This is a genomic window from Hyphomicrobium sp. 802, assembly GCF_000526135.1.
GTDB lineage: Bacteria > Pseudomonadota > Alphaproteobacteria > Rhizobiales > Hyphomicrobiaceae > Hyphomicrobium_B.
In genome coordinates, this window is record NZ_JAFM01000001.1 from 2954622 (window position 1) to 3185307 (window position 230686).

Consider the following 230686-nt stretch of genomic DNA (forward strand, 5'->3'; position numbering starts at 1 on the left):
GACCATCGCCAGCACCAGCGCGGCCACGAACCAAAGCCAGAGCGAAACGGAGCGCCGACCGGCGTCTTTGCCGTTTTGGGCCGTCGTGCCGCGATTATCGGAAAGTTGCATCGTGCTCATCGGCGGGGCATATCCTCAAGCCGTTTAATCGGGGTGTGATACTCTTTCATTGAGGCGGAGCAATGCGCCCATGCGGCGCGGGCTTCAACGCGGGCGATTGTCGAGCTATGACGCAGCGCAAAAGAAAGCTTCTCGGCACGGTAGCTCTGCTTTTGCTCGTGGGCATCTATGCAGTCCTGGCGGTCGCAGTCGCGGTTGTCCTGCAGGTTCGCAACGTCAGTAAATTTGCGGAGCTTGTCTATTACGCGGTCGCCGGACTGCTGTGGACGCTCCCGGCCGCGTGGCTCATCAGCTGGATGCAACGTCCCGACCGCTGAAACAGAGAACGCGGCTAGGCGTGCTGAATGGCTAACTCACGCGCGCGCGTCGCACGGGCAATGCGCTGCGTCATGGCCGAAACGGCCGGCTCGGGACGCCGATAATGCAAGATATCGATGTCGGTGACGTCAAAACTCAGGAAGGTCGTTGCGTCGCTCGACGATGACGTGCCGTCGCCATTCGGCTCGACTGTAATCCCGGCATCGAAACGGCCTTCGATACATTCGAACAATGCACGCGCTTCGTTGTGACGTCCTGTCACGACGATATGGTCATAAACCTCGTCCAAGGCGTCGAGCGCTAGGTTCAGCAGGTCGGCGTCCAACTTGCGACCGCCGTACGGAAGCGCAACGCCACTAGCAATCACTTGAGTGCGACTGCCGGGCAGCCGATGGATGATATCGTCGAAGGTTGCGCGGCCCTGCAACAGATCGTTCCAGCCCACGCTCGCCTCGACCCCGGCTGCCTTTGCAAATCCTTTCCCGCTCGGGCTCCAATCGATCAGGATTGTTTGCGCGCCGCAGCCAGCGAGAACTTTCGCCAACTCCAGCGCTTGCTCGTAGGGCATGACGTCCTCGCTCTCCGACGTGATGAGTGTGCGGTGTCCGCCTCCCGACGGCCGCTGCGCCTTGAGGCGGAGGGCGAGCTTTTCGATTTCAGTAAAGGCGGTGGATTGATCGTGCGTCATGGCGGATGGCACAGCGGCGATGTCATCCGGCTCGGCGGGCAGTGCAGCGGCCTCTGATATATTCTCAGCCAGCATGGGCTCGTCCGCGATCTCGGGCTTGGTCTCCAGAAGCGGTTCTGGCTTTGGCGCGGGCGCATCGACGTGCGGGGCTGATGGTTTTGCAGGTTGCCGCTTCGGCAGTCCGCGCAGCGCGGTCGTCACGACGATCCACGCGACAGCGAACAACGCAAAGGCCGCGCCTGCCACGACCGAAAGCTCGATCTTCTTCGGGTAGGCGGGCACGGCGTTCGCCACGGCCTTCGATAGGATATGCGCGACGGGCGGTGCCGCCGCTTTATTCTTGGGCGCATCCGGTGCGCGATAGAGACCCATCTGCACGCTTTTGGCCTCTTGCGCGAGCATCGCGGCATATTTGTCGGCGATGGTATTCGCGATTTTGGCAGCGCGCGCAGGATCAAGAGACGTCGCGCGAATGACGATAGCGTGACGGTCATTCGTGCCGTGGATGTCGAGGCTGTTGCGCAAAGCCGCGACGACGCGCGTCAATTCGTTGGCACCGCCGCCGTCGTTGTCCAATCCGACCGCGCGCCGCGCGGCATGAAGCAGATCGACCGGCCCCAGCGCGCCGTTGAACTCGGGCTGCTTAGAGAGCGCGAGCTCATCAGCGATGGGACGCAACAAGAAAGACGATTCCAGAGCGCCGATGTAGGTGCTGATTGCGGCCTGATCCATTGCAGCCGGTGACGTGGCGCCTTCCGGCTGGATGGCGATTGCGGTTTCGCTTTCATACTGCGGCGCGATCAGCGAGAGCACCGCATATGTCACCGTACTGACAAATGCGCTCAACAGGAGGAGCAGCATAGCCTTCTGCTTCAGCGCTTCCGTTATGGTCGGCGCTTGACGGGGTTCAGGCAACGCAGACACACGCGACGGCATCACTTTCAGGGCTCAGTCCGGGGTTTCGGCAATGCCCCGAGTAAGCGTCTGGCGAAGTTAGCAAGTGCTTAATGGAAATGAAAAGATTGGAGACAATTGCGCGCGCCCGACGAATTCACAGGGCGCATCATCGAAGCCTCGCAATAGCAAAAACCGGGTAAAGACGCTGGGCTTGCGACTGGAAACTTTTCCCGCAAATCAGGGAATAATTCCCGAAAGGACGCCGTTGCGCTTCGAGTCAGCAACGAATTGCAGATCGGAAAAAGCGCGGATTTCTCGTTCCTGCGCGCATATCGTCGGTAATTGTTGCATTTCGCGACGGCTCGTTTGCGGTTCGCGATAGTCGATCATCTCCAATAGGCGTATGCGATTGAAGTTGGCGGCGTAGGAACGAAAATACGGCGTCATGAAATGGTACGCTCCGGCATTCGAATTCGTTTACAAACGATGAAATGCAGGTTCTTTGCCATTCGCCGACCGACGCTTTGGCAACTTTGCTTGACGCACACATCGGCGTGGGCCAAGAAGTTACAATGTTACAATTGTTTGCATTGCTTTACGAATGCCCTTGAGACGCCGACTTCTCGCGCTCGTCGCGCTCGTCCTCGCGCTTTGCCTTATCGGTGGCGGCGTGCTGACGTACCTCTATGGGCTGCGCAAGATCGATCTTGAAATGTCGTCGGCCATGGAAGTCGCGAGCAGCGCCGTCGGCGATGCGCTGACGTCCGTCGTGCCAGGTCCCGACGCGAACACGCAGGTTCGCAGGATCATCTCCTCGTTCGATGGCGACCGGCACATCGTTGCTCGCCTCGTCAACCCGGCCGGGAAGATTGCGAGCGTGTCGCGTCTCGAAAAGCCGTTTGATCCTCCCCCGAGTTGGCTGTTCGGGCTTCTTGCCGGCGAGCAGAGGGCACGGACGTTCGAACTCCCAAAGGGCGTCGAAGATCTCGGCACAATTCAAATACAGGCCGATCCGCACAATGAAGTCAGCGAGGTCTGGGAAGATCTGAAACTCAAATTCCTGATCATCGCAAGCTTCTGCGCGATTGTGCTGACGCTGATCTACGCCACGCTCGGGCGGGCGCTCCGACCACTGGAACAGCTTTCGTCTGCGCTCGACCGCGTTGGGAAAGGCGACTACACGGCCCACGTCGCCGAATCCGGTCCCGAAGACCTGAAACTGATCTATCAGGCTTTCAACCGCATGGCCGACCAGCTGCAAGCGTCCGAGCAGGATAACCATCGCCTCAACGAGCAGCTTTCGACCGTACAGGAAGAAGAGCGTTCCGAGATCGCCCGCGATCTCCATGACGAGATTGGCCCGTTTCTTTTCGCCGCCGACGTCGATGCGCAGGCGATCCCTCTCCTCGCCTCGCGCAACGCCTCCGATGAGGTCGTCGAACGCAGCAAGGCCATTCGCCAGTCGGTCCAGCACATGCAGGTGCATTTGCGCGCCATTCTGAGCCGCCTCAGGCCGGCGCTGCTGATCGATCAGGGACTGGTCATCGCGGTCGAGCAGCTGGTCGCGTTCTGGAAGGCGCGACGACCCAACATCAACTTCACGATGGACATCGAGGACGCGCGTTTTCCAATCGGCATCGAGGAGGTCGCTTTTCGGATTTTGCAGGAGGGCACGAGCAATGCCGTGCGGCATGGGCAGCCTTCCGCCATCGGACTTACGGCGCGGCGCGTCGATGGCGCATTGCGGATCGTCGTATCGGACGACGGCTCGGGAATTACGGTGAATGGAACGAGAGGATTTGGTCTTGCAGGAATGCGAGAGCGCGTGGCGTCGCTTGACGGCCGTCTCCGCATTGCCGATCGCGAAGGGGGGAAAGGCGTGTTGTTGATTGTCGAGATTCCACTGCCGCTGGCGCGAAATAAGAATGATGGCCAGCAAAACATGACCACGAGTGCAGCATGAAAATACTTATTGTCGATGACCATGGTGTTGTGCGCGAGGGGCTGAGAAAGCTGTTCGTGGCACATTTCGAAGCGGACGTTTTGGAAACGTCCGGCATTGAGGAGGCCCTCACCGTCTACCGGCAAGAGCGGCCGGACGTCGTCGTGCTCGATCTCAATCTCGAAGGCGCCGGCGGCCTTGAAGTTCTCCGGCAAATTCTCGCCACTGACGGCAACGCGCGGGTCGTCGTCTTCAGTATGCACCACGAGCCGATCTATGCGGTTCGCGCGCTGCGCGGCGGAGCGCGGGGTTATGTCAGCAAAAGCGCGCCGGTCGAAGAGCTGATCGCGGCGATCCGCAAGGTGCGCGCCGGCGAGCAGTACATCGACAGAGATCTCGCGTCACGCATCGCGGTCAGCCAGATTTCGTCGGACGATCCGCTGCAATCGCTGTCGATCCGCGAGGTCGAGATTCTTCGGATGCTCGGACAGGGCAAGAGCATGACGGCGATCTCCGAAAATCTCGGAATCGCGTACAAAACCGTCGCCAATATCTGCACGCAGATGAAGGTGAAGCTCGGCGTCGACCGGACCGCTGACCTCATCCGCCTCGCGATCGAAACGCTAAAGGCATGATCGCTCGACGAGCGAAAAAAAAAGGCGCCGATTGCGCGGCGCCTTTTCAACCGTTTCGCGTGACGCTTACTTCTTGTCGTCGTCATCGTCAGGCTTGGTGCCCGCCGTTTTCTTGATGTTGTCGAGACCGGCTTTGAAGATGCCATCGATCACGTCGCGGGATTCCTTGTCGGACTTACCGTCCGCGGGATCGAATACGGCAGACCAAGCGAAATTGATTTCATCCTCGTCGTCGTCATCCGGTGTCAGGGCAAACTGCGCCTGATAATTTTTGACCGGCAGCGGGCTTTCGAGAATTTCATAGCGGTAGAAGTTCGGCTTCACGTCGAGCAGCTTTTCCTTGATCGTGCCGCCGCCCTTTAGTGTCAGGATGCGGACCTTGGCGTCGCCCTCGGTGGTTTCCTCGCATTTCGCGATGGCCGGATGCCAATCCTGGATCGCGCACCAGCCGCCGTACTTGGCCCAGAGACGATTGCGCTCTTCTTTCATCTTTGCCGGGTCGACCTTGAGCTCCAGCTTTTTGCCGACGGCAATGCTGGCCGCGTTGGCGGCGGTGACGGCGCCAAGCGTTCCCACGAGCAGTCCGGCAATCAGTCCGGCGAAGACAGGACCCTGTGCCAATTTCATTGCGCTTCACTCCCAAGTTTTTTTGTCAGTCCCAACGCTCATACGAAAAAGCCGGGACACCCGGCTTCACAAGCGCGTTACTTTATTACGATGGGAAAAAATCTTGCCGGAAGGGCTCGGACTGCCTGGATTGTATATCCAGGCTCGGAGCGCCGGCTTTAGATATCAGGCGGCCGCGGTTCGAGGATGGGCCTTGGTATCGAAAAACAGCGCTTGGCTGATGATCGCCATGACGGTGTCGCGCTGAAACGGCTTTGAAATGAGGAAGGTCGGCTCCGGGCGTTCGCCGGTCAGGACCTTTTCGGGATAGGCCGTGATGAAGATGATCGGAACTTCGCCTTCGGCGACGATCTCCTTGGCTGCTTCAAGGCCGCTACTGCCGTCGGCAAGCTTGACGTCGGCGAGGATGAGGCCCGGCTTGTTGCGTTTCACAGCGGCGAGCGCTTCGTTTTTCGTGGTTGCCACTTCCTGCACGGAATGGCCGAGGCTGGTGACGATGGTTTCAAGGTCCATCGCGATCAGCAGCTCGTCCTCGATGATGAGAACATTGGTCGCGACCTGATGAGCAATTTCCTGCCCTGCGACCTCGAGCAGCTTCTCGACGTCGGGCTCGGTGACTTCGAGAATGGCGGCCGTCTCGGCCGAGGTGAAGCCTTCAACCGCAACCAGCAGGAACGCTTGCCGGGGCAGCGAGCTGATCGAGTTTATTTTCCGCTGGGCCGCGACAAGCGCGCTGGTCATTTCGTCGCCGCCGTTCGAATCGAGCCGGACCGAATTCCAGACCTTCAGGAACAGGTGATAGAGCGCCATGCGCGGCGGCATGTTCGTGGGGAAGTCCGACGGCGTTGAAACCAGACTTTCGAGAAGCGTTGCAACGTAGGCGTCGCCCGTCTGCTGCGCGCCGGTCAAGGTCCGCGCGAACCGCCGTAAATAAGGCAAGTGCACACGTATTGTCTGCGCAATCGACATAGCTTTGGACCTCCCAAGCCAAGCGGATGAGTAAACTCATCCTTGGCGAGCGGCAATGCCGCCCGCGCAACCTCCGCGATGGCCAATCTCTACCGGAACAACAACGAACCTGTGGAAGAGATGGTTCCCACCCGGAACAAAATCTCTTGTGCCACGTTCGGCAGACGAGCCCCCCTGCTGACAATGTTACAGAAGTTTGTCTCAATCGGGGCCGGTCGCAATCTTCAACAGGGCTCAAGATCACGTCATGCAGCATCGCCTCGACGCACCCGAGGATTGCAAGAGAACGGACGGCGACTTTCCGGAACCGGAAGGTCAGCCGGAACCCGAGGCCGCAAAAGGCCCTCTTCCGCAGCTTCCCGGATTTGCCGCGCAGCTCATCGGTCAGCGCATGCGGGCGATGTATGACACCATCGCCCAGGAGCCCGTCCCCGACGACCTTCTCGAACTTGTCCGCAAGCTCGAGGCCAAGGAGCAGCAGAAGTGACGGAAACTAAGAGTTTCGGGGACGCGCTGATCGAGGCGATCCCAAATCTTAGGGCCTTTGCACATTCGCTGAGCGGCGACGCGCAGCTGTCGAACGATCTTGTCCAGGAAACCTTGCTTAAAGCTTGGACTCACAAGGACTCGTTCGTGCCGGATTCCAACCTCAAGGCGTGGCTGTTCACCATCCTTCGCAACACCTATTTCACGTACTATCGGAAATCCCAGCGTGAAGAGCTCGATGAGGATCATGCGGCGATGAATGCCAGCGTGCCGCCGCCGCAGCTTACCCATCTTGAATTCGACGACATGCAGAAAGCGCTGATGCGGCTATCGCCCGACCATCGCGAGGCCCTGCTGCTCATTACCGCGGAAGGCTTTTCGTACGAGGATGCGGCCCGCGTATGCGGCTGCGCGGTCGGGACTATGAAAAGCCGTGTCAACCGCGCCCGTAATCGGCTTCTGGAGGAAATGACCGGCCAGCTCCCAGGCGAAGCTGTGCCGGACGATGAAGACGCCGTCAAAAGCTCGTCAGGCCGATAGCGCGTTTGCGTCAGCCAATCTTTGGCCACCTTGTTCGTTCTGCTTGCTGCGGCAGTTTCGCAAGTTCACGGTCTCGGCAGACCGGCGGTTCGATGACCGCGTCGCAGCCGACCATGCTTATTACCGAACCGGTCATCATAAACGGCGGGAACGGCCGAGAGCGCCCGCAGGGCAATGGAACAAACTGCCGGGGTTGAGCGTTCTTCGGGGTTAAAATGCGACGCGAGGGGAGTTTTGAATGTCGGAGCAGATCAGCGCCGTTGAATCCGAGCGCTACCCTTCGGGTTCGGGCGGTGTGCTCGTCGAAATGCTCCAAACACTTCAGGCGGTTAAGGAGGGCGATTTCAGTGTCCGCATGCGCGGCGACTGGGACGGCTTGGCTGGTAAGATCGCCGACACCGTCAACGACATCATTATTACAAACCAGCGCATGGCCAATCAGCTCCAGCATTTGGGCCATGCGGTCGGCCGCGAAGGTTTGACCAACCAGCGCGTGCGGCTCGGCCTGGCGCTCGGCGCGTGGGGCGAGATGGAACAGTCCATCAACGGCCTTGTCGACGACCTGTTGCAGCCGATGACCGAGGTGACGCGCACGATCGAAGCCGTCGCGCAGGGCAACCTGTTGCAACCGATGCGGCTGGACGTCGATGGTCGTCCGCTCAAGGGCGAGTTCCTGCGGTCGGCGACGATCGTCAATACGATGATCAAGCAGCTGTCGATTTTCACCTCGGAAGTGACGCGCGTGGCCCGGGAGGTCGGCATTGAGGGCAAGCTCGGCGGCCAAGCCCAGATTGGCGAAGTGACCGGCGTCTGGAAGGACCTGACCGAGAGCGTCAACTTGATGGCCTCGAACCTGACGGCTCAGGTTCGCAACATCGCCGAAGTGACGATTGCCGTCGCCAACGGCGACCTGTCGAAGAAGATCACGGTCGACGTGCGTGGCGAGATCCTGCAGCTCAAGGAAGCCATCAACACGATGGTGGAACAGCTGCGATCGTTCGCTGCAGAAGTGACGCGCGTCGCTCGCGAAGTCGGCACCGAGGGTCGCCTCGGCGGTCAGGCCGTCGTGCCGGGCGTCGGCGGCACTTGGAAGGACCTCACCGACAACGTCAACCTGCTCGCTGCGAACCTTACGACACAGGTTCGCAACATCGCCGAAGTGACGACAGCCGTGGCGCGCGGTGACCTTTCGCGCAAGATTACGGTCGACGTCAAAGGCGAAATTCTGGAGTTGAAAAATACCATCAACACGATGGTCGACCAGCTCAACGCTTTCGCATCCGAAGTGACGCGCGTTGCGCGCGAGGTCGGAACCGAGGGTCGCCTCGGCGGCCAAGCTGCGGTGCCGGGCGTCGCCGGTACGTGGAAAGACCTCACCGACAACGTCAACTCGATGGCCGGCAACCTCACAGGCCAGGTGCGTAACATCGCCGAAGTCGCCACCGCTATTGCGCGCGGCGACTTGTCGAAGAAAGTGACGGTCAACGTCTCGGGCGAAATCCTGCAGTTGAAAGAGACCATCAACACGATGGTCGATCAGCTCAATGGTTTCGCCGGCGAAGTGACGCGCGTGGCGCGCGAGGTCGGCACCGAAGGCAAGCTTGGCGGCCAGGCGCAGGTGTCGGGTGTCGCCGGTACGTGGAAAGACTTGACCGACAGCGTCAACTCGATGGCGTCGAACCTCACGACACAGGTGCGCAACATCGCCGAGGTTTCGGGCGCCATCGCGCGTGGTGACCTGTCGAAGAAGATCGACGTCGACGTCAAAGGCGAAATTCTCGATCTCAAGACCACGATCAACACGATGGTCGACCAGCTCAACGCCTTCGCTTCCGAAGTGACGCGCGTCGCCCGCGAAGTCGGCACCGAGGGCAAGCTTGGCGGACAGGCCGCGGTGCCGGGCGTCGCCGGTACGTGGAAGGACCTCACCGACAACGTCAACTCGATGGCGGGCAACCTGACCGGTCAGGTGCGCAACATCGCCGAAGTGACGACCGCTGTGGCGCGCGGCGACCTTTCGCGAAAGATCACCGTCGACGTCAAAGGCGAAATTCTGGAGTTGAAAAACACCATCAACACGATGGTGGACCAGCTCAATGCTTTCGCCTCCGAAGTGACGCGCGTCGCCCGCGAAGTCGGCACCGAAGGCAAGCTTGGCGGTCAGGCGCAGGTGTCGGGCGTCGCCGGTACGTGGAAGGACCTCACCGACAACGTCAACTTCATGGCCGGCAACTTGACGGCCCAGGTTCGTAACATCGCCGAAGTTGCGACCGCCATCGCGAGCGGTGACCTGTCGAAGAAGATCACCGTCGACGTGCGCGGCGAAATTTTGCTGCTGAAAGAAACGCTCAACACGATGGTCGAGCAGCTGCGGTCGTTCGCTGCCGAAGTGACGCGCGTGGCCCGCGAAGTCGGTACCGAGGGACGCCTCGGCGGTCAGGCCGTCGTGCCGGGCGTCGGCGGAACCTGGAAAGACTTGACCGATAACGTCAACCTGCTCGCCGCCAACCTCACGACGCAGGTGCGCAATATCGCCGAAGTGACGACCGCTGTGGCGCGCGGCGACCTTTCGCGAAAGATCACCGTCGACGTCAAAGGCGAAATTCTCGATCTCAAAACGACGATCAACACGATGGTCGACCAGCTCAATGCCTTCGCTTCCGAAGTGACGCGCGTCGCTCGCGAAGTCGGCACTGAGGGTCGGCTCGGCGGTCAGGCGACCGTGCCGGGCGTCGCCGGTACGTGGAAGGACTTGACCGACACCGTGAACGTCATGGCTGCGAACCTTACCGAACAGGTGCGCGGCATCGTGAAAGTCGTGACGGCGGTTGCGAACGGCGACTTGAAACCGAAACTCACGGTGAAGTCGAAAGGCGAAGTCGCCGCGCTCGCGGAGACGATCAACGACATGACCGAAACGCTGGCGCTGTTCGCCGATCAGGTGACGACGGTGGCGCGCGAAGTGGGCGTCGAAGGACGTCTTGGCGGTCAGGCCAACGTGCCGGGCACCGCCGGCACGTGGAAAGATTTGACCGGCAACGTCAACCTTCTGGCCGCCAACCTCACGACGCAGGTGCGCGCCATTGCCGAAGTGACGACGGCCGTCGCACGTGGCGACCTTTCGCGCACGATTCAAGTCGAAGCGCGCGGCGAAGTCGCGGAGCTGAAAGACTACATCAACACGATGATCGGCAACCTGCGTCTCACGACGCAGCTCAACACTGAACAGGACTGGCTCAAGACGAACCTCGCGCGCTTCACCAGCATGCTTCAGGGGCAGCGCGATGTGATGACAGTGTCGCAAAAACTGCTGTCGGAACTCGTGCCGCTCATCAACGCGCATCAGGGCGTCATCTATCAGTACGATGCGACTAACCGCGAGCTGAAGCTGCTCGCAAGCTACGCCGACGACACGCAGGCGCCCTACCCGGAACGGCTGGGACTTGGCTCGAGTCTCGTTGGGCAATGCGCCGTCGAAAAGCAGCGTCGCGTGCTAACGGACATTCCGCAGCCGACGACGAACATCGATTCCGTCGTGTTCAAAGCGCCGCCGCGCAGCGTCATCGTGCATCCGATCACGTTCGAGGATCGGCTGAAGGCCGTCATCTCGCTCAGCTCGCTGCAAAACTTCGAGCCTGCGCAGCTGACGTTCCTCGAACAGCTCTCAGTGTCGATCGGCGTCGTCTTGAACAGTATTGAAGCGACGATGCAGACGGAAAGCCTGCTGATGCAGTCGCAGCAGCTTGCGGCCGAGTTGCAGGATCAGCAGCGCGCGATGCAGAAGACCAACGAAGAATTGGCTCAGAAGGCACAGCAGCTCGCCGAACGTAACGTCGAAGTCGAACGCAAGAACGAGGAAATCGATCAGGCGCGGCGTGCGGTGGAAGAAAAGGCAGCCGAGCTTGCTCTGACGTCGCGTTACAAGTCCGAATTCCTCGCCAACATGTCTCATGAGCTGAGAACGCCCCTCAACAGCATCCTCATCCTCGGGCAGCAGCTCAGCGATAACCCGGATAAGAACTTGACGGAGAAACAGGTCGAGTTCGCGCGTACGATTCACGGCGCAGGCACCGACCTTCTGAACCTCATCAGCGATATTCTCGATCTGTCGAAGATCGAATCCGGCACCGTTTCGGTTGATGCAGAAGAGGTCGCGTTCGGCGGTCTTATCGAAGCCGTGGCGCGGCCGTTCCGCCACGAAGCCGAGCGGCGCGGTCTCGATTTCCAAGTTACGTTTGATGCTGATCTCGGTAAGACGATTTTCACGGACTCCAAGCGTCTGCAGCAGGTTCTGAAGAACCTGCTTTCGAATGCCTTCAAGTTCACGCGCGACGGGTTCGTGCGGCTGGCCGTCAAACCAGCCAACGGCAACAAGTGGAATTCCGAGCATCCCATTCTATCGACGGCGCCGACCATCGTTGCATTCGAGGTGCAGGACTCTGGTATCGGCATTCCATCCGACAAACAGAAGCTTATTTTCGAAGCCTTCCAGCAGGCCGACGCGAGCACCAGCCGCAAGTACGGCGGTACGGGTCTCGGCCTCGCGATTAGCCGCGAGCTGGCTCACCTTCTCGGCGGTGAAATTCAATTGTCGAGCGAACCCGGTGTCGGGAGCATCTTCACGCTCTACGTGCCGCTGCGCTACGCCTCGCTTGCGAGTGATGTCCGGACGAAGTCTGAAGCGAATATGACATCGCCCGTCGCGCTGCCGCATCCGGGGTTGTTGCCATCCACGATCGAGGATGACCGCGACAGTATCGTTGCCGGCGATCAGGTTCTGTTGATCGTCGAGGATGATCCGAATTTTGCCCGCATACTTCTCGACTCGGCGCACGACACCGGTTTCAAGGGCATCGTCTGCCAACGCGGCGTCGATGCTATGACGCTGGCGACGGATTACAATCCGACTGCGATTTCTCTCGATATTCACCTGCCGGATATTCTGGGTTGGTCGGTGCTCAGCCAGTTGAAGCACAATCCACTCACCCGGCATATTCCTGTGCAAGTTCTGACACTCGACGACGATCGCCATCATGGCCTGGCGCGCGGCGCGTATTCGTTCCTGACGAAACCTTTGCAGGCGGATCAATTGAAGTCAGCGCTGCGCAAGATCGGGGCGTTTTCGGCGACCGCCACCAAGAGACTGCTGATCGTCGAGGATGATCCGGCGGAACGTCTCAGCATTTCGACGCTTCTCAAAGAAAGCGACGTCGAGATTTTGACGGCGGAAGACGGCAAATCGGCGATCGACACGCTCCGGCTCGAGAATGTCGATTGCGTGGTTTTGGATCTCAAGTTGCCCGACATGTCGGGCTTCGAGATTCTGGAGCACATGAGCCGGCAAGAAACGATGCGCGATATTCCGGTCATCGTATTTACAGGGCGCGAATTGTCGAGCGACGAAAACCTGCAGATCCGGCAATATGCGCGCACCGTCGTGGTGAAGGGGGTCGAGTCGCCTGAGCGTCTATTGGACGAGACGGCGCTCTTCCTGCATCGCGTCGTCACGGAGTTGCCCGCGGAGAAGCGGGAACTGCTGTCGCGCCTGCACGACACCGACGACTATCTGGTCGGGCGCAAAGTGCTGCTCGTCGATGACGATGCGCGTAACATCTTCGCTCTGAGCAGCCTGCTCGAACGGCGCGGCATGGAGGTACTGACGGCGACGACCGGCCTCGAAGCCATCGAGACGCTCAGCACGACGGATGTTTCAATCGTTCTGATGGACATCATGATGCCCGAAATGGACGGATATCAGACCATGCAGAAGATCCGCAGCAGCGAGAAGAACCAGCGTCTACCCATTATCGCGCTGACGGCCAAGGCGATGAAGGGCGACCGCGAGAAGTGCCTTGAGGCGGGTGCTTCGGATTATCTTGCAAAGCCCGTGGATACTGAGCAACTTTTGTCGGCGTTGAGAATGTGGCTACATCGTTGACGAGGACACTAATGCCAGCGGAAACCGCTCCTATTGAACCCGTCAACATCCTGCTGGTCGACGATCAGCCGGGAAAGCTTTTGACGTATGAAGCCATTCTCGACGGGCTCGACGCGACGCTCATCAAAGCAACGACCGCCGAGGAAGCACTGACGGCACTCCTCAAGACGGACATCGCCGTCATCCTGATGGACGTGTGCATGCCCGATCTCGACGGCTTCGAGCTTGCCGCGATGATCCGCGACCATCCTCGCCACGAAAAGACGGCGGTGATCTTCATCTCGGCAGTGCGGCTTGAGACGGACGATCTTCTTAAAGGCTATCGAACCGGTGCCGTCGATTACGTGTCCGTGCCGGTCGTGCCGGAAATCCTGAAGGCAAAGGTACAGATTTTCGTCGAGCTTTATCGCAAGACACGTCAGCTTGACGCCCTTAATGCCGAACTCGAAGAACGCGTCAAGCAACGCGCCGAACAGCTTGAGGCGTCACACGCGGCGCTGCAAGAAAGCTCCGAGCGGCTGCGTCTCGCGAGCGAGGCCGCCAAACTCGCCACGTTCGAATACGATGCGACAACGCAGATGCTGCGCTGGTCGGCGAACACTTCAGACGTGCTGCATCGCGATGTTCCCGAACAGCAAAGCTTTGAAGACTTCATGTCGGTCGTGCACGATGACGACCGCGAGATGGTCAGAAACTATGTCCGCACGGCCAACTATGCCGACTCCATTGCGGAACTCGAATATCGTGTGACGAGCGCACGCGGCATTTCGTGGATTCTCGCACGCGGACGCGCAATCAACATCGGCGACACGCAGCGCGTGCTCGGAACGGTACTCGACATTACAGAACGCAAATCGGCGGAGAGCCATCAGCAGCTTCTGATGGCCGAGCTTGACCATCGCGTTAAAAACATCCTCGCGAATGTTGCGGCAATTGCACGGCTTTCAAGCGCCAATGCGGTTTCGGTTGCGTCATTTGCGTCGGCGCTCGACGGGCGCATTCATGCGATGTCGTCGGCGCACGATCTGTTACGCCAGAGCAGCTGGACGGGCGTGGACCTGCACGAACTCGTGCAGGGCGCACTCGCTCCCTTCCGCTCTCGCAGCACGAACGACATCATCGTCGACGGCGACCGCATTCGTCTGACGTCCAAGTTCGGGCAGTCGATGGCTCTCGTCCTGCACGAACTCGTCACCAACGCGGTCAAGCATGGCGCGCTCTCGACGGCGGGTGGCAAGGTCAATGTTGGATGGTCGCGCATCACGACGCCGGAAGGCGACAAGATCGCGTTCTCGTGGCAGGAGCGCGGAGGTCCTCATTGCAGCAAGCCGGCGCGCAATGGTTTCGGCCTTGCGGTGATCCGCAGCGCTGCATCGGAATGCGGCGGCACGGCTGAGATGACTTTCTCGCCCGAAGGATTCCAATTCGATTTCCAAGGTGAGCTTTCGTCACGCACACAGCTTGTCGGCACGCGCCATATCGCGATCGTGCCAAAGGCGCGCACGCCTCTTCCCGCTGCAAGCATCCCGGCCCCGAGGAGCTGCCGCATTCTTCTGGTCGAGGACGAAGCCTTGATTGCCATGCAGTTGAAGCTTGATCTCGAAACGGAAGGGCACACGGTCGTCGGGCCATATGCGCAGCTTTCGGAAGGCTTGCGTGCAGCGACGGAAACCAATTTCGATATTGCGCTGCTCGACATCAACCTCGGCGCCGATAACAGCGCGCCGATTGCCGAGATTCTCGATCGGCGGATGATCCCGTTCGCCTTTACGACCGGCTACAACGACCTCGTGTTCCTGCCGCCGCGCTTGCGGGAATATCCGCATCTGAAGAAGCCGTACAATCCGGGCGACGTAACGGATCTCATCAAGATGCTCGCCTTTCGCGCCGATGAGCAACACGCCGCCAGCACCTCCAATCAGGTCGCGTGAAGGATAATTTCAACCGATACGACGGGCGTTCACGCGCATTCTTGCGACGTGCGGCCATGCGACATTGTGCGGTGCGGAAAACCCGCGCTAGATTCCGGACGTTGTTTTCGTTTTCAAAGCCTGTCTCGCGGGGAATTCGATGACTGCCAGTTCCTATCGTTCTTCACTCGATGTCGCGGCTATCGGCAACGGCCGTGTCGCGGCGCTGATCGACAAAGGCGCGCGCATCGTCTGGTGGTGTTTTCCGCGGCTCGACGGCGATCCGATTTTCTGCCGCCTGCTCGCAGGCGATGAGGAGAAAGGTTTTTGCGACGTCGTGCTCGAAGGCCAAGTGTCGGCAACGTCGAGCTACATCCGCAATACCTGCATCCTCGAAACGATCCTCATTTCGGACAGCGGCGCAGCTGTCAAAGTGACGGACTTCGCGCCGCGCTTCTGGCGGTTCGACCGCTCGTTTCATCCGACGCAACTCATGCGCCGCATTGAACCGCTGCGCGGCTTGCCACGCATTTCCGTTCGCGTTCGGCCGACGCACAGCTATGGGCAGGTCGCGGCCAGCGCTTCGCACGGCTCGAACCATGTCCGATATATGTGCGGATCGAATGCCATTAGAGTCACGACGGACATTCCCATTTCCTATGTCGTGCATGAGACGCCATTCGCGCTGACGCATCCGATGACGCTCGTTATCGGTTCCGATGAGCCGATCGAAAGCTCGATGGATGCTTTGTCTCGCGAATTCCTGGAGCGCACGCGCGACTTCTGGGTAGCGTGGGTGCGCGGCCTCGCTGTCAGCTACGAATGGCAGCCGGAAATCATTCGCGCCGCGATCCTGCTCAAGCTCTGCACGTTCGAAGAGACCGGCGCAATAACCGCTGCGCTTACGACATCCATTCCAGAGGCGCCCAACACGCCACGCACCTGGGACTACCGGTTCTGCTGGCTTCGCGACGCCTATTTCGTCATTCGTGCGCTGAACCGCCTCGGCGCCACGCAGTCGATGGAGAATTACCTCGACTACATCACAACCATTGTCGCCGACGGCAAAGGCCCGTTGAAACCGCTCTACGGCATCGTACATAACGATATCGCGGCGGAACGGATTGCGCCCGATCTCAAAGGATATCAGGGCATGGGGCCTGTTCGCCTCGGCAACCTTGCGTCCGACCAGCTGCAGCACGACGCCTACGGCAGCGTGATCTTGGGCGCGACGCAGATGTTCATCGATCAGCGGCTGCCGCGAATGGGCGACGTCAGCATGTTTCGTGAACTCGAGGCACTCGGTGAGCAGGCGCGTTTGCTCTATCTCGAGCCGGATGCCGGCATTTGGGAATACCGCGGGCGTCAACGCATCCATACGCATTCCGCGACCATGTGCTGGGTCGCATGCGATCGGCTGGCGCGGATCGCGAAGATCCTCGGCCTCGGCGACCGGATGGCGTATTGGGCGGAAGCCGCCGAAAAAATCCGCGCGGAAATCCTCGCGCGTGCCTGGAGCGACAAGCGCCAGTCGTTCACGGGGGCGTTCGATCATCAAGAGCTTGACGCGAGCGTTCTGTTGCTGCCCGACCTCGGCTTCCTGCCGCCCGACGATCCGCGCTTCGTCAAGACGTGCAACACCATCGGCCGCGAGCTGATGCGCAACGGCCTGATGCTGCGTTATGCGGCCGAAGACGATTTCGGATTGCCGGAATCGGCGTTTCTCGCCTGTCAGTTCTGGTACATCGACGCGCTCGCCTCGATCGGCCGCGCAGATGAAGCGCGCGAGCTGTTCGGTGAAATTCTAAGTCACCGGAATTCTTTCGGAATGCTCAGCGAAGATCTACATCCCTCGACGGGCGAGCTTTGGGGCAATCTTCCGCAGACGTACTCTATGGCCGGGCTGATCAATTCCGGCATGACGCTCTCCCGGAAGTGGGAAGACGCATGGACCGGATCAGCGGCGGCGCATCACGACGACGCCGAAGGCAGCCACAAACAGAGCCGAAGCGAGCGGGATATTGTTTCCGCCGTTACACGCAGCAACGGCGGCGGAGCGTTCGACGTCAACGGATAAGACGTTTCGCAGATGCTTCAATGCAGAGATGAAGCACGGCCGCGCGTGCGCCGCGTCGTGGCCTGTTTCAATACGGCGACGAGCCGGCACTGGACGCCATCTTCGTTGAACTGTCTTTCGACTTGTGCGGTCGGAAAGCCACTGTCGATCAACGTCGTTCCGAGCCCTCGCCGTTCGGGAGCGCTGACGGTGGGACCGCCGCGCTCACTCCAGAGAAGTTCGAACTGGCTGTCGTCATTGTCGAGGCGGGTGAGCGTCCAAGTCACGGTGACCCTCCCGCGATCGTTCGACCACGCGCCATATTTGATGGCGTTGGTGCCCAATTCGTGCAGCGTCAAAGCAAGCGCGCTGGCAACGTCACCCGGCACAATCGTTTCTGGCCCGCGCATGACGAAACGCGCTGAGCCCGGCGGCACCAGAGGTTTCATGGTTTCGGAGATCAGCTCGCTCAATGGCGCGCCGAGGAAGTTGCGCGTCGCGACGAGATCCATGGCGTTACCCATGGCCGAAAGTCGGCCTGCAAGCGCGGCCGCAAACTGATCGATATCGCGCGTGTAGCGGGCTGATTGGCCGACAAGTCCAGCAATGACGGCGAATGTATTTTTCAGGCGGTGGCGTAGTTCGACATTGAGCTGTTCAAGTTGCATTTCACCCAAAGCACTGTCCTGCAGCAATGCTTCATTGCGTGAGCGCTCATTCAGCAGGCCTTCGACCTTGCTGTTCAAGATGTGAACCACGGCGACGATCAAAAGCGAAAGAAGCGAAAAGCTCACAAGCGCGACGACGGTCGCATTGGTTATCGGCAGCCAGCCGGGACCGGGCAGATAGAAATACCATCCCGCGAAGAAGGACGCGACAACCACCAGCAAGCCGGGTCCCGTTCCGGCGATGAGTGACGCCAGCAGAACCGCAATGAAGAACGTGAGAAACGGCGTATTGTCCTGCAGCCATTGGGACAGCCCCAGTCGCGCCAGCGCTGCGACTGCAAAAATTGCCAACCCCAACGGATATGCATATTGCGGCTTACGTCGCAGCCGCGGAAAAACTCGTTCGATCAGGTTGTCGACGAGTTGAACCATTCGTTGCACGAACGGCCCGCGCCTCCATTTTGCATTCCACGCCAGTGACGCAGCAAAGGCGCCCCAGCCCCCCAAAGATTTACACAGACTTTTCCGTAGCATGAATTGCCGATGAACGCGAGAGTTCGGGACGTTGCCGAGGCCGACACGGACGTCGCAGCACAGGCTCGCTGTGGGCATTTTGCGGCGCCAAAGAACATATCAAGAACAAATAAACGCGAGATAAACAAATCAGGGAACCTGTCGCAATTTCGCGGGTTTATACTCCGTGGTGGTGCGTGGGGGGGCCGGTATCCGATCAGTTCCTCGCGCCCGTGGAAGGAGGTCTCTTGGCCAGACTCGTCATGGTCTCTAACCGCGTCATCGACTTCAACGCTGCCCAACAGGCAGGCGGTGTCGGTGTCGCGATCTACAATACCCTCGAACGCCAAAGCGGCTTTTGGTTCGGATGGGACGGTCAAATCGAAGAGACCGATCAACCCGAGCCCAAGTCTATTACTGTCGGTGGACATACGACGGTGACAGAGCCGCTCACGGCAGCCGACTACAACGACTACTATCTCGGTTATTCAAATTCAGTTCTTTGGCCGGTCTTTCATAACCGCCTCGACCTCGCGCAATTCGAAGCCGGATATTACGCGCGCTATGTCGAAGTGAATGCGCGGTTTGCGCGCCATCTGGCTCCCCTGCTTAAGCCCGACGACGTTATCTGGATACACGACTATCACTTGGTGCCGATGGCGCGAGAGCTGCGCAAGCTCAGCGTCGAAAATCCAATAGGTTTCTTTCTGCATATCCCGATCGGTCCGGCGCAGTCACTCCTTGCGATCCCGGAGAACAAAGAGATTGCGCGGGCGCTCGGGGCCTATGATCTTATTGGGTTGCAGACGCAGTCGGATGTCCGCAACCTGATCGATTTCCTGCAGCGGAGCGTCTATGGCAGGCTGTTGCCTTCCGGGCGTATCCGCGTCGATGATACCGAACTCGACATCGGCTGTTTCCCTGTCGGTATCGACCCGAAAGATTTTGCGTTCGGGCCGGGCGAAGAGGAAGCCTTGGCGGCGAGCGAGGCTGGCGATATCCATCGCATCATCGGCATCGACCGGCTCGACTACACGAAGGGACTGCCGCAAAAATTCAAAGCCTACGGCAAATTTCTCGAAGACTTTCCCGAGTATCGCCGGAGCGTCGTGCTTTCGCAGTTTGCGCCGCCCACACGCGAGAGTGTCGAAGCGTATGCGGACATCAAGGCCGAGCTTGAATCGCTCGCCGGTTCGATCAACGGCCGCTACGGCGAACTCGATTGGGTGCCGATCAACTACATTCATCGCACGATCCCGCGCAGCGAATTGCGCGATATCTACCGAACGTCGCGCATCGGCCTCGTTACGCCGCTAATGGATGGCATGAACCTCGTCGCGAAGGAATATATCGCGTCGCAGAACCCCGTCGATCCGGGCGTGCTGATCCTGTCCAAGTTTGCGGGCGCCGCCGAGCAACTCTCGGACGCTGTGCTCGTTAATCCCTATGACCTGAACGATATCTCTCAGGGCATCAAGACTGCCCTGGAGATGACGCCCGCCGAACGGCGGCAGCGTTACCAGAAGCTGATGAAAACCGTCTGCAAGAGCGATGCGGATGCGTGGGGCAGCAGCTATTTTTCGGCGCTGCTTAAAGCGGGCCAGCGTCGTATCGCACGATCGCCGAAATCGCCGCCTGAAATGGGAAAGGCGCTCGAGCGCTTGCAACGCGCAACTAAAAAAAACACCACTGACAGCCGGCTATCGGCAAATGTGGGGACATGATGAATGTTACGGTAGATAAAATCAGCATTCCGAAATCGGATGAGATCATCAAAAGCCCAAATATTCTGTGCGTCGATATTGGCGGCACGCTGATCAAAGCCGCGACCGTCAACGAGAATGGCACGCTGATCTCGGACTTCATCACGACACAGACGCCAAAGCCGTCGACACCGGAAACGATTGTCGATCTCATCGTCGACGTCGTAAAATCGCTTCCGGCTTTTGGGCGTGTTTCCGTGGGGTTTCCGGGTGTCGTCGGGCGACATCACGTCAAGACCGCGCCCAATCTCGGGACGCCGCATTGGAGCGAGTTCGATCTCGAACAGACGCTCACTCAGAGGCTCAATGCACCGGTGCGCGTGCTCAACGATGCCATCGTCTACGGCCTTGGCGTCGCCAAAGGGCCAGGCCGCGAATGCGTCCTGACGTTCGGCACGGGTATGGGATGTGCGCTGTTCGTCAACGGCTCGGCCTTCTTCGGGCTGGAGCTTGGACAGCATCACGCGCGCGACGATATCAACTACGATCGCTACATCGGACACGCGGCCTATCTTGAACTCGGCCTCGAAGCTTGGAATGAGCGTGCCAAGTATGTCTTGAGTTCCGTGCAGGGCCTGACGAACGTTGACCGCCTTTACATCGGTGGCGGAAACTCGCGGCGCCTGACGTTCGATCTTCCGCCCTGGGCTAGCGTGGTGCCGCCCTCCACCGGCATTTCGGGCGGCGCGCGGTTGTGGCGTCCGGAGATGGATCAATGGTTCCGACAGCCAAGCGATCTGATGGGAGCCGCTTCGGAACAGCGATGAACGTCCTCACCATTGGCGGCGCAATGGTTGATACGATCGTCACGATTGCAAGTGACAAGATCGAACAGATCAAGATGCGCAATGCCGAGAGCTCGTTTCTGCTTCTCGAAGAGGGCCAGAAAACCGAAGTCGAGGAGATCGCGTCGAGCGGTGGCGGCGGCGCGCTGAACTCTGCGGTCGCAGCGGCGCGGCTCGGCCATAACACATCCATCATCGCAAAAGTCGGTCATGACGACAAAGCCGAAATCGTGCGCGGCCTGCTGCGCGCGGAAGGCGTGGACATCACGTGGCTGGCCGCCGACGAGAGCGAGCCAACGGGCTCATCCGTCATCATCTCTTCGCATGATCGCAACGCTGCCGTCTTTACCTACCGCGGCGCCAACACGCGTTTGCGACCGGAGGATTTTCCTGCCGAAGCCTTCGCCGGACATCAGCTCGTCTACGTGGCCAATCTCAGCAATGAGTCGGCAGATTGCTATCCGCTGGTCGTGGAACGCGCGAAAAGCGCCGGGGCGCGGCTTGCGGTCAATCCCGGCATCCGTCAGCTTACGGCGCGCTTCGACGATTTCTGGCAGAGCCTCAAACATATCGACATTCTGTGCGTGAACCGGGCCGAAGCGCAGACGCTGATGCCACGACTGCTGCAATCGTTCGGAGACGGCGGAGCTCCGCTGATCGTCGGTAAAGACGATCCGCTCCCGCCGCTGGCCAAGCGTGGCCTGCGTAACGGCGGATACGAGATGACGCTTGCCAAGTTTCTGAGCGCGCTGATCGAGCTCGGCGTCGGCGCCGTCGTGCTGACGGACGGTGCGAACGGTGCGTTCATCGCCAGAGGGCAAGATCTTCATTACCGCGCGGCGCAGCATGTCGTCGCAGCGGCAACAACAGGGGCCGGCGACGCGTTCTCGGCCACGTTCGCATGTTATCTTGCAGATACGAACGATGCCGTACGGGCGCTCAGCGCAGCTTCGATCAATGCCGCGAGCGTCGTGCAGCATATTGATACACAGACGGGGCTTTTATCTCGGCCGGTGTTAGAGCGAGAACTGGGGCACGAAAGCGAAGCTGCGCTTCTCAGTTTCCCGATCTAGGAAGGACATTCGGAATGCAGCATTTGAGGGTCGAGCAAACCGATACGGGTATTTCGCCGCGCGAGCGCGCTGCGGCACTGCGCGCGAACGTCGAGAAGCTTGTTTCGTCCGAGGAGCCGGTTGCGATCTTTCTTGATATCGACGGCACACTGCTCGATGTCGCCCTGACGCCATCAACAGTGCATGTGCCGCCCATTTTGCCGGATCTCATCAGCTCACTGTCCCAGCGCCTTGCAGGCGCCGTTGCGATCATCACAGGACGGCCGCTGATGGAAGCCGATCGCCTGCTCAGTCCCTCGAAGTTCATTGGCGCGGGCGTTCACGGTGGACAGATGCGACTTGCGGCTGACGGCGAGATCGAAACGTTGACGCCGAGCTTCGATCCCGAACTGCAGGCTGCGATCAAGAAGATCGTGCATGAGTTGCCTGGCGTCGTCTTCGAAGACAAAGGCAGCGGCATCGCCCTGCACTACCGGCTGGTTCCCGACATGCAACAGCCGTTGACCGATCTCCTCGAAGCGCTGCTTCCGCTCTATCCCAACCAATTCAAGATCTGCGGTGGGCGGAAGGTTGTTGAAATCCTGCCGGTCGGCTTCTCGAAGGGACGGGCGCTGCGCCGAATTGCGTCTCTCCCGCAGTTTGCGAACAAGACGCCAGTGATGCTCGGCGACGATATTTCGGATATCGATGCGTTCCAGGCGGCAGAGGATTTGAGCGGCTTCGGCCTGAAAGTCGCGGGCGAGAATTTCTCGAAGGACGAAGCCTCGTTTCAGGGGCCTGCCGACGTCCTGAACTGGCTACAGATGCTCGCGGGAACGGGACGCTGACCGCTGCTGTGCGCTTTGGCAGACGGGACTAGGCCCGTTCGGCATAGATTTCGCCCGCTGGCGGTGTTTTTGGGTACAATCCAAAATCCGTTCGAGGAGATACCATTGCTCCCTGAATATCCGCGCGTGCTTCGAGGCCGGTGTTCCCATTGCACGGCACGGTCGCTGCCGAGGCGCTCTTTTCGCATCGTGCGCGCCACATATGGACAATCTTGACTTGTCGGTATGTGCCTTGGATCCAAGCGTATCTCAGACCCTTGAAGCCGCCGGTGAAATGTCGGCGGACGATGTAATACTTGAAAAAATTGATGGGCATTTCCAACAGAAGCCGCGCGAACAACATCACCTGAGAGGAATTCTGCGCGTGCTTTGCCGAGAGTAGCATACGCTCCCCCAGCTTCTGCTTCAGGTCATCATAGCTCCGATAGGAATAATGATAGACCGAATGCCGAAGGCTGCCGACGGCATGGCCGCCCATCACGACAGTGTCATGGACATGCGAATTGCGAAAGCGGACGACTTGGCGATCGTATAGCCGGACGTACCAATGGTCGCGCGCCCAACGCCTCGGCCGCTGATCGCCGGGATAAACGAGGTCAAGAGCCATGGCGTACGCAATTTGAGCCGGACGCCCTGCCGAGAACATGCCGATGATCTCGTCGCGAAGCTCGGGCGTCACCACCTCGTCAGCGTCGAGGTTCAGAACCCAATCGTTTCTGCATTGATCTTCGGCGAAGCGCTTTTGCGGCCCGAACCCGAGCCACGGTTGCGTAATGACGCGGCAGCCTTCAGCCAAAGCCAGGGCCACCGTATTGTCGCGGCTTTCGCTATCTACGACGACGACTTCGTCGACCCAAGATTTGACGGAACGAATTGTGCGAACGATGCGATCAGACTCGTCCTTAGAAATAATGAAGCATGAAATTGGCAGTCGGCTCATGCAGGATGCCTTTCAATGCGCCTAATATCAAAAAAAATATAAAGTATATCCGTATCTCCTAGCCGCGTTCCGTGTCAGGGGCCACTAATCGATTTTAGGACAACAAGACATTTTGGTTACAGCGTCGCCACAGAACCACAGATGCGATGATGCAGGAACCGCGCGCCGCGGATAACTCCTTGATTCAGGTTGTCCACGCTTTTTCCACCCGCAAATCCAAAAATTTCTGCGTCTGCCTGCTTTCTGCCACGAACGGCGGCCGGACCGCGGCCTCAGGGTGCCAACCGCGGCGCCTTTTTCGCCTCAGACCGTATTTTCGCTTGCGCGTGCAATGGCGACGGACACGGGATTCGCGTCCTGCGGATCGCGCACTTCTCTGGCCGATGCCCTTCGCCTGTGGGGACGCCTTGTCGCGTGTCGCCTCTTGTCGCCCGCAGAAACTTGACGACAGTAGTATAGTTTTGTTTAAGCTTTTTCGCACTCGCAGCAGAGTGAGGGACCAGAGAAGGTCATCCCGACAAAATGACGTTACGCAGTATTTTCGGAACACCTCGTATTTGGCGACTGCTTGCGGTCATTCTTAGCGTCTCCGGCACGGTGTCGTTTAGCATCATGCCCGCGACGGCGCAGGACGTGGGGGCGCCAGCCGCACAAGATGGCGGAGCTACGGCGCCCGCTCTTCCCGCTCCGGTCATGACGGTGCCCGCCCCGGCCGATACGCCTGCTCCCGCGACTGCGGTCACCAAAAGCACGCCTGCTGCGGCTGATAACGCTGCAGCGTCGCCGGCTTCGCCATCGACCGAGGCGACCAGCGCTGCGTCTGCGCTATCGGAGAGAGAACCGAATGCGGAAGACGCGTCGCCGAAAAAAGCGGACCTTCCGCACGACCTGTCACCGTGGAAAATGTTCCTTGCCGCAGACAGCGTCGTAAAGGGCGTCATGATCTTTCTGATCCTCGCGTCCGTCACGACGTGGACCGTCTGGCTGGCGAAATCGCTCGAACTGGCGGCTGCGAAGCGGCGGCTGGTCTCGGCGTTTTCACGCATCAACGCAACGGCGAGCTTGGCCGAAGCCGCGCAACGCCTCGGCGACAGCAAACGTTCGCGCTCCAAACGCTGCATCGTGTCGTCGTTCATCAACCTTGCGATCACAGAGCTGCGTCTTTCGGCCGATATCGCGGACAAGAACGGCATCAAGGAACGGGTGCAGTCGCGGCTCGACGGATTGACGGCAGCGGCAGGGCGGCACATCAACCGCGGCACCGGCGTGCTCGCGACCATTGGATCGACAGCGCCGTTCATCGGTCTTTTTGGCACCGTCTGGGGTATCATGAACAGCTTCATCGGCATCTCGGAGACACAGACGACGAACCTTGCGATCGTCGCTCCGGGTATTGCCGAAGCGTTGCTCGCAACGGCGACAGGCCTGATCGCGGCCATCCCGGCGGTGATCACCTACAATCATTTCTCGCGTCAGATCTCGCGGTACAAAGCGCTGATCGGCGAAGCCTCGGCCGAAGTGATGCGGCTTGTCTCGCGCGATCTCGATCGCGGCATGAAGCCCATACTCGCGCAGCAGGCGGCGGAATAATCAGGGCGGCGGCGCGATGGCTGGAAGACTGGACGACGGCGGCGACGATCTCGTCGAGAACCACGAGATCAACGTGACGCCGTTCATCGACGTGATGCTCGTGCTGCTCATCATCTTCATGGTGGCGGCGCCGCTGTCGACGGTTGACGTTCCGGTCGATCTGCCGGTCGCGAAGGCCAAGCCGCAGCCGCGCCAAAAGAAGCCCATCTTCCTCACGATCAAGGCCGACCTCTCGCTGGCGCTCGGCAACGACGCGATCAGCCGCCGCGATATCGGGCCATCGCTCGATGCGGCAACCGGCTCGGACCGTCAGCAGCGAATCTTTCTGCGCGCCGACAAAACGGTCCCCTACGGCGAGATGATGAAAGTCATGAACCAGTTGCGCACCGCAGGTTATGTCAAGATCGCGATGGTGGGGCTGGAAGATATGTCGGGTGGCGCGACGTCCGCTCCTGCATCGGGCAACTCAGTTTCGACCAACCAACAATGACATGCTGACGACGCTCGACATCCTTGAACCAGCATGGCACGGCCGGTTCCGGTGGACGATCGCTGCGATCGTCGTCGTGGCGCTGCATGTCGGCGGAGCGCTCGCCATGTTGCATTCGCCGCCGGTCGAAGACGATGCCGACCCCGAGGGCGCGATGATGATGGAACTCGCGGCTGTGGCGGTTGCGTTGCCCGAGCGATCAGAAAATCTGGCGATCGGAGCGCCCTCGGAAGATTCCGTCGCGACGCCCGCTACCGAGGAAGTCAAGGAGGAGCAGCCCAAGGAAGATCTGCCTCAACTGGAAGAAGCGCCGCTCGTCGAAAATCCTGAAGTCGTGCTGGAGAAGGTCAAGCCGGAGGAAGTCAAAGAGAAGCCCGAGGACAAACCGGTGCAGGAAGCGCAGCCGGAGATGCTTGCTTCGCTCGCTGCCGCGCCGCCACCGATCGACGTCAAGGAAATCGGCCCGAAGGCAACCGCACCCAATCAAGGGATGTCGCGCAAGCCGAACGCCGCGGAGTTGACGTGGCAGAAGGCGCTCTACATGCACATCAGCAAATTCAAGCGCTATCCCGATCAGGCCCGCAGCCAACGTGTCGAAGGCGTCGCGACCGTCATTTTCTCGATCGATGGCGGTGGCAACGTTTCAAACGTGCGCATTTATAAAGGTTCGGGCTCGTCAATCCTCGATGACGCAGCAGTCAGCATGCTTCGGGCTGCCGCGCCGTTGCCGGCGCCCCCAAAAATGGCGGAAGCTTCGCAGCTATCGGGGAATACCGCTCGCACGATTGCGCTCCCCATAAAATTCAACGTCCGCTGATCGGCGTTACAGGTCTTCCGGCCGCTGAATTGCACCGTTCCGCATTCTGAACCGCATACAAAATGTGGCGTTATCGGAACGATCTAAGACCTTCATCAATCATGCGCATTTTAATTCTTGACCGAAGGAGTAAAGTACCCTTGTTTGCAAATTCGTAAGGAACCAGATGGGGACCGGGGAAACTCTTCTGACTTCCAGTTTTTGCGTTTGGGGAATGGGGGGAATGCAATGGAAGTTTTTTGGGAGGCAAGATCGCCTGAGGACGAGCTGTCATATGGTTCAGGCGACGCCACCAAATTGGGAGCACTAACGCTCGGCTTCGCAACGATGGTCCTCGCGAGCGGCGGGGCGGCAGCGCAACAAGCTCCGGCGGAGGAACAGGCGGTCCTGCCGCCGCTTGAAGTTACGGCGAAGAAGAAAGCGGTTGCAAAGAAAAAGGCCGTTCAAAAAAAAGCCGCGCCTGTCGCGGCAGCGCCCGCTGCTCCGCAGCCGACAGAAGCGCAGCAGGTTCAGCAGGCTACTGACGCACTCACGCCGAGCACTGGCAATACGCTACAGGCAGGCACAGGCATCGGCCGCCTCCCCGGCAGCGTTCAGGACACGCCGCAGGTCGTGAACGTCATTCCTGAAAAACAATTGCGCGAGCAGAATCCGACTACCGTCGAGCAAGCGTTGCGGGCCGTTCCCGGCATCACCGTTGCCATCGGCGAAGGTGGCGGCGGCATGAACGGCGACCAGTTCCGCATCCGCGGTTTCGAGGCCAAAGGCGATCTGTACGTCGACGGATTGCGCGACTTCGGCGTCTATGTGCGCGATAGCTTCGCGACCGAAGAAATCGATGTCATCAAGGGTTCGTCTTCGGAAACGTTCGGTGCGGGAACAACGGGCGGTGTCGTCAACCTTCGTCAAAAGACGGCTCACCTCGGCGATGCCACAAGCATCGAATTCAGCATCGGCACCGATAACTTTTATCGTGGTGTCATCGACGTCAATAAACAGATCAACAACACCACAGCGGCACGCGCCGTCGGCATGTACCACAGCCAGGATTTTGCGGATCGCGACCACATCGAAAGCGAACGCTGGGGCTTCCTGGGGTCGCTCGCCTTCGGTCTCAACACCGATACGACGTGGACGCTCAACTACCTGCATCAGGAAGGTGATCGCACACCGGACTTCGGCGTGCCGATGGTCTTGCGGCCGGGAGCGACCACGGGCGGCCTTCCCGTAACTGAGCTTGGGGTCGATCGCTCGAATTTCTACGGCATTGCTTCGGACCACGACAACACGAAAGTCGATATGGTCACGTCGCATTTCCGCAAGGACGTTTCGAGCGCCATCACGTTCTATAACGACACGCGATTGGCGTTCTACGACCGAGATTTCGCGACAACCGTTCCGGGCTGCTCCTCGGGCGCGGTGGGTACGACGACGTGCGCATCGCAGTTCTTCGCCGGTCTTGATCCGAACGTCAGCAACGGCGGCGGCAACCCGACGATCATTCAGAATTCGTGGGGCATCCAGAACGTCGCGAGCGGCGTGGCGAAATTCAGAGCCTTCGGCCTGAAGCACGAAAGCGTCGCGGGTATCGACGTGTTCTATCAAGAGGACGATCGCCCCGGATATTCGCAGTTCGGGAGACCGTCGGGAACGGCCGGCGCGAGTGCCGGTGCGCCGATCCGCGATCCGGGCTCATTCTTCTATCAGTACTACCCGGTCAAACGTAATCCGGTGAACGATCGGTCGAGCGACGGCACGGAACTTGGCTTGTTTGCCAGCGATCGCGTCTGGCTGACGAACCAACTTTCTATTCTCGGCGGCGCTCGCTGGACGACTTTCGATTATAACTTCCAGCAGCCCAACGCTGCGCCGCCTCTCGATGCGTCCTCGACCGGCAATTATTGGAGCCCGAAAGCGAGCGTTATCTGGGAGCCGACGAAGTCTCAGACGTACTATTTCTCGTGGTCGAAATCAGCGTCACCGGTCGGGCAGTTCGTCACTAACGCGACGAACCCGATCACGCTCACCGTCCCTCGGAACGCGGTGGAAGAAAACGAGACTTATGAAGTCGGCGCGAAATGGAGCCTTCTCAATAATCGCCTTGGCCTAACGGCAGCGCTCTTCCAAGTCGAGAAGAACGGCGTCGTCACGCCCGATCCGGATACTGGTGACCTGATCCAGACTGGCGAGTCCCAGCGCGTTCGCGGCTTCGAAGTCGGCCTCGCAGGCCAGCTGACGAAAGCGTGGACGGCGAACGTCGGCTACACGTACCTGGACAGCGAGGTCACAGGCTCCACCACACCAGAGAACATCGGCAACAAAATCGGCGGCGTTCCCGCAAGCTCTGTCAGTCTCTGGTCAACCTACAATCTGTCGGAAGAGCTTATCCAAGGTCCGGGAAAGTGGACCATCGGAAGCGGTTTCATCTACCAGAGCCAAATGTTCAGCATCTCGGGTTCCAACACCAACGCGTACGTCGTCCCGTACACGTTCAGTCTCGATGCGATGCTGTCGTACGAGCTCGATGGGTGGCGGTTCGCCGTCAACGGCTACAACCTGACAGACCGCGTGAACTACGACCAATCGTTCGGCAGCCGCGCCACGCCATCGGCCGGCACGAGCGCCGTGTTCACGATCGGCAAGAAGTTCTGAGGTCCACGGCGATCTCAGTGAACGTAACCAGCAGGAGGGCGCCCAACGCCCTCCTGCGCACCATTTTATGAGTTACCGATGCTTGTTCAAATTCCTGACGTGCTCAAGCCGGAAGAGGTAGCGACCGTCCGCAACATTCTCGAACAGTCGGCCTGGGTGGACGGCAAAGAGACGGCAGGCGAGCAGGCCGCCAGTGCCAAGCATAATCTGCAAATCCGCGAAGGCTCTAAAGCGGCCATGGAGGCAGGCGACATCATCCTGCGTGCACTCGGTCGTAATCCGACGTTCAATTCCGCAGCTCTGCCATTGCGCGTGCTGCCGCCGCTGTTCAACCGCTACGACGCGGGCATGAAATTCCACGCGCACGTCGACGGTGCGATCCGAGCCGTTCCAGGTGCCGGAATGCGCATGCGCGCCGACGTCTCGACGACGCTGTTCCTGAGCCCGCCTGAAGACTACGACGGCGGCGAGCTGGTCATCGTCGACACGTACGGCTCGCACACCGTCAAGCTTCCGGCCGGACATGCCATCGTTTATCCGTCGACGAGCCTGCACAGCGTGACAGAGATCACGCGCGGCAGCCGCTGGGCATCGTTCTTCTGGACCCAATCGATGATCAAGGACGACGGGCGGCGCGCGTTGCTGTTCGATCTCGACGCGGCGATCCGCGACGTTCGCGCCGTCCTTCCTGACGATCAGCCGGGCGTGTTGGGGCTGACCAGCCACTACCACAATCTGTTGCGGCACTGGGCTGAACTGTGATGCAACACGATTTAATAGACGAGGATTTCGAGCTATCGATCCCCCAGCCAGGCGCTCGGTATCAGCCGCTCTACATCCGCGAAACAGAAGAGGGCTTTGCGCTTCGCATCACGCGCGATCCGGAGACGGCGGCTCGATATGTGCGCTCCGAAGCCGTGAACGGGGCGGTGAAGGCGCAGGTTGCGTGGGGCTATATGCTGCACGAGGGGCATGGCGTCGAACGCGATCCCGAAGCGGCGCTACGCTGGTTCAGGATTGCAGCTCACAGCGGTAATGCCGACGCGCTCAACATGGTCGGCCGCTGCTATGAGTGCGGTTGGGCTGTTGCCGCCGATCCGGACGAAGCCATTCGCTGGTTTCGTCTCGCGGCCGATAAAGGACACGCCTGGGCGCAGTACAATCTCGGCAAGCTCCTGGCGCGTGGTCACGGCGGCAATCGCGACCCGCGCGTCGCCCTATCGTTGCTCGTCAGCGCAGCGCGGCGCGGCGTTCCCAAGGCCATGAACATGCTCGGCCGATTTCGCGAAGACGGCGTGATCGGCGCGCCGAAGCCGCAAGCGGCAGCGCGATGGTTTGCGCGTGCCGCCCAGCGCGGATGTTTCCGCGGCCAGTTCCATCATGCACGATACCTCGTCGCATTGGGGCGCATCGACGAAGCCGAAAAATCGTTTCGCGCGTCGTTGGCGCAGGCGCCTGATAAATACCGCCGCGATGCTCTCGCCATGCTGCGCAACCACCCCATCGAGAAGATCCGCGGGATTGGTTTCGATATGCCCCCAACGGCGCGGGAGCCGCGAGCGTGAATATCAACGTGCCAGATGCTCAGATGCGACGCGCGGAACGCTCCAACCGGCGTGCTGAATGGATGCGGCAGCTGCGGCAATGGCACTGGATCAGCGGTGCGGTTAGCCTCGTCACGATGCTGCTTTTCGCGGTGACGGGCATTACGCTCAATCATGCGGCGAGCATCGAAGCCAAGCCTTCAGTCACGACGGTGAAGGCTACGCTTGATCAATCGAGTCTGAAGCCGCTGGAAAGCGCTCCGACAAAGGGACGGTCGCCATTTCCTGCTGCGACCGTAGCAGGGATCGCAGCCGCAACCGGCGTGGATGTCGACGGCCGCGACGTCGAATGGTCGGACGACGAGGCCTATGTGACGCTGCCCCGTCCGGGTGGCGATGCGTGGATCTCGATCGACCGCGAAACTGGCGAACTCACTTACGAGAAGACCAATCGCGGCTGGATCGCCTATCTCAACGATCTACACAAAGGGCGCAACGTCGGCACCGCATGGGGCATCTTCATCGACGTCTTTGCGCTGTGCTGCGTTGCATTCTGTGTGACGGGTCTCCTGCTCCTGCAAATGTACGCACGCGGACGACCGAGCACATGGCCGGTCGTCGGGTTGGGCGTGGTCATCCCGATCCTGATTGCGATTTTGCTCATCCACTGACACACGAGGCAACAAAACGAATGCGAACTCTCTTTTTGACCGTCGGGCTTACCGGTCTTGCTGCAACGCCGGCGCTCGCCGCAGATCTCGAAATTTCGGTCGAGGTCCCTCGCCTCGATGTTGCCGAGTACCACAAGCCGTATGTGGCGGTGTGGCTTGAAGGTCCGGACCGGCACGTCGCTGCCAACCTCGCCGTTTGGTACGACATCGCCAACAAGCGCAACGAAGGCGAAAAGTGGCTTAAAGACCTCCGCCAGTGGTGGCGTCGCGCCGGCCGCGAGTTGAAGCTCCCGGCCGATGGACTGACCAGCGCAACGCGCGCGCCAGGCACACACTCAATCAGCATCGACGACGACAAGAACAAAATCTTGAGCGGGCTTGCTCCGGGCCAATACCAGCTCGTCGTCGAAGCAGCGCGCGAAGTCGGCGGCCGCGAGGTCGTGAAGATCCCGGTGCAATGGCCGCTGCAAAAAGGGGCAACGCTCAGCGGCAAAGGCGAGCACGAACTCGGAACCATCACTATCAGCACGAAACCATGATGCAATCTGGGATACCGCGAACCATGAAACGTCTCGTATACGCCGCAGCGGCGTTCGCATTTCTTATTCCGGCAGCGGCTGACGCCCATCGGGCATGGTTGCGGCCGTCAGCGACCGTTTTGTCTGCCAAAGACACGTTCGTCACCGTGGACGCTGCGGTCTCGAACGATCTGTTTTATTTTGAATTCCGTCCTCTTCCCCTCGACGGCCTGCAGATCACGGCGCCGGATGGATCGACAATCGCGCCTGAAAATGCGAACTCCGGCAAGCTTCGCAGCACCTTCGACATTCCACTGAAAGCGCCCGGCACCTATCGCATCGCGCTCGTCGACGACCGCCTGATGGCACAGTATACCGATAATGGCGAGAAGAAGCGCTGGCGCGGCAAGGTCGAAAACCTGAAGGAAATCCCGGCCTCGGCGAGCGACGTTGTCGTGATCCAATCGCAGCGTCGCATGGAAACGTTCGTGACGGCGGGCAAGACCGACGAGACCGCTCTGAAGCCCGTGGGCAAGGGCCTCGAAATGCAGCCGATCACGCACCCGAATGATCTCGTGGCCAACGACGAAGCGAGCTTCAGGCTTCTGCTCGACGGCAAGCCTGCGGCAGATACGAAGATCGAGATCGTGCCTGGCGGCGTGCGCTATCGCAATCAGCCGGGCGATTTCTCGGTGACGACAGACAAGGATGGGGTGTTCAAGGTCAAGTGGCCTGAAGCCGGCCTATACTGGATGGAAGCAAGCGTCACCGACGACAAGCCCAGCGTCAAGGAAGCGAGCAAGCGCCGTTCGACGTATGCGGCAACGCTTGAGGTGCTTCCGGAATGACGGCTTCGGCGCGGCGGGTCTTGATCCCGCGCCGAACGCCGATACCCGCGACGCTCGCAGCGCTGCGCACACTGTCGGTGTGTCAGATCGGCGGCGAAACGATGGGAACGACATGGAGCGCCAAGATGGCGCTCCCGCGCAACGCCAACGTCGGTGCCCTTCGATGCGGGATCGAACGCGTGCTGGCGCAGGTGATCGCCGAGATGAGCCCGTGGGATCCGGCATCGGCTCTCTCGCGTTTCAATGCTGCGCCCGCCGGAACGTGGCATCCTTTGGCTGACGGGTTCTTCAAGGTGCTTTCCAGCGCGCTCTCCTGGGCGGAGCGAACGGGCGGCGCCTATGATCCGACGGTCGGCGCGATTGTCGATCTGTGGGGCTTTGGTCCGTTTCACATTGCGCCCGGCTTGCCGGATGGGGCGGCGCTCGATGCAGCGCGTGTAGCGTCCGGTTGGCGTAGCGTGACGCTCGATAAGGAAAACCGGCGCGTGTTTCAGCCCGGCGGCGTGCGGCTCGATCTCTGCGCCATCGCCAAGGGCTACGCCGTTGATGAGGTCGTCTCGGTGCTGCGCGTCGCTGGCGTCAGCAATCTTCTCGTCGAGATCGGAGGAGAACTGAGAGGCGAAGGACTAAAACCGGACGGGTCGCCCTGGTGGGTGGAATTCGAACGGCCGCGCCATACACAGGTTGCTGATGGGACCCACCCCGAGACCGTGCTTGCGCTCGCAGGGCTTTCCGTTGCGACCAGCGGCGACGAGCAACGATATTTCGAGCACGGCGGCCGCCGCTACGCCCACACCGTCGATCCACGGACCGGGTTCCCGACCGCGCACGACCTGATCTCGGTCACCGTCGTCACGGACGACTGCATGACCGCTGACGTGCTGGCAACGGCGCTTACTGTGCTGGGACCTGAGGAAGGGCCGGCATTCGCAGCGGCAAATGGGTTCGCGGCCCGGTTCGTGTCCTTCGACGGCCGTGCCCTTACGGAACGCATCACGCCTGCCCTGGCGCAGATGCTGTACTGACGCGATGTTTTGAAAAGAATGGTCGGAGCGAGAGGATTTGAACCTCCGACCCCCAGTCCCCCAGACTGGTGCGCTAACCAGGCTGCGCTACTCTCCCCCTGGACCACTCACTTTAACCGACTGATTTGTCACATATTTTCAAATCTTGCAGGGAAGGCTCGCATGGTACAGCGCAGGGTTGGCGCTACCTATGCGCTACCTAGCAGAACGCGAGTTGCTGCCCCTTCGAAGGCGGGGCAGTCACAATGACATCTCGCACATTGACCGATCTCGACATCAAGCACCTCAAGCCTCGTGCGTCTCAATATGAGGTTTTCGACCCTTCCACACGAGGTTTGGCAATACGTGTGTCGCCTGGCGGCACCAAGGCGTTCGTTTTCCTGTATCGCATTGGCCGCCACCCTAGGCGCTACACGATTGGTCGATATCCGGTCGTTTCTTTAAAGAGTGCGCGCCAGTGGACAAGTGAGGCCCTCAAGCTCGTTGCCGCAGGCAAAGACCCTCAGGCTAGGAAGCTGCTTGAACGCGAGCGCTACCGGTCTAGCCTTTTCCCAGCGACCGCCACCGCCTTTATCGAAAAGTATGCCAAGCCCAACACAAAGGCCTGGAACGAGACCGAGCGGATCCTGGAACGTGAGTTCTGCCCTCGATGGAAGAGCATGCATCTGCATGACATATCGAAGCATCACATAGCTGAGGCTTTGGACGAGTTAGTCGTCCAAAACGGCCCAAGCGCTGCCAATCATGCCTTCGCTGCTTTGCGCCGGTTATTCAACTGGTGTGTAGAGCGCGGGGAACTTGGCATCAGTCCTTGCGCAGGTTTGAAGCAGCCAGCCCAAACCTACTCACGTGAGAGGGTCTTAACCAACGAAGAGGTCGCGCGTATCTGGAAGGCCGCCCACTCAATTGGCTACCCCTTTGGATCGCTGATCAAACTGCTGTTGCTGACAGGTCAAAGAAGAAGCGAGGTATCAAGGCTCTGCTGGGTCGATATCGATCTAGACACCGGCCTTTGGACCCAGCCTTCCCTCTCAAACAAATCAAAGCGAGTGCATCTTGTGCCCTTGACCAGCCACGCTGTTGAGGTGCTTCAAGAGATCCCGTGTCTCAACGACCAACTTGTGTTCCCAGCGCGGGGCCGGTCGAATAAGGCCGTTTCTGGCTTCAGCAAGTGGAAGAGGCGTCTAGACAAGCTAAGCGGAACTAAGAATTGGACCATTCATGACATTCGCAGAACTGTGAATACAGGGCTTGCAGCGCTAAAGGTCCCGCCTCACGTCGCAGACCATATTTTGAACCATAAGGGCTCAGTGAGAAGCTCGGTCGCAGCAATATACGACAGACACGACTACCTCGATGAAAAGCGAGACGCTCTTCAAAGATGGGCTGCGCATATTGACCTGCTAACTAACATGGAGTGCTAGCCTTCTCTGCTCTCTCTTGTACGTTGCCCACAGAAATGCAAAATAGTGGGCAACCAGGGCAAAGCGGTTGCCCACAGAATTGCAAAATAGTGGGCAACGCGGTCATGGCTCTGAAGCCGATACCATTAAACTTTGTCACGCTCTACGCAGACTTGGCGCAGAATGTACGAGCATCCACTCACGAACATGGCTCTGTGGTCGCTCGAAAGCGCCGTGGAAGGGAATATCTCTACGTAGTCAACAAAGATGGCTTAGAAAGAACCGAGACCTATCTTGGACCAGCAGATGACTCAGCAGTTGCAGAACAGGCAGCCGCGCTTAGACAAGGAGCTGAACAAGCTAAAGCTCTACGATCAACTGTATCGCTCCTAAAGCAAGCGCGTATTCCGGCGCCATCGCTCTACTTGGGACGCGTTCTAGAGGTCGTTGCCAACGCCGGGCTATTTAGCCAAGGCGTGACACTGGTAGGCACGGCAGCCTTTCAAACCTACGCTTGCATACTCGGATACCATTTGCCGGGTGCTGCAGTTATGACCAACGACGCCGATCTGCTAATCGCGTCATTCGTAGCGAACGAAGAAAAGAAGGATATCGAAGAGATCCTTCAACGAGCTGATCCCACTTTCAAAGCTCAGATGAGCATCAATGATAAGCTGCCCAAGGTGTTTCGATCGAACGCCAACTTCTCAGTCGACATTCTCACAACCTATCGTCGGGGCAGAACAAGCCCGGTCCTAGTGGAAGAGCTTAGCTGCTCAGCCGAAGCACTGACGTTTATGGAATATCTTGCAGAGGACAGTATGGAAGCTGTCGCCTTGTATGGCGCTGGCGTCCTAGTGAGAGTTCCGCCGCCAGAGCGATATGCGGTCCACAAGCTTTTGATAGCTCAGGAAAGGCGAGGAAAGTTTGCGGCAAAGAAGAAGAAGGACTTGGATCAGGCGCGTGACCTTCTAGACATTCTGCTCGAGACGAATGAGCACTCACTGCAAAGCGCACTTGATGACGCCAGAGGACGTGGAAGGGCTTGGAAAACGGCTATTAACGCCTCGCTGAAAGAGATTGGACGCGATACACGCCAAGGACGCTTACCACTCATTGTAACTAAGCTGGAGGCAGGGAAATTCTCGGTTTCTGAGCGGCCTTTGGTACGGTCAAACTCGTCGCGCAGGAAGGTTACAGAAGAACCGAAAGTTACTAAATCGTCCTCTCGCTCACAAAGACGGTAACTCGAACTGACGAAGCTCGACGGTCTCCTCGCCCCTCTCAAAGACCAACTTCGCCGTGGCCATAACTTCGATTGCGTATTCTCCCATAATTGCACGGGATATAAGGCGCAATTCGTCGAGCACACATGGATTACTTTCCATTAGGGCCGCGACGTAATAACTCACTCTTTTCTTTCGTCAGGGACCCAAAGTAAGCGCTGCCTGCATATAAGTAATAGCAGCGCTATATTGCGCCCGTCGCTCATAGACTTGGTGTGGTCTGAAACTCGACACCCCTTGGCCCGCGAATAGGCGGTAACTAGGCAACTCAGCTCGGTGAAAGCTGTCTTTTTAGACCTGCCACAGAAGATGTGGGGGCTAGACCGTACTGTACTTACACGAAAGACGCTCACCTCTTGATATCTTGATAGCAGCTGCAGCGTCACGAGAGGGCAACGCCGACACTTGCGACCCTCAAGCCTATGCGAGTCGATGAATAGCAAACGTAGGCTGCGTTACTAAAGCTGAGCATTAAAGGAGACAGCGTAACCGCCCTTTCTCTCGAATACGAGAGTTGCTCATATTCATTGTGTTACTCGGGACAGCGATAATATTCCCAGAGCACTCTTGTGCCATCAACGGCATAAGTGTGCCCTCGAACATCGATAATATAGGTATTTTGATGATTGTTTAGCCTCAACCTTTACGCCGCGAAATGCCGGCATTGGCTTGGGATTTAGATATCCAGCATTTCCTAAATAGATACGGCCGTTAAACTAAACTGCCTAATTCACCGAAAATATGGATGTTGAGATGGAAGCGCCAGACAAGATAACCCAGTTAGAAAGATGTTCAGGTGCGATGAGAGGGATGCTTGAGTCGCATCACCTCAGTCCCACTGAGTACGCCCGTATCGTCGATAGCGTCGTGAATTTAGAAATGGAAATAAGGAGGCAGAAAACTGTCGCTAAGTACAACAGCAAGAAATCGTAAAGCCACGCGACATGGGAAGGCGTTCGTCTTCTTATGTAACGAAGAGCTAATGGACGCCCTTCGTAAAGTCGCATCCGATAATCACCTTTCGATTGCTTCATTCATCAGGCAAGCGGTGCAAAGGCACATATCCCTATACAAGAGTTTTCAATAACTCCTGACGGCATCGGGGATGCCTTTTGATTTCATGCAAGCTTAGGCTAGCAACGCATCGAAAGGCAGCACCAAACGACCGACGAGGAAGAAATTGAAGTCAAAAGGATGAACCATAGCACTCGTATCTTGAGTAATTTGGACTAAGGCTCATTTCTGCACCTTGACTGTGACGGGTGCGCCATGTTCCCCACCCATGAAGAGTTGCACAAGAGTATGTTCATCGATATTACCCGACCCTTCGCCAGGCCCCGTATCGACTAATGCCGCCGATGTTTCGACGGTGATAATGTCATCGACATAAACCGGCTGCTTGACGCAAAGATGCAAATTTTTCTTTGGTGTTTCACTAGGCGATGAACCGTGATCTGGTGCTAATGGATCTATTCCAAAAGGCCCATCACACCCATCATTTTGAGCGTCAATATGAATTCGATTTCCCGCATCAGTCTTACAAACAAGCATTTTCGGGATATCGAGATTTACGACACGAGTTGCGTAAGAATAGTCAACAACATGTTCCATTCTGGTTGCGTTTTCGACATAAGTCACTTTACAGCGAATTGACCCAGAGATGTTGTAGAATGTTGGTTCCCATACGATTTGAGATCGCTCCTCGGCACATTCCCGCGTTTGATGAAACATACACTTGCGATTCCATGCGCTCTTAAGATCATCATTAATCTGACCATAGTCGATTAATTTCTGCGGAGTTAAGATTTCGCCAGCACGGCCATGGGTTGCCTGAATCGTCACCGCATTGAGAAGGACGAGTAATGCAAATCCGAGTATACGGCCTAACATATCATAATCCTCAACTACCCACGATATTGCATTCAGAATTGATCAGCAAGACACACTCGATTTGATTCACATCGGGAGCCTGTCACACCATACGCAGTGATGGAGAATTAGCCCCAAGTTTTCAAAAAAGTACAGGAGCAACACCTGCGGGCTTGGTGATACCATTGTTTAGATCGAGTGCCGATAAAAAGGAGGCCGCTTTTGCTAATCAAGCGCGTTGAAATCAAAGATGGATACAAACGGTTCCATCATCTCATCATCGACCTCGGGCAATCACCAAAGCGCATAATTGCACTCGTTGGTCCGAACGGCTGTGGCAAGAGCAGTGTGCTCGATGCATTGCTTTACAAGTACATAAGCCAACAGCGCATGATTGGAAGTAAAGCAAGGGCGGTAGAGTATCATTCGATGACCGGCGCAGCTTACGCAACCACCTCTTCAATTCTTGTGGATTTTGACAAAGGCGCCTTCGATAAGGTCGTTCGACAAAAGCAGGCTTTAGGCATAGAAAAACAGAACACTCTGTTTTCGTTCAGAAGCTGCTATCGCTACAATTCTCAGGTCAAGATTAGCGCGACCAAGGCTGTACCCGCGATTGGGACGAACGAATTTGGCGCATCGGTAACAGCTGACCTCGATCAGAAGATGGAGGATAATTATCGACGCCTCCTCGGAGCATTTAACAAGTACCTTAGAGAGAGCAATTCGACGTTCCTGGGCGCAGCCGCTCACATCATTGGCGAGATCAACAAATCGCTCAACCGGTGTCTCGACCTCGAAATTGATCACCTCGGCAACGTCGAGAACAATCAGGGGACATTATATTTCAAAAAGGCCGACCACCCTTCACCCATTGAATTCAACTATCTCTCTGCAGGAGAGAAGGAAGCAGTCGATATCATTGTTGATCTCTACCTTCGCAAGCCCGACTACGACGACACGATATTTCTTATCGACGAGCCTGAGTTGCACATAAACACCGCGATCCAGCGCAAGCTCTTGAAGGAAATTGATTCTCTCATCGGACCCAATTGTCAGATCTGGCTCGCCACACACAGCATCGGCTTCCTTCGCGCATTGCAGAAAGATCTGCGCGATAAGAGCCAGATAATCTATTTCCCTCCCAACAAGCGATACGCCTCGGAACGTATAGACCTTGCTCCCCTGAAACCCTCTCCCACAGTGTGGCAGACGATTTTTGCTACCGCTCTCGACGATCTCACAGAACTACTGAGCCCTCAGCGGCTCATATACTGTGAAGGTCGCGATGTACCAGGCTCAGGCGGTAAAGAGCTTGGATTGGATGCGAAAGTGTACAATTTAGTTTTTGGCGAGTCGCATGATCAAACTCTGTTTGTGTCAAGCGGCGGCAACACTGAATTGGACCAGCGTCGGTCCATTGCTCTGCGTGTCCTTTCAAAGGCATTGCCCAAGCTTGAAATCTGGGTCCTAAAAGATCGCGACTTCGGGTCTGGCAAGTCTATTTCTGAGGCAGAACGCCAAGAGTCTCTGTCAAAGGGCGACGCGTCGCTTCGAATTCTTCGCAGATGGGAAATCGAGAACTATCTATTCGATAAAGAATTGCTGATCGCTTATTGCACCAAGCATGGCAGGTCCTTCGACGAGACTGCATACGATGCGCTGATTACGAACATCGCAGACGACGACGTTAAGATGCACGCAAACGCCCTAAAGATGCTGTGTGGCGTAGACGTCAATTATGGGACTGATGCTTTCAAACTCGATCTTGCTGCCCTGACCACACCAGACACGAGCGTTTACACGGAGCTTGAAAGCTGCATTTTTGCGCGAGCTTAGACTGAGCTGAGATCTCTGAGGCTAGATTGGGTGACATGCATGGGGGCTACTATGTCTACGCGCTCAAGGATCCTACACTTAACCCAGCGCGCGCGTTTTACATTGGAAAGGGCACCGGCACCCGAGCATACGACCACCTCGTAAGGCCTGACGAAACTCCGAAGGGTCTCCGAATACGTGCGATCCTCGACAATGGATCGAATGTTCTGGTGACCATACTGGCTGAAGACCTGAGTGAGTTGCAGGCTGTACGACTAGAGGCCGAGTTAATTGCTGCATTCGGGACAGAAGCGACTGGTGGGCTACTAACCAACGCTGTAGTGCCCTCTGGCATACGCAGTCGAGTAAGAGAGACTCTAAACGTGCCAACAGGCGTCAGAGAAAAGGCGCAGATCGGCGTAGCTCTTCTGAAAGAAGCGATACTTGAACTCGCGAAGGCCAATCAGGCTGGCATCACGAATTCAGATGCCTCGAAAGCTTTGGGGCTTCAGAGCGACTATGGCGGCGGCTCTAAGGACTATCTTGCCTGGAGCGTCCTGGGCCTACTGATGAGAGAAGGAAAACTGAAACGTGACGACAGTGTCTCGAAGGGCAAACATGTCGCAACAGTCGTGTGAAATGAGATGGGACGAAGTCGAGAGGCGAACTTCGCTTTACGAACCAAGCGCACGTCTTGCGCTACCTATGCGCTACCTAAAAACGCGAGACGCCGACAGGCGATCTCGCAACGCCTTGAAAAGAATGGTCGGAGCGAGAGGATTTGAACCTCCGACCCCCAGTCCCCCAGACTGGTGCGCTAACCAGGCTGCGCTACGCTCCGATTTGGAAAATCTTGACGGCCGCCGCAACTCAAAATTGCATGGGAAGACCGTCCCGGTCTGCCGGTTGGGTACCCGGAACACATCCGCACGTCAAGGACGGATGCGGTGTCCTCCCCCGCCGCGTCGGTCGGCCGCTCATTGTTTTGCGACGCTCCTGCGGAAAGGCGGCATGCTTTAACGTCGATACTCGGGGAGGCGCTGCAGCAGGTCGATGATGGGGTAATCGACCCAGGCGTGGGTCACGAGATCGCGGTGACGGCCCCCGCCGCCGGGAACTACGGCGACGCCGCCGGACGCGAGCCGCGTGTTGATCTGACCGCTGACATCAACGTCGTGCGCAGCCAGGATGTCTTCAAGCTGGGCATTCTGATTGCGCGTCGAACTGAGATAAACGCTGACGAAAAACGCCGACGGGTCGGCTTCGATCCAATGTGCGAACTTGTCGAGGTCGCCGTACAGCGAGTCCAGCAGCACCACGCCGCGCACGCGTTTTTTCAAACCGCCCTTCTCGATGGCCGACGCGGCCGCGACGTAGCCGCCGCTATAGGCAACGACGATGATCGGCATGCTGGCAAATGTGCGCAGTGATCGGCGGTCGCCGAACATGCGCGCCAGATGCTGACCCGCTTCGCCGATAAAGCGGCCGAAAGCGCCGGGTTGCCAGAATTTCCCCGCGCTCGAATCGCGCGCATCGACGGCAAGTTGCGGCGCGACCAGAACGACGTTGGCGTTCGATGCTGTAATCTGCGCCGGGACCTTCTGGCGTGCGAGGACGTCGCGCTGCAGCGTCGCGCCGTGGCCGTGAAAGAAAACCAGCATCAGCGCCGGGCGGCGGATATCGAAGCCTTTCGGAATGTGCAGCAGCACCCGGTTGTCGTCGTACGTTTGATCTTCCCAGTACAGTCGCCCTGAATTGGTGCGATGGCCCAAGCGGCCGTTCTCGTTGACGTTGAGAAACGGCACGTTCGTGCCGGGCAGCATGCCGTGGTAGGGGAACGGGGCGGTATCGAAATGGACGAGAGCGGTCTTGTCGACTTTCGTTGGCCGGCTGCGCGACTGAACCAGCGTCTTCGACGGAACGATGGGGCGCGGCTTTCCTTGGCTGGCGTCGGCCGAAGCGAGGCCAAGCGTCCAGGCGGCGCCTGCACCGAGCGTGCGTGCGAGGAATTGCCTGCGTCCGTTATTCATTGCCGCCGGCGCGATGCCATAGCGCCCCCGCATTCGATACGGCCATCATTCGAATCGCATTTACCCTCTGACAGAATAGTGGGCGGAGCGCGCCGCAAAAACGAATGTGTCGCTCTAAAGTCCAAAATTGTTCAATTCGTGAGGCAAAAGCCGACCAATGCGGCAACCATGATTTGGCAATTGCCATAATCGTGCTCGAAAAACGTTCTGCACTCGCCTCTTAGATGTATTTTGGCAACTCGGATTTAACATGTTTTTGCGGCAGTTGTTGGAACGTTAGCGAGTCAATACTGTCCGCAAGCTGGCCTTGGTTAAGCCTCAATCATGACAACTGCCGCATCCATCAGTGCACCGTCTTCCGTAACATCCGGACTTGATGTCCGCACGGTTTCGACGGTCACCGCCACCGCGCTCGCCGTCGCCGATATGATCGGCATCGGTGTCTTTACCAGTCTCGGATTTCAGGTCGCGACCATTCCGTCAGCCTTTTCGGTGCTGATGCTCTGGGTCGTCGGCGGAATTGCTGCGCTCTGCGGTGCGCTGGCTTATGCCGAATTGGCGGCCGCATTTCCGCGTTCGGGTGGGGAATACAATTTCCTATCGCGCATTTATCATCCCGCCGTCGGGTTTCTGGCGGGCTGGATTTCGGCGACGCTCGGTTTTTCGGCGCCTATCGCGCTCGCCGCGATGGCTTTCGGCGTGTATTTCGAGGGGATCATTCCCAGTGCACCCCCGCTCCTTCTGGGGCTTGCTGTCGTTTGGGCGGTGACGCTCATCCATTTGAGCGGCATCAAGCATTCGAGCAAATTCCAAAATATCTCGACGATCATCAAAGGGACGCTGATCATCGCGTTGATCGTCGCAGGACTTGCCTATGGCGTGCCGCAGCCGATCTCGTTTGCGCCCTCAGCGGCGGACTTCAATTACATCGCCAGCGCGCCATTCGCCGTTAGCCTTGTATTCGTGATGTACGCCTACTCGGGCTGGAATGCCGCGACCTATATCGCAGGCGAAATTCGCGAGCCTGCCGTCAGCCTGCCACGCTCGATCATTGCCGCGACCGTCATCGTCATCAGCTGCTACGTCGCGCTTAATGCCGTCTTTCTGTACACCACGCCGATCTCAGCGATGGCGGGCCAGATCGACGTTGCGATGATCGCGGGCAAGCACATCTTCGGTCAGCTCGGCGGAATGATCGTCGGCGCGCTCATTTGTATCGGGCTCATTTCCTCGATCAGCGCCATGGTCTGGATCGGGCCACGCGTCACGATGGCGATGGGCAAGGATCACGCGCTATTCCGCGCCTTGGCTCTCACCAGCAAGAACGGCGTTCCGACGTATGCAATCCTGCTACAGCTCGCGATCGTCAGCGTGCTTTTGATGACGCAGAGTTTCGAAGCTGTGCTTGATACGATTCAATTCAGCCTGACGCTCTGCTCGTTCCTCGCCGTGATTGGCGTCATCATCCTGCGCTGGAAAGAACCCAATCTACCGCGGCCATATAAGACGTGGGGTTACCCTCTCACGCCGTTTATCTTTCTCGGCGTAACTGCCTTCATGATGTATCACCTCATCGTAGAGCGTCCTCTGCAGTCTCTGGCTGGTCTCGTCATTATGATGACGGGTTTAGCCGTGTATGCTTATGCGCAGCGGCGCCCGATGCTCGGTCAGGATCTCGATAGGACCCAACATGGCTAGAATGCGCGTGACCGCAGCGATCGCCTTCGCGGCGCTCGCGGTTTCGATTTTGTCGATTCCCGCACGTGCCGAACCTCGCGCAAGCCTGGACGACACCGCCAAGTTCATCGCGGGCATGCAGCCGTCCGACGGTTCGCCGCTCAAGACCTACACGAACGATGGCTTTTGGAAGCAGTACGCGGCGGGCTTCAACCAAGCTTGGGACGGTCTGGAAAAACGTCAACTGAGCAAAATCCGGATGCTCGTGTCGCGCGATTTCAAAAATCCGCAGCCGACGCTGTTCTATTTCTTCAGCGGCGCCGACTATCTCTACGCAGACGCTTTCTTTCCGTCGGCCAAGACTTACGTGATGGCAGGGTTGGAGCCGCCGGGACAAATTCCGGACCTGCGGAAATATTCGCGTGGCGAGATGGCTGGCGCGCTTCGTGAGCTTCGTGCGTCGCTTTCTTCATTGCTGAGCTACAGCTTCTTCCGCACGCGCTCCATGCGGATCGACTTTGGCAGCGCCAAGCTCAACGGCACGACGCCCGTGCTGATGACGTTCCTCGCCCGCTCCGGCAAAACGATCTACGACGCCGAGCTGTTTGATTTGGCGAGCGATGGGACGTTGCACTCCGTTGATGAGAAGATTGCGAAACCTACGGGCCGCGGCGTCAAGATCACCTTCGGAGATGCCAGCGTCGGCGCCAAGCGCACGCTCTACTATTTCAGCACCGATCTTTCGGATGGCGGCTTGAAGTCGAGCGGCTTCCTGACGTTCTGCGACACGCTCGGCAAGGGTGACAGCTTCGTCAAGAGCGCGTCCTATCTCATGCACGAGGACAACTTCTCCACCGTACGCACATACTTGCTGGAGCATAGCGTGTCGCTGCTGGAAGACGATTCCGGCATTCCAATCCGTTATTTCGCCAAGGGCTGGCAGCTTCACCCCTATGGGCGGTACGCGGGGCCGATCAGCCTCTTCGCCGGAAAGTATCAGGCGCGTCTGAATGAGGTTTTCGCGAAGGACAAGACAACTCCGATCGACTTCAGCCTTGGGTATCGTTGGCGGCCGGCGGAGTCGAATGTCCTGCTCGCCGTCAAGGACGAGACTGCGGTTGCGTTCAATGAGACGACACCGCCGGTCGTCAAGACTAGCGCGTCGGGGAATTCGAAGTGGAAGGCGGAAACGGCGGCCGACAGGCCTGCGAAGCGCCGCTATCGGTACCGGAAGCAGAAGTCGGTCGACAACTCCTTCTTTCCGATGCTCTTCGGGCCGTAAACGCGGCTGCATCCATAAGCCCAGCGAGCTGAAACCGCGGCTGATCTCGTTTAGCCGCGCAGGAACGCGTCGAGCGTCGTATGCGGGAACATTTCGACGGCGAGCGTTTCGGGAAGGCATTCGGCAGCAACGACGCCGACATGCTCCGCATCAATCGTGAGATCTCGAACCGCCACGCGCCGCGCGGTGTCCGTTTCCTTCACCTCTTCGCCGCCGACGACTCCTTCCTGCGTCAGCAAACGGCCGATGCCGATGCCCAACGCCTTAGCTGCAGCTTCGAGCCGGACCCATGCAGCAATAACATCCGCATCGTTGTTATCCGCTGAAAGCGACGGCTGAGCTGCGAGACGTCCGGCGGCCGCGACGATGCGGTGACGGCGATCGGGCGACATCTTTAGCGGCCGGGCGCGTCTTTCCAGATCGACTCCGAGGGGCAGGCTTGTCGACACCGCGATAAGCGCGGCGCTGCCGGTGTGAGAGATGCTGAAGTGCGCCACTCTTCCAGGTAGAACCGGTCGGCCGCCCGGCTCGATTTCAAACGGAATTTGCCGCAGCCCAGGGCCGACGATGCGCTCGAGCGCGATACGCGTTGCGATGCGCGATGCACGCCAAAGACGACGTGCCTCGATATTCTTCATCGCTTCCGCGCGCTCGACATCGGCGGCCGACAACCGGGGCGTCCGTTCCTCCTCGACTTCGAGGCCAGCAGCCGCGCTGTCGAGATCGACGAAGAATATCCGGATATCGGGGGGTGCTTCGCGCATCCCGGAGATCGGAGCGAGGTTGGCAGGAGATTTAGGTTCGCCCTGCACGCGATTTCTTCACATCGTCGGGTGCGGCGACCGGATTGATAGGCTGGCCGCGAAGAATAGCGCAGGCGATTTCAAGCTCGCGGATTGCGCTTTGGATCTGGCTTTTCGTAATGGCAGCAAAATCAACCGGCGCTTTCGCCGGCGGCTCGATCGCCACGACGGACGGCGCAGGCTTCGCGATCGGCTTGCGGCCGCGCTTGCGACCTGTCGCAGCGGTCGTAGGTGCTGGCTGAGGTGCCGCGACTCGATGGGCTGCGGCCTTTACCTGATCGACGCCATGCTCGCGCAGAATTTTCTGCACGCCACGAATTGTATAGCCTTCCGCATGGAGTAGCGCACGGATGCCGCGCAGCAGCTCCATATCCTCCGGCCGGTAATAACGACGACCGCCGCCACGCTTCATCGGGCGAATCTGGGGAAAGCGTCCTTCCCAGAAGCGCAGCACGTGCTTTGGTATCTGGAGCTCGTCGGCCACTTCTCCGATCGTGCGAAATGCTTCCGCCGACTTGTTCATGGCTCGCCCCCTCGCGTTCCCAACAACCCCTTGCAATTGAACGCTTAGTTTCGCGCACTTGCAACAGCGGTGTTAGCGACTCGCGTGGCCTTTGTTGATCCTATCCTTCATAATGTTGGACGGACGGAACACGAGCACACGGCGCGGCGTAATCGGTACTTCCTCGCCCGTCTTGGGATTGCGGCCGACACGCTCGCCTTTCTGACGAATGCCGAACGAGCCGAACGACGACAGTTTTACTGCGTCGCCACCCGCCAAGCTGCCGGAAATTTCCTCGAGCACCCGCTCGACGAGATCCTGGCTCTCGTTGCGCGGCAAACCGACTTTTTCCACGACGGCTTCCGCGAGATCAGCCCGCGTCAATGTCTTGCCCACCATCCCAATTCCTCCCAGCCGAACATCACTTTGAAAATGATCTCGAAACATCATTTCGGCCGGGGATGGTAGCGGCGGTTCGCCGCGGGGTCAACTGGGTACGCTGCAACAAGCGTCTGATAAAGAACGATATTCTACGCTGCAGCGCACCAAAACGGGCCCTACCAGCGGGCCAGGACGGCGCCCCAGGTAAATCCTCCGCCCATCGCTTCCATTAGGATCAGGCTGCCTTCCTTGATGCGATGAGCCTCGAAAGCGTCGTTCAGAGCGAGCGGAATGGAGGCTGCCGATGTATTGCCGTGCTTATCGAGCGTCATGACGATTTTTTCGGGCGCGACGTTCAGCTTTTTGGCGATGCCATCCAGGATGCGCTTGTTCGCCTGATGCGGGATGAAGAGATCAATTTCATCGGGCGTATAGCCGGTTTGAACGAGCGTCTCCTCGATGACGCCCGAGATCTTCTGAACGGCGTGGCGGAAAACCTCGCGGCCGTTCATGCGTAGATGACCGACGGTCTTGGTCGAGCCGGGGCCGCCATCGACATACAGCAGTTCTTCGAAACGGCCATCGGAGCGAATGAGCGTCGAGATGATGCCGCGGTCGTCGCGCATGCCACGCTGCGGCTGCGCTTCGAGCACGACCGCACCGGCGCCATCGCCGAATAGAACGCAGGTGGAGCGATCGGACCAATCGAGGATACGCGAGAACGTCTCGGCGCCGATGACGAGAGCGCGCTTGGATTGTCCGGCTTTCAGGAAATTGTCGGCGATGGTAAGCGCGTAGACAAAGCCGGAGCAGACGGCCTGCACATCGAATGCGGCGCCCTTGGTGACGCCGAGCATCGTCTGGATTTTCACCGCCGTGGCGGGGAACGTGCGGTCGGGAGTCGACGTCGCGCAGACGATGAGATCAATTTCGACAGGGTCGATCCCTGCACGGATCAACGCCTGCTTCGCAGCAGCCGCCCCGAGTTCGGATGTCAGCTCTTTTTCGTCGGCGATGTGACGTTCGACAATTCCAGAGCGCTCGCGGATCCACGCGTCGCTTGTATCGACGATTTTCGCGAGATCATCATTCGTCACTACGCGCTTAGGAAGGTGTGCGCCGACGCCGCGAATGACAGAGCGGAGAATTGCCAAATCTATGCCTTTCCGAGCAAACTTCCGGTCGTGTCGCGGGGCGCAGGAGCCGCGCTGCTGACAACCGCAGCCGAAAGCCTATGGTGAAAACCGTCAATGTCGGCCGTGAGGCGCGCGATCAGGCCGGAATCGGCCATCTCGTACGCAAGATCGACGGCGCTCGCAAATCCAAAGGCATCGGTGCCGCCGTGGCTCTTCACCGCAATACCGTTCAAGCCCAGGAACGTGCCGCCATTGACGCGGCGAGGGTCCATTTTTTCTTTCAGGACGCGGAAGCCGCCTTGCGCCAAGAAGGCGCCGATCTTGCTGACGATAGAACTCATCATCGCAGATCGGATATAGGTGCTGATCTGCTTGGCAGTTCCCTCAGCCGTCTTCAGCGCAATATTGCCGGCGAAGCCCTCGACAACGACAACGTCAACGGCGCCCTGCCCGATCTGATCGCCTTCGACGAAGCCCTTGTATTCGAGCGGCAGAACATCGACCGACTTCAAAAGCGCGTTCGCGGACTTGACGTCCTCGTTGCCCTTCATCTCTTCGGTGCCGACGTTCAGCAGGCCGACAGACGGCCGCTCGATGTGAAAGACGGCGCGCGCCATCGCGGCGCCCATCAAGGAAAAGTCCGCGAGCTGACTGGCCGTCGCGCCGATGTTGGCGCCGACGTCGAGCACGATGCATTCGGATTTCACTGTGGGCCACAGGGCCGCGATCGCCGGACGCTCGATGCCTGCGATTGGGCGCAGCACCAGCTTCGCAATCGCCATCAGCGCGCCGGTGTTGCCCGCCGACACGGCAGCGTCTGCCTCACCGGCTTTCACGGCTTCGAGCGGCAGCCACATGCTGGAGCCCTTGCCGCGCCTCAGCGCCTGACTCGGCTTTTCATCCATCGAGATGACGAGATCGGTGTGGACGACACGGCTCTTTGCGCGCAACGCCGGATGCTGCGCAAGCGCTGCGTCGATGCGCGGCTGCTGGCCATAAAGGATAAAGCTCAATGCGGGCTGGCGCTCAAGTGAGAGCGCGGCGCCGGGGACCACGACCTCAGGACCGTGATCACCGCCCATGGCATCGAGTGCGATCGTCTTTGGGCTTGCCATTCTTTGTCGATTGCCGCGAACGCCGCGTTCGGCGCACCTGCACCAGACTCAGCTTTACGGCCCTATCAGTCCCCGAAATTCGGCGAGACCATATCCTTTTGGAGCCCGCCCACAAGGCGAAATCGCACCTCGTGACAGAACCACTCACATCTGAGTACTTTACCTTGACTTTTCATTCGCATATAGCGCCATGAGGCCGTTTTACGGCTTCGTAAGCTTGGCCTGACCGGGTGCGGACCGGGGCTACCAAACGCGCGGTTCAGCGCTTATCCTTAAGCTTCGATAAGGCGGCGAACGGGTTGCTGGGGCTTTCCTGACCCGATTTCGGATCTTCCCATGAGAATTCCGCGCCTTCGCGCCGCGGATAGGGATCGAGGGATGCCGACAGCGTTTCGAAGACGATGCGCCCGACGGGAATCAACCCATGCTCCAGCAATTCGACATCGCTGCCGCTTAGAACGCTGGAATCCTCGTCACTTTCCTCGGACTTGAGGTCGGGCCAGAACTCGACGTCAAACGCCGCTTCGACCTTGCCGGCGACGGGTTCGAGCGAGACGACACACGCCTGTTCTACGCGCGCAGAGAGTGTCCCCGAAAGGCGGTACGCGCCGCCTGCAATCGAGACGATGCGATAACGCGACGACAGGCTCGCAACACCGAGGATGTCGAGGCCCTTCGCAACGTCCTGCAATTCATCAGCCGTCGCCTCTCGCGTGCGGTTCAAACCACCCGCTGGAATTTCGGTGGTTTTTTCGGTCCAATCCAAAGTGTCCGTCACGTCTCAGTCTTTCCGATCATTGAGTGCTGGCCGATCATTGAAGCGCTCGCGTCCAAGAGTTGCGCAGCTGCACCGCTTTGCACCCAGACGTCAAACGGCACCACGGCTAGCGCCGATGACGCAGCGCGAACATAGTTTGCCAGCGCGCGCTCTGCATCCTGCCGTTTTGCGGCGCCGGGCAATGCATAATGCTCAAGGTTGGCGGCCAAGCGGCCATCTTCCACGTCGGCGACGCCGCTCTGGTAAATCGTGGCGCGTTCATAAAATGCCGCGGCGGCGCGCTTAACCTTCTTTGGCACCGCAAGATCGCCGATACCCATTTCGCGCATGCAATCGTCCATGTCTTCGACGAAAATTTCGATCATGCGCTGGCTGAGGCCCGCGGCATCGGGCACGGTGCCGCGCAATCCCTCCAGGGCGAGATAAAGGTGCAGTGCGACCAGTTCGAACCGACCTTCAGGTGTGTCCGGAACGCCAATCGCACCATAAAAGTCCGGCTGTCTCGCAGCGGTCACGACGCTGCCATAAAGCTCTTTTGCTCTGCGCCCGGTTTCCGTCCGCTTGTTCAGCCATCGCAACATGTTGGGGGCAACTGTTAATAAGCTAGAGGGTTGCGGCGTGACCCAGTGAATTCTGGGGAACATGCCGTGCGGCCACGGGGGCGCGCAGTTGCTGCCTTTCGGCACTCAATCTAAACACGCGTGGCCGAAAGGGCGAGGTGATTCCCGCTAATGAAAGTACAAATGCAACAGAACGGGACCAGGCGCCAGTATCGAGCAGGAGCGCTTCTGCTGAGCCTGCTGGCTTCAGCAGCTGTTCTTTCAGGCTGCGGCGCGCCGACGATCACCAAGCACGGCATTGAATTTCGGCCGACAGATCTGCAGGCCATCCAGTCCGGCATGAGCAAGGACCAAGTGCGGAGCGCGCTCGGAACGCCAAGCACAACGGCGGTCCTGGGTGATGGCAGCGCGTTCTATTATATTTCCAGTACCGACTCTGAAAAGTCGTTCTTCTTGCCGACGGAAGAGAACCGGCAGGTAGTTGCAGTCTATTTCAACCAGGGCGCGACCGTCGACCACATCGCGAACTATGGTTTGAAAGATGGCAAGGTCTTCGACTTCATCAGCCGGACGACACCGGCGCCGGGCGGCAAGGACGAAGGCATTCTGAAAGGACTCTTCCGCAATCTCGGCAAGCAACAGCTCTTCGGCGGCGGCTGACGTTTACTTCGCTCCGTGCCGGGGGCTCGTTTCGCGCGGCAGCACCTGCTATATCGCGATGGGTGCCGCCGGGTCGCGCTTGAAAAAACGTGAGCCGGCAGCAAATGAAACGGATGGCCGGCGCGCAGGCCAAACGTCGGCCAACGCAACAAATCCAGGTATTCCATGACCGAAAAAATCCAAGCGGGCTTCATGGCCTTTCTCGTGGACGGCAAAGACGGTATCGGCGCGATCCGCGAAGTGACACCGACCTCACTCGTGCTTTATGTCGAGAACGCCGGTGAATTCGTCGTGCCGCTATCGGCGGTGAAAGACGTGCACTCGCAAAAGGTGCTCTTGAAGCCTGAGCTTCTCGACAAGCGCATTTTGGCCGCGATCGGTCATGTCCACGACAGCGAAGATCCCAAGCTCGTCGGATAAACATCTGTACAGTGTGCTGAACGCAAAAAGGCCCCGCGAACGACCGCGGGGCCTTTTCTGTCTGTAGGTCCGTCTGTGATCGTCACGCCATGTGTGCGAGCACGGCAAGCAGCAGCAGCGCAACGATGTTCGTGATCTTGATCGCCGGGTTCACAGCGGGACCGGCCGTGTCCTTGTAAGGATCGCCGACGGTGTCGCCGGTAACGGACGCCTTATGGGCCTCCGAACCCTTCATATGCTTGACGCCGTCCTTATCGACAAAGCCGTCTTCGAAGCTCTTCTTGGCGTTGTCCCATGCGCCGCCGCCCGATGTCATCGAGATTGCGACGAAGATGCCCGTGACGATCACACCGAGCAGCATCGCGCCGACCGCGGAGAAGGCAGCACCCTTGCCTGCGATGGCATTGACGACGAAGAACAGCACGATCGGCGACAGCACCGGCAGCAACGACGGCACGATCATTTCCTTGATCGCGGCACGCGTCAGCAGATCGACCGCTCGCGCATAGTCGGGCTTCGACGTACCTTTCATGATGCCTGGATCGGCCTTGAACTGGCGGCGCACCTCTTCGACGATCGATCCCGCTGCGCGGCCGACGGCCGTCATGGCGAGACCGCCGAACAGATACGGAATGAGGCCGCCGAGAAGCAGACCGGCAACGACGTAGGGATTTTCAAGGCCGAAGTTGACTTCGACGCCCTTGAAGAACTGATAGCCCGTGGCGCCTGCCTTGTTCGCTTCATCAATGAAGTGATGCAGATCGTAGTTATAGGCCGCGAAGAGCACGAGGGCGCCGAGACCAGCCGAACCGATGGCATAACCCTTGGTGACGGCTTTTGTGGTGTTGCCGACCGCGTCGAGCGCATCGGTCGAGCGACGGACTTCCTTCGGCAATCCGGCCATTTCAGCGATGCCGCCCGCGTTGTCCGTCACCGGGCCGAAGGCGTCGAGCGCGACGATCATGCCCGCGAGACCGAGCATCGTCGTCGTGGCGATGGCGGTGCCGAACAGGCCGCCGAGCTGGTAGGTAGCAATGATCGCGGCGACGATCGCAAGCGTAGGCAGGGCGCAGGCTTCAAGCGAAACCGCCAGCCCCTGGATGACGTTCGTGCCGTGGCCCGTCACCGACGCCTGGCTGATCGAGCGCACCGGGCGATAGCCGATGCCGGTATAATATTCGGTAATCCAGACGATCAGGCCTGTCAGCACCAGTCCGACGATACCGCACAGGAACAAGTTGCCGCCGGTGATGGTCTGGCCAGCTGCGGTGCCGACTTCTCCGAAACCGCCGAGAACGTATTGTGTGGCAACGTAAAGACCGAGGATCGACAGCACCGCGGAAGCGATGACGCCGCGATAGAGTGCGCCCATGATCGAGCCGTTGCTGCCGAGCTTTACGAAATACGTACCGACGATCGACGTGACGATGCAGGCGGCGCAGATCGCGAGCGGATACGTGATGAGCGCCGCAAGGTTCGGCTGGCCTGCGAAGAAGATCGCGGCGAGCACCATCGTTGCGACGACCGTCACGGCGTAGGTTTCGAACAGGTCGGCCGCCATACCGGCGCAGTCGCCGACGTTGTCGCCGACGTTATCGGCGATCGTTGCAGGGTTGCGCGGATCGTCTTCGGGAATGCCGGCTTCGACCTTGCCGACAAGATCGCCGCCGACGTCAGCGCCCTTCGTGAAGATACCGCCGCCGAGACGCGCGAAGATCGAGATGAGAGACGCACCGAAGCCGAGCGACACCAGCGCATCGACAACCTCACGGCTGCCCGCTTCCTTGCCGAGGCCGACTGTCAGCACCGTGTAGTAGACGGCGACGCCGAGCAGCGCCAAGCCCGCAACCAAAAGGCCGGTGATGGCACCGGCCTTGAAAGCGATGTCGAGGCCCTTGCCCAGCGAGATCGTCGCCGCCTGGGCTGTGCGGACATTGGCGCGAACGGAAACGTTCATGCCGATGAATCCGGCGGCGCCGGAAAGAACTGCACCAATCAGAAAGCCTACGGCCTGGAGAGGTCCGAGCAGCAGCCACGCGAGAATGAAGATGACGACGCCGACGATCGCGATCGTGCGATATTGCCGGCTGAGATAGGCCTGCGCGCCTTCACGAACGGCGGCTGCGATCTCCTGCATACGGGCGGTGCCCTGGTCGGCACTTAACACCGCATTCGCAGTGATGACAGCGTAGAGGATCGACAACGCCCCGCAGGCGATGATCGCCCAAAGTATGTTGGTCATGAGTGGTCCCTTTTGGCACGCTTCCTATGAGGCCCGTTTTGATCGGGCCCCTATCGCCGGTGCTTCCAGGTGCTGCCGAAACAGCTTTTCCGCCCCGACTCTTTATTCTGTGATTGTTGCAGTATCGGTTTTGGTCGGCGGACCATGCCAAAAGTGTCGCAGGGTTGCAACTCGTGCGAGGCGTACTCCCGTCCCAAAAAGAAGCGGCCCGGACGGGAGACCCGCGCGAGCCGCATTCGAACGTTCGCCTGTTCAGGCGCTAGCAGCAGACGCTAACGAATCAGCGGCGCCAATGACCACGGTGGCCCCAGCCGCCGCGCCATCCGCGATGGCCCCAGCGCCCGCCGCGCCAGTAGCCTCGATGACCCCAGTAGCCGCCACGCCAATGGCGATAGCGCCAGCCGGGCCCATACCAGCGGCGATAGCCATAATACGGGCCGCCGTAATAATAGCTCGGGTAGTAGCCACCGTAATAATAGGGCCAGCCGTATCCGTAGTAGCCGGGTCCCCACCAGCGACGACGCCAGCCCCAGCCGCCGCGCCAACCCCAGCCTCGGCGCCAGCCGCGATGCCACCCCCAGCCACGATGGCCCCAACCGCCACGACGCCAGCCCGTCTTGGTGACAACGCTTGAGGCCTTGTCGACATGCATGGCCGTCAAGCCGGCTGCAGCGTTGGCAGAAGCCGGAAGTGTTCCCGCAAAAAAGAGTCCGGCGAGAACGGATAAACTCATGACAAGTTTTCGCATTGGTCTCTCCATAAGGGACAGTCGCCCTCGGACGGCTATGGGATCGACCCAGGGCCGGCGAACTTCAAACGCTCGTGAGTTCGCGCACGTTTCACGAACCTCACAGACACATCGCAATTGTCTAGACCTGAGGAGGATTAAGTTCCGTTTGTTGTGAACAGCCGATGAATGTCTGATCGCATTTTCGTTGTGCGTCGCACGGTCTTTCTGCGCCTGCTGTCAGCCAACGCGAGCCGTGATAGTTAAGCTCGATATTCGCTTTAGCGACCGGAGGCGGGGCGTGACGATCGAAAACAGTCTGCGAAGTGCCGAGGGACAGCAGCTCATCTCAAATGTTGCCTCAGCTTTCGGTATCGACGAACAAAAGGCGGCCGAGGCTGTACAGCTGCTTACCGATGAGCTCAGCGCTCGGATCCAGCGCGCCATGCTGTCCCGCGGCGGGGTGGCCGATGTCGTGTCGCTGGTGACGGCTCCGGCAGCGCAGCGGGCGCTTACGCGTCCTGATGTGCTTGCCACCTCGGGCGTCGCGGCGGATGGTGATGACATCCTCGACGTGCTTATCGGTAGCAAACATGTGAGCCGAGGCATCGCCCAGCGCACGGCGCGGGTGACCGGGCTCGATCCGATAATGGTCCAGAAGTTGCTGCCGGTGGTCGCCAATTTGATGGTCGGCGAATTGCAGCGGCAATCGGGTCCGGCGATCGCCAAGGTCGCGGGAAGTCTTCCGGGATTAGGCGGTGCAGGCGGCAGCCCCTTGCCGCTACCCGGAGATATTTTCCCGCCTAGGGGGGCGAGTTCCAAATCCTCTTCCGATGATCTGCCAAGCGGACCGGCATCCGGCGCCTCACGCGGGCCGATCGATGCGGGCAATCCGCTGCCGGTACCTGGCGATACGATACCGGGCGTGGGACGTCGCAATCGCTACCCCCAACCGGGTCAGGACGATAATCCGTATAGCCGATTGCCCGATATCGTCCGGCGCGGGGGCGAGCGCGTGCCGGGCCCGGACGGCGGCTCGCTGGAGACCGTCATCCGGTCGATCCTGGGCAATCTGCTCGGCTCAAACAGCGGCGTCGTCGGGACGATGATCAAGCTGTTTCTTGTTCGCTGGATCGTCTCGCTGGTCCGCCGGTTTTTGGCGGGCGCACCCAGTCGGCGCTAACGCAGGGAGCGACCCCATACATGCAAAGGGCCGCCCTGAAGGCCGGCCCTTTGATAGTTTCGCGAAATGCAGAAGTGTTAGCGGCCCTTGCGGCACGGGCGAGCGTTGACATCGCAGCCCCAGCTCGACCCTTCACCTGAGCATTGTACGGTCTTGCTCGATGCCAACCCCCAATGCGCCCAGTCGGAACCGTATTCGAAATCGGTGAAATCGGCCCACGACTTGATCGCGGAAGCGATTGCCGCCTTTTTCGTGGCCCTGCCCGAGCTTGAACCGTAGTGGTAGTGATCAACGAAGCATGTCTTGTTGCCACGTTCGCGCTGCTGCGCGTGAATTGCGGCTAATCCCGTCTCATCCGCGAGCGCAGGAACTGCGCAGGCCACAACTGCAGCGGCGGCGAGCGCCGGCTTCACCCATCCGAACCGATTCATCTGTTCCCGTCTCCGAAGACTAATGGAGGGCTAGTTCCCCCATTCCGGCTATTTCGCAGATTCAACAGCCGTTCAGAAAGCTTTGTCGAAGGGAGAGAAAAGAAATTGGAGGAGAGAGGCAATCCGGGCACAGCTTTCTTGTCCTAACTCGCCAACGCGTTTCGCAATTTGGACAAGCTCTAATTCTGCGCCCGAGTTTGGGTGTCTTTTACTTCACGGCGACGACCGAGATTTCAACGAGCATGCGCGGGTCGATGACCTTGGCCTCGACGCAAGCGCGCGCCGGAGCGCCTTCGCCGCCGAGCCATGCGCTCCAGGCCTTGTTCATGCCGTCGCGGCTACGGATGTCGCTGAGCCAGACAGTCGCCTGCACGATCTTCGCCTTGCCGGTACCGGCAAGCGCCAGCAGGCGGTCAATTTCGGCCAGAACTTCGGCGGTTTGGCCTTCGACGTCCTTGGACAGGTCGGTCGGGATGACGCCAGCGGTAAAGACAAAGCCGTTGGCCTCCGTGACCTTCGAATAGACGGGGGAGGTTTCGTAGCGGGTAACGGTCACTTGAGGTCTCCTGTATGCGGATGGATTGCCGGCGCCTCATAGCAGGCGCCCGCTCCGGCCAGAAGCCTCAAAGCAGCGGTGGGTCTTCGTGCCGCTCGCCGTCGATGACGAGACCTTTGAGTGCCGCGGTGCCGTCGGTGCCGACTGAGACGATTGCCTCGATTTTGTGGTCTCGGACCTTCTTTTCCAGATCGATGCCCGTACCTTCGGGCACGAAGTACTGCTCGATCCCGTAACGGACGCTGGCGTTGGTCTCGGCGGGGTTTTGCGTCGTCCAGGCCGATTGCACCGTGCCCTTGAGCACCACGTCTCCCGCCGTCACTTTCGAGGGATAGACGCTGCCGACGTGGGTTACGAGCCATCCGCCCTCCGGCTTTGGCGACAGCGTCACGAAGGCGTCGCCACCCGTCACGAAGCCCGCAAACTCGGGATCGCTTGCGGTGCTTGACGTCTTGATCCGGCTGATATCGTAGCCGAGCGTCACGTAATCGCCGCGGAAGATATCGCGGGGGTCGAGCGGCTGAACCGCCAAGGTCACCTCGCGGCCCGACTTCAAAAGCCGGTCGCGCTCGTGGATCATGTTGAAGAGCGCCGCCGATTGAAGAAGTGCGACGCCGCCGAGAAGCGGCCACATCCATTTGCCGGTGGCGATCATGCTGGCAGGCCTCCGGTCGTGCTTCTGCGGGCCAAGCGGAGTGCTGCATACGCAAGCGCCGCGACGATCAGGGCCGCAATCAAGAAGAAGAGCGAGGTGCCGAGGATTGAGCCCACTGTCTGGCCGTAGAGCGCCAGAATTTCAATTGAGAACGCGATGTATCCGAGCCAAAGCGCACCGCGATTGCCCGTCGATAGCGCATGCGAAATGGCGGCGATCAGCAGCACGAGCGTGATAATCGCGAGCACGATAAGCCGCCCGACCGATGGACTTTCAAAAAATTGCAGTGCGAACAGCCCGGCGAAGGTGATGGCAATCGCATAGACGAATAAGGGCGCTGCGATGTGTCCGAGATCGGGCCTGCTCTTTTCGAGGCCGACGAAACCTAGCGCTGCCAGCACGCCGATGATGGCGACGAGATCGTGCGAATGCCCGTGTCCGATCAGGTAGCCGAGCGACACGATGAAGACCGTCAGCGTCAGAGCAGACAGATGTAGCCCCGGCCACCAGCGCTGCCAAACGAACGCCATCGTCACCAAGCCCCAGCCGATCAAAAACGGCCAGTGCACGTCGCCGCTTGCCGTAACATGCATCGACGACCAGACGCAGACGAGGATCATCGTCAGGGCCAGCGTCGGATTGGAGCGCAGCGCGACGCCCGATACGAGCGTTCCGATCCACCACAGCAGAAGGCCATCCAACGGGTCGCCGGCGATGTGGTACATCTGGCTGACAAGCATGATGCTGGCGCCAAACATACCGGCGGAAAACAGAACGAGCGCGTCTGCCAGGTAGGGTTGTCCGCGCCTGCTGAACCAACCGGCGAGGCCATAGCCCGCCCAGATCGACGCCAGCAGCAGCGCGAGGCGCGCCAGGCGGGGAACGTCCTCCCAGTGAGCCGCCACAAACGACAGCGCCGCAAAGCCGAACAGGACGCTCGCCAGAATTCCAAGCGCCGACGCCAGATTGAAGGCGTGCGCATCGTTCTCGACATCCGCAGCGATCGCCGCGCGCCCTTCGGTGCTCAGCCAGCCGTTCGACTGCCAACGATCAAGATCGCGGAGAAGGCGTCTTTTGTAAGGGGACCACATTTCGTCTCTTCACCGGAGCGACATATGTTTTAGCTATGAGATTGAAGAGCACGCCGACAATCCGTTGACCAGAGTGCGGCAGTCTCGTGGTTGCCGGTCGTTGCGTGACGCTCGCTGCAATTATCCGCAATTTCGCTCTTATTTTCAAATTTGTCACAGGATGGGGAGTTGTGCAGGCCTTGACGGGGCCACACTTCTCGACCACTCTAGTTGCAAATGATTGTCATTTGCGACAATGGCAGGATGGATCGTGGACGCCCGCGCAGAACCGACATCGACAGCATCCGAACGTCCCGATCAGGGAACATGGCGCAGTCCGGCTAAAGATCCATCCTTATCCGATGTTTTTCGCACTGTCCGTGTTTCGGACCACAACACCAGCTGGCGGCGCCTCGCGGCGTTTTTTGGCCCCGGCTACATGGTCGCCGTCGGGTACATGGATCCGGGCAATTGGGCGACTTCGATCGCGGGCGGCTCGAAATTCGGCTATGCCCTGCTTTTCGTTGCGCTGCTTTCGAACATCATGGCGATTGTTTTGCAGTCGTTGTGCGCGCGCCTTGCAATCGGCTCGGGGCGCGATCTCGCGCAGGCCTGCCGCGATGGCTATCCGCAGTGGGCGGCTTATCCGCTATGGCTGTTCGCAGAAATCGCCATTATCGCAACCGACGTAGCGGAAGTCATTGGTACAGCCATCGGCCTCAACCTGCTGTTCGGCATACCGCTCGAAATCGGCGTGCTGCTGACGGCGCTCGACGTTTTCGTCGTACTGTTGTTGCAGCGGCTCGGCTTTCGCTATCTCGAAGCCTTCATCATCACGATGCTGGGCGTTATCGCCATCTGCTTTGCGGTGCAGATCGCCATGGCCGATCCCGAATGGGGCGCCGTGATCCGCGGCTTTGCGCCGACGACGGAAATTTTGAAAAACCCCGAGATGCTCTATCTCGCGCTCGGCATCATCGGTGCAACGGTGATGCCGCATAATCTCTATCTGCATTCCGCGATCGTTCAGACGCGCGACTACGGCACGACGTCGGAGCAGAAGCATGAAGCCCTCAAGTTTGCGACGATCGACTCGACGCTGGCACTGTGTCTCGCGCTGCTCATCAATGCCTCGATCCTGATCCTCGCGGCCGCGGCGTTCTATACGGCCGGCAAGACGAATGTGGTCGAACTCAGCGAAGCGCAATCACTGCTGCATCCCCTCCTCGGCTCGGCCATCGCGCCGACGCTGTTTGGCATCGCGCTGCTCTGCTGCGGTTTGAATTCCACCGTCACGGCAACGCTTGCCGGACAGACGGTAATGGAAGGCTTTCTGCACATCAGGCTGGCGCCCTGGGTGCGCCGGTTGATTACACGATCCGTTGCACTGCTTCCGGCCGCGGGCGTGACGCTGCTCTATGGAGAAGCGGAGACGGGTAAACTGCTAATCCTGACACAGGTCGTCCTAAGCCTGCAGCTGCCGTTTGCCGTGATCCCGCTCGTGCAATTCACGGCGAGCCGCGGCAAGCTCGGCAACCTCGTTGCGCCGCGCTGGCTGACGGCCGTTGCCGTCGTGATTGCGGCCACCATCGTCATTCTTAACGCGAAGCTGGTTTACGACTATTTCGTGGGCTAATTGCGCGTGATTTGCCTTGCGCCGCGGCCACGCGTAAGAAGGCGCGTCAGGCTGACGATGCCGGGCTACCCTGCCCCCTCGGCCGACGAACCCATCCTCATTCGACGTCCGAAGGATCGCCGTGCAGACCGTTCGCTCATCTGTTGTTCACGTCATTGGCGCCGGGCTTGCCGGATCGGAAGCCGCCCATCAGATCGCAGCGACGGGCACGCCTGTCGTGCTGCACGAGATGCGGCCCGTGCGCTCGACCGAAGCCCACAAAACGGATGGCTTCGCCGAACTCGTCTGCTCGAACTCATTCCGGTCGGACGACTGGGAAAACAATGCCGTCGGACTTTTACATGAAGAGCTCCGCCGCGCGGGCTCGCTCATCATGGCGGCAGCGGACATACACAAGCTGCCTGCCGGTGGCGCGCTGGCTGTCGATCGTGATGCATTTTCCGCGGAAGTCACGGCAAGGCTTTCGGCCAATCCGCTCGTCACCATCGAACGCGGTGAGATCGAAGGGTTGCCGCCTGATGATTGGGAAAACGTCGTCATCGCCACGGGTCCGCTGACGTCGCCGTCACTCAGCACCGCACTCGGCAAGCTGACCGGCGAAGACTCGCTTGCCTTCTTCGATGCCATCGCGCCGGTCATTCATCGCGATTCCATCGACACGTCGATTGCGTGGTTCCAGTCACGCTACGACAAGGCGGGACCGGCGGGCACGGGCGCCGACTATCTCAACTGTCCGATGTCGAAGGACGAATACAACGCCTTCGTCGATGCCCTGCTGGCGGGCGAAAAAACGGTCTTTAAAGAGTGGGAGGCTTCGACCCCCTACTTCGATGGCTGCCTGCCCGTCGAAGTGATGGCCGAGCGCGGACGCGATACGCTGCGCTATGGGCCGATGAAGCCGGTCGGGCTCGATGATCCGCGCACCGGGCGTTGGCCGTATGCCGTCGTACAGCTTCGGCAAGATAATGCGCTCGGCACGCTGTGGAATATGGTCGGCTTCCAGACCAAGCTGAAGCACGCCGAACAGGTGCGCATCTTCCGGATGATCCCCGGACTGGAGAATGCCGAGTTTGCACGGCTCGGCGGGCTGCATCGCAATACGTATCTCAATTCGCCGAAGCTGCTCGACCGCTCACTGCGTCTCAAGGCGATGCAGCGGCTGCGCTTTGCGGGACAGGTTACGGGCGTCGAAGGTTATATCGAGAGCGCTGCCATCGGCCTGCTCGCTGGGCGGTTCGCGGCAGCCGATGCGGTCGGCGTTGCCGCTGCTGCGCCGCCTCCGACGACGGCGCTTGGGGCGCTGCTCGATCACATCACGGGCGGCCATCTTAGCGTTGACGACGGCGAGCGTGGCGCGGCGCGCTCATTCCAGCCGATGAACATCAACTACGGCCTGCTGCCGGATCTCGACGCCAATCCGACACACGATAAAAGCGGACAGAAGCTCAAAGGTCCTGAGCGCGGACGCGAGAAGAAGCGGCTCATGTCGCGACGGGCGCTAGCCGATCTCGCTCTGTGGCTCGGCGACGATGCGGCCGTGAAAAAGTCGGCGTAAATCCGTCTTCCTTATCGAGGCGACCCCCACCCTGCCCCCTCCCCGCAAGGGGGGAATTGGCGGCTACTATTGGCCTGCCGGCGCGAACGGCTTGGGCGCGAACTCATCATCGGCGGCGGGCGCTGACGGAGCGGGCGGCGCAAGCGGCTTGCTTTCGACAGCAGCCGGCGGCGATTGCGAGACAGCGGGAGCTTGGGCCGCGGCAGGCGCAGCAACAGGTGGCAGCGCACCGGCCGCGGGCGTCGCCGTCGTTGCGACAGGAGCGGGTGCATTCGGCGGCGCAGCCGTTGGTGCCGCCGGAGCCGGAATGGCGGAGCGTCGCAATTCGATGGCCTGGCCAGGCACTTCGGCGGGCGTCGCGGCGGCGGTGCTCGGTACGGTGATGCTTGGCGTGCCGATGCTCGGAGTGGTCGCGGGAGGCGGCTCGCTGCCCGGCGGCCCGGATGTCACGCCAATCGTTTCCATCGGTTTCGGCGTATCCTCGGGATCGGGTGCGCCGATGTCGTTGTCGTCGAACGGCGCGGGTGCAGCCGTGCCCGGCGGAATTGCACCAGTGACCGCGCCTCCGCTGCCAGCAGGACTTTTCGACAGGACCGATTTGACGTCCGGGATCTCGACGTTCGGCTCGGCGACAGGCGGTGCGGCGACTACTGGCGGCGGCACGGTATAGCCCGTTGCCGTCGCAGCGTCAGGACCGTCGCCGTATTTCGCGAGAATGGCCCTCGCCTTGTCCGCCACAGCGTCGGCGATGGCAGCCTGTCCTTCCGCAGTCGGATGGAAGGCGCCTGAATACGTCGATGCAAGGATCGCCTGGAACGGCGCGAACGGTTCGATCTTCAGATAGTTCGTCAGGAAGCCGGCGGCGGCGTGGAAGTTACCAGTCATGAAGGCATCGTTCGGTGTGCGGAACCAGCGCTGCCGGGCGGCATAGGGCCGATAGTCAGCCGGGTTGTAGGGCGTCCACATGCCATCTAGCTTGCGCGGAAGGCGCAGATCGTCGACTTCGCTCACGCCTTCGACGCTGAGGCCCGCGCAGATGCTGCGGCCAATGAATTCGCGGCGATGCGCTTCGACGTAGGTCCAGCCGAACTCTTGTGCGCTATCCCGCATCTGACGATTGAGCTTGTCGGCGAACCACATCGCGAGCTTCAACCTCGTCCGATCGAGCTGAAAATCAGGCACGACGTCCATGCCGGCATTGCCGCTGGCGCAGATCTGACTACCGTCGCCTTGCAGCGCGAGGCCCGGATATGCGACGAGCAAAATGCGATCGCTTTCCTCCCACGGCACGTAGAGCAGCGCGTGGATGGCGCGATTGAGCGCCTTATAGCGCGGTCCGAGGTTCTGAAGCGCGGTCGAGATTTCGGCGTCGCTATGAATTTCACCGAGCCAGCCGCCAAGCTCGCGCAGCAGGGACTCGTTCGAGAGCACCGTGTTCGCGAGAATGCGAGAGAAGCCGATGTCGTTGCCGCCTATGGAGAGCAATACGAGGTCGATCTTGCGGGCGGAATCCTGTGGACACTGATGCATGATCAGATCCTGCAGATCCGGCACCGCGCCGTTCTGGTCGTAGGCTTCGGTGAGCTTGACCAACTGGGTTTTGCTCTTTCCGCATTGCGCTTCGGCGACGGCTGAAAGCTGCGAATAGCGTGGCGGGTTGGGCACCCATTCGTTGCCCTTGTAACGCAAGAAAAGGCCGTCCGTGATCTCGGCGCCGGCACAAGAGACGCCGACGAAGGTGACGGCGCGATGCGGGTCTTCGATGGCGAGCTGAAGCGACGTGCGAAGCTGCTCGGAATAAAGCGAGCGGTGGCAGGCCTGATCGAGCCAGCGGGCATTTTCCTTGATGAAGGCGGCGTCGCCCAACTCTTTCCACGGCCCGATACGAGCAGGATAGCCCGTCAAGCTGGCGTACATGCCGAGCGTGCTGTAATCGGCCGTGCGTTCGCGTGAGAAACGCACCGGCATATCGGGATTGCCCTCGCCCGATGCAAAGCTGTCGCCCATGCCGGCGATCAGGATGTCCCGCACCTTGATGTCGATCTGCGCGATCTGACGGCCGCCGATTTGGACAGTCACCATTGCGCCGCCCGGATACGGCACTACGAAGCGCGCGGGCTCGCTGCACGGCTGCGTGATGGCATCCCCGCGCGGATTCTTGGTATCGCCGCGAGGCGCCGACAGCCATGTGCACGACAGCATCGACGGGCTATCGATGCCGGAAATTTTGGCGATGACGGCATGATGAGTCGGATTGATGTAATCGTCGTAGGCTTTGCACTTGAAGCGATTGTTGCTCCAGCAGGTCTTGTCGAACATCGACGCGGCCCAGCCGTCGCGATCGTCTCGCTGAAGGGAATGCTCTTCCGAGAGGATCGGCGTCGTTTTTTCGCGCGGGCCTAATGAGCGGTAGGTCTCGCGATGGGCGTTGGTGTCGTTCGGGTCGATGAAAAAGCGGAACGGGTTTTCGATACGCCACGTAATCGTAGGTGCAGCCTCGGCGCGGCTCGGCATTGCAAGTCCTGCAATGACGCAAGCCAGCGGAAGGAACAGCCCCGCTGCGATCGCTCGCAGCCCCCGTTTCAACATCGATGCCATCAGCCCTCTTCGTCGGCCGTCAAATGCGGCCGGACCACTGCGCGCGTGCGATACGCCACAATCGAGCCATCGGCGCGACGTCCACGATTTCGCGCGCCGGCTCATGCCGAGGCTTTTGCAAAGCGCGAAAATAGGGCTCGACGAGGGCAAGCGGCAAAAGGGCGGTCGTAAATAGCCTTGGTTTGCCCGTGAGATGACGCCGCACGTTGGCGAGTCCACGCCTGCCTTCTGCCGCCATCCAGGCGATTTGCGGCCGCCAGTCGGTCACCTCTTTTTGATCATAAGGGTTCGGCGATCTGGGCATCGGCAGGGGCGCGCGGCCGTGCATCAGTGCATAGGGCAGTTCAATCCCGAGCCGTGCAAAGCCCGACGCGCGGGCGGCGGCATCAACGAGCGCCTCGTCAAGGTCAACGCCAAGGATCGCGCCCGCGAGTAAAAACGGCGTGCCGTCGATGATGCGTAGGCGGGCGATGAGATCCTCGTCGGACGCCGGTTGCTCCGCGTAGAGCGCATCTGCATGGGCCTCCAGATAGCTCTCGATCCGCCCCAGCGACAGGGAGCGGCGGCGGATGACCTCGGCGAAGGCGTCGAGAACGGGATTGCCGGAACGGCCGCTTTCGCCGCGGCTAAGAAAGGCGTCGCGCCACCACGCAACACGGATTTCGCCGAGCATGGCTTCGCTCACCTGACGCGAGATGCGCTCGATTTCGCCGGTGAAGGCTGCGAGCGCGATCAAGTCATCGCGGGCGGCAGCAGGCGCAAAAAGCGCCGCATAGAAGCGGTCGGGCGCGTGGGTGCGGGCGCTCGTGCGCACCGTGTCGAAGGATGCTGTCGTTGCTACGGCGTCGGTCACGCTGTGGCTTTCGCTCGATGGAAACTACGGGACGTAAATAGCATCCTGACTCAATCTCTGCGCGGCCGGATGATGGAGACGTCTCAGGGAACGGCGATCAGGGCTGCTGCGATCGGGCGTTTTTCGGCGATCAGAATGTTGTAGGTGCGGGCCGCTGCCCCTGTCGACATCGGCTCGAGGCCGATGCCCGCCTTGGCGAACGCTTCGTAGATTTCCGGTTTGGGCCAGAGTTGCTTTTCGCCCGTGCCGAACAGCACGGTGATCGGCGGTTCGACGAGGTTCAGAAGGAATGCAATATCGCCGTCGGTCAGCGCATCGACGCTTGTCGCAGGCCATGCCCAGACACCCGACGGCAGACACAGGACTGAGCCACGATGGCTCATATCGGCGAACCGAAAGCCGCCGTTGCCGTACGCCGTTATCGGCGTCTCGTAGGGATAGCGGGCGACGTCGCGAGTCATGACGGCGCCGCCCTGCTTTCGACCTTAAGCCTTGGCCTTCGACTTCGTCGTAGCCATCGCCTTTGCGGCAGCATCGCTCCAGTCGCGCTTGACGCCGAGGTAGCCCAACAGCGGCGCGGCGATGAAGATCGACGAATAGGTGCCAATCACGACGCCCAAGAGCATCGCAAGGTTGAAGCTGCGGATTACCTCGCCGCCGAAGATATAGAGGGAAAGCAACACTGCGACCGCAGTGGCACCCGTCAGGATCGTGCGCGACAGCGTCTCGTTGATCGAGAGATTCAGAAGCTCGTTGAGCTCCATCTTCTTAAACTTGCGCAGGTTTTCGCGGATGCGGTCTGAGACGACGACGGTGTCGTTCACCGAATAGCCGAGAATGGTCAGAAGCGCGGCCACCGTCGACAGATCGAATTCGAACCGGAACAGCGAAAATATGCCCGCCGTGACCAGCACGTCGTGCGTCAACGCGACCACGGCGCCGAGCGCGAACTGCCATTCGAACCGGAACCAGACATAAGCGACGATAGCGAGAATGCCTGCTGCAACGGCGATGAAGCCGGTCATGCGCAGTTCGCTCGAAACGGCGGGACCGACGACTTCGACACGCCTCTGCACGTAGTCGGCATCCGTCGCCGCAGTCACCTTTTTCAGGGCTTCCTGCTGCGCGGCTTCGCCGCCGGGCTGCTCTTCCAGGCGGACAAGAACGTCGTCAGGTGTACCGAACTCCTGAATCTGCACGTTACCGAGGCCGAGGCCGTTAAGCTTCTCGCGCAGTGCGCTGATATCGGCTTTTCCGGATTTCGTCTTCAGCTCGACAAGAGAGCCGCCCTTGAAGTCCACGCCATAGTTCAAGCCAAGCGTCATGCAGAGCGCAAGGGAGATCAGCATGGCGATGATCGACGCCGCGAGCGCCGGGCCCTTGAACTTCATGAAGGGCAAGCGAAGGTCGTGCGGGAAGAAGTCGACGCCCTTGAAGACGGGAATGAGTTTCATCAACACGGAAGGCGTCTCCTAGACCGGAACGGTCTGAATGCGGCCCTTGGGCTGGGCCCTGAGCCAGAACCAGATGAGCATTCGCACGACCGTCACAGACGCGAAGATCGAAGTCAGAATGCCGATTGTAAGCGTGACGGCGAAGCCGCGGATCGGACCGGAGCCGAGCCAGAACATGATGATGGCGCAAGCCAGCGTCGTCAGCTGGCTATCGGCGATCGTCACGAAGGCGCGCTGGAAGCCGGCGTCGATGCCTGCAACCGGCGTCTTGCCGGTGCGCAGTTCTTCGCGGATACGCTCATAGATCAGAACGTTAGCGTCGACGGCCATCGCGACGCCAAGAACGAGACCAGCGATGCCGGGCAACGTCAGCGTCGAGCCAATGAGCGTCATCAACGCCACCGTCATGATCAAATGCACGATGAGGCCGACACAGGCGAAAATACCGAACGTCCCGTACGCAAGAACGGTCAGAATAACGACCGCGATACCGCCGATCGTACCTGCCAGCTTACCATCGGCAATGGAGTCAGCGCCGAGCGACGGGCCGACCGTGCGTTCTTCAACGATGGTCAACTTCGTGGGCAGCGAACCCGAGCGGAGCTGAACGGCGAGACGGGTCGAACTTTCGACGGTGAAATTACCGGAAATCTGGCCGGAACCACCGAGAATCGGCTCGCGAATGACTGGCGCAGAGAGAACCTTGTCGTCGAGCACGATGGCGAACGGACGGCCGACATTGTCTTTCGTGAAGTTCGCAAACTTACGCGCGCCAACCTGATTGAAGCGGAAGTTGATGACGGGTTCGCCGGTGCGGCTGTCGAAGCCCGGCTGGGCGTCGGCGAGGTCTTCACCCTGCACCACCGGCGTTTCGCGCAACAAATAGGAACGCGGACCGCCGTCGTCCTTGTCGGCGGGATAAATCTTATAGCCCGTCGGAATGCTGGTCTGCTGGGCTTCGTCAGCGGACATCGACGGATTGACTTCGTGGAACGTCAGCTTCGCAGTTTCACCGATAAGCGCTTTCAGTTCTTTGGTGTCTTTCAGACCGGGGAACTGGATCAAAATACGATCGGTACCCTGCCGGACAATGGTCGATTCCGAGGTGCCGAGATTGTTCACGCGACGGTTGATCGTTTCGATCGACGCAGCGGCAGCATTCGAAAGGCGGGCGCGCAAACCGGCTTCGGTCGGCTTGATAATGATCGTGCCGGGATCGTTGCCTTCGCTGACATCAACATCGTAGCCGCCGGTTCCGAGCACGGCGCTGCCGATCGTCTGGCGGACCTTGTAGAGTTCCTTGATCGCCTTGTCGCGCTCGTCAGGCTTTGCAAGCTTCACGACGAGCTGTGAACCCTGAGCGCCAATGCCGGTGAACCCGATCCGCGCGTCACGCAGCACTTTGCGCGATTCATCCCGGAGATTGTTCAGCCAATCTTTCTTGATTTCGTTCTGATCCATCTCAAGCAGCAAGTGCGCGCCGCCTTGTAGGTCAAGGCCGAGAGGCATCTGCTTATGCGGGATATACCAGGGCCACGACGCAACCGTCTCTTTCGAGAAGAGGTTCGGCATCGCGACCAAGATCCCGGCGAGACAGGTCAGCAGGATGAGAAAAACTTTGGTGCGGGTAAAGTGCAGCATCGGAAACGGATCTCGTGCATTAGGCGATGTGCGGATCAACAGCCGCACACCGGGCGCATCCTACTTTTCGCACACGGACCGATCGCGATCACGTTGCGACTTTGACAGATTTAGCCTTCTTTGACGGGTTCGCCTTTGGAGCGCACTTCCATCAAGGTGCTCTTCACGATGCGGACTTTCAGGTTGTCTGCGAGTTCGACTTCGATCTCGTCGCTGGTGTCGGAGACCTTGATCACCTTGCCGACCATACCGCCGGACGTAACGACGGTGTCGCCGCGACGGACGGCGTTCAGGCGTTCGCGGAGCTGCTTGGCACGCTGCGACTGAGGGCGGATCAACAGGAAGTAGAAGATCGCCAGCATCAGGAGCATGGGGATCAGAAGTCCGCCAAGCGGATCCATGGCACTTGAAGCGCCTGCGGCTTGTGCGAACGCGGGAGTCGTAAACATTGCGAAGGAACGTCCTCTTGATGCGATTGAAATAAGCACTGCCGCCCCGAAACCCAATGGGCCGGGGGAAAGAGCCCCTCAAATTCGGGCGGACTATAGTGGTCCGAGGCCCATTTGCAACCACACAAACCCCGGCAAAATGGCGTTGGCACGGCCTTTCATAGTGATTAAACACGGTTTTTCCGGCCACTAGCGAGCCGGGTTTTCGCCTTTCTGGATTTCCTGATGTCTGATGCCGACGCCTACCGCCCGCTTCTGGAGCGAATTGCAGATGCCCTGGAACGATTGAGCCCGCCGCCGCTGCGCGCCGTCAGCTTCGATGCCGCCGACGCGTTCATCTGGCAGGCCGAGAGCAACAGTTTCGAGCCGGTGCCGGAAGTTAGCGGCGTGCCGCTTAAGCTGTTGAAAGGCATCGACCGGACGGCCGGCATCCTGCTCGACAACACCCGCCGGTTCGCAGCCGGGTTTCCTGCCAACAACGCGTTGCTCTGGGGAGCGCGTGGCATGGGCAAATCGAGCCTCGTCAAGGCCGCCCATGCAGATGCTCTCGCCATCAGCGGCGGTTTGAAGCTCGTTGAGATTCACCGCGAAGATATCGCCTCGCTGCCGAGGTGCCTGTCGCTGCTTAAGGCGGCGGCCCCTCTCCGGTTTATCGTGTTCTGCGATGACCTGTCGTTCGATCACGACGACACCAGCTACAAATCGCTCAAGGCCGTGCTCGATGGCGGTATCGAAGGCCGTCCGAAAAACGTGCTGTTCTATGCGACGTCGAACCGACGGCACCTGATGCCGCGCGATATGATCGATAACGAGCGGGCGACGGCGATCAATCCGGGCGAGGCGACGGAAGAGAAAGTCTCACTGTCGGATCGCTTCGGACTTTGGCTCGGCTTCCACAACGCAAGCCAAGACGATTACCTCGCGATGGTGCGCGCCTATGTCGAGTATTTCGGCATCAACGTGAGCGACGCAGAACTCGAACGCGACGCGCTTGAATGGGCGACGACGCGTGGCGCACGCTCGGGCCGTGTCGCCTGGCAGTACGTGCAGGATCTCGCCGGTCGAAACAAGACGTCGATTTAGTTGGCGCTCGTTAGTTGGCGCTCGGCGACACGCTCCGCGCGCCGGCCGCCGAGCGCGGACTATGCAGCAGCGAGCGGCGCTTGCGGCCGGCTCCGCGCAGCGGAGTCGCAAGCGCCAATCAATTAAAGAGAGCCGGATCTTGCGACCCGGCCCCCATGCTTCCCTCTGTGCCAGCGCGTTGCCCCCGCGCTAGATCGTGGCGTCAAAGCTTTTCGAGATACGGTATCGGATCAACCGGCCTCGAACCTTGACGCAATTCAAAATGCAGCTGCGGCCGATCAACCGAGCCGGTCTTGCCGGCTTTCGCGATGACCTGTCCGCGCCTGACCTTGTCGCCGCGCTTCACGAGAAGCTCGTCGTTGTGGGCATAGGCGGTCACCCAGCCGTTGTCGTGACGAAGCAGAACGAGATTGCCGTAGCCTTTGAGCTCGCTGCCGGCGTAGGCGACGACACCGGACTCGGCGGCATGAACATCCGTTCCAAGCGGCACTTGCAGATTGATGCCGTCGTTATGCGTGCCGTCCGGGCGGCTGCCGAAACCAGCAATGATCTTGCCGCTCGCGGGCCACCGCAGTTTGACGCTATCGACGGTCGCCGGGCCGGATGACGGCGGCGGAGCTGCGATGGCGACCTTCTGCTCCGGTGCAACGGGTTGCGCGGCCGCTTCGGGCTTCCGCTCAGGCGGCGACGGCTGCACGGGCGGTACGACGGGAGATGCGTCGTTCGCCTGGTTCGAGAGCGACGCGACACGCTTCTCGCCATTGATGATCGTCGGCTGCGTCGTCGTCGCCTCGCCATAGCGCTGCGGTTCGGATGGTTGCGCATCGGCGATCGGCGGCGGTGGCGCAGTCGGCTCAGGTTGCCTCGGCGCGGCAGGCGGCGCCGGCGGCGTGTTGGCGGCTATGCGTGCCGGTGCTTCATTGCCGCCGCGCCCCGGAATGCGCAAGACGGTGCCAGGCTTTACGCGACGCGGGTCGCTGATGCCGTTGACCTGCTGCAACTCGGAAAATTTCACGCCGTGCGCACGGGAGATCCCATAGAGAGAGTCACCCGGCTGCACCGTGTAGCTCGCATTGTAGCGAACGGCGACGTCGGGCGTCGCCTGGGCAAGCGGAACAGGTGCCGGACGTGCAGCTTCGACCGCCGCACTCGCGGCAGCAGCGCTCGAATGCGGTGTATAACCGCCGCCATCGGCGGCCGGAAGATAAAGCTTCTGGCCCGGATGAATGTTCGGATTGTTCAGATTGTTGAGGGTCGTCATCTCCGCCAGAGAGACGTGATGGCGACGCGACAAACCGTAAAGCGTATCGCCCGGTTGCACCTCAATAGCTTCGCCCTTGGCAATCGGAGCGCCATGCGACGGCACGCTGGCGCTGCGCGTCTGGCTAGACGGCTTCGCGTTGTAGGTCGGCTGACGATAGGCAGGCTGTTGATATGCCGGCTGCTGATACGTCGGTTGACGATACGCTGGCGGCGGCGCGTAAGAGCGGTCGTTGTTCGCATCAGGAAGAGCAGCAACCTGGACGGACGAAGCGCCTGCACCGTAGGGACCGCGCGGCGTCGAACCTTCGACGGGTTGGTTATCGCTCAGTGAATTACTGTATACGGATTCTCGCGGCGCCGGATTGCTGCCGGTTTCCGGAGGATCGTTAAGGGCAAATGACGTACTGTCGAAGCGCGTGATATCCGCGCTGCAACCGGCCATGGAAATGCTTGCGAATATTAGAGAAAAAGCCGTCGCGGACTTGAGGCACAAGCGACCGCACTGGCCAACGCCAAAACAACTCATCATGGTACGCACCTCTACTCGCACCATCTATTAACCTTTAACCGGTTAACAGGCGGTAAACACCGCCGCGCGATTTTAAATCGATGCCCCGAGTTGTCGTGTCGTGCTGAGAACCATCCGCCCCTGCCCCACAGAGTGAACGGCCCGTTTGGAAAAGTCGAAGACGCCGGAACCGATGCATTGCACACCGCTTCCGTGTTTTCTCTGCTTAGATGACAATTGCGCTCACTTCGCGGAAGGATTTCGTCAAACCCGCGGCTTTTGCGCTTGAAGTGGCATCGCCGCAGGCGAGCGCTTTAGGCCAGCTTGCCCTTCAGCGCGTCCAACGCACGATATTCGGTGAGATCAATGCTCAGCGGTGTGACGGAAATTTTGCCTTCGGCAATCGCGGCAATATCAGTTCCGGGAACGAGCGTCGACATGCGGCGCTCGAAACCGAACCAGAAGTACGGCGTGCCCCAGGGGTCTATCCGGCTGTCGATATCGAGCAGCCCCTGATCGCGTACGCCCTGTGAAGTAACGGCAACGCCCTTGATTTCATCGGGGGCGGCGTCCGGAAAGTTGATGTTGATGAGCGTCTTTGGATCCCACTTTTCATCAAGAAGCTTCCGGATCAGCGACGGCGCGTGAGCAAGCGGCGTATCCCATAGCGCGCGGCGGGCGCCTTCTTCGAAGCCCATCATCAGCGACAGTGCGATCGAGGGGATGCCAAGAATGGCACCTTCCATCGCAGCAGCGACAGTGCCCGAATAGGTCACATCCTCGGCGAGATTCGAGCCGTGATTGACGCCGGACAGAATGAGATCCGGCGGCTGATCGAGCAAGATATGGCGAACGGCCATGATCACGCAGTCGGTTGGCGTACCAGTGATCGCGTGCGTGCGCTCGTCGAGTTTGCGCAGACGTAGCGGCGTGTGCAACGTCATCGAGTGCGCCGTGCCGGATTGATTTGTCTCCGGCGCAACCGTCCAGACATCGGGCGAAATTCCCAGCGCGATCGCTTTTAGAATTTCAAGCCCGTGAGCGTTGATGCCGTCGTCGTTGGTGATGAGGATACGCATTGTTCAGCCGATGATCTCGCCCTTTGAATTCACGCGAAGCGGAGTTCCACGTTCATGCCGTGCACCTTCGTCGCTTGCGCCTGTAGCACGGACGCTGGATGGATGGAGGCACCAGACCCGCTCTCGTCCATACACGAAGACGCCAATTTGCTCAGGCGACACTTCGCCGATGACATAGCCCTCAAGGCCGCGAATGTCTTCGTCATCAACATCCTGATTGACGACAACAATGTCGTAAGGGCGAAACACGCGTCGGTCCTCAGAGAACTACGCTTTCTGGATCTGCGCCAATCCGCCCATATAGGGGCGAAGTGCATCGGGAATGACAACGGTGCCATCGGCCTGCTGGTAGTTTTCGAGCACAGCGATCAGCGTGCGCCCGACCGCGAGACCTGAGCCGTTCAGTGTGTTTGGGTAGACGGGCTTGCCGCCGTCTTTCGGTCGATAGCGCGCATCCATACGCCAGGCCTGGAAATCACCGCAGACAGAGCACGAAGAAATTTCACGATAGGCGTTCTGTCCCGGCAGCCAGACTTCGATGTCATACGTCTTCTGCGAGGCAAAGCCCATGTCGCCCGTGCACAAAAGCATCGTGCGGAACGGCAGGCCGAGGCGCTTCAGAACTTCTTCGGCGCAGGATGTCATGCGCTCATGTTCTTCGAGCGCAGTCTCGGGCGTGACGACGGAGACAAGCTCGACCTTGGAGAACTGATGCTGACGGATCATGCCGCGCGTATCGCGGCCTGCGGCACCGGCTTCGGAACGGAAGCATGGCGTCCATGCCGTCATACGCATCGGCAGTTGTGCTTCATCGAGGATCTGCTCGCGTACGAGGTTCGTCAGCGAGACTTCCGCCGTTGGGATAAGCCAGAAGTCGTTGGTAGTCTTGAACAGATCCTCGGCGAACTTCGGCAGGTTGCCCGTGCCGTAGGCGGCCTGGTCTTTCACGAGCAGCGGCGGGTTGACTTCAGTGTAGCCGAATTCGCCCGTGTGCAGATCGAGCATGAAGCTCGCGATGGCGCGCTCCAATCGCGCGAGTGCGCCCTTCAGTACGACGAAACGCGCGCCGGAAATTCTCTGCGCGGCTTCGAAGTCCATGAGGCCCAGCGCCTCGCCGATTTCGAAGTGCTGCTTCGGCGCGAAATCGAACGTGCCGGGCGTGCCGACCTTGCGAACTTCGACATTGCCCGTTTCGTCCGTGCCGTAGGGAACGTCAGCGCGCGGGGTATTGGGAATAACGGAGAGGACATCGCGGATCTCAGCATCGAGAACGCGTTCTTCTTCTTCACCGCTGGCGATCGTATCCTTAAGAGCGGCGACCTCTCCCATCAACCGCGAGGCTGTGACCTCGTCCTTGGCGGCTTTCGCCTTACCGATTTCCTTGGAGGCGGCGTTGCGCTGCGACTGGGCTTCCTGGAGCGATGTCAGCAGTGCGCGGCGCTTATCGTCGAGCGCAATGATGCGCCCGGCTTGCGGTTCGAGCCCACGGCGACGCAGACCCTCATCGAAAGTCTCGGCGTTATCTCTGATCCACTTGATGTCGAACACGGGTGGCCCCTTCACGGTCGTAACTGTGGGGCCGTCCTATACGATGCGCTGCACCCGGTCCAGTCCGGGTCAATCGGATGGCGCCCGAAAAACGGGCGCCACCCAATTTCAACAATTTATCGGCAGTCCCAGACGCCGTGCGGCGTGGGCTGGCTCGACGAGCACGAGGCCTGATCGCCAGCCGAAGCCGCGAAAGCGACGGTGGCCGGAGCGGCGCTGATGGACAGTGCAAAGACTGCAACGGCGATTTTCAGAGCTTTAGACATGTGCGTGGTCCTTTGAGTTGACATTAGTGTCAAACGTCCGAATGCCTCGCAGTCCTTTCACACTCGCAAGTCACGCTCCCCGCTGACGGCCAATCTCAAATGATCGGCGTGCAGCATCATTTTACTTTTTGGGAGCGTCCCTCACGTCTTTGTCGCGCGATTGGATCACTGCAACGTCTTCGAACTTATGGTGTCCACGCACCATCATTCCGCGGGACGATTAACGGCAGTCCCAGATGCCGTGAGGCGTATATTCGTGGTTCTCGCACGCCTGATACGTACCGTTTCCGCCCGTAGCGGCGAACGCCATCGTCGCCGGGGTGGCGCTGACGAGAAACGCGAGCGCAACAAATGTTGCTTTGAATGTTTTGGTCATTGGTATTGTTCCTTAGTAGTGGCCTTTGGCTCTAGCCATTCGAATTAGCTTCAATCGCCGAACATCTCGCGGCCGATCCTCGTAACTTGCCACGCTCAGCGACAAGTCAATCTTCGTCCCGCAGCAGGATTTCGTTTCCTGCTGCTGCAATGTTTCTGTTGTTGGGCTGAGAGGTTCGTATCGCGGTGACGGCGGCGGCCGCCATCAAACGCAAAGCTTAACGGCAGTGCGTATAGGCATGATCCTGACAGACCTGGTTTGATTCATAGCTCGCAAAAGCGAGGTTGCTCGAAGCTGCAGTCAGTGCAGCGACTGCAACAAAAACCTTTAGAAATGCGGACATCGAATTGCTCCTCGATATTCTGTTCGTTGTCTTGGCGACGTCATCTTGGCGACCGCTCTTGCAGACATGTACGCATTGTCATCTCGATCCGTTAGGCTCGGATTTCGAGATCGCACGACAGGTTTTGGTACTGACTTGAATAGGAGATATGCTTCGTTCTCTTGATCCAGAACAAGGCGCTCAGCATGCCCCGTTTCATCGCGGGATGCGCACGCTTCGAGATTGCGCAGCGAGCGCGCGTCGCAGCCATGACGGCGCATAAACCGTCATGAGCGAATAGGAGCTATGCGTCGGATTTGGCCTTGGCCTGCTGCCTCTCGACGAAGCGCACGGCGAGGATTGAAGCTTCGTAAAGCCCGATCGTCGGAAAAGCCATGATGCACATGCTGAGCGCGTCGGGCGGTGTCAGCAGCGCGGCCGCTGCGAAGATCCCGACGATTGCGTAGCGCCGTCCGGCTGCAAGAGCCTGAGACGTGACGATGCCGGTGCGCGCCAACAGGGTTAAGACAACCGGCAGCTGGAACACCAACCCGAAGCCGAAAATCAGCGTCATGATGAGCGACAGATATTCGGAGACTTTCGGAAGCAATTCGATCTCGGGCGTGCCCGGCCCGGATGTGTGCGTCAGGCCGATCGAGAACTTGATGATGACCGGCATCGCGACGAAGTAGACCATCATCGCGCCAAGCAGAAACAGCACCGGGGTTGCGATGAGATACGGCAGGAAGGCGCGGCGCTCGTTCTTGTAGAGTCCGGGAGCGACGAACTTGTAGACCTGTGTGGCGATGACGGGAAACGACAGGAACGCCGCGCCGAACATGGCGAGCTTCACCTGCGTCATGATCTGTTCGAGGAAGTGCGTCGCGATGAGCTTTACGTGATCGTTGCCGGACGCCCACATGTAGGGCCAGACGAGCACGTTGTAGATGTGGCCTGCGACTGAGAAGCAGATGAAGAACATTACGACGAAGGCGCCGAGCGCGTAGATCAGACGCTGGCGCAGTTCGATCAGATGATCGAGCAGCGGCGCTTTGCTGGCGTCGATCTCATCCTGACCGTCGCGCAGCGCTTCGGTCTCGGAGCCGGATGTCGGCAGCCGTTCCTGCATGACGTCAGGACTCCGCTTTTACGGCGGCTTGCCGTGCTTCTGCCGCAGCCATCTCAGAGGGCGACGCGGGCATCGGCGGCAATGGGAGGGGAGTCATCTGCGGAGCAGTGGTGTCGGGCTGAATGGCAGGAGCTGCGGCGCTGGCCGACATAGGCGCGGCTGGCGCTTCGATCTTGGCGGCGGACGCCGCATCGTTGATCGTGCTCTTGGCCTTCATGACTTCGGAATTGATCGAGCTTTGCATTTGCTCGACTTCCTTGCGCATCGAATCAAGCTCAGCTTCACGCATCGCGGCGTCGAACTGAGCTTTGAAGTCGTTCGCGTGCCGGCGCACCATCCCGGCGTAGCGGCCGAGGGTGCGCAGGAAGACCGGCAATTCCTTGGGACCAACGAAAACAAGCGTCACGATCCCGAGGATCAGAAGCTCGCTCCAGCTGATGTCAAACATCGAGCAACCCTGTCGAGATCAGCCGCAACGCTGCGAGCCCGAAGCGGTCACCCGACCTTCGAACGGTCCGGATTGGTTGCTTCGTTTTCGATCGTCCGCGGCATGGGCTTAGGCTCATCGTCCTCGGCCATGCCCTTCTTGAAGCTCTTGATGCCCTTGGCAACGTCGCCCATCAACTCGGAAATCTTGCCGCGGCCGAACAGCAGCAGGGCAATGATCAAGAGCAGAAGAATGTGTTGCGCGCTGAAACCCATCGTAAGACCTTTCGGCGGCAGCCTGGAGTTGATGGAAGGCTGCTGCTCAACGTATTTAAGGCTTTATCGCAGAACCTCCAAGGCGCGGCAAGGTTCGCATCGCCTCACCGCGGCTCAGGGAGCTCCGGCGAATTGCCTAGGTTCGCTCGAATTGCTGCGGATTTGGCCATTTGCGGCCTCGCAGCGGACAAATTAATGAAAAGTAATTTTCGCTGGGATTTACTTTTCGCCGTCGTCCGGCGCTTCGGCCGCGGTCTCGTCGTCGGCTTCCGGCTCGTCTGCCTCGTCGAGCGCGAGTTCTTCCTGCTCCTCCTCCTCGTCGCCATCGTCGGTCAACGGAAGCTCATCCGGCATCAGGGCAGCAACGTCGGTTGGTGACGGGACCGTGAAGCCCGGCGGCAGGTTGGCATCGAGAAGGCCCGATGCCTTGAGATCGGCAAGACCGGGTAGGTCCTTGATGCTGTCCATGCCGAAGTGGACCAGGAACTCCTCAGTCGTTCCATAAGTCAGCGGACGGCCAGGAGCGCGGCGGCGACCACGCGGCCGAATCCAGCCCGTCTCCATCAGCACGTCGAGCGTTCCAGGCGACGTCGAGACGCCGCGGATTTCCTCAATCTCGGCGCGCGTCACAGGCTGGTGGTAGGCGACGATCGCCAGCGTTTCGAGCGCGGCCTTGGAAAGCTTGCGCTCGTCCTTCTGCTGGCGTTCGAGCAGAAAGGAAAGATCGTCGGCCGTGCGGAACTGCCAGCGCCCGGCGACGCGCACGAGATTGACGCCGCGATCGCGGTATTCGGCCTGCAATTCGGTCAGCAGCGCGTTGACGTCGTCATCACCGTCGAGGCCACGCATGAGTGCTTTGACATCGAGAGGTTCGGAAGCTGCAAACAGCATGGCTTCGAGACGGCGAAGCTTTTCGCGATTGCGGCTTTGGACCTCCGGCGCGTCCACCTTCTCCGGATCGCTCAATGCGGCAGGCGGAGCGTCGGCGCGCGTCTCTGGCGAGGCGCCGCTCGCGGGCGTTTCTTTCTTCTCGCGGGTATTGTCCGACACCAATGTCAGTCTCGGCGGAACCATGGCTTTATCAGTCCCCTTATAGCGATCTTTGCGGCGCAATTAGCCGATCTTTTCCCACTGAGCCCCTTCCTCGCGCTTGCGCATGTAAATCGGCGCGAACGGCTCGTCCTGGCGAAGCTCGATTAACCCTTCCCGGGCCATTTCCAGCGTCGCGCCGAAGGAACTCGCGAGTGCAGAGCGTTCCTCCTCGTTCTTCGGCAGGTATTGCTCAAAAAAGAGATCGAGCTGAGCCCAGTGGCCCTCGGTGGCGCCAACCAGCTTTTCGAGCCTCAGGCGCGCTTCCTTGATCGACCACACGCGGCGCGCTTTCACGACGTGAACGACGCGAATGGTGCGCTTTCGCTGGTCGGAATACGCCTTCAACAGATCGTAGACAGCGGCCGTGTAGGTCGTATCGCGCGTGACCTTGATGTGCTCGGGCAGGCCGCGTGCAAAGACATCACGATCGAGCCGGCGGCGCGTCATCAGCACGGCGGCCTTGTCGCGCATAGCGTTGAGGCGCATGAGACGGAAGGACAGCTTCTGCGCCAGTTCTTCGGCCGTCGCCGTATCGGCGCTGTCTTTTTCCTTGGGCAGCAGAAGTCGGGATTTGAGGTAGGCCAGCCACGCCGCCATGACGAGATAATCGGCGGCGATTTCTAGTCTCAGGCGTTGCGCCTCAGCGATGAAGCCAAGATATTGCTCGACCAGCGCCAGGATCGAAACCTTCGCGAGGTCGACCTTTTGCGTCCGCGCCAGTGCGAGCAGCAAATCGAGCGGGCCTTCGAAACCGTCGATATCGACGACGAAGGCTTCGCCTGCAGCCGGCATGTCATCCAGGCCGGAAGCCTCCCATTCGGGAGCCTCTCCTTCGCCCTCGGCTGCCATCTCGTCCATCGGATCTCGGTTTCGTTGTCGCGGCAAAGTGCCTGCGGCCAATCGCTGGCGCACCGCCGGACACTACACTGATTCAAACGGTCGGAGTCTGCTCGTCCAGGAGTGCGGCCAAGAGTTGCAGAGCCCGCTCTTTATCGTAAGGCTCCGGGGGCGTGACGCAAGCGCAGGCTGCGGCAAATCTTTCGGCGGCGCGGCCCGAAAGCTTCGGCACTCCCTCGGCGGCGGCGCGCATTTCGTCGATATCGCCGTTGCAGTGAAGGGCTAGATCGGAGCCCGCGGCGATTACGGCTTCGGCCCGGGCGCGCATGGGTCCGCTCAGCGCCTGCATGCTCAGATCGTCACTCATCAGCAGGTTGTCGAACCCGATCTCGCCGCGGATGACATCGCGCGTCACGACGGCCGATGTGCTGGCGGGGTTTTCGGCGTCAATATCGGCATAGACGACGTGGGCGGTCATGGCGGCCGGCAGCGCGGCCAGCGCTTTAAACGGAGCGAAGTCGGTCGCCGACAACGTCTTGTGCGAGGTCATGACGACGGGCAGCGCCAGATGACTATCCGCCGTAGCGCGGCCGTGGCCTGGGATGTGTTTCACGACCGGTACGACGCCGCCCGCTAGATAACCGTCGGCAACCGCCTGCGCCAGCGCCACGACCTGGGAGACGCCTCGGCCATAGGCGCGGTCGCTGATGATTTCGTGGGCGCCTTCGACGGGCAGGTCGGCGACGGGCGCGCAGTTCATCGTGATGCCGAAGGCGCGAAGCTCTTCCGCCGTTAAACGGGCAACCGCGAAGGCGGCTTCTTTCCCCTCCTCCGGGTCTTCTGCAAACAAATCTGCGAAGGCCGCAGCGGGGGGCAGTGCGCGAGCGATCGGGGGCCTGAGGCGTTGAACTCGGCCGCCCTCCTGATCGATCAGAACGAGGAAATCATCACTGCCGACCGCGTTTTTCGTCTCGTCGATCAGGCGCGCGATCTGCCCCCGGTCGAAGACGTTGCGGCGAAACAGGATCACACCGGCAGGCTGGACGTCGCGATAGAAGCGCCGCTCGTCATCGGTGAGCGTGACACCGGAAAGACCGGCGATCAGACTTGCCGTCATTACAAGTTGGCCCTCCAAGGCCGTTCGTAACAAAGCCCGCAGCCGACACGCAACCGGCCGGCGCGGTGGCGCCAGCCGGGCAGATAACGGGGCGGCAGAAGATCAGTACGACGTCACCCAGCAGCCTTGATAGCCTTCAGCTTTCAGCTGCACGCAAACGTTGCTGGCCTGCTCGCGCGAGCCCGGCGGCCCGACCACGAGACGATCATAGACGCCCTTCGACAGATTTGCAGAGGCAATGTCGGGTGTTTTACCGGCGAGCGCCGTGGAATATTTCTGCTGCATGTCCGCAAATCGCTTCAAAGCATCAATGCGGCTCGAAGACGAATGCGGGATCGAGGCGAGAACTGCGACGAAGCCGGTACCGCTATGCGTCGTCACGGGCGGCGCATCGCTGTTCGCATCCGTTTCGACCGTCGGCTCCGCACGCGCGACCTTCTTGTATTTCTTCTTCGGTGGCGTCGGCGCATTGTCGCTGGTCGGCGAATTGATCGTCGTAATCTTGACCGGCTTTGATTTCTGCGGCGGAGCGGCGTCGTCAGGTTCGGACGGCGCGTCATTTGTGGCGGGCGGCGGAGGCGAAGCGGCCGCTGCCTGCTGCTGCTGGCCGAAGACATCCACGAGGGCGGTACCGGGCACGCCAGCTCCGCCTTGCTGTGGCGGCGTCGCCAGATCTTGAGTGGGCGTCGCGGGCGCCATGATGCTGCCGTCGCGGCCCACGACCAGCGTAGAAACCTTCCGCGGACCGTCTTGGTCTTGCGACGCCTCGCCGTCGGACGAGCCGTTTGCGGCTTCGGCCGATGCCGACGAGGTGCCGTCGCCGAGGCGGCCCATGATCTTGGTATCGGAATACGGGAACTGTTTGCCGCCGGCGTCCGCCGGTTTGGTCTTGGCGGCATAATCATCGCTCTTGATCACGGGCGGCTCGCCTTCGGGATGGCTGCCGCCGGTCAATTTTTTGTAGCCGTAGGCGACGCCGCCACCGATCACGATGGCGCCGACCAAAGCCGCGAGAATCAACATGGGGCGGCGGCTGCGCGGCGCGACTTCCTCGTCCTCGTATTCGTACTCTTCGTCGCTATAGACGGGCTCCAGCTCACCGCCCTCGGCCTGGGCGAAACCGAGCTGCGGGTCACCGTGCTGTTGCTGCTGATAGATATCGTGACCGAACGAATCGTGCGGCCCGGCCCAGTCGGCGGCGCTTAGCTCGTTCTCGTGATACTGCTGCTGGCCGAACGTCGGCGCAGAATGAGCGGGCTGTTGCACCGGATAGGATGGCTGCTGCGGCGTGCCGAAACCGCCCGGATCGAAGCCGCGCGGCTCCGGCTCGCGGGCGGGCCACTGCGGCGCGCGGGTCTGCGGCTGCTGCGTGCCGTAATCCGACGTGTGCTGCGGCTGGGTGAAGCTTGGCGCCGACTGCGGCTGACGCTGTTGCGGCGGCTGGGTGTAATTGGGCCGTGACGGCGGAACGTAAGGCTCGAACTGCGGCGCATAAGGGTCGTGCTGCTGGCCGCCGTTGTCCTGTGGATAGCCACCGTATCCGGTCTGTGACCCGGACTGTACGCCACCACGCTGCGGTTCGCTCCACTGGCCGTAATCCGGTTGCTGAGGCGCGGCGGGCTGGCGGCCGCCGAACCCCTGCTGACCGTAATCAGGGTAATTCTGCGCCGGCTGCTGCTGCGGCGGCCACGCATTCGCCTGCTGTGGCTGCTGCTGAGGACGGCCTACCGGCTGCGCCTGCGGATTGACCCAGGATGGCTGGGAATTGCTCGTCTGCGTTGTGGGGCGGGCAAGCGGCCTGCCGGAATTCTGCCCGGGAAATGCGTTCTGCGAGGACATCGCGGAAACCCCCTTAGAGTGGGGCGCAAGTAGTGGTTGCGCCTAATCGTCGAGTCGAGACTTTAACGCATTGCGTCGGGCGCCTCGACGCCTAGGATCCCAAGCCCCGATTTTATCACCGTCTTTGTCGCGGAAATCAGCGCGAGTCTGGCTGAAGTCGCAACCCCGTCATTTGCCTGAATAAATCGTAAATGTGGCGAATCGTTGCCTCGGGTCCATTGGGTGTGGAGAGCGCTCGCGAGATCATAGAGGTAGAACGCGATCCGATGCGGCTCGTGCGCGGCCGCGGCACCTTCGATCAGGCGTGGGAAACTGGCGAGGCGTTTGACGAGATCAATTTCGCCCGCATCCGTCAGGATCGAGAGATCAGCGTTCTGAAGCGCTTGGGTCGACACGTCTATGCCGGCGACCTGCTCGGCTGCGTTCCGCAAGACGCTGGCGGCCCGAGCGTGAGCATACTGCACGTAGAAGACGGGGTTGTCCTTTGACTGCTCGGTGACCTTGGCGAAGTCGAAGTCGAGCGTTTCCTGGTTCTTCCGGTAAAGCATCATGTAGCGGACCGGATCGCGGCCCACCTCGTCCACCACATCGCGAAGGGTCACGAAGGTGCCCGCCCGCTTCGACATCTTGTAGGGCTCGCCGCCTTTGAACAGGCGAACGAGATTGACGACCTTGATATCGAGGTCGGCTTCCCCGTCAGATAGCGCGGCAACCGCGGCTTTCATCCTCGGGATGTAGCCGACGTGATCGGCGCCGAAGACGTTGATCAGATGGCGGAAGCCCCGCTGCAACTTGTCGTAATGGTAGGCGACGTCGCCCGCGAAGTAGGTGTAGCTGCCGTCGGACTTTTGCAGCGCGCGGTCTTCATCGTCGCCATAGGCGGTTGATTTGAACAGCGTCTGGACGCGGTCTTCCCACTCATCGTCGTCGTGGCCCTTCGGCTTTTCGAGCGTGCCTTCGTAGATAAGGCCCTTGGCCCGCAGCACCTCGATCGCGGCCTTGACCTGGTCGCGGCCGTTCGAGGTCAGCGAGGCTTCGGAGAAGAAGACGTCGTGGCGGATGTTGAGCGCGGCGAGATCGTCCTTGATCATCTCCATCATTTTGGAGATCGCGAAGGAGCGTACGAGCGGCAGCCAGCGCTCTTCCGGCATGTTGAGGAGCGATGGACCATGCTCAGCGGCGAGCGCGGCTCCGACCGGCTTCAGGTATTCACCGGGATAGAGACCTTCCGGAATGGCGCCGATATCCTCGCCCAGCGCTTCGCGGTAGCGCAGAAAGGCAGAGCGTGCGAGCACATTCACCTGCCCGCCCGCGTCGTTGATGTAGTATTCACGCGTAACGTCGAAACCGGCAAAGACGAGAAGGTTTGCGAGCGCGTCACCAAACACGGCGCCGCGGCAATGACCGACGTGCATCGGTCCAGTGGGATTGGCCGACACGTACTCGACGTTGAGCTTGCCGCTTTGGCTGACGGTGCCTGCGCCGTAGCGCTGGCCGGACTTCAAAATCGTGCGGACGAGCTGCTGCCAGACTTCCGGCTTGAACGTGATGTTGAGGAAGCCCGGACCGGCGACTTCGACCTTCTCGACGTCCGGCGCGGTTTCGAGCTTTGCCTTTAATGCCTCGGCGATATCGCGCGGTTTCATCTTCGCGGGCTTCGCCAGCATCATCGCGGCGTTGACGGCGACGTCGCCATGGCTCGCATCGCGGGGCGGTTCGGCGTCGAAGGATGGAAGCGGAAGATCCGCAGGCAGAACGCCCTCTGATTTCAGAGCTTCGAGCGCGGTCGTTACGCGGGCGGCGACTTCGGCGAAAACGTTCATGAAAGGCCTTTTTGATGCGCGCTGGCGACGCCCCTGCGGGGAGCCGGCCGCCAGCGGGGAAATGGGGCTTCGCGCCTAGCCCAGTTCCGGGGTGACGTCAAATAGGCGGCGGTGTTCGGCAAGCGCGTATCGGTCGGTCTGTCCGGCCAGGAAGTCGCATGCCAGGCGCGCGCGCTGCCGCTCATCGAGGCCGGGAAGCGCTTCGCGCCAGCCCGTGGGAAGCGTTTCGGCGTCGGCGTGATATTTCTCGAAGAGGTCACGGACGACCTTCTCCGCCTGCTTCATGACGCCCAAAACGCGCCCGTGGTGATAGACGGCTTGGAACAGGAAGCTCTTGAGACGGCCGAGATCGGCGGCCATGCCGGCGGAGAACGCGACCGCAGCTCGGCCTGCGGCGCTAATGTCATCCGGGCTGTTGGGAGCGATAGCTGCGAGACGGCGGCGGCTTTCAGTGACGATGTCGGCGACCATGACGGTGATCATGCGGCGCGTCACCTCGTAGATGGCCCGGCTTGGTTCGGCACCGTGCGCGATGGCCTGAACATCTCGCGCGATCGGCCCGGCCACCGGCACGTCGAACAACATGTCGAACGTAATCAATCCGGCGCGCAGACCGTCATCGACGTCATGCGAGAGATAAGCGACGTCGTCGGCGAGACTTGCAACCTGCGCTTCGGCGGACGGCCATGCATCGAGGTGCAACGATTTCCAAGCCTCGATGTGGCCCAAGACCTTGGCAACCGCGCTATCGGCCTTCGACAGCGGTCCGTTATGCTTGGCGAGACCTTCGAGCGTTTCCCAGGAGAGGTTCAGGCCGTCGAAGGCCAGATACTTGCGTTCGAGCGTCGTCACGATACGCAGCGATTGGGCGTTGTGGTCGAAACCACCGTAGGCTTTCATAGCATCGTCGAGAGCGCGTTCACCCGCATGCCCGAATGGAGAATGCCCGAGGTCATGCGCCAGCGCGATCGTCTCGGCCAGGTCTTCATCGAGACGAAGCTGGCGGGCAACGGTGCGGGCGATCTGCGCGACCTCCAGCGAGTGGGTCAGCCGGGTTCGGAAATGGTCGCCTTCATGCGGCAGGAAGACTTGCGTCTTGTAGGTCAAACGCCGGAAGGCGGTCGCGTGCAAAATGCGGTCGCGGTCGCGCTGGAACGGGCTGCGGGTCGGGCAATCCGATTCGGGAAAGTAGCGCCCCCGCGACGGCACAGCATTCGCGGCATAAGGCGCGGGCCTACGCTCTCCCGGCCGGAGGTTCTGGCCATAATCCAAGGGGTCCGGCAGCGATTTAGCCTGGGTTGCCATTATCCGCGAGCTTTAAGCATTTGACTTCGACTGCCGCCTTCCTATCTTTTGAGGGTTCCGGATGCCAGCTTTCTCGGCCGGCGATTGGGGCTTTTTAACCGCTCAAGATTTGATCGTACGATGACAATCACCGTCACAGACCGTGCCGCAAACCGCATCGCGGAAATCGTTGCCAACGAGGCCGCCGCGCCGGTGTTGCGCGTTTCGGTTGAAGGTGGCGGCTGCTCGGGCTTCCAATATAAGTTCGATCTTGTCGGTCACAAAGCCGACGACGATCTTGTGATCCAGCACAACGGCGCAACCGTGGTAATTGATCCGGTTTCCCAGCAATATATGGAAGGCGCCGAGATCGACTTCGTCGACGACCTGATTGGCGCGTCGTTCAAGATCAACAATCCGGTGGCGACGGCCTCTTGCGGCTGCGGCACCAGCTTTTCGATCTGACCCGTCTCATTTAGCGCTATTTTCCTCGATGGCCGGGACAAGCCTCGCCATGGTGTATTGAAATTCTATGGACGTAGCGCGAGCATGATCATCGCAACGTGGAACATCAACGGCGTCAAAGCGCGGCTCGAAGCGGCGCTGACCTATTTGCGCAACCACGCGCCCGACGTCGTCTGTCTGCAAGAGATCAAGTCCGTCGATGACGGCTTCCCAGCGCAAGCCTTTCAGGACATGGGCTACAACGTCGCGACGAACGGACAAAAGGGTTTTAACGGCGTCGCGATCCTGTCGAAGACCCCGCTTGAAGATGTGGTGCGCGGATTGCCGGGCGATGATAGCGACCAGCATTCGCGCTGGATCGAGGCATCGGTGGCGCTCGGGCCGAAAATGATCCGCGTGGTGTCGCTCTACCTGCCGAACGGCAATCCCATCGGGACAGAGAAGTTTGCCTACAAGCTCGCCTGGATGAAACGCATGCAGACACGCGCCAAAGCGCTGCTTGCCGAGGAAATGCCACTGATCCTTGCGGGCGATTTCAATGTCATTCCGGAGCCCGAAGACGCCAAGCGGCCGCAAGCGTGGGCGAACGACGCACTATTCCAGCCTGAGAGCCGGTCGGCATGGCGGGCGCTCGTCAATCTCGGTTTTACGGACGCGACGCGCGCGTGCCATCCGGGACCGGGCGTCTACACATTCTGGGATTATCAAGCGGGCGCATTCCGGAAGGACGACGGCATTCGCATCGATCACATGCTGCTTTCAAGCCAGGCCGCCGACCTGCTGCGCTCCTCCGGCATTGACCGGGAAACGCGTGCGCAAGAAAAGCCGTCCGATCATGTGCCGGTGTGGGTAAAGCTCGCCGCTTGAGCATGGCCGATGGTCCTCGGGACAACCCCGAGGATGACATTCGGAAAATCGCAGGGCGAGTGCGTCTCCGGCTACTAGCGCGCAGTCTCTCCGTTCGGTGTCAGGCCGACGACGGGTGCCGGTACCGGAGCAGCCACGGCGGCAGCCTCCGAAGCAGGCTGGATGCTGGCCGCGCCTGCTGGAATGAGCGAGCTGCGCCGGGGCTGCGGCGCCGTCGGCGTGCTGATCATCTGCGGTTGCGGAATAGGCTTTTTCGGATCGGTCGCCAAAACGCTCATTGGGCGGACGAGTTCGCCATTCGCGCAAGTCCGAACCGGCTCGACCGTCAGATCGTCCAAACCATCGCGGCTTTCCTGCAGATCCGGGCTGCGGCCATAGCGATTGTGCCACTCGGCGACGCGACCTGTGGCCTGCTGGCGAACACCTTCACCGGCATTACAGAAAATGTTCTGGTAGATGTCTTCGATCCACACGCGCTCGCTCGGCGGTGCATTGGCCACCGCAACGTCGATCAGGTTCAACGCCGCCGCCTGGTTTTTCTGGACGAACTTTCCGCGCCACATCAAGTCGGCGAGGAATGCCTGAGCGCCAGGATGGCCGGCCTGCGAAAGCCGCGACAACCAATGGCGGCCGTTCTCGATCTTGCTGGCCGGATCGTCGTAACCAGTGACGGTCATGTCCGGCCCCTCGCCGCGCAGATAAACCTTGGCGAGTTCGAATTGCGCGTCCTCGTCGTTGAAGGTCAGCGCGGCGCGCTGAAGATCGCGATTGGCTTCCTCGACATCCGGCTGAATGCCTGCCGAGGGGATGCCATCGCGCAAATACATCGAAACCGCGGTCAGCGACTTGGCAGCAATCGGCGCCAGATCATCGTCGTCTGGATCGACGTCTTGCAGCTCGTCTGCCAGCTCCTTGTAGAGATGGAAGGCCTTGCCATGATCCGTGTACGCACCTTCGTTGTCGGCGTAGATGCGCGCTTCATAAAAGTGAGCGATCTGGGGCTTGGTCGCTTCCAAGGCTTCCAGCGCCGGGAGCGCCAATTCGTAATAGCCGCCGTTGAACGCCGAAATGCCTTGCTTCATCGCGTCGTCGGACGAGCGGAATACCACGGTTCCCGCCATCGCCGTGCCCAACATCAGAATGGACGCAACGCTTCCTGCAACTGCAAGCTTAAATATCCGCATAGCAGTGAACTTCCGCCTTTCCTCCCGCATGGGTTACAGCGCCGAATCTGGCCGGTCCCACTTGGTCCGCAAATTTTCTCAGTGCCCCTGACTGATACATGTTCGACGGCGCCTTCCATGCCTCGCGCCGTTTCTTCAGCTCTTCCTCTCCCACCTCAAGATCGAGCGTTCCTGCTTCGGCATCGATCACGATGACGTCGCCGTTGCGAATGAGTGCAATCGGTCCGCCGACAGCAGCCTCGGGACCGACGTGGCCGATGCAAAGCCCGCGTGTTGCGCCGGAGAAGCGTCCGTCAGTGATGAGCGCAACCTTGTCGCCAGCGCCCTGGCCATAGAGCGCCGCGGTTGTCGAGAGCATCTCACGCATGCCGGGTCCGCCCTTGGGACCTTCATAGCGGATGATGATCACGTCGCCGTCCTTGTACTTGCGATCCTCGACCGCTTCGAACGCATCTTCTTCGCAGTCAAAGCACAGGGCCGTGCCGCGAAATTTCAACGTCTTCAGGCCGGCGACCTTCACAATTGCACCATCAGGCGCGAGCGAACCTTTGAGGCCTACCACGCCGCCCGTTTTCGAGATCGGATTGGAAACCGGAAAAACGACTTTTTGGTCGCGATTGAATTCCACGCTTTCGAGATTTTGCGCGAGTGTCTTCCCGGTCACGGTGAGGCAATCACCGTGCAATACACCGCCTTCGAGCAGAGCCTTCAAGATCTGCGGCACGCCGCCGATGTCGTAGACGTCTTTCGCGACGTATTTGCCACCGGGCTTCAGGTCGGCAATGTACGGCGTTTTCCGGAAAATCTCGGCGACATCGAACAGATCGAAGTCGATGCCGACTTCGTTTGCCATGGCGGGCAGATGCAGCGCGCCGTTGGTCGAGCCGCCGGTCGCGGCCACGACGATTGCCGCATTCTCAAAAGCTTTGCGCGTGCAGATATCGCGCGGCCGGAGGCCATCGGCGACGAGGCGCATGACAGCCTTGCCGCTTTCGATGGCAAGCGCGTCGCGGCTTTCGTACGGCGCGGGCGCTCCGGCCGAACCGGGAAGCGCCAAGCCAATGGCCTCGGAGACACAGGCCATCGTGTTCGCGGTGAACTGGCCGCCGCACGATCCGGCCGATGGGCAGGCGACGCACTCAAGCTCATGAAGCTCGGCATCCGACATCTTGCCCGCGGAGTGCATGCCGACGCCTTCGAAAACATCGACAACGGTTACGTCGCGGCCCTTGAAGCGGCCCGGCAGAATCGAGCCACCATAAATGAAAACGCTCGGCACATTGAGGCGCAGCATCGCCATCATCATGCCCGGCAGGCTCTTGTCGCAGCCCGCGACGCCGACGAGTGCGTCGTAGCAGTGGCCGCGCATCGTGAGTTCGATCGAATCGGCGATGACCTCGCGCGAGACGAGGCTCGACTTCATGCCCTGGTGGCCCATCGCGATGCCGTCGGTAACGGTGATGGTGCAGAATTCGCGCGGCGTGCCGCCACCTTCAGTCACCCCGGTTTTCACCGACTGGGCCTGGCGCATCAACGAGATGTTGCACGGCGCGGCTTCGTTCCAGCACGAGGCAACGCCGACGAACGGGCGGTGGATGTCCTCTTCCTTGAGGCCCATCGCATAGTAATAGGAACGGTGCGGCGCGCGCGACGGCCCTTCCGTCACGTGGCGGCTCGGCAATTTCGATTTGTCGAACGTCTTTGCGTCCATTCATTCCTCTTCGGACATCTGCCGATGTCCGTTTCTCATCCGGCGATCGAAACGATGCCAGGATGCCAGTCGCAGAGCCGCTGTACAGGCACAGCGAACAAAAAATCGCTGCCGCGTCGCCGGGACTATCGTCCAGCACGTGCGCGGTCATTGTGGCTCGAAAGTGGCGTAGCCCTTTCGGGAAGTTGCTTAACGGCAACATCGGTCATCGGACCGGCACTTCATGCTTAATGTTGCGTTGCCCGGCAGCCTGACGGCCTGCGAATTTTTGGTCGGGCTCATGCGCATTTCGCCTAGGACTGAGTCCGCACAAAGGCTCGACTTTGTCACCGGCAAGACATTTCCTTCACCGGTGACCGTGCTTACATGGCGGATCGCCGCATCGAGAAACAGCGCCAAGCCCCATGTCGTCATCTGGCCGTTCCGCAGTGCCCCTCACCGCCTCAAGCTATTGCCGGTTCACGCCGGGACGTGGACAGGCACCGATGGACGGCACCGCCCATCTTGGGCTGACGGGCGTGGAGATCGATCTCGCCGATCGAAATCCACGGCGCATCTGGCACTATGCGGGGCTGAAGGTCGACGAGCCGATCAGGCCCAACGCCATCGACGTCTTGTTGACGTCGCGTGATGAGCCGAATGCATCGCTGTTTGTGCAGGGCTCGGCGTTCGCGGCGGGTTTGCGCGAGCGCGCGCCGCATCTCTCCCAACGTGCGCGGCAACTACGGCGGAGGCGGATCTGGATAACGCTGCTTGCGCTTTTCGCCGGGCTCGTCGCGGCTGGCTTCGTGCTGAGCTGGAGCCCAGCCAAATGGATCGCCAAGACCTTGCCGCTCAGCTGGCGCGAACGGCTCGGCAATGCGGCACGCGACTCGATGACCGAAGGCTACAAGGAATGCGTCGATCCGGCGGGCGTCGCAGCGCTCAAGACGCTCAGTGAGCGCCTTTCCAAAGGCGTGCCTGCGGGAACGACGTTCGACATTCACGTTTACGACTGGCCGCTGATGAATGCGTTTGCGGTGCCGGGCGAGCAAATCGTTCTGACGAAAGGCCTGATCGACAAAGCGGGAAGCGCGGACGAAGTCGCGGGCGTTCTGGCGCACGAGATGGGACACGGCATCGAGACGGACCCAGAGGCTGCCCTCATTCGCGGTGTCGGCCTCGGCGCGGCGCTGCAGATCATGCTCGGCGGAACGGCGGGCGGCGGCCTCGCCAATGTCGGGCTGATGCTGGCTCAGCTTGGCTATTCACGCGGCGCCGAGCATAAAGCCGACATTCACGCGCTGGAGCTTCTGAAGGCAGCGGGCATCTCTCAGAAAGGGCTCGGCGATTTTTTCACGCGCGTCACGAAGATGGAAACGGAGGGCGGCAGCCCGACCGGCGCGGTATCGTGGCTGCGCACGCATCCGCTCCCGGCAGAACGCGTGCGGCTCGTTCGGGCGCAGGCGGCTTATCCGGCGACGCCTGCCCTCGACGCGCAGTCGTGGGAGGATCTTAAATCCGTTTGCCGGACGACGCGCGAACCTGAGAAAGAAAAATCCTAGTAAGCGCCACCGCTCTCACGGGATGAGCTTCTCGTGTCGGAGTTGTTCAAACAGTGCGAAGAATGCATCGTCCGTCGGCATGTAATCGAGGAAACCAAGGCGGCGGCTTTTCGACATGTCCGTCACAACCTCAATCGGACGGCCGAGATCGGCGTCCGTGTGCCAGGGCGAAATGAGACGGTTGATATCGGCCTCGGCAAGGCCGTGACGAGCGGCGATATCGCGCCAGATCGGCGCGTCATCGGCCATCTGCCATTCCAACGGACGAACCACGCCGTCGAACGGCTCGGCAGCAATTCCGAACCAGCTTGCAATGCGCGACCACATCCAGTTCCAGCGAAATACGTCGCCATCAACGACGTTAAAGGCCTGGTCGAATGCTGCTGGAGTGGTCGACGCCCAAAGGAGATGGCGCGCCAGCAGCTTGGCGTCCGTCATATCGGTTAGGCGGCTCCACTGTACGTCAGAGCCCGGAAAGCGAAATAGACGGCCCGTCTCACGGCAGATTGAGGCGTAGACGGCGAGCGTCGTGCCCATGTTCATGGCGTTTCCAACGGCCTTGCCGATAATCGTATGCGGCCGGTGAACGCTCCAGGTAAAGCCGTCACGCGCCGCGGCGGCAAAGACTTCATCTTCTTGCGCATAATAAAAATTTGGAAGATCGAGCCGCGCTTGCTCTTCGCGGAATGGCGTTTGCGGCAGCTTGCCTTTGCCGTAAGCCTCGAACGGACCGAGGTAATGCTTGAGACCCGTGACCAGCGCGACGTGCCGCAATGATTTTTGCGGCCTGAGCGTATCGAGCAGGTTGCGAACCATGCGCGCATTGATGTCGATGTTTTCAGCTTCCGTTTTTTGTCGGAGCCAACTCGCAAAAATAACGTGCGTCGGGCGCAGGCCTGCGAGAGCTGCCTTGAGCGAAGCGGGATCGAGCAAGTCAGCCGCAACCGGCGTTATGCCTTCCTGCGGAACCGGACGGCGCGCCAACCCTGCGACGCTCCATCCTTCTTTACTTAAAAGTTCAGCGGCGGCGCTGCCGACAATGCCGCTGCTTCCGACGATTAGAGCGCTGTTGGTCATGACCGTTCCCCTATCCGGGTATCATGTAGACGCCCGGATCGTTTGGTTCTAGAAGGCACCCAAACGGGACATAGGCACCATGAGGTAACCAGAGTGCGCCGAACTTCGCCCAAGCAGGAGTTTCACGAAGATTGTGCGCCCCGCCGGGTACTGGAGATTTTCGCGAGCAAGTGGACGAGCATGATCCTGCATGTTCTGCACTCCGAACTTGGCGGCTCGGCCCGCACCGGCGTTCTATTGCGCAGTCTGCCGGGTATCTCGAAGAAAATGCTGACGCAAACGCTCCGCAGCATGGAAGCGAGCGGCCTCGTGGAGCGTCATGTGCACGGCACGGTGCCGCCAGCTGTCGATTACACAGTGACGCCGCTCGGCTGCCGCTTTGTCGAGCCGATTGAGCTGCTTTATGCCTGGGGGCGCACGAATGCGGACGCGCTCGACGCCTTCGTTACGAAGCCCAATTCGAAACTGCGACGCACGCGCATGAATAGCTCTCGCACCACACGAAAGATACCGCTGTCGGCTGTCTGAGGCGGTCCGATGCCGGGCGGAATTGCTTGCGGCGTTCGCAGTGACCGTACGTTGGTTTGGTATTGAAATACGATGAAGCCATTTGCCGTCATTGCCGCTCTACTCGCCTTCATTGCGGTCGCATACGTCGGCTCGCCGTTCGTGACGGCGTGGGGCATTCGCGAGGCGGTGCGCGACGGCGATTCCGATTATCTGGCGCGCGCTATCGAGTGGCCAAGCGTGCGCGAAACGCTGAAGCCGGCCATTGCGCAGATCGCCTTGAGCCTTCCCGATAGCGAGAAAGACGCGTCAGAGAAGCCAGGGTACTGGACACGCTTCAAGGCTTATTGGGGCCAGGGCGTCGTCGATGGTCTTGTCGATAAGTACGTGACGCCCGAAGGGCTGCCGAAACTTTTCAAACTTCGCCAGACCTATCGCACCTATGTCGAGAGCGATGATGACGCGAGCAAGCTGCCGATCTTTGAGCGCGTCTCGCGAGCGTGGGCGCGTGTAAAGCGCGCCGAGTTCACGAGCCTGACAAGCTTCGAGATCGACATGGAAGACAAGCATGATGCGTCGCGTCTCTATCTCGGGAAGCTGGAATTACGCCCCACCGGCTGGAAGCTGACATCGTTGCGCGTGAAGTTTCTGACGCCGGAGAAAGCGACTGTGCAGAAATTCACCGATCTCAATTGAGATTTGCGCGGATGGCTGCCTCTGCAGCCATCCGCGACAATAGCCAGCATTCCAACTGACGCATTCTAGATTCCGGCCTTCGCCGGGATGTCGGATTGAGCAAACCTAAGCCGCGTCGCTCAAGCGTTTGAGGGCGGCGGAGAAGCGCTTGATCTCGGCTTCGAGTTCAGCTTTGCGCTCTTTCGCTTCCTCGATCGCCTCTTCCTTCGCGCGTTCAATGAACTGCGGATTGGAGAGTTTCGCGTCCATCTTCTTCAGATCGCCTTCTGCGCCTTCGATCGCTTTCGCGAGGCGGCGTTTTTCGGCATCCATGTCGATGATACCGGCGAGCGGCAAGGCCGCCGTCGTCTCGCCTGCGACAACGAGGGCTGCACCTTTCGGCGCGGCCTCTTCGAAGTCGATTTCATCGACGCGTGCGATGCGCCGCAGCGTCTCGTCGTTGCGGCGTACGCGCAGACGCGTGACCTCATCGGCGCCGACGATAACGAGCGGAATTTTTGCGCCGGCGGGCACACTCATCTCGGTGCGGACCGAGCGGATTTCCGAGATGAGGTTGACGAGCCAGTTCACCTCGTTGACGGCATCGACTTCGACGAGACCATCGAGGTTCGGCCATTGACTGAGGCAGAGAAGCACATCACGCTTCACGCCGTGCTCGACCATGTGCGCCCACAGCTCTTCGGTGATGAAGGGCATGAACGGGTGCAGCATCTTTAAGATCTGGTCGAGCGTCCAGGCCGTGACGGCGCGCGTCTCGGACTTCGCGTCTTCTTCATCGCCCGCGAGCACCGGCTTGATGAGTTCCAGATACCAGTCGCAGAACTGGCCCCAGACGAAATCGTAGATCGCGCCGGCTGCTTCATTGAACTTGTAGGCTTCGAGCGCGGCAGTGACGGCCTTCGACGTCAGCTCGGTTTCGCCGATGATCCATTTGTTGAACGTCTGCACCGCCGTCTTCGGATCGAAGTCGCGCTGGCGCACGCACTCGTTCATTTCGGCGAAGCGCGAGGCGTTCCAGAGCTTGGTCGCGAAGTTGCGATAGCCTTCGACGCGCGATTTCGCGAGCTTGATGTCGCGGCCTTGCGCTGCCATCGCGGCGAGCGTGAAGCGCAGCGCGTCGGCGCCGAACTCGTCGATCAGGACGAGCGGGTCCATGACGTTGCCCTTCGACTTCGACATCTTCTGCCCCTTCTCGTCGCGAACGAGGGCATGGATGTAGACGTCTTTGAAGGGCACCTCCTTCATGAAGTGGAGACCCATCATCATCATGCGGGCGACCCAGAAGAAGATGATGTCGAAGCCCGTGACGAGGACGGACGTCGGGTAATAACGGTCAAGCTCGGGCGTGTCGTCGGGCCAGCCGAGCGTCGAGAACGGCCAGAGCGCGGACGAGAACCAAGTGTCGAGCACGTCTTCGTCGCGGGTCAGCGCAACGTCGCTGCCGTAATGCTTGTTCGCAAGAGCTTGCGCTTCTTCTTCGGTCGCGGCGACGAAAAACTTGCCGTCAGGCCCATACCACGCCGGGATCTGATGACCCCACCACAGCTGGCGCGAGATGCACCAGGGCTGGATGTTCCGCATCCACTCGAAGTAGGTCTTTTCCCAGTTCTTCGGCACGAAGACGGTCTTGCCGTTTTCGACGGCGGAGACGGCATTTTTCGCAAGCTCGCCCGCGTTGACGTACCACTGGTCCGTCAGCCATGGCTCGATGACGACGCCGGAGCGGTCGCCGTGCGGCACTGTATGTCCGGTCGGCTCGATCTTTTCGAGCAGGCCCAGCGCGTCGATGTCGGAGACGACCCTCTTGCGCGCGTCGAAGCGGTCGAGACCGCGATAGGCTTCGGGCGCTTCGTCGTTGATCTTGCCGAAGGCGTCGAGAATGTTGATCTGCGCAAGGTTGTGACGCTTGCCGACCTCAAAGTCGTTGAAGTCGTGCGCGGGCGTGATCTTCACCGCGCCGGTGCCCTTCTCAGGGTCCGAGTACTCGTCGGCGACGATCGGAATTTCACGGCCGACGAGCGGCAGCTTCACCTTTGCGCCTGCCTTGATCAGAGCAGCGTAGCGCTCATCATCCGGATGCACCGCGACGCCGGTATCGCCCAGCATCGTCTCGGGACGCGTCGTCGCGACGACGATGTAATCCTTGTCGTAGCCCGGCACTTTCTTCGTGAGCGGATAGCGGAAATGGTACATGTGGCCGCTCGGATCTTTCGCGAGCACCTTTGCAAGCGCCGCCGCATCGAACGGCTCGCCGCTGTCTTTCGACCACATGAATTTTCCGCGCGCTTCGACCTGCACGACTTCGAGATCGGAAATCGCGGTCTGGAACTTCGGGTCCCAGTTGACGAGGCGCTTATCCTTGTAGATCAGCCCTTCGTTGTAGAGCTGCACGAAGACCTTCACGACGGCCTTCGACAGGCCCTCGTCCATCGTGAAGCGCTCGCGGCTCCAATCGCAGGAGGCGCCGAGACGCTTCAACTGCGTGACGATGGTGCCACCGGATTCTTCTTTCCAGGTCCAGACGCGCTTCAAGAACTCCTCGCGGCCCAGCTCGCGGCGCGACGGCTCTTTGTTGGCGGTGAGCTGGCGCTCAACGACCATTTGCGTTGCGATGCCCGCGTGATCGGTGCCCGGCTGCCAGAGCGTGTCGCGTCCGCGCATGCGCTCGAAACGGACGAGGATGTCTTGCAAGGTGTTGTTGAGGGCGTGCCCCATATGGAGCGAGCCCGTCACGTTCGGCGGCGGGATGACGATCGAGTACGCCGCGTTCTTTCCGCCGGACGGGGCGCGCCCGGCCTTGAAGGCGTTGGCCTTCTCCCATTCGGAATTGATACGCGGCTCGATGTCGGCCGGTCGGAATGTCTTTTCAAGCATTGGAGGGAGCGTCGCTTTTCAGCTGTCAGGCCGTGATTTTCGGACCACGGTCGTAAGGCCGACCTTCGGCAGCTGTCAACCTTCGCTCCCTTCTACCCTGTCATCGCGCGTTTGCGACATGCCTCAGCGGCGCACGGGACCGACGTGGGTCGGCCGGCCGGTTTCCGTCAGAAGCGCCTTCTCGACAATTTTAGGCATGTTTTCCGACAACCACTGGCGCAGAATCGGCCGCAGAAGCTGGGCCGCGGCGTCTTCGACATCGCCACCGGATTCAGCACCGAACGGGAAATCCGGCAGGCGCGGCGGCTGGGCCATATCGGCCATCGGGCCGCGCGGCGCGGGCGCTGGTTCCGGCGGCGGTTCGGCAGCCGGCTGCGACATCGCGCTCATGCGGTTCATACGGGTATCGAAGAACGACGGCATATTGCGTCTCTGGCTGTCGTTTTCAGCCGCAATCTTCTCGGCTGCGACCGACGAAATCTCTTTCTCTGCCTGCTCGCGCCGGACCGGCGGCGGTTCGATCATGCGGCCGTGGATCGGCTCGAATGGAATAACCGTGCGCGATCTCTCGCGCTCTGGTGGTGCTGATGCCAAAGCTTCACTTAGCCTCCCGAGTAAGTTGGGCCGCACGGAGGTCGGTTGCGCCGAAGACTTGAAGATCGCCGGCAGCTCGAAATCCGCAGCTTCTTCCGCGAGAGCGTTTCGACCGCGCAATGCCGTCATGCGCGCCTCCCGCTTCTCGCTTTCGAACATGGGCGCGCGATCGGCAATACTCGTGCGGATCGAGGCCAGAATGTCCTCAACGTCGTGTTTCGCTCCGTTCATCTGTGTCATGACGCATCCTCTTCTGCGTACAAACTTCAAATCGCAGAACCGCGTCGGCAGCCCCGTTGTTGCCCCTCCGGTTCGTCGTAGCTGGATTGGAGATGTTCGCCGCAGCGCGCGTGCCCAACCCAGTGACGTCACGGGCTGCCGAACTTCGCGCTTGTCGGTCGATGCGGCCCCCCGCTGAAGGCAACGCTAGGACGGGGTCGAGGCAACCGTGTGGCGAAAGCCACGGGCAAGAATAAAATTGTTGTAGGGCCAGTGAGCCGAGAAAATCGCGCGTTGTCGCGTCCCGGAGAGCACAGTCTCCGAGACGACGTTATCCACTTCGATCAATGGGCTAGTCGCGGGGGTTCTTTTGACCAGGCAAGAGACGCTCGGACATTTCACGACGAAGCGCGCGCTCGACGATTTTCGGCATATTTTCGGCGAGCCACGTTTTGAGCAGCGGCCTGAGAAGATCGGCGACAGCATCTTCCATCTGGCGGTCGAGCGCAGTTTCCGATGTCGTTGCAGGAAGCGTCGAATGCAGAACCGTTTCGTCGCGCTTGTCGTCAGCAGTCGGCGTCGCAGATGACGACGGCGGCTCGGACGAGACTGTGCGAGCAGCAATCGCGGCCCAGGGCGGCTCCGGCGCCGACTGCTGTGCCGTGGACGAACGCCGCTCAGGTGCGCTTTCGGCAGCCGGGGCGAATGTCTCCATCACGCTCGGCGGCGGTGGCGGCGCAGGCTGGAAGGCGTTTGCAAGCGGCTCCAGCTTGCGGGACGGACCTAGCGTCGCCGATACGCTTGGAACCGCGAAGGTAGGCCGTCCGCGCGGCGCAGGCGCTTCCGGTTCGGACTTCGGTGGAACCGCTGCGATTGGCGATGCCGTCATTGCCGCTGGCGAGACGGCTTTTTCAGCCGGGCTGGCGCTTTGCGGCCCGAAGGGACCGAAATACGGAGCGCTACCAAACGGATTGTTTGCCTCAACCGGCTTCGGTTCAGGAGATGTGACGCGCGGCGCAGGACGCGGCTCCTCTTCGGCGGCAGGTTCCGAAGTGCGGAGCTGCTGGGGAGCCGGAGCGATGGGTTCGAATTTCGGCAGCGGCGCGGGCTCTGCGGGAGCAGACGCTTGCGGTGACGGCGTGGGCTTTGCGGCGGCAGTTGGCTCCGCTTCCGCAGCAGGAGCCGATGTGGTCTTCGGCGTAGGCGCTGACGCTTCCTGCGTTTCGATTTTCTGGTGTGGAGAAGCGGGCTTCGGCGCAAACGGCGACGGGCCAAGATCGAACGCGAACGGATCGCTGGCCTCTGGCTTCGACGCCGTGTCTTTCGCCGCTTCCGTCGGGGCTGTTTCTTCCGCCTCGATTTTCGGCTCGCCGAGCTTTACGGCCGTTTCGTCCGCTTGCGCCTTCGCGCGGCTCTGGCGGAGCGCGTTAAGGTCTTCGCTCAGCAGTTCCGTCAACTGCGCTTCAATGCTTGCGGTATCGGTCTTGCTGACGGACTTGGCGGCTGCGGGCTCTGGCTCGACCTTGAGAATTGCAGGCGAGTCTTCCTTGACGATCGGAAGCGCCTCCTCGACGGGCACGACCTCGACCGTTTCGATGGTCACGGACCGGGCGGCCGCAATCTGAGCGTCGATCGAGAGCGTTTCGCTGCGCGAGATGGACGGCTGCGAGGAAGCTGGCGACTGCGGCTCGGCCTTGAATTCGTTCGTCGGCGCGGATTCCGTCGACCGTTCGTCACCGCGCGCCCGGAAGGGCTCTCGCGTCGGCGCGGCGTCACGATCGCGAATAGAGGGCGAAACTCTGTCGAAGGGCGACGGCTCATCACGCGGACGAAGCCGCGACGACGGCGAAAGGTCAGCGCGCTCCGCCGCGGCAGAACGCGGACCTCCGAACGGCGCATCCGTGTCTTTCCGCGTCTCAGGCTCCGAGGACGGCGGCGATTTCAAAAAAGCCTCTCGCGACATGAACCCGCGCTGCGGTGTCGGCGCAGGAGCCTGGGTCGGCTGAGGCGAGGCTGATTTCGGCGTCGGCGAATAGGGCGTGCCTGGTTTGGGTGCCGCCGATGGCGCTCTCAGGCCGGATGAATCCTCCGCAATGATCTTGCGGATCGAGGCGAGGATCTCCTCCATGCTCGGCTCAGCGTTGGATTCAAGTCTCGACATACCCTACCTTTTTCGCAACTGAGCCGCCCGCATTCGCGGGCGCACGCGATGACTGCACCATAAAGGCCCGGTGTTTCGCCTGGAATCATCGCGCCATCAACGATTGCCATAATGGTGGCAGGTTGCGGAAAAACCGCAACAATCTCCGCCGAAGTTATCCCCGGAGAGCGGCACTCTCAAGGCGGCGAGGGGACGCTGAAATGCAAAAAAGCATCAAGGCCGGAAAAATCCGGCCTCGATAAACCCTTGGGAACTCTATCCGGTTACTTGGCCGGTGCGACATCCACGTGTTCCCGGCGGCCGTCGCCGTGGGTGATATCGATACCCCACCACTTGCTGCGAACCTGCTGGTAGTGGACTTCGGGATTGTAGACGGCCGTTGCGGCGCCGACTTCCGAGACGCTGAGGCGTCCGATTGCCGAAACCAGCGTATACGACGCGACGAGAATGTTGCGCTTCGTGGTCTCGAGGTTGACCTGGGACTGCAGCAATTCCTGCTGTGCGTTCAAGACGTCGAGAACCGTACGCTGACCGACCCGCTCTTCTTCGCGGACACCGTTCAAAGCTGTGGTGTTGGCAACAATCGACGCCTTGTCCGATTCAGCCTGGGCCTTGAAGCCGACGAGCTGTGACCAAGCCTGAACCACCTGCGATTGGGCCGAAGCACGCTGCACCTCGATCTGCTGAAGCGCGGCAATATGGTTGTGCTTGGCTTGGCGAACCTGAGCGAAGACTTCGCCGCCCTGCGCATAAAGCGGAACAGTAACGCTGGCGACAACGGATGCAGACGTTCCCTGATCGATGCCTTCCGACGGGTCGTACTGATCGGTGTAGTTGGCTTCGAGTTGCGCCTGGGGCAGCAACTGGCCGCGAACCTGATCGACTGTGTAGCGGGCGGCCTGTTCTGAATAGAGCGCCTGCACGACGATCGGATTTTCTTTCGTACCAATCGCGATGGCGTCCTGCAGCGATCGCGGCACAAGCTTGGTGTTCGGATTGGCCTCAATCAAGTTGTAGGGCGGATGCCCCACGACCTGCTCGAAGATCGCACGGCTCGACTTCAAATTGGCGCGCGCCTGATCGAGGTCCGACTGACCGAGAGCGCGGCGAGCTTCCGACTGCGCAACGTCCGTCTTCGTCACTTCACCGACGGCGAAACGGTCTCTTTGAGCTTTCAGTTCGGCGTCGAGAAACTTGAGGTTGTTTTCATTCAGCTTGACGATCGCCTGATCGCGAGTGACGTCGCCGTAGGCTGTCACCGCATCGAGCAGAACTTGCTGTTCGGTGCTCCGCAACGTTTCACGGCCGGCACGGTCATTCGCTTCGGCCGCATTGACGGCGTTGGTGACCTGGAACCCGGTGAACAGCGGCTGCACGAGATCAATTGCATATCCACGCGGAGAACCGACGTTCGTCCCCGTCGTTCCTGGCACCGGAGAAACCGTTCTCGTGCGCTCACGGCCGACATTTGCCGAGGCGTTGATGTCAGGCCGATAGCCGGAGTTCGCACGAGCAATGTCTTCGTCTCGCGCACGCTGCTGCGCGCGGGCCGCATCGAGCGTCGGGCTGTACTGGTATGTCGCTGAGAGCGTATCGATCAGCGTTTCAGCGCTGACGTCAGTCGAAAAAGCGGCATAGGCCGCCAAAGCGATGAATGTAGTCAACGTGCGACGTTGGACCGAAGTCGCATCGCGACGGGACAATTGATTTGATTTTGTCTTAGCCAATTGTGTGCACCTGCATTCCACTCGCTGCCCCGAACAAGCGAGAGGACCCCCGTTTGTAACCCGTCTAGCCGATTCGATCCCGACCGACTAAAGGGTTTCCCCTTCTTAAACGCACTGCGTAATCTATGGCGGTATTTACGTCACGCCAGTGTTCGCCTGCGCTTTTGTTTGTAAGCGTTGCAGGAAATGCACTTCCCTGTCTTTCTTCAAAAGCTTCGGCGATCCATTTTCCAGCGCAACCCTGCATCAGCTCGGTCAAAAGACCGCCGACTGTGCCCCCTTTGCACCAGAAATCTCAATCTAGAATACAAAAGCAGGCCGCTCGACCGAGAAGCCAGCCAGCGGCAAAGCCGACGCCTGGAACCCCTCACGCAGAGCGAAGATTCCTCCCCGCTTATGAAACTCGACAGCCCTGCCGATCCGGTCATTCGTTGCGATGGCGACTAAACGGCCGTCCTCACGAACCTGCGGTTTCAGCGCCTCAGGCACTCGCTCGATGCCACCTTCGACGAGGACGACATCATATGGTGCCTTGGCCGACCAGCCAGCGGCTGCCGGGCCAGATACTGCGATAGCGTTCGTGATGCCGTTCGCCGCGAACGCGGCCTGAGCGGTCTTGGCGCTTTCCTCATCAGGCAGCAGTGCAACGACCTTGGCCGCAAACTGCGAGACGAGCGCTGCGCCATAACCAGCTTCACCGATGACGAGGACGTTATCGGCCTCTTCTATCTCGGCCAATTGAATGAGCTTGGCGAGAACGCGCGGCGCCAGCACCTCGCGTCCGGGCGCGATCATCAAACTTTCGTCGCTATAGGCCAAGTCTGCGAGCTTCGCGGGCAGAAAGGCTTCGCGCGGAATGACCGTCATGGCCGACGTGATGCGCCTGTCCGTCACGTCACTCGGACGGATTTGGCTTTCGACCATATTTTTGCGTTGCAGAGCAGTGTTCGTCACGCTTGTCTCCGCGCCGGAGTTCTTGCCTGTGTTAAGTCTTTCTATACGCAGTCCATGAGCCTCGCGCGACTGGAAAGCGGTCGCATGTGGGCGGTTTGCAACGCTTATCTACGGTACTCACTGACTAATTTGGCCCCTTGGGGAGGAAACATCCGCGTGCCAGCCGCCTGGCCCTTGCTCCGGTTGCGTCTCGAACCCTGGTGAGGCGGCCTCATCCGAACAATTTCAATCCATCTTCGTAACGGCTTGTAAGAAGCGCGGCGTCTGTGTTAGACGGCCCGTTCGATCGATTGGCGCCCGGATTTGCATGACCACATTGCGGTCCGGAGAGGCGGTTGGACGAATACGAGTGGGGCCACGTGGCGGAGTGGTGACGCAGCGGATTGCAAATCCGTGAACGCCGGTTCAATTCCGGCCGTGGCCTCCAAGCGTGCTTCGACTTGTCGCCGTCCGGCGTCGTTGGATACGCTAAAGAAAATCGAGCTAGCCTCTCGCCAGCGCAGACTCGTTCTGCTATGCGGGGCGCTTTCCGGGCACAGCCCCGGTATTCCGCGGTAGCTCAGTGGTAGAGCGTCCGACTGTTAATCGGATGGTCGTAGGTTCGAGCCCTACCCGCGGAGCCATTTCCAGCTGAAAATATTCGCTTACCTCGAAATGGCGGTCCACTCTCAAACCGATCTGCGGGCATACTAGGCAAGACCGACGATGGCCGTTATCGGTGCCTTGAACGGCCTTCGCCGGGCAAGAAATGCCGGTCCTGACCGCCGGGTTAATCGGGTCACCCCCACAACGTGTCGTCGACAATTACAAATCGGCCGCCAGGGCTTTCGTCACGGGCGAACTTGATCGCCGCTTGGCGCGTGCGGAATAGGCCGGCTTTACTCCCGTTGCCTTCGCGAATTTCCCACCATCCCGAAGAGTGGACCGCCATATGGAATATCGATGCGGAACAAACGCTTTGTTGGGAAGGAATGAGAGATCGTCCCGCTATTGGCTCCTTCTCAGCTGCCGCTGGCACTTTCTCGACACTATCGCTCGCACGCTGAGCGATCGATGACAATTCGATCAAACGGGCCTGACAAAACAGATCGGCGGAATTGTTCCGAGACGAATTTTGCGAATGAGGTTTGAACGGCATTTGCCGGCTCCACATTGGAACGAAAACGCAGAAGGTCAGACGGAGCTGAGAGCAAAGCCGTCCGACCTTCTGACTAATGACCTCAGAGAACGTGGCCGAACTCAGTTGCCGCGAGTTGGGGGCGCGCCTCGAAACGTTGTTGGGATATGGCTCACGCCCATCGATTCGAAGCGAGGATTTGTGGCCCCCTCGTTGATCGGATGGGCCGCACTAACGATGATGCCGGCAGCCACCATCAACGCTACGACGGCGAACAGGTTGTAGGCGACCTTGCGGGGCGCGTCCTTATCGTTGTCCCGTCGATCCCAAGTGTTACGACCAATAAGTATTATGCCTGGATATGTCATGGCACATCTCCTTTCGTGGCGGAGAAGTAGCGATGGCCATATTTGAAATCGAGACGGCGGAGCAGGCGACGTTATAGGAACGGCATAATGGCGTATCGCCGCAGTCGGTGCGGAAACGGCGACTGCGCCTTTCCCATTTCAGCGCGCGCCGATGCAGGCGTACACGGCAGCTCGCCGTCCGGCGAACGAACATCATTCCGGAAGCACGCGAAGTGGCCGTCCACCGCATCAGAAGGACGGCCGATTTCGATGCTTAGATCTCGCGAATGGCACCCCGAGAAGCGCTGGTCGCCATGCTGGCGTAGGCTTTCAGCGCCTTCGAAACCTTACGCGTTCGGGCTTCTGCAGGCTTCCAGCCGATCTGCTCCTGCGCGGCCCGACGCTTTGCCATTTCCTCATCGCTGATTGCGAGGTGGATGCGGCGCTCAGGGATGTCGATCTGAATCTCATCGCCTTCCTGCACCAACGCGATGGCGCCGCCGGCTGCCGCCTCCGGCGATACGTGGCCGATCGACAGGCCCGACGATCCGCCTGAAAAGCGCCCGTCCGTAACGAGGGCGCAAGCCTTGCCGAGGCCTTTCGATTTCAGATAGCTCGTCGGATAGAGCATCTCCTGCATGCCGGGCCCGCCACGCGGTCCCTCATAACGGATCAGCACGATATCGCCCGGCTTAACCCGGCCGCCGAGAATGTCGGACACGGCCGAATCCTGGCTTTCGAAAACGCGGGCACGGCCGGTGAACTTCAGGATGCTGTCATCGACGCCAGCGGTTTTCACGATGCAGCCCTCTTCGGCCAGATTACCGAACAGCACGGCCAGACCGCCGTCTTGCGAGAAAGCATGAGCCTTGTCGCGAATGACGCCCTTCGTGCGATCGATGTCGAGTTCGGCGTAGCGGCGATCCTGGCTGAATGCGACCTGCGTCGGCACGCCTCCGGGAGACGCGCGATAGAAATCGGCGACCGTCTCGCTGTTGGACTGCGCGACGTCCCAGTGCGACAGGGCCTCACCCAGGGTGGCGGCGTGAACGGTCGGAACGTCGGTGTGGAGCAGGCCCGCACGATCGAGTTCGCCGAGGATCGCCATGATGCCACCCGCGCGATGAACGTCTTCCATGTGCACGTCCGACTTCGCTGGCGCGACCTTGCACAGGCACGGAACGCGGCGCGAGAGGCGGTCGATGTCGCTCATCGTGAACGGCACTTCGGCTTCTTGCGCAGCGGCAAGCAAATGCAGCACCGTGTTCGTCGATCCGCCCATCGAAATGTCGAGGGTCATGGCGTTCTCGAAGGCGGCAAAGCCTGCAATGGTCCGCGGTAGCGCCGTCTCATCATTCTGCTCGTAATAGCGGCGGGTCAAATCGACGATGAGATGGCCAGCTTCAACGAACAAACGCTTGCGCCCCGCATGCGTCGCGACGATTGAGCCGTTGCCTGGCAGCGAAAGGCCGAGCGCTTCGGTCAAGCAGTTCATCGAGTTCGCGGTGAACATGCCCGAGCACGAACCGCACGTCGGACAGGCGGAACGCTCCATCGCCATCACGGCTTCGTTGGACACGCGATCGTCGGCGGCAGCAACCATGGCGTCGACGAGGTCGACTGCCATCTGTTTGCCGTCGTGGATGACCTTGCCGGCTTCCATCGGTCCACCCGAAACGAACACGGTCGGAATGTTGAGCCGCAGGCTCGCCATCAGCATGCCGGGCGTAATCTTATCGCAATTGGAAATGCAGACCATGGCGTCAGCGCAATGGGCATTGACCATGTATTCGACGCTGTCGGCAATCAGCTCACGCGAGGGGAGCGAATAGAGCATCCCGTCGTGACCCATGGCGATACCGTCATCGATGGCGATGGTGTTGAACTCTTTGGCGACGCCTCCGGCGCGCTCAATCTCGCGGGCGACGAGCTGCCCGAGATCCTTAAGATGCACATGCCCCGGAACGAACTGCGTGAACGAGTTCACGACGGCAATGATCGGCTTGCCGAAATCCTCGTCCTTCATGCCGGTTGCACGCCATAGGCCGCGCGCGCCAGCCATGTTTCTGCCGTGGGTGGTCGTCCTGGAACGATAAGGAGGCATATCGAGGGTCTTTCTCGTAATGGGCTCGTAAGGGTCGTTTGGAGATCAAGCGGACGATGGCTCGCCATCCGGGCCGCTTTTCGTGGGCTGGCCAATAGCATAACTGGCGCCGAATGCCGAAGATAACAGGGTCTCACGCCGAGCGCCAATGACGCAGAGGCGGTCACCCGCCCCCGCGAGAACTGCTTGGCGGCAGGCCCGAAAGCATTGCAGCGACGCCGCATTAAGCAGAAGCGTCCGGAAGGTCAAATTATATGCCGAATTTGCCGTCTGAGGCTCTGGGATTTGCGTGCCCTGCTCGGAAAATCCGTCCAGCCTTTTCGGACAGCGCCGACACGCTGGCGCAGCGTTGTGGGAGTGTGCACGGCGTCGGGCTAAAATCCGACTGCGAACGATGCTCGAGCAGACCAGCTTCTTGAAAATACGAGTTTCATGCGTTTTTATTTCCGGAATTCTCAGACTTAATTTTTTTATTTCATCGTTAATGACAAATCGGAATTTCAAATAGATTTCATGCATCTATTTTATCGACAAAGTATTCCAATACCCCACAATCGAAATTCAAAATAAAATACTTTTTTCTCTCTTGTGGCATCCGAGACGACGCACTGCAAGCGGACGATCTGAACTTGCCGCCGAATCAGCCAATCCAATAGTGATAAGCGATGATTAGTTGAATTACGATACGCTTGACGCATCATGCCGCCCCGCGCCCAAGTCTGACCTGGATCAGCCTCACTAAGGGGCTTTTCAATTTGGCGGCACAAATGTCATATCTGATTAAACGGCACCTTGTTATATATTGCCAAGTCAGTCTCAATTGAATCTTGTCCGCCCGTACATAGCCAGACAAGTTTCAATTCAGGTCGTGCATTGCTACATTTAAAATTGGACATAGATTTATGGCCAGTGATCCGCCACGTCCCGCCAAGCCGCAAAACGAGACTGACACCGTAGACGAAAAGCAATTGCAGGCTGTCCTTCGGGACGTGCCAGAGGGCGCTTTCGCGCTTGCCGGCACCGCGGTCGGCATTCTCGTGCTCGCCTACCTGTTCCTTTATTTCCTGGTCTTCCTGCCGCGCGGGCCGATTGGGTGAGCTGAGGCATGAGCGAACAGGACATCATCAAATCGGAAGAACGCTGGGGCATCGTTGCGGCATCGGCCGTCGGCATCATGCTGGCCGTCTTTGTCGTGACAAGCATCATGATGGCGATACGTCCGCCGAGCCACGTTGAGACAATCGATCCGACCACCCTCAGCACGAATAGCGAATTCGTCGCGAGCAACCTCGGGACCCAGGTCAATCCAGATGGTTCCGTCACCGTTCGCGTCATTGCGACGCAATTCGAATTCGTGCCGCGCTGCATTCCGGTTCCCGTCGGGCGGCCCGTCACGTTTCGCGTCACCAGCCCGGACGTGATCCATGGCTTCATCGTGGCGGGCACCAATGCCAACACGATGGTCGTGCCCGGCTACGTGTCGCAAGTCCGGACGGTTTTCAATTCGCCCGGCGATCATCTCATGCCCTGCCACGAATACTGCGGCTTGGGTCACAGCGAAATGTGGGCGCTCGTAAAGGTTCTCGACGACGCGCATTGGAAGCCCGATTCCCTTGGAAAGATGAGCTGTGAAGTATCGCGCTGAAAAACTGGTCGTCGCGCATCTCGTCGTCGCGTTCGTTGCGCTCGGCATCGCTGCCGTCCTCGGAGCATGGCAGATGACGGTCAGGAGCGGGATCAATCCGCCTTTGACATCGCCCACAACATACTTTGCGTCCGTCACTGCGCACGGCACGATCATGGCCTACGTCATGCCCACGCTATTCGCGATGGGATTTGGCTATTTCGTAGCGGTGACATCCCTTGACCGCCCATTGCCGAGCATGCGCTTGGCGTGGGCTGGATTCTGGGTCGCCGTCATTGGTATGGTTCTGGCGATCATTCCGATCGTCGCAGGAAAAGCGAGCGTGCTTTACACATTCTATCCGCCGCTCATCGGCGACTTTTCCTATTACTTCGGTGTGCTGCTGATCGTGGTCGGGTCATGGGCGTGGGTCGCGATCATGATCTGGGCCATGGCGCAATGGAAGCGCGAAAACCCGGGCAAGCCCGTTCCTCTCGTGATGTTCGCGACGGTCGCAAACGCGTACCTGTGGCTTTGGACGACTCTCGGCGTCGGCGTCGAAGTGATCTTCCAGCTCATCCCCTCGTCGCTCGGCTGGAGCCAAACGGTCGATGTCGGTCTGGCGCGAACCTTCTTTGCATGGACCCTGCATCCGATCGTCTATTTCTGGCTGCTGCCGGCCTACATCGCGTTCTACACGATTGCGCCGCAAGTGGCCGGCGGACGCCTTTACAGCGATATGATGGCGCGCATCAGCTTCGTGCTGCTCATTCTGTTCTCGCTGCCGGTCGGAATGCATCACCTATTCATGGATCCCGAGCACGGTGCCACATTCAAATTCCTGCAAGCGACACTGACGGCTCTCGTCGTGCTCCCGACGCTGCTGACCATCTTCACGATCAGCGCGTCGATGGAGATTGCCGGCCGACTGCGCGGCGGCAAAGGATTGCTAGGCTGGATTGCGGCATTGCCATGGGACCGGCCAATGGTTCTTGCCACGGGGCTGTCCTTCGTCCTGCTCGGCTTCGGCGGGTTCGGCGGCGTCGTGAACATGGCCTACGGCATGAACGCGATGGTGCATAATACATCGTGGGTGACGGCGCATTTCCATCTGATCTTCGGCGGCTCGGTCGTGATCATGTACTTTGCGACCACCTACCAGATCTGGCCGCTTCTTCTCCAGCGCCAGGGCTTCGATAATCGGCTGCTGCGGCTTCAGCTCTGGCTGTGGGCCATCGGCGTCGTCGTCACGACATTTCCGTGGCACATCCTAGGCCTGATGGGGCAGCCGCGCCGCGTGGCGACATTCGACTACTCCAATCCGGCGATGGCCGATTGGCAGCCTTGGACGCTGGTCTCGATGGTTGGCGGCTTCGTAATGCTGGCCGCAGCGCTGCTTTTCCTTTGGAACCTCGCGTCGATCTTCTTTGCTTCTCGGGTTCCGAGCCGGCAGATGCACTATGCGGTTGCAGTTTATCCGCCGAAACGGATGCCGAACGCGCTGAACGGATTCGGACTTTGGAACACCGTGACAGCCTTCCTGATGCTCGTAGCTTTCGGTTATCCGATCGCGCAGTTCTACCTGCTGGACGTGCATCCGGCGCTTATCCATCGCGTCGACATTGGAAACTAAGTCCATGGCAAGCGAACACGACCACGACTTACCGGATACGCGCGCTGAAGACCGCCTTTGGCGGCGTTGGGTTTTCATCGCCACGGGATCGTTCGTTGTCGCGAGCCTGCTGCTCGGTGCAATTCTGCTTCCCATTCGCGACAATCCCCAACTCGATCCGTGGGGTGCCATCTGCCGGGCGTTCGGCTTCGGCACCAACGTTGCCGGAACGGCAGCGAAGCCCGGCTCGGCCGCTTCGGACGTAACGTGGAGCGCCGCGACGAGAATAGCCTTGGAGAAAGGCGATCCGAAGCGCGGCTTCGACATCGTCAAGGACAATTGCTCGGCATGCCACGGCGAGAAGGGCCTTTCGATCGATCCGACGCAATTTCCAAATCTCGCCGGACAGTCTGAAGCCGCACTGTTCAAGCAGCTCAGCGATTTCAAATCAGGGTCGCGGGTGTCGGATATCATGGGGCCGGTGGCACAGGCTCTGACGGATCAGCAGATCGAAGACATCTCCGCCTATTTCGCCGGACAGAAGCCCGCGCCCGCCAGCGACAAGGCTCCAGAGGCGACTCTGGATCTCGTTAACATCGGCAATCCGGCGTTGGCGCTGCCCCCTTGCATTGCCTGCCATAACGACGTCGGCGGCGGCCCCGAGGGCGCGCCCCTGCTCTCTGGACAATCGCCGTCCTACCTCGAAGCCCAGCTGAAGAAATTTGCGAGCGGCGAGAGACACAACGATACATTTGCGCGGATGCGCTCGATCGCGAAAGATCTGACGGCCGAGCAAATGCATGCTCTGGCGCAATATTACGGAATGCCTTCAGAAGCGAAATAACCTCGCTTCGACAATAAGTTAAGATCGCATATCAGGTTGGAAAATCTGCCATTGCTCCCTGCGTTCCCGAACGCGCAGTAGAGATCCGCCGAGGTCCCTTCCCTAGACGGATGAGCATCGTTATATTCGTACGGCTATATCGAATAGCGGCAAGCCGTCCGAGATCCCCATGTTCGTTCGTCAGATGAGCTACCTGGTTGCGCTTGCTCGCGAGAAACATTTCACGCGCGCCGCCGAGAAATGCCACGTCACGCAATCGACGTTGTCGGCAGGACTGAAAGCGCTCGAACGCGAACTCGATATGCGCCTCGTGTTGCGGGGACCGCGTTTTATTGGCCTGACGCCCGAGGGCGAGCGCGTCGTCGCTTGGGCGTCGCAGATCATCTCCGATTATGAAAACCTCAAGCAGGACGTGGCGGGACTTCGCGAGGGCTTGAAGGGTACGTTACGCCTCGGCGTCATCCCGGCCGCGATGCCGGCCGTTGCAAAGCTCACGTCGCCGTTCTGTGCCCAGCACCCCGGCATCACGGTTGACGTCTTCTCGATGACATCGGCGGAGATTCAAGCAGGCATCGACAAGTTCGAACTCGACGCCGGACTTACTTATTTGGAGAACGAGCCATTAGCGAACGTCCGCAAGACGCCACTTTACCGCGAGCGTTATTTTCTCGTCACACACGTCGATAGTCCGTTGGCGCAGACCGATGCTATTTCCTGGAAAGAGGCCGTTACCGAGAACCTCTGCCTGTTGAACGAGAGCATGCAGAACAGACGCGTTCTCAATAAGCTCGCAGAGTCTCTCGGGCTGAAGCTCGCGCCTTCCGTTACCTCGAATTCATACCTCGCGATCTGTTCGCACGTCTGCAGCGGCGAGTGGTCGAGCATCATTCCACACACGTTTTCGTATATCTTCTGTGGCTGCAAAGAACTGGCGCTGGTCGAGCTTGTCGACCCGAAACATAGTCAATCGATCGGCCTTGTCGCCTCGAACCGCGACCCCCTCTCTCCCCTTGCGCATGCGCTTATCCGCTGCGCGTCGCGCCTGAACCAGGAAGACCTCTTCGCCCCTGCGCTCGTCGCGGCGGAATGATCGACCATATCGATCACCTCAGAAATCTCATTCGTTTGACCGTCCGGCCTGCAAGGCACGACAACTCGCGCGCTTGGTCGAGGAAGAGCTTTCAATAGCCGTCAGCCAAGCGAGGAAGCGCCAAGAGGAATGATGCTCGGGCTATTGAGAGAGCCCGCCATCCCGCCTCGCCGACAGATCGTCAGTCGTCCGGACACCTCCGGACGAAACGCTTGCTCATTGCCCTTTTTCAGAACGGAGTTTGAGATGGCTAAGATCGTATGTGTGCTCTACGACGATCCCGTAACCGGGTATCCGAAATCATACGCGCGCGACGACATCCCCACGATCACGAAGTATCCCGACGGACAGACGACGCCGACACCGCACGCCATCGATTTCGTTCCGGGCCACCTGCTCGGCAGCGTGTCGGGCGAACTCGGCCTTCGCAAATATCTTGAAAGCAACGGTCATACGCTCGTCGTGACGTCTTCGAAGGACGGGGCGAATTCCCAGCTCGACAAGGAACTGCACGACGCCGAGATCGTCATTTCGCAGCCATTCTGGCCCGCGTACATGACGGCCGAACGCATTGCCAAGGCACCGAAGCTGAAGATGATCGTGACCGCCGGTATCGGTTCGGATCACACCGATCTTCAAGCAGCGATGGATCGTGGCATCACCGTCGCCGAGGTCACGTACTGCAACTCGAACAGTGTTGCCGAGCATGTCGTCATGCAGATGCTCTCGCTCGTTCGCAATTACATCCCTTCGTACAACTGGGTGATCAAGGGCGGCTGGAACATCGCCGACTGCGTCGAACGCTCGTACGATATCGAAGGCATGCACGTCGGCACGGTCGCTGCAGGCCGCATCGGCCTGCGCGTGCTGCGTCTTCTGAAACCGTTCGACGTCAAGCTTCACTATATGGATCGCTACAAGCTTCCCGACGCGGTTGAGAAGGAACTAAACCTCACGCACCACACGAGCCTCGAAAGCCTGACGAAGGTTTGCGACGTCGTGACGTTGAACTGCCCGCTGCATCCGGAAACGGAGCACATGATCAACGACAAATCGCTCAAGAACTTCAAACGCGGCGCGTATCTCGTTAATACGGCTCGCGGCAAGCTCTGCGACCGCGATGCGATCGTGCGTGCTCTCGAAAGCGGCCAGCTTGCAGGATATGCGGGCGATGTGTGGTTCCCGCAGCCCGCACCGCAAGACCATCCGTGGCGGACGATGCCGCATCACGGCATGACCCCGCATATCTCGGGAACGTCGTTGTCAGCACAGGCGCGCTATGCGGCGGGCACGCGTGAAATTCTCGAGTGCTATTTCGAGAACCGTCCCATCCGCAACGAGTACCTGATCGTTCAGGGCGGCAAGCTCGCTGGCGTCGGCGCACATTCCTATAGCGCCGGCAACGCGACGGGCGGCTCGGAAGAGGCTGCTAAGTTCAAGAAAGCCTGAAGCGTCTCAAAGGAAGCGCCGTGAAAGCGGCGCTTCCGACGCGTTCTCATTCTGACGGAGACGGCGATGCGCAGGGAAGACCTGACGGAAAAGATACTCGATATCAAACGCGCGAAGGGTTGGACGTGGAAACACATCACGACCGAGATCGGCGGCGTGTCGCCCGTTCTCGTCGTTGGCGCGTTGCTCGGACAAATGAAACTCGTGAAGCCGCTCGCGAAGAAAGCTGCCGAACTGTTCGAACTGCCCGAAACCGAAGAGCGGATGCTGAACGAGGTCCCGTATCGCGGCATGCCGATGCCGCCAACTGATCCACTGCTCTATCGCTTCTACGAGCTTGTGATGGTCAACGGTCCGGCATGGAAGGCGTTGATCGAAGAGGAATTCGGCGACGGCATCATGTCTGCGATCGACTTCGATATGGATCTCGAACGCAAGCCGCACGCCAAGGGCGATCGCATCCGCCTGACGATGTCGGGGAAATTCCTGCCGTATAAATATTACGGCAACGAGCAGGGCATCGCGGAAACGGGCGTCAGGGAAGATTAAGACCTGCCCGCTCCTACCCACAGAAAAAGCCCCGGCCTGCCTTCAGAGATTTCGGCCGGGGCTTCTGATGGTCTGCATAGAGAGCGTCAGGGTGCGACGACTCGTCATAGTTGTCCAGCTACTCTTTTCTTCTCGCGCCGTCTCTCCACCGCTCATTGGCTTCTGCTGAAGACCGGCACAAGCGAGCCAGCGTACAAGTTCGGCTGCCTCGCGCCCGCCCGAATACGGCATCTTCTGCAATGACAGAGACAATCGGCGTATGCTAGGTCCGGCTCAGCTGGGAGCCTCATTTCGATTTAAAATTCCATATGCGCCTTTTCCCCTTCGGCCAGAAACGCAGACCGCTCAGATGGGCTGTTGCCGTCATCCGCGTTTATCGGGGGTCCCTGCGCAAGCTCCTCCGTGACAACACCTTTATCCTTGTCGTCGCGGCTGCGTGTGTCGGCGCGGCCAGTGGCGCTATCGCTTCGCTGATGATCCTCATCTCGGAAACCGCGCACCAATATCTCTTTGGGCTGAATGCGGGAGAGCGGCTCAGCTCGGCATTGGACCTCTCTCCCACCCAGGTGATCTTCATCGTAACCCTGGGCGGCGTTCTCGTGGGCGCAACGTACCTGCATCAATCGCGGCTCAGGCATGTGATCGTCGACCCGATCGAAGCCAATGCGCTTTACGGCGGCCGCATGTCGTTCAGGGACAGCGCGTTCGTGGCTTTGCAGTCGCTACTATCGAGCGGCTTCGGCCTGTCGCTCGGTATCGAAGGCGGCTTTACGCAGGCTGCCGGAGCCGTCGGCTCGAAAGTCGGACAATTCTTGAACCGTCGTCGTCACGACGTGCGCATGCTCGTCGGCGCAGGATGCGCAGGCGGCATTGCGGGGGCATTTGCGGCGCCGTTCGCAGGGGCCGCTTATGGCTTCGAACTCATCGTCGGCAGCTATACCGTCGCGACGCTGTCACCCGTTGTTGCGGCGGCCGTGGCGGGACATCTGGCGTCGCGACTTTTGGTCGGCCACTCCTATCACATTCCGCTCAATCCAAATGGCTTTGGCAGCGATGGTTACGCCATTCTGGCACTGTTTCTCGGCGTCGCTTGCGGACTGCTGTCGGTCGGTTTGATGCGCTGCGTGACGGGTGTCGAGCGCATATTCCGACAGAGCAAAATGCGTGACGTCTTCCGGCCATGGGCAGGCGGCCTGCTGGTCGGTTTAATGGCGATTTTCGTGCCGCATCTGCTCGGCTCCGGCCACGATGCGATGGCGCTGATCCTAAATAACGAATGGCCGGTAAAGCTGTTGGCCGTCGTACTGGCTGGCAAGATCGTGGCTTCAGCGCTGTCGCTCGGCTCGGGGTTTCGTGGCGGCCTGTTCTCGACATCGCTCTTCCTCGGTGCCGTCACGGGCGCCATTGCCGGAAACCTCGGCGTGATGGGCGGCGTCGTCGCGCCAAACGATGTGGCAATCATCAGCCTTGTCGGCATGGCAAGCTTCGGTGCTGCCGTCGTCGGAGCACCGATGGCGATGGCGCTGCTCGCGATCGAAGTTACCGGCGACTTGACGGTCGTCGAACCTGTTCTGCTCGGTGTTCTGGCGGCGACACTGACCGTCAGGCAAGTGTTCGGATACTCGTTCGCCACGTGGCGTTTTCACTTGCGCGGCGAAGCGATCCTCGGCGGCGAGGACGTCGGCTGGGCACGGCAGACGACGGCCCGCGATCTGATGCGGCGCGATTTGAATACCGTGCCGATCACCATGTCGCTCGCCGACTTTTGCGCACGCTTTCCCGTCGGCTCGACGAAGTACGTAGCGGTCGCGGACCAAAAGGCGGCGTACGTTGGCCTTCTTGATGTCGCCGCCTTGCATGTCGACCAATTGAACGACGATGCGGGTAGCACGCTGGAAGACCTGAAGTCGTCGCTTGAGCATAGCAATGACTGGGTGATGGCCTCGACGCGCTTCGACATGCTCGTGCATTTATTTGAACAGCGCGAAACAGAGCGACTGATCATCGTCGACAACGAAACGTCGAGGCACGCCTTGGGCTACATCACGGAAGCGTTCGCGCTCCGGCGCTATCGCCAGGAGCTCGAAGCCCGTCAGCGCGAGATCTTCGGCAACTAGCCGAGACCATATCGTCTATTCAACGGCCGCGAGCGGACCGCTATAGGGTGCGCGCTTGGCGCGTTCGGGATACGTCCCCTTCAGGCGAGCAGCAACGTAGCGCTGGATGAGCCAAACGGGTTCCTCGAGATGACTGAGGCGCCCCTGCACGACTTTCCGTGACGCTAACCCGCGCTGCACGCCGACGTTCACGAGCATGTCTTCCTTGTGAAAGTCGCTCAGCATCTTGGTTTCTGCGGCGAGTGTCTCAGCGTAGTCGGGCGCGGCCATCGCCGTCTTCGTGACGAGCGTCATCGTCTGCAGCTTGCACTTTCTGGCCGATAGCGGCAGCAGCCGATACCACAGCACGCGATCGTGCGTTGTCAGAAGCATGAAGCACGGAAAGCCGACATAAAGCCCCCATTCGACCTGATCCTCAATCGAAAGACCGGAGATCGGCGAAAAACCGGGTAGCGCTTCGCCTCTGGCCAGTGCCTCCTCCATCTCCTCGCGAATGCGTTCCTTGAAGGGAAGATGAGCGCGAATGAAATGTGGGTGCTCGGGCTCGCTCCAGGTGTTTTGGCCAGGCATCGTTCGATTGAGTGTTTCGGCGTGCGCACCGATGTGATGATAGGATTCCATCCAATTCTCGATCATCACCTTCCAGTTGAAGTCGCATTCCCAATTGAGGGCAATGACGACCTCCATGTCTTCCGTGTTCCATGGCGCGAGCATCGTCGCGAGGTCTTTATATTGCTCGGCGACCGGCGCAGCGTTGCCGTCGAAGTTGACGAAGACGAAGCCCTTCCAGACTTCGGTACGGAAACCCGCGAGCTGCCAGTCGTCCTTTTTGAAATCCTCGACGCGCTGCATGTGCGGACAGCCCTTGAGATGCCCATCGAGATCGAACGCCCAAAGATGGTAAGGGCACGTCAGACGCTTCGCGGTGCCACGGCGCGGAAAATCAAAGCCCTCCGGGATGATGTCCATAGAGCGGTGCGGGCAAACGCGCGACAGCACGTAGATCTGATCGCGTTCGTCGCGCGTCACGACCAGCGGTTCACCAAGCAGATCGACGGCGAGAAAGCTGCCTGACTCCTTGAGCTCGGAGACATGCGCGACGCAAAGCCAGCCGGTCTCAAGAACGCGCTTGGCTTCGAAAGCGAAATAGTCCTCGTCGGTGTACGCCGCTGGAGGAAACGTCACGGCACGGGCCAGCGGCTGCGCGGCCGCCTGCTCGATTTTAGCGGTGATCGTCGCGAGCTTGTCGGCAATTGTTTCCGTCGAGGAAAAATCGACGATATTTGAAGGGGACATGGAATTTCGATCCTTTCCCGGGAGGTCGAATTCGACTGTTGAAGGCGCGCGCATCATCAGCGCTCGGGCTGAGGCCGGGAACCCATCGCTTTACAATCTGTGACATAAATAGAATTTATGAGTGGGTTGGTTCGATCAAGAGTGGTGTCGCATTGGCTGTGCGGAAAAAGACGATCTCGCCGGGCGCCTCGCTTTTCAGGCGCTTGGACCTAAATTTACTGAAGGTTTTCCGCGAAATATGCCGCTCGGAAGGCATCGGCTCGGCGGCCCGAAGGCTCAACCTGCAGCAACCGACGGTGAGCCTGGCTCTTCGCCGTCTCGAAGAGCACGTTGGTGAAAAACTATGCCTTCGAACACCGCGGGGTATCGAGCTGACGGCGGCGGGGCACGTCCTGGCCAAGTTTTGCGACACCCTTTTCGACTCCGTCCAATCCCTGCCCAACGATATCGCCAGGACGTCCGGCGACGTGCAGGGCCTGCTCACGATCCGCACCGTCTCAGGCGTTGTCTCGCCGGAACTCGATGCAACGCTCGATACGATGCGGCGGCGTCACCCTGGCATCCGCCTGAAGATCGAAGTTGCACCTTGTCCGATCGTCGTCGAGGCCTTGGCCAAGGGCCGCGCGGAAGTCTGCATTTCTTTCGATGCCGCGCCGCGCGCCGAACTGCTTTACGAGCCACTGGTGCGCGAATTTCAGCAGCTCTACTGCGCTCGCTCCAGCCCGCTCTATGGTGCGACGGTCAACCGTCCGGAAGTGCTTGCCACCGAACGCTTCGTTGTGACCGGCACGGATGAGCCGATGGAAGTGAAGAATTTCCGCCTGCGTTATGGACTGGGACTGAGACCGTCAGGCGAAGCGGAAAACCTGGATGAAGCCAAGCGCATGATCCGCATGGGCGTCGGACTTGGCTTTCTGCCGACCATTCTCGTCTCACGCGAGGAACGCGATCACCTCTGGCCTTTGCTGCCGTCGGCGACGCTGCCGAATTACTGCCTCTACCTGATCACGCATCCCGAGACACAACAGACCGTGCCGACGCAGATTTTTCTACGCGAAATTCGGCGACGGCTGTCGGCTCGCGGCGGAGCAATTTAGCGCCGAGACCGGGGCAGCACATCGCCAAGCACCATCTGGCGGCCCCCCTTCGATACTTCGCGGCCTGTGGATAGCCCCCTCGTCTGAGCCATGCGGTGGCGCGCACATGCCACACTCTCGCCACAAGTGCGCGTCGACGCGGGCTGAACGGACGGATTAGGGTTGTACTGACATGGCGCGAATGCAGTATCGCCGGACCCGGAGCACAACGGATCACAATTTCTTCGGGGCGAACGTATTGCGGAAAAGGGGGACAATGTGAGGAAACTGCTTTCGATCATCGCGCTCAGCTGCGCGATGGCCTTGGCATTCGGCGCTTACGCACCCGGTGCGCGCGCCGGTGCGCTAACGAGCGGCGTGCTGGCGCTGAAAGGCGATCAGGCCAATCTTATCGAGAAGGCCCGCTACCGCTGCTGGTGGCGGAACGGATATCGCCATTGCGGCTACCGTCGCGGATGGCGGCATCACTACGGATGGCGTCACCGCTATTGGCGTCATCGTTACTACCGTCGCCATCACAGCGTATACCGGCGCCACTATTACTATAATTCCTATCGCCGCCCGTCCGCCTACCGCTATCGTCCGGGCTATTGCATCGGCCTGTGCTGGTGGTGACCACATCTGACGAACGAACAGCGCCGGAGGATCTCCGGCGCTTTCATTTTTTGACGTCGGCGGAGCAAATTGGAAACGAACGGCAACGTCCGCTGCGCCGCGCACAGCGAAGCTTGGCCATTGCAATTGGGGAAATTCAGTGGCTGCCTGTCGCGGGCCATCGGCGCGGACGGCAAAATTCATCAATAAAAACAGGCGTAAATTGCAATTCCGCGATCGTTATTACAGCTCTTGACGATGGCGGCGCGTCGCCGTCCAATGTTGCAGCGCGGAAGTTGCGCGAGACGGGGAACCTCTGATGGCTTTCTTGAAGGGAATTTGCGCGTCGCGCGACGCGGGGGACGGATTGCGAATATTGATGGAGCGTACCGGACTTTTTCTCATCGCCCTAATTGGCCTTACCGCCCTCGTTTGCGGCACGGCATCAGCGGCGGACAACACCTACGGCGGCTTTGGTCCCGAAGGGCCGCGCATGCGCGAGCAGCTTTGGATCCTGCCAAGCGGTGAAACCGGACGTTCGCTGCGCGCGACCCTTTTTCGACCAGAGGACGATCCTAAAGCGCCGGGCAAACAGTTTCCGCTCGTCGTCATCAATCACGGCACTGATGAATCCACGCGCCTCGCCGTTTCGATGCCGGTTTATTATTGGCTGTCGCGGTGGTTCGTCGAGCGTGGGTATGCCGTCATCCTTCCGCAGCGCCGCGGCCACGGCGCGACGGGCGGCCAACTGTCGGAGGCCGTCGGTACGTGCGCCAATCCCAATCACTATGAGTCCGGCAACATCGCCGCCGACGACATCGTGGCGACGATCAACTACATGACGGCACAGCCCTTTATCGCCAAGCGCGGCGCCATCGTCGCCGGCATCTCGACCGGCGGATGGGCATCGCTGGCCGTTGCGGCTCGCAACCTTCCGCAAGTCCAAGCCATCGTGAATTTCGCCGGCGGACGCGGTGGGCACGCATATGGCCAGCCGAATGCGATCTGCGGTGAAAGCGATCTTCTGTCGGCAGCGCATTTCTACGGCGAGACGGCACGCGAGCCGACGATCTGGTTCTATTCCGAAAACGACAGCTATTTCGGACCTAACCTCGCCGTGAAACTCGCGCACGCCTGGAGCAGCGGGGGAGGCGACGTCGAGGAACACATCCTGCCGCCCTACGGCTCTGACGGGCACACGATTGCTGACGATCGCCAGGGCTGGGACATCTGGGGTGCGAGCCTGGACCATTTTCTGACGACGGTTCGCGGCAGCGAGATGCAGGTTGCAGGGGAGCCCGCCGAGCAACCTGCGACGGCATTGGCAACTTCGGCCATTGCAACAACCGGCGCAACGCGATAGCGACCGCACAACAGGCCGTTCCTCTCACTGGGACGGTCTGTCATTGATCCAGCGCTATCGACAAGATGCGTGCTGCGATTTAGCGTAGCTAAACATTCTTGCGTGTGAAGAGTTGTCGCCCGCCGTGCAAGCGTGGCCTTTTGGAATGCAATGACGTTGATCCTCGTGCGGCAACAAACTCAAAGTCCGGTAATTTCAAGCTATGGCCGCTAGACCCCGAAGTGCCGTTGTATCGGCTCTGGCGGTTGCGATGAGAGACCTCGGATTAGGGTCTTCAACCGTCCTCAAGATCGGCGTTCTCGCGCCTCTTACAGGCCCGCTGAAGGCGTGGGCGGTTCCTGGATTTAACGGCAGCCTCATCTGGACCGAGCGCGTGAATGCAGCCGGCGGACTGAAAGTCGGCGGCCGCCGCTACATGCTCGAACTGGTGCCTTACGACACGATGTATCAGCCGGACCGCGCGCTTCAGGGCGCCAAGAAGCTGATCGTCGAAGAAGGCGTCAAACTCATCCTGATGATCGGCGGCAACGATCTCACGACGGACGTTCGCAGGCTGATCAAGCAGCATCGCATGCTCGTCGCGACGCTGTTGCCGAGCGATCTGTCTCCCGACGCGCCAACCCTAGTTGCGCCGAGCGAAGTGCATCCGATCTATAACGTCACGGGTGTCGAGTGGCTCAAGAGGACGTATCCCGGCATCAAGACAGCGGCCCTGTGCGCGCAGCGCGATCTGCTCGGCCTGCCGTCGATCGCGACCTATCGGGCGGCCTTCGAGGCGGCCGGCATTGAACTCGTTGCGGAGCACCTGTTCGAGCCGGATACGAGCGATTTCGGTCCGATCGTCGATAAGTTGATGGCGAAGAACCCAGACATTCTATGCTGGGACACGGCCTACGAGCCGTTCGTCCATGCGCTGACGATCGAAGCCTTCAAACGCGGCTTCCGCGGCCGGCTGCTATCGTGCACGTGCGACAACTATGAGGAGCTGATCCGGCGGACGAGCAGCGATTTCATGGAAGGTTTCGTCTTTCAGTTCCCTGATTTCGACGATCCGCGCCTCAACGAAGGGCATATCAATTTCGAAGATCCCGGCACCTTCTACGATGAATTCTGCCGGCGCTTTCCGGGCACATGGAGCGCGGTGTCGTGGGAATACGCCTCGACGCTCGAGCTTTGGAAATCTGCCGTGCAGCGCGCCCGCGCGTTCGAGCCCTTCTCAGTGCTCGCCGCCATGAAGATCGGCGGCATCGGCCAGCACGCGTTTGGCGAAGCGCGATGGTGGGGCAAGGATCTGTTCGGCATCGACAATGCGCTCGTCGGCGATTGGCCGGTCGTCGCCATCGTTGACGGCAAGGCACGCATCCAGGAGTTCGGTTCGATTGCCGACTGGTGGGCGAAGAACCGCTCGTTGCTCGTCAAGCATATGCGCGCGCTTGATCTGATGTGGGACCAGCGTGAGCATTTGGCGGCGTCGGCGGAAACGCTCGAACGCCTGACCGCTCAGGATTCGTAGATCATATCTTCGTGGGCGTTCGCCACGTAAAGCTTGATGATCTCGACGGCCGTCTCGACGTTGCGCCGAGCAATAGCATCGTAAAGCGAGCGAAACATCAGCTGGATGCTCTTGATCTTGGCGGGCGTCAGCGCCTGCCGCCTAGCGGCCGCCCATTGCGGATGGCGACGAACTTCATGGAGGATCGCGTACATCGCGACGATGAGCGAATTATGCGTGCCGCGCGCGATCGTCATCATGAATTCTTCTTCAAGCGCAGCAAACATTTCGGCTTCGGTGACGATGGCTTCGAGGCGCTGAAGCTGACTCTGGAGATCGGCGATATCGCGCGTCGACATATAGATCGTCGCAAGGCGCGTCATCTCGGGCGCGAGAATGGAGCCAGCGACGTTCATGGCGAAGGGCGAGGCCGTCTCGGCAAGCTGATCGACGTTGATATGCGACGAGGAGTGTCCCGCCGCGTTGCCGTTCGCATGTGGCTTTCGCTGATATGAAACGAACGTACCGCTGCCGGGGCGACGCGAAACAATGCCGTAAACAGATAGAAATTCGAGCGCCTGACGGATCGTGGCGCGGCTATCGCCGAACGCTTCTGCGAGGTCTCGTTCGGCGGGGATTCGCGTTCCGAACGGAAATTCTCCCGATGCGAGCCGCCCGAACAGACGTGTCGCAATCTCCTTGACCCGCGGCGTGACGAGCGGGTGACGCGAGACGTCATCGATCCAAGGCGGTGTTTCGAAGTCGTAGGTATCAGACATCATTCAAACTCAAGCTGCTGGTTCGGATCGGCGGCGTCGCAAGCGTCGTCAGCGGAACGATCGATCGCCTCTAAAATCGTGGGTGCGAGAAGTGCGGTCAGCGCCACGGCGCTTTCCAAATTTGCGCACGCCTCGGAAAGCGCGGCCGACAACGTCAGCTGACGCGTGGAAATATCGTAGAGTTTGTCGGCATAAATCGCGTAGATATCAGCGTCGCCGTTCGGCTCGATGCAAGCCGAGAGCAGTCGCGCTTCCGGCGCCGTATAGCCGAGCACGTCCCGCAAGGTCGCCCTCAACGCGGCCGCACGCTCCGCGGTGCATGCGGCGTCTGGCGTTCGGCGACCGATCAGCGTGCGGTTGAATTGGGTGATCGCGAGAGCCGCTTCTGCGAGACGGCGATATCGCTCCCGTTGCGCGCCCATCAAAACGTCCGGCGCCTTTGCGGCGAGACGGAAATGAAAAGACGAACTTGCGCCGCCCATCGGCACTTCGAGCGTGGCGACGCCGGCGATGACATTGCGCCAAGTTAGCTCGGCCTCCTCGAAGCAGTTCCCAGCTTCGTGCTCGTGCCCGAGAAGCAGGCGCGCAGCGCCAGCGTTGGATCGACAGACGGCGCGCAGGGAATCGAATTCGCTTTGCTCCACAGCCAACACGGCGTCGGCTTCGAGCCAGCAACGCGCAGCCTCTTCGGTCCGGGCGCGCGATATCCGATCGAACCCGCTCACCGTCGATTCCACCCACAAATTCCGAGGCTTGCTGGCTGCTGCGCTTCGCATCTCGATTGCGAAAATCCTTCGCTATCCCACTCCCATGACACAGCAATCGCTCTTTGTTGACCAAAATGCAACCGCATTTGACCAAAAATACCCAATTTGGTTTCGCAACTGCGATAACCGCGGTAACATCTAAGTATTGCGGTAAAATATGCCTTTTGTGCCTGCGAAATAGTCAATTAGCGTTTCTTGATGGTGATTTTTTTGACTTGCGGGTAATCCGCCTTCGCCTAACATGGCCACCGTTGGGCAATTGCGGTGTTTTCTGGTTTAAATTGGTTTCCGGACGTTTCGTCCGGTTGCATCAAACCAAGCCCGCGCCCGACGGCAGTCCGCCGCTCTTTCGGCTTCGATCGGCAAAGGCCCCCAAGGGCTTGAGCCGCGAAACCGGGAGGTGCTCGTTTTTCATCAACCGATAAGGCTCAATCGGGAGAGAACATGGCAACAGAAACGGGAACGCTTACTGCGGACGGGCCAAGCGCCACGTCCGGTCAACTTGTTAGGGCGATCGATTGGAGAGGTGCGTTTTGGGTCGCCAGCGGCGTCCCGGCTCTCGTCCTTTTCTCGATCGGCGGTATCGCGGGCGTTGCGGGAAAGGTCGCCTTTCTCGTGTGGTTCGTGTCGATGATCATGGGATTCATTCAATCCTTTACCTACGCAGAAATCGCCGGTCTCTTTCCGAACAAATCAGGCGGCGCTTCGGTCTACGGCGCGGCCGCCTGGGTGCGTTATTCCAAGCTCATCGCACCGCTCTCCGTCTGGTGTAACTGGTTTGCCTGGTCGCCCGTGCTGTCGCTCGGATGCTCCATTGCCGCCGCTTACATTCTCAACGCACTGGCTCCCATCCCGCCGGCAGATGCGCCGCAAGTGGCAGCCTGGATCAGTGCGCACGCAGGTTCGATCCCGGCCGATTCTCCGCGTATCGCCGAATGGCTTGCTGCCAACCACGGTAAGACCGCGGCCGATGCAATTAGCGCTTTGCTCTCGACGGATGCCATCGCGGCGCTGACGCCTGCAATTCGCAACTGGTCGGCGTTCCACGGCACGCTCGGACCGGTGTCGTTCTCGTTCAATGCCGCGTTCTTCATCGGCGCGGTCCTGATGCTGATTACCTTCGCCATTCAGCACCGGGGCATTCTCGGCACTGCAAACGTACAGAAATACATCGGCCTCGCGGTCATCATCCCGATGCTGATCGTCGGCGTCGTGCCGATCATCACCGGCCAGATCGACTGGTCGAACTTCACGCCTCTTGAACCCTTGAAAGCCGCGTATGCGCCGGACATGGGCTCTTGGGATATCGGCGGATGGACGCTGATCCTCGGCGCGATGTTCATCGCGGCGTGGTCAACCTACGGCTTCGAGACGGCGGTTTGCTACACGAGCGAGTTCCGCAATCCCGGCACCGACACGTTCAAGGCAATCTTCTATTCGGGTCTCCTCTGCCTCGTGCTCTTCACGCTGGTGCCCTTCACGTTCCAGGGCGTCCTCGGCTTGTCGGGCATGCTTGAGCCGTCGATCGTCGATGGTTCGGGCGTCGCGGCGGCAATGGCCAACATGGTGGGTCACGGCAGCGCGTTCGTCACGAACCTGCTCGTCATGCTCATGATCCTTGCCCTCATGCTCTGCCTGATGACGGCGATGGCGGGTTCCTCGCGCACGCTCTATCAGGGCTCGCGTGACGGCTGGCTGCCGCGTTACCTCAGCCACGTCAACGAGCACGGTGCACCGACGCGCGCGATGTGGACCGATCTCGTGATTAACCTCGCAGTCCTGGCGATTGCCTGCGCGGATGCCACGAGCTTCTTCTTCATCCTCGCCGTCTCGAACTGCGGTTACATCATCTTCAACTTCCTGAACCTCAACTCGGGCTGGCTGCATCGCATCGATAACGCCGACGTTCCGCGTCCGTGGCGGGCGCCGACGTGGGTGCTTGCCATCGGCGCGGTGTTCGCTTTCGTGAACGCCGTGTTCATGGGAGCAGGCGCGAAGGTGTGGAATCCGTCGGCTCTGTGGGCCGGCCTGTTCACGGCAGCGTTGATCATCCCGGTCTTCTGCTTCCGCCACTACGTGCAGGACAAAGGCGTTTTCCCGGCGCACATGCTGGAAGACCTCGGACTGCACGAAGCTGACTTCAAGAAAAAGAAAGCCGGCGCGCTGCCCTACATCGTGCTCGTAGCCGGTTTCCTTGTGGTCCTGGCTTCCAACTGGTTCTTCCAGTTGCCCGCCTAAAGAAAGAGCGGACCGGAGCGGTTCACATCGCCGCTCCGGTCTGGTCAAATCGCTTCCGGAAGTTTCCGGCAGGAAGCTTACCGGAATTAAGGAGCACTTGATGACGATCAGCACGAACAAAAGCCGTCCGATCTATCCGGGCCTCAGTCCGGACCTCAACGCCCGCAGCAACATCATCGTATGTGACAAGGGCGGCGCCGCCGCCGTCACAGAATTGTTTTCACGCGCCGACACCGCCTTTGCAAAGCGCACCACGGTGCTTCTTGCCGACACGCTGAGCGACGCTGACATGCAAACAGCGAAGTCCGAGCTCTCGCCGGCGACAATCGAATTTCTTCCCGCGCTTGCAGCAGCGATCACGCGGCTTCGCGTGCTGCTCGATGGGGCGCCGATGGGACTCCGGCTTTACGCCGCCGGAACGGAGCCGCTGATCGGCTCGGTCGTACAGGCCGCAGCCGACTATTCAATCGACCATCTCTCGATCCGGACAGAACACCGCGGCTCGCTGATGCGCCGCGTGCAATGCGTGCATTGCAAAGGCTTCATCGAGAACGTCACGACCAATCCCGTGACCTGCACACACTGTGGCCTGACGCTTCTCGTTCGTGACCACTATTCCCGCCGCCTCGCGGCATTCCAAGGCGTCTGCATCGACGCTGAAATTCCAGGCGATGTTCCACCGACGGAGGCACTTTATCAATGAGCGGTTCCCCTCTTCGCCGCGTCCGCGTTGCCGAGGTTGAGCAAGTCGCCGCCCGCATCAAGCGCTTTCGCTTAGTCGATATCGACAACGCGCCGCTTTCGGAATTCTCCGGCGGCTCGCACATTTCCGTCGTCATGCATTCGGGCGACCGCATGATGCGCAACCCCTACTCGTTGATGGGATCGCCGTTCGACACATCGAGCTACCAGATCAGCGTCCTGAATTGCGGCGCAGACTCGCGCGGCGGCTCGAAGTTCATGCACGAGAACGTCTCGGTCGGCACTGAGCTTGAGATCAGCGAGCCGCTCAATCTGTTTGCGCCCGTGAAGCTCGCGAAGAAGCACGTTCTTATTGCGGGCGGCATCGGCATTACGCCGTTCATGTCGATGATGAACGACCTCGACAGCCTGAAATCGAATTTCGAACTGCACTACGGCGTGCGTTCGCTCGAAGAAGGGGCCTACTGCAAATATCTGCAGTCGCGGTACGGCTCACGGGTGAACGTCTATCGCCAGGACCAAGGCCAGATGATCCCGCTCGAAAGCATCCTCGGCAATCAGCGGCTCGGCACGCACATGTACGCATGCGGTCCCAAGCCGATGATCGACTGGGCGCTGCAGACGGCGGAGCTGCTCGGTTGGCCTGCAGAAAACGTTCATTCCGAACAGTTCTCCGCCCCGCCGCCGGGCAAGCCGTTCATCGTCAAGCTCGCCAAATCCGGCCGCGAGATCATGGTCAAAGGCCATCAGAGCATTCTCGAAGCGCTCGAAGAACACGGCGTCGACGCACCATTCCTTTGCCGCGGCGGCGCCTGCGGCCAGTGCGAAACGGGCGTCGTCGCGTGCGACGGCTACATCGAGCACAACGACCACTTCCTGACCGAGCCCGAACGGGTCAGCGGCAAGAAGATCATGATCTGCATGTCTCGCATTCAAACCGGGTCGATCACACTCGACCTCTGACGGCATCTTTCAATTCGCATTCGGGGAGGCACCGGCATGGCGCTGACTTTCAAAGACGAGACGTTCCGGGACGATTTCACCTATAAGAACAGCCCGTCGACGATCCGTCGATTTCCGTTTCCGTTCATCGAAGACAAGTACCGCTATTCGGTGAACATCGAGCCGCACACGCCGGGCCCTAAGGGTTCGGTCTACGAGAACGCCTTCGACATTGACGAGCACTACGTCTCGGAAATGCGCGATCGGGCGATGGTGCTGCAGGAAGATCCAGGCCGCTGCCAGGCCTTGCCGCACATGATGACGGCGCAGTGGGACATGCTCGAACTGGTGATGGTTTCGCTTGCACGCGACTATCCCGATCTTTTCACGTTGCACCGGGACGGCGCGCACTGGCACTGGATCAACAAGCCGCTCAACATCGACCAGAAGTTCACGTTCGGTGAAGTCAACTCGCTGCCTTACGAACCGATGGAATATATCGGTCGTCAGGTGCAGGGCGATTTCTCGATCCAGGACCAGCGCGACAATCAGCTCTGGATGGATGCGGGCATCATTACCTCGCAGGCAGACTGGTCGCTCGATTTTGACGTCGGCATGAACTTCTTCGAATGGCACGGTCCCGTGCCACTGGCGCATGAAGCTGGCGTGTTCGAACGCGCGCTGAAATTCCTTTTGAACCTGCAAATCGGCAATCCGGTGCGCCGTCTCAACTGGACGATGACCGTCAATCCGCGTCTCGATACGAGTCCTGAGAACTATCCCAAGTGGGGAAAAGACCGGACAACGATCACGCCTGAGAACGTCGGAGAAAAATTGCATCTTCGCGTCGAGCTGCAGGGCCTGTTCCGGCTCCCGCGCTCGAACGCGATCCTGTTCTCCATCCGCGGCTATCTCATGAGCCTCGAACAGATCGCCACGGTTCCGAAGTGGGGCCGCCGTCTGCCGCGCGTGCTCAAGACGCTGCCGCCGGAGCTCATCGATTACAAAGGTCTCGTCCGTTATCGCCAGACCGCAATCGACTGGCTGGAGAAATACGATGACGGCGCGCCGACCTCGCCCGGCGGTGGCCCGGATTGAACCCTTCGTCCTCAAAGAAACGTCAGCCACAACCAGTTTAAAGACAGCCAAGAGGTAATGCTCATGTCACTCGCTCATCTGCCCCGGCAATCCATCCTCAACGATCGCCACCGGGCGAACGGAGCCGATCTGGATTCGGTTTCGTGGAACAACATGCCGCTGCCGCAGACCTATCAGACCGACCCCTATTTCGAGACCGAAGCCGTCCGCAACCGCGCAGGTCTGTTCGACGTCTCGTCGTTGCAGATCATCAACGTCTCGGGTCCGGATGCGCAGAAGCTTCTGAACTACATGCTGACGTCGGACCTCTCGAAGGCGAAGCCCGGCGACTCGCACATCTCCAATATCGTCAACGAAAACGGCGGACTAATCGACGACGTCCTCGTCTACGTCGACAGCCCGACGGAGTTCCGGCTCTCGCACGGCGCGGGCAAGCTCGAAGAAGTTCTGTTCTCGCTTGCGCCGAAGTACGACGTGAAGGTCGAGAAGGACGACGACGTTCACATTCTTGCGCTGCAGGGTCCGCTGTCGCTCGAAATCCTCGCGCCGCATACGCCGATGGATCTTGCTGCCCTCGGCTACTTCAAGCATGAGCCGACGACGCTGTTCGGCACGCCGGTGCGCCTGGCGCGCGGCGGCTATTCGGCTGAGCGCGGCTACGAAGTGTTCTGCAAAGCAGCCGACGCGCACAAGATGTGGGATTCCATTCTTGAGGCAGGCAAGGACAAAGGCCTCATTCCGGTTTCGTGGGCATGCCTCGATATCGTCCGCGTGGAAGGCGGCCTGTTGTTCTTCCCCTACGAAATGTCGAACGAAGACACGACGCCGTGGGAAGTTCGTGCCGACTGGACTGTCGATCTGTCCAAGCCGGATTTCATCGGCAAGAAGGCGCTGGAAGAAAAGAAGGGCAAGGAACGTTCGTTCGTGACTGGCCTTGAAGTCGATACCGATCGCGCTATCGAGCCCGGTGCGAAGATCACCGTCGACGGTAAGGAAGTCGGCGTCGTCACCAGCACGACCTACAGCAAGTATCTGATGAAATCGTTGGCAATGGCGCAGATCGAGCCGGCCTATACGAAGCTCGGAACGCAACTCGTCGTGCACGATAAGGGCGACTTCCCAGCGACCGTCGTTCGCATGCCGTTCTACGATCCGCTCCGTTTGCGCACGCATCCGCGCGAAGCGGCGTAACTCAATTTTCAACCAGGACTTGAACCCAAGTATTTGTCGGAAGGAAACCAACACATGGCAGAGCGTATCGCGATTATCGGCGCCGGCCCGAGCGGCATGGCAGTTTTGCGCGCATTCGAAAGCGCCCGGAAGAACGGCGCAGACATTCCGGAGATGGTCTGTTACGAGCGGCAGAAGGACTGCGGCGGCATCTGGAACTACACGTGGCGCACCGGCACCGACGAGTTCGGCGAGCCAGTTCATGCTTCGATGTATCGCTATCTGTGGTCGAACGGGCCGAAGGAAGCACTCGAATTCGCCGACTATTCTTTCGAAGAGCACTTCGGTCGGCCGATCCCGTCATTCCCGCCGCGCGCCGTGCTGCACGACTACATTAAGGGCCGCATCGAACGCAGCGGCATCATGCACTACATCAAGATGAGCCACACGGTTCGCTGGGTGAGCTACGACGAGACGACGCAGAAGTTCACGGTTTCCGTGAAGGATCTCGTCACCGACCAAATTTCGTCGTCGGAATTCGATTACGTCTTCTGCGGCAGCGGCCACTTCTCGACGCCGAACATTCCGGAATTTCCCGGCCTCACAAAGTTCCTCGGCCGTACGCTGCACTCGCACGACTTCCGCTCGGCGGATGAGTTTGCCGGCAAGGACGTGCTGTGCGTCGGCGCTAGCTACTCGTCGGAAGACATCGGCATTCAGTGCTACAAGTACGGCGCGAAGTCGGTGACGTTCTCCTACCGCACGCGGCCCATGGGCTTCAAATGGCCGGCGCGCATGGACGAGCGTCCGCTCCTTGAACGCGTGGAAGGCAAGACCGCCTTCTTCCAGGACGGCACGTCGAAGGATGTCGATGCGATCGTGCTGTGCACGGGCTATCTGCATCATCATCCGTTCATGGAAGATTCGCTGCGTCTCAAATCGCGCAACCGTCTCTATCCGCCGAACCTCTACAAGGGCATTTTCTGGATCGACAATCCGAAGCTGATGTACATCGGCATGCAGGATCAGTTCTACACATTCAACATGTTCGATGCTCAGGCTTGGTATGCCCGCGACGTCGTTCTCGGCCGCATCAAGCTGCCGCCGAAAGCCGATATGATCGACGACATCCACAAGTGGACGGAGATGGAAGAAGCCATTCCGGATGCAGAGGGCGCGATTGATTTCCAGACCGAATACATGCGCGATCTGCTCGCTCCGACCGACTATCCGCGCCTCGACGTCGACGCCGTGGCGAAGATGTTCAAGGAGTGGGAACACCACAAGATGGAAGACATCCTGACCTATCGTGACCGCTCGCACAAATCGGTGCTGACGGGCACGCAGGCGCCTGTCCATCATACGCCGTGGATGCGCGCACTTGATGACTCGATGGAAGCGTTCCTCAACCAGCCCGGAACGAAGATGGCTGCTGAGTAAGCCCTACTACGACACGCCAACGACCGATCGTGGACTGGCCGCAACGGAGCGGTCAGTCCACCGATCGTTTTCAGCGAGATGAGGACACCATGAGCGACAATGTTCTGACGTCCCCCGCACGACCCAAGCTTTTTGTTCCGGGCCAATCCTCACTGCTGCCCGGTGTCGAGCGTTATGTCTTGAAAGGTGGCGGCACGGCCGTCTACGAACTCGACAAGGGCGACCGCGTGGAAATCAGTCCGCTCGAAGGCGGACAGACCGTTGAGATCGCGGCTTTCGCACCGGGGGGAAAAAGTGATCTCGGCGCGATCGGCCTCAAAGGCGATGGAGCGCCCACCGGCATTCAAAAGGCGCTTGAATCCGACAGCGAGGATGCGCAGCGCGTTCGCTTCGGACTATTCCGGCGCGGCCTTGATCTCGGACGCGTCAAAGCTAAGCGCGTGCTTGGTCCAGATTCCGTTCCGGGCGACGTCGTTTCGCTGCAGGCTGAAAAACCGGTTCTCGTTGTTATCGGCGCACCGGCGGAGCCGATGATCGTCTGGGATCAGACGCCTGCGACCGACGTTCTTGTTTTCATTCAGCGCGCCAATCCGAAACTTCTGAACGAAGCAAGACTGCCCGATCCGATTGCCGAGCCGCGCCTCGACATTCGCATTAACATCGCAAGTGCGGAAAGCTTCGAGGTTCACGAAGGCGAGTACATTCAGATCATTGACGTCCAAGGCCGTCAGTGCTCCGACTTCCTAGCCTTCAACCGCAAAGAGCTCGACAGGGGCAATGTGCTTGGTCTCGACTCAACGACCACGCGCTCCATGACGGGCATGTCCTATCCGAAGCCTGGCCTGTTCTCGAAGTTCTTCGACCGCGATCGCAATCCTCTCGTCGAGGTCGTGCAGGACACAGTCGGACGGCACGACACGTTCAACCTCGCGTGCACGACGCGTTACTATGAAGATATGGGCTACTTCGGTCATCCGAACTGCTCGGACAACTTCAACGAGGCGCTGAAGGATTATCAGATCGGCAGCTATAAAGGCTGGCCCGCAATCAACTTCTTTTTCAACACCAACGTCGACTGCCATAACAACATATGGTCCGATGAACCGTGGTCGCGTCCAGGCGACTACGTGATGATGCGTGCGCTGACGGATCTCGTCTGCGGCACATCCTCCTGCCCGGCCGACATCGACCCGTCGAACGGCTGGAACCTCACTGAAATCCACGTTCGGGTCTACCCGAAGGACACCCCGTTCAAGCGCTCGATCGGATACAGAATGGCACCGGATGCTCCCATGCAGCTGACAAGAGAATCGGGATTTCACCCGCGCACGTCAGCCCTCACCCGCAACTTCGGCGACTATCGCGGCTTCTGGGTACCGCACTGCTACGCCAACGCCGGGGCCATTGAAGAATATTGGGCATGCCGCGAGCGGGCAGTCATCATGGACCTGTCGCCGCTGCGCAAGATGGAAGTACTCGGGCCGGATGCTGAGCAGTTCCTCAACGGCATCATCACGCGCGACGTGCGCAAGCTTGCAGTCGGTCAGATTTACTATACGCCGATGTGCTATGAGCACGGCGGCATGGTGGACGACGGCACGCTGTTCCGCTTGGGCGAAAACAACTTCCGCTGGATCGGTGGCGACGACGCGAGCCTCATCTGGCTGAAAGAACAGCTGGCGAAGACGAGCTACAAAGTAAACCTCAAGACAGCGACCAACGAACTCAATAACGTCGCCGTCCAAGGGCCGAAGTCGCGCGAGATCCTGGCGTCGATCGTCGAGACGGCGCCGAGCCGGCCGACGATGCAGGAGCTTGGGGTCTTCCGCTTCACAATCGGACGCATCGGCGGCGTTGCGGGCATTCCGGTGCTCGTGTCACGCACGGGCTATACCGGCGAACTCGGCTACGAGGTGTTCTGCCATCCGAAAGATGCGCCTGCGGTTTGGGATGCGATCATGACTGCGGGCGCGCCATTCAAGATCCAGCCGTTCGGTTTCGACGCGCTCGATATGGTGCGCATCGAAGCGGGCCTCGTGTTTGGTGGACATGACTTCGACTCGACGACCGATCCACTCGAAGCCGGCATCAGCTTTACGGTGCCGACAAAGAAGGAAGACGACTATATTGGCAAGGCCGCTATTGAGAACCGCCGCGCACATCCGCTGCGCAAACTGGTCGGTCTCGAAATCGAGGGCAACGAGAAGCCGTCGCACGGCGACCCAGTGTACATCGGCCGGGCACAGATTGGTATCGTGACGAGCGCGATGCGCTCGCCTCTATTGAAGAAGACGTTGGCGTTCGCACGTATCGAAGCCGTTCACGCCGCCAACGACACGGCCGTTGAAATCGGCCGCCTCGATGGCTTGCAGAAGCGCTTCAAGGCGAAAGTCGTGCCGTTCCCGTTCTACGATCCAAAGAAAGAACGCGTCCGGATGTGAAGCGCCACGCATAGCACGCATGCAAAACGCGGTTGGGATCACTCCCGGCCGCGTTTTTTAGGCCGTCCGTGTTGCGTCTCCCGTCTTCGAGGGCTAAACGCCCCGTAGCTCTGAGGAGAAGACATCGATGTTCAAAGCCATTCTCATTGAAAAAAGCAGCGAGCACTCAGGGCCCCGCCTCGCAGATGTCGACAAAGCGGCGCTGCCAGACGGCGAGGTAACTGTCCGCATCAGCCATTCGACGCTGAACTACAAGGACGGCCTTGCGATCACCGGCAAAATGCCGATCGTTCGCAGCTTCCCGATGGTACCCGGCATTGATTTCGCGGGCATCGTCGAAGACAGCGCAAACCCGCGCTTCAAAAAGGGCGAAGCGGTGCTTCTCAACGGCTTCGGCGTCGGCGAGAACCACTGGGGCGGCCTCACCGAATATGCGCGCGTCAAAAGCGATTGGCTAATCCCGCTTCCGCCGGGCATGACCGCCGCGCGCGCGATGGCGCTCGGCACTGCCGGATATACGGCGATGTTGTGCGTCATGGCGCTCGAGCGCCAAGGCGTGACGCCGGCGAAGGGCGAAGTGATCGTGACGGGGGCCGCTGGCGGCGTCGGCGGCGTTGCGGTGCTTCTTCTTTCGCGCCTTGGATACGAGGTCGCAGCCTCCACGGGCCGCATCGGAGAATCCGACTACCTCAGAGGCCTCGGCGCAAAAACGATCATCGACCGCAACGAACTGTCCTCACCCGGCCGCCCGCTGCAGAAGGCGCGATGGGCAGGCGCCGTCGACAGCGTCGGAAGTCACACCCTCGCAAACGTCTGTGCGCAAACAAAAGACGAAGGTGTCGTGACCGCCTGCGGCCTCGCGCAGGGGATGGATTTTCCTGCAACCGTCGCGCCGTTCATCCTGCGCGGGGTGACGCTTGTCGGCATCAACTCGGTCTACCGTTCGATTGCTGACCGCATCGAAGCCTGGAACCGTCTCACCGACGAGATCGACTTTGCCAAGCTCGATGCCATGACCAAGACAATTCCGCTTTCTGCTGCGATCGATGCCGCTCGCGATCTCATCGACGGCAAGATCCGCGGGCGCGTCGTCATCGACGTTTCCCGCTAGTTCCCTCCCTCCGCTTCGCAAGGATACCGCAATGCCCCTTCTTCGCTTCGACCTCATCAAAGGACGCACCGACGCCGAGCTTGCCTCACTGCTCGATGCTGCACATGACGCGATGCTCGAAGCCTTCAAGGTTCCGGTGCGCGACCGCTATCAGATCGTGCACGAGCACGAGCCAAGCCGCGTCCGCATTGAGGATACGGGCCTCGACATTCCGCGCACAGACAAGGTTGTTCTGGTCTCCGTGACGACGCGGCCTCGCACAACAGAGGAAAAGACGACGTTCTATCGCCTGCTGACCGAAGCGCTGTCGAAGCGTTGCGGCATCGCGCCGAGCGACGTGATGGTGAACTTCGTCACCAATACCGACGCCGACTGGTCGTTCGGCAATGGCGAGGCGCAATTTTTGACGGGCAAGCTCGGCGGCAAGCCGAAATAACAACTTCACGTCGCCCCCCTCATCTTAGCCCCCTCCCCGCGCGGGAGAAGGAATGAGAAGAACGAAAGGTACCGGAATGCATCTCGTGCACGATCCGAATGCGCCGGCGTCTCCTGCGATCACGTTCGATCAGTTTCTGACGGTCGATATTCGCGTCGGCACCGTGGTCGCAGCCGAGCCTTATCCGGAAGCGAAAAAACCGGCATTGAAACTGAAGATCGACTTCGGCGACGGCATCGGCATCAAGCAATCGAGTGCGCAGATCACGCGACACTACGATTGCGAGACGCTGATCGGGCGACAGGTGGCGGCGGTCGTGAATTTTCCGCCGCGCCAGATCGGCAAGTTCATGTCGGAAGTGCTGACGCTCGGCTTTCCCGACACAAACGGCGAAGTCGTGCTGTTCGCGCCCGACATCAAAGTGCCGAACGGGGCGCGGCTTTTCTAGACACGTCGTCCTCGAATGCGTGAGCATCGACAGCGCATTTGAGCATCCAACATAAAGTTCATCGGAGACGCCTATGTTTCGCGCCTCCGGCGAGGCTCACGCTGGATCCCCGGCCTTCGACGCGCCATTCGTCGCGCCCGGCCGGGGATGACGCAATCTATTTCTTCACATGCCCAATTGCCCACACATAGGCGGTGACGGCGTCCACCTGTGCATCAGTTAAGTCCACACCGCCTTTCGGTGGCATGGCGCCGGCGTGCTCTTTCGGCGTTTCGACGCCGTCCAGGATCGTCTTCTTGAGACCTGCAAGGCTACCGTCGCTCCAGAGCCATTTGCCGGCCGTCAAATCGGCGCCGACGGGACTGCCGACACCGCCCGCACCGTGGCAGCCTGCACACGTTGCGCCGGCTTCCTCGCCGTCGAAGATCTTCTTGCCGAGCGCGACTTGGTCGGCAGTCGCACCAGGCGGAACGGGAAGCGATGCCGCAACGCCTGCATCCGGATGAATGCCTTCCGGCGGCAGGACGTTCTTGTCGCCCGATGCCTGAGCCTGCACTTCGGGTGCGGCCTCAAGCTCTTTCGCGTTCGGATCGCCGACGTACGTGATGCGCCAGATGCGACCGGCGACGTCGTCCGAAACGTACAGCGCACCATCGGGTGCAACCGCGAGACCCGATGGACGGTGCGGCGCGCTGCCCGGATTTTTCTGGGTTCCCGCGAAGCCATCGGCGAAGACGATGAAGTTGCCCGTCGTCTTGCCGTCAGCGAACGGTTGGAAGACGACGTTGTAGCCACCCTGCGGACCTGGTGCGCGATTCCATGAGCCATGAAACGCAATGAACATGCCGCCGCGATAAGGCTCGGAGAATGCTGTCGCCTTGTAGATCTTCATGTCGTTCGGCGCCCAGTGAGCTGGGAAGACTGCAACGGGGCCGAGCTTGTCGGCACAAACGCCGACGGTCTTGCCGCCATCACCGCCGTATTCCGGCGCAAGGACAAGCTTCTTCTGGAAGCCGTCGTAATAGCAGTGCGGCCAGCCGTAATCACCGCCCGCTTTCAGTTCGACTACTTCTTCGGCCGGCAGATCGAAGCCCTGCTGCGCGGTATAGAGCTCGGGCCAATCTTCATGTAGCTGATCGCGGCCGTGCTGGGTGACGTAGAGCCTGCCCGCGGCATCGAAGTCGAAGCCTTCGCCATTGCGGATACCCGTCGCATAGCGCTCGGCGGGCGAAAATTTCTGATCGAGCTTGTTGGCGTCATACTTCCAGATGCCGGCGCGCGTCTCCTGCTCGATGCATGGCTCGTGGCCTTTCGAGTGCGGCATGCGATTTTTGATTTCGCATGTGTTCGTCGCCGAACCCATCTCTACGAAGAGGTTGCCATTTGCGTCGATGATGAATCCATGCATCGGATGATCGCCGGTGATCGGCATGCCCGACAGCACCGTTTCACCCTTGCCTTCCGGCGCGATCTCGCCGTCCTTCAGCGGATAGCGAACGATGCGATCGTTGATCTCGGCGTAAACGTAATTCTTATAGAGATAGATGCCGGTGCCGCCGTGGCCGCCTTCGGCCTGCGTTTCGCCGAAGCGCTTGATGACATCGGCCTTGCCAGTGCCTTTGCTATCCTTCAGCGCGACGAGAAAACCGCCCGGAGGCAAATCGTTGTTCTGATAGTAGCGTCCGCTCCACGTGTTGACATAGAGCGTACCGTCTTGTGACACGGCCATCTGGCGGGCATGGCCGACTTTGTCGGCGAAGATCGAAGCGCAGAAACCTTTCGGCAGACTGAGGCCGCCATTGTCTCCCGGACATTCGGCGGCACGCGACGATGTCGCCCCGACAAATGGTATGGCGAGCGCGAGCACAAACGCCATCGGTGCTGCAGACACCCATGTGCGTACGGTTGCAACAGGTTGCATGTTCATTCTCCTGGAAGTCCGACTGGAAGCCGAGGCCCATGAAGCCTCGGCGGTATTTACTTGCCGAGAGGAACCGGCACGGCCTGGAACGGCAGTTTCGGCGGTCCGTTCTCTTTGGCGCCGAAGAGATGTGCGAGTTGGCCCTCGCCGACCCAGACCGTATCGCCCACCCTCGCAACCGATGTCGGTCCGCTGAGGCCATCCTTCAAGGTTTCGATATCGACTTTATCACCGTTGACCGTCACGCGATCGACAGTGCCGCCACCTTCGGCCATCAGGAACGTGTTACCGTCGAGCGGACGGAGCGCATCAGGGTTCTGAATGGGCCTGGATGTTTCAAGCTTTGTGACGCTTCCCGGTGCGCCATTCTTCAACGTGACACGAAAGAATTCGTTGCCGCCATAGGTGTTGACGTAAAGATTGCCATCGCTGCCGAACGCAATGCCGTCAAGCCCCGCTCCGTTTTTCGGCGCGAGCAGATCGTTTTCGAGCCAGACATCAAGTTCCTTGGCGCCGGGCTTCAGGCGCAGGATTTGCGGTGCAGCCGTGTTCGTTACGTACATCGTGCCGTCAGATGCAATCACCATGTCGTTGCAGACATGGGCCTTGCCGGGAAATGCGGCGCTGAATTTCCCCTCCCCCGTCTTCAGATCGAAACCCTTCAGGTAAGCGCCGGGAACCGTGCTGGGTCCCGGGACGCCCATCGCCGATATGTCGTTTGAACAGACCCAGAGCGTGTTGGTTTTTTCGTCAACCAGAACGCCGAATGTGTTGCGCGTGCCGAATGCGCCAGGCTTGATCCACATCTCTGCTTTGGATTCGCCGGGCTTAACGCGCGCGACACCGCCTGACGCGATGCTGCTGATATAGATCGTGCCGTCAGACGACGCCGACATACTTTCCGGATAAGCTTGATCGCCGGGTATCTCGATCGGCTTCATGTCCCCTGCCATCGCCGAAGCAGCGACAGCAGATGAACAAACGATGGCGAGGGCTGCGAGACAGCCCTTTGGCTTCCGTGACCTCATGCTTCCTCCAAGGCGCCTTGGCGTTTCCATTCGGAACGCGCATTTTTATTTAAATTATACTCGACATTTATATCAGCTAGAACGAGCCGCTTAACAAAAAACGCAAATCGTCGAAGAACGATCCCTCAGTGGGTGAGCAATTCGACTTCCTTTTGTGCAGCCATCGCCAGCGATTCCGACATTTCGTCTGCTTTCTTTCGCGGCAAGGAGAAGCTGACACCGAAGCCGTCCGAGGTCTTCAAGGTCACGATCAAGAGAGACGGATCGAGCGCCTGCTCAACCAACCATGACGCCAGCGGATACGTGAAACGGCAGCTCGCATCGCCATATTGGACTTGGATCGCAGCATCGATGAGGTTCGGCAACGACATGGCCAGCATTCCGAGCTGCGCCACCTGAAGATTGACGGCCGCGGGCATTCCCTTCGTATCAACGACATGAAGCGTCACGCTGCGGCCGTCTGTTTCAACGTTGAATTGCGTCAGATCCTGCACGTCGATGCGCATGCGCCGCTTCCCATACGTCGTTCAGCTACGATTGATGGCTGCTTCCGTTATAGTCTTTCAACTATTTCGAATCCATCGCAATCTCGCGGCTCCCGGTGGACGAAAACCGCGTGTCACCTCCGGCACAGCAGTTTCGCAAACTTCGGCATAAACGAGCGGACGCTGCGCAACTGTGGTATTCAGCAAGCGCATAGCGTTTCGGATTCATTGATCCTGGAGCCGTGACATGCCGCGATCTTCGTTGATGTCGTTTGCATTCGCCTTCACCGCAGTGAGTGCCGGTTCGCTGGCGGCTTTTTCTTTGCCGGCATTCGCGGCATCCGGAGATCGGATCGGCGATGCGGTCGTGATCACCAACATCGTCATGGCGGATTTCGCCAAAGAAGAGCGTCGCCTCGCGCGCGGCGACGATGTCCGGCAGGACGAGATCATTGAGGTCAACACCGACGCTCAAGGCGAGTTCAAGCTCGACGACGACACGAAGCTCGCGCTCGGCCCCGGCTCTCGCCTCGTGCTCGACAGGTTCGTCTACGACAGCGACAAGAAATCCGGCTCGATCATCCTGAACATGGCGAAGGGCGCCTTCCGCTTCATTACCGGCGTCGCGACGAAGCCAACCTATATCATCAACACGCCGAATGCATCGATCACCGTCCGCGGGACCATCTTCGACGTTTACGTATTGCCGGACAAATCGGTGTGGGTGCTGCTGCATGAAGGCGCCATCGAAGCGACCGGAAAGAGAAACGTGTGCCGCGTGCTCGACCGTCCGGGCCAGATGATGCACATCGGCGCGAACGGCGCCGTGACCGGGCCGTTCAACTGGTCGAAAATGCCGGATAGTAAAGCGGTTGCGTTCGACACCGCGTTCCCGTTCGTGATCAACACGCCGTCGATCGATCCTAATCCGCTGCTGTCACGCGCGCAGATCATCGAAGCGAACTTTGCGGACGAGCCGGATCAGAAGTGCCTCAATCCGCACCTGCAGATCATCCCGACCAAGCCGATCAAGACGAAGAAGGCTGAGAAGCCCAGAAAGACGCCGCCGAAGAAGAAGGTCGCAACGCGCAAGCCGAGGAATGGTGACGGCGCGTACGGTGGCGGCTGCGATGGATGCATGACCGGAATGGGCATCGCCATCGGCGGCGGCATGGGCGGATTCGGTGGCGGCCGTCGCGGCGGATCCGATGGCGGTGGGTATGGCGGCAATCGCGGCCGTTGAGCAGGAGCGTCTCGACGCGCGGCTCGGCCTTTAGCTGCGCGCCGTCCCGTCCGCGAGGGACTTGCGGTAGTAGTCCGCCATGCCGCCCGATGCGTACTGCAAACAATTGGCGATAGCGACGTGTATCCGATCTCCATCACCGTCGCTTTTTGCGGACAGAAAAGCTGCGTGCGCCGTTTCCCAGCGACGAAAATCTTCTGAACGTGCAAACGCTTCGTCGCCGAGCAACGCAAAGATGATTTCGGGCCGGTCCTTGCCGCGCGGCGTTACGGCGCCGAGTTCAAGCAACGCAAATTGTGGCGCTTCGGCTGCCGTCCGCTCGCCGACGATGATACCGGCTGCATATGTCTTCGTAGCTTTTTCGAACCGGGCAGCAACGTTCACGACATCGCCCAAAACGGAATAGTCGAAGCGCTGCGGCGAGCCGACGTTCCCGACGACGCATTCGCCCGTGTTCAGGCCGATACCGATGCGAACCGGGACGAAGGGTTGGCCGCCGACCAGGCATTCGGCTTCCAACGCTGCATTTAAGCGCGCCAGAGCATCCAGCATCGCTAACGCCGTGCGGCAGGCATTGGCAGCGTGCGCGGGATCGGGCAACGGTGCATTCCAAAAGGCCATGACGGCATCGCCCATGAATTTGTCGATGGTGCCGTTGTGCTTCAGGATTTCGTCCGTCAGCGGCGTAAAGAGTCGATTGACGAACCGGATCAATTCCTCCGCGCGCATGCCTTCCGATATTTTCGAGAAGCCGCGCACGTCGGCAAAAAGCAGCGTCACCTTACGCGTCTCGCCGCCGAGCTTCAGCTTGTCGCGGTTGCGCGCCAGTTCCTCGACCAGCGGTGCTGCAACGTAGTGTCCGAATGCGGATCGAATCTCGGCGCGCTGCATCTCCGATTTGAGATAACTCGTCAACGAGACACCGAGATAGAGCAACGCAACTGAGAGAGACGGATAGACGGGGTCGAACAGCATGCCCATGTACGCATAATCGAACCACGATATAGCGACGATCAGCGCGATCGCACTTGCGCCGACGATGGCGGCGACAAGCGCGCCGGAGCGTTCGATCAGCCATGCGACGAAGCCGCCGACAAGCAGGATGAATGCGATCTCAGCGCCGGTCGCGTAAGCCGGCCGCACGAGGTGATCACCTGACAGAATTTGTTCCAAAGCTTGGGCATGGATTTCGACGCCCGGAACGGCAACGTCGAGCGGTGTGGCGCGCAAATCGAGCAGGCCTGTCGCCGTTGCGCCGATGATGACGTAGCGGCCTTTCACGTCCGCCGGATCGAATGTGCCGTCCAAGATCTTGAGAGCCGAAATCTCGCGGCGCGGATCGCTGCGCGAGAATTTCAGCCAAAGCTCGCCGCGTCCGTCGGTCGGCAGAACGGCCTGGCCGACGCGAATGCTGTCGATCCCGGTCTGCTGTCCGAAGGCCAGCACGCCACTGCCTCCCGACGACTTGATGAAAATCGTCGATTGGCCGGTGCCGACGCGAAAGGCTTCCAGCGCCAGCGATGGGTAAAGCGCGCCGGAGATCGAAACGAGCAACGGAATGCGGCGCACGACCTGATCGCTGGACGGCAGCCAGTTGACGGCGCCAATCCCGCGTGCAGCTTTCGTCAGCTCTGGTCGGTTCTCAACCCCGCCGGAGAAGGCGTGAACGAAAGCCGCCGGATCATCGCCCGCGAACGATATTGCACCGGGGTAGCGGCCGATCCCCTGCTTCCGCGCGCGGCCGTTGTCACCAGCGATGCCGAGCACGACGGGCGCCGGTGCGATGGCCTTGGCGAGAATTTCATCGTTCGAAGGCAGGTCTGCCAGTTCGGACGCGAGTCCCGTCGCCCGCGGATTGCTTGCCAGGGCTTCAGCAATCACGTCGGGCGACAGCCGGTCGGGCTCGGCGAGGACCATGTCGAACGTGATCGAGGCAGCTCCAGCGGCGGCAAGCTTCGTGACAATGGCGGCGAGCCGATCGCGCGGCCAGGGCCATTGTCCGATGCGCGCGAGAGACGCTTCGTCGATCGCGACGATCCGAACCGGAAAAGATGTATCCAGGGTACGCGGGGCGCTACGAAGGTAGGTATCGAAGACCGACAACCGGAGCCGCGCGACCGGCTCGGGGTCGGCGATGCGAATCGCGACGCAAGCGGTTAACAGGATCGCGGCGATGACCAGAGCGAGCGGAAGGCGATTCGATCCGGCAGTCATGCTCCGATCCAGGTTTTGCCCCACGGCAAAAGCCGCGGCATGGTCCTCAGCTTAACGCATTCATCCGGCGTGGAACTTTGGTCGGCGCGTGCGGTATTAGGACGGAAAGACATGTGCACAAGATACGCGAACTCTCCTAAGCCAAGCGGGTGACTGAACGTTCATTTTTTGGGCTTGCTCACGCCCATATTCCGAATAGTCTTAAAACTATCACAAATCCGCATACGGCGGATTTTTCATTGTGGGATGGGGCAAATTGGAAAATAGAACATTAGCCCTTGGAAGGCGCCTCGGAATTCACTCCGGTTTCGTAACAGCGTTGTTTGCAGCCCTCCTCCTGGGAACGCCGGACGTCAGCCGGGCGGAGATTGGTTCGGACGAGCCGCGGGTCGACGCCCTGCAGCCGCCGGAAGATCCGCGCGACGTCGCGGATAAGGATTTTCCCTATGAGTTACGCAAGGTTGCCGACAAGCTCGAAAGCCCTTGGTCGATGGCCTTCCTGCCCGACGGCCGCATGCTCGTCACCGAGCGGCCAGGCCGGTTACGCGTCGTCATCGGCGATCAATTACAGTCGCAGCCGATTTCCGGCGTACCGACAGTTCTGTGCTGCAGCCATTCGGGATTGCTCGACGTTTTGGTCGATCCCGATTTCTCCGACAATCACCGTCTATTCCTGACCTATATGCACGGGACTGCGGAAGCCGGCACAATCCGTATTATGAGTGCCACACTCAACGGCAATTCCCTTATCGACAATCGGGTTATTTTCGAAAGCCGGCCGGCTGCGAAGGGCCTCGATCAGATCGGCGGCCGCCTTGCGTTCGGTCCGGACCATAAGCTCTATCTGACGATCGGCGATCGTTTCCAGATGGAGCGGGCGCAGAACCTGCTGGACGACGGCGGCAAGATCATCCGCATCAATGTCGACGGCTCGATCCCGGAGGACAATCCGTTCGTTGGACGCGCCGATGCACTACCGGAGATCTACAGCTACGGCCACCGCAACCCCCAGGGCATCATCGGCAATGTCGGCGACGGTCAGATCTGGGCGATCGAGCAAGGCCCGAAGGGCGGCGATGAACTCAACCTTATCAAATCCGGCGGCAATTACGGCTGGCCGCTCGTGACCTACGGCACCAACTACGACGACACCATCATCTCGGATAAGACATCAGCTCCTGGGCTGATCGACCCTGTCCACTACTGGGTGCCTTCGGTCGCCGCCGCGAGCCTCGTTTCCTATTACGGGAATATCATGCCGGACGACTGGCGTGGCGACTTCCTGATTGGCTCGCTTGCGGGCGAATGCCTAATCCGGCTGCACATCGACTCCGGCCGCGTCGTGAAAGAAGAGCGCTACCTGCATCACACGATGGGGCGCATCCGCGACGTCGCAATCGGGCCCGATGGCTATATCTACCTGCTGCAGGATAGCAGCGAGGCGGCCCTTTTCCGGCTCGAGCCAACCACCGATCTGCTCGCCAGGATGAAGCCGCAGTAAGACTGCGCCGCGGCACGCTGTCAGATGTCAAGAAATCGTACGGGCCGGATCAAACGATCCGGCCCGTTTCTGTTACACCCGCTCAGCCAAAACGACTACGACAAGGAGTGTTGACGATGGCAGACCGGCTCAAAGGCAAGATCGCGATCATCTCAGGCGGCTCGACGGGAATGGGCGGGGCGTCGTCGCTGCTGTTCGCGGCCGAAGGCGCCACGGTCGGCGTTATCGACCGGAGGGAGGAAGAAGGACGAGCCATCGTCGATCAGATCAACAACGCCGGGGGCAAGGCGGTATTCGCGGCTGCGGACGTCGCGGATGAAGGCCAGGTCAACGACGCCGTCGCCAAGGTGACGTCGGCCATTGGGCAGGCGAACGTGCTGTTCAATCACGCGGGCACGATCATCATCAAGCCGTTCCTCGAAATGACGCTGAAGGAATGGGAATGGCTGATGGGCATCAACGTCACGAGCATGTTCCTCATGACGAAGGCTGTCCTGCCGGGCATGATCGAAATGGGCGGCGGCTCCATCGTGTGCACATCGTCGATTTCGGCGATCGCGGCGACGCCGCTGGAGACGGCTTACAATACGTCGAAAGCTGCCTGCCACATGTTCGCGCGGTCGATTGCGGTCGAATATCGCGACAAGGGCATTCGCTGCAACGCTGTTGCACCGGGCTTCGTCGCGACGCCACACGGACTGCGCGAAGTGGCGGAGCTGCAAAAGCTCGGCGTTGACGCATCAGAGGAAGCGCTCGCCGTGCAGCAGGGCCGTCTTTGCAAGCCGGAAGAAGTCGCCAACGCAGCTCTCTTCCTTGCCAGCGACGAAGCGAGCTTCGTCAACGGCGCGTCTATCTTCGTCGATAACTGCTTTACGGCGGTGTGAAGTTTTTCCTAGGCGTTGGCGGTCCTGCAATGCGGGGGCGCCAACGCTGAGGACTTAACGGGAAGACCGCACGGAGGAACGATCCCCTTTTGCATCGTCTTGCCGATGTGACCGCCTCGGATAAAGGTCGTCACACGCGATCTTGAGGCTTCAATAGATTTTCAATCTTCGTTGGAACCGCACCAAAATTGTCGCGGCCATATATAATACTTTTTTCGTAGACAATATGGCTCGATCTCTTAACATTCGGTCTAGGCTGGCTCGCCTTGAGAGGTGATGTGTGCCTGGGGAAGCATCGACGCCGGGGGGCTCGAGGGGAAATGCGCGTGTCTGTTGCCGCCGTTTTGGCGGGCGAAGTTTTGTTGTCTGCATCCACGGCAGGTGCTCAACAAGCGAACCAAATTGTTTCACCCGAACCGGCGCCTCCGTCAGCCAGTTCGACGACCGCTCCAGCAGCCACTACGCTGCCAGAGGTCACGGTCGAAGCCAAGCCTGTAGAGAAACAACCGCAGCCGAAAAAGCATACGGCAAAGCCGACGAAAAAAACTGCGGCTGCCGCACCGAAAAACCCGGCCACAGAGCCGCTTCCCTCGGTTCCGGGAACGGCGATCATCGATAATTTGCCTCCCGCGTATGCCGGCGGTCAGGTGGCGAGCGGCGCGCAACTGGGCATTCTCGGCAACCGGGATGTCATGGACGCGCCTTTCAGCGTAACCAGCTATACTGAAGATTATCTGCGCGATCAGCAGGCCTCGACCCTTGCAGATGTGGTCGACACCGATCCCTCAGTGCGAATCAACAACCACGGACGGGGAAGCAACAATGGTGGCGGCGACGTCTTTACCATTCGCGGCTTTACCGTTCCGAACAGCGACACATCTTTCAATGGTTTGTACGGCGTCCTGCCGGTTGGAACCATCTCTCTATCGGGCGTGGAGCGGGTCGAAATATTCAAGGGCCCAAATGCCATGCTCAACGGCATGTCACCGAGCGGCGGCGTTGGCGGTACCATTAATATTGTCCCGAAGCGTGCGGGCGATGAACCGCTCACGCGCCTGACAACCGGCTTTGAGAGTTCGGGATCGGGGAGCGCAGAATTGGACGTCGGACGGCGGTACGGCACTGGCAAAGAATTCGGGGTGCGCTTCAACGGTCTCTATCAGAATGGCGATACCGCAGTTGACGATCAGACGAACGAAGTCCAATCGGCGACGCTCGGCTTGGATTTCCGCGGCAGCGCCGTGCGCCTTTCAGCAGATCTTGGATACCAGAAAGATCGCACCGACGTTCCAAGCAGTTGGGGTGGCGGCCTAAGAATTGGTGGCGGCGTCACGCATATTCCGGACGCCCCCAATGCCAGCAACCGAACGGCGCAGCTCTGGGAATATATCGACAATGAGGATCTCTACGGCGTCGTCCGTGGTGAGGTCGACGTCACGCGGGACATTACCGTCTATGCCGCCGCAGGCGGGCGAACCAACGACCAAGCCGATCTGCGCACCAGTTCCAGGCTCAACGACAATTCCGGCTCGCTTCTGACGCAGATTCTAAACTATCCGCAGTATTCAGACAGCGAGTCCTACCAGGGCGGCATCAAAGGCGTTCTGCGTTTCGGAAGCGTGCGGCACGAATGGAATATCGGCGCGACACGACTGAGCAGCGAGGTCGGATACGGCCTGGACGTCCTGGGCGGCGGTCTCTCCGATCTCTATCACGTTGCGGAGATTCCAAAGCCGGATACATCGAGCCTTTCCGACGCTCGAAAGAACGCCAGCACCGATCTCACCTCCGTCGCCTTTGCCGACACGATGGTGTTCGCCGATGACCGGGTGTGGTTGACCTTGGGCGTTCGCCGCCAATACGTCGATCAAGACAATTACGATGTCACAAGCGGTGCGCGGACATCAACCTACGACGAATCCGCAACGACGCCATCCGTGGGTCTCGTGGTGAAGCCCTGGCACAACGTCTCGCTTTATGGAAACTATATCGAGGGTCTTACCCAAGGCATGACCGCGCCTGCGGGAACCGAAAATGCCGGAGAAGTCTTTCCCCCGACCAAGACGAGGCAAGCCGAGGCGGGCGTAAAGGTCGATTTCGGCAAGGTCACCGGGACCCTCGGCGTGTTTCGGATCGAACAGCCGAACGCGATTACCATCCCCGGCTCGACGTCCGCATCGACCATTTACACGATCGATGGACAGCAACTTAACAAAGGCGTGGAATTCAACGTCTTTGGAGAACTGACGCCGAGCATCCGCTTGCTTGGCGGCGTGACATATCTCGATCCGGAGCAGACAAAGACACAAGGCGGTCTAAACGACGGGAAAGACGCGATCGGCGTCGCGAACTGGAACGGTAACGTCGGGGTGGAATGGGATCCCTACTTCGCCAAGGGCGTAACGTTAAGTGCCAGGTCGGTCATTACCGGCACGCAATATGCCGACGCGGCAAACAAGCTTGAGCTTCCCGCTTGGGCGAGGCTCGATCTCGGCGTCCGCTACAAGCTCGAAGACCGTCCAATCGAATTTCGCGCCAACGTCTACAATGTGCTCGATACCAACTATTGGGAAACGGCAGATCCGTCGACGGGATTGCGCCTTGGCGCGCCGCGGACATTCATCCTCTCGATGTCGACGGAGTTCTAGCTTCGACAAAGCCGAAGATGTCAGCAATTACTTGATCAGCTCGGGGCCTTTCTGGCCTTCGATCAGGAACTGAGATTCGTCCTTGAGGTTCACGCCCGTCAGGCCGCGACGGAAGGCTTCGCGCAGGAGCCATGCGGTCTTGAAGGCGCCTTCCTCATAGGATAGTCCGCGCTGGCGCACGTTCGAGATGCAGTTGCGGTCGGCGTCTTTGATGCCGACGCGCGGCGAGAAGGTGATGTAGACACCGAGGCTGTCGGGCGACGATAAGCCGGGACGCTCGCCGATCAGCACGAGCACGGCTTTGCCGCCGAGGATCTCTCCGGCTTCGTCGCCGAGCGCCACGCGCGCGTCATCGGCAAGCAAGATCGGCGACAGTTTCCAGCCGGCTTTGACGACATGCGGCAGGAGGGCCGCCATATAGGGAATGGTATTGGCGGAAACTGCCATCGACGACAGCCCGTCGCCGACGAGGACGACGAGATCGGGCCGGCCATCCTCCATTTCGGCAGCGCGCATCAGCGCCTCGCGCGAGTGATCGGACAATTTGCGACCGAGGTCCGGGCGGCGGAGATATTCCGAACGGTCGTGCGTGGCGCTGCCGACGCGAAGCGTGGAAAGACCGAGATCGGCTAAGCCTTTTTCGATCGGCGTCCAGTCGATCGGTGTCGTCACGGCGTCGCGCGCCATGGCGTGAGACAATGCGAAGTCCAAGACTTCGTGCGTCGGCATCGCCGAACCCGAGCGGCCGAGGCCGATGCGTGCGTCCGTGAACTGTTTGAGATTGGCCCAGGGATCCGCTGTCATGTTACGCCGCCAATGCTTGAGCGTGGGTGAGAAGCGGATTGCCCGGACGATGCGGTGCGAGGTGACCTTTCGCATCGGTGACGCCGATCTTCGTCAGCCAGGCGTCGAACTCGGGCGCGCGTTTCAGGCCCAGCGCCTCGCGCACATAGAGCGCATCGTGGAATGAGGTCGACTGGTAGTTCAGCATGATGTCGTCGGCGCCCGGAATACCCATGATGAAGTTGACGCCGGCAGCGCCGAGCATCATCAGCAGGATGTCCATGTCGTCCTGATCGGCTTCGGCGTGGTTGGTGTAGCAGATATCGCAGCCCATCGGCAGGCCAAGCAGCTTGCCGCAGAAATGGTCCTCGAGGCCGGCGCGGATGATCTCCTTGCCATTGTAGAGATATTCCGGGCCGATGAAGCCGACGACGGTATTGACGAGCAGCGGCTTGAACTGACGCGCGACGGCGTAGGCGCGGGCCTCGAGCGTCTGCTGATCGCAGCCGTGATGCGCGTCGGCCGAGAGCGCCGATCCCTGCCCCGTCTCGAAATACATGCAGTTGTCGCCGACGGTGCCGCGCTTCAGGCTCAAAGCGGCTTCGCGGCCTTCCTGCAAATGCGAGAGCTTTACGCCGAAGCTATCGTTGACGCCCTGCGTGCCGCCGATCGACTGGAAGACGAGATCGACAGGCGCGCCCTTGGCGATGGCGTCGATCGTCGTCGTCACGTGTGTCAGCACGCAGCTCTGGGTCGGGATTTCGAAGCGGCGGATGACGTCGTCCATCATCACCAGAAGATCGGTGATGGCGCCGATGTTGTCGCTCGCCGGATTGATGCCGATGACGGCATCACCGCAGCCGTACATCAAGCCGTCGACCATCGACGCGGCGATGCCTTTCTTGTCGTCGGTGGGATGGTTGGGTTGCAGACGCACGGACATGTGTCCGGGCAAACCAATCGTATCGCGGAACTTCGTGATGACGTGCGCCTTCTTGGCGCCGAGCACGAGGTCCTGGTTGCGCATGATCTTCGAGACGGCAGCGACCATTTCCGGCGTCAGGCCCGGCGCCAGCGCGGAGACCTTCTCCGGCGTCGCCTTCTCTGACAGCAGCCAATCGCGGAATTCGCCGACCGTCATATGAGAAACCGGCGCGAACGCCGCGCCATCATGTGTGTCGACGATGAGGCGCGTGACGTCATCGTCTTCGTAGGGAATGATGGTTTCGTTGAGGAACTGCTTCAGCGGCACGTCGGCGAGCGCCATCTTGGCGGCGACGTTCTCGGCGGCGGACTTTGCCGCGACACCCGCCAGCACGTCGCCAGAGCGCGGCGGCGTGGCTTTCGCCAACAGCTCTTTCAGGGATGAAAACGTGTAGGTCGTTCCGCCCGCGTGCACCCGATACATGGCCGCTCTCCCAATCTCGCCGGTTGCTCGTTCAATAATGTCCTTCAATCAGCGGCTTGCAAGCATCAAATGGTGCCACCCGCCGCCCAATCAGGGAGCAGCTTCGCTCATGCACACTTGGAGTCGCACTCGACGATCGGTTTCGGACGGGGTTTGAGCTTCGCGAGATCTGCGACGCCTGCGATGAAGACGTCCATAGAGTCTTCGAACGCAAGGCTCGGATCGAGCGTCTTCAGAACAGGAATGAGGTCTTGCGTGGCGTGATACATAGTCGGATCGAGCGCACTCAACTCGGTCTCTTCCGCCGGGCCGATCGCGCGCAGAAGGCCCTCTGCCTCGGCCAACGCAAATCCCAGAACGAATGCATAGAAAGCAAGGCCAAGGCCTGCCGCCGCAGTATCGGTCAACCCCGCACGACGCAGGGCACAGTAGACGATCTCACTCGAAATGTGGTCCGCAGGACCGGTTGCGTTGTAGCGAAAATGCAGCGGAAAAACCCGAGGATGATGATGCGCCAGCATCCGGTAGGCCTTTCCGACGGCCCTTAGGTCGTCGCGCCAGTTCGCGGTCGCCGTCGGCATCTCAACGCTTCGAAGTCCATGATCGGCGATGGCTCGCAACAGCTCATCCTTCGAGCCGAAGTGATGCAGAACGGTCATCGGGTCGACACCGACGATCGCCGCTACCTTACGAATGGAAAACGCAGCTTCCCCGACCTCGGCAAACAAATCGAACGCCGCCTGAAGGATCTCGGATTTCTCAACGCCCCGCCGTGCCCGCGATTTTGGCTCAGTCATCCGTCCAGCCCCTTGACTTCTACACTGTAGACTTTACACTCGAAGCGTTCTAAGAAGCAAGACGCCTTCGTGTCAATGGTTGAGTGTCGAAGCTAGGCGCGGGTCGTGCTTGCCCCAGGGAACGTCGCGTATGACACTGTTGCATATCGGGTTTCCGGCTTATTACGATGGCGGTGATATCGCTCACTGCCGCGAGGTGCCGCGTCCCATGTGCAGCATTCCCCATCCCAAGCGCGAGCTTTTGAAGCTCTGCGCGCGCATCGGCTACACGCCGCACTGAACTCTCCGAGCGCTCAGTTCTCAGCAGGCCCTCAAGGCCTGCTCATTCCCATTTTTCTTTTGCTGGAGGCTTCCTCGTGTCCAACCGTATTCAGACGCAACAGATCCAACAACTCGATGCGCAGCACCATCTGCATCCCTTCTCCGATCATCAGTCGCTGAGAGGCAGCGGCAGCGTCCGTGTCATCGTCAAAGGTGAAGGTCCGTATGTGATCGACAGCGAGGGCCATCGCATTCTCGACGGCATGGCCGGCCTTTGGACGACGAACATCGGCTATGGCAACAAAGAGCTGGCGCAGGCCGCTTACGATCAGATGGTCGAACTGCCGTTCTACAATACCTTCTTCAAGACGACGCACCCGCCGGTCGTCGAGCTGGCGCGCAAGCTGGCCGAGATCGCACCGGCGCATCTCAATCAGGTGTTCTTCGGTTCGTCGGGCTCGGAATCGAACGACACGGCGATCCGCCTGATCCGTCATTACTGGGTGCTCAAGGGCGAGCCGAAGCGGCGCATCATCATCAGCCGGGAGAACGCCTATCACGGCTCGACCATTGCGGCGGGCTCGATGGGCGGCATGAGCCACGTGCATGCGCACAGCTATCCAGTCTATGAGGGCTTCCGCCACGTCATGGACCCGTACTGGTACGGCGACTCGTTCCCCGGCGAGACGCCGGAAGCGTTCGGCCTGCGTGCTGCACGGGCTATTGAAGAAGAAATTCTGCGTTGCGGGCCGGAGAACGTCGCGGCGTTCGCGGGCGAACCGGTTCAGGGCGCAGGCGGCGTGAAAATCGCGCCGTCGACCTACTGGCCGGAGGTTCAGCGCATCGTCGACAAGTACGGCATCCTCTTGCTGGCCGACGAAGTCATCACCGGCTTCGGACGCCTCGGCACGTGGTTCGCCTCGGATTTCTACGGCATCCGGCCCAATATCATCACCTTCGCGAAGGCGGCGACGTCGGGCTACATCCCGCTGTCGGGCGTGCTCGTCGACGACAAAATCGTCGAAGCGCTGATGGCCAAGGACGACGATTTCAACCACGGCTACACGTTCTCGGGCCATCCGGTGGCGTGCGCTGTCGCGCTGAAGAACCTGGAGATCATGGAGCGCGACCGACTCGTTCCTAAGGTGAAGGAATTCACCGGCCCGGCTCTGGCGAAGCTGTTCGATCGCTTCAAGGATCATCCGCTCGTCGGCGAGGTTCGCACGGTCGGCATGATGGGCGCGATCGAACTCGTGGCGGATAAGAAAACGCGCCGCCGCTTCGATAACCTCGGCCGCGTCGGTCTTATCTGTCGCGATCATTTCTTCCGGGAAGGCTTCATCATGCGGGCCGTCTGGGACACGATGGTGTGCGCGCCGCCGCTGACCTGGGAAGAGCAGCAGTTCGAGGAAGCGGGCCGCGTGATCCAGAAGGCGCTCGATCAGACGCTTTCGGCAGTCCAGGGAGAAATGGCGGCATGAGGCGGCCCGTCGTCGTCATACCCTGCAGTACAGAGACGGTCAGCGGACTGACCTCGGACGCGGCGGGGCGGAAATATTCCGCCGCCGTGGCCGAGGGCGCCGACTGCCAGCCGTTGCTGCTGCCGGTCGGCAAGAACCTTTCCGACATCGGCTCCGTTCTCGATGTTGCCTCGGGCATTTTGCTGACGGGCGCCATCTCGAACGTGCACCCTGAAAACTACGGCCTCGAAGAGCCCGTTCTGCCTGACGCCATCGACCGTGACCGGGATGCGGTGACGCTGCCGCTTATCCGCGCGGCGGTCGAACGCAAGGTGCCGATCATGGCGATTTGCCGAGGCTTTCAAGAGTTGAACGTCGCGCTTGGCGGCTCTCTGCACCAGGCGGTTCATACCGTCGACGGCTATGCCGACCATCGCGAGCCGAAGGTGACGGACTTCGACGTGATGTTCGCGCCGCGCCACCCGGTGACGCTCAAGGGCGAGCTCAAGGCGTGGCTCGGCCAGGACCAGATCATCGTCAACTCGCTGCACGGGCAAGGCATCCGCGATCTCGCCAAGCCGCTCGTTGCGGAAGCGTTCGCTGAGGATGGCCTGGTCGAAGCCGCCCGCGTCGCAGCCGGCAATCCATTCTCTCTCGGTGTGCAGTGGCACCCCGAATGGCAATACACATCCAATCCAGCATCCCTGGCGCTGTTCCGCCGCTTCGGCGACGCCGCGAGAGGTATGATCGCGAAAGGCCAGGCCGCATGACCGATACATTCATTTCCGTCGAAGAAGCTGCAGCGTTCCTTGATGCCAATCCAAGCGTGTCTTGGATCGACATTCTGCTGTTCGACATGAACGGCATGCCGCGGGGCAAGCGCATCCGGCGCGGCGATCTCGTCAGCATTGCGCGGAACGGGCTGCTGCTTCCGGCGTCCGTTTACGTGCTCGATCCGCGCGGCAATTCGATCGCCGAGACAGGCCGGCTCTGGGAGACGGGCGATCACGACATTCCGTTCCGCGTGCTGTCCGGCACGCTGAAGCCGGTGCCCGTCGGTAAGGGCTCGCACGGTCAAGCGGTGATGGTGCCTGTCGATCTTTGCGATATGGATCCGCGCGGTGTGCTGGCCACTCAGGTGTCGCGATTTGCGGATGCCGGGCAGAAGCCCATCGTCGCGGTCGAACTCGAATTCTACGTGACAAAGCGCACGCCGGACGGCGTTTTCAGCCTCGTGACGCCGTCCGGCCTCTCCGCCGATCCCGAACGGCCGATGACGTTCGGCTTTGAGGAAATGGACACGCTCGGACCGTTCATCGATGACGTCTATCGCATCGCTGAGGCACAAGGGCTGCCGCTCGACGCGGTTATGCAGGAGTCCGGCCCTGGTCAATTCGAGATCAATCTGAAGCACAGCGAGGCCATGACGGCAGCGCTCGATGGCGTGCTCTTAAAGCGCGCGGTCAAGGCGGCTGCTCATGCGCACGATCTCGAAGCGACGTTCATGGCGAAGCCGCACCACGACTGGACGGGCTCCGGAATGCACGTTCACGTCAGCTTGATCGATAAGCAGGGCAACAACCTGTTCGCGGGCGATCCGATGGCGCCAATGTTCCGGCAGGCGATCGGCGGGTTGCGGACATCCATGCCGGACTTCATGGCGGTGTGGGCACAGTCAGCGAACGCATATCGCCGCTACGTGCCTGAATCCTATGTGCCGATGTCGGCGCACTGGGGCTTCAACAATCGCACAGTGGCGCTCCGCGTGCCGTGCTGCTCGGGGCCTGCGACGCGCATCGAACATCGCGTCTCGGGTGCCGACGCCAATCCGTTCCTCGTCATCGCAAGTATCCTGGCGGGCGTCCGCCATGGCATCACCAACGGCGTCGACCCGGGGCAGCATGCGGAAGGCAACGCGGAAGAACTCGACGGCAACGAACTGCCGACCGCCTGGGTGAACGCGCTGCAGACATTCCGCACCTCCGACATCGTGCGCGAGGCTTTCGGCGCAGCATTCCAAGACGTCTACTATCGCTTGAAAGAGACCGAACGCATCAGTTTCGAGCGTGTCGTTACTGCGCTCGACTATGAATGGTACGCTCAAGTTGCATAAGGCTTTACGGTCATGACATCGCTTGCACACTTCGAAGCCGTTGCCGGATCGATCAAAATTCCGAGCGAAGCCGTCATCGACGGCAAGCTGACGGAGAGCGTTTCCGGCAGAACGTTCGCCAACATCTCACCGCGCGACGGGCGCGTCCTTAATCATGTCGCCCAGTGCGGGCCGGAGGATGTCGATCTCGCCGTCAAAAGCGCGCGCCGCGCCTTCGATGAGGGATCGTGGCGTAAGCTGCACTATCGCGAGAAAAAGCGCATTCTGTTCAAGCTCGCCGAACTGATGGAACGCGATATCGAAACGCTCGCCGTTCTCGAAAGCCTCGATGTCGGCAAGCCGATCTCGAACGCGCTCGGCGGCGACGTTCCGAACGCCATCCGCTCGCTGCGCTATTATGCGGAAGCGCTCGATAAGGTTTACGGTGAAGTGGCGCCGGAAGCACCGGACCGGTTCTCGTTCGTCGTCCACGATCCGCTGGGCGTCATCGGCGCCATCGTGCCGTGGAACTTCCCGCTGCACATGGCGATGTGGAAGGTCGCCCCGGCACTCGCGATGGGCAATTCCGTCATTCTGAAGCCTGCGGAGCAATCGCCGCTGACAGCGCTAAAGCTTGGTGAACTGGCGCTCGAAGCTGGAATTCCGGCGGGGGTACTGAACGTTATTCCGGGCTTCGGCGCAGAAGCAGGCAAGGCGCTCGCGCTGCACAATGACGTCGACATGATTGCATTCACCGGCTCGGGCCCGGTCGGCAAGCTGCTCATGCAGTATTCGGGACAGAGCAACCTGAAGCGCGTCAGCCTGGAACTCGGCGGCAAGTCTCCGCATATCGTGTTCGCGGACTGCCCCGATCTCGACCGCGCCGCCACGGAAGCGGCGTGGGGCATCTTCTATAATTCAGGGCAGGTATGCACTGCCGGGTCTCGTCTCTTGGTGCAGGACGCGATAGCCGATGATTTCACCAATCGGCTCATAACGGTTGCTCGAAAAATCGTTGCTGGTGACCCCTTGGAGCCCGCGACGACGTCGGGCGCTATGGTTAGCGAAGAACAGATGAAGACGGCACTCCGCTATATCGAAACGGCGAAGCGCGAGGGCGGCACGCTGGCCCTCGGCGGCAATCGCACGCTCGAAGGAAGCGGTGGGTTCTACGTCGAGCCGACGGTGTTTTCGGGCGTGACGCCCGAGAATACGCTGGCGCGCGAAGAAGTTTTCGGACCGGTGCTCGCCATTACGCGTTTCACCGAAGCGGACGACGCCATCCGCATCGCCAACGATACGAACTATGGCCTCGCCGCCGGTCTTTGGACCAAGGACATCACGCTGGCTCACCGCGCCGCCCGCGAGATCCGTGCCGGACTCGTCTGGATCAACGGCTGGGACAGCTGCGATATCACGATGCCGTTCGGAGGCTTCAAGCAATCGGGCTTCGGCCGTGATCGCTCTCTGCACGCACTACATAAGTATGCCGATTTAAAATCGGTCTCGATCACACTCTGACGCCCTGGAGACGGTGCAATGAATATCAAATCGTCAACGCCCTTCCCCTCGGCCGCCTTCATAGACGGCGAGTGGGTGACTTCGAACAAGACGTTTCCGGTTCTCGATCCGGCGACGGGCGAAAAGCTCGTTGATGTACCGGACCTGACACCGGATGATGCCAAGCGCGCCATCGACGCCGCGCACAAGGCATTTCCGGCGTGGGCTGCGAAGCCCGCGAAGGAACGCGCGCAGATCCTGCGCAAGTGGTTCGACCTCATCATCGCGGACACCGAAGCGCTGGCTCAGTTGATGACGGCCGAGCAAGGCAAACCGCTGACGGAATCGCGCGGCGAAGTCGCTTATGGCGCGTCGTTCATTGAATGGTTCGCGGAAGAAGGAAAGCGCGCCTACGGGCACACGATCCCGACGACGGTCGCGTCGCGCCGCTACCTCACGATCAAGCAGCCCATCGGCGTATGCGCGGCGATCACGCCGTGGAACTTCCCGATCGCGATGATCACCCGCAAGGTCGGCTGCGCCCTGGCTGCCGGTTGCACGATCGTCGTGAAGCCGTCAGAAGAGACGCCGCTATGTGCGCTGGCGCTTGCGAAGCTCGCGCAGGACGCAGGCGTTCCGGCGGGCGTATTCAACGTCATCACGACGATGGACGGCCCGGGCATCGGCAAGGTGCTGACGGCGGATGACCGTGTGCGCAAGTTGACGTTCACAGGCTCGACGGAAGTCGGCCGCATTCTCTATCGTCAGTGTGCCGACACCATCAAAAAGCTGACGCTCGAACTCGGCGGCAACGCGCCGCTCATCATTTTCGACGATGCCGATCTGAAGCAGGCGGTCGCCGGAACGATGGCGTCGAAGTTCCGGAACGCGGGCCAGACGTGCGTCTGCGCCAACCGTATCCTCGTGCAGGCGGGCATCTTCGACAAGTTCGTTGCAGCCCTGAAAGAGGAAGCCGCGAAGCTCGTCGTGGCACCCGGCCGTGATGCCAAATCGACGGTCGGACCGCTGATCAATGCGGAAGCCATCGACAAGGTGAAGTCGCTGCTTTCCGGTGCGGTCTCCGAAGGCGCCAAGATCGAGATCGGCGGCAAGCCGGACAAACACGGCGCGCTTTTCTTCGAGCCGACCATCGTGACCGGTGTCACCACCGCCATGACGATCGCGAACGAAGAGATCTTCGGGCCGGTCGCCTCGCTCATCAAATTCGAGACGGAAGCCGACGCGATCCGCATCGCCAACGGCACGCCGTTTGGCCTCGCGGCTTACCTCTTCAGCCAGAATGTCTCTCGCGCGTGGCGCGTGGCTGAAGCACTCGAAGCCGGCATGATCGGCGTCAACGAAGGCGTGTTCTCGAACGAGGTCGCGCCGTTCGGCGGCATCAAGCAGTCGGGTCTCGGCCGCGAGGGCGCGGACGAAGGCCTCAACGAGTATCTCGAGACAAAAATGATCGCCCTTGGCGGCATCAACGCCTAGCAGTCAAGTTTCGGCGGGGCATTTCGATTAATGCTCCGCCGAAAAAGCATTGAACCCTCTTTCGCTCACCCATCGAACCACGAAGGATCGTCCATGGCTACCTCAGCCGAGCTTCAGGCCCGTCGCGTCGCTGCTATTCCACGCGGCGTCGGAAACGTGACGCAAATCTTTGCCAAGACCGCGAAGAACGCCGAGATCTGGAGCGAGGACGGCAAGCGCTATATTGATTTCGGCGCGGGCATCGCGGTCGTCAACACGGGCCATCAGCATCCTCGCCTCATCAAGGCCATTGAGGAGCAGCTCAAGGCTTTCAGTCACGTCTGCTTCCAGGTGACGCCATACGAAAACTATGTGAGCCTGGCGGAACGGCTCAACGCCATTGCGCCAATCGCCGGTCCGGCCAAGACGATGCTGGCATCAACGGGTGCTGAAGCCGTCGAGAACGCCGTCAAAGTGGCGCGTGCGTTCACCGGACGTCCCGGCATCGTTTCGTTTGCAGGCGGCTTCCACGGCCGCACGCTGATGGGCATGGCCCTGACGGGCAAGGTCGTGCCTTACAAGAAGGGCTACGGACCGTTTCCGCCGGATGTCTATAATGTCGAATTCCCGAACGTCTTCCACGGTGGCAGCACCGGGCAAAGCATTCGCAGCCTGAAATCGCTGTTCAAGCATTCGGTCGATCCGTCGAACATCGCCGGTATCGTCATCGAGCCGGTGCAAGGCGAAGGCGGCTTCAATATCGTGCCGAAGGAATTCATGGTCGCGCTGCGCGAGCTTTGCGACGACCATGGTATTCTGCTGATCGCGGATGAAATCCAGACGGGCTTTGCACGTACTGGCAAGATGTTCGCGATGGAGCATTTCGGCGTGAAGGCCGACGTCGTCACAATGGCGAAGGGCCTCGCAGGCGGCATGCCTCTGTCGGCGATCGTCGGCCGCGCGGATGTCATGGATGCTTCCAATCCCGGCGGCCTCGGCGGCACTTATGCAGGCAATCCGGTCGCGTGCGCGTCGGCCCATGCCGTGCTCGACGTCATTCACGACGAGAAGCTCTGCGACCGCGCCACCGCAATCGGCAAGATCATCATGGATCGCTGCTCGGCGTTGCAGGCCAATTCGAACCTCAACTGCATCGGCGACGTCCGCGGCCTCGGCGCCATGTGCGCGGTCGAGCTTGTGAAAGACAAGGCGAGCGGTGAACCGGCGCCGGAATTGACGAGCGCATTGCTCAAAGCGGCGAGCGACCGCGGCCTCATTCTTCTTTCGTGCGGCACGTACGGAAACGTCATTCGCTTCCTGGTCCCGCTGACTGCCAGCGACGAACTCGTTCGCGAGGGCATGGACGTGTTCGAATCGGCACTCACCGACGCCGTCGCCAAGGTCGCTTGATATTTGGACTCGCTCCCGGCGACCGGCGCCCCGCACGGGTATCGCTGAGAGCAAACAAAGGACTCATCTTATGAATGTACAGATCAAGCCCAACGACCTCGCATCCTTCTGGATGCCGTTTACCGCCAACAAGCAGTTCAAGGCGAATCCGCGGCTCTTCGTCGGCGCCAAGGACATGCATTATGTGACGAACGATGGGCGCAAGGTGCTCGACGGCACATCGGGTCTCTGGTGCGTAAACGCCGGACACTGCCGTCCGAAGATTGCCGAAGCGATCAAAGCCCAGGTCGATACGCTTGACTTCGCAGGCACGTTCCAGATGGGCCATAACAAGGCCTTCGAGGCTGCGAACCGGCTGACGGCCATCGCGCCGAAGGGCTTCGATCATGTGTTCTTCACCAACTCCGGTTCGGAGTCGGTCGAGACGGCACTGAAGATGGCGATCGCCTATCATCGCGCCAAGGGCAACGGCACCAAGGTGCGCCTGATCGGCCGCGAACGCGGCTATCATGGTGTCAACTTCGGCGGCATGTCGGTCGGCGGCATCGGCCCCAACCGCAAGATGTTCGGTGCGCTTGTCGCAGGCGTTGATCATATGCGGCACACGCACGATCTGGCGAAGAACGCTTTCACGCGCGGCGAGCCGGAGCACGGAGCGGAGCTTGCGGACGATCTGGAACGCCTCGTTGCGCTGCATGACGCTTCGACGATCGCCGCTGTCATCGTCGAGCCGGTTGCGTGCTCGACAGGCGTGCTGATCCCGCCGAAGGGATATCTGAAGCGCCTCGAAGCCATCGCCAAGAAGCACGACATTCTGCTGATCGCCGACGAAGTCATCACGGGCTTCGGCCGTCTCGGCGTGCCGTTCGGTTCGGACTACTTTGGGATCTCGCCGGATATCATCACGACGGCGAAGGGCGTGACGAACGGTACGATTCCGATGGGCGCCGTGTTCGTCAAATCGCACATCCACGACGCCTTCATGAACGGCCCTGATTGGATGATCGACTTCTTCCACGGCTATACGTATTCGGGCCATCCAGTCGCCGCGGCAGCCGCCATCGGCACGCTCGACACCTATGCGGAAGAAGGTCTGCTGACGCGCGCCGCAGAGCTGGCACCCTACTGGGAAGAACGCGTCCACGCGCTGAAGGGCCTGCCGCATATCATCGATGTGCGCAACATCGGCCTCATCGGCGCGGTCGAGTTCGCGCCCGATCCGGAGCAGCCCGGCAAGCGGGCGTTCGACCGTTTCGTCAAGGCATTCGAGGCCGGTATTCTGGTTCGCCAGACGGGCGACATCATCGCGCTGTCGCCGCCGCTCGTCATTTCGAAGTCCGAGATCGACCAGTTGTTCGACACCTTCACGAAGGTGCTGAAGGAGACGAACTAATTCACTTGTCATCCCCGAACGCGATCGCTGCGCTCTCGTGTTCGAGGATGACGAAAGTCAAAACGAGGATTCCTTTCCCAATGCACATGATCGAGAACGCCATCAACGGGCGCCGCTCACCTGCTCACGCCGAGCGCACGCAGGCTGTCTTCAATCCGGCGACTGGCGAAGAAGTTGCGCGCCTGCCGCTGTCGAAAGTCGACGATCTCAACGCCGCCGTCTCTGCCGCGAAGAAAGCCGCACTGACCTGGGGCACGACGCCGCCGATGAAGCGCGTGCGTCCGCTTTTCAAGTTCAAGGAGCTACTGGAAAAGAACGCCGACGAGATCGCACGCGCGATTTCACGCGAACACGGCAAGACACATGCCGACTCGCTCGGTGAGCTGGCGCGCGGCATCGATGTCGTCGATTTCGCCTGCGGGATTCCGCACCTTTTGAAGGGCGAATTCAGCCGCAACGTCGGCCCAGATATCGATAGCTGGTCAGACCGGCAGCCGCTTGGCGTCGTTGCGGGTATCACGCCCTTCAACTTCCCCGCCATGGTGCCGATGTGGATGTTCCCCGTCGCGATTGCGTGCGGCAATGCTTTCATCCTGAAGCCGTCCGAGCGCGATCCGTCGGCACCGATGCTGATCTGGGAGCTGTTCCAGCAAGCCGGTCTGCCGGACGGCGTGTTCAACGTCGTGCACGGCGACAAGACGATCGTCGATGCGATTCTCGATCATCCCGATATCGCCGCCGTCTCCTTCGTCGGCTCAACGCCCGTTGCACAGTACATCTATGGCCGCGGCACGGCGAACGGCAAGCGCGTGCAGGCACTCGGCGGCGCCAAGAACCATATGATCGTGATGCCCGACGCCGACATGGACCAGGCGGTCGATGCGCTGATGGGCGCAGGCTATGGTTCCGCTGGCGAGCGCTGCATGGCGATCTCGGTTGCGGTTCCGGTTGGCGAGAAGACGGCCGACAAGCTCGTCGAGGCTCTGGCACCGCGCGTGCGCGCGCTGAAAGTCGGCCCGGCGACGGACCCTGAATCGGAGATGGGCCCGGTTGTCACGGCAGACGCGAAGCGCAAGATCACCTCGCTGATCGACAAGGGCGTCGCGGAAGGTGCGAAGCTCGTCGTCGATGGTCGCGGACTGACGCTACAGGGCTACGAGAACGGATTCTTTCTCGGCGGCACATTGTTCGACAACGTCACGCGCGACATGACGATCTATCGCGAAGAAATTTTCGGGCCGGTGCTCTCGGTCGTGCGCGCGAAGAACTACGATGAAGCCGCCGATCTCATCAACACGCACGAATATGGCAACGGTACCGCGATCTTCACGCGCGACGGCGATACGGCACGCGCGTTCGCAGACAAGATCGAGGTCGGCATGGTCGGCATCAACGTGCCGCTGCCGGTGCCGGTTGCCTATCACTCGTTCGGCGGCTGGAAGCGCTCGCTGTTCGGGGATCACGCGATTTACGGACCGGAAGGCGTGCACTTCTACACGCGTCTCAAGACAGTTACGGCGCGCTGGCCGGCCGGCATCCGCAAGGGTGCGGAGTTTAATTTTCCGAGCCTGAAGTAAAATTGGATGAGTGAGCGGCAGATGAGCCCGCTCACTTCCTCCTTATTCTAAAGTACTGCGGCACATCAGAAATTTCTTCCTGACTTTAAGGCTGGCACAAGCCCTGCGTCCTTAGTTCATCGCAGCATGAACTCAAGTTCGCGAGATCCTTTGCCAATGCACCAACCTGCTAAGACCCCTCACCCGGCAAATTCCGGCGCCGATCTCGACGGCCGCCTTTCTTTCCTGGAGCTGGATGAGCTTACGACCTCGCAGCTTCGCGACCTCAAGCCGCTTCTCATGCGGCATCTCCCCGTCGCTCTCGATAAATTCTATGCGAAGATCAAAGCCACGCCGGAACTCAAGCGCTTCTTCGCTGACGACGCGCATATCGCGCGCGCCAAGTCCGCTCAGCTCGGTCACTGGGGCGCGATAAGCGCAGGCAAGATCGATGAGACGTATGTCGGCAATGTTCGCCGCATCGGCCAAACACACGCCAGGATCGGGCTTGAGCCGCGATGGTACATCGGCGGCTACACGCTGCTGCTTGAACATCTCTTTGCGGCGATCATCGAGGAGAGCAAGCCGAAGAGCCTTTTCTCCTTCAATCAGCAGACGACGCATCAGAACCTTCTCGGCAAGCTCGCCGCACTGACGAAAGCGGCAATGCTCGACATGGACTTCTCCATTTCGACGTACATCGAGGCGGCTGAACATGCGCGCCTCAAGGCCGAGGCGGAGCACCACCAAGCGCAGGCCGAGGCCGCGAAGCGCCAGCAGGAAGCTGACGCGGATCGCCTGCGTGTTGAAGAAGAGGTTGCGGCCGAGCGTGCTCACGTCCTCGATGCAATCACGTCGGGCCTCTCAGAGCTTGCCAAACAGAACCTGTCGTACCGCATCGGCACGGCGTTGCCGCCACAGTTCGAACGCGTGCGCGATGATTTTAATTCGGCGAGCGGTCAGCTCGATCAAGCCTTGCAGGTCGTTCTACAGCGCATCAGCGGCATTACGGCAGCGACCGAGCAGATCCTCGCGGCGTCCGAGAACCTTTCGCGGCGAGCCCAGACCACGGCCGCCTCTCTCGAAGAGTCGGCGGCGGCACTCGAAGAAACCGCCGTCTCGGTGCAAAGCACGGCGACCTCGACGACCAGCATGCAGGACATCATAACGCGCGCCAGCAGCCAGGCGTCCGATGGCGGAAAGATCGTCGACGAGGCGATCGAGGCCGTGTCGAAAATCGAAAGTTCATCGAAGCAGATCGGGCATATCATCAGCGTCATCGACGATATCGCGTTCCAGACGAACCTGCTGGCACTCAATGCGGGCGTCGAAGCCGCCCGTGCGGGCGAGCATGGCCGCGGCTTCGCGGTCGTGGCATCGGAAGTGCGCGCGCTCGCACAGCGGTCGGCGGAGTCGGCGCGCGAGATCAAAGATCTGATTTCGACGGCGCAGCAAAATGTCAGCGATGGCGTGAGGCTGGTGACGAGCACCGGACATGTGTTTGGAGAGATTGCCAAAGCCGTCACACAGGTGAACACGGTCATGGCCGAGATCGCGGCGGGAGCACAAGAGCAGGCATCCGCGCTTGCCGAAGTCAGCAGCGCCGTCGCGACGATGGATCACGACACGCAAGAGAATGCGGCGATGGCCGAAGAGCTGACGTCGTCGACAAACGTGCTGGCTTCGGAAACGAGCGATCTCAAATCTCTCGCCACGGCATTCAAGACGTCTGATTCCGCTCACGCCGTCGCAAAGAGCGCGCGACTCCGTGTCGTCGGCTGAGCGTACAAACCCGAACGAACACAGAAGCGGCGCCGCGATCCTTGGGATCGGGCGCCGCCGTAATTGCAAAATCGGTAACGGTCACTTGGCCTTTGCGGCCCACGCTGCCACGCGCTGTTTGCACGTATCGGAAAGGTCAGCCTGATGCTCCGTCAGGCAGCCGCGTATCTTGCTCTTCTCGTGTGGAACGCTCGTGCAGAATTTCTGGATGTCGGCCCTGCAGGCACCTTTGCCGCCGTTGGGAGGCGTGGCGCTATCGGCTGCCAGAGATGCCGCAGAACCCAGCGTTGCGGCAGCGGCGAACACCAACAAAAATCTCATACCATCTCCTTGCTGATCGTTATGGACAATGATCTTCGAAAGGCCGGAGAAACCGAGCGCGCGAAGCACATGAGATCCTGCACGCACCGCCTCGCTAGCGGCGCACGTCCCGCGCTGTGCGCCTTCCTTTAAGGAAAGCGCACAGTCGCTCATTCAGCATCACTGCCGAATATCTGATTTAGCGGAGATAGGGGCAGACGCGTTCGACGCCGCGGCGGTCGATATAGGTGCCCGTGCGATAGCTGAAGTCGGGGAAGTCACGCGCGCAGCGATCCATGTCGCGCGGTGCGGCGCGATGCTCGGAAATAGCGGCTGCGATGATTGCGCCGCCGATAAGGCCGCCGACGAGAGCGCCGGGGCCCCAGCCCCATCCGCCGTGACCGCGCCAATAAACGTGGGTGACGGCGCCAGCGTCTTTCGAAAGCGCCGGAACGCCGGTTCCGAACGGCGCGGCAGCAGCTTGCTCAGTCGCAGCAAAAGTCGCCGTCATGGTGGCGGCAATGAGAGAAGAAGCGATAACTTTTTTGAATTTCGTCATATTACGTTTCCACCGTAACGAAGTGTCTGATCCGCCTAACGCGGTGGACGGAAGAGATCCGTCGCTTGCCCCGAAATGATCATAAGTCCTGATGATTCGTTACCGAATACGATGGACTCGCTTCGCGACATTTCGAAGGCGATGAGCGCAGTACACTCTCTTCGCGATGAAGCTGCGGTGAATTACAAAATTACAAAAAAGAAAGCCGGTCGCTCCGGGGGGAAGAAGCGACCGGCTGGTCACCGCCGGTGAGGGATGCGGCGGCACGGGGGTTCGATGTTCTAACTACTCAGCAGCGTGACGAAAGTTCCGGCTGCCTTCTACCGTGTCAAAGCCCAGCGACGCAGCAACTACAGAGTGCATGATACGGCCGCCTTTGACGTTCAATCCTGCTGCGAGATGGGGATCGCGATCGAATGCTGCAAGCTCCTGCTCTGCGAGTTTCATCACGAATGGCAGCGTTGCGTTGTTCAATGCCTGAGCCGACGTGACGGGCACAGCGCCCGGCATGTTGGCGACGCAGTAGTGAATGATGCCGTCGACCTCGAACGTCGGATGCGCGTGCGTCGTCGGCTTCGACGTTTCGAAGCAGCCGCCTTGATCGATCGCCACGTCAACGAGCACGGCGCCCTTCTTCATGTCTTTCAACATCGCACGATTGACGAGCTTCGGCGCGCTCGCGCCAGCGACAAGCACCGCGCCGACAACGACGTCTGCGGCGAGAACTTCGGTCTCGATCGTTTCCATCGTCGAAGCGAGCGTACGCACGCGACCTTCAAACAGCTCATCGAGCTGGCGCAGACGTGGAAGCGACCGGTCAATGATCGATACGTCGGCACCGAGGCCGGCCGCCATCCGCGCTGCATGCGTACCGACGACCCCGCCGCCGAGTACAACGACCTTTGCGGGCTTCACACCCGGGACGCCGCCCATCAGAACGCCGCGTCCGCCGGTGGGGCGACGCAGGGCCTGAGCCGCGGCTTCAATCGAAAGACGGCCAGCAACTTCGCTCATCGGCGCCAGAAGCGGCAGCGAGCCGTTGGCGTCGGTGACCGTCTCGTAAGCGATGGCCGTCGCGCCCGATTCCATCAGGCCGATGGCCTGCTGCGCATCGGGAGCGAGATGCAAATAGGTGAACAGGATCTGATCGGGTTTGAGGCGCTTCCACTCGACCTTCTGCGGCTCCTTGACCTTCACGATCATCTGGGAGTCGAAGAAAACTTCTTCGGCCGATTTGACGATGCGGGCGCCCGCCTTTTCGTAGGCCGCATCGTCGGCGAAAATGCCGGCACCGGCACCCGACTGAACGATCACTTCGTGGCCGCGAGCTGCCAGTTCGCGAACCGAACCCGGCACTAGGCCGACCCGAAACTCATCGCTCTTAATTTCCGTGGGAACACCGATGCGCATGATCCGCTCCTGTAAAGCGCAGCTTCCGATCTTCTACAGTGTAGGTTGACACAGGCCCGCGGCTGTTACTCTGCGATTTTTGTTGTGCTCAACAGCGTTTTTGATGAAAATCTGCGAAAATGGCGGGATAGGCGCAGAAAAATGGCTGAAGTTCCTTTGGATGCGCTGGATAAGGCCATCTTGGCGGCCCTTCTGGTTGACGGCCGTCAGAGCCAAGTCGACCTCGCTGAGCGTGTTCCTCTATCGCCGACGGCCATCGCGCGGCGGATCAAGGCGCTCGAACAGTCCGGAGTGATCGACGGCTACCAGGCGCGGGTCAACCGCAAGGCCCTGGGGCTCAGCATGATGGCCGTGGTCCAGATCAGCCTCGAAAGCCAAAGCCAGGAACTGCTGGAGGCCTTCGAGAAGGCAGCCGCGGCGGCGCCCTCGATCGTGTCCTGCTACATGATGTCGGGGCAGGACGATTATCTCATCACGGTGCTGGCGCGCGATCTAGCGGATTTCGAACGCATCCATAAGGAGCAGCTCTCACGGCTGCCGGGCGTGTCGCGGCTGCACTCGAGCTTTGTACTGCGCGAAGTCGCGAGCCGCTCGCTGCCGGTGTCCAGCCTGCTGCGCTGAGAAGATCCAGCGTGAGATGCGCCGAAGGCCCAATATTGCAAAGTAATTTTTGTGCCTGATCCCCGCCTTCGACACGCCTATGGCGTGCTCGGCCGAGGACGAAGCAATTAGATCAAGGCGCGAGCGCTGCAGCGGAGGCGGCGTTGGGGGCGTCGCCGTCGTCACGTTCGTAGCCGGACTTCAGCGCCGAGCCGTCGCGGCCGTAAATGTCCTGGCGGAATTGCACTTCACCGGTCGAGGGCTCGGCCCAAGCCGTGATGTAGACGAAATGAACAGGCACGGGACGCGTCAGCTTCAGCTCCATCGGCTGGCCGAGGGCGAGCTGCTTGCGGACGCTGCCCGGCTCTCCCCAGCCCGGCTCGTTGTGCGCGATCCAATCCGCCAGATCGACGACATTCTGCACGCGCACGCACCCAGCGCTGAAGGGACGGCTGCGCTGGTCGAACAGCGTCTTCATCGGCGTATCGTGCATGTAGACGCCGTACTGGTTCGTCATATCGAGACGCAGCAGACCGAGAGCGTTCTTCGCGCCGGGGTCTTGCCGGAAGCGATACGTTGCCGTCTGCGGCGACGACCAATCGACGGTTTTCGGATCAAGCTCTTGGCCATTACCCGTATAGACGCGGATGCCTTCATCGGAGAGGTAGCCCGGCTCTTTCTTGAGGCGCGGAATAAGGTCCAGCGTCGCGATGCTCTGCGGCACGTGCCAGTATGGATAGAAATTGATGTTCCGGATCATCGCCGCAACTTCGGGGGTTTCGCGCTCGGGGCGGCCGACAATAGTGCGGAAACGCAGCTGCACCTCGAACTTGTCGACGGCTTCAGCCTGGAACGCCGGGATGTTGACGAGGACGTAGCGCTCCTCGACGTTCTGCATCAGGCCCTTGATGCGATCGTAGTTGAGCTTCAGCTCAGCGAGGCGCTGCTCGGCCGTGATGTTCAAAACCGGATAGACAGAGCGCTCGATGCGACCCGTTTCGCGTAAGCCGTTGCGCTTCTGAAAATGCTTCACGGCATCGGTCAGCTCGGAATCGAACGTCGTCGAGTCGTAATAGGTGCTTTTGCTGGAGAGATCGCCAGTGATGCGAAGACGCTTGCGCAGGATCGGCACGCGGTCGTCGTCGTCGCCCTCGCGCATCATGCGGCCGGGCGGGACCAACGGCCAGCCGCCAGCGTTGACGATCTGCTGATAGTGTTCGATGGCCGCGGAAATCGCATTCAGCATCGTGTCGCTGCGCCAGGGCGTCGAGTCCGGCCGCAGATCGTCGAGCCGCTGAGGCGCGCGGTCAATCGGCGCGCTGTTGGTGCTCGTATCGGCGCCGTAGTTTCGCTGCAGCTGCTCCCATAGGCTTTGGGCGTGGCCGGTCGTCACGAAGCTTGGGACGAATTGGGCGAACGCAACGACGGCGCCAAGCACCGCAGCTCTGACAACAGAAGCCCCAAACCGCGTTGTCGAAATCAAATCTTTCATCCCCGCTTGTCCGGCTACCTCTCGACGCGCACGATAAATAATACGCACCCGGCCGGCTTGCAGCCGCACACCGCCCTCAACCGCCGCCGTCGTGCTATTTCAGCCACTTACCTGTCATCACGCATATGGCCAAACAGTGACGCGTTTCCAAGCCGTTTCCGTCTCGATCTGGCTGCGAAAGCTGATGCGATGTGGCATACATGCCGCGCGCAGGCGGGCCGGGTGTTGCTACGGCGCCGATCGGGAAAAATGGTCGTATCCAAACCGCTCAATCGCGATCGGGGTTCCGTCTGCATCGACGATCTGCAGCGAAATGTTCGCGTCGAGTGCACCAAGGTCACTCACGGCGATGCCTGCGGCTTGCGCCGCATTTCTGAAATCCGCGATCGCCGCCGGGGGTACCGCGACCAGCAATTCGTAATCGTCGCCACCGCCGAGGATCGTTTCAGCGACGGCTGGATCATGTGCCCGCGCCGAGGCTGCGGCCTTGGACAAAGGTATGAGATCGAAATCAAGCCTCAACCCCAGGCTGCCCGCAAGCCGGGCCAGATCTTTCATCAGGCCATCCGAGATGTCGAGCGCGGCGGATGCGTGGGCGCGCAGCGCTTCGCCGAGCGCCAGCCGCGGCGTCGGGCGCAAGTAGCGGTCTTCGAGAAAGGCGCGCTCATCGGCCGTCAGGTGCGGGAACGCCGCGGGATCGGCATGAACGCGCAGGCCCAGCGCGGAATCCCCGACTGTACCAGTGACGAACACGTGGTCGCCCGATGCCGCGCCCTGGCGACGAACGAATTTGCCCGTCGGCACCGCTCCGATGATCGTCACGCCAATCGAAAGCGGACCGGGCGTCATGTCGGTATCGCCGCCGATCAGATGACAGCCGAAGCGATCTTGCGCGGCGTGCAGGCCATTCGCAAAGTTGCTTATCCATTCCCGCGTCGGCGGCTCGGGGAGCGCGAGGTTCAGCATGTAGGCAATGGGCTTCGCGCCCTTAGCGGCGAGATCGGAGGCGTTGACGGCGAGCGCCTTCCACGCAATGTCGGCAGGGTTGTCCGTCGGAAAGAAATGCACGCCCGCGATGATCGGATCACTCGTGAAGACGAGATCGGTTTCGGGCTCTGGCGCAATCAGCGCGGCGTCGTCGCGCAGTTCAAATGCGCCCGGCGCGCCGCGCGTCAGCGGTGCGAGGTAGGTCTGGATCAGATCGGTTTCGTTCGCGATCCGATTGCCCGAGGCAGACATTTTCGACGGCGCTGGCGGCATGCTCTCAACCCAACGCTTGGCTGCGGGCGAGACGTCTCAGGACGACGGCGTCACGCGCTTTGAAACGAATTCGTGGCCGCGAACGCGCCGCGCTAGTTTGTCCAGGATACCATTGACGACGCGTGGCTCTTCCTCGTCGAAGAAGGTATGCGCGACGTTGACATATTCACTGATGGCGACGCGCGCGGGAACGTCACTGCGGTCGAGAATTTCGGCGACGCCCGCACGGAGAATGGCGCGCAGGATCGAATCGACGCGTACGAGCCGCCAACCGGCTGCGAGCTGCTCATCGATCATCGGATCAATCTCGCGCTGCCGACGGATCACTGCGCGCAGGATGTCGGCGAAGAAAACGCGATCTGCGGTCGCCAGCGTCTCGTTGCGATTGTCGCCTTCGAAATGCTGCTCGATGAACTCGGCGATGACGTCGTTTACGTCCGTGCCCGCGACATCCATCTGATAGAGTGCCTGGACAGCCGAAATGCGCGCAGCCGTGCGCGGCGTTATTTCTCCGACCTTTGGTTTGCCCTTGGCCGTCATACCTGCACGTCCCAGAATGCGCGTTTCGTCTCGATGAGGCGGAGGCACGCGCGCATGGCATCGCCGCCTTTGCCGTTGATGCCGCCTTCGGCGCGCGCCAGTGCCTGAGCGCGCGTTTCGACGGTGAGGATAGCATTGCCGACGGGAATGCACTGCTTCATCGCGACATCCATCAGCCAGTGATTGGCGTTGTTGCAGACGATGTCATAGTGGCCCGTTTCGCCTCGAATGACACAGCCCAAAGCGATGGCGCCGTCAAAGGTGGCGCGGCCGGCTGCGCGCGCTTCGGCGGCAGCAGCAAGCACCTGCGGAATTTCAAGCGCACCCGGAACGGCAACCCGCTCGAACGTGACACCGCGCTTGGCGCATTCGGCTATGGCGCCTTCGATCAGCAGATCGGCAATATCTTCATAGAAGCGCGCTTCGATCAGGAGGACGTGGGCGCGAATCTGGCCGGCGCCCTTGTCATCGTGCGGCGCTGCTGGCGTTTTCTGAACCATGGCTCGGGCTACTCGATTTTCCGTGTTCCGGTGACACGCAGCCCGAACGCCTCGAGGCCCACGTACACATGTTGCGGGGACGTCGTCAAAAGCACCATGTCCTTGACGCCGAGATCGGCAAGAATTTGCGAACCGATACCGATTTCAACCTGACGGCGCTCCTTGCTCGCATCCGCCACCGCGCCCGGCGTCGACCGACGCGAAATCCATTCGGAAACGGACTTCGGACGAAGATCGCGGATCAAAACGATGACGCCGCGGCCATCCGCTTCGACAGCGCGCATCGCCTGCTCGATGGCGGTGCCATCTTCGCAATGCTGGTCGATGCCGACGACGTCGGAGAGAACATTGACGGCATGCACGCGCACGAGAACCGGGCCGCCCTTCGAAAGGTCGCCCTTGACCAGCGCCAAGTGTTCGCCGGGCTCGACCGTCGTATCGTAGACGACAAGATTGAAATCGCCGGCCGCCGTCGTCACCGGCGTCTGGGCGACGCGCTTGACGATGCGATCATTCTTCAGGCGATAAGCGATGAGATCTTCGATCGAACCGATCTTCAGCCCATGGAACTGTGCGAAGGCTGTCAGATCGGGAAGGCGCGCCATCGTGCCGTTCTCGTTCATGATCTCGCAGATCACGGCCGCCGGATTGAGCCCGGCAAGCTTGGCGAGATCGATCGAGGCTTCAGTGTGGCCGGCTCGGACGAGAACGCCACCTTCGCGCGCGATCAGCGGGAAGACGTGACCGGGCGAGACGATGTCGTTTGCCCCTTTCGTCGGATCAATGGCGGTCGCGATGGTGCGGGCGCGATCAAACGCTGAGATGCCCGTCGAGATGCCTTCGCGGGCTTCGATCGACGCTGTGAAAGCCGTGCGATTGCGCGAGCCGTTGTGGCGGACCATGTAATCGAGATTGAGTTCGGTCGCGCGCGTCTGCGTCAGCGACAGGCAGACCAGTCCACGGCCGTACTTGGCCATGAAGTTGATGGCATCGGGCGTCGCCATCTGCGCCGGGATGATGAGATCGCCTTCGTTCTCGCGATCTTCGGCATCGACGAGAATGACCATGCGGCCATTCTGCATGTCTTCGATGATCTCCGCGATCGACGACAGGACGCTGTCGCTGCGCACAGTCCGTAGGTTTGAAGGACCCGACATTAGGGGCGAAACTCCATCAGCCGCGCGACGTAGCGCGCGAAAACATCCACTTCCAGATTGACCAGATCGCCGGGGGTTTTCGCGCCCCAGGTCGTCACCGTCAAGGTATGCGGTATGAGATTGACGCCGAACCGGGTTTCCGCAACCTCATTGACGGTCAGCGAGGTTCCGTCCAACGCGACCGAACCCTTGGGCGCTATATAGCGGGAAAGATGCTCGGGCGCTTCCAAAAGAAAGCGTTTGCTGTCACCGTCCGGGGTAATTGAAATAATTTTGGCGACGCCGTCGACGTGCCCCGAGACGATATGCCCGCCAAGCTCGTCGCCCGCCCGGAGCGACCGTTCCAAATTGACGCGGCGGCCAGGCTGCCAGCTGTCGAGGGTGGTTTTGGCCAGAGTTTCATTCGAGACGTCGACGGTAAATTCGGCACCGGCCGAAATTGGTCTGATGTCCGTCGCCGTCAGGCAGACGCCGTTGCAGCAGATTGAAAGGCCTGTTTCTTCCGGCTTCAGGGGATAGGCCGTCCGCAGCGTAAAGCAGCCGCCAGAGCGCGCTATGACCTCGCCGACATCGGTGATCAATCCAGTAAACATGCGATCAGCGTCCTTCCCTATCTGCAAGGCGACGATAGCGCCACATCGTATCGGTGCCGATTGTCCGTCGTTCGACTGCGGTCATTCCAAGGTCTCCGACCCACCGCCGCATGGCCCTGTCGGCGGCAACGTCTGATGGGCTGCCCGCCATATAGAGCACGACCTCGTCCGCCAGCGCTGCATCCGCGAAGCCGCGCCAGATTGCCGGGCCGCCTTCGACCAGGAGGCGGGTGATGCCGCGCGCGACCAGCGCCTCCATGATCGACGGCAGCCATAACGTGCCGCCGACGACGCCGACGTCGATAACCTCCGTGCCGCCGTCGGCGATGGCGCGTTTCTTCCCAGCGTCGCTTGCCGCCGACGTCATCAGCCAGACGGGAACGTCGCGAGCACTTTTGAAGAGCTTGGCTGCGAGCGGCAGATCGAGCGAACGCGAAAGCACAACGCGCACCGGCGAGCGATCCATGAGGCCCGGCAGGCGGCACGTCAGCTCCGGATCGTCGTCCCGAACCGTGGCGCTGCCGACGAGGATCGCGTCAAACTCCTTGCGCAGAAGCATGCCGTGACGGCGGGCTAGTTCGCCCGTGACCCAGACGGGCGCAGAGCCCGAGCCGCGCGCGATTTCGCCGTTGGCATCGAGCGCGAGTTTCAGAGTGACGAGTGGGCGGCGCTCGGTGATGCGGACGATGTGGCCGCGCGTGATCCAGCGGGCTTCCGACACGCCGACGCCGCGCAAGACTTCGATGCCAGCATCGCGGAGACGATTGAGCCCCCGGCCCGCTACGCGCGGATCGGGATCTTCGATAGCGACGACGCAGCGTTTCAATCCAGCGGCAACAATGGCGTCGGCGCATGGCGCAGTACGGCCATAATGCGAGCATGGCTCCAGCGTCACATAAATCGTCGCGCCACGGGCTTTATCGCCGGCGAGCGCGATCGCCTGAGGTTCTGCGTGCGGGCGGCCGCCGCGCGCCGTCGTGCCGCGCGCGATCACTTCCCCGGTTTCTTCATTGACGATCACAGCGCCGACGGATGGATTAGGCGCGGTCGCACCAAGCCCGCGCTCGGCCATGCGCAGCGCAATCGCCATCATCTCGGCGTCGAACGCAGAACTTTTTCCTCGCGACATGTGGCTTAGTGCTTTTTCTCGGCGGCAAGCTCATCGAGCACGGGCGTACCGAACCGTTCGTTAAGATCGAGCGGATCGTGTGTATCGCTCGCGAGTTCGCGTAGGACGGCGTGAAAATCCGCCGCATCGCGGAAGTCGCGATAGACGGATGCGAAGCGGACATATGCGACCGGATCGAGGCCGCGCAAGGCTGCCATGACGAGTTCTCCGATCTCGGCCGAGGTAATTTCGGTTTCGCCGGAGCTTTCGAGCTGGCGGACGAGACCCGACACCAAGCGGTCGATGCGTTCGGGCTCGATGGGGCGCTTGCGCATCGCGACCGAGATCGACTTCGAGAGCTTGTCGCGATCGAACAGAACCTTGCGGCCGGAACGTTTGACAACCGTCAGCTCGCGCAACTGCACGCGTTCGAACGTCGTGAAGCGACCGCCGCAATCGGAACAGATACGCCGACGCCTGATCGCGGAGTTCTCGTCCGACGGCCGACTATCCTTGACCTGGCTATCCTCGCTTCCACAGAAGGGACAGCGCATCCCGATTGCTCCTTAATTCAACACGTGCGTCGTATAGCACGGTGTGGCGCGTTATCCCTTACGGAAGCGCAATTGTGAACCAAATTCATATGGGTGAAAGAGTTCAGAGAACTCAAAGCTTCGGTTGCCGGTTCTTAGGCCGATTCTGCTTTTTAAACTCCTCACGGGCCTTTTCGACGGCCTGGATATGCGTCTCAACCCACGAATCAAGCTTGCGCATTGCGTCGGCCAGGGAGTGGCCAAGCTCAGTCAGTTCGTATTCAACATGAGGTGGGACTTCCATGCGATCGATGCGTCGCACGAGCCCGTTGCTCTCAAGAGTACGCAGAGTTTGAGTCAGCATTTTTTGCGAGACGCCCTCAACCAGCCGCATGAGTTCGCCGTTGCGCATTCGGCCGCGGCGTAACGCGGGCATGACGAGTAGCGTCCATTTGTCCGCCACGAGTTCAAGCAGGGCGCGCGACGGGCAAGCTTCCGCATAGATGTTTGCAGCGAGAGAACCCCGCTTTTCTGCATCGTCCTTCAATCTCTTCAATGGATCGGTGCTTGGCATGTTTTAATCTATAGTTACCAAAAGGTGCGTACTTTACCGTTAGTTCCCACCCCGTATATGCGACCTCGGCAGATCGCAAGTGCGGAGAACGCTAAATGACTACTATCGCTGTCGTCTATCACTCTGGATATGGCCACACCGCCGTCGTCGCCGAGCATGTGGCCAAAGGTGTAGAAACGGTCGCGGGCGCCACAGCCCGGCTTTACAAAGCTGACGACCTTACCGCCTCCGACCAAGGGCCTTGGGACGAGCTTGCGAATGCGGACGCCATCGTGTTCGGCGCGCCGACATACATGGGCTCGGCTTCCGCCGTCATGAAGCAGTTCATGGATGCTTCCTCGCAGGTTTGGTACACGCGGGGCTGGAAAGACAAGATCGCGGCCGGCTTTACGAATTCGGCGAGTTGGTCGGGCGATAAGCTGTCAACGCTCACCCAGTTAGCGGTTTTTGCCGGTCAGCACGGAATGGTCTGGGTCGGCACGGGCATGATGCCGGGGTACAATTCAACGACGACTACGCCCGAAGCCATTAATCGCCTGGGATCGTTTCTCGGCCTCATGACGCAAGCGAATGCCGACGAAGGCGCTGATAAAGCGCCACCACAACAGGACAGGAAGACGGCGGAACTCTTCGGGGCCCGCATCGCCGAAGCTGCCACGCGCTGGAAGAAGGGCGCGTAAAGCCCGATCGCTCGGCTTCGCAGACATGAAAAAAGGCCGTGGGGCGAGCGCCGCACGGCCTTTTTCATTACATCGCGCTTAAGCGTAGATCGGGAAACGGGCGCAGAGCTCCGTCGCCTTGGCCTTCACGGCTTCTTCGACAGCCGCGTTGCCTTCTTCGCCGTTCTTCGACAGACCATCGAGAACTTCGGAGATCAGGCGTCCGATCTCCTGGAACTCGGCGACGCCGAAGCCGCGCGTGGTGCCGGCAGGCGAGCCAAGACGAATGCCCGACGTGACCATCGGCTTCTCGGGGTCGAACGGAATGCCGTTCTTGTTGCAGGTGATGTGCGCGCGGCCGAGCGACTTCTCGGCCTTGTTGCCCGTGATCTTCTTCGGACGAAGGTCGACGAGGATCAGGTGCGTGTCGGTGCCGCCCGAGACGAGCGCGAAGCCGTTCTGCACCATGACCTCACCAAGAGCCTTGGCGTTGTCCATGACGTTCTTGATGTAGACCTTGTAGTCCGGGCGCAGCGCCTCGCCGAAAGCGACGGCCTTCGCAGCGATGACGTGCATCAGCGGGCCACCCTGGATGCCAGGGAAGATCGCCGAGTTGATCTTCTTCGCGATATCTTCGTCGTTCGTCAGGATCATGCCGCCACGCGGGCCGCGCAGCGTCTTGTGCGTCGTCGTCGTGACGACGTGGGCGTGCGGGAACGGGCTCGGGATAAGGCCAGCGGCCACGAGACCGGCGAAGTGGGCCATATCGACGAGGAACGTCGCGCCGACTTCATCGGCAATCGCACGGAACGCTGCGAAGTCGATCTTGCGCGGATAGGCCGAACCGCCGGCGATGATGATGCGCGGCTTGTGCTCGTGGGCAAGCTTCTTGACCTCGTCCATGTCGATGAGGTGCGTGTCCGGCTTCACCATGTAATGGACAGCGTTGAACCACTTGCCCGACTGGTTGACGGGTGCGCCGTGCGTCAAGTGTCCGCCGGCAGCGAGCGACAGGCCGAGGATCGTGTCGCCCGGCTTCGCCAGCGCGTTGAAGACGCCCTGGTTGGCCTGCGAGCCCGAATTCGGCTGAACGTTGGCAAAACCGCAGTTGAACAGCTTCTTGGCGCGGTCGATCGCGAGTTCTTCGGCGATATCGACGTATTGGCAGCCGCCGTAGTAGCGCTTGCCCGGATAGCCTTCTGCGTACTTGTTCGTCAGAACGGAACCTGCAGCATCGAGCACAGCCTGAGACACGATGTTCTCAGATGCGATCAGCTCGATTTCGTGCTGCTGACGTCCGAATTCCTTCTGGATGGCGGAGAAGACCTCGGGATCGGTCTCCGAGAGGTGCGCCTTGAAGAAGCGCGACGTCTGCGAGTTTGCTGCGGCCGGTGCAGTCGACATTGAGCTTTCCCCTGATTTTGGAAATGTTTTTGTAGCGCTGGCGGGGACCGTTAAGTCAAGCCCGGCCGGACGCGGGTTCAACCATAGTAAGGGCTCAGGCGCCAGGGCTCAACACCCCACCCGGGCGCGTAATATCGGCGCGGATGGGGCTTTTGGCTCAAAGGGGTAGTCAGGTCCTGCTCGGCGAACCCGCCCTATTCGGCGGCTTCGGCGAGGCTTTCCATCAGCGCCAGCGGGCACTGACACCACAGCTCGGACAGGGCGTTAACGAGGTGATCCATGTCGGCATCGGTGTGATGCGGCGACGGCGTCAGGCGCAAACGCTCCGTACCGCGCGGCACGGTTGGGTAGTTGATCGGCTGGACGTAGATGCCGTAGCGATCAAGGAGAACGTCCGTCAGCGCCTTGCAGCGCACCGGATCGGCGACGAGCACCGGCACGATGTGGCTCGGCCCCTGGATGACCGGAAGGTCGGCCGCAGCGAGCTTGCGCTTCAACGTGCGGGCACGTTCCTGGTGCGCCTCGCGCTCAGCGCTGCTCGACTTCAGGTGACGGATCGAAGCAACAGCACCAGCCGCGATGGCGGGCGCCAAAGACGTCGTGAAGATGAAGCCCGGCGCGTAGGAGCGAATGGCATCGCAGATGGTTTTCGAGGCAGCGATGTAGCCGCCCATGACGCCGAAGCCCTTAGCCAGCGTGCCGTTGATGATGTCGACGCGATCCATGACTTTGTCACGTTCGGCGACGCCGCCGCCACGCGGACCATAGAGGCCGACGGCATGCACTTCGTCGAGATACGTCAGAGCGTTATATTTCTTCGCCAGATCGCAGACGGCGCCGATCATGGCGACGTGGCCGTCCATCGAATAGACGCTCTCGAAAGCGATGATCTTCGGCGTCTCACGCGGCACCGTTTTGAGTTTGGCTTCGAGATCGGCGAGATCGTTATGGAGGAAGATCTGCTTCGGTCCGCGGCCATTGCGAATGCCGGCGATCATCGAAGCGTGGTTCTTTTCATCCGAGAAAATCACGCAGCCCGGAAAGAGCGTGGCCAGCGTCGATAGGGCCGCTTCATTGGCAACGAAGGCCGAGGTGAAGACGAGAGCGGCTTCCTTGCCGTGGAGGTCGGAGAGTTCGTTTTCGAGTTCGACGTGATAGTGGGTCGTGCCGGCGATGTTGCGCGTCCCGCCCGAACCGGCACCAACGAGGTCGATCGCTTCGTGCATGGCGGCAAGCACTTTGGGGTGCTGGCCCATGCCGAGATAGTCGTTCGAGCACCATACGGTAATGGGCTTGGCAGCCTCGCCCTTGATCACTTCGGCTTTGGGAAAGGAACCTCGGCGGCGCTTCAGGTCGGCGAAGACGCGGTAGCGGCCTTCTTTCTTGACGGCATCGAGGGCATCGGAGAGCTTCTGCTCGTAATTCATCTTCTGGTTTCCGCTCCCAAAAGCACGACGTTCATTTTATTTTTCAGCCTTTATGGCCCCGGAGGGCACAAAGAACCAGTGCCGTTTCGTCGCGCAGTTGCATGAAATTTTGGTCAGGTTCAAGGACTTTCTTCAACACCCAACGCTCCTGCCCAGAACCTTTGCAATTATTCTAAAGCACCACAACCAACCTTGAGGCGCATCAAACCATACCGAGGTATGTAGACCGTTCTCTGAACTAATATGAGGCCGCGATCTCGCCGACGCCGTCCTTTTGATAGATGTCGCGGCGGAACTGGACGACCCCGTCGGCCGTGGCCCAGGCGCTAATGTAAACAAACAGCAGCTGAACGGGTTTTTTCAGCCGGACGTCCATCGGCTTGCCTGATTCTTTCATTTGCTCGATCCGGTCGGCATTCCAGCCGTTTTGTCCGGCAAGCAACCACATCGCCAGATTTTCGATGTTGTGAACCCTGATGCAGCCCGAGCTTTCGGATCGGAAATTCCGCCCGAAAATGCGGTCGGACGGGGTGTCGTGCATGTAAACTGAGTGGGCGCTGTTGAAATTGATCTTGAGGAACCCGAGCGGGTTCTCCTTGCCGGGCTTCTGGCTATAGCGGTAGGTGCCGGGCTTGACCTTGTCCCAGTCGATTTTAGCCGGATCGACTTTCTTACCGCTGCCGTCGTAGGCGTCGATCCCGAATTTCAGCAGAACGTTCTGTCCCTTCTTCTGCATCTGCTGACCGCGCGGAATCAGATCCTCAGCGATGACCGTCGGCGGCAGGCGCCAGGTCGGATTGAAGCTCAGATCGGTGATCGGCGTGCGCAGCAGCGGTGTCGGACGATCTTCCTTGCCGACGACGCCGGCATAGCGGGCAACAATCTGTCCGTTCTCGACGGCTTCGATTTGGGCGGCAGGAATGTTCACGACGACGTACTTCTTCTGCGTCGTCGGGATAACTTCCTGGAGGCGCGCCAGATTGGCCTTCAATTGCTTTAGGCGTACGTCGGCAGGCACGTTCAGCGCCATGATCGTGCGCTTGTCGGCGATGCCGGTCGGGGTCAACCCGTTCGACGCCTGGAACCGCTTCAGCGCCTTGTCGACCTCGTAATCGAAATAGGTCGAAGTTGTATTGCCGCTCCGCAAATCGCGAGACGCTGCAAGGCGTGCCCGGAGAAGCGGGACGCTTGGATCGGTCGTGCCATACTGCAGCAGGCTATCGCGCGGCGTCTTGTTCGGCGGCACCGGAAGCTGCGGCCAGCCGCCCCGGCTGACGATCATCAGATACTCACGGACGGCCATCTTCGTCGCTTCGATGTTCGCCTTCGCGAGCGTGGCGAAGCCCTTCGGCGGGTTGGCTTCCCACTCGCGGACGAAATCGGGGTCGGTCGGATTGGTCGAGAGCGAGGAACCTGGCGCATCGTTGCCGGTCGGGCCGAAATTGATCCAGCCGAAGCTCTGGGCGGCGGCACTTCCCATGCCGGTCCATGCGGCGGCGGAAAGCGTCACGAAACCGATACCGACCAGCAGTGGCGCGATTCTGCGGGCGGTTGAGCCCGCCCTGGCAAATGTCGATCGCCCGATATGCACGTCGTCCCCCTGCCCCTCGCCTTGGCGGCTTTTCTCAGGGACAGTCTAACCGAATAACTGGAAACGAAAAAGGACCGCTCCGGATTTAAGGAACGGCCCATTTTATGCTGCGGGACAACAGCATGGCAAACCCGGGGAGTGGCGCAATCGTCCGTATTACAGGCGGTAGCGGATCTGATCCGACCAGAAACGTTCCAGGCGAACCAGCGCCTTATTCAGGCTCTTGACGTCATCGCCCGACACTTCGCCGACGGTTTGAACGGAGCCGAGCTGGCGAAGATAGAGCTTGCTGACGACGTCGCGGGCCTCGTGGCCTTTGTCGGTGAGGCTGACACGCACCGAGCGGCGATCGGTGTCCGACCGCTTGTAGTGAATGTAGCCCATATCGACGAGTTTCTTCAGATTGTAGGAGACGTTCGAGCCGAGGTAATAGCCGCGCGTCTTCAATTCGCCCGCGGTCAATTCGCTCTCACCGATGTTATAGAGCAGCAGCGCTTGCACGCTGTTGAGTTCGGCGCCGCCACGACGATCGAATTCGTCTTTGATGACGTCGAGCAAAAGCCGATGAAGGCGTTCGATCAGGCGCAATGCCTGGAGATATTCACCGCGAAAGCCTTCTTCTTGAACGGGCGCGCGGTGACGTGCCACTTCATACGCTAAACTCATTACCCTGCCTCACATGTTTTTGACGCCACCCGGTTTGCCCCGGGTTTTGACAAATAGATAATGGGAAGGACTGAATTTCGCCTAAATAGATATAGTAAAAGAATAGTGACAGGCCCTATTTCCAAGGGTTTTTTAACCAGTCAGCAACATGAAATTTGTTTGTGGTGATTTTCGCGTTAATTGCGCAACGACAATTGGATGCAATACGCCATCGCAAATTCAGACGCGCGCGGCCTGCATTTCCGCGCGGCTCGGCAGTTCGAGATCGCCTTCCGGCAGCGGCTTGAAATAACCGTCGACGATGTCGGCTGCAACATCTTCGTAACGCCCCGGCTGCCAGACGGGCTTGCCATCTTTATCGCGTAGCAGAGCGCGCACACCTTCGTGGAAATCGTGATTTTCAAGGCAGCGCACCGCGAGGCGATAATCTTCGATCAGCGTATCGCGAATATCGAAACGAAGCGCATTCTGGATATGGCGCAGTGTTATCGCCAATGAAATCGGAGAGCACTTTCTCAACCCAGAGAGCGTGCGTTGCGCCCATTCCGAACCTTTCGCCTCGGCCCTTTCGAGCGAACGAAAAATTCCGTCAAGTGTCGGCTCGGAGAAATGCTCATTGATATGGCCGCGCTCTTTCTGCAGATCGCCTGGCTCTTGCGGCTGGTTCAGATCATCGAGAAGCGGATCGACGGGCTGGGCGTCCGCGAGCTTGGCGCGAATATCTTCGAAATGCGAGGACGATATGCAGTGCGTGACGAGCCTCAGCCATTGCGCATCGGCGCGACCGATCGAACGCCCCGTCAGGCCGAGATAGAGACCGATCGGCCATGGCATTTTCGCCAGAACGCGCGCAATCCCAACATCGGGAAAAAGTCCGATCTTCGTCTCAGGCATTGCCCATTTGAAGTTTTCACCGGCGATGCGGTGCGTATTGAACGCCGAAAGCCCCGCGCCCGAGCCCATGCACAGCCCATCAATGAAAGAGACGGTCGGCTTGGAGAAGCATTCAAGCAACCAGTTCAGCGAATATTCGTCTCGCATGTAGCTTTTTGCCGTCGCGATATCGCTTTTCGCGGCGGCGGAAAGCGCCACAACATCGCCGCCGGCGCAAAATGCTTTCGGACTGCTCGACACGAGCGCAACGATGTAGACGTCGGGATTTCTCGCGACACGCGGGATGGCGGAGAGCAACGCACGGCACATCTCATTGTCGAGAGCATTGAGCGACGACGGCCGATTAAGCGTGAACGTCTGCAACGCCTGTGTTTGGGCGGCGACGATTTTCTCAGCCTGCATCGGTGTGGCCGCGTTGATGGCGATCTTAGGTTCGTTCACTGCCTGCTCGATCGTAGACGTGCTTTGATTCTGATCGTTATGCTATGCCCCGTTTCCACCGGGCTCGCTAGTTTTTGCGGCGATAAAGCACAATCGGTCACAAGGCTCACGGAATTTGTCCAGAACTTGTAACTGCCGTGCAACGCCAATGACTTGGCCGCGGACGCAAACTCTGCGATGATTATAAGTGCGTGACTGCGCGGGCATGCGTCGCGCCCCGGCCTTGCATCGGCTTTCGAAATCTCGCCCGCGTTGAAATACCAGGCCGCATACAGACAATCATGATGACAGCATACGAGCGCAATTCGGCCAAACGAACGTATTGGCGCGCCGTCGTGGCTGCTGCCGCGTGCGCATCCGCTGCGATCGGCTTCGTTGCTGCAGATGCGGACGCGACAACCACCAAGAAACATCATAAGCCCACGCAGCAAACAGCCGCGCCGAAAACAAACGCCGCGGCGGCTTCGACGGCGGCCGATCCGGCCAATGCAACGCCTTCCGCCACCAATCCCGCCAAGGCCGACGCGCAAGCCGCAGCGAAACCTGCCGACACCTGGTCGGAAACGGAAATTGCCGACGCCCGCGCGCATTGCGCCGTTATCCTGCAGCGCATTCATGCCGTGGCGCTCCCGCACGCGCCCATCCGCGACGGCGCTTGCGGGGCTCCCGCGCCGGTCGAACTCATCAGCATCGGACAAAATCCGGAGGTCGCGCTGTCGCCGCCCGCGATCGTGCGCTGCGATCTCGTCGAGCAGCTCGCGAACTGGTTCGAAAACGATGTGCAGCCCTTAGCGCGCAAGCATCTCAAATCGGCAATCGTCCGGATCGAGACGATGAGCTCTTATTCCTGCCGCAACGCCTATGGCCGCAAGTCGACGAAGCTCAGCGAGCACGCGCTCGCAAACGCCATCGACATCGGCGGTTTCATCACCAGATCGGCGAAGACGGCCGAGGTGCTCGACGACTGGGGCAAGCCGCAGCGCGAGATTGCCGCTGAAGCCGAGGCGCGGAAGAAGGCAGCACAAGACGCGGCCGCCAAGACTGCGCAAACAAACGTCGCCAGCAATCCGGCGCAGGGGGCGTTGCCATCCATCGTTCCGTCGACGACGGGCGCGGCGGCGGCTGGGCTCGTGCGTTCGACCATCATCGAAGGCGTGTCGAATGTCGTGGTCACGTCGTCGTGGGCATCGGCCACGGATGTGAACCGGCTCGGCGGACCGGGCCCGGAAACAGCGACGCCCAAGGCGGCGTTTCCTGTCGGCCTCAGAAACCCGTCGCCGGAAATGCAGGCCTTCCTACGGGAAGCGCATGCCTCGGCCTGCCGGACGTTCGGCACGACGCTTGGACCGGAAGCGAATGCCGCGCACCGGAACCATTTTCACATCGACATGGCCCAGCGGAAGTTCGGCAAGATCTGCGACTAGGACCGACCGCCCTCTCTAGGCCAGGGGATGAGGAAACGAGCCTGGCGCCTGCGGATATCTGACCTGCGTAACGCGGCTTGCGCGGAAGGCCGGCACGTGTCCATTGTCCCCGCGGTTCCGCCATCTCAGGAACGGATCGACACGTCAGCAGGACTTTTCCCATGTCTTCTCGCATGCGCCCCACGTCTTCCGCCGCCAATGCAGGCACGCCGCCCGACTCTCTTTCCGGCGGATTTCCGGCAATTCGCATGCGCCGAAACCGGAAAAGCCCGTGGTCGCGCCGCCTCGTTGCCGAGCATCTGCTTTCGCCGAACGATCTGATCTGGCCGCTGTTCGTCGTCGATGGCGAAGCCAAGCGCATTCCGGTGGCGTCGATGCCGGGCGTCGAACGGTTGAGCGTCGATCTGATCGTCGAGGCGGCGAAGGAAGCCGAGGCGCTCGGCATCCCGGCTCTCGCCCTCTTCCCGTTTACCGACCCCAAGAAGCGTAGCGAGAGCGCCGAGGAAGCCTTCAATCCCGACAATCTCGTTTGCCGGGCGACGCGCGCGATCAAGGCCGCCAAGCTCGACATCGGGGTCGTTCTCGACGTGGCGCTGGATCCCTATACGAGCCATGGGCATGATGGGCTGATCGTCGGCGGCGAGATCGTGAACGACGAGACGACGGCCGCGCTCGTCAAGCAATCGCTGGTGCAGGCGGAAGCTGGCGCCGACGTTCTCGCTCCTTCGGACATGATGGACGGGCGCATCGGCATCATTCGCGCCGCGCTCGAGACGGCGGGCTTCAAGAACACGCAGATCATGTCGTATGCCGCGAAGTATGCGAGCGCATTTTATGGGCCGTTTCGCGATGCGGTCGGCTCGACGGGTCTGCTCAAGGGCGACAAGCGCACGTATCAGATGGACCCGGCGAACACCGAGGAAGCGCTGCGCGAGGTTGCGCTCGATCTCGACGAAGGCGCCGACATGATCATGGTGAAGCCCGGCATGCCCTATCTAGACATCGTGCAGCGGGTCTCGAGCGAATTCGGCGTGCCGACGTTCGCGTACCAAGTGTCGGGCGAATACGCGATGCTAGCCGGTGCATTCGAGCGCGGCTGGCTCGATGCCGACAAGACAATGGTCGAAAGCCTGTTGGCCTTCAAACGCGCGGGCGCGTCCGGCGTGCTGACATACTTCGCGCCCAAAGTCGCGAAATTGTTGGCGGAGTAGCTTATCTCGTCATTTCGATCTGACGAGTTTGCGAGGCCCGCGCTCGGCCGAGATGGCGGTGAGAAGCTAGCGCCGGACGCGGCGGCGGAAATCCTGGTCGGGCGGGATCTGATCGGCGGGGGCGGCGTTACCGCCTGCGGCCGCGGCGGCACCAGCCTGGTTCGGATCGTCGGACGGCGCTACCGTACCAGCGTTCGGATTGTCCTCGGCGATGGTGCGGATCGGCTTCTCGCATTTTGTCAGCCAGACATCATATGTCGGATGCTCCAGGCCGTAGATGCCGGGGCTTTCGGCAAACATCCAGCCGGTGAAAATACGTTTCTCGGAACCGTCAACCTGAGACTCATCGATCTCGACGAACGTGTCCGTCTTGGGCTCGTCGGTGGGCGGGCGCGAATAGCACGCGCGCGGCGTGATCTTGAGCGCGCCGAACGTCGCCGTCTTGTTGAGTTCGACTTCGATCTTCGAGATGTGCGCCGTCACCTTATCGAGCGCTGAAAAGACGGCGACTTGATTTTCAATGCGATCGGCTGCTGCGGGCGGCGCGGTCAGAGCCGCGAGCGCGCCAGAAAGAAGCAACCCCGACACGAACGCACCCGCACGGCGACAGACCTTCGTGCGGCGCCCGAAATCTAACAAGTCCGTCTGTCTCAACTGCAAAAACCCATTCCCCAGAGACGCGCTACCGCGCCTCGCCGGATTGCCCGCCAAAGGGGGCGATATTTCGTTCGGCCGGATTAATCTCGATTAATTCGGCTTCCACGCCTTGTAGTCGCTGGCGGATGCCGCGCGCTGGCCGGTGCCCAGGATCGATCCCTTGGGGCGATAAGCCTTCGCCGTGCCGGTCATGTTCATCTGATGCGGCTTTTGCCAGGGGCGCGGGTGATAGCGCTCTTCGGTCGGCGGCGTATCGACAGTATAATGCAGCCAGCCGTGCCATTCGGGCGGCACCTGACTCGCTTCCGAGAGCTTGGGATAGATGACCCAACGCGCCGGAACGCCCAGCGGGCCGACGCCGCTTCTCTGAATGAAATAGCGATTCCCGAACTGGTCCTCGCCGACGAGCTTGCCTTTGCGCCACGTAAACAGGCGCGTGCCCCAGGTATTGCCGCCCCACCAGCAGAAAATCTCGCTGAATAAGCTCATCGTTCGGGCATCCTTTGCCGCTGCTACCCTGATCACGAATTAGCGGTTCTTCGGCGGTGATGTCCAGACGCCATTGAGCCGGTGCAGGCATGCAACAGAGCTGACGCGGAATCGCACTAAGCTCGTCAGCAGCCGGATCGAAAAAACGGACATAATTAAGTCCTGTCCACACCACCAACGGCCAAGAGGCCCGGCAAAACCCCAACGAATGCGCGACAAACGCCAACTCCGGCCGGAAGTTGTTAACACCACTAGATGTAGTGCTTGTTGTCTCTGCCACCCCAACATCTATTTAATTTCCCTTGTCGGATCGGCTTCGAATCTCCTAACTTTGGCCCTGTTGCGACATTCGTAAGACGGACCGTTCGAGATCGGTTGACGACGACTTCGCAGCTGTTCGGTTCAGTAGCGTTCCAGCGTAGCGCGCGAGTCTTCGTCGCAATCACACACTTCGGGTCGGCATGAGGCCGGCGGAGTCGCCTTTTCGGTGTCTTCGCGGGCACGGGGAAACTGCGACCGGTGTGTTGAGTGCCGACGAGGCGCCTTCGGGCTGTCCATCCGCGTTTTCGACCCGCCGTTCGCCGGAGTTGCAGGGCTCCGAGCGCGTGGCGTCCAAAAAATCACATACGGCGCCCAGCAACACCGCTGCGCGCCGCGCAATTCGGGGGCACTTTCACATGAAGATTACACGGCGTTTCACGAAAGCCGGCCTTTCTCCTTATGCCTCGATCCCGTTCCGGCGTGCGACGTCAGAAATCAAGAACCCCGATGGTTCGATCGTTTTCCGTCTCGAAGGCTTCGATGTCCCCGAACAGTTCAGTCAGGTTGCAGCTGACATCCTGGCGCAGAAATACTTCCGCAAGGCGGGCGTGGCGCGGCGCCTGAAGCGGTGCGAAGAAACGCAGGTTCCGTCGTGGCTGTGGCGCTCCGCCCCGGATGACGCCGCTCTTGCCGAGCTGCCGGACAACGAGCGTTTCGGCGGCGAGACGGACGCGCGCCAAGTCTTCGACCGTCTCGCCGGCACCTGGACCTACTGGGGCTGGAAGGGCGGCTACTTCTCGTCCGAGGAAGACGCGCAGGCGTTCTTCGACGAGCTGCGCTACATGCTCGCCATGCAGATGGCGGCGCCGAACTCGCCGCAGTGGTTCAACACCGGCCTGCACTGGGCCTACGGCATCGACGGCCCCGGCCAGGGCCACCTCTATGTCGACTATCAGACGGGCGAACTCGTGCAGTCGACGTCGGCTTACGAGCATCCGCAGCCGCACGCCTGCTTCATCCAGTCGGTTGCCGACGACCTCGTCAACGAGGGCGGCATTATGGATCTCTGGGTGCGAGAAGCGCGCCTCTTCAAATACGGCTCGGGCACGGGCTCGAACTTCTCGTCGCTGCGCGGCGCAAATGAGAAGCTGTCGGGTGGCGGCCGTTCGTCGGGCCTGATGAGCTTCCTCAAAATCGGCGACCGGGCGGCGGGCGCCATCAAGTCGGGCGGCACGACGCGGCGCGCGGCGAAGATGGTCGTCGTCGATGTCGATCACCCGGATATCGAGGAATACATCGGCTGGAAGGTCAAAGAAGAGCAGAAGGTGGCGGCGCTCGTCACCGGCTCGAAGATCTGCCAGAAGCGGCTCAAGGCTGTGATGAAGGCTTGCGTCAACTGCGAAGCGGAAGGCGACGCCTGCTTCGAGCCGACGAAGAACCCCAAGCTGAAGATCGCGATCCGCGAAGCCAAGCGTGACGGCGTTCCGCAGAACTACATCCTGCGCGTCGTCCAGTTCGCGCGCCAGGGCTACAAGGACATCGAGTTCGACACCTACGACACCGATTGGGACAGCGAGGCCTATCTCACGGTCGCCGGTCAGAACTCCAACAACTCGGTGCGCGTGACGGATGACTTCCTCAACGCCGTCGTCGAGGACAAAGACTGGAACCTGCGTTCTCGCCTTGGCAACAAGGTAACGAAGACGATCCGCGCCCAGGATCTCTGGGAGCAAATCGGCTTTGCGGCGTGGGCCTCGGCCGATCCCGGCATCCAGTTCCACACGACGATCAACGACTGGCACACCTGCCCGCAGTCGGGACCGATCCGCGCTTCGAACCCATGCTCGGAATACATGTTCCTCGACGACACGGCATGCAACCTGGCGTCGCTGAACCTCTTGCGCTTCCGCCGCGAGGATAAGTCGTTCGACATCGAATCGTATGAGCACGGCTGCCGCCTGTGGACGGTTGTGCTCGAAATCTCGGTGCTGATGGCGCAGTTCCCGTCGCGGCAGATCGCGGAGCTTTCGTACCGCTATCGCACGCTGGGCCTTGGCTTCGCGAACATCGGCGGCCTCTTGATGTCGTCGGGCATCCCTTATGACTCAGAGGAAGGCCGCGCGATCTGCGGTGCGATCTCTGCGATCATGACGGGCGTGGCCTACGCGACGAGCGCAGAGATGGCGGAAGAGCTTGGCCCCTTCCCCGGCTACGCGCCGAATGCGCAGGATATGCTGCGCGTGATGCGCAACCATCGCCGCGCCGCTCATGGCGAAGCCGAGTTCTACGAGCAGCTCTCGGTTGCGCCGGTGCCGCTCGATCACGACGCTCTGAGGGATGCGCGCCTCGGCGACGCTGCAAAGCGCGCCTGGGATCGGGCGATCGAACTCGGCCAGGAGCATGGCTATCGCAATGCTCAAGCGACCGTCGTCGCGCCGACCGGCACGATCGGCCTCGTCATGGACTGCGATACGACCGGCATCGAGCCCGACTTCGCACTCGTGAAGTTCAAGAAGCTCGCGGGCGGTGGTTACTTCAAGATCATCAACCAGTCGGTGCCGGAAGCGCTGCGCGCGCTCGGCTATCGCGAAAGCCAGATCGCCGAGATCGAGGCTTATGCAGTCGGCCACGGCTCGCTGGCCCAGGCACCCGCCATCAACACGGGCACGCTGAAGGCCAAGGGCTTCACCGACGACGTGCTGGCGAAGGTCGAGAAGGGTCTGGCGACCGCGTTCGACATTAAGTTCGTGTTCAACCGCTGGACGCTCGGCGACGACTTCATGACGGGCAAACTCGGCATTCCAGCCGACAAGCTCAACGATCCGTCGTTCGATATCTTCGCGCACCTCGGGTACTCGAAGAAAGACGTCGAAGCCGCCAACGAACACGTCTGCGGAGCGATGACGCTTGAGGGTGCACCGCACATCAAGGCCGACGACCTGCCGGTGTTTGATTGCGCCAATCCGTGCGGCAAGAAGGGAAAGCGCTTCCTTTCGGTCGAGAGCCACATCCGCATGATGGCCGCTTCGCAGCCGTTCATCTCGGGCGCGATCTCGAAGACGATCAACATGCCGAACGATGCGACGGTCGAAGACTGCAAGCAGTCGTACATGCTGTCGTGGAAGCTGGCTCTCAAAGCCAACGCGCTCTATCGCGACGGTTCCAAGCTTTCTCAGCCGCTCAACAGCCAGATCCTCGGCGATGATGCAGACGAGGCCGCGGACGCCGTGGATGCTCTGATGAGCCAACCGCTTGCCGCTCGCACGGCGACCGTGACTGAAAAGATCGTCGAGAAGATCGTCGAGCGCGTCGTCTACGTGGAGCGCGAGAAGGCGAAGGGCCGCGACAAGCTTCCTGGCCGCCGTAAGGGCTACACGCAGAAAGCTGCTGTCGGCGGGCATAAAGTGTATCTGCGCACTGGCGAATACGACGACGGCCGCGTCGGCGAAATCTTCATCGACATGCACAAGGAAGGCGCTGCTTTCCGCTCGCTGATGAACAACTTCGCCATCGCGATCTCGCTCGGCCTGCAATACGGCGTGCCGCTGGAAGAATACGTGGAGGCGTTCACCTTCACACGCTTCGAGCCGGCGGGCCTCGTGCAGGGCAACGAGACGATCAAGAACGCGACGTCGATCCTCGACTACATCTTCCGCGAGCTGGCGGTGTCGTACCTCGGCCGTCACGATCTGGCGCACGTCGATCCGCGCGAAATCGTCGGCGAGACGGGGCTGGGCTCCAGCGACGACGATACGGATGAGCAGCTTTCGCTCAACCTGCCGGAGAGCGTGACGAAGATGGTGTCGAAGGGCCTCGTTCGCGGCGCCGACGTGGTTCGCCTCGCGAGCCGCACGACGACGAACGTTTCGGGTCCCAAGGCGTCGTCGCTTGGTGCGGCCGCCGTGCAAAACGCGAGCTACGACGTCAGCGCCCGCTACGTTGAATCGACGCTGACGCACGGCGCGAATGCGCTGTCGGCGGTAAGCGAAGAGATGCAAGCGGCGGTGTCATCGCCGGTTCTGACGAAGTCGGAGCTTTACAAGCAGCGCCTCTCCGAAGCGAAACTCCGCGGCTACGAAGGCGTCGCCTGCACCGAGTGCCAGAACTTCACGATGGTCCGGAACGGCACGTGCCTGAAGTGCGATACGTGCGGATCAACGAGCGGGTGCAGCTGAGTTAGTCCTTCCATCTTTCCCCAGGAGATCAAAATGGCGACAAATCCCCCAAAAGGCGACGGCCACAGAAATGGAGCAGTGCGTGATCGCAGCCAAACCCATAATCCCAAGACGGATCAGTGGGTCAAACGCGATGATAAAACCGGTCGCTTCATGGATGTGAAGCAAGACGGCACACCTTTCAAAGGCGTTCGAAAAGAACACAACTAACGTCATCCTCGAACATGTGAGCGTAGCGACGCGTTCGGGGATCCAGCGCGAGGCTCGTCGGAGACGACCGTATTTCTGCAAGGCGCCATCGCATGTGGCGCCTTGTTTGTTTTCGGCTTGACTGGATCCCGGCCTTCGCCGGGATGACGGTGGGAGATGACAGACTGCGCCGGGATGACGGAATGGGGAATGGTCTGCGAACGACGGGATGATGTGTTGGGGCTATCGCGGGGGCTAACCTTCTCCGGGATGAGGGAGATGGAGTGGAGATTGCCCATTCTCCGTCATGCCGACGAAGGTCGGCACCCAGACAAGCCGCAGCAGACTGTCGGTCAGAGAGCCTGCTCGGACTTATCAAATGGACCCGCGCCGATCTCGCCTGTTTGCGGATCGAAGAAATTGCGCCACTCGGGGTTCATCTGTTCGATCAAACGCAGCTTCCAAGTCCGCCGCCATTCTTTCAACTGCTTCTCACGCGCTATGGCTTGGTCGAGCGTTTCGTGGAGCTCGTAGTAGACGAGTTGCGTCACGTTGTATTGCGCAGTGAAGCCGGGAATGAGCTTCTGGGAATGCTGAGCCATCCGCGCGTGAAGATCACTCGTCACGCCAATGTAGAGCGTGCCGTTTTGGCCGCTCGCCAAGATATAGACGCACGGTGATTTGCTTTTCCGGCTCATGACGTCCCCCTGCGCAGATTGAAGCGCCGCAGGAGATCGCGCAAATCCTTTGATTGCTCGTTGGCTGGATCCCGGCCTTCGCCGGGATGACGGTGGTGGGGCTGACTGTTGCGCCGGTATGTCTAGAAATGGTTGGCGGCTGCGGCTGCGCTCGGAACTTTGCGCTTCGCCGGGATGACGGTGGTTAGGTGTCTCGGTAGAACCAACCCGCCGAGAGCGTGCGTCCTGAGATGCGAGGAAACGGAGCGTGCTCTCGGCGGTGTGGATCCGCGGACTGAATCGACCCCCCGACCAGCGCGCGATCCGGCGTCAAGTCTTCTTGGCTTTCTTCACTTTTTTCGTCTTGTGCGTCTGCGCGACCTTCTGCTTGCCAGCCTTGTGCGCGTGGACCTTTTTCTTGTCCTTTGATTTCAGCGTGACGAGCGTTGCAGTGTGCGAGGCGGATAGCCGTGGCGCTGTCGTTGCAGCCTCGGCGGAAGCGGTGGCGCCAACGCCGAGAGCGACGGCGCCGAGCAAAATCAATCGTGCAATTTTCATTGTCTTCTTTCCCAAGCAGAGCCGCAGCCGGTCTCGAGCTGCAACGCGACGCTAGGCGGCGGTTCCAGAAAAGAGAAAGAAGAAGACTTCAAATGCTCGGAAGATTTTTTTCGAACGGCCGCCTCGCCTCGGAGGCACTCGTCGCATTTTTGCGACGGCTTTATATGTCGTCTCGGCCACATCGAGGCGCGAAAACATTTCGGCGTTCATCGGACGTATACGCCGCATCAATCACAGCGATTCTCAGCGAAAGACCGCAAACGCCTTGTTTGTTGCGTTTTTGATTGTGTCCAGCATGAAGCCGCTATGCGCTTCCACACCTTATCCTCAGTCCTCCCCGTTCCTTTTGCACCTTGGGTAAACGCCGCTCGGCAATAGCGAATCAACGCGCTTCAGTCGTATCCAAGTGCTTGAGAAATAATGCGGAGTTGAAGATGAAACTCGGTGGGGCGCAGGCGCCATTATCGGTCTATATGCTGGCCGATCACCTCGACGCTGCACTCGCCGCCGGCGAGGACATCATGGTGCGCGGCAGCCAGTGGCGCGAACTCGCGGAGCACACCAGCGAGCCGGCAGACTTCGTGATGCGTCAGCGCAAGATTGCCGACGAGATCCGCGCCCTTGAGCTGATGCTTGTCGCCCGCGTCCTGAAGGCGCGCAGCCATGCCGCAGCGCTCTCGGAATACGACGATCGTTTTCGTATGCTCGGGCGGTTGTTTGTGGCGGGCACGGCCATTCTGCTCGACGCGGTCGAGGAAAGCGGCGACGCGCGCGAACTCGACTTCGACACGGGCGATGAGATCATCGCCTACGTTCGCAGCCGCGGACTGATCGCTCCCGATGCAGCGGCCATCCGGAAAGCGTCGGACCTGACGATCGACGACAGCTTCCTGGTCGCCGCGCGCATGGCTCTCGGGCCTCTCTTGGATATGGCGGCGGCCTTCCTGGATGCTCTCGACGTCCAATACGATCTCTTCGTCGAAGAGGCGCCGGTTGCGAAGCGGACGCTCCTGCTCGACCTCGACGACGCCGACCGGCTGCCCTTGAACTGACGGCGCGACGTCGCAGACGCCCAGCGCGTTTTGCTGCGCCATTTGGCGACGCGTGCCGAACGGGCGGGGGAACGCTTGACCGAACGCGACGCCACAGTCGCCCGTCTGAGAACAAGCGAACGCGCCTCAGCTTTGGCCTCAGGCTTCTCAACCGCAGCCGCCGACTTTTCGAAATTCACCGCGATGCTTGCCGGCACAGTTCCGTCAACGGACGCCACACGGGTTGAATCCGTGCGCAGGACGTTGGCCAATGCGGGCTTCATGGTTTTCACCGCTGTCAGCATCTTGCCGGCGACCGGCGCGAAGACCGACGTCGACATGGCATCAAGCGCCATCGCGATCATCATGCCGCCCTGGGCCTGGTCGAGCGATGCGAACGACCCGATGGAACCCGGGACCGGCGCATAACGGCGATTTCTTTTATAGGTCGCGTCGACGATGGATGGCGCCGACATCACGCGGACTTCGAGTTTCGCAACGCCGCTTCCGGCAAAGCCCAGCTTGTGCGCGGTTGCGCGCGATACGTCGAGCTTGCGCTGACGCCAGTACGGTCCGGCGTTGTTGACGCGAACGACGGCGGCATTGCCATTATCAGGGTTGCGAATGAGCAGGATCGTGCCGTCCGGATAGATCGGGCTGGCGGCGCTGTCGGCCTCGTTGGGGCGGAAGGCTTCGCCAGATGACGTCAATCCGCATGGGTTGTAGCGATCGCGGCGACAGTCGTCATAGTACGAGGCTTGGAGCACCGTGTCCTGGCCAACAATGGCGACCATCTCGGCGATGCTCAGCACGCGGTGACAGGTGTGGTTGAAGCAGTATGTCTTGCCAGGCGTCTTGGCTTCGACAGGGGCGGCGCTGAAGGCCAACACCGTTGCAACGGCTGCCGGCACACTCCAGGCAGCCCATGCCGCTGCGCATACGTGCGCACGGCGACGAATACTCGATGACATCCCTACTCTCCCGTCTTTCTTCGGCACGGGCCTACGCGCCGTTCTCCTCCGTGCGTTCCATCCGCCTTGGAACAAAACACCAACTGCAGCGCCGGACCATAGAGTTTGCGATGCACCACGACAACCCAAGAATTGCCGTTACAATTCTCAAGCAATCACAAGTTATTTCATGACGTTGCGTGACTGAGTTGGCTCCATTTCTACGGAGGTGAAACGGTGTGCCGCATGCGCCCCCACGGCCACGGTTGCTGAGGCGTATATGCATCATGCGGCGCGTAATACGAAGCCGAACGAAATTCTCCGGTTGCGCCGCATAGGGCGTATGCGTCTCATCTCGCGCGGGGGCCGCAAATACGGGGATTTTCGGGGGAAATTTTGCGTCTATTCCTGGGATCTATTGCGTTGGCATTGCTGCCGTTTCTAAGCGGTTGTGTCTGCGATCCGCCGGTCGAGCGACTAACCATCAAAAAGCGCGTGCACGCGAAACGGGTCGCGCTGGCGATACCGGCCAAGCCAAGACCTAGCACCGACGCGACGGGGCCATCCGCCACGTCCGTGCTGAGACCAATACGCATCAAGAGGTGCGACTGTCCGCAGGACTTTGATCCGCATGTTTGCGGCGATCGGAGCGCTTACACGTGGTCGCCGGACTGCAACAAACAGTCATCAGGAACCATAAGGCCCAGCGCTCCCGAGCCTGCGCCGGCACCTATCGCAGCGCCCCTCGCGGCGCCTGATAGGGCGACACCAGCGTCGCTCAAAGGTTCAGCGCAGCCTTGAGCGTTTCAGCCGCCTCGTTCAGGCGCTGAGGATTCGAGCAGCGCAGCACGAGGTCGGACACCGGGCGGCCATTGCGCAATTGCGGGTAGCTGCCCATCGCCACGTCGCGATAGCGCTGCTGGTGTTTCGAGAAGATATCCGCGATCTCGCTTTCGGGGCGATCGACGGGAATGGTGATCGACAAGAGCTTGGCGCCGGTTTCCAGCATCGGCGTCACGCTTGCGAGCATGGCGCGCATGACGCTCGGCACGCCGGCCATCACGAACACATTGCCGATGCGAAACCCCGGCGCGACCGAGAGCGTATTGTCAATCAGCTCGGCACCAGCGGGGGCTCTCGCCATGCGCAAGCGCGCAGCCGTCACCTCAAGCCCGCGGCCGGTATAATAGTCACGAAGCAGCTTTTCCGCGCGGGCGTCGATGTCGACCGAAACGCCGAAGGCCTTGCCGATACTGTCGGCGGTGATGTCGTCGTGCGTCGGACCGATGCCGCCGGTCGTGAACACATAGGTGTAGCGGGAGCGAAGCGCATTGACGGCCGAGACGATCTCATCCTCATCGTCGGCGACGACGCGCACCTCTTGCAAGCGGATGCCGATGTTCGTCAAATGCTCGGCGACGGCGCCGATGTTCTCATCCTTGGTGCGGCCCGACAGAATCTCGTCGCCGATGACCAGGAGGGCTGCCGTAACAATCCGTTCTTCCGTCAAGGTTCGCTCGTCCATCGCTGCTTTCAGCCGCCGTCATAGCACCGCCGAACGCGCGGCGAAAATACTTGCCGGGCGGCGCCGAACGCCGATATGGCCTGATCCATGAAATTTACACACCCTCTCGTGCCCGGCATTCTGATCCAGCGCTACAAGCGCTTTCTCGCGGACGTCACGACCGCAGGCGGCGTCACCGTCACTGCGAGTTGCCCCAACACGGGCTCTATGCTCGGCCTAACGAAGCCCGGCTCGAGGGTCTGGCTTTCGGAAAGCGACAGCCCGACGCGTAAATACCGGCATACCTGGGAGATGATCGAGGCCGACCTTGGGACGGGTCCGCACCTCGTCGGCATCAATACGGGACGACCGAACGCGCTCGTCACCGAAGCCATCGAGACCGGAACGATTGTCGAGCTCGCCGGATATCCGATGTTGCGGCGCGAAGTGAAATACGGCCTCAACAGCCGCATCGACGTGCTGCTTTCGGGCGGACGCGATAATCGCGACTGCTATGTCGAGGTGAAGAACGTGCATTTGATGCGCGAGAACGGCCTCGCCGAGTTTCCCGACAGCAAAACAGAGCGCGGTGCCAAACACTTGCGCGAACTTGCAAACATGGTTGGCGAGGGCCACCGCGCCGTGATGGTTTTTCTTGTGCAGCGCAGCGATGCAGAGAGTTTCAAGCTCGCGCGTGACATCGACCCCGCATATGCCGCCGCTTTTCAGGCTGCTGCAGCATCAGGTGTTGAAATGCTCTGCTATAAATGCCAGCTCAGCCCTACAGAAATCGCAGTTGAGAAACGCATCGAGATTGCGGATCTTTAACGAGAAGGCCGGTCAACGGCTGAAACACACAAGAGAGAGGCAACGTACTCTCCAGCAGACGGCGTTTAGGGCGCCGGTCAAGGAAACGAAACCCAAGGTGACGATCGATGTATTCACGTCGCGATTTTTCGAGGCTCGGGCTTGCCCTGGCCGGTGGCGTCGCAGCACTTAAATCGGCAACCGGCTTGGCGGCGGAAGGTTCGGCCGAGACATTCCAAGTTACGAAGTCGGACGCGGAGTGGCGCAAAGAGCTGACGCCGGAGCAGTACAACGTGCTGCGCAAGCAGGGCACCGAACGTGCTGGCACGTCGCCGCTCGATGCAAACGACGCGCCGGGCACCTACCTTTGCGCCGGATGCCAGCTTGCACTGTTCTCGTCGGAAACGAAGTATCATAGCGGCACCGGCTGGCCGAGCTTCTGGAAGCCGCTTGATGGTGCGGTCGAGACGTCTACCGACAACAGCTACTTCATGACCCGCACGGAGGTTCATTGCCACCGCTGCGGCGGACATCTTGGTCATGTGTTCGAAGACGGTCCGAAACCGACAGGCCTGCGCTACTGCATGAACGGCGTGGCTTTGAAGTTCGTGCCCAAAGTCGCCTAGCCAGCAAGCAAATCGTCAAGCGCTTTGGGCGAGAGCCTTGCTCTTGCCCGAAGCCAGAAATTCCGTCGCCTCGGCGGCGGGCATCGGCATTCCCAACAGATAGCCCTGCCCGAACCCGACATGAAGCGCGCGCAGCCTTTGAAGCTGCTCGTCTGTCTCGATCCCTTCGGCGACAACCGTACAGTTCAGGTTGCGCGCAAGCTGCGTGATCGAGCGCACAATGAGATCGCTTTCGCGCGAACGCCCAAGCTGACTGACGAACAGCCGATCGATCTTGATGCGATCGAGCGGGAAGCTGACAAGATAGCTCAATGACGAATAGCCGGTCCCGAAATCGTCAAGTGCGATCGAGACGCCGAGTTGTTTCAGCCGCTTGAGCTGATCGAGCGTCACAGGATCGTTTTGCAGCAAACTCGTCTCGGTGATCTCGATTTCGAGCCGATTGGCCGGAAGGCCCGATGACTTGAGCGCGCGCTCGACGCGTTGCGCGACGTCGTCGGAGGCGATCTGCAACGGCGATAGATTGATGCCGACGACGACATCGGATGGCCACTTCGCGGCCTGGGCGCATGCAGCCTCGATCACCCAGCCGCCGATATCGTTCGCCATCCCGATTTCATCGGCTATACTTAAGAATTGGGCGGGCGGCAGCAGACCGCGCAGCGGGTGCCGCCAACGAATGAGACACTCGAAGCCGGCAATTTCATTCTTGGTCAGGCCGTGGATCGGCTGGAAAAAGAGTTCCAATTCGTTCTTGGCAAGCGCGCTCCGCAGCCCTTGCTCGACGGCCTGGCGCTCTTCCACCGAGCGCAGCATGTCGGGCTCGAAAACGCAGTGCGCGTTGCGACCCGCAGACTTGCTCGCGTACATCGCAAGATCGGCCTGCGTCAGCAGTTGATCGCCGGTAGAGTCGCTTTCGAAAGCGATGGCGACGCCAACGCTCGCGCCAATCTGCACGCGCTGACCTTCCAGAAAGAACGGATCGCATAACGCCGAGACGAGACGCACGGCCAGAGCCTGCGCCGTAGCGCGGCCGCAGATCTCCTGAGCGACGACAGCGAACTCATCGCCGCCGAGGCGCGCGACCAGATCGCCGTCACGGACGACCTTCGCGATCCGCGACGCCGCCATTCGCAACACCGCGTCGCCCGCCGCGTGACCGAAGGCATCATTGACGCCTTTGAAGCGATCGAGGTCAATATAGAAGACGCCATATTCCGGCGACTGGTCGCGATCGGCGGCCAGCGTGTTGAGGCGGGCCATGAAAGCGCGGCGGTTGGCGACACCCGTCAGGCCGTCGGTCATCGCGGCACGTTCGGTCTCTTCGCGCGCCGACACCAGGGCGGCAAAGGAGTCCTTCAGTTTTTCGACGGCCTCCAGGCGCTCGGCGAAAATCCGGGCGTTCGACGCAATGAGGCCGACGAGGAACATGAAATAGCTGAGCGCCAGTGCGGCGAGAATGAGATGGTTGTCGAGCGTGATGAACACGCACTTCACCGCCAACGGGATCAGGATCGTCGCCGCATAGAGGATCGCGGCGGCAGGAATGGGAGAGAGCAAGACGCTGCCACTCGCGGCCATGCCGACTACAAGCGCAACAATGATGACCTCGCTGTTGGCAACCGTCCCGGTCCATAGCGTTCCAAGCAGACTCCAGGGCAGCGCCAGCAGGACACTAAACAGCAAGGCGTTTCGGGCCGGCCGGCGCGAGGTATTTCTGCCGTTGGCAGACGTCCGGTGATTAGCACGGTTACGCAGTGACCGAATGCCGACAAAACTGCAAATCGCTAATGCAAAGAGCGTCCAGAGCACGAGCGCAGGCCATCGAATTAGGCCGCTGAATGCGATGGTGGCCAGCAGGACGTTGATCGCGTAACCAGCCATCGCCGCTGGCGTTGCCCGGGCGATACTCGCAAGTTGCTCCTTGTGGACGGATGACCACTTCCACCCGCCTTCATCATGCAGAAATTTCACTTCCAGGCCTCAGTGCGCATTGAGACGGCGGCCACACTAGGCCGGAGCCCTTAACGATCCTGCTGCGCCAGGACAGATAATTCGTTAAGTTGCTCCCGCACTCGCAAAAAAAATCGCGCTTTCCGAGTGTTGCGCCGCGTCACTCGCTGCAAGCAAGATATGATAATTGAGAGCATAAGCGGCGCCGTGCGAGTTTTCGTTATGGCCCCGCGACCCGGGAGGCTTTGCGGCATGTTTCGGCCATTCCGGTGGCCCATGCGTACCTCGGTCATGTGATGCAGAAGCATCACACGAAGGGCAACGGATTCCGCAGGGCGGTGCGTTTTCTTCTCCGGGTGTATGGGACAGAGCTTCCGCGTGCCAATCGTTCAGCCCGGCATGTGAAGTTCTTACGAGAGCAAAGAGACTATGGCGTTACTCCGGTGGGTTTCTACGGTCGTCGTTATCGGTGCGATAGCGGGCGGCGTCTATTATACGATGCACGGAGGCAGCGGAGCGCCGGAGGATGGCGCCAAAGGCCGGAATGCGCGCGGCGGCTTCGGCGGCCCAGTTGCCGTTCTTGCCAAGGACGCCGCGAAGGCTGACGTGCCGATCTATCTCGAAGGCGTCGGCTCCGTTAAAGCTCTGAACACCGCGACCATCCGGGCGCAGGTCGACGGCCGCATTTTGAGCGTCAACTTCAAGGAAGGCCAGGACGTCAAGAAGGGCGATCTGCTCGCCAAGATCGACCCGGCGACCTATCAGGCGCAGCTCGATCAGGCCGTAGCAAAGAAAGCGCTCGACGAAGCCCTGCTCGCCAACACCAAGCGCGACCTCGACCGTTACCAGAAGGTCGGCACGCTCGCCATTTCCCAGCAGCAGATTGACACCCAAGTCGCGCTGATCAAGCAACAGGAAGCGCAGATCAAATCCGACGTCGCGGCCATCGAGAATGCGCAGGCAATCCTTGGCTATACGACGATCGTGGCGCCGTTCGACGGCCGTACCGGCATCCGCCTCGTCGACGAAGGCAACCTCGTGCACGCCAATGACACCACCGGCATCGTCGTGATTACGCAGGTGCAGCCGATCACAGCGACTTTCACGTTGCCGCAGCAGGAGTTGCCCACCCTGATCAAAGCCATCGAGACCGGTCCGCTGGTCGCGACGGCGCTGTCGACGGACGGCCAGACGGAACTCGAAACCGGCTCGCTGAAGGTCATCGACAATCAGGTCGACCAGCAAACCGGCACGATCAAGCTTAAGGCCGAATTCCCGAACGAGAAGCGTCAGCTTTGGCCGGGCCAGTTCGTCAATGTGCGGTTGCTGGTCGATACCGTCAAAGACGCGACGGTCGTGGCAACGGAAGCCGTGCAGCGCGGACCCGACGGAACCTATGTGTTCGTCATCGGCCCCAACAACACCGCCGAGATGCGTGCCGTCAAGGTTTCGCGCCAGGACGACAAGTTCGCGGTCATCGCCGAAGGCCTCAAGCCGGGCGACAAGGTCGTGACGAGCGGCTTCAGCCGTCTGAAGGACGGATCGACTGTCTCTATTAATGACGGCACATCCGCGCCTGCCACCGACAAGCCGCACCACAAGAAGTCGCCGGACGGCAAAAAGTCGACCTCGGCGGATCAGAACGCGCAGGCCGCGCAGTTGCCGACGGAAGCCGCGCTCGTTACCGGCTCGACGTCAGGCGACGAACAGCGCCACGGCAAACATCGCCGCCACCACGACCAGGATAACGGCGCATCGCCATGAGCGTTTCGCACCTTTTCATCGTCCGTCCGATCGCGACGTCACTGCTTGCAGTAGCGACGATCCTCGGCGGCATTCTCGGCTACTTCGCGCTGCCGATCTCGTCGTTGCCACAGGTCGATTTCCCGACCGTCGAGGTGACGACCGAGCTTCCGGGCGCTAGCCCCGAGACGATGTCGACGCTCGTTACGGCGTCGCTCGAACGCCAGTTCGGACAGATCCAATCGCTCGCAGCGATGTCTTCTACGAGCTCGTTCGGGTTGAGCCGCATCACGCTGCAGTTCAACCTCGACCGCGATATCGACGCCGCGGCGCAGGACGTCCAGGCAGCGATCAATGCCGCTGGCTCGACGCTGCCCAAAAACCTCCCCTACCCGCCGACCTATTCGAAGGTCAATCCGGCCGACACGCCGATCGTCACCTTAGCGCTGACGTCCGATACGCAATCGCTCAGGTCGCTGTCTGACCTTGCCGATACGCTTTTGGCGCAACGCTTGGCGTCGGTCTCGGGCGTCGGCCACGTATCGATCGAAGGCGGCATCAAGCCTGCGGTGCGCGTCGAAGCCGATGTCTCGCGGCTGGCGAGTTACGGCCTCAGCATGGCCGATCTCAGCGCCGCGATTGCGAGCGCCAACGTCTCGGGGCCGAAAGGTTCGATCGACGGCGTGAAGCAATCCTACACGATTGCCGCCAACGACCAGATCGACCAGGCGCACATCTATGAAGACGTCATCATCGCCTATCGGAACGAGGCGCCGGTCCGCGTCAAGGACGTCGCGAAGGTCACGGAAGGGCTGGAGAATACACGCGTTGGCGGCTGGTATAACGGCAAGCCTGCGGTCATCGTCGACGTTCAGAGGCAGCCCGGCGCCAACGTCATCGATACGGTCAACCGCATCAAGGACGAACTGCCCCGCGTCGAACGTTCGATGCCGGCCGGCGTCAATCTGCAGATCGTCAGCGACCGCACCGGCACGATCGAGGCTTCCGTCCGCGACGTGCAGTTCACGCTCGTCCTGAGCGTCGGCCTCGTCGTCATGGTCGTGCTTTTGTTCCTACGCTCGCTGCGCGCGACGATCATTGCAGGCGTGGCGCTGCCGGTTTCTCTGATCGCCACGTTCGGCGTGATGTATTTCTGCGGCTTCAGTCTCGATAACCTGTCGCTGATGGCCTTGACGATCGGCACCGGCTTCGTCGTCGACGACGCCATCGTCATGATCGAGAACGTCGTGCGCCACATCGAGAAGGGCGAGAAGCCGATGAAGGCGGCGCTCGATGGTGCGCGCGAAATCGGATTCACGGTGATCTCGCTGACGCTGTCGCTGATCGCCGTCTTCATCCCCCTGCTCTTCATGACGGGCCTCGTCGGGCGCATGTTCCGCGAGTTCGCGATGACCCTGACGATTGCCGTCGTCGTCTCCGCGATCGTGTCTTTGACGCTGACGCCGATGATGTGTTCGAAGCTTCTGCGCGGCGGCCATGACGAGAAGTCGGGCATCATCGGCCGCTTCATCGAGCGCGTGATCGCCGGTTACGACCGCTCGCTGGAATTCGTGTTCCGGCATCAGGGCGCGACGCTTATCGTGGCGCTGATGACCGTGGTCCTGACGATCTGGCTCTATGTCATCATGCCGAAGGGCTTCCTGCCCGACCAGGATACCGGCGCCATCACCGCCGTCGTCGAGGGCAGCCCGCAGATCTCGTTCACCGAAATGACGAAGCTGCAGAAGGACGTCGCAGCCATCGTCGCAACGGATAGAGACGTTGCCGGCGTCGCTTCGATCGTCGGCATCGGCCAGCTCAATGCGACCCAGAATGTGGGCAGCCTCAAGATCATGCTGAAGCCGCGCGACGAACGCGAGTCCAACGTCGTCGAGGTGATCCAGCGCCTGAAGCGCGAGGTCAAGACCGCGCCGGGCACGATGGTCTACTTCCAGCCGGTACAAGACGTGCAGATTTCAACGCAGTCGAGCCGCGCACGCTATCAGTATACGCTCGCCAGCACCGACAGCGCCGAGGTCACTGAGTGGTCGAAGAAGATGGCCGACGCGCTCAGGACATCGCCGTTCCTGCGCAACGTCGCAACGGAAGAAGTCGATGGCGGCCTGATCGCGCGGATCGACGTCGATCGTGTCGTCGCCGGACGCCTCGGCGTTACGATGCAGGCCATCAACGATGCGCTGAGCAATGCGTTTGGCCAACGGCAGGTTTCGACGATTTACGAGCAGGCGAACCAGTATCGCGTCGTGCTGGAAGCCGCCGAGCAATATCGCAGCGACCCGTCACGCCTCAACCGGCTTTACGTTGCATCAACGACGGCCGGGACGCCCGTGCTGCTGACGGCCGTCGCGAAAATCAAGTACGAGACGGCGCCGCTTGCGATCAGCCACCAGGATCAGTTCCCGGCCATCACGATCAGCTTCAACCTGGCGCCGAACGCGTCGTTGAGCGATGCGCTCGCGGCCATCGACACGGCAAAGAAGGATATCGACCTTCCCGCGACGGTATCGGGCACGTTCTATGGCGACGCGGCGGAGTTTTCCAAGTCGCTGCAGAACCAGCCGTGGCTCATCCTGGCGGCCATCGTCACGATCTATATCGTGCTCGGCGTGCTTTATGAGAGCCTCATTCATCCGTTCACGATTTTGACGACGTTGCCGTCGGCTGGCATCGGTGCGGCGCTGGCACTGGAACTGACGGGCAACGACCTGTCGTTCGTGGCGCTGATCGGCATCATCCTGCTGATGGGCATCGTGAAGAAAAACGCGATCATGATGATCGACTTCGCGCTGGAAGCGGAGCGCGAGCGTGGACTATCGCCGCGGGCCTCGATCAAGGAAGCGGCACTTCTGCGCTTCCGACCGATCATGATGACGACGCTTGCGGCGCTGTTCGGCGCATTGCCGCTGGCTCTCGAAAGCGGAACGGGATCGGAATTGCGCAACCCGCTCGGCATTACCATCGTCGGCGGCTTGCTGCTCAGCCAGCTGCTGACGCTTTACACCACGCCCGTCATCTATCTGGCGATGGAACGGCTGCGCGCCCGGCTTGGCGGCCGCGCGCTCGACGCCAATGGCGAACCGGTTGCCGCTGCGCCGGAGCAATCACGGGCGATCACCGCGGGTAACCGCGAGGCTGCGGAGTAGGCGCATGAACGTCTCACGCATCTTCATCGAACGGCCGATCGGCACAGCCCTTCTCGCCATCGGGCTCTTTCTGGTGGGCGCGGTCGCATACTTCATGCTGCCGGTCGCCAGCATGCCGTCGATCGAAATTCCAACGATCCGCATCATGGCGTCGCGACCGGGTGCCGATCCAGCGACGATGGCAGCAAGCGTTGCATCGCCGCTCGAACGCCGACTCGGCGAGATCGCGGGCGTGACGGAAATGACGTCGACCAGCTCGCTCGGCTCGGCATCGATCGCGATGCAGTTCGACCTCAACCGCAACATCGATGGCGCAGCGCGCGACGTTCAAGCCGCCCTCAACAGCGCGACGGCCGATCTTCCCGGCGATCTTCCGCAGGTGCCGACGTACCGCAAATATAATCCATCAGCGGCGCCCATTCTCATTCTGGCGCTGACGTCGAAGACGATGACGACCAGCGACATCTACGACACCGCCGACACGATCCTGGCGCAACGTATCTCGCAAGTCGAAGGCGTGGCCGATGTGGATGTCAGCGGTGCCGACCAGCCGGCGACGCGCATTCAGGTCGATCCGACGCTCGTGGCTTCGATGGGCGTGAGCTTCGACGACGTCAAAAACGCCGTCGAGGCGGCGAACGATCTGTCTTCGATCGGCTCCATCGACGGACCGAACCAGACGATTGTGCTGCAGTCCAATTCGCAGATGACAGAGCCCGAGGATTACAGGGGCATCATCGTCAAGAACATGCCGAACGGCGATGTGGTCAAGGTCGGCGACGTGGCCAAGGTCATAAAAGCGACGCGCAACGCCCGCTCGCTCGCACGCTACGGGCTGCAACCCGCCGTGCTGCTCATCGTCACCAAGACGGCCGATGCCAACGTCATCGACACCGTTGATCGCGTGAAGGCGATCCTGCCGCAGCTCAAGGAATGGATTCCGGCGGGCGTCGACATTTCCATTTTGTCCGACCGCACGACGACGATCCGCGCTTCGGTGCACGACATGCAGTTCACGCTTGGTCTCACGATCCTGCTCGTCATGTCGGTCGTGTTCGTCTTTCTGCGGCGCACGACGCCGACCATCGCCGCGGGCATCACGGTGCCGCTCTCGCTTGCCGGAACGTGCGCGGCCATGTGGGCGGCAGGCTATTCCATCAATAACCTGACGCTGATGGCCCTCGCCGTCGCGGTCGGCTTCGTGGTCGACGACGCAATCGTGATGATCGAAAACGTCTACCGCAACATGGAAAAGGGCATGAAGCCCATTCCTGCGGCGCTGGAAGGCTCGCGCCAGATCGGCTTCACCGTCATCTCGATTTCCGTCTCGCTCGTCGCAGCATTCATTCCTGTGCTGTTCATGACCGGCATTGCCGGCCGGCTGCTGCACGAGTTCGCCATGACGCTGACTTTCGCCATCGTCATTTCCGCGATCGTCTCGCTGACCGTCACGCCGATGATTTGCGCGCACTTCATCAAGGAAGGCGCCGAAGAACACCGCAACCTCGCCGACCGTATCTTCGAAGGTGCGCTGAGCATGGTTGTGCGCGCCTATGCGTTCACTCTCAGGATCGCGCTGCGTAATCAGCTTGTCATGCTGAGCGTCTTCATCGCGACGATTTTCCTGACCGTGCACTTTTACAGCGTACTGCCGAAGGGCTTTCTGCCCGAGGACGACACGGGCCTGATCATCGCGGCGACCGAAGCCAATGCGGATATCTCATTCGCCGAAATGAAGAAGCTCCAGGACCGGGCGCTCAAGGTCATCCTCGCCGATCCTGCCGTCGACAACATCGGTTCGTCGATGGGCGCCGGCGGCTTCAATCCGACGCAGAACCAGGGCCGCATGTTCATCAGCCTCAAGCCGCTCAGCGAGCGCGGCAACGTGCCAACGGCGGAAGTCATTGACCGGCTGAGGAAGCCGCTCGGCAAGATCGTCGGGCTGGCGACGCGGCTGATGCCGTCGCGCGATATCCGCGCGGGTGCCCGCTCGGGCAAAGCCGACTATCAATACACGCTGTGGTCGCTTAACGCCGACGATCTTTATGCCTGGGTGCCGAAAGCCCTCACCGCGGTTCGCGCAATTCCCGGTGTCGTCGATGTCAGCTCGGATCGCGAATCCGGCGGCCTTCAGCTCAACGTCAACATCAACCGCGATGTCGCTTCACGCCTCAACGTGGCGATCGCCGATATCGACACCGCGCTATCCAACGCCTTTTCGCAGACGCAGTTCTCGACGATCTATACCGATCGCAATCAATATAAAGTCGTCATCGAGGTGGACCCCAATCTCCAGGGCCAGCCGAAAGATCTGTCGCGCATCTATGTACCGACGATTGACGGAAGGCGGCAGGTTCCGCTGTCGAGCGTCGTGACATTGACTGAAGGCATCGCGCCGCTCGTCGTCAATCACCAGGGACCTTTCCCGGCGGTCACCATCAACTACAGCCTGAAGCCGGGTGTCAGCATAGACACGAGCCTGCAGGCGATCGATCAGGCGCTGCAGAAACTGCATATGCCGGAAAGCATCCGGGCCGAGCCCGCCGGCGATGCCAAAGCATTTCAGGAGCAAGCGCGCGCCCAGACGCTGCTGATCGTCGCCGCTCTGCTCTCGATTTACATCGTACTCGGCGTTCTCTACGAGAGCCTCGCGCATCCGCTGACGATCATATCGACGTTGCCGTCCGCGGGCCTCGGCGCGCTGCTGGCCCTCGAACTCGCCCATATGGATCTGTCGCTGATCGCACTCATCGGCGTCATTCTGCTGATCGGCATCGTGAAGAAGAACGGCATCATGCTGGTCGATTTCGCAATCCACGCCGAACGCGAGCTTGGGCTTTCCCCGCATGACGCCATCTATGACGCGTGCCTGCAGCGCTTCCGGCCCATCCTGATGACAACGCTCGCGGCACTCCTGGGTGCTGTTCCGCTTGCCGTCGCCATCGGCCCCGGCTCGGAATTGCGCCGGCCGCTCGGCATCACCATTATCGGCGGACTGGTCGTGTCGCAGATCCTGACGCTCTATACGACGCCGGTGATTTACCTGATGCTGGAGCGTGGGAAGGCTTGGATCGCGCGGCAACGAAAATCGCGCTCGACGCAAATGGTTCCGCAAGACGCACCTAGGCCGTGAACTTCCCTGCTGGCTCGCATCTACGCCAGTTCACTTATCTACGACAACCGCGCCGATCCCATAGCCGGTGCCCGATCCCGACTGCGGAATTTTGTTGCCGACGTAGTCGCGAGATCCGACATCAAGATTGAATGGCGGCTTCGTCAGATCAATTGCGCGCCCCATCAGCTTTTGCGAGACGTGCAATGCCGCACGCGGACACGATCGCTTATAGCCGCCGCAAATCTCTCCCAGGGCGGTGGTGTCAAGTTGCGGATCATCGGTGAATGCCGTCGACTTGCCATCGAGCGTTTCGTTGCCCGTCGCTTGCCGCCAAGTATCAAGATTGGTGTAGTTTCTATCGCGCCACCGAATGGCGAACTGGTCCGTCAAATAGTAACTGTTGGAGAGGATTTGAACCTCAGGCAGTTCTGACCCGGTATTGATGTAGTTCGCTCCATTCAGTGCTATGATGAGATTGTTTGCAATGATCGCGCCCTTGGGATTTCCCTGAATGGAAATGCCGGCGGTTGTGTTCGACGGCCCGTTGGAAATCAGCGTGTTGTTATAAATACTGAGCTGGGGCGAGTCGGCTCCCCTCGCAATTACGATGTTTCCGAAGTAGGAAGCGCCCCACGATGTGGCGTTGTTCACGGCGACATTATAGCGAATGATATTCCGCCCCCACTCGCCGTCGATATATGCGGCAAAGCCGGCACCCCAGTTGTCGTGAGCATAGTTGTATTGAAGAACCGAGTCCGTGACGTAGCCGTCGAGATCGAAGCCATCCCAATCGCAGCCTTTGACGAATTTGCTCGGCTTGGCGTTGTAGACTTCGTTGAACTGAATGACGATGTGACTTGAGCTATACGCCCAGAAACCGGATGGCCCACCGCAGGTATCGACATTGGCGCCGAGATTGTACGCAATGTTGTTTTGAATCAGGCCGCCAGTGACGCCATTGGCGATCATGCCGTTGCCGTCGGCCCCGTTGGTACCGCCGGGCCGGCCTCCAATGTCGTAAATGACATTGCCCTGATACAGAATGTTTCGGACGTTCTTGTCGCGTCCAAAGCCATAAAGCCCGTTATTGTCCGGACTTGTCGGTCCGTCAGAACCGTGCAGCACATTGTCGATGACATTCACACCATCGAGTCCGGCGCCCGGGTGGCCAGTAACAAAAATCTCGGCTCCATTCTGTCCGGGGCTGGTGGTGAAGAACCCGCTAATGTCGCATCGTCGAACTGTTATGTTTCGAGCGGCGTCATTGTCGTAAGGGTTTTGAATCCAAACACCAAAGGGCGTCTTGCCGCCGTTGCCGCGTAGAGTGCAATCCTGCACGACAACGCCGCTGGCGCCGACGATGTCGATCGCTGCCACGAGACGCCCGGCGCAGTTCGATTTGATCTGAAATTTTCCATGCCCATAAGCGCCGATCGTAACCGGACGTTCCGCGGTCCCGCGCAGCATCCCGCGCGAAATCTGAAGACAGCCTACAAATGTCTTGCCGCCCTCAAGGAGAATTGAATCTCCGGCATTGTAGACGGACTGCTGTATCCTCCCGAGGCTGCGCCAAGGCGCGTTAGGGGCTGTTCCCGAATTCAAATCATCCCCAGTCGGCGACACATAATAGGTCGTCCCAGTACCGGAGGGTTCAGACGATTGGGCTTTGGCAACGACGGCGCAGCAGAGCTGCAAGCAGACGACAAGGACAAGCGTCACTGCGCCCAGAGGGTGGGGGAAACTCATGAAACGCATATATGCCCTCGCGGTGAATTCGGCGCAGGCCGAGATCGACCTACCGGGTTTGTTGAATGCCAACTGAGGGAGTCAATTCAGCGTTGGGCAACGATGGCCAACGTGGCATCGGTGTCCTATGCCGCAATTTGAGCCGAGGCATCAAGCTGGCAATTCCACAGGCGTAAAACAACACGGTGTAAGGGTAAAAAACCAGAACTATCGATTCAAATGGTGAGCGAGCGACGAGCAATAATAGCATCGACGCGAAAAATGCCGTCGTGCTGCATGGAAAATTCATGACGTTCATCAGCGCGAAATAAACAAAGACAAGGGCAGCAGCCAGAAACGCAAGTAACCCGACCCATCCCAGGTCGACCAGAATTTCGCGGAAGGTATTGTGAAACTGAAAGACGCGTCCATCCGTCTGCCCGAACATCGACAGCACTGAAGCCGTTTCATTCGAGTCGCCGAGCCAAAATGCCTTATATCCATGTCCAAGCAACGGGGCTCTCGCAATCCAGATATCGGCCCAGTCCCAAAGCGTGGTTCGGCCTGTCAACGTCGGATCTTTGTTGAAGGCGGCAAGCACGCGGTCTGACGAGAACCCTATGCCAGCAAGGGCCAAGGCGACGAACATCACGGCGATGAGCCCAATGACTACAAATGTCCAGCGAGACCATCGGTCAAACCGCTTGAGCATTAGGAAGCCCAAGAATGCCAATGCGAAGCCGACGGCCGCAAGCGCCGATGAGAGCGCCTCGACGCCGGCCGCTATACCCGCGCCGAGCGGAAGAAAGACGAGCGTCGACAAGCGGGACAACGTCGGCTGACCTGAGTCCGTGACCACCCCCAAGGCAGCGGCGAACAGCGTAAGGCCCACGAACCCCATTGCGTCCTTGCTTCCCGTTATTCCGATGAGTACCGGACCCGCCGCCGACGGGCCAGTTTGACCGGATATGAGGGAAGCAATGACCACGATTGCCATCGCGTAATAAATGCCACGAACAATTTCTCGGCTTGTCGCGCAGATGCCGATGAGAATGCCGACAAAGATCGTCACAAGCAGCTGGATACCATACCAAAGCGAGATGGTCGGCACGTCTGACCAGGTCGCCGACAGCATGACAATCCCCGGAAAAATGAGCACGACCTTAAGTTCGGCACCATACCCCACAAGCTCCCGGTGAAACTTGAGAGCGCAGAGGCCCGTGACCGCCATTATCAGCAATGGAATAATCAGCGAAAAAATCTGAACGTTAAAGATGGCAAAGAAAAACGTCGTGGCGGCGAGCGGGTAATTCAGCAGGCGGCGGCGCGATCGCTGCGAGGATTTGTGTTTTCGTGTCATCGCTTTCAGCCGTCCCCTCAAACTGCCGAACTGGATCTGGCTGCGCTAAAGACGGGAAATGCCTTCCACATCTGCCGCAAGGCGCGCTGAGCCGGCTTTTCGAGCAGGTTAAACATCGTAACTGCCAGCGCAAGCATCGACGCGAAGGCGATCGCGATAGCGGTCATGTCGCCGAAGCCTAGTCCCTTCAGATTTGAGATGATCGTTATCCCGATGTTTTCATGCAGCAAGTACAGCGAATATGATGCCTGACCAACAAGCAGCAGCGGCCGCCAACTGAGCGGAACATTCAGACAAATCAGAACACCCATCAAAACGACCCCGGTCGCGACGAAGAGCGCCGCCACAACAGACGGCTGATCGAGCAAGCTGACGTAGTCGAGATTAAGGACGTAAAGAATTACCGCGCTCATCAGACAAAGACTGGCCGCGAGAGCGTTTCGGGAGAAGTGCCATTGGGCGATCGCGACGCCGAAGAGAAAGAAGCTCATATATTGGTGAATGAATATTTTATCAGCGAGGTTAGGAGCGATGTGAAAGCAAATTTCGCCCAGAATGCCGAACAGAATGATCCCGGCCCAGACCCGCCGGCCCAAGAGGATCAGAAAAATGGCGACCACCGCATAAAACTTAAATTCGACGGCCAAGCTCCAATACACACCATCGACATACTGAAAGTTCCACTTCGACGGCAGAACGGCGGGAAGCATCAGCATACTCGAAATGATGTCGACGACACCGCGATGGAAGGGTTCGGGACCAAAAGCGTTGGCGATAAAAAACGTCACGAAGATCGAGCAGATAAGCGCCGGGTATATCCTCGAAAGCCGCCTGAAGAGGAAGTCGATTGCGTTACTCGAGCTCTCGACCGTTAGCGCGATGACTGTACCTGAGATGACAAAGAAGAATTCAACGCCGAAGCGGCCGAGTTCCCATAGCGGCGAATAGGCCTGTGAATACTGATAGAGGTTGTCAGGAAAAAACGGGGGTGCCCAGCGAACAAGATAGTGAAAGCAGATGACGAGCAGGATCGCCAAACCGCGCAGAGAATCGATCGTGTCGATGCGCTTAACCGCATTGGTTTCGCGCCCCGTAATCGTCTCGGTGGCGTTTGCTGGGATTCTTATCACGGCTGATGTTCCGGAAGCCGGCTGGCTTCTGCCGGGTGACAAAGGTTTCGCAGTCGAGACAAGAGCCGAGACGTGTCGGACACGTCTACAAACACAGCGCGTTCGGTTTGACGCAACGCGTTTGCTTTTTCGTTGTAGCCGGAGGCATCGAGATGAATGAGAAAATCGGAGACCGTTTCCTGCATTGGCTCGCGAAACGTCCAGCCGCGATTGTCGCGCTCTACAATGTCGCCTGTGGCCGTACCTACCCGCGCCAATGCAGGCACGCCGTATAGGCCGCCCTCGTAAAGCCGGTTCGGTATCAGCCAATCGGAGTTGGCACCCCAGGCGCTGAAGTCGATCGCCCAGGCGAAATCGACCGCGGAATAGATTTCCTGAAGATCGCGCGGATTTTGGTATGTTCCGAAATAGGATATATTCGGTGTTTCCGCTGCGACGGATTCGAGCAGTTCACGTGTAATCCCGTCCGGTTCCGACGGAACGCCCCTGATATGGACGGCAATCCGACTCCCGAGCCGAGACGCCATCGCGCGGAGAATCTCTAGACTGCGATTGCAGCGAAGAACACCGAACCAACCTATCGTCCAAGCACGCCCGTCGCTTTGATTGCGGATGTGATACAGAGGATGAACCGTCTCGTTCTCTGGCCCGAGCTTGTTTTCAAGAAGAAACCACTCTCCCGTGTATCTCTGAACAGGCGAGAAATAACGGTCGATAAAATAGGGAGAGCTCACAACCAGCAGTCGGCTGCAAGCCAACAGCCGACGCTCTAGGAAGCGCAGGATGGCTGCCTTGACGCCGCGACCTGTAAAGGCCGGATAAACATCGAGCGCTTCGTAGACAATCGCTGCCCGGGAGCGCGCCAAAAGGCGGCCCAACCAAGCCAGCGCAAGCATGTCGATGTTGCGTGCATAAAGAATGTCGACCTGCCGAATGACCGCACGGTGACGCCATAAAATTACAATCGCTTGCATCAAGCTCAACAAACGACGACCGTGATGCCCGTCCTCGGTCACTCCAAGATCGATGTTATTCCAATCTGGGGGGGGCAATGCCATTTCACGGCGACGGGCGAACATGAAACCGGTAACGTCGGCACCATTTCTTTGCAATGCGCAAACGCGCTTTCGGATGGTGCTCTCGTTCGAGTCATGCCCAAAAAACGCGATGCTGATGTTCTCGCGCGCACGCCTTGCTCTGCTTTTATCAAACGAAAGCTCGATCCCCTCGTCCTGTCCGATGCAGTAGCTTGTTGGCATCTCTTTGTCCGGCTTCGGAGTTATCGCTCAGCGCACACAATCGACTTCGATCGACGTGCCTCGATGAGCGTAGGGAGCAAGACTGCAAACCGTCGACGCCGATACGTCCGACCGCCCGTCGACGTAGGCGAGCAGTTCACGGATGCAGGCCTCGCGAGAATAATGTTGCTTGAAGTAGGTGTAGGCGGCATCCGCGCGGCGGCGGCGTAATTCATTGTCCGATAAGAGTGCACTGACTGCATTGCCGAAAGCGACAGGGTCATCGCAGACGTTAAGCGCCGATGCGATGTCGTCCCCCATCCCCTCGACGGACACCGTAGTCGCTACGATGGCCTTGCCCTGGGCCAATGCCTCGACGACTTTGACTTTCAGTCCGGAGCCTACCGTCAGCGGCGAAATAACAACGCTGGCTTCGCGATAGAAAGGGGCAAGGTTGTCGACGATGCCGCAGAACTTGGCTCGGGGCGCACCTTCGGGAAATTGCGAACCGACACCGCCGGCGACAACCAATTCAGCGTCGGGATTTTCGGCACGTATTTGCGGCCAGCAAAATTCCAGAAACCATCTCAGGCCGATCACATTCGGAGCCGTATTGCTCCCGATGAACAGCACGCTTTTGCCTGCGCCTGGTTGAGGCGCGTCGACTGATGCGCACACGACGGGAGACAGCAGCACGGTATGATCCGGAAGACGAGCCTTGACGTGCTTCGCCTCGATATCCTGAATAGCGATGATCGCATCGGCCTGACCAAGAAGCTGCATCTCGCTGGCTTCGTCCAAAGTCTTGACCGAGTCAGGCAGCTTGGCGTCCTTGAAGCGACTTTCTCTCACGGAAAGAAGGTCGTGCATGACGACCAGGCTGCGCGCCGACTCGCTAAGCGCGAACGGGATTGCCGGCGTGGTGAACGCATAATCGGCGATGACCAGTTCACTTTTCGAAGCGTGCCGAGCCACGTACAGAAGTTCGTCGCGTTGCCAAGGCGCGCCAATGACATAGGGCGCCGGCGTATCCCAATAAGAGAGGCGTTCCACGCCAAAGCGTCGTAGGGCGCGTGCAATCTTGGCCATCACGGCCGCAAGTGCAATGCGTGGGTCTTTGCTGACGCAGATATTTCCGAGCTTCCAGACGCCACGCAGAAAAATTTGATTGAAGACCGACATTTCCGGACGAAGACGAAACACTGGCAAGCGCCCGATGGTACCGGCGTTCGGAGACACGAGCGTTACGTCGTAGCCGTCGTCTCGCAACGCCCGGCAAATTCCCAGAACATACGCGGAGCTGCCGTTTGTCGGCCCGATGATGCGTTGTCTTGAAATCAAACAGGCCTTTTTGGTCGACTCAGACTGGCCTTTCGAAACTTGAATTCGGCGCAGACGCTGGAGCCGCGCAGCCAACGGCATCCCCAGAGCCGAGATCGTGTTGGGATGGTGGATCGCAATCTGGAGAGCTTGCGACCACGATCGAGATTTGATCGCCGTAACGAGACGATCGAAGTTCAAGGCGCGTTCGATGGATATCTGGCGGCGAGCGAACGCTTCGGCGACTTCAACGGGACAAGCCGATAGCGACGCCTTCAGGCGCATGTCGCCGTTGAGCATCTGCTGGAGGTCGTCGCGTGACAAACGGTGAGAAATCGAATTCGGATGCTTGCGGTAGAAATAGCCAAGACTGTCGATCAGGCGATATTTGGCGCCCGCAGCAAGGGCCCGCGCGATAAGATCGGCATCTTCGCCAATCTTCAGCGCCGTATCGTATGTCAGGGTGTGCTTGCGTAAGAACGCCAAGTTCAAAAGTGGTTTGAGGTAGCCTGTCGCCGGAACGGTCCCGTAGATGAGGTTCGAATTCAAAAAATCGGCGAGCGAGATATAGGCCATCTGTCGCTGAGCTTTTGAAAGGTGCTCGCCAGGACGGCGTCCCTCGCCGAATACGAGCAGGTCATCGGCGCAGATATCCGCTCCGGCCCGGGCTTCCTCGACGAGCCTTTGCAGCCGTTCCGGGTGCATGAAATCGTCGCTATCAAGAATGGCGACCCAGGTTCCCTCAGCCGCAGCAAGTCCGGCGTTGCGCGCAGCGGACGGGCCAGCGTTGGTGGGCAGTTCGATCAATCTGACGCGATGATCGCGAGCGGCAAAATCCCGCGCGATTTCTCGGCTTCCGTCTGTCGACGCGTCGTCGACGACGATGACTTCGAGGCGCTTCAACGTCTGCCTCAATGCCGAATGAATCGCGCCGCCGAGGAATTGAGCGCAATTGTAATTGGCGATCAGAACCGAGACGGTCGGCGCGGGTGAAACTCTAAGCATTACTTATGTCTTAAAGCCGATCGGCTTCTCCGTCCGAGGAGAAATCACTCGCCGCATAGATGCGGAAGTTGCGATTGCCCGGTTGACTATCGGTCAGCGCAGAGCATCTCACCCGCCAAATAAGCAGCCTCAGTCCTATTTTTTGCGTTAAGTTTTTTCATGATGTTACGGACGTGAACCTTCACGGTGCTTTCACACATGTTCAGTTCGTAGGCGATAATCTTGTTCGCCTTACCCTTGCGAAGCGCGTCGATGACAGCGATCTGGCGTCGCGTGAAAAGCGTGGTCTTGGGCGGCGCCTCGCGAGGCGCGGACGCCGCGGACGATTTCCGGGCCGCGAGTAGGCCGTTCACTGGGAAATACTTGCCGCCGGCCATAACGAGCCGCAGAGCGTGCGCCGCTATTTCAAGCGAAATATCCGCGGGAATGAAGCCGTTAGCCTCGCCGTTGAGCGCAGTAAGGATGAGATCGACATTATTCGCGTCGGCCATAACGATGACTGGAACGTTAACGCCAGCATTCTTCAGCTGTTCGAGTTGGCTCGAAATGTCGGAGCTGCTGTCATCCATCGCGCATACGATGATGACTGCGGGCCTGACATCGGAGAGCTTGTCGAAATATTCCGCGACACTGCCGACACCGACGCCTTTTATTTCGGTTGCATTGGAAAGGCTTGAAACAATGCAGTTGCGCACGAAAGAGCGCGGCTCAATTACAATTAGCGCCGAAATGCCGGGCTGCTTCAATTGCGCGGTTTCAGACCGCGCATTCTCCAAAGGCGCTTTGTTGGTATTTGAAGGTGTTTTGCCCATCGCCAAAGGAACGACGGGCCCGGTCTCACGGAAGGACGTACGCACGATACAAAAACTCCAAACCTACCGCCACGATGAGGTGTATGACGTAGTATGGCCCACTCTCTTTTATACCAATTTTAGTTACAATTGGACCGAAAACGCAGCACCTCGTTAATAAATTCGGATTGCATTATTGGTGCCATAGTCGCAGATCTAAGCCATTTATATGCCGGCTTTTTGGTGCCATAGTGAATGCATGCTATCCAAGCTGCTGAAATTACATAAGTAAATAAGTTTTATTTTACGGCACTCTTGTTTCTTCTACCAAGGTCTTACACGCGCTCGTTTACCATATAAATAGCGCACACTGCCGTCTCCGATGGCTGATTATCAGACCACGCACGCAAAAGTTCTACAACTTACGCTTTATGATTTGTTTCATTATAGGTCATCAGATGTGGGTATGAATGTAATTTGAATAAAAACTGCTCAGAATCCGGATCACTGCCCCATTTCTGGAATAAATGATTTCCCCCCCTTCCCCTTTTTGGACGCTACCTCTAGTTGCCAAACATGGCGCTGCGCCATCGAGAGCCGCTAGCTAGGCCGCCTGCCCTGTATTCAAAACCGCTGGGATGGTACGGATCAGGATTACGAGATCCTTTGCAAACGACCAATCCCGCACATATCGAAGATCGTAATTTACGCGCTCATCGTAGGTTGCCAGGCTGCGACCACTGATTTGCCACAAGCCGGTAATGCCGGGGCGAGCCTTGAAATATTCGACGGCACTGTCGCCGTAGAAATGCAGTTCCTCTGCAACGATCGGCCGAGGGCCGACCCAACTCATTTCCCCGCGAAGAACGTTGATCAGCTGGGGCAGCTCATCGAGGCTTGTTTTACGGAGCACATATCCGAGTGCCGTAATCCGTGGATCATCGGCCAACTTGCGCGTCCGCCGCCATTCGTCGGCTGCTGCAGGATTTGTCTCGAGGTGGCGACGGAGAACCGCGTCGCCGTTTAGCACCATCGTGCGGAACTTGAGACATGAAAAATACTTGCCGCCAAAACCGACCCTTCGATGGCGGTAAATCACATCGCCGCCAGTCGTCAGCTTGATGGCGCCGGCGAGGACGAGCAGTAATGGGGCAAGCAGGATCAAAGCCGCGAATGCGACGACCGCGTCGAACACACGCTTGAAACGGCCGCCGATAGGTGGCGGTGTCTGTTCAGGACTGGCGTTGATGCTGTAGAGCGCCCACAGGCGACGCCGCGCGCGGGTCACAGACGCTTCGCCTTCGACCTCCACGCGTCCGCGCTCGTCGGCGCGAGCTAAAGTTGCAGGCAGCAGCCTAGCCTCTGAGCCGCCGCCATCCGAACGCGAAATTACCGAAAAATCGCGCGGCGAAACGACAGACATCTGGAACATATACCCCGCAAAACGCACTTATAATTTAATGAACTAGGTCTCTTCCGCTCACTCCAATTGTCAAATATTGCCCTGTGAAAGCCAACCGAACCAAAAGATGTAAGTGGTGAGATGCGCGCCTGTCCGCCGTTACGGCAAATGGCTAGGGGTGGCTAAACCGTCGCTCAGCCTTTTTGAAAGGCCCGCACACCATCGAGCTGCCGCGTTGTCAGCCTCTGGCGAAGTCTGATCAAGGGTTGTTCCAGTAATAGCCAGGATGCCGACGCGAAGAGAATGGTGAGCAAGAAATCGAGCACCACGATCCACCGATGCAGCAGCGGAATTGGCAGGCCAAAAAATTCAAGAAACGCGTTGGAATGGATCACTGGGTGGAAGAGGTAGGCGCCGTAGCTGATCACGCCCACCCAGCGGATTGGCGCCAGATCCAAGGCTCTGACCGCGAGACCATCCTGACATTGCGTAATCTGAACGAGAAGGCAGGCTGCCAAGAAGCCGACTGCCGGACGGCTAAGTTCAGCAAATTCGGGATTGGATAGTAGAATTGGCGGCGACAGGACGAGTGCGAACACGATCACGATCGCCCAATCGTTCAACAGCCATCGCGGCAAAGGCCGGTCGGCAAAAAGTCCGGCCAGGCCGCCAAAGCCAAACAGTCCGATATTTACGAGCGAATTAACGTCGAAGGTAATGGGCGGACGGCGATCAGCGATGAACAAGACAGTTGCCGCAATGCTGACGATTAGCAGGGCAACGCATAATCTGGATACGACGGCGCGCGGCAGGAACAGTACGAGCGGTGCGAAGACGAGATAGTATTGTTGCTCGACGGCCAGGCTCCAAAAGTGGCCGAGATCGTCCCGCCAACCGTGACGCTCGATATAAATATTCGAATAGAAAAGCAGATTAGCCCATTGCCGCCCGGCGTCTCCAAGATCGTAATGACCGCTCGCGGCCAGGATGGCCAGCACCGCCAGCAATGCGTAGTAGGGCGGAAAAATCCGAAAAGCCCGAGTCAGATAGAAGCCCAGCAGTGCCTCTTTACGGGACGTTCGTCCCATTTCGATCTTCGATCTTTGACCCGCCAAAATGCGGGTGATCAGAAAGCCGCTCAGAACAAAAAAAATCCAAACCGCCAGCGATCCGATGCGATCTGTCACCGGCATAATAACTTTGTGGCTGACAAAAACGAGCAAGAATGCGATCGCGCGCAGGCCGTCAAAGCCCCTGATCCTTTGGGACAACACGCTCTCCGATTGGGTTAGTGGACATCGGACCCGAAGCCCAAATTAATACACCAAGTTCATGGCGTGACTGCATTGCAATTCCCGTACTATAGGGACAGTCTTTCTTCATCGACGGCCACATCGCGTTAATGATCGTCGGCCAGCTTACGATGGGCATAGTCTTTGCACCGGGCTGGTCAATGAAGAGAAGTCGCTAGCTGGGCTAACGGGGTCCGAAAGAATGCGGCAGCAGGTTAAATCACTGGCTAAAGCGGCGGGCCTTGAACGCAGGCACGTGGCGGCGGCGCGGATGTGGGGGGAACGGAATTTCCTCGCCACGTTCGGCCAGAAACGCTTCAAGCCTCATGGCCGCATTCTTTGCTATCACTCCATCGACGAACCGGAAATGGGCGTCAATGACGTCAGCGAGCGGCAATTCCGGGCGCAGATCGAGCTGGCGCTCAAGAAGGGTTACACGTTCGTCGAGCCGTCGCGAATTGCGCGAGGCCTCGGAAGCGAACGCGATCTTGCGATTACGTTCGATGACGGTCGCCGGAGCGTGGCGACACACGCTGCCCGCATTCTTGCAGAATACGAAATTCCGTGGACGCTGTTCGTGGTTACGGATTGGACAGACCACACCAATGCCTATCACCAGGAGCGGATCGTATCCTGGAAAGATCTCGAACACTTGATGACCCTCGGCGTCGAGATCGGCAGCCATTCTCGTACCCATCCCGACTTTGGCAAGATCAGCGAGCGCTTTCTGACTGACGAGCTGTCTGGCTCGCGAAAGATTATCGAAGACCGGTTGGGGGTTGCGCCAACGACATTTGCCATTCCACTCGGCCAATCATTGAACTGGAGCGCCGCTGCGGCCACCGCCGCGCGCGAAGCCGGATATGAGATCATTTATGCGCAGGCGGAGGAGACGCGGCCCGCTTATACTGTACCGCGCACGTTCGTCACCCATTTCGACGACTCGCGCATTTTCAGTGCCTCGCTTGCCGGCGTGTTCGACCGCTGGGAGGAATGGATATGACGGCGACGACGCCCAGACGAGTGTCGGTTATCATCGGGACTCGGGACCGTCCCGTATTGTTGCGGGAAGCTCTCGCCAGCATTCGCGCGCTCGAGGGGCCGGACCTGACATTCGAGATTCTCGTCGGAGATAATGGAACGACACCCGAGACGCCGACCGTCGTTGCCGAATTCAGCGGGATCTACGCGAAAACGGACAAGAATGGTTGCGCGGCGGCACGCAACCTCGCAATGCGGCGCGCGACAGGCGAATTCATCGCGTTCCTCGATGACGATGATCTGTGGACTCCGCAGCATATCCGACCACATATCGCGTTTCTCGACGCGCATCCCGACCACGAAGCCGTTTTCAGCCAAATCGTGAGTACGAATACTCTGCGGCAGCCAATAGGCGAGCCTTGGCCCGGCGCTCTGCCTTCCGACGGCGACGTGTTCGACATGATGCTGAGTGGATATTTTCCGCAGGTGGGAGGCAGCGTCTTCCGAGGCAACGCCGTCGCAAAATACGGTCTGATGGACGAAAGCCTCATCGGCGATTCCGATTGGGACTGGCAGCTGCGCATTGCTCGCAACGGCAGGATCGGCCTCGTAAAGATGCCGTGCGTACTGTTCCGCCAGCGGGATCCTGGCTCTTTCGATCAATTGCAACGCACACGGCAGAAATACACGAAGCGCATTTTTCGCCGGCACGCTTTCCTATCGCGGCAGCCGCCGCTCGAGCGGCTTACCGCGCGCAAAGTCTACCGCGCGTATCTCGGGTCGGTCTGGCAGTATTTCGATTATTTCTGCGGCCAAGCAGTCAAGCGATCAACCGCAGGCGAATTCAAAGGCGCGAGACATGCGTTGTTCGGCGCATTTGTGACGTTGCCACATGTGACGGCTGTCCGGCTCATTCGACCAACGGCTTTGCGAGCCGCACTGCTCGCATCTGTGCTTCGCAACCGCAATCTCGCAACCAAAGAGGGTAACGTCGGATAGACGTGTGCGCCTCAAATTCTAACTCGATTGCTATCCGATCGGAAATTCGAAGTTTCCGCGCAACTTACCTGAGATCGTCTCGTAAGCGTTCCGAGGAAACTCGACCCAGAACCGACGATCCTTGCGTGCAAGCTCGCGAATGATCCATCCGCTGATACGGCGATGGACAAGACCGTTGCGGATCAGAAGATAGATTATGCCTTGACGCAGCTTGACGATCTTAGCGTCGATCACGCTTTTGGATGCACTCGTCGTGCAGAACCGCTCCCGAACTTTCTTATGAAGTAAGAGCGCGTAGAAAAGTCTGCGGATGCACTCCGGACGGTTCCAATCGAGCGCCCCGCGGTAAAGGTCCATTCCTCTGCCCCGAGCAGCCATCGGCGCTGCGGAAAACGCGACGGCTTTCGCCTTGGACGACAGTGTTAGCCAGAAGAGATAGTCCTCTCCGGCAAAGGCGAGATCTTCATCGAAACGCATTGCGCCGTGGATGCGGTTGTCGAACATCACGGTCGATGTGTGTGCGAGACAGTCCTGAAGCATAAACGGCATAATGCCGGCTCCGGAGATGTGATAAATGCCCTCATCCCCGAGCCTTGATGCGGCCTTAAGCGCGTCGATGCCTTCGAGCCCATCGAACCAGGTGCGCTTGTCCTCGTAGAAGTTGTTCGCGAAATAAAACTCCGCGCCCTGCGCGAGTGCAGCGAGTCCCTTTGCAAGATGGTGGGGGTCCCAGAAATCGTCGGAATCCAAAAACGCTACGACGTCTGCATGCCTGACTGTGTCCAAGCCGGTATTTCGTGCTTTCGCCGGGCCGCCGTTCTCACGCTTGACGACTTCAACGGAGATTTCCGAATGCCAAAAAGCTGCGAATTCTGGTTCGGGGGGCACTGGCGATTGATCGTCTGCGATCACGACGCGGACGGTCACGCCCAGCGGGATCTCCTGCGCATAAATGGACTGAATTGCGGTGCGAAGGATTCCTGGTTCGCGCTGATAATACGGGATGATAATGGCGACCTCGCTCACTGGCTTGGCCTCCAGACCGACAATGCCACCGCGCGCGTATCCTTCAACTTGAAAACCAAGCTTTCGCGGAAGAGCCCCTTTACGGCATCCTTCCATCCGAGAAACGCTCGCGCTCTCGCTACATCAATCCAAAGCTTCAGGCGCTCAGACAACGGAAACAGCCCGAGATGATGGCGCAAGATCGCAGCCTGGGGCGGCGCGAAGCCGTAGATATCCTCGAGGCGCGTGTCAGGCTCGCCGAAGTTCAGCTTCTCGGTGAAGTCGCCGCTGAGAATGGCTTCGAGATCGACAGGAGGTAATTCAAGTGCGCGCGCAACCGCAGCTTCGAGGTATTTATTCCAGCCGGGTGAGACATTGGCATCCAGCACGGATTTCTCGGTCGCTTCACCGATGCGCGCGCGCAGTTTCGGATCCGACATCAATCGTTCGAGGCCTGCGATATAATCTTGGTCGTTTGTCGATTCAACCAGTGGCCCCGCGAGGCCGGGATGATCCATGCCGCAAATTCGCGCCTCGGGGGGCAGCACGAAACGAGAAACACAAGGCAGCCCATACCCCGCAGCTTCCATCATTGATGTCGCTGAGCAGAACGGGAAGGAATCCAGATAGATGTCCGCGGCTTCAAAATAGGGTTTCGGATCACGCGGTGTCAGTGATTGAATACGACCGCCAACGGCTGCGCTCGCATCCGCCCAATCCGGCCGCTCGCCGCCGCCGACGACCATCAACAATGCATTCGGGAACCTTTTGAGCAACTCCGAGTGCGTATCCGCGTACGAAACACCACCGATCGTTCGGTATTTCTGTGCCCGCGCAACGGAGATGAGAAGCAGCGCCGAGGGATCGAGGCCCAACGCCGCCTTCGCCGCCTCCCTGTCCTTCGTCCGCGCAGTGGGACTGACGAGGATCGGAAGCAATACGCTACGCTTCTTTTCAACGTAACGGCGCTTTTCGCAGATATCGAGAGCTGCTTTCCGCATGCTGCCGACGACTTGGCTGATCGTCGATCCGATCCAGAACATGTGATCTGAGTGATTGAGAAAAAGGACAGGCGGAAAGCGCTTCGGCTCGGCGAAGGCGATCGGGGCAACGACGTCCGAATTCGGTATATGCAGGACGATGAGATCGTGCTCGCTTGCGAGCTGCCTCAGCTTTGTTACCTTGGCGGCCAGCCCGCCGGCACGGCTGAGCAGATGAATACTGCCGCCTGCGCGCGAAACGGCCGCCGTGATCAAGGCGCTTGGTTGATCGTACTGCTGGGTCAGGGCGACCGAGTGTTCACGGCCTGGATCGCTTTCAATCCAGCGCCGCAACATCGTCGCGAGCCCTCCTACAGCGGTGATTTCGCCACTGACATGGAGAACGCGCTTCACCTGGTCCGGTCGCCCTGCTCTGTCCGTAGTAGGCAGAGAAGACGGAATTTGACGACCTATTTTATTCAGAATGCGCTCAATTCGCGGGCTCGCAAAGAAGCCGCAATGCATATGGGCCGCAACCCAGGCTCCCATCAATGCGTAGCCGCCAGCTGTTTCGAGATTTCCCCGCTCAAGGCTTTTCTGCGCCTTCGCGACATACGAATCGAAGATAGCGTAATTGCTCTTCATGCGCGCGATCTGGCGGTCCGCATTCTGCGCATGCCGATCCGCGCCGGGCGACGACGGCGATGCGCCATGTTCATCGGCAGTAAGAGCCACGTTTTCTATGCGCATCGCTGCGGCCCAATCTTACCCACGACTTTTGCACCCGAGTGCTGCCATTCCCCACGCTCATGCATGACGCCAAATGCATTCGACGCGAAGATGGGGTGGCGGACGTGAAATGTTTCTCCGATGCGCGCGACAACCAAGCGGCCAAATTTTTTCTCACGAACCGCAATCGTCAGCGTGTAAAGATCGGAGACGAGCTTGATCGGCGGCGTCGTCAGCTCTATTTCACCGGGGCCTGAGAGTACGCTCAAGCCGACATCGTCAGCGACACTGCTGAACGTGCTGCAGTGGACCTCGTCCGAGCGGTTGATGCCGATGCGTATGTCTGGATCTTTGATTGGATCCTTGGCGTCGTAATGTACTCGGATCGTCATGCGCTCGCCGAAATCGAACATCTGCTTGCGCTCGCCGCCTTCACCAATGAGCTCGATATCGGTGATGTCGATGGCGGGCGCATCCGGATCCGGGTGGAACCAAGGCGCAACGGCGAGACGGCAATCGGCCTCATAAAGTTTCAATCCATCGTCGGTTGGCCCGTCGAACACGACCTCGCCGTGCCGCAGATAGATAACGCGCTGGCACATCGACTTGATCGAGAACATGTTGTGCGACACGAACAGGATGGTCGCGCCCTTCCTTTCAAGCTCGTGCGCAAAGTCGATGCATTTGCGCTGGAACGTAAAATCACCGACGGCCAGAACCTCGTCGAGAAGAAGAATGTCCGGATCAAGGTGGGCAGCGACCGAAAACGCGAGACGGACGTACATGCCGCTCGAATAACGCTTAACCGGCGTGTCGATGAAATCAGCGATCTCGGAAAAGGCGACGATGGCGTCGAACTTGCGGGCGATTTCTTCGCGCGACATGCCGAGGATCGAGCCGTAAAGAAAAACATTCTCGCGGCCCGTCAGCTCCTGATGGAAGCCGGTGCCGACTTCGAGAAGTGCGCCGAGGCGCCCTTCGACGCGACCCGTACCCTCCGTCGGCGTGGTGATGCGCGATAGGATCTTTAAAAGTGTGCTCTTACCGGCACCGTTCAGCCCGATGATGCCAACGTTTTCACCGCGCGCAATATCGAACGTCGCGTTGCGCAAGGCCCAGAAATCCGGCGATGGGCTCGCGTCGTCCGTTTTGCTCCACGAGCCGAACAGGGACTTGGCGCCGTCCACGAGGACTTCCCGGAACGAGTTGCTTTTGTTGCGCTGCCCCCGCCTGTAGCGTTTGCCGAGGCCGCGCGCGCGAATGGCAATATCATTCGTCGTCATATGACGTCCGCGAAGATGCGCTCCTGGCGTTTGAAGAAGACCAAGCCGCTGACAAGTAGGGCGGCAATTATCACCACGCTGATGGCCAAGGTATCGAGGTTCAACTGGCCTTGACCGAAGACGGCCCAGCGAAAACCGTCGATGACGCCGACCATCGGATTGAGCGAATAAGCCCAACGCCATTCTGGCGGTACGAGGCTCGGCGGATAGACGATGGGCGACGCATACATCCAGATCTGCAGCATGAACGGCAGCGTGTGCTTGATGTCGCGAAAGCGCACGTTAAGCGGGCCAAGCCAGAGTCCCATTGACAGCGCCAGAGTGCCCGCCACCAGCAGAAGCGGCGGAATGGCAAGAATATGCCAGGACGGATATAGCCCGTGCCAGAACATCAGCAGAAGCAGAATGACAAAGCCAATCGAGAATTCGATCAAGGGCGCAATGACGCTTCCGAGCGGAATAATGAGACGCGGAAAGTAGATTTTGCGCACGAGCTCGGCATCGGTGACGAGCGCAGTTGCGCTGCGGCGAACGGACTCCGAAAAATACGTCCAGATCAAAACGCCTGCGAATGCGAAGACTGAATACGGCAGGCCATCGGAAGAAATTCTGGCGAAATGGCCGAAGATGATGGTGAAAATTATGACGGCGAAGACCGGCTGAATGATCGCCCATGCAACGCCGAGTATGGCTTGGCGATAAAGCACCTGGACGTCGCGCATCATCAAGACAAACAGAAGTTCGCGCGCGCGCCAGACACCACCGAGTTCCAGATCGAACAGCCCGCGGCTAGGCCGCAAGTCATAGCCCGGCGACCGTCCGCCTTTCGGCGCGCCGGATGGAACAATGGTATCAGTCGATAGAACGCTCATACGTTTACGGTGCAGGATTGCTTCAATGTTGTGATGACTTGATCTTGCTCTGCATGCGTCATCTGCGGGTACAATGGCAGAATGATGCATTGATCTTGGGCAGCTTCCGAGCGCGGCAGAGCCATGTTCACGTCACCGGAGTAAGAGGCTTCGCGATGAATGCACATGATGCCGCGACGAGTTGCAATTCCCGCGTCGAGCATCGATTGCATTACCGCCTTCTGATCGAGACCATCAGGCAGGCGGACACAATAGCTCTGCCAGTTGCTGCGCGCATATGCCGGTTCAACCGGTGCCTTGATCCCGGAATTGTCGCTAAATAGTGCCGTGTAGCGGTCTGCGAGCGCACGGCGAGCGGCGACAACTTCAGGCACGCGCTTCAACTGCTCGCGGCCGATTGCGGCTTGAATGTCGGTCATGCGATAGTTGTATCCGACGGTCGGATAGCTTTCGAAAATGACCTGAGCTGAGCCGTGCCGCACCGTATCGGGTACGCTCATGCCGTGCTGGCGCAGCAGGCGAAATTTCGCATCCCATTCCGGATTGGCGGTGGTGATCATGCCGCCGTCCCCGGTGTTCATGATCTTGCGCGGATGAAACGAAAAACAGGCGATGTCGCCGTGCGGTCTGCCGATCCGCTCCCAATTGCCCTTCCAATTGATCTCGCTGCCGATGCCGCAGGCTGCATCCTCGATGACGGGTAAACCGTGAGCAGAGGCAACGGCGATGATTGCTTCGAGATTGCACGGCATTCCGATCTGATGCACGCAGATAATCGCACGCGTCTTCGGCGTGATCGCGGTTTCGATCAGTTCTGGATCGATGTTGAAGCCGGTTTCTTCGATATCCACGAAGACCGGCGTCGCGCCGCAATAGCGGACGGCATTGGCCGTCGCGATAAATGTGTGACTGACGGTGATGACTTCATCGTCCTCGCCTACGCCAAGAGCGAGCAGCGCAAGATGAAGCGCCGTCGTGCAGCTCGACACAGCGCAAGCATGCGGCGCGCCGACGAACACCGCAAACTCTTTTTCGAAGGCTGCAACTTCTGGACCTTGCGTCGTCCATCCGCTCAGGATGACGCGGCGGACGGCGTCCGCCTCGCGCTCATCCATGATCGGGCGCATGATCGGGATCATGCAGCGCTCTTACGTTTCATCTGCCACCAGTCCACGAGGCGGCGCAGGCCTTCGTCGAGATCGACCTCGGCCGTGAAGCCGAGATCTCTTTTGGCGGCTGTCGTGTCGGCAAGGCGGCGAGATACCGGGTTCACCTTGCGCTCGGGACCATATTCCGGCTGCATGTTCGAACCCATGACCCGGAGCAGCGCGTAGGCAAGATCGTTCAGCGACGTCTCGGTGCCGCTGGCGACGTTGTAGACATTATCGGACTTATCAGACTGCAGCGCCAGGATATTGCTGCGGGCAACGTCGTCGATATAGACGAAGTCCATCGTCTGCTTACCGTCACCAAAGATCAACGGTGGTTGACCGGCCTCGATGCGTTCCATCCAGCGGATCAGAACCTCGGTATATTTGCCGTAGATGTCCATGCGCGGACCGTAGACGTTGAAGTAGCGCAGCGCGACGTACGGCAGTCCATACATATCGTTGAACGACCGAAGCAAGCCTTCGAGCATGATCTTGCTCGCGCCGTACCAGGTGCGGTTGTTGTACGGATGATGGTCTTCCTTAGTCGGAAAGACATCGGCCAGGCCATAAATCGAAGCCGACGAGGCCGTGACGAATTTCTTCACTCCCTTTGCGACGGCCGCTTCGAGAACATTGTAGGAGCCGTCGCACATCGTCTCCAGCGCGGCGCGCGGCTGCTCGGCGCAGGCCGTAATACGAAGGGTTGCCATGTGGATAACGGAGTCCATGCCATCCGTCACTCGCTGGACGGTGGCAATATCGCGAATATCACCTTTGACGAGTTCGACACGGGGGTCACGTAACGCACCGTCGACATTACCGATGGTGCCGCGTTCCAGGTTGTCGAGAATAATGATCTTCTCGGGTTTGTGATGCTGCAGAAGAAGATCAATTGTCGTCGAGCCGACGAGACCGCAACCGCCCGTTACGAGTATTCTTGAACCTTCGATCAACATGGCCTTGTCCTATCCATCCCCAAAGTTATTACGGCGCTATTATCCTGGAAATGCAAGAAGGGCATCGACAACGGCTTTCTGCGCTTCAGGCTTCAGCTCCGGATACATCGGAAGCGAAAGGACCTCGGCAGCGGCCGCTTCGGCGTACGGGAATTGACCTGCCTCGTATCCGAGATCCCGGAACGCGGGCAACAAATGAACGGGCGTCGGGTAATGAATGCCCGTCTGCACGCCTTTGGACTCCATCCAGCTTTGCAGCGCCGCACGCGACTTCGTCCTGATCGCGTAAACGTGATAAACGTGACGCGCATCGTTGCGCTCATGCGGCGGCGCATAGGGGCTGCCCTGAAGCAGATCTCGATAACGTTCAGCGGCCGCGCGACGGTTCTCCGTCCAACCTTCGAGATAGCGTAACTTCACACGAAGAACGGCGCCCTGGACACCTTCCATGCGATAGTTGAAGCCCTTCAGCTCATGTTGATATTTTTTCTCCGCGCCCCAGTCGCGCAACATGCGGACCGTGCGTGCGTAATTCTCGTTTTCCGTGACGACCATGCCGGCTTCACCGTACGCGCCGAGGTTCTTGCCCGGGTAGAAGCTGAAGCACGCAAGATCGCCGAGGCTGCCGACACGGCGGCCTTTATACTCCGCACCATGCGCCTGAGCGGCGTCTTCGATAACGACGAGGCCATGTTTCTTCGCGATCGCATTGATCGGATCCATATCGGCGGGCTGGCCGTAAAGATGGACCGGCATGATGGCTTTCGTTCGCGGCGTAATTGCAGCCTCGATCGCGTCCGGTGCCATGGTGTATGTCAGAGGATCGATATCAACGAACACGGTCTTTGCGCCGGTATAATGGATCGCGGAGACCGTGGCGACGAACGTGAACGGCACGGTGATGACTTCGTCGCCTGGACCAACGCCTGCCGCCAGGAGCGCCAGATGAAGCGCACTCGTACCACTGTTCACGCCGCAGCCGATGCTGTTGCCTGAGTAGGTCGCGAACTCGTTTTCTAGCGTTGCGACTTCTTTGCCGAGCGTAAACTGGCAGCTTTCGAGAACGCCTTCGATCGCACTCATGATCTCCGGCTTGATAGAATGAAATTGGGTCTTGAGGTCTACGAACGGGATCATCAAAGCCTACCGATGAATGTAAATGGTTTCGCCACGGCCGCGCATGGAACTGGTTGCCGCCTCGATGAGCGAAACGACACGCTCTCCGGATTGGCCGTCTGAAATAGGTTTTTGCTGCTTTTCGATACAGTCGAGGAAATGTTCGCCCTCGACGCTCAAAGCTTCCTTACTGTCCAGTTTGGGTGCCCACATGTCGCCCATGCGGTAGCCGACGCGCATTTCCTGGATCTGCCTCGGATCGTCCGTGAAGCTGACGCCCTTGTCGTAAATTTTTACTTTCTCGCTCGGCTCGAGATCGTTGTACGTGATCATTTTGCTGCTTCCGCCGATCAGAATCTGACGCACCTTCACGGGGGCAAGCCAGCTGACATTGGCGTGGGCGATCATGCCGGAGTTATAGAATAGCGTGACGTACGCGAGATTTTCTGGCGAGCCGGGAAAGTGGTTCGAACCCGCCGCCGTCACCGCAATGGGCTTTTCGTCGAGCAGATAGTCGAGAATTGCGAAGTCGTGCGCGGCCAAATCGGAAATGACGTTCACGTCGCGCTGGAAGAGGCCGAGGTTGACCCGGATCGAGTCATAATAGAACAACTGTCCCATATCGGCCGAGCGCACGATCTCGCCGACCTTCCGGATCGAGCCGGTGTAGACGAACGTGTGATCGACCAGCAAAACGAGATTGCGCTTTGCAGCGACCTCCACAAGTTGCGCGGCCTGCATCGACGTTTCCGTCATCGGCTTCGCGAGCCAGACATGCTTTCCGGCCTTCAAAGCCGCCATTGCAATGGGAAAGTGGGTTGAGACCGGAGTAGCGATAATAATCGCGTCAATCTTCGGGTCGCGAAGCAGCTCATGATAATCGGTTGTGGTGTGAACACCTGGGAACCGCGCTGCGACTAGGGCAAGTCGCTTGCTGTCAAGGTCTGAAACGCCAACGAGCTTAGCTCGCGAAAGCTCCGCAAAATTTCGAACTAGGTTTGGCCCCCAATAGCCATACCCGATTACGCCGATACCAATCATCGTACTCACGCCACCCGCTAACAAGATACCCCCGCTCCTGCCGAAGCAGAAAGCGTAAAACTCTCAATCACATTTCCGAACGATGGTCGCGGCAGGCCCTGCCACGATCGTATGGTCCGGCACGTCCTTCGCGACCACGGCCCCGGCGCCAACGAGCGCGCCGTATCCGATCGTTACGCCGGGAAGGATCGTTGCGTTGCTGCCAATACTTGCCCCTTTCTTGACGAGTGTCTTAATGACCGTCCAATCCGCCTCACTTTGCGGACTCCCATCGGGATTTGCCGCTCGGGGATAGAGGTCATTGGTAAACATCACGCCATGGCCTATGAACACTTCATCTTCAATCTCGACACCCTCACAAATGAAACTGTGGGACGAAATTTTGCACCGCTCCCCAACAACGGCATTTTTCTGAATCTCGACAAACGATCCAATTCTCGTGCCATCGCCGATTGTGCATCCGTAAAGATTGACCTGATCGGGGTGATAAATTTTAACGTCCGCCCCCAGCCGCACAGATCCGTCGATCGGCATTTCCTGTTCCCAATTTGGCAATACTTTATTAACTGGCCTTTCGACGACTCTGGCCGTCGTGGCCGAATATCTATCCGCTGAAGATTTAAAAAAGACCTCGAAATCTAAACTTAACGTAGCAGAAAACTTGCCTCCCGGATCACCTTAAGGGCTTTGCTGAAAAATTTAAGATATCTTTATTCCGTACAGCGAATAAATGGTCAAAGTCTGCGGCACCGTCTGACATCAGGTATTGCGCAAATTTTCATAAGATACACACCATCCGTCATGTCATATTGGCTCGAACATATGGATTGGGTCGGGAGTCGCTCTGGTGCGTTTCGATAATTTGCGCAGCGTTCAAAATACGAACATTCATCAGGATGACGACGGCATTCGACCTAGCGAGCTTCTCTCGATCGCTGACGTCATCTCATTTTTCAAGCATTTCTGGCCTTTCATCGCAAGCGCTTCAATCGCGTGCGCAATATTAGGTCTGCTTTATGTCTTGACGGCCACGCCAACATACACGGCAACGGCTCAGCTTTTGATCGAGACCAATCAGGCTTCCGGGCCAACCATTATGACGCCGGAGGCGGTGGTTTCTCTTGATACGCCGCAGATCGAAAGTGAGATTGCCGTTCTCAATTCGGAACAGATTGTCGGGCGCGTCGCGAAAACACTGCTCAAAGGTGACGCGAAAGCAGACGCAGCCGACAAAACGTCTCCGCCCCCTACGGCCAGCACTAACGAGCGGGGCTGGCTGTCACGGCTTTTGTTTGGCGCCCTCCCCCCACCAACGCCGGCTCAAGAAGCGGAAAAGCTGCGCCAGATCGAGCTCACCATCCAATCCAATCTGGGCGTCAAGCGTGTCGGACTTTCCTATGTTCTGGAGCTTTCCTACAGGGATCCGGATCCGAAAAAGGCCGCAGAGATCGTCAATACCCTCGGAGATGCTTACGTCCAGGACAAGATCGACGGGCGCGCAAGCGCGGCTCGGCGTAACAGTCTTTGGCTTGAGGCGCGCATTGAAGAAATCCGCAGGCTGATGAATGAAGCCGCTATCGACGTACAGGAATTCAAGGCTCGCCGCGACTACCGCTTGGCTGACCGTCCCACATCCAGCGACAGCAATCTCGGACTAGATTTTCTTCCCAAACCAACGTCTCCGGCGAGCCCGGCAACGGGAGACGGCGCTTCCAAAGCGGCGCCGAAGGATAACCAGCCAGTGACGACGCCGCAGGAAGCTCCGACGCTCGAAGAGCTCGACTCCCGCGCGCTTACCTATCAGAAGATCTACGAGAGCTACCTTCGCGCCTACACAGACACCGTTCAGCGCCAGTCCTACCCTTCGACGTCCGCTCGTCTCATCACTCGAGCCCAGCCGCCAAAACGTAAAAGCAGCCCAAAAGGCACGCTGACTCTTCTCGGCTCTCTCATCTTTGGCGGCATTCTAGGCGCCGGAGCGGCGCTGGCCATGTCTGTCCTGAACGAGCGCGTGCGGTCCTCCAACCAGCTTATGAGGCATATCGGAGCGCCCCTTCTTGGTGAAATCGACGATACGCGATGGCGTTCGCGCCTACCCATCGTTGGAAAGCACCTCGGCCGGCGGCAGCGACGAAAGCGAAACGCACTCATCGTCGTAAGCCATCCGCAATCGCCAGACGCCCGACAACTCGTCAAGACCGCGGCAGCCATCAACGATGCGGCCAATGCGAGGGGTGCGGTAGCTATAGGCATCTTCGGAATCTCCAAGGCAATCGACGACGCCGCCGTTTGCAGCAACGTTGCGCTTCTCAATGCGCGCGCTGGCAAGAGGACTTTGCTGATCGAGACGGAGCCTGGCCGTACAAATCTTGCGGCCTCGCTGGTCGGCGATCTCCAGTTTGATCTGAAGGACGTGATCGAAGGCCGAGCAGAACCGGAAGCGGCTATCGTGCAGTACGACATCGAGCCCGCCCTCTCCTTGCTTCTGGTCGACAAGACAGAGGCGGCCGGGTTCTGGACCCTCCAGCGTGTCGCGAAACTGAGCGAACTCATCAAAAGCCTGAGCGGGTCATACGAAAATATTTTCGTGCATCTCCCCTCAGGATCGGACACCGAAGTCGTCACCAAGGCCGTCGAAGGCGTCGTCATCGTTGCCGAAATATGGCAGACAAGCTTGGCGGAACTTGAGGACGTCGCATCGCGCATGCGAATCGTCGGACAGCCGCCTCTCGGCGTCGTGAGCGCGAAGTTTTCGTAGGACCGCCCATTGCCGACCACGTCCCAACGACACGGGCCGGCCCTCGTCGTGGCCGGCATGTGCGTCATTCGATTTGGGTGCCTTAACTGAGGGCGGTCTAAGGCGAGGCGCTCAGCTTTCGCTTTATTGCGCTGAGCTTTGCCTCGGCGACTTCGCGAGCCATATAGGGGACGCTTGCGAGTGACTTAGAGATAGCGCCAAGCGCTCCCACAAGCCCATGCTCGCGCTTGGCATCCAACAAAATCCGGAAGTCCCTATTGTTCCGAGTCGAAACTAACAATCTTTCGAGCGAGGGCGCGTACCCATTGTGACCCAACGCAGCGTCGAGTTCCGTCAGTGCGCGATAGAGTTCGGCGATGTCCTGGGTGCGATGGGAGCCGCTCAACGACGTGGGGTGTTCGACTGCGAAATAACCGCAGCCCGCAACCAGCTTAAATCGCGCGTTACTGCGGAGCGCACTGGCATACAGGATCAAATCTTCGCCCAGGCGCAGCCGTTCATCATACCGCAGGGCATGCGTCTGCAGAAACTCTCTCCGCATGACGGGTTTCAGAAACCCCAGTTCGCGGCGAACACGATCCTTGCGTGAAATGTTACCAGCAATAAAGGCATCGAGGCTGAGCTGAAGCGGCAGTTTTGTCGCCTTCGGCAACAGCCTATCGAGGATGTTTCCACCGCGGTAATCAGCCGTGAAGAACAGATCGTCGGCGAGGAAATCCCAGTCGTCCCCGCCCGCTAAAAACAGCCGCTCAAGACGATCCGGCGCCATGTAATCGTCAGCATCCAGGATACAAATGAACGGCGACGTCGAGGACTCGATTGCTATATTGCGGGCTCTGGACGGCCCGACATTCTGCTCGAGGCGCAAAATCTTCAGCCGTCCCGATCCATCATCGGCGGATGCGGCAACAGCTGCGGTATCATCACGCGATCCGTCGTCGACGAAAATGACTTCTCCGGCCAAGGATTGGCGCAAAGCCGAACTGACGGCGTAAGCCGCGGTCGCCGAGGCGTTCTTGGCTGCAATCACTACCGCTGTCGATCCGACGACGCCCATCTGGCCGGCTATCCTTGGATTATTCTTTTCTCACGGACGCCCGCGAGACCACAGCCAACCTGACAGCTTTCAAATTTTGCACCGTCGCTGGTGAAAACAAGACCACGGCTGCGGCATCCAATAAGCGATCTATCTCATTTTTAATGGGATGGCCCGTTAAATGGATCGCAAAGAACCACGAGATTGCCGAGAGAATGCCCGCGCCGACACCGATCGCCACCGGCATTTGCTCCGCTCCGTCCGCAATGATCGCCGCGAGTATCAGGGGTACCGCGCTCACGAGCGTCACGATAAAACTTTTTTGCAAAGCACGCAGAACGTCGTTTTGAGGCAATGAGATGTGTTTACTGACGAAATGAAGTGAGAATGCGACTGTATACATATTCGTCAGAACGAAGCTCCAAGCGACGGCCATCAGCCCCCAAAAAGAAGCTGCGATCTGCACGGCAACAACGACAGGCACAGTCAGGATCGCTAGAATAGCTGTCTCGCGAACTCCTCCAGCGGCAATGAGAGCGGGGCGGCACAAACTGAGCGGGAAGCAAATCATCGACGACATCGCCAGCACCTGGATGATCGGAACGGTGCTGCTCCACTGCGCCCCCAGCAAAATCATGACCAACGGATGGGCGAGGAGCACCACTCCAACCAATGCGGGCCATAAAAGCACGGTCACATG

Annotated in this window: 197 protein-coding genes and 4 tRNA genes (2 of these 201 only partly in view); 93 read left to right on the forward strand and 108 right to left on the reverse strand. The window is 59.9% G+C overall.

Annotation, left to right across the window (positions count from 1 at the left end):
- Window positions 1-120 carry the 5' end (the start) of a COX15/CtaA family protein gene (locus tag HYP802_RS0115145; protein WP_024276066.1) on the reverse strand. Its footprint begins 1002 nt before the window's first position, so the window shows 120 of its 1122 coding nt (coding positions 1-120); it begins with the start codon at window positions 118-120; its stop codon lies off the left edge, out of view.
- A gap of 107 nt (window positions 121-227) precedes the next feature.
- Here HYP802_RS0115145 and HYP802_RS0115150 point away from each other — a divergent pair, with 107 nt between their 5' ends.
- Entirely contained in the window at window positions 228-437 is a 210-nt protein-coding gene (locus tag HYP802_RS0115150) for a DUF2842 domain-containing protein (protein ID WP_024276067.1), read from the forward strand.
- 14 nt (window positions 438-451) lie between these two features.
- Here the strand turns inward: HYP802_RS0115150 and HYP802_RS0115155 are convergent, their stop codons facing one another.
- A complete protein-coding gene (locus HYP802_RS0115155) occupies window positions 452-2062 on the reverse strand; it encodes a hypothetical protein (protein WP_024276068.1) in 1611 nt (536 codons plus the stop codon).
- A 198-nt stretch (window positions 2063-2260) separates the two neighbouring features.
- A complete protein-coding gene (locus HYP802_RS0115160; protein WP_024276069.1) occupies window positions 2261-2470 on the reverse strand; it encodes a hypothetical protein in 210 nt (69 codons plus the stop codon).
- Window positions 2471-2624: 154 nt separating this feature from the next.
- Here HYP802_RS0115160 and HYP802_RS0115165 point away from each other — a divergent pair, with 154 nt between their 5' ends.
- Together HYP802_RS0115165 and HYP802_RS0115170 are read left to right on the forward strand one after the other, a co-directional pair.
- On the forward strand, window positions 2625-3986 hold the full coding sequence (locus HYP802_RS0115165) for a histidine kinase (protein WP_013948232.1): 1362 nt from the start codon (window positions 2625-2627) through the stop codon (window positions 3984-3986).
- Window positions 3983-4600: a response regulator transcription factor gene (locus HYP802_RS0115170; RefSeq protein ID WP_013948233.1), complete on the forward strand. Its 618-nt coding sequence runs from the start codon at window positions 3983-3985 to the stop codon at window positions 4598-4600. Before HYP802_RS0115165 ends, HYP802_RS0115170 begins: the two co-directional genes overlap by 4 nt.
- 66 nt (window positions 4601-4666) lie before the next feature.
- Here HYP802_RS0115170 and HYP802_RS0115175 read toward each other — a convergent pair whose 3' ends face one another.
- Complete coding sequence (locus tag HYP802_RS0115175; RefSeq protein ID WP_024276070.1) at window positions 4667-5227, reverse strand: SRPBCC family protein; 561 nt, start codon at window positions 5225-5227, stop codon at window positions 4667-4669.
- Between the two features lie 165 nt (window positions 5228-5392).
- Complete coding sequence (locus tag HYP802_RS0115180; protein ID WP_024276071.1) at window positions 5393-6196, reverse strand: response regulator; 804 nt, start codon at window positions 6194-6196, stop codon at window positions 5393-5395.
- Between the two features lie 247 nt (window positions 6197-6443).
- On the opposite strand from HYP802_RS0115180, the gene HYP802_RS0115185 reads away from it, so the two are divergent.
- The 5 genes from HYP802_RS0115185 (at window position 6444) to HYP802_RS0115210 (ending at window position 17147) form a co-directional block, all read left to right on the forward strand.
- Window positions 6444-6683 carry a NepR family anti-sigma factor gene (locus HYP802_RS0115185; RefSeq protein ID WP_013948237.1) on the forward strand — a complete coding sequence of 80 codons (240 nt, stop codon included), beginning with the start codon at window positions 6444-6446 and terminating at the stop codon, window positions 6681-6683.
- Window positions 6680-7222: a sigma-70 family RNA polymerase sigma factor gene (locus HYP802_RS0115190; protein ID WP_013948238.1), complete on the forward strand. Its 543-nt coding sequence runs from the start codon at window positions 6680-6682 to the stop codon at window positions 7220-7222. The genes HYP802_RS0115185 and HYP802_RS0115190 overlap by 4 nt, the downstream gene beginning before the upstream one ends.
- A gap of 307 nt (window positions 7223-7529) precedes the next feature.
- Window positions 7530-13160 carry a HAMP domain-containing protein gene (locus HYP802_RS0115200; protein WP_348623910.1) on the forward strand — a complete coding sequence of 1877 codons (5631 nt, stop codon included), beginning with the start codon at window positions 7530-7532 and terminating at the stop codon, window positions 13158-13160.
- 11 nt (window positions 13161-13171) lie between these two features.
- Window positions 13172-15091: a response regulator gene (locus HYP802_RS0115205; protein ID WP_013948240.1), complete on the forward strand. Its 1920-nt coding sequence runs from the start codon at window positions 13172-13174 to the stop codon at window positions 15089-15091.
- A gap of 139 nt (window positions 15092-15230) precedes the next feature.
- Window positions 15231-17147 carry a glycoside hydrolase family 15 protein gene (locus tag HYP802_RS0115210; RefSeq protein ID WP_013948241.1) on the forward strand — a complete coding sequence of 639 codons (1917 nt, stop codon included), beginning with the start codon at window positions 15231-15233 and terminating at the stop codon, window positions 17145-17147.
- A gap of 17 nt (window positions 17148-17164) precedes the next feature.
- On the opposite strand, the gene HYP802_RS0115215 is transcribed toward HYP802_RS0115210, so the two are convergent.
- Window positions 17165-18226 carry an HWE histidine kinase domain-containing protein gene (locus HYP802_RS0115215; RefSeq protein WP_245261501.1) on the reverse strand — a complete coding sequence of 354 codons (1062 nt, stop codon included), beginning with the start codon at window positions 18224-18226 and terminating at the stop codon, window positions 17165-17167.
- Window positions 18227-18555: 329 nt separating this feature from the next.
- On the opposite strand from HYP802_RS0115215, the gene HYP802_RS0115220 reads away from it, so the two are divergent.
- From HYP802_RS0115220 to otsB, 4 genes are read left to right on the forward strand one after another with little or no spacing between them, the layout of a single operon-like run.
- Entirely contained in the window at window positions 18556-20031 is a 1476-nt protein-coding gene (locus HYP802_RS0115220; RefSeq protein ID WP_013948243.1) for a trehalose-6-phosphate synthase, read from the forward strand.
- Window positions 20028-20837, forward strand: a complete 810-nt coding sequence (locus HYP802_RS0115225; RefSeq protein WP_013948244.1) for an ROK family protein — start codon at window positions 20028-20030, stop codon at window positions 20835-20837. Before HYP802_RS0115220 ends, HYP802_RS0115225 begins: the two co-directional genes overlap by 4 nt.
- Window positions 20834-21928 carry a carbohydrate kinase family protein gene (locus HYP802_RS0115230; RefSeq protein ID WP_024276074.1) on the forward strand — a complete coding sequence of 365 codons (1095 nt, stop codon included), beginning with the start codon at window positions 20834-20836 and terminating at the stop codon, window positions 21926-21928. Before HYP802_RS0115225 ends, HYP802_RS0115230 begins: the two co-directional genes overlap by 4 nt.
- 14 nt (window positions 21929-21942) lie before the next feature.
- Window positions 21943-22755: a trehalose-phosphatase gene (gene otsB / locus HYP802_RS0115235; RefSeq protein WP_013948246.1), complete on the forward strand. Its 813-nt coding sequence runs from the start codon at window positions 21943-21945 to the stop codon at window positions 22753-22755.
- Window positions 22756-22783: 28 nt separating this feature from the next.
- Here the strand turns inward: otsB and HYP802_RS0115240 are convergent, their stop codons facing one another.
- A complete protein-coding gene (locus HYP802_RS0115240) occupies window positions 22784-23695 on the reverse strand; it encodes a glycosyltransferase family 2 protein (protein WP_013948247.1) in 912 nt (303 codons plus the stop codon).
- Window positions 23696-24217: 522 nt separating this feature from the next.
- Here HYP802_RS0115240 and exbB point away from each other — a divergent pair.
- The 10 genes from exbB (at window position 24218) to HYP802_RS0115290 (ending at window position 33850) form a co-directional block, all read left to right on the forward strand.
- The gene (gene exbB / locus HYP802_RS0115245; protein WP_013948248.1) at window positions 24218-25285 is read left to right on the forward strand and encodes a tonB-system energizer ExbB; all 1068 of its coding nucleotides are present in this window, start codon (window positions 24218-24220) and stop codon (window positions 25283-25285) included.
- 16 nt (window positions 25286-25301) lie between these two features.
- The gene (exbD, locus tag HYP802_RS0115250; RefSeq protein WP_013948249.1) at window positions 25302-25775 is read left to right on the forward strand and encodes a TonB system transport protein ExbD; all 474 of its coding nucleotides are present in this window, start codon (window positions 25302-25304) and stop codon (window positions 25773-25775) included.
- A gap of 1 nt (window position 25776) precedes the next feature.
- Window positions 25777-26592 carry an energy transducer TonB gene (locus HYP802_RS0115255; RefSeq protein WP_013948250.1) on the forward strand — a complete coding sequence of 272 codons (816 nt, stop codon included), beginning with the start codon at window positions 25777-25779 and terminating at the stop codon, window positions 26590-26592.
- Window positions 26593-26820: 228 nt separating this feature from the next.
- Window positions 26821-29244, forward strand: a complete 2424-nt coding sequence (locus tag HYP802_RS0115260; protein ID WP_024276076.1) for a TonB-dependent receptor — start codon at window positions 26821-26823, stop codon at window positions 29242-29244.
- A 78-nt stretch (window positions 29245-29322) separates the two neighbouring features.
- Window positions 29323-30006 carry a Fe2+-dependent dioxygenase gene (locus HYP802_RS0115265; RefSeq protein WP_013948252.1) on the forward strand — a complete coding sequence of 228 codons (684 nt, stop codon included), beginning with the start codon at window positions 29323-29325 and terminating at the stop codon, window positions 30004-30006.
- Window positions 30006-30809 carry a tetratricopeptide repeat protein gene (locus HYP802_RS0115270; RefSeq protein ID WP_013948253.1) on the forward strand — a complete coding sequence of 268 codons (804 nt, stop codon included), beginning with the start codon at window positions 30006-30008 and terminating at the stop codon, window positions 30807-30809. The genes HYP802_RS0115265 and HYP802_RS0115270 overlap by 1 nt, the downstream gene beginning before the upstream one ends.
- Window positions 30806-31459, forward strand: coding sequence for a PepSY-associated TM helix domain-containing protein (locus HYP802_RS0115275; RefSeq protein ID WP_013948254.1), 654 nt, complete (start codon window positions 30806-30808; stop codon window positions 31457-31459). The genes HYP802_RS0115270 and HYP802_RS0115275 overlap by 4 nt, the downstream gene beginning before the upstream one ends.
- A gap of 20 nt (window positions 31460-31479) precedes the next feature.
- A complete protein-coding gene (locus tag HYP802_RS0115280; protein ID WP_013948255.1) occupies window positions 31480-31998 on the forward strand; it encodes a DUF2271 domain-containing protein in 519 nt (172 codons plus the stop codon).
- Between the two features lie 23 nt (window positions 31999-32021).
- A complete protein-coding gene (locus HYP802_RS0115285) occupies window positions 32022-32825 on the forward strand; it encodes a DUF4198 domain-containing protein (RefSeq protein ID WP_013948256.1) in 804 nt (267 codons plus the stop codon).
- Window positions 32822-33850 carry an FAD:protein FMN transferase gene (locus HYP802_RS0115290; RefSeq protein ID WP_013948257.1) on the forward strand — a complete coding sequence of 343 codons (1029 nt, stop codon included), beginning with the start codon at window positions 32822-32824 and terminating at the stop codon, window positions 33848-33850. The genes HYP802_RS0115285 and HYP802_RS0115290 overlap by 4 nt, the downstream gene beginning before the upstream one ends.
- Before the next feature lie 19 nt (window positions 33851-33869).
- On the opposite strand, the gene HYP802_RS0115295 is transcribed toward HYP802_RS0115290, so the two are convergent.
- Window positions 33870-33947 (reverse strand) — tRNA-Pro (locus HYP802_RS0115295).
- A 148-nt stretch (window positions 33948-34095) separates the two neighbouring features.
- Between HYP802_RS0115295 and HYP802_RS0115300 the strand changes: the two genes are divergently transcribed.
- Window positions 34096-35274, forward strand: coding sequence for a site-specific integrase (locus HYP802_RS0115300; protein WP_024276079.1), 1179 nt, complete (start codon window positions 34096-34098; stop codon window positions 35272-35274).
- 104 nt (window positions 35275-35378) lie between these two features.
- A complete protein-coding gene (locus HYP802_RS0115305) occupies window positions 35379-36500 on the forward strand; it encodes a GSU2403 family nucleotidyltransferase fold protein (RefSeq protein ID WP_024276080.1) in 1122 nt (373 codons plus the stop codon).
- 1275 nt (window positions 36501-37775) lie between these two features.
- On the opposite strand, the gene HYP802_RS23675 is transcribed toward HYP802_RS0115305, so the two are convergent.
- Window positions 37776-38429, reverse strand: coding sequence for a hypothetical protein (locus HYP802_RS23675; RefSeq protein WP_155831244.1), 654 nt, complete (start codon window positions 38427-38429; stop codon window positions 37776-37778).
- A 201-nt stretch (window positions 38430-38630) separates the two neighbouring features.
- Between HYP802_RS23675 and HYP802_RS0115325 the strand changes: the two genes are divergently transcribed.
- Window positions 38631-40247, forward strand: a complete 1617-nt coding sequence (locus HYP802_RS0115325; protein WP_024276083.1) for an AAA family ATPase — start codon at window positions 38631-38633, stop codon at window positions 40245-40247.
- 362 nt (window positions 40248-40609) lie between these two features.
- Window positions 40610-40864 (forward strand): hypothetical protein, encoded by a 255-nt coding sequence (locus HYP802_RS24015; protein ID WP_245261502.1) that lies wholly within the window; start codon window positions 40610-40612, stop codon window positions 40862-40864.
- Window positions 40865-40989: 125 nt separating this feature from the next.
- Here HYP802_RS24015 and HYP802_RS0115335 read toward each other — a convergent pair.
- Together HYP802_RS0115335 and HYP802_RS0115340 are read right to left on the reverse strand one after the other, a co-directional pair.
- Window positions 40990-41067, reverse strand: a tRNA-Pro gene (locus HYP802_RS0115335).
- A gap of 175 nt (window positions 41068-41242) precedes the next feature.
- On the reverse strand, window positions 41243-42289 hold the full coding sequence (locus HYP802_RS0115340; RefSeq protein ID WP_013948267.1) for a hypothetical protein: 1047 nt from the start codon (window positions 42287-42289) through the stop codon (window positions 41243-41245).
- Window positions 42290-42580: 291 nt separating this feature from the next.
- On the opposite strand from HYP802_RS0115340, the gene HYP802_RS0115345 reads away from it, so the two are divergent.
- Window positions 42581-43954: an amino acid permease gene (locus HYP802_RS0115345; protein ID WP_013948268.1), complete on the forward strand. Its 1374-nt coding sequence runs from the start codon at window positions 42581-42583 to the stop codon at window positions 43952-43954.
- Window positions 43947-45215: a hypothetical protein gene (locus HYP802_RS0115350; RefSeq protein WP_013948269.1), complete on the forward strand. Its 1269-nt coding sequence runs from the start codon at window positions 43947-43949 to the stop codon at window positions 45213-45215. Before HYP802_RS0115345 ends, HYP802_RS0115350 begins: the two co-directional genes overlap by 8 nt.
- Window positions 45216-45265: 50 nt before the next feature.
- Here HYP802_RS0115350 and HYP802_RS0115355 read toward each other — a convergent pair whose 3' ends face one another.
- The 7 genes from HYP802_RS0115355 to HYP802_RS22440 all read right to left on the reverse strand — a co-directional run bounded on the left by HYP802_RS0115355 (window position 45266) and on the right by HYP802_RS22440 (window position 50445).
- Window positions 45266-45979 (reverse strand): hypothetical protein, encoded by a 714-nt coding sequence (locus HYP802_RS0115355; RefSeq protein WP_013948270.1) that lies wholly within the window; start codon window positions 45977-45979, stop codon window positions 45266-45268.
- Between the two features lie 31 nt (window positions 45980-46010).
- Window positions 46011-46541 carry a MerR family transcriptional regulator gene (locus HYP802_RS0115360; protein ID WP_013948271.1) on the reverse strand — a complete coding sequence of 177 codons (531 nt, stop codon included), beginning with the start codon at window positions 46539-46541 and terminating at the stop codon, window positions 46011-46013.
- 72 nt (window positions 46542-46613) lie between these two features.
- Complete coding sequence (locus tag HYP802_RS0115365; protein WP_013948272.1) at window positions 46614-46919, reverse strand: integration host factor subunit alpha; 306 nt, start codon at window positions 46917-46919, stop codon at window positions 46614-46616.
- Window positions 46920-47077: 158 nt separating this feature from the next.
- Window positions 47078-48055, reverse strand: coding sequence for a beta-ketoacyl-ACP synthase III (locus HYP802_RS0115370; protein WP_013948273.1), 978 nt, complete (start codon window positions 48053-48055; stop codon window positions 47078-47080).
- Between the two features lie 2 nt (window positions 48056-48057).
- Window positions 48058-49152, reverse strand: coding sequence for a phosphate acyltransferase PlsX (gene plsX / locus HYP802_RS0115375; protein WP_013948274.1), 1095 nt, complete (start codon window positions 49150-49152; stop codon window positions 48058-48060).
- Window positions 49153-49411: 259 nt separating this feature from the next.
- The gene (locus HYP802_RS0115380; protein WP_013948275.1) at window positions 49412-49930 is read right to left on the reverse strand and encodes a DUF177 domain-containing protein; all 519 of its coding nucleotides are present in this window, start codon (window positions 49928-49930) and stop codon (window positions 49412-49414) included.
- The gene (locus HYP802_RS22440) at window positions 49927-50445 is read right to left on the reverse strand and encodes a ubiquinol-cytochrome C chaperone family protein (protein ID WP_245261503.1); all 519 of its coding nucleotides are present in this window, start codon (window positions 50443-50445) and stop codon (window positions 49927-49929) included. The genes HYP802_RS0115380 and HYP802_RS22440 overlap by 4 nt, the downstream gene beginning before the upstream one ends.
- A 228-nt stretch (window positions 50446-50673) precedes the next feature.
- Here HYP802_RS22440 and bamE point away from each other — a divergent pair, with 228 nt between their 5' ends.
- A complete protein-coding gene (gene bamE / locus HYP802_RS0115390; protein WP_050976786.1) occupies window positions 50674-51150 on the forward strand; it encodes an outer membrane protein assembly factor BamE in 477 nt (158 codons plus the stop codon).
- A gap of 165 nt (window positions 51151-51315) precedes the next feature.
- Window positions 51316-51570 carry a hypothetical protein gene (locus tag HYP802_RS0115395; protein ID WP_013948278.1) on the forward strand — a complete coding sequence of 85 codons (255 nt, stop codon included), beginning with the start codon at window positions 51316-51318 and terminating at the stop codon, window positions 51568-51570.
- 82 nt (window positions 51571-51652) lie between these two features.
- Here HYP802_RS0115395 and HYP802_RS0115400 read toward each other — a convergent pair whose 3' ends face one another.
- Window positions 51653-53812: a sodium-translocating pyrophosphatase gene (locus tag HYP802_RS0115400; protein ID WP_013948279.1), complete on the reverse strand. Its 2160-nt coding sequence runs from the start codon at window positions 53810-53812 to the stop codon at window positions 51653-51655.
- Window positions 53813-54092: 280 nt separating this feature from the next.
- Window positions 54093-54560, reverse strand: a complete 468-nt coding sequence (locus HYP802_RS22445; RefSeq protein ID WP_035575835.1) for a hypothetical protein — start codon at window positions 54558-54560, stop codon at window positions 54093-54095.
- A 280-nt stretch (window positions 54561-54840) separates the two neighbouring features.
- Here HYP802_RS22445 and HYP802_RS0115410 point away from each other — a divergent pair, with 280 nt between their 5' ends.
- Entirely contained in the window at window positions 54841-55722 is an 882-nt protein-coding gene (locus HYP802_RS0115410; RefSeq protein WP_024276088.1) for a DUF937 domain-containing protein, read from the forward strand.
- A 77-nt stretch (window positions 55723-55799) separates the two neighbouring features.
- On the opposite strand, the gene HYP802_RS0115415 is transcribed toward HYP802_RS0115410, so the two are convergent.
- The 4 genes from HYP802_RS0115415 to HYP802_RS0115430 form a co-directional block, all read right to left on the reverse strand.
- Window positions 55800-56153 (reverse strand): hypothetical protein, encoded by a 354-nt coding sequence (locus tag HYP802_RS0115415; protein ID WP_024276089.1) that lies wholly within the window; start codon window positions 56151-56153, stop codon window positions 55800-55802.
- Window positions 56154-56361: 208 nt separating this feature from the next.
- Complete coding sequence (locus tag HYP802_RS0115420; protein WP_024276090.1) at window positions 56362-56709, reverse strand: RidA family protein; 348 nt, start codon at window positions 56707-56709, stop codon at window positions 56362-56364.
- Window positions 56710-56776: 67 nt separating this feature from the next.
- Window positions 56777-57364, reverse strand: a complete 588-nt coding sequence (locus HYP802_RS0115425; RefSeq protein WP_024276091.1) for a GDYXXLXY domain-containing protein — start codon at window positions 57362-57364, stop codon at window positions 56777-56779.
- The gene (locus tag HYP802_RS0115430) at window positions 57361-58455 is read right to left on the reverse strand and encodes a DUF2157 domain-containing protein (RefSeq protein ID WP_024276092.1); all 1095 of its coding nucleotides are present in this window, start codon (window positions 58453-58455) and stop codon (window positions 57361-57363) included. Before HYP802_RS0115430 ends, HYP802_RS0115425 begins: the two co-directional genes overlap by 4 nt.
- A gap of 250 nt (window positions 58456-58705) precedes the next feature.
- Between HYP802_RS0115430 and HYP802_RS0115435 the strand changes: the two genes are divergently transcribed.
- Window positions 58706-60070 (forward strand): Nramp family divalent metal transporter, encoded by a 1365-nt coding sequence (locus tag HYP802_RS0115435; RefSeq protein WP_024276093.1) that lies wholly within the window; start codon window positions 58706-58708, stop codon window positions 60068-60070.
- A gap of 121 nt (window positions 60071-60191) precedes the next feature.
- Window positions 60192-61625 (forward strand): methylenetetrahydrofolate--tRNA-(uracil(54)-C(5))-methyltransferase (FADH(2)-oxidizing) TrmFO, encoded by a 1434-nt coding sequence (gene trmFO / locus HYP802_RS0115440; RefSeq protein ID WP_024276094.1) that lies wholly within the window; start codon window positions 60192-60194, stop codon window positions 61623-61625.
- A 66-nt stretch (window positions 61626-61691) separates the two neighbouring features.
- Here the strand turns inward: trmFO and HYP802_RS0115445 are convergent, their stop codons facing one another.
- From HYP802_RS0115445 to yajC, 6 genes are all read right to left on the reverse strand, one after another.
- Window positions 61692-64223 carry a hypothetical protein gene (locus HYP802_RS0115445; RefSeq protein WP_013948288.1) on the reverse strand — a complete coding sequence of 844 codons (2532 nt, stop codon included), beginning with the start codon at window positions 64221-64223 and terminating at the stop codon, window positions 61692-61694.
- Window positions 64224-64242: 19 nt separating this feature from the next.
- On the reverse strand, window positions 64243-65076 hold the full coding sequence (locus tag HYP802_RS0115450) for a squalene/phytoene synthase family protein (protein WP_013948289.1): 834 nt from the start codon (window positions 65074-65076) through the stop codon (window positions 64243-64245).
- Between the two features lie 83 nt (window positions 65077-65159).
- On the reverse strand, window positions 65160-65537 hold the full coding sequence (locus HYP802_RS0115455; RefSeq protein ID WP_013948290.1) for an Mth938-like domain-containing protein: 378 nt from the start codon (window positions 65535-65537) through the stop codon (window positions 65160-65162).
- Window positions 65538-65561: 24 nt separating this feature from the next.
- Entirely contained in the window at window positions 65562-66536 is a 975-nt protein-coding gene (secF, locus tag HYP802_RS0115460) for a protein translocase subunit SecF (RefSeq protein ID WP_013948291.1), read from the reverse strand.
- 12 nt (window positions 66537-66548) lie between these two features.
- Window positions 66549-68171: a protein translocase subunit SecD gene (gene secD / locus HYP802_RS0115465; RefSeq protein WP_013948292.1), complete on the reverse strand. Its 1623-nt coding sequence runs from the start codon at window positions 68169-68171 to the stop codon at window positions 66549-66551.
- Window positions 68172-68281: 110 nt separating this feature from the next.
- A complete protein-coding gene (gene yajC, locus HYP802_RS0115470; protein WP_013948293.1) occupies window positions 68282-68620 on the reverse strand; it encodes a preprotein translocase subunit YajC in 339 nt (112 codons plus the stop codon).
- A gap of 225 nt (window positions 68621-68845) precedes the next feature.
- On the opposite strand from yajC, the gene HYP802_RS0115475 reads away from it, so the two are divergent.
- Window positions 68846-69703, forward strand: coding sequence for an ATP-binding protein (locus HYP802_RS0115475; protein WP_013948294.1), 858 nt, complete (start codon window positions 68846-68848; stop codon window positions 69701-69703).
- Window positions 69704-69905: 202 nt separating this feature from the next.
- On the opposite strand, the gene HYP802_RS0115485 is transcribed toward HYP802_RS0115475, so the two are convergent.
- The 16 genes from HYP802_RS0115485 to HYP802_RS0115560 all read right to left on the reverse strand — a co-directional run bounded on the left by HYP802_RS0115485 (window position 69906) and on the right by HYP802_RS0115560 (window position 84909).
- On the reverse strand, window positions 69906-71408 hold the full coding sequence (locus tag HYP802_RS0115485) for a LysM peptidoglycan-binding domain-containing M23 family metallopeptidase (RefSeq protein WP_245261504.1): 1503 nt from the start codon (window positions 71406-71408) through the stop codon (window positions 69906-69908).
- A 380-nt stretch (window positions 71409-71788) separates the two neighbouring features.
- The gene (surE, locus tag HYP802_RS0115490) at window positions 71789-72553 is read right to left on the reverse strand and encodes a 5'/3'-nucleotidase SurE (protein WP_024276096.1); all 765 of its coding nucleotides are present in this window, start codon (window positions 72551-72553) and stop codon (window positions 71789-71791) included.
- 3 nt (window positions 72554-72556) lie between these two features.
- Window positions 72557-72802, reverse strand: a complete 246-nt coding sequence (locus tag HYP802_RS0115495) for a hypothetical protein (protein WP_024276097.1) — start codon at window positions 72800-72802, stop codon at window positions 72557-72559.
- An 18-nt stretch (window positions 72803-72820) separates the two neighbouring features.
- A complete protein-coding gene (gene serS / locus HYP802_RS0115500; protein WP_024276098.1) occupies window positions 72821-74101 on the reverse strand; it encodes a serine--tRNA ligase in 1281 nt (426 codons plus the stop codon).
- Between the two features lie 116 nt (window positions 74102-74217).
- The gene (locus HYP802_RS23680; protein ID WP_013948299.1) at window positions 74218-74367 is read right to left on the reverse strand and encodes a hypothetical protein; all 150 of its coding nucleotides are present in this window, start codon (window positions 74365-74367) and stop codon (window positions 74218-74220) included.
- A gap of 220 nt (window positions 74368-74587) precedes the next feature.
- Window positions 74588-74743 (reverse strand): hypothetical protein, encoded by a 156-nt coding sequence (locus HYP802_RS23685; RefSeq protein WP_013948300.1) that lies wholly within the window; start codon window positions 74741-74743, stop codon window positions 74588-74590.
- A gap of 217 nt (window positions 74744-74960) precedes the next feature.
- A complete protein-coding gene (locus HYP802_RS24135) occupies window positions 74961-75086 on the reverse strand; it encodes a hypothetical protein (RefSeq protein WP_280949180.1) in 126 nt (41 codons plus the stop codon).
- A 283-nt stretch (window positions 75087-75369) separates the two neighbouring features.
- Entirely contained in the window at window positions 75370-76194 is an 825-nt protein-coding gene (tatC, locus tag HYP802_RS0115520; RefSeq protein WP_013948302.1) for a twin-arginine translocase subunit TatC, read from the reverse strand.
- A 4-nt stretch (window positions 76195-76198) separates the two neighbouring features.
- Window positions 76199-76642: a Sec-independent protein translocase protein TatB gene (tatB, locus tag HYP802_RS0115525; RefSeq protein WP_013948303.1), complete on the reverse strand. Its 444-nt coding sequence runs from the start codon at window positions 76640-76642 to the stop codon at window positions 76199-76201.
- Between the two features lie 47 nt (window positions 76643-76689).
- Entirely contained in the window at window positions 76690-76896 is a 207-nt protein-coding gene (locus HYP802_RS0115530) for a twin-arginine translocase TatA/TatE family subunit (protein ID WP_013948304.1), read from the reverse strand.
- A gap of 219 nt (window positions 76897-77115) precedes the next feature.
- Complete coding sequence (gene scpB / locus HYP802_RS0115535; protein ID WP_013948305.1) at window positions 77116-77970, reverse strand: SMC-Scp complex subunit ScpB; 855 nt, start codon at window positions 77968-77970, stop codon at window positions 77116-77118.
- Between the two features lie 39 nt (window positions 77971-78009).
- Window positions 78010-78846: a ScpA family protein gene (locus HYP802_RS0115540; protein WP_013948306.1), complete on the reverse strand. Its 837-nt coding sequence runs from the start codon at window positions 78844-78846 to the stop codon at window positions 78010-78012.
- A gap of 73 nt (window positions 78847-78919) precedes the next feature.
- Window positions 78920-79942, reverse strand: coding sequence for a beta-N-acetylhexosaminidase (gene nagZ, locus HYP802_RS0115545; RefSeq protein WP_013948307.1), 1023 nt, complete (start codon window positions 79940-79942; stop codon window positions 78920-78922).
- Window positions 79943-80044: 102 nt separating this feature from the next.
- Window positions 80045-81781: an SPOR domain-containing protein gene (locus tag HYP802_RS0115550; protein WP_024276099.1), complete on the reverse strand. Its 1737-nt coding sequence runs from the start codon at window positions 81779-81781 to the stop codon at window positions 80045-80047.
- A gap of 62 nt (window positions 81782-81843) precedes the next feature.
- Complete coding sequence (argS, locus tag HYP802_RS0115555; RefSeq protein ID WP_013948309.1) at window positions 81844-83604, reverse strand: arginine--tRNA ligase; 1761 nt, start codon at window positions 83602-83604, stop codon at window positions 81844-81846.
- Window positions 83605-83679: 75 nt separating this feature from the next.
- Complete coding sequence (locus tag HYP802_RS0115560) at window positions 83680-84909, reverse strand: deoxyguanosinetriphosphate triphosphohydrolase (RefSeq protein ID WP_024276100.1); 1230 nt, start codon at window positions 84907-84909, stop codon at window positions 83680-83682.
- Window positions 84910-85029: 120 nt separating this feature from the next.
- On the opposite strand from HYP802_RS0115560, the gene erpA reads away from it, so the two are divergent.
- Window positions 85030-85353, forward strand: a complete 324-nt coding sequence (erpA, locus tag HYP802_RS0115565; protein WP_013948311.1) for an iron-sulfur cluster insertion protein ErpA — start codon at window positions 85030-85032, stop codon at window positions 85351-85353.
- An 84-nt stretch (window positions 85354-85437) separates the two neighbouring features.
- On the forward strand, window positions 85438-86220 hold the full coding sequence (xth, locus tag HYP802_RS0115570; protein WP_013948312.1) for an exodeoxyribonuclease III: 783 nt from the start codon (window positions 85438-85440) through the stop codon (window positions 86218-86220).
- Window positions 86221-86294: 74 nt separating this feature from the next.
- On the opposite strand, the gene HYP802_RS0115575 is transcribed toward xth, so the two are convergent.
- Both HYP802_RS0115575 and ilvD (HYP802_RS0115580) read right to left on the reverse strand, forming a co-directional pair.
- Complete coding sequence (locus HYP802_RS0115575; RefSeq protein WP_013948313.1) at window positions 86295-87404, reverse strand: sel1 repeat family protein; 1110 nt, start codon at window positions 87402-87404, stop codon at window positions 86295-86297.
- Window positions 87391-89115 (reverse strand): dihydroxy-acid dehydratase, encoded by a 1725-nt coding sequence (gene ilvD, locus HYP802_RS0115580; RefSeq protein WP_013948314.1) that lies wholly within the window; start codon window positions 89113-89115, stop codon window positions 87391-87393. The genes HYP802_RS0115575 and ilvD (HYP802_RS0115580) overlap by 14 nt, the downstream gene beginning before the upstream one ends.
- 485 nt (window positions 89116-89600) lie before the next feature.
- Here ilvD (HYP802_RS0115580) and HYP802_RS0115585 point away from each other — a divergent pair, with 485 nt between their 5' ends.
- A complete protein-coding gene (locus HYP802_RS0115585) occupies window positions 89601-90659 on the forward strand; it encodes a M48 family metallopeptidase (protein WP_013948316.1) in 1059 nt (352 codons plus the stop codon).
- Window positions 90660-90674: 15 nt separating this feature from the next.
- Here HYP802_RS0115585 and HYP802_RS0115590 read toward each other — a convergent pair whose 3' ends face one another.
- On the reverse strand, window positions 90675-91736 hold the full coding sequence (locus HYP802_RS0115590) for an SDR family oxidoreductase (RefSeq protein ID WP_013948317.1): 1062 nt from the start codon (window positions 91734-91736) through the stop codon (window positions 90675-90677).
- Window positions 91737-91829: 93 nt separating this feature from the next.
- On the opposite strand from HYP802_RS0115590, the gene HYP802_RS0115595 reads away from it, so the two are divergent.
- Both HYP802_RS0115595 and HYP802_RS0115600 read left to right on the forward strand, forming a co-directional pair.
- Window positions 91830-92264: a helix-turn-helix domain-containing protein gene (locus HYP802_RS0115595; protein ID WP_013948318.1), complete on the forward strand. Its 435-nt coding sequence runs from the start codon at window positions 91830-91832 to the stop codon at window positions 92262-92264.
- Window positions 92265-92336: 72 nt separating this feature from the next.
- Window positions 92337-92939 carry a DUF2939 domain-containing protein gene (locus HYP802_RS0115600; RefSeq protein WP_024276101.1) on the forward strand — a complete coding sequence of 201 codons (603 nt, stop codon included), beginning with the start codon at window positions 92337-92339 and terminating at the stop codon, window positions 92937-92939.
- Window positions 92940-93044: 105 nt separating this feature from the next.
- Here the strand turns inward: HYP802_RS0115600 and HYP802_RS0115605 are convergent, their stop codons facing one another.
- The 5 genes from HYP802_RS0115605 to HYP802_RS0115625 all read right to left on the reverse strand — a co-directional run bounded on the left by HYP802_RS0115605 (window position 93045) and on the right by HYP802_RS0115625 (window position 101468).
- On the reverse strand, window positions 93045-95813 hold the full coding sequence (locus HYP802_RS0115605) for a valine--tRNA ligase (protein ID WP_024276102.1): 2769 nt from the start codon (window positions 95811-95813) through the stop codon (window positions 93045-93047).
- 123 nt (window positions 95814-95936) lie between these two features.
- Window positions 95937-96647 carry a DUF2497 domain-containing protein gene (locus tag HYP802_RS0115610; protein WP_024276103.1) on the reverse strand — a complete coding sequence of 237 codons (711 nt, stop codon included), beginning with the start codon at window positions 96645-96647 and terminating at the stop codon, window positions 95937-95939.
- A gap of 331 nt (window positions 96648-96978) precedes the next feature.
- Complete coding sequence (locus tag HYP802_RS0115615; protein WP_024276104.1) at window positions 96979-98787, reverse strand: DUF2497 domain-containing protein; 1809 nt, start codon at window positions 98785-98787, stop codon at window positions 96979-96981.
- Between the two features lie 263 nt (window positions 98788-99050).
- Window positions 99051-100451, reverse strand: a complete 1401-nt coding sequence (locus HYP802_RS0115620) for a TolC family outer membrane protein (protein WP_155831245.1) — start codon at window positions 100449-100451, stop codon at window positions 99051-99053.
- Window positions 100452-100814: 363 nt separating this feature from the next.
- Window positions 100815-101468 carry a protein-L-isoaspartate O-methyltransferase gene (locus tag HYP802_RS0115625; RefSeq protein ID WP_013948326.1) on the reverse strand — a complete coding sequence of 218 codons (654 nt, stop codon included), beginning with the start codon at window positions 101466-101468 and terminating at the stop codon, window positions 100815-100817.
- 353 nt (window positions 101469-101821) lie between these two features.
- Here HYP802_RS0115625 and HYP802_RS0115630 point away from each other — a divergent pair.
- Window positions 101822-101895: transfer RNA gene (locus HYP802_RS0115630), tRNA-Cys, on the forward strand.
- A 121-nt stretch (window positions 101896-102016) separates the two neighbouring features.
- Window positions 102017-102091, forward strand: a tRNA-Asn gene (locus tag HYP802_RS0115635).
- Between the two features lie 616 nt (window positions 102092-102707).
- Here the strand turns inward: HYP802_RS0115635 and HYP802_RS0115640 are convergent.
- Both HYP802_RS0115640 and ilvD (HYP802_RS0115645) read right to left on the reverse strand, forming a co-directional pair.
- Complete coding sequence (locus tag HYP802_RS0115640; protein WP_024276106.1) at window positions 102708-102953, reverse strand: hypothetical protein; 246 nt, start codon at window positions 102951-102953, stop codon at window positions 102708-102710.
- Window positions 102954-103206: 253 nt separating this feature from the next.
- Window positions 103207-105036 carry a dihydroxy-acid dehydratase gene (gene ilvD / locus HYP802_RS0115645; protein WP_013948328.1) on the reverse strand — a complete coding sequence of 610 codons (1830 nt, stop codon included), beginning with the start codon at window positions 105034-105036 and terminating at the stop codon, window positions 103207-103209.
- Between the two features lie 902 nt (window positions 105037-105938).
- Between ilvD (HYP802_RS0115645) and HYP802_RS0115650 the strand changes: the two genes are divergently transcribed.
- The 8 genes from HYP802_RS0115650 (at window position 105939) to HYP802_RS0115685 (ending at window position 114321) form a co-directional block, all read left to right on the forward strand.
- The gene (locus tag HYP802_RS0115650; protein ID WP_013948330.1) at window positions 105939-106133 is read left to right on the forward strand and encodes a hypothetical protein; all 195 of its coding nucleotides are present in this window, start codon (window positions 105939-105941) and stop codon (window positions 106131-106133) included.
- 8 nt (window positions 106134-106141) lie between these two features.
- Complete coding sequence (locus HYP802_RS0115655) at window positions 106142-106681, forward strand: cytochrome c oxidase subunit II (RefSeq protein WP_013948331.1); 540 nt, start codon at window positions 106142-106144, stop codon at window positions 106679-106681.
- The gene (locus HYP802_RS0115660; protein ID WP_024276107.1) at window positions 106665-108293 is read left to right on the forward strand and encodes a cbb3-type cytochrome c oxidase subunit I; all 1629 of its coding nucleotides are present in this window, start codon (window positions 106665-106667) and stop codon (window positions 108291-108293) included. Before HYP802_RS0115655 ends, HYP802_RS0115660 begins: the two co-directional genes overlap by 17 nt.
- Window positions 108294-108297: 4 nt before the next feature.
- Window positions 108298-109116 carry a c-type cytochrome gene (locus tag HYP802_RS22970; protein ID WP_024276108.1) on the forward strand — a complete coding sequence of 273 codons (819 nt, stop codon included), beginning with the start codon at window positions 108298-108300 and terminating at the stop codon, window positions 109114-109116.
- Window positions 109117-109285: 169 nt separating this feature from the next.
- Window positions 109286-110206 carry a LysR family transcriptional regulator gene (locus HYP802_RS0115670; RefSeq protein WP_013948334.1) on the forward strand — a complete coding sequence of 307 codons (921 nt, stop codon included), beginning with the start codon at window positions 109286-109288 and terminating at the stop codon, window positions 110204-110206.
- A 246-nt stretch (window positions 110207-110452) separates the two neighbouring features.
- Window positions 110453-111655 carry an NAD-dependent formate dehydrogenase gene (locus tag HYP802_RS0115675; protein WP_024276109.1) on the forward strand — a complete coding sequence of 401 codons (1203 nt, stop codon included), beginning with the start codon at window positions 110453-110455 and terminating at the stop codon, window positions 111653-111655.
- Window positions 111656-111721: 66 nt separating this feature from the next.
- Entirely contained in the window at window positions 111722-112204 is a 483-nt protein-coding gene (gene cynS / locus HYP802_RS0115680) for a cyanase (RefSeq protein ID WP_024276110.1), read from the forward strand.
- 308 nt (window positions 112205-112512) lie between these two features.
- Window positions 112513-114321 carry a chloride channel protein gene (locus HYP802_RS0115685; protein WP_024276111.1) on the forward strand — a complete coding sequence of 603 codons (1809 nt, stop codon included), beginning with the start codon at window positions 112513-112515 and terminating at the stop codon, window positions 114319-114321.
- Window positions 114322-114336: 15 nt separating this feature from the next.
- Here the strand turns inward: HYP802_RS0115685 and HYP802_RS22460 are convergent, their stop codons facing one another.
- Window positions 114337-115617 (reverse strand): aromatic ring-hydroxylating dioxygenase subunit alpha, encoded by a 1281-nt coding sequence (locus HYP802_RS22460; protein ID WP_013948338.1) that lies wholly within the window; start codon window positions 115615-115617, stop codon window positions 114337-114339.
- Window positions 115618-115775: 158 nt separating this feature from the next.
- On the opposite strand from HYP802_RS22460, the gene HYP802_RS0115695 reads away from it, so the two are divergent.
- The 4 genes from HYP802_RS0115695 to HYP802_RS0115715 all read left to right on the forward strand — a co-directional run bounded on the left by HYP802_RS0115695 (window position 115776) and on the right by HYP802_RS0115715 (window position 120184).
- Window positions 115776-116714: a LysR family transcriptional regulator gene (locus HYP802_RS0115695; RefSeq protein WP_244421045.1), complete on the forward strand. Its 939-nt coding sequence runs from the start codon at window positions 115776-115778 to the stop codon at window positions 116712-116714.
- A 258-nt stretch (window positions 116715-116972) separates the two neighbouring features.
- Window positions 116973-117329, forward strand: a complete 357-nt coding sequence (locus HYP802_RS0115700; RefSeq protein WP_013948341.1) for a hypothetical protein — start codon at window positions 116973-116975, stop codon at window positions 117327-117329.
- Between the two features lie 298 nt (window positions 117330-117627).
- Window positions 117628-118671, forward strand: a complete 1044-nt coding sequence (locus HYP802_RS0115710) for a CocE/NonD family hydrolase (protein WP_013948342.1) — start codon at window positions 117628-117630, stop codon at window positions 118669-118671.
- Window positions 118672-118921: 250 nt separating this feature from the next.
- Complete coding sequence (locus HYP802_RS0115715; protein WP_244420886.1) at window positions 118922-120184, forward strand: ABC transporter substrate-binding protein; 1263 nt, start codon at window positions 118922-118924, stop codon at window positions 120182-120184.
- Here the strand turns inward: HYP802_RS0115715 and HYP802_RS0115720 are convergent.
- Together HYP802_RS0115720 and HYP802_RS0115725 are read right to left on the reverse strand one after the other, a co-directional pair.
- The gene (locus HYP802_RS0115720) at window positions 120172-120945 is read right to left on the reverse strand and encodes a GntR family transcriptional regulator (RefSeq protein WP_029671030.1); all 774 of its coding nucleotides are present in this window, start codon (window positions 120943-120945) and stop codon (window positions 120172-120174) included. The two genes, HYP802_RS0115715 and HYP802_RS0115720, sit on opposite strands and share 13 nt — an antisense overlap.
- Window positions 120942-121667 carry a hypothetical protein gene (locus tag HYP802_RS0115725; RefSeq protein WP_155831247.1) on the reverse strand — a complete coding sequence of 242 codons (726 nt, stop codon included), beginning with the start codon at window positions 121665-121667 and terminating at the stop codon, window positions 120942-120944. Before HYP802_RS0115725 ends, HYP802_RS0115720 begins: the two co-directional genes overlap by 4 nt.
- A 486-nt stretch (window positions 121668-122153) precedes the next feature.
- On the opposite strand from HYP802_RS0115725, the gene HYP802_RS0115735 reads away from it, so the two are divergent.
- From HYP802_RS0115735 to HYP802_RS0115780, 10 genes are all read left to right on the forward strand, one after another.
- A complete protein-coding gene (locus HYP802_RS0115735; RefSeq protein ID WP_013948346.1) occupies window positions 122154-123947 on the forward strand; it encodes an APC family permease in 1794 nt (597 codons plus the stop codon).
- Between the two features lie 100 nt (window positions 123948-124047).
- Window positions 124048-124650: a dimethylamine monooxygenase subunit DmmA family protein gene (locus HYP802_RS0115740; RefSeq protein ID WP_013948347.1), complete on the forward strand. Its 603-nt coding sequence runs from the start codon at window positions 124048-124050 to the stop codon at window positions 124648-124650.
- On the forward strand, window positions 124647-125612 hold the full coding sequence (locus tag HYP802_RS0115745) for a PDR/VanB family oxidoreductase (RefSeq protein WP_013948348.1): 966 nt from the start codon (window positions 124647-124649) through the stop codon (window positions 125610-125612). Before HYP802_RS0115740 ends, HYP802_RS0115745 begins: the two co-directional genes overlap by 4 nt.
- A gap of 36 nt (window positions 125613-125648) precedes the next feature.
- Entirely contained in the window at window positions 125649-126689 is a 1041-nt protein-coding gene (locus HYP802_RS0115750; protein WP_013948349.1) for a DUF3445 domain-containing protein, read from the forward strand.
- Window positions 126690-126752: 63 nt separating this feature from the next.
- The gene (locus HYP802_RS0115755) at window positions 126753-127880 is read left to right on the forward strand and encodes an aminomethyltransferase family protein (RefSeq protein ID WP_013948350.1); all 1128 of its coding nucleotides are present in this window, start codon (window positions 126753-126755) and stop codon (window positions 127878-127880) included.
- 54 nt (window positions 127881-127934) lie between these two features.
- Complete coding sequence (locus HYP802_RS0115760; RefSeq protein ID WP_013948351.1) at window positions 127935-129299, forward strand: NAD(P)/FAD-dependent oxidoreductase; 1365 nt, start codon at window positions 127935-127937, stop codon at window positions 129297-129299.
- 89 nt (window positions 129300-129388) lie between these two features.
- Window positions 129389-131740: an aminomethyltransferase family protein gene (locus HYP802_RS0115765; protein ID WP_013948352.1), complete on the forward strand. Its 2352-nt coding sequence runs from the start codon at window positions 129389-129391 to the stop codon at window positions 131738-131740.
- A 127-nt stretch (window positions 131741-131867) separates the two neighbouring features.
- On the forward strand, window positions 131868-132851 hold the full coding sequence (locus tag HYP802_RS0115770) for an MDR family oxidoreductase (RefSeq protein WP_013948353.1): 984 nt from the start codon (window positions 131868-131870) through the stop codon (window positions 132849-132851).
- 31 nt (window positions 132852-132882) lie between these two features.
- Window positions 132883-133287, forward strand: a complete 405-nt coding sequence (locus HYP802_RS0115775; RefSeq protein ID WP_013948354.1) for a tautomerase family protein — start codon at window positions 132883-132885, stop codon at window positions 133285-133287.
- A gap of 76 nt (window positions 133288-133363) precedes the next feature.
- Window positions 133364-133735: a tRNA-binding protein gene (locus tag HYP802_RS0115780; RefSeq protein WP_024276117.1), complete on the forward strand. Its 372-nt coding sequence runs from the start codon at window positions 133364-133366 to the stop codon at window positions 133733-133735.
- 157 nt (window positions 133736-133892) lie between these two features.
- On the opposite strand, the gene HYP802_RS0115785 is transcribed toward HYP802_RS0115780, so the two are convergent.
- The 3 genes from HYP802_RS0115785 to HYP802_RS0115795 all read right to left on the reverse strand — a co-directional run bounded on the left by HYP802_RS0115785 (window position 133893) and on the right by HYP802_RS0115795 (window position 137190).
- A complete protein-coding gene (locus tag HYP802_RS0115785; RefSeq protein WP_013948356.1) occupies window positions 133893-135656 on the reverse strand; it encodes a c-type cytochrome in 1764 nt (587 codons plus the stop codon).
- 56 nt (window positions 135657-135712) lie between these two features.
- Complete coding sequence (locus tag HYP802_RS0115790; RefSeq protein ID WP_013948357.1) at window positions 135713-136684, reverse strand: hypothetical protein; 972 nt, start codon at window positions 136682-136684, stop codon at window positions 135713-135715.
- 125 nt (window positions 136685-136809) lie between these two features.
- The gene (locus HYP802_RS0115795) at window positions 136810-137190 is read right to left on the reverse strand and encodes a hypothetical protein (protein ID WP_013948358.1); all 381 of its coding nucleotides are present in this window, start codon (window positions 137188-137190) and stop codon (window positions 136810-136812) included.
- A gap of 226 nt (window positions 137191-137416) precedes the next feature.
- On the opposite strand from HYP802_RS0115795, the gene HYP802_RS0115800 reads away from it, so the two are divergent.
- Window positions 137417-138412 (forward strand): FecR domain-containing protein, encoded by a 996-nt coding sequence (locus tag HYP802_RS0115800; protein ID WP_013948359.1) that lies wholly within the window; start codon window positions 137417-137419, stop codon window positions 138410-138412.
- A 30-nt stretch (window positions 138413-138442) separates the two neighbouring features.
- Here the strand turns inward: HYP802_RS0115800 and HYP802_RS0115805 are convergent, their stop codons facing one another.
- On the reverse strand, window positions 138443-140626 hold the full coding sequence (locus tag HYP802_RS0115805; protein ID WP_013948360.1) for an adenylate/guanylate cyclase domain-containing protein: 2184 nt from the start codon (window positions 140624-140626) through the stop codon (window positions 138443-138445).
- 256 nt (window positions 140627-140882) lie between these two features.
- Between HYP802_RS0115805 and HYP802_RS0115810 the strand changes: the two genes are divergently transcribed.
- The 3 genes from HYP802_RS0115810 (at window position 140883) to HYP802_RS0115820 (ending at window position 145659) form a co-directional block, all read left to right on the forward strand.
- A complete protein-coding gene (locus tag HYP802_RS0115810) occupies window positions 140883-142127 on the forward strand; it encodes a PQQ-dependent sugar dehydrogenase (protein ID WP_155831248.1) in 1245 nt (414 codons plus the stop codon).
- Between the two features lie 116 nt (window positions 142128-142243).
- The gene (locus HYP802_RS0115815) at window positions 142244-143011 is read left to right on the forward strand and encodes an SDR family oxidoreductase (RefSeq protein WP_013948362.1); all 768 of its coding nucleotides are present in this window, start codon (window positions 142244-142246) and stop codon (window positions 143009-143011) included.
- Between the two features lie 320 nt (window positions 143012-143331).
- Window positions 143332-145659 (forward strand): TonB-dependent receptor, encoded by a 2328-nt coding sequence (locus HYP802_RS0115820; RefSeq protein WP_013948363.1) that lies wholly within the window; start codon window positions 143332-143334, stop codon window positions 145657-145659.
- A 27-nt stretch (window positions 145660-145686) separates the two neighbouring features.
- Here the strand turns inward: HYP802_RS0115820 and eutC are convergent, their stop codons facing one another.
- The 3 genes from eutC to HYP802_RS0115835 all read right to left on the reverse strand — a co-directional run bounded on the left by eutC (window position 145687) and on the right by HYP802_RS0115835 (window position 148647).
- Window positions 145687-146463, reverse strand: a complete 777-nt coding sequence (eutC, locus tag HYP802_RS0115825; protein ID WP_013948364.1) for an ethanolamine ammonia-lyase subunit EutC — start codon at window positions 146461-146463, stop codon at window positions 145687-145689.
- Between the two features lies 1 nt (window position 146464).
- Entirely contained in the window at window positions 146465-147850 is a 1386-nt protein-coding gene (locus HYP802_RS0115830; RefSeq protein ID WP_013948365.1) for an ethanolamine ammonia-lyase subunit EutB, read from the reverse strand.
- Window positions 147851-147957: 107 nt separating this feature from the next.
- On the reverse strand, window positions 147958-148647 hold the full coding sequence (locus HYP802_RS0115835; protein WP_013948366.1) for a TetR/AcrR family transcriptional regulator: 690 nt from the start codon (window positions 148645-148647) through the stop codon (window positions 147958-147960).
- 130 nt (window positions 148648-148777) lie between these two features.
- Between HYP802_RS0115835 and HYP802_RS23690 the strand changes: the two genes are divergently transcribed.
- The 10 genes from HYP802_RS23690 to HYP802_RS0115885 all read left to right on the forward strand — a co-directional run bounded on the left by HYP802_RS23690 (window position 148778) and on the right by HYP802_RS0115885 (window position 161574).
- Window positions 148778-148927 (forward strand): hypothetical protein, encoded by a 150-nt coding sequence (locus tag HYP802_RS23690; protein ID WP_013948367.1) that lies wholly within the window; start codon window positions 148778-148780, stop codon window positions 148925-148927.
- Between the two features lie 76 nt (window positions 148928-149003).
- Window positions 149004-150389 (forward strand): aspartate aminotransferase family protein, encoded by a 1386-nt coding sequence (locus HYP802_RS0115845; protein WP_013948368.1) that lies wholly within the window; start codon window positions 149004-149006, stop codon window positions 150387-150389.
- Window positions 150386-151138: a gamma-glutamyl-gamma-aminobutyrate hydrolase family protein gene (locus tag HYP802_RS0115850; RefSeq protein WP_013948369.1), complete on the forward strand. Its 753-nt coding sequence runs from the start codon at window positions 150386-150388 to the stop codon at window positions 151136-151138. The genes HYP802_RS0115845 and HYP802_RS0115850 overlap by 4 nt, the downstream gene beginning before the upstream one ends.
- Window positions 151135-152481: a glutamine synthetase family protein gene (locus HYP802_RS0115855; RefSeq protein ID WP_013948370.1), complete on the forward strand. Its 1347-nt coding sequence runs from the start codon at window positions 151135-151137 to the stop codon at window positions 152479-152481. The genes HYP802_RS0115850 and HYP802_RS0115855 overlap by 4 nt, the downstream gene beginning before the upstream one ends.
- A gap of 12 nt (window positions 152482-152493) precedes the next feature.
- Window positions 152494-153981: an aldehyde dehydrogenase gene (locus HYP802_RS0115860; protein ID WP_013948371.1), complete on the forward strand. Its 1488-nt coding sequence runs from the start codon at window positions 152494-152496 to the stop codon at window positions 153979-153981.
- Window positions 153982-153999: 18 nt separating this feature from the next.
- On the forward strand, window positions 154000-155454 hold the full coding sequence (locus HYP802_RS0115865) for an NAD-dependent succinate-semialdehyde dehydrogenase (RefSeq protein ID WP_013948372.1): 1455 nt from the start codon (window positions 154000-154002) through the stop codon (window positions 155452-155454).
- Window positions 155455-155547: 93 nt separating this feature from the next.
- Window positions 155548-156843, forward strand: a complete 1296-nt coding sequence (gene gabT, locus HYP802_RS0115870; RefSeq protein WP_013948373.1) for a 4-aminobutyrate--2-oxoglutarate transaminase — start codon at window positions 155548-155550, stop codon at window positions 156841-156843.
- 70 nt (window positions 156844-156913) lie between these two features.
- Window positions 156914-158236 (forward strand): aspartate aminotransferase family protein, encoded by a 1323-nt coding sequence (locus tag HYP802_RS0115875; protein ID WP_013948374.1) that lies wholly within the window; start codon window positions 156914-156916, stop codon window positions 158234-158236.
- Between the two features lie 80 nt (window positions 158237-158316).
- Window positions 158317-159813 carry a CoA-acylating methylmalonate-semialdehyde dehydrogenase gene (locus HYP802_RS0115880; protein ID WP_013948375.1) on the forward strand — a complete coding sequence of 499 codons (1497 nt, stop codon included), beginning with the start codon at window positions 158317-158319 and terminating at the stop codon, window positions 159811-159813.
- Between the two features lie 156 nt (window positions 159814-159969).
- Window positions 159970-161574, forward strand: coding sequence for a globin-coupled sensor protein (locus tag HYP802_RS0115885; protein ID WP_013948376.1), 1605 nt, complete (start codon window positions 159970-159972; stop codon window positions 161572-161574).
- An 81-nt stretch (window positions 161575-161655) separates the two neighbouring features.
- On the opposite strand, the gene HYP802_RS23860 is transcribed toward HYP802_RS0115885, so the two are convergent.
- The 3 genes from HYP802_RS23860 to ald form a co-directional block, all read right to left on the reverse strand.
- Window positions 161656-161895: a cysteine rich repeat-containing protein gene (locus HYP802_RS23860; protein WP_157135437.1), complete on the reverse strand. Its 240-nt coding sequence runs from the start codon at window positions 161893-161895 to the stop codon at window positions 161656-161658.
- 178 nt (window positions 161896-162073) lie between these two features.
- Entirely contained in the window at window positions 162074-162433 is a 360-nt protein-coding gene (locus HYP802_RS0115895) for a hypothetical protein (RefSeq protein WP_013948378.1), read from the reverse strand.
- Window positions 162434-162718: 285 nt separating this feature from the next.
- On the reverse strand, window positions 162719-163843 hold the full coding sequence (gene ald / locus HYP802_RS0115900; RefSeq protein WP_024276120.1) for an alanine dehydrogenase: 1125 nt from the start codon (window positions 163841-163843) through the stop codon (window positions 162719-162721).
- A gap of 141 nt (window positions 163844-163984) precedes the next feature.
- Between ald and HYP802_RS0115905 the strand changes: the two genes are divergently transcribed.
- Complete coding sequence (locus HYP802_RS0115905; protein ID WP_013948381.1) at window positions 163985-164464, forward strand: Lrp/AsnC family transcriptional regulator; 480 nt, start codon at window positions 163985-163987, stop codon at window positions 164462-164464.
- Between the two features lie 112 nt (window positions 164465-164576).
- Here the strand turns inward: HYP802_RS0115905 and HYP802_RS0115910 are convergent, their stop codons facing one another.
- The 9 genes from HYP802_RS0115910 to HYP802_RS0115950 all read right to left on the reverse strand — a co-directional run bounded on the left by HYP802_RS0115910 (window position 164577) and on the right by HYP802_RS0115950 (window position 172200).
- Window positions 164577-165935, reverse strand: coding sequence for a L,D-transpeptidase family protein (locus HYP802_RS0115910; protein WP_013948382.1), 1359 nt, complete (start codon window positions 165933-165935; stop codon window positions 164577-164579).
- A gap of 228 nt (window positions 165936-166163) precedes the next feature.
- A complete protein-coding gene (thiL, locus tag HYP802_RS0115915; protein ID WP_013948383.1) occupies window positions 166164-167195 on the reverse strand; it encodes a thiamine-phosphate kinase in 1032 nt (343 codons plus the stop codon).
- 36 nt (window positions 167196-167231) lie between these two features.
- Window positions 167232-167735 carry a transcription antitermination factor NusB gene (gene nusB, locus HYP802_RS0115920; RefSeq protein WP_013948384.1) on the reverse strand — a complete coding sequence of 168 codons (504 nt, stop codon included), beginning with the start codon at window positions 167733-167735 and terminating at the stop codon, window positions 167232-167234.
- The gene (ribH, locus tag HYP802_RS0115925; protein WP_013948385.1) at window positions 167732-168235 is read right to left on the reverse strand and encodes a 6,7-dimethyl-8-ribityllumazine synthase; all 504 of its coding nucleotides are present in this window, start codon (window positions 168233-168235) and stop codon (window positions 167732-167734) included. Before ribH ends, nusB begins: the two co-directional genes overlap by 4 nt.
- Before the next feature lie 8 nt (window positions 168236-168243).
- Entirely contained in the window at window positions 168244-169392 is a 1149-nt protein-coding gene (gene ribB, locus HYP802_RS0115930) for a 3,4-dihydroxy-2-butanone-4-phosphate synthase (RefSeq protein ID WP_013948386.1), read from the reverse strand.
- Entirely contained in the window at window positions 169392-169985 is a 594-nt protein-coding gene (locus tag HYP802_RS0115935; protein ID WP_013948387.1) for a riboflavin synthase, read from the reverse strand. The genes ribB and HYP802_RS0115935 overlap by 1 nt, the downstream gene beginning before the upstream one ends.
- Window positions 169986-169989: 4 nt before the next feature.
- Window positions 169990-171114 carry a bifunctional diaminohydroxyphosphoribosylaminopyrimidine deaminase/5-amino-6-(5-phosphoribosylamino)uracil reductase RibD gene (gene ribD / locus HYP802_RS0115940; protein ID WP_013948388.1) on the reverse strand — a complete coding sequence of 375 codons (1125 nt, stop codon included), beginning with the start codon at window positions 171112-171114 and terminating at the stop codon, window positions 169990-169992.
- Window positions 171115-171119: 5 nt separating this feature from the next.
- On the reverse strand, window positions 171120-171647 hold the full coding sequence (gene nrdR, locus HYP802_RS0115945) for a transcriptional regulator NrdR (RefSeq protein WP_013948389.1): 528 nt from the start codon (window positions 171645-171647) through the stop codon (window positions 171120-171122).
- Window positions 171648-171759: 112 nt separating this feature from the next.
- The gene (locus tag HYP802_RS0115950) at window positions 171760-172200 is read right to left on the reverse strand and encodes a helix-turn-helix domain-containing protein (RefSeq protein ID WP_013948390.1); all 441 of its coding nucleotides are present in this window, start codon (window positions 172198-172200) and stop codon (window positions 171760-171762) included.
- Window positions 172201-172295: 95 nt separating this feature from the next.
- Here HYP802_RS0115950 and HYP802_RS0115955 point away from each other — a divergent pair, with 95 nt between their 5' ends.
- Window positions 172296-172880 carry a flavodoxin family protein gene (locus HYP802_RS0115955; protein ID WP_013948391.1) on the forward strand — a complete coding sequence of 195 codons (585 nt, stop codon included), beginning with the start codon at window positions 172296-172298 and terminating at the stop codon, window positions 172878-172880.
- 78 nt (window positions 172881-172958) lie between these two features.
- Here HYP802_RS0115955 and glyA read toward each other — a convergent pair whose 3' ends face one another.
- From glyA to HYP802_RS0115985, 5 genes are all read right to left on the reverse strand, one after another.
- Window positions 172959-174263 (reverse strand): serine hydroxymethyltransferase, encoded by a 1305-nt coding sequence (gene glyA / locus HYP802_RS0115960; protein WP_013948392.1) that lies wholly within the window; start codon window positions 174261-174263, stop codon window positions 172959-172961.
- 194 nt (window positions 174264-174457) lie between these two features.
- Window positions 174458-175690: a 5-aminolevulinate synthase gene (hemA, locus tag HYP802_RS0115965; RefSeq protein WP_013948393.1), complete on the reverse strand. Its 1233-nt coding sequence runs from the start codon at window positions 175688-175690 to the stop codon at window positions 174458-174460.
- A 238-nt stretch (window positions 175691-175928) separates the two neighbouring features.
- On the reverse strand, window positions 175929-177281 hold the full coding sequence (locus HYP802_RS22465) for a L,D-transpeptidase family protein (protein ID WP_013948394.1): 1353 nt from the start codon (window positions 177279-177281) through the stop codon (window positions 175929-175931).
- A 156-nt stretch (window positions 177282-177437) separates the two neighbouring features.
- Window positions 177438-177947, reverse strand: a complete 510-nt coding sequence (locus tag HYP802_RS0115980) for a winged helix DNA-binding protein (protein ID WP_013948395.1) — start codon at window positions 177945-177947, stop codon at window positions 177438-177440.
- Window positions 177948-178166: 219 nt separating this feature from the next.
- Window positions 178167-179282 carry an enoyl-CoA hydratase/isomerase family protein gene (locus HYP802_RS0115985; RefSeq protein WP_013948396.1) on the reverse strand — a complete coding sequence of 372 codons (1116 nt, stop codon included), beginning with the start codon at window positions 179280-179282 and terminating at the stop codon, window positions 178167-178169.
- A 281-nt stretch (window positions 179283-179563) separates the two neighbouring features.
- On the opposite strand from HYP802_RS0115985, the gene HYP802_RS0115990 reads away from it, so the two are divergent.
- Together HYP802_RS0115990 and hemB are read left to right on the forward strand one after the other, a co-directional pair.
- Window positions 179564-180706: an extensin family protein gene (locus HYP802_RS0115990; protein WP_013948397.1), complete on the forward strand. Its 1143-nt coding sequence runs from the start codon at window positions 179564-179566 to the stop codon at window positions 180704-180706.
- Between the two features lie 248 nt (window positions 180707-180954).
- A complete protein-coding gene (gene hemB / locus HYP802_RS0115995; protein WP_244421046.1) occupies window positions 180955-181917 on the forward strand; it encodes a porphobilinogen synthase in 963 nt (320 codons plus the stop codon).
- Between the two features lie 66 nt (window positions 181918-181983).
- On the opposite strand, the gene HYP802_RS22975 is transcribed toward hemB, so the two are convergent.
- A complete protein-coding gene (locus tag HYP802_RS22975; protein WP_155831249.1) occupies window positions 181984-182505 on the reverse strand; it encodes a DUF2155 domain-containing protein in 522 nt (173 codons plus the stop codon).
- A 159-nt stretch (window positions 182506-182664) separates the two neighbouring features.
- Window positions 182665-183063 (reverse strand): NADH:ubiquinone oxidoreductase subunit NDUFA12, encoded by a 399-nt coding sequence (locus HYP802_RS0116005; protein ID WP_013948400.1) that lies wholly within the window; start codon window positions 183061-183063, stop codon window positions 182665-182667.
- A 677-nt stretch (window positions 183064-183740) separates the two neighbouring features.
- Between HYP802_RS0116005 and HYP802_RS0116010 the strand changes: the two genes are divergently transcribed.
- Together HYP802_RS0116010 and HYP802_RS23865 are read left to right on the forward strand one after the other, a co-directional pair.
- On the forward strand, window positions 183741-187499 hold the full coding sequence (locus HYP802_RS0116010; RefSeq protein ID WP_013948401.1) for a vitamin B12-dependent ribonucleotide reductase: 3759 nt from the start codon (window positions 183741-183743) through the stop codon (window positions 187497-187499).
- 33 nt (window positions 187500-187532) lie between these two features.
- On the forward strand, window positions 187533-187709 hold the full coding sequence (locus HYP802_RS23865; protein ID WP_013948402.1) for a hypothetical protein: 177 nt from the start codon (window positions 187533-187535) through the stop codon (window positions 187707-187709).
- Between the two features lie 332 nt (window positions 187710-188041).
- Here the strand turns inward: HYP802_RS23865 and HYP802_RS0116020 are convergent, their stop codons facing one another.
- Window positions 188042-188386 (reverse strand): GIY-YIG nuclease family protein, encoded by a 345-nt coding sequence (locus HYP802_RS0116020; RefSeq protein ID WP_013948404.1) that lies wholly within the window; start codon window positions 188384-188386, stop codon window positions 188042-188044.
- Window positions 188387-188695: 309 nt separating this feature from the next.
- A complete protein-coding gene (locus tag HYP802_RS0116025; protein WP_013948405.1) occupies window positions 188696-188923 on the reverse strand; it encodes a hypothetical protein in 228 nt (75 codons plus the stop codon).
- A 434-nt stretch (window positions 188924-189357) separates the two neighbouring features.
- Between HYP802_RS0116025 and HYP802_RS0116035 the strand changes: the two genes are divergently transcribed.
- Entirely contained in the window at window positions 189358-189975 is a 618-nt protein-coding gene (locus tag HYP802_RS0116035; RefSeq protein ID WP_024276121.1) for a hypothetical protein, read from the forward strand.
- Window positions 189976-190050: 75 nt separating this feature from the next.
- On the forward strand, window positions 190051-190383 hold the full coding sequence (locus HYP802_RS23870) for a hypothetical protein (RefSeq protein ID WP_024276122.1): 333 nt from the start codon (window positions 190051-190053) through the stop codon (window positions 190381-190383).
- A gap of 1299 nt (window positions 190384-191682) precedes the next feature.
- Here HYP802_RS23870 and HYP802_RS0116050 read toward each other — a convergent pair.
- Window positions 191683-192429, reverse strand: a complete 747-nt coding sequence (locus tag HYP802_RS0116050; protein ID WP_029671034.1) for a molybdopterin-binding protein — start codon at window positions 192427-192429, stop codon at window positions 191683-191685.
- Window positions 192430-192516: 87 nt separating this feature from the next.
- Here HYP802_RS0116050 and sfsA point away from each other — a divergent pair, with 87 nt between their 5' ends.
- A complete protein-coding gene (gene sfsA / locus HYP802_RS0116060; RefSeq protein WP_024276124.1) occupies window positions 192517-193236 on the forward strand; it encodes a DNA/RNA nuclease SfsA in 720 nt (239 codons plus the stop codon).
- A gap of 107 nt (window positions 193237-193343) precedes the next feature.
- Window positions 193344-193841 carry a peptide-methionine (R)-S-oxide reductase MsrB gene (gene msrB / locus HYP802_RS0116065; protein WP_013948411.1) on the forward strand — a complete coding sequence of 166 codons (498 nt, stop codon included), beginning with the start codon at window positions 193344-193346 and terminating at the stop codon, window positions 193839-193841.
- A gap of 15 nt (window positions 193842-193856) precedes the next feature.
- Here the strand turns inward: msrB and HYP802_RS0116070 are convergent, their stop codons facing one another.
- Window positions 193857-195815 carry an EAL domain-containing protein gene (locus HYP802_RS0116070; protein ID WP_024276125.1) on the reverse strand — a complete coding sequence of 653 codons (1959 nt, stop codon included), beginning with the start codon at window positions 195813-195815 and terminating at the stop codon, window positions 193857-193859.
- A gap of 408 nt (window positions 195816-196223) precedes the next feature.
- On the opposite strand from HYP802_RS0116070, the gene HYP802_RS0116075 reads away from it, so the two are divergent.
- From HYP802_RS0116075 to HYP802_RS0116085, 3 genes are read left to right on the forward strand one after another with little or no spacing between them, the layout of a single operon-like run.
- The gene (locus tag HYP802_RS0116075; protein ID WP_013948414.1) at window positions 196224-197558 is read left to right on the forward strand and encodes an efflux RND transporter periplasmic adaptor subunit; all 1335 of its coding nucleotides are present in this window, start codon (window positions 196224-196226) and stop codon (window positions 197556-197558) included.
- Window positions 197555-200701: an efflux RND transporter permease subunit gene (locus tag HYP802_RS0116080; protein ID WP_013948415.1), complete on the forward strand. Its 3147-nt coding sequence runs from the start codon at window positions 197555-197557 to the stop codon at window positions 200699-200701. The genes HYP802_RS0116075 and HYP802_RS0116080 overlap by 4 nt, the downstream gene beginning before the upstream one ends.
- Before the next feature lie 4 nt (window positions 200702-200705).
- Complete coding sequence (locus tag HYP802_RS0116085; protein ID WP_013948416.1) at window positions 200706-203834, forward strand: efflux RND transporter permease subunit; 3129 nt, start codon at window positions 200706-200708, stop codon at window positions 203832-203834.
- A 30-nt stretch (window positions 203835-203864) separates the two neighbouring features.
- On the opposite strand, the gene HYP802_RS0116090 is transcribed toward HYP802_RS0116085, so the two are convergent.
- The 8 genes from HYP802_RS0116090 to HYP802_RS0116125 form a co-directional block, all read right to left on the reverse strand.
- Window positions 203865-205571 (reverse strand): right-handed parallel beta-helix repeat-containing protein, encoded by a 1707-nt coding sequence (locus tag HYP802_RS0116090; RefSeq protein WP_013948417.1) that lies wholly within the window; start codon window positions 205569-205571, stop codon window positions 203865-203867.
- Between the two features lie 40 nt (window positions 205572-205611).
- Window positions 205612-206901, reverse strand: a complete 1290-nt coding sequence (locus tag HYP802_RS0116095) for an O-antigen ligase family protein (RefSeq protein WP_013948418.1) — start codon at window positions 206899-206901, stop codon at window positions 205612-205614.
- A 17-nt stretch (window positions 206902-206918) separates the two neighbouring features.
- Window positions 206919-208031, reverse strand: a complete 1113-nt coding sequence (locus tag HYP802_RS22980; RefSeq protein ID WP_013948419.1) for an acyltransferase — start codon at window positions 208029-208031, stop codon at window positions 206919-206921.
- Window positions 208028-209005: a glucosyl transferase gene (locus tag HYP802_RS23875; RefSeq protein ID WP_157135438.1), complete on the reverse strand. Its 978-nt coding sequence runs from the start codon at window positions 209003-209005 to the stop codon at window positions 208028-208030. The genes HYP802_RS22980 and HYP802_RS23875 overlap by 4 nt, the downstream gene beginning before the upstream one ends.
- A 312-nt stretch (window positions 209006-209317) precedes the next feature.
- The gene (locus HYP802_RS22985; protein ID WP_024276127.1) at window positions 209318-211594 is read right to left on the reverse strand and encodes a glycosyltransferase; all 2277 of its coding nucleotides are present in this window, start codon (window positions 211592-211594) and stop codon (window positions 209318-209320) included.
- An 86-nt stretch (window positions 211595-211680) separates the two neighbouring features.
- The gene (locus HYP802_RS0116115) at window positions 211681-212451 is read right to left on the reverse strand and encodes a response regulator transcription factor (RefSeq protein ID WP_013948422.1); all 771 of its coding nucleotides are present in this window, start codon (window positions 212449-212451) and stop codon (window positions 211681-211683) included.
- Between the two features lie 538 nt (window positions 212452-212989).
- Window positions 212990-213808 carry a sugar transferase gene (locus HYP802_RS0116120; RefSeq protein ID WP_280949181.1) on the reverse strand — a complete coding sequence of 273 codons (819 nt, stop codon included), beginning with the start codon at window positions 213806-213808 and terminating at the stop codon, window positions 212990-212992.
- A gap of 173 nt (window positions 213809-213981) precedes the next feature.
- Window positions 213982-215061, reverse strand: coding sequence for an acyltransferase (locus tag HYP802_RS0116125; protein WP_024276130.1), 1080 nt, complete (start codon window positions 215059-215061; stop codon window positions 213982-213984).
- Window positions 215062-215281: 220 nt separating this feature from the next.
- On the opposite strand from HYP802_RS0116125, the gene HYP802_RS0116130 reads away from it, so the two are divergent.
- Both HYP802_RS0116130 and HYP802_RS0116135 read left to right on the forward strand, forming a co-directional pair.
- Window positions 215282-216082: a polysaccharide deacetylase family protein gene (locus HYP802_RS0116130; protein WP_024276131.1), complete on the forward strand. Its 801-nt coding sequence runs from the start codon at window positions 215282-215284 to the stop codon at window positions 216080-216082.
- Entirely contained in the window at window positions 216079-217059 is a 981-nt protein-coding gene (locus HYP802_RS0116135; protein WP_155831250.1) for a glycosyltransferase family 2 protein, read from the forward strand. The genes HYP802_RS0116130 and HYP802_RS0116135 overlap by 4 nt, the downstream gene beginning before the upstream one ends.
- 30 nt (window positions 217060-217089) lie before the next feature.
- On the opposite strand, the gene HYP802_RS0116140 is transcribed toward HYP802_RS0116135, so the two are convergent.
- From HYP802_RS0116140 to HYP802_RS0116180, 9 genes are all read right to left on the reverse strand, one after another.
- Window positions 217090-218085 (reverse strand): glycosyltransferase family A protein, encoded by a 996-nt coding sequence (locus tag HYP802_RS0116140; protein ID WP_024276133.1) that lies wholly within the window; start codon window positions 218083-218085, stop codon window positions 217090-217092.
- Entirely contained in the window at window positions 218082-219794 is a 1713-nt protein-coding gene (locus HYP802_RS0116145) for a glycosyltransferase (RefSeq protein WP_024276134.1), read from the reverse strand. The genes HYP802_RS0116140 and HYP802_RS0116145 overlap by 4 nt, the downstream gene beginning before the upstream one ends.
- Entirely contained in the window at window positions 219785-221056 is a 1272-nt protein-coding gene (locus tag HYP802_RS0116150; protein WP_024276135.1) for an ABC transporter ATP-binding protein, read from the reverse strand. The genes HYP802_RS0116145 and HYP802_RS0116150 overlap by 10 nt, the downstream gene beginning before the upstream one ends.
- Window positions 221053-221928 (reverse strand): ABC transporter permease, encoded by an 876-nt coding sequence (locus tag HYP802_RS0116155; RefSeq protein WP_013948432.1) that lies wholly within the window; start codon window positions 221926-221928, stop codon window positions 221053-221055. The genes HYP802_RS0116150 and HYP802_RS0116155 overlap by 4 nt, the downstream gene beginning before the upstream one ends.
- The gene (locus tag HYP802_RS0116160; RefSeq protein ID WP_024276136.1) at window positions 221925-223067 is read right to left on the reverse strand and encodes a DegT/DnrJ/EryC1/StrS family aminotransferase; all 1143 of its coding nucleotides are present in this window, start codon (window positions 223065-223067) and stop codon (window positions 221925-221927) included. Before HYP802_RS0116160 ends, HYP802_RS0116155 begins: the two co-directional genes overlap by 4 nt.
- Complete coding sequence (locus HYP802_RS0116165) at window positions 223064-224029, reverse strand: NAD-dependent epimerase/dehydratase family protein (RefSeq protein ID WP_024276137.1); 966 nt, start codon at window positions 224027-224029, stop codon at window positions 223064-223066. The genes HYP802_RS0116160 and HYP802_RS0116165 overlap by 4 nt, the downstream gene beginning before the upstream one ends.
- 45 nt (window positions 224030-224074) lie before the next feature.
- Window positions 224075-225172 (reverse strand): DegT/DnrJ/EryC1/StrS family aminotransferase, encoded by a 1098-nt coding sequence (locus HYP802_RS0116170; protein ID WP_013948435.1) that lies wholly within the window; start codon window positions 225170-225172, stop codon window positions 224075-224077.
- Window positions 225173-225178: 6 nt separating this feature from the next.
- A complete protein-coding gene (locus HYP802_RS0116175; protein ID WP_029671044.1) occupies window positions 225179-226192 on the reverse strand; it encodes a Gfo/Idh/MocA family oxidoreductase in 1014 nt (337 codons plus the stop codon).
- A 63-nt stretch (window positions 226193-226255) separates the two neighbouring features.
- Window positions 226256-226726, reverse strand: coding sequence for an acyltransferase (locus HYP802_RS0116180; protein WP_013948437.1), 471 nt, complete (start codon window positions 226724-226726; stop codon window positions 226256-226258).
- A 313-nt stretch (window positions 226727-227039) separates the two neighbouring features.
- On the opposite strand from HYP802_RS0116180, the gene HYP802_RS0116185 reads away from it, so the two are divergent.
- Window positions 227040-228950, forward strand: a complete 1911-nt coding sequence (locus tag HYP802_RS0116185; RefSeq protein ID WP_024276139.1) for a Wzz/FepE/Etk N-terminal domain-containing protein — start codon at window positions 227040-227042, stop codon at window positions 228948-228950.
- Window positions 228951-229047: 97 nt separating this feature from the next.
- Here HYP802_RS0116185 and HYP802_RS0116190 read toward each other — a convergent pair whose 3' ends face one another.
- Entirely contained in the window at window positions 229048-230007 is a 960-nt protein-coding gene (locus tag HYP802_RS0116190; protein ID WP_024276140.1) for a glycosyltransferase, read from the reverse strand.
- Between the two features lie 19 nt (window positions 230008-230026).
- Window positions 230027-230686, reverse strand: partial view of a lipopolysaccharide biosynthesis protein gene (locus HYP802_RS0116195; protein WP_081740985.1) — the end only. Its footprint extends 858 nt past the window's final position; only the last 660 of its 1518 coding nucleotides appear in the window; its start codon lies beyond the right edge, outside the window — the gene reads right to left on this strand; the stop codon is at window positions 230027-230029.

What these genes read in the sequence shown, in the direction of transcription:
- HYP802_RS0115150 (WP_024276067.1), top strand. Translation starts at nt 228, where the DNA reads ATGACGCAGCGCAAAAGAAAGCTTCTCGGCACGGTAGCTCTGCTTTTG.
- HYP802_RS0115155 (WP_024276068.1), bottom strand. Translation starts at nt 2,062, where the DNA reads ATGCCGTCGCGTGTGTCTGCGTTGCCTGAACCCCGTCAAGCGCCGACC.
- HYP802_RS0115160 (WP_024276069.1), bottom strand. Translation starts at nt 2,470, where the DNA reads ATGACGCCGTATTTTCGTTCCTACGCCGCCAACTTCAATCGCATACGC.
- HYP802_RS0115165 (WP_013948232.1), top strand. Translation starts at nt 2,625, where the DNA reads ATGCCCTTGAGACGCCGACTTCTCGCGCTCGTCGCGCTCGTCCTCGCG.
- HYP802_RS0115170 (WP_013948233.1), top strand. Translation starts at nt 3,983, where the DNA reads ATGAAAATACTTATTGTCGATGACCATGGTGTTGTGCGCGAGGGGCTG.
- HYP802_RS0115175 (WP_024276070.1), bottom strand. Translation starts at nt 5,227, where the DNA reads ATGAAATTGGCACAGGGTCCTGTCTTCGCCGGACTGATTGCCGGACTG.
- HYP802_RS0115180 (WP_024276071.1), bottom strand. Translation starts at nt 6,196, where the DNA reads ATGTCGATTGCGCAGACAATACGTGTGCACTTGCCTTATTTACGGCGG.
- HYP802_RS0115185 (WP_013948237.1), top strand. Translation starts at nt 6,444, where the DNA reads ATGCAGCATCGCCTCGACGCACCCGAGGATTGCAAGAGAACGGACGGC.
- HYP802_RS0115200 (WP_348623910.1), top strand. Translation starts at nt 7,530, where the DNA reads ATGCTCCAAACACTTCAGGCGGTTAAGGAGGGCGATTTCAGTGTCCGC.
- HYP802_RS0115205 (WP_013948240.1), top strand. Translation starts at nt 13,172, where the DNA reads ATGCCAGCGGAAACCGCTCCTATTGAACCCGTCAACATCCTGCTGGTC.
- HYP802_RS0115210 (WP_013948241.1), top strand. Translation starts at nt 15,231, where the DNA reads ATGACTGCCAGTTCCTATCGTTCTTCACTCGATGTCGCGGCTATCGGC.
- HYP802_RS0115215 (WP_245261501.1), bottom strand. Translation starts at nt 18,226, where the DNA reads ATGGTTCAACTCGTCGACAACCTGATCGAACGAGTTTTTCCGCGGCTG.
- HYP802_RS0115225 (WP_013948244.1), top strand. Translation starts at nt 20,028, where the DNA reads ATGATGAATGTTACGGTAGATAAAATCAGCATTCCGAAATCGGATGAG.
- HYP802_RS0115230 (WP_024276074.1), top strand. Translation starts at nt 20,834, where the DNA reads ATGAACGTCCTCACCATTGGCGGCGCAATGGTTGATACGATCGTCACG.
- otsB (WP_013948246.1), top strand. Translation starts at nt 21,943, where the DNA reads ATGCAGCATTTGAGGGTCGAGCAAACCGATACGGGTATTTCGCCGCGC.
- HYP802_RS0115240 (WP_013948247.1), bottom strand. Translation starts at nt 23,695, where the DNA reads ATGAGCCGACTGCCAATTTCATGCTTCATTATTTCTAAGGACGAGTCT.
- exbB (WP_013948248.1), top strand. Translation starts at nt 24,218, where the DNA reads ATGACGTTACGCAGTATTTTCGGAACACCTCGTATTTGGCGACTGCTT.
- exbD (WP_013948249.1), top strand. Translation starts at nt 25,302, where the DNA reads ATGGCTGGAAGACTGGACGACGGCGGCGACGATCTCGTCGAGAACCAC.
- HYP802_RS0115255 (WP_013948250.1), top strand. Translation starts at nt 25,777, where the DNA reads ATGCTGACGACGCTCGACATCCTTGAACCAGCATGGCACGGCCGGTTC.
- HYP802_RS0115260 (WP_024276076.1), top strand. Translation starts at nt 26,821, where the DNA reads ATGGAAGTTTTTTGGGAGGCAAGATCGCCTGAGGACGAGCTGTCATAT.
- HYP802_RS0115265 (WP_013948252.1), top strand. Translation starts at nt 29,323, where the DNA reads ATGCTTGTTCAAATTCCTGACGTGCTCAAGCCGGAAGAGGTAGCGACC.
- HYP802_RS0115270 (WP_013948253.1), top strand. Translation starts at nt 30,006, where the DNA reads ATGCAACACGATTTAATAGACGAGGATTTCGAGCTATCGATCCCCCAG.
- HYP802_RS0115280 (WP_013948255.1), top strand. Translation starts at nt 31,480, where the DNA reads ATGCGAACTCTCTTTTTGACCGTCGGGCTTACCGGTCTTGCTGCAACG.
- HYP802_RS0115285 (WP_013948256.1), top strand. Translation starts at nt 32,022, where the DNA reads ATGAAACGTCTCGTATACGCCGCAGCGGCGTTCGCATTTCTTATTCCG.
- HYP802_RS0115290 (WP_013948257.1), top strand. Translation starts at nt 32,822, where the DNA reads ATGACGGCTTCGGCGCGGCGGGTCTTGATCCCGCGCCGAACGCCGATA.
- HYP802_RS0115300 (WP_024276079.1), top strand. Translation starts at nt 34,096, where the DNA reads ATGACATCTCGCACATTGACCGATCTCGACATCAAGCACCTCAAGCCT.
- HYP802_RS0115305 (WP_024276080.1), top strand. Translation starts at nt 35,379, where the DNA reads ATGGCTCTGAAGCCGATACCATTAAACTTTGTCACGCTCTACGCAGAC.
- HYP802_RS23675 (WP_155831244.1), bottom strand. Translation starts at nt 38,429, where the DNA reads ATGTTAGGCCGTATACTCGGATTTGCATTACTCGTCCTTCTCAATGCG.
- HYP802_RS0115340 (WP_013948267.1), bottom strand. Translation starts at nt 42,289, where the DNA reads ATGCGGGGGCGCTATGGCATCGCGCCGGCGGCAATGAATAACGGACGC.
- HYP802_RS0115345 (WP_013948268.1), top strand. Translation starts at nt 42,581, where the DNA reads ATGACAACTGCCGCATCCATCAGTGCACCGTCTTCCGTAACATCCGGA.
- HYP802_RS0115350 (WP_013948269.1), top strand. Translation starts at nt 43,947, where the DNA reads ATGGCTAGAATGCGCGTGACCGCAGCGATCGCCTTCGCGGCGCTCGCG.
- HYP802_RS0115355 (WP_013948270.1), bottom strand. Translation starts at nt 45,979, where the DNA reads ATGCGCGAAGCACCCCCCGATATCCGGATATTCTTCGTCGATCTCGAC.
- HYP802_RS0115360 (WP_013948271.1), bottom strand. Translation starts at nt 46,541, where the DNA reads ATGAACAAGTCGGCGGAAGCATTTCGCACGATCGGAGAAGTGGCCGAC.
- HYP802_RS0115365 (WP_013948272.1), bottom strand. Translation starts at nt 46,919, where the DNA reads ATGGTGGGCAAGACATTGACGCGGGCTGATCTCGCGGAAGCCGTCGTG.
- plsX (WP_013948274.1), bottom strand. Translation starts at nt 49,152, where the DNA reads ATGGCAAGCCCAAAGACGATCGCACTCGATGCCATGGGCGGTGATCAC.
- bamE (WP_050976786.1), top strand. Translation starts at nt 50,674, where the DNA reads ATGCAACAGAACGGGACCAGGCGCCAGTATCGAGCAGGAGCGCTTCTG.
- HYP802_RS0115395 (WP_013948278.1), top strand. Translation starts at nt 51,316, where the DNA reads ATGACCGAAAAAATCCAAGCGGGCTTCATGGCCTTTCTCGTGGACGGC.
- HYP802_RS0115400 (WP_013948279.1), bottom strand. Translation starts at nt 53,812, where the DNA reads ATGACCAACATACTTTGGGCGATCATCGCCTGCGGGGCGTTGTCGATC.
- HYP802_RS22445 (WP_035575835.1), bottom strand. Translation starts at nt 54,560, where the DNA reads ATGCGAAAACTTGTCATGAGTTTATCCGTTCTCGCCGGACTCTTTTTT.
- HYP802_RS0115415 (WP_024276089.1), bottom strand. Translation starts at nt 56,153, where the DNA reads ATGAATCGGTTCGGATGGGTGAAGCCGGCGCTCGCCGCCGCTGCAGTT.
- HYP802_RS0115425 (WP_024276091.1), bottom strand. Translation starts at nt 57,364, where the DNA reads ATGATCGCCACCGGCAAATGGATGTGGCCGCTTCTCGGCGGCGTCGCA.
- HYP802_RS0115430 (WP_024276092.1), bottom strand. Translation starts at nt 58,455, where the DNA reads ATGTGGTCCCCTTACAAAAGACGCCTTCTCCGCGATCTTGATCGTTGG.
- HYP802_RS0115445 (WP_013948288.1), bottom strand. Translation starts at nt 64,223, where the DNA reads ATGGCATCGATGTTGAAACGGGGGCTGCGAGCGATCGCAGCGGGGCTG.
- HYP802_RS0115455 (WP_013948290.1), bottom strand. Translation starts at nt 65,537, where the DNA reads ATGACTCGCGACGTCGCCCGCTATCCCTACGAGACGCCGATAACGGCG.
- secD (WP_013948292.1), bottom strand. Translation starts at nt 68,171, where the DNA reads ATGCTGCACTTTACCCGCACCAAAGTTTTTCTCATCCTGCTGACCTGT.
- yajC (WP_013948293.1), bottom strand. Translation starts at nt 68,620, where the DNA reads ATGTTTACGACTCCCGCGTTCGCACAAGCCGCAGGCGCTTCAAGTGCC.
- HYP802_RS0115475 (WP_013948294.1), top strand. Translation starts at nt 68,846, where the DNA reads ATGTCTGATGCCGACGCCTACCGCCCGCTTCTGGAGCGAATTGCAGAT.
- HYP802_RS0115485 (WP_245261504.1), bottom strand. Translation starts at nt 71,408, where the DNA reads ATGGCCGGTTGCAGCGCGGATATCACGCGCTTCGACAGTACGTCATTT.
- surE (WP_024276096.1), bottom strand. Translation starts at nt 72,553, where the DNA reads ATGCGTATCCTCATCACCAACGACGACGGCATCAACGCTCACGGGCTT.
- HYP802_RS23680 (WP_013948299.1), bottom strand. Translation starts at nt 74,367, where the DNA reads ATGTCTAAAGCTCTGAAAATCGCCGTTGCAGTCTTTGCACTGTCCATC.
- HYP802_RS23685 (WP_013948300.1), bottom strand. Translation starts at nt 74,743, where the DNA reads ATGACCAAAACATTCAAAGCAACATTTGTTGCGCTCGCGTTTCTCGTC.
- HYP802_RS24135 (WP_280949180.1), bottom strand. Translation starts at nt 75,086, where the DNA reads ATGTCCGCATTTCTAAAGGTTTTTGTTGCAGTCGCTGCACTGACTGCA.
- tatC (WP_013948302.1), bottom strand. Translation starts at nt 76,194, where the DNA reads ATGCAGGAACGGCTGCCGACATCCGGCTCCGAGACCGAAGCGCTGCGC.
- tatB (WP_013948303.1), bottom strand. Translation starts at nt 76,642, where the DNA reads ATGTTTGACATCAGCTGGAGCGAGCTTCTGATCCTCGGGATCGTGACG.
- HYP802_RS0115530 (WP_013948304.1), bottom strand. Translation starts at nt 76,896, where the DNA reads ATGGGTTTCAGCGCGCAACACATTCTTCTGCTCTTGATCATTGCCCTG.
- scpB (WP_013948305.1), bottom strand. Translation starts at nt 77,970, where the DNA reads ATGGTTCCGCCGAGACTGACATTGGTGTCGGACAATACCCGCGAGAAG.
- HYP802_RS0115540 (WP_013948306.1), bottom strand. Translation starts at nt 78,846, where the DNA reads ATGGACGAGATGGCAGCCGAGGGCGAAGGAGAGGCTCCCGAATGGGAG.
- nagZ (WP_013948307.1), bottom strand. Translation starts at nt 79,942, where the DNA reads ATGACGGCAAGTCTGATCGCCGGTCTTTCCGGTGTCACGCTCACCGAT.
- HYP802_RS0115550 (WP_024276099.1), bottom strand. Translation starts at nt 81,781, where the DNA reads ATGTCCTCGCAGAACGCATTTCCCGGGCAGAATTCCGGCAGGCCGCTT.
- argS (WP_013948309.1), bottom strand. Translation starts at nt 83,604, where the DNA reads ATGAACGTTTTCGCCGAAGTCGCCGCCCGCGTAACGACCGCGCTCGAA.
- HYP802_RS0115560 (WP_024276100.1), bottom strand. Translation starts at nt 84,909, where the DNA reads ATGGCAACCCAGGCTAAATCGCTGCCGGACCCCTTGGATTATGGCCAG.
- erpA (WP_013948311.1), top strand. Translation starts at nt 85,030, where the DNA reads ATGACAATCACCGTCACAGACCGTGCCGCAAACCGCATCGCGGAAATC.
- xth (WP_013948312.1), top strand. Translation starts at nt 85,438, where the DNA reads ATGATCATCGCAACGTGGAACATCAACGGCGTCAAAGCGCGGCTCGAA.
- HYP802_RS0115575 (WP_013948313.1), bottom strand. Translation starts at nt 87,404, where the DNA reads ATGCGGATATTTAAGCTTGCAGTTGCAGGAAGCGTTGCGTCCATTCTG.
- ilvD (WP_013948314.1), bottom strand. Translation starts at nt 89,115, where the DNA reads ATGGACGCAAAGACGTTCGACAAATCGAAATTGCCGAGCCGCCACGTG.
- HYP802_RS0115585 (WP_013948316.1), top strand. Translation starts at nt 89,601, where the DNA reads ATGGACGGCACCGCCCATCTTGGGCTGACGGGCGTGGAGATCGATCTC.
- HYP802_RS0115590 (WP_013948317.1), bottom strand. Translation starts at nt 91,736, where the DNA reads ATGACCAACAGCGCTCTAATCGTCGGAAGCAGCGGCATTGTCGGCAGC.
- HYP802_RS0115600 (WP_024276101.1), top strand. Translation starts at nt 92,337, where the DNA reads ATGAAGCCATTTGCCGTCATTGCCGCTCTACTCGCCTTCATTGCGGTC.
- HYP802_RS0115605 (WP_024276102.1), bottom strand. Translation starts at nt 95,813, where the DNA reads ATGCTTGAAAAGACATTCCGACCGGCCGACATCGAGCCGCGTATCAAT.
- HYP802_RS0115610 (WP_024276103.1), bottom strand. Translation starts at nt 96,647, where the DNA reads ATGACACAGATGAACGGAGCGAAACACGACGTTGAGGACATTCTGGCC.
- HYP802_RS0115615 (WP_024276104.1), bottom strand. Translation starts at nt 98,787, where the DNA reads ATGTCGAGACTTGAATCCAACGCTGAGCCGAGCATGGAGGAGATCCTC.
- HYP802_RS0115640 (WP_024276106.1), bottom strand. Translation starts at nt 102,953, where the DNA reads ATGACATATCCAGGCATAATACTTATTGGTCGTAACACTTGGGATCGA.
- ilvD (WP_013948328.1), bottom strand. Translation starts at nt 105,036, where the DNA reads ATGCCTCCTTATCGTTCCAGGACGACCACCCACGGCAGAAACATGGCT.
- HYP802_RS0115650 (WP_013948330.1), top strand. Translation starts at nt 105,939, where the DNA reads ATGGCCAGTGATCCGCCACGTCCCGCCAAGCCGCAAAACGAGACTGAC.
- HYP802_RS0115655 (WP_013948331.1), top strand. Translation starts at nt 106,142, where the DNA reads ATGAGCGAACAGGACATCATCAAATCGGAAGAACGCTGGGGCATCGTT.
- HYP802_RS22970 (WP_024276108.1), top strand. Translation starts at nt 108,298, where the DNA reads ATGGCAAGCGAACACGACCACGACTTACCGGATACGCGCGCTGAAGAC.
- HYP802_RS0115670 (WP_013948334.1), top strand. Translation starts at nt 109,286, where the DNA reads ATGTTCGTTCGTCAGATGAGCTACCTGGTTGCGCTTGCTCGCGAGAAA.
- HYP802_RS0115675 (WP_024276109.1), top strand. Translation starts at nt 110,453, where the DNA reads ATGGCTAAGATCGTATGTGTGCTCTACGACGATCCCGTAACCGGGTAT.
- cynS (WP_024276110.1), top strand. Translation starts at nt 111,722, where the DNA reads ATGCGCAGGGAAGACCTGACGGAAAAGATACTCGATATCAAACGCGCG.
- HYP802_RS0115685 (WP_024276111.1), top strand. Translation starts at nt 112,513, where the DNA reads ATGCGCCTTTTCCCCTTCGGCCAGAAACGCAGACCGCTCAGATGGGCT.
- HYP802_RS22460 (WP_013948338.1), bottom strand. Translation starts at nt 115,617, where the DNA reads ATGTCCCCTTCAAATATCGTCGATTTTTCCTCGACGGAAACAATTGCC.
- HYP802_RS0115710 (WP_013948342.1), top strand. Translation starts at nt 117,628, where the DNA reads ATGGCTTTCTTGAAGGGAATTTGCGCGTCGCGCGACGCGGGGGACGGA.
- HYP802_RS0115715 (WP_244420886.1), top strand. Translation starts at nt 118,922, where the DNA reads ATGAGAGACCTCGGATTAGGGTCTTCAACCGTCCTCAAGATCGGCGTT.
- HYP802_RS0115720 (WP_029671030.1), bottom strand. Translation starts at nt 120,945, where the DNA reads ATGATGTCTGATACCTACGACTTCGAAACACCGCCTTGGATCGATGAC.
- HYP802_RS0115735 (WP_013948346.1), top strand. Translation starts at nt 122,154, where the DNA reads ATGGCAACAGAAACGGGAACGCTTACTGCGGACGGGCCAAGCGCCACG.
- HYP802_RS0115740 (WP_013948347.1), top strand. Translation starts at nt 124,048, where the DNA reads ATGACGATCAGCACGAACAAAAGCCGTCCGATCTATCCGGGCCTCAGT.
- HYP802_RS0115745 (WP_013948348.1), top strand. Translation starts at nt 124,647, where the DNA reads ATGAGCGGTTCCCCTCTTCGCCGCGTCCGCGTTGCCGAGGTTGAGCAA.
- HYP802_RS0115750 (WP_013948349.1), top strand. Translation starts at nt 125,649, where the DNA reads ATGGCGCTGACTTTCAAAGACGAGACGTTCCGGGACGATTTCACCTAT.
- HYP802_RS0115755 (WP_013948350.1), top strand. Translation starts at nt 126,753, where the DNA reads ATGTCACTCGCTCATCTGCCCCGGCAATCCATCCTCAACGATCGCCAC.
- HYP802_RS0115760 (WP_013948351.1), top strand. Translation starts at nt 127,935, where the DNA reads ATGGCAGAGCGTATCGCGATTATCGGCGCCGGCCCGAGCGGCATGGCA.
- HYP802_RS0115765 (WP_013948352.1), top strand. Translation starts at nt 129,389, where the DNA reads ATGAGCGACAATGTTCTGACGTCCCCCGCACGACCCAAGCTTTTTGTT.
- HYP802_RS0115770 (WP_013948353.1), top strand. Translation starts at nt 131,868, where the DNA reads ATGTTCAAAGCCATTCTCATTGAAAAAAGCAGCGAGCACTCAGGGCCC.
- HYP802_RS0115775 (WP_013948354.1), top strand. Translation starts at nt 132,883, where the DNA reads ATGCCCCTTCTTCGCTTCGACCTCATCAAAGGACGCACCGACGCCGAG.
- HYP802_RS0115780 (WP_024276117.1), top strand. Translation starts at nt 133,364, where the DNA reads ATGCATCTCGTGCACGATCCGAATGCGCCGGCGTCTCCTGCGATCACG.
- HYP802_RS0115785 (WP_013948356.1), bottom strand. Translation starts at nt 135,656, where the DNA reads ATGCAACCTGTTGCAACCGTACGCACATGGGTGTCTGCAGCACCGATG.
- HYP802_RS0115790 (WP_013948357.1), bottom strand. Translation starts at nt 136,684, where the DNA reads ATGAGGTCACGGAAGCCAAAGGGCTGTCTCGCAGCCCTCGCCATCGTT.
- HYP802_RS0115795 (WP_013948358.1), bottom strand. Translation starts at nt 137,190, where the DNA reads ATGCGCATCGACGTGCAGGATCTGACGCAATTCAACGTTGAAACAGAC.
- HYP802_RS0115800 (WP_013948359.1), top strand. Translation starts at nt 137,417, where the DNA reads ATGCCGCGATCTTCGTTGATGTCGTTTGCATTCGCCTTCACCGCAGTG.
- HYP802_RS0115805 (WP_013948360.1), bottom strand. Translation starts at nt 140,626, where the DNA reads ATGACTGCCGGATCGAATCGCCTTCCGCTCGCTCTGGTCATCGCCGCG.
- HYP802_RS0115815 (WP_013948362.1), top strand. Translation starts at nt 142,244, where the DNA reads ATGGCAGACCGGCTCAAAGGCAAGATCGCGATCATCTCAGGCGGCTCG.
- HYP802_RS0115820 (WP_013948363.1), top strand. Translation starts at nt 143,332, where the DNA reads ATGCGCGTGTCTGTTGCCGCCGTTTTGGCGGGCGAAGTTTTGTTGTCT.
- eutC (WP_013948364.1), bottom strand. Translation starts at nt 146,463, where the DNA reads ATGACAGCGGATCCCTGGGCCAATCTCAAACAGTTCACGGACGCACGC.
- HYP802_RS0115830 (WP_013948365.1), bottom strand. Translation starts at nt 147,850, where the DNA reads ATGTATCGGGTGCACGCGGGCGGAACGACCTACACGTTTTCATCCCTG.
- HYP802_RS0115835 (WP_013948366.1), bottom strand. Translation starts at nt 148,647, where the DNA reads ATGACTGAGCCAAAATCGCGGGCACGGCGGGGCGTTGAGAAATCCGAG.
- HYP802_RS23690 (WP_013948367.1), top strand. Translation starts at nt 148,778, where the DNA reads ATGACACTGTTGCATATCGGGTTTCCGGCTTATTACGATGGCGGTGAT.
- HYP802_RS0115850 (WP_013948369.1), top strand. Translation starts at nt 150,386, where the DNA reads ATGAGGCGGCCCGTCGTCGTCATACCCTGCAGTACAGAGACGGTCAGC.
- HYP802_RS0115855 (WP_013948370.1), top strand. Translation starts at nt 151,135, where the DNA reads ATGACCGATACATTCATTTCCGTCGAAGAAGCTGCAGCGTTCCTTGAT.
- HYP802_RS0115860 (WP_013948371.1), top strand. Translation starts at nt 152,494, where the DNA reads ATGACATCGCTTGCACACTTCGAAGCCGTTGCCGGATCGATCAAAATT.
- HYP802_RS0115865 (WP_013948372.1), top strand. Translation starts at nt 154,000, where the DNA reads ATGAATATCAAATCGTCAACGCCCTTCCCCTCGGCCGCCTTCATAGAC.
- gabT (WP_013948373.1), top strand. Translation starts at nt 155,548, where the DNA reads ATGGCTACCTCAGCCGAGCTTCAGGCCCGTCGCGTCGCTGCTATTCCA.
- HYP802_RS0115875 (WP_013948374.1), top strand. Translation starts at nt 156,914, where the DNA reads ATGAATGTACAGATCAAGCCCAACGACCTCGCATCCTTCTGGATGCCG.
- HYP802_RS0115880 (WP_013948375.1), top strand. Translation starts at nt 158,317, where the DNA reads ATGCACATGATCGAGAACGCCATCAACGGGCGCCGCTCACCTGCTCAC.
- HYP802_RS0115885 (WP_013948376.1), top strand. Translation starts at nt 159,970, where the DNA reads ATGCACCAACCTGCTAAGACCCCTCACCCGGCAAATTCCGGCGCCGAT.
- HYP802_RS23860 (WP_157135437.1), bottom strand. Translation starts at nt 161,895, where the DNA reads ATGAGATTTTTGTTGGTGTTCGCCGCTGCCGCAACGCTGGGTTCTGCG.
- HYP802_RS0115895 (WP_013948378.1), bottom strand. Translation starts at nt 162,433, where the DNA reads ATGACGAAATTCAAAAAAGTTATCGCTTCTTCTCTCATTGCCGCCACC.
- ald (WP_024276120.1), bottom strand. Translation starts at nt 163,843, where the DNA reads ATGCGCATCGGTGTTCCCACGGAAATTAAGAGCGATGAGTTTCGGGTC.
- HYP802_RS0115905 (WP_013948381.1), top strand. Translation starts at nt 163,985, where the DNA reads ATGGCTGAAGTTCCTTTGGATGCGCTGGATAAGGCCATCTTGGCGGCC.
- HYP802_RS0115910 (WP_013948382.1), bottom strand. Translation starts at nt 165,935, where the DNA reads ATGAAAGATTTGATTTCGACAACGCGGTTTGGGGCTTCTGTTGTCAGA.
- thiL (WP_013948383.1), bottom strand. Translation starts at nt 167,195, where the DNA reads ATGCCGCCAGCGCCGTCGAAAATGTCTGCCTCGGGCAATCGGATCGCG.
- nusB (WP_013948384.1), bottom strand. Translation starts at nt 167,735, where the DNA reads ATGACGGCCAAGGGCAAACCAAAGGTCGGAGAAATAACGCCGCGCACG.
- ribH (WP_013948385.1), bottom strand. Translation starts at nt 168,235, where the DNA reads ATGGTTCAGAAAACGCCAGCAGCGCCGCACGATGACAAGGGCGCCGGC.
- ribB (WP_013948386.1), bottom strand. Translation starts at nt 169,392, where the DNA reads ATGTCGGGTCCTTCAAACCTACGGACTGTGCGCAGCGACAGCGTCCTG.
- HYP802_RS0115935 (WP_013948387.1), bottom strand. Translation starts at nt 169,985, where the DNA reads ATGTTTACTGGATTGATCACCGATGTCGGCGAGGTCATAGCGCGCTCT.
- ribD (WP_013948388.1), bottom strand. Translation starts at nt 171,114, where the DNA reads ATGTCGCGAGGAAAAAGTTCTGCGTTCGACGCCGAGATGATGGCGATT.
- nrdR (WP_013948389.1), bottom strand. Translation starts at nt 171,647, where the DNA reads ATGCGCTGTCCCTTCTGTGGAAGCGAGGATAGCCAGGTCAAGGATAGT.
- HYP802_RS0115950 (WP_013948390.1), bottom strand. Translation starts at nt 172,200, where the DNA reads ATGCCAAGCACCGATCCATTGAAGAGATTGAAGGACGATGCAGAAAAG.
- HYP802_RS0115955 (WP_013948391.1), top strand. Translation starts at nt 172,296, where the DNA reads ATGACTACTATCGCTGTCGTCTATCACTCTGGATATGGCCACACCGCC.
- glyA (WP_013948392.1), bottom strand. Translation starts at nt 174,263, where the DNA reads ATGTCGACTGCACCGGCCGCAGCAAACTCGCAGACGTCGCGCTTCTTC.
- hemA (WP_013948393.1), bottom strand. Translation starts at nt 175,690, where the DNA reads ATGAATTACGAGCAGAAGCTCTCCGATGCCCTCGATGCCGTCAAGAAA.
- HYP802_RS0115980 (WP_013948395.1), bottom strand. Translation starts at nt 177,947, where the DNA reads ATGAGTTTAGCGTATGAAGTGGCACGTCACCGCGCGCCCGTTCAAGAA.
- HYP802_RS0115990 (WP_013948397.1), top strand. Translation starts at nt 179,564, where the DNA reads ATGATGACAGCATACGAGCGCAATTCGGCCAAACGAACGTATTGGCGC.
- hemB (WP_244421046.1), top strand. Translation starts at nt 180,955, where the DNA reads ATGCGCCGAAACCGGAAAAGCCCGTGGTCGCGCCGCCTCGTTGCCGAG.
- HYP802_RS0116005 (WP_013948400.1), bottom strand. Translation starts at nt 183,063, where the DNA reads ATGAGCTTATTCAGCGAGATTTTCTGCTGGTGGGGCGGCAATACCTGG.
- HYP802_RS0116010 (WP_013948401.1), top strand. Translation starts at nt 183,741, where the DNA reads ATGAAGATTACACGGCGTTTCACGAAAGCCGGCCTTTCTCCTTATGCC.
- HYP802_RS23865 (WP_013948402.1), top strand. Translation starts at nt 187,533, where the DNA reads ATGGCGACAAATCCCCCAAAAGGCGACGGCCACAGAAATGGAGCAGTG.
- HYP802_RS0116020 (WP_013948404.1), bottom strand. Translation starts at nt 188,386, where the DNA reads ATGAGCCGGAAAAGCAAATCACCGTGCGTCTATATCTTGGCGAGCGGC.
- HYP802_RS0116025 (WP_013948405.1), bottom strand. Translation starts at nt 188,923, where the DNA reads ATGAAAATTGCACGATTGATTTTGCTCGGCGCCGTCGCTCTCGGCGTT.
- HYP802_RS0116035 (WP_024276121.1), top strand. Translation starts at nt 189,358, where the DNA reads ATGAAACTCGGTGGGGCGCAGGCGCCATTATCGGTCTATATGCTGGCC.
- HYP802_RS0116050 (WP_029671034.1), bottom strand. Translation starts at nt 192,429, where the DNA reads ATGGACGAGCGAACCTTGACGGAAGAACGGATTGTTACGGCAGCCCTC.
- sfsA (WP_024276124.1), top strand. Translation starts at nt 192,517, where the DNA reads ATGAAATTTACACACCCTCTCGTGCCCGGCATTCTGATCCAGCGCTAC.
- msrB (WP_013948411.1), top strand. Translation starts at nt 193,344, where the DNA reads ATGTATTCACGTCGCGATTTTTCGAGGCTCGGGCTTGCCCTGGCCGGT.
- HYP802_RS0116075 (WP_013948414.1), top strand. Translation starts at nt 196,224, where the DNA reads ATGGCGTTACTCCGGTGGGTTTCTACGGTCGTCGTTATCGGTGCGATA.
- HYP802_RS0116080 (WP_013948415.1), top strand. Translation starts at nt 197,555, where the DNA reads ATGAGCGTTTCGCACCTTTTCATCGTCCGTCCGATCGCGACGTCACTG.
- HYP802_RS0116085 (WP_013948416.1), top strand. Translation starts at nt 200,706, where the DNA reads ATGAACGTCTCACGCATCTTCATCGAACGGCCGATCGGCACAGCCCTT.
- HYP802_RS0116090 (WP_013948417.1), bottom strand. Translation starts at nt 205,571, where the DNA reads ATGCGTTTCATGAGTTTCCCCCACCCTCTGGGCGCAGTGACGCTTGTC.
- HYP802_RS0116095 (WP_013948418.1), bottom strand. Translation starts at nt 206,901, where the DNA reads ATGACACGAAAACACAAATCCTCGCAGCGATCGCGCCGCCGCCTGCTG.
- HYP802_RS23875 (WP_157135438.1), bottom strand. Translation starts at nt 209,005, where the DNA reads ATGCAAGCGATTGTAATTTTATGGCGTCACCGTGCGGTCATTCGGCAG.
- HYP802_RS22985 (WP_024276127.1), bottom strand. Translation starts at nt 211,594, where the DNA reads ATGCTTAGAGTTTCACCCGCGCCGACCGTCTCGGTTCTGATCGCCAAT.
- HYP802_RS0116120 (WP_280949181.1), bottom strand. Translation starts at nt 213,808, where the DNA reads ATGTCTGTCGTTTCGCCGCGCGATTTTTCGGTAATTTCGCGTTCGGAT.
- HYP802_RS0116130 (WP_024276131.1), top strand. Translation starts at nt 215,282, where the DNA reads ATGCGGCAGCAGGTTAAATCACTGGCTAAAGCGGCGGGCCTTGAACGC.
- HYP802_RS0116135 (WP_155831250.1), top strand. Translation starts at nt 216,079, where the DNA reads ATGACGGCGACGACGCCCAGACGAGTGTCGGTTATCATCGGGACTCGG.
- HYP802_RS0116145 (WP_024276134.1), bottom strand. Translation starts at nt 219,794, where the DNA reads ATGCGCATAGAAAACGTGGCTCTTACTGCCGATGAACATGGCGCATCG.
- HYP802_RS0116150 (WP_024276135.1), bottom strand. Translation starts at nt 221,056, where the DNA reads ATGACGACGAATGATATTGCCATTCGCGCGCGCGGCCTCGGCAAACGC.
- HYP802_RS0116155 (WP_013948432.1), bottom strand. Translation starts at nt 221,928, where the DNA reads ATGAGCGTTCTATCGACTGATACCATTGTTCCATCCGGCGCGCCGAAA.
- HYP802_RS0116160 (WP_024276136.1), bottom strand. Translation starts at nt 223,067, where the DNA reads ATGATCCCGATCATGCGCCCGATCATGGATGAGCGCGAGGCGGACGCC.
- HYP802_RS0116170 (WP_013948435.1), bottom strand. Translation starts at nt 225,172, where the DNA reads ATGATCCCGTTCGTAGACCTCAAGACCCAATTTCATTCTATCAAGCCG.
- HYP802_RS0116175 (WP_029671044.1), bottom strand. Translation starts at nt 226,192, where the DNA reads ATGATTGGTATCGGCGTAATCGGGTATGGCTATTGGGGGCCAAACCTA.
- HYP802_RS0116180 (WP_013948437.1), bottom strand. Translation starts at nt 226,726, where the DNA reads ATGCCGATCGACGGATCTGTGCGGCTGGGGGCGGACGTTAAAATTTAT.
- HYP802_RS0116190 (WP_024276140.1), bottom strand. Translation starts at nt 230,007, where the DNA reads ATGGGCGTCGTCGGATCGACAGCGGTAGTGATTGCAGCCAAGAACGCC.